Below are 230,686 nucleotides of genomic sequence, written 5' to 3' on the forward strand. Positions count from 1 at the left end.
CGGCGGTGGTGATTGCCGTCGGCGTGATGATGTTCGCCGCACGGCCGATCGGCGAATTCGTCAATCGCCATCCGTCGGTGAAAATGCTGGCGCTGGCGTTCCTGATCCTGGTGGGCTTCACGCTGATGCTGGAAAGTTTCCAGGTGCACGTGCCGAAAGGCTACATCTACTTCGCCATGTTCTTCTCCATGTCGGTAGAAGCGCTCAATCTGATGCGCAGCAAGAAAAACCGTTCGCCGGAATAACCCTGCGCGGAGGCCGCCATCGGCGGCTTCCGCCGTTTCGTTGCCCCCTCATTTCAGTTTTTCTTATCAGATAAAGACTTATCTGAGACGCTCTCTGCCAAGAGTTTGCTAATCTTGAAAGAACATTGTTTTCTGCATAATCGAGGATCCGCAGGATGAAAAAGTGGGTAATGGCAGTGTCTGCGCTGGTTATGGCCGCCGGTTTGGCGGGATGTTCCAGCGACTACGTCATGGCGACCAAAGACGGCAACATGATCCTGACGCAAGGCAAACCGGAGATCGACACAGACACCGGGCTCATCAGTTATAAAGATGAGAAAGGCAATCACCGCCAGATCAACGGCGATCAGGTTTCCCAGGTTATCGAACGCTAATCACCGCACGCCGGCTATCGCCCGCTCGAGCGCGGTAGCCCTCATTCGTGTCCGCACGGAATCCGCTTCCCCCATCTTCACCGCTTGGTTATAGTCAGGAAAGGCGACATCGCCGCCCGACGGACTTTGCGCCGTCTTCTGAATTGGGCTCCTGTTTCACCGGGCCGCACGGCCCGTCAGCGCTAACAAGAAAGGAAGGCCGTTAATGCAATACCACCGTATTCCCCACAGTTCTTTAGAAGTGAGCGTGCTGGGACTGGGCACCATGACCTTTGGCGAACAAAACAGCGAAGCCGACGCCCATGCGCAACTGGACTATGCATTGGCCGCAGGCGTGAACCTGATAGATACCGCCGAACTGTACCCGGTGCCGCCCCGCCCGGAAACCCAGGGCCTGACCGAAAGCTATATCGGCAGTTGGATCAAAGCGCGCGGCAATCGCGAAAAAATCGTCCTGGCCAGCAAAGTCTCGGGCCCGGTGCGCGGCACTGACAGCAGCATCCGCCCGCAGCAGGCGCTCGATCGCAAAAACATCCGCGCCGCTCTGGACGCCAGCCTCAAGCGGCTGAACACCGATTATCTCGATCTTTACCAATTGCACTGGCCGCAGCGCGCCACCAACTGCTTTGGCAAACTCAACTATCAATATACCGATGACAAAGCCACGGTCACGCTGCTGGAAACCCTGGAGGCGCTGACCGAGCAGGTGCGCGCCGGTAAAATTCGCTATATCGGGGTCTCCAACGAAACGCCCTGGGGCGTGATGCGCTATCTGCAACTGGCGGAGAAACACGAGCTGCCGCGCATCGTGTCGATTCAAAACCCGTACAGCCTGCTGAACCGCAGCTTTGAGATTGGCCTGGCCGAAATCAGCCAGCACGAAGGAGTAGAACTGCTGGCCTATTCCAGCCTGGCGTTCGGCACGCTGAGCGGTAAATACCTCAACGGCGCTAAACCGGCCGGTGCGCGCAATACGCTGTTCACCCGCTTCAACCGTTATTCAGGGCAGCAAACCCAACGGGCGATCGCCGAATACGTGGCGCTGGCCAAAAAACACGGGCTGGATCCTTCGCAGATGGCGTTGGCCTTCGTGCGTCAGCAGCCGTTCGTCGCCAGCACCCTGTTGGGCGCCACCTCGGTGGAGCAGTTGAAAATCAACCTCGATAGCCTCGACGTGATTCTGGATGAGGACGTGCTGCAGGCGCTCGAAGAAATCCACACCCGGTTTACCATTCCGGCGCCTTGAAGCCTGAGGGCGCAGCCAGGCTGCGCCCCGTTTCACCGCCGCTGCGACCACCACAACGCGCTAATCGCCAGCGCAAACACCACGCCAAACCCTACGCCGACACCCACCACCGGCACGCCCAGCTTCACGACCAAAGAATACAGGCCCAGCATCAGCAACATGGCAGCGTTTTCACCCAGGTTTTGCACTGCGATCGCATTGCCGGCGCCAACCGAATGTTTGCCCCGCTCCTGCAGCAACGCATTGAGCGGCACGACGAAGAAGCCCCCCAGCATGCCGATGAGCGCCAGCAAGACGTAGGCATTGAGCATGGTCGTTTGCAGCGCAAACACCGCGACCGCGACGCCGATCAGGATCCCGGCCGGCATACAGCGTTTCACCGTTTTAAGCGTGACGAAGCGCGCGGCGGCACCCGCGCCCACCACGATGCCGACGGCTACCATGGCGTTCAGCAGCGTTGGCGTGGCGTTATCGGCGATGCCGAGCGCCACCGGTACCCACAGCACCAGCAGAAAACGCAGCGTCACGCCGGCCCCCCAAAACAGGCTGGTGCCAATCAATGAGAAACGCGTCTGTCCATCGCGCCACAGCGTAACGCAGGCAGCAAAGAAGCTGTGCGTCATGGCCTGCGGACGCCACGAAGCGCCAGGACGCGCCGCCGCCAAACGCGGAATATACAGGTTGGCGACCACCGCTCCCGCGTAAACCAACGCGCAGGCCGCCAGCGCCGCCGCCACGTGCCAGTCCGCCAGAATACCACCGGCCACCGAACCGGTCAGAATGGCCGCAATGGTCGAAGCCTCGATCAGGCCGTTAGCCTTGACCAGTTTCTCGCCGCTGGTGATCTCGCCCAGAATGCCGTATTTAGCCGGTGAATACGCGGCGGCTCCCACGCCGACCAGGCTGTAACCCAGAAACGGATTACCACCAAAACAGATCACCAATGCCCCCGCCAATTTCAGGGCGTTGGCGAACATCATCACCCGCCCTTTGGCAAAGCTGTCGGCGATCTGGCCGACGAACGGAGCCAGAATGATATAGGTGGCGACAAAGGCCATCTGCAGGATCGGCTGGCTCCAGTCCGGATACAGCTGCTGCTTGATCAACGCCAGCGTGGCGAACAGCAACGCATTGTCGCCGAACGCCGAAAGGAACTGCGCGCTGATCACCGCGATCATGCCGCGTGACAACAAAGGGGATTCGGTCGAAGGATTCATCAGGCACTCTCCGGCTGTTCGGCCATATGACGCAGGGTGACGAAATCAGGTTTGCCGCTGCCGAGCACCGGCAGCGTTTTCAACAGGCGAATATCGCGCGGCACCGCCAGCTCCGGGCTGCCCAGTTCGCGCGCCACCCGCAGCAATGCCTCGCGGGTAATGGCGGGATCGGTGGTAAACAGCACCAACGCCTCGCCTTTGCTGCTGTCGCTTTTGACCGTGGCGGCATGCAGTTTATCCGGCGACAGCCGTTGCGCCAGCAGTTCGACGCTCTCCAGCGACACCATCTCGCCCGCCAGCTTGGCGAAGCGCTTCACGCGCCCGCGAATGGTGCAGTAACCCTGCTCATCCAGGCTGACGATATCGCCGGTGTCATACCAGCCCGGCTGCAGCACGCCGTTCGCATCTTCCGCCGCCGGCGGCTCCAGTTCGCCGGGGCGTTCAACCCGCAGATAGCCTTTCATGATATTCGGCCCCTTCAGCTGCAGACGGCCGCCGTTATCAATACCCGGCACCGCGATCAGACGCGCCTCCATCTGCGGCATGATGCGGCCGACGGTGCCCACCTTGGTCGCCAGCGGCACGTTGATCGAGACCACCGGCGCGCACTCGGTCACGCCATAGCCTTCCAGAATGCGGATACCGTATTTGTCCTGGTAGATCTGTTTGGTGCTGTCCGCCAGTTTCTCCGCGCCGGCCACGACATAGCGCAGGCGGGCAAAATCATACGGATGCGCGAAGCGCGCATAGTTGTTAAGGAAGGTCGCCGTGCCGAACAGCACCGTGCAGTTACGGTCATACACCAGCTCCGGCACCACGCGATAGTGCAGCGGGCTGGGGTAGAGGAAAATGCGGCTGCCGGTGATCAGCGGCGTAAGCAGCCCCACCGTCAGGCCGAACGAGTGGAACAGCGGCAGCGACGACATGAAGCGGTCGCGCGGCGTGAAATCGGCGATGGTGCGGATTTGTTCTACGTTGGCCAGCAGGCTGGCGTGCGAATGCACCACGCCCTTGGGATGGCCTTCGGATCCGGACGTGAACAGGATCAGCGCCGGATCCTCCGGACGTTGCGGCAACGCCGCGCGCTGCGGCTGCAGCAAGTGACGCAGGATCCACAGCTTATCCGCCAGCGTGACCGTCTCTTTCAGATCTTCCAGATACACCCAGTTAGCCTGCGGCACCTGTTCCGGCAGGTGGGTCAGCTTGCCTTTCTCCAGAAACTGGCGCGAGGTGATGATGGTCTTGATGCCGGCGGCCGTCATCGCGCTGTTCAGGCCGTTGGCGCCTGCGGTGTAGTTGAGCATCGCCGGGATGCGATTGCGCAGCGAAGCGCCGAAGATCGCCGCCGCGGTAATGATGGCGTTGGGCAACAGCAGCCCAACGTGCTCCCCCTCGGCGGTAAAGCGCTGCAGAATGCGGCTGACGCCCAGCGATTTCTTGACTAGCGTCTGGTAACTGTCCTCTTTGAAAGCGATGTCTTCAATGCAAGGCTTGCGGCGCCCATAGCGGTGCTGCGCCGCCAGCAAAGCATGGAACAGCGTTTGCGGCTCGCGCGTCTCCATGCGCGCCCGCATCATGATCTGCATCAGCCGATCGCCCGCCAGCGCCCGGCGTTCACGCGCGCGCGGCGCTTCCGGCATCGGCAGCGTGGTCGGCGGCAAGATGCGGATGCTGATTTGCGGGAACCAGCGGATCTTGAACACCCCGGCCATGCGGCCAAACGGGCTGAACTCCGGGCCATCGATCCGCACCGGCACCACGGTCGCGCCCGATTTGGCGGCGATAAACGCCGCTCCGTCGTAAATTTTCATCAGCGCACCAGTCACGGTGATGCGCCCTTCAGGGAACACCACGATCGGCCGTCCCTGCTCGACCATGCGCACCAGTTGCTTGATGGCCATCGGCTTGGTGGGATCGAGCGAGACAAAATCGATGTAAGGCCGCAGCCAGCGCATAAACCAGCTCTCGCCGATGCTGGCATAGACCGCAAACACCGGTTTTATCGGCAGGAACAGCGCCAGCAGTACGCCGTCGAGGAAAGAGACGTGGTTCGGCGTAATCAGTAATTTTTGCCGTTCGAAGTGCTGGACGTCCCCTTCGACCCGTACCCGAAACAACAGGCGAAACAGCGCGCGCAGCAGTGAAAAGATCATGCCCTTCTCCCTTGGCCATGGAGGCGTAAATCGTTGTAGGGAAAAGAATACTATATGGCAGGCAAAAAAAAACCTACGCATCCGCGTAGGTTGGTGCAATTGAAAATGGCTTCAGCATGCAAGGCACGCTGATTTCTCACCAATCAATACCTCTGGGATCACCTACTCTAGAGAGATGGCGTGCAGGAAACTACCGGCGAATCGCAAGAGTTCTGCTCCAAATGCAACCAGCTGTAAATTTCCCACGATCTGCTGTAATAACTCAATGAAACTTAAACCTTCCCGCAGCGACGAAAATAAATATAACAACGACGAGCCAGTGACCCAGACGTGACATCTTCGCTCATCGTGCGCTGACCTCGACCAGACAGCTCATGGCGTTCGGCCCCTGCGTCAGCGGCGAGGTGCCGATATCCAGCGTCAGCACGTTCGGGTTGCCCGCCTGCTCGACCGGCCGGCGCTGCGCGTCGAAACCCGGCTCGAACCAGGCACCGGTCGCCATCAGCACCACGCCGCGCGTCACGCCATCGGTGAGCGATACCCCCGCCAGACAGCTGCCGCGCGCGTTGCTGACCAGCACTTCGGCGCCGTCCGCCACACCGCGCGGCGCCGCATCGTCCGGATGCATGTACAAGGTTTCTCGCCCGGCGGTCTTGTTGCCCTGCGGCAGCGGCGCCGGATCCATCTGGCTATGCAGGCGATCGCTCGGCTGAATGGAGATCAGATGCAGCGGCCAGTTTTTGGCCTGCGGCGCGCCCAGCCACTCCACCGGCGGCCGCCACTGCGGATGCGGAGCGAAATCTTCGTAGCGATAGCCGGCGATCCGCTCGCTGAACAGCTCTATCTTGCCGCTGGGCGTTTGCAGCGGGTTTGCCTGCGGATCGGCGCGGAATGCGTCAAAAAATACGAACTCTTTAGCCGGCGCGGGCAGCTCGACATAGCCCCGTTGCCAGAAGGCCTCAAACTCGGGCCAGGCGACGCCGGCGCGCTGCTGCGCTGCGCCGCATTGCCGGTAGATAGCTTCGATCCAGGCCCGCTCGTCGCGATTCTCGGTAAAGCGCTCACGATAGCCGAGACGCTCCGCCAGATCGGCGAAGATATCGAAATCGTTGCGCGCCTGATGCTGCGGCGCAATGGCCTGATGCATCGCCAACACGTAGCGATCGCGCGACGAGCCGCCGATATCGTTACGCTCCAGCGAACTGGTGACCGGCAGCACGATGTCCGCCATTTTGGCCGCCGCCGTCCACCAGATATCTTGAACGATCACCGTGTCCGGTTTCTGCCAGCCCTCCACCAGCCGATTCAACTGCTGATGATGATGGAACGGGTTGCCGCCGGCCCAGTGCACCAAATGGATATCCGGATAATGCCGCGTCTCGCCGCAAAATTGATAGGCCTCACCGGGGTGCAACAGCATGTCGCAGATGCGCGCCACCGGGATCGCCAGCCCGGCCGGATTTTCGCCTACCGGCATGGTCGGCGCAGGCGTGTCCACGCGCGGATTGCCGACGCCGTTCATCGAGCCGTGGCCGAACGAGAAACCGCCGCCCGGCAGCCCCACCTGGCCCAGCATCGCCGACAGCGCGATCATCATCCAATACGGTTGCTCCCCCCGATGCGCGCGTTGCACGGAGTAGGAACAGGTGATGAAACTGCGCACGCCGATCAGTTGCCGCGCCAGCAGCACGATGCGCGCCGCCGGAATGCCGGTAATGGCGCTGGCCCAAACGGGGGTTTTCGCCACGCCGTCACCGGCGCCGTTCAGGTAATCCGCCAGTTGTTGATAGCCCACGCAGTGGCTGTGCAGGAAGGCTTCATCCTGCGCGCCCAGCCGCTGGATTTCGTAAGCCAGCGCCAGCATCAGCGCCACGTCGGTATTCGGCCGGATCGGGATCCATTCCGCGTTGACAAACTCGGGACAATCATCGCGCATCGGGCTGATGTTGATAACCGGCGTGCCCTTGCGCGCCAGCTTTTGCAGCCAGGGCTTGAGCGCATGTTCCGCCGCGCCGCCGGAAGAGACCTGAGCGTTTTTCAGCGCCAACCCGCCAAACGCCACAAACAGCTCGCAATGCTCCACCACGCTCGGCCAACTGGTGACGCGTCCGGTCAAGGGCGAGAAAGTGCCGATCACATACGGCAGAAAGAACTGCGCCGCGCCCCAGCTGTAGTTGCCCTGCTGATCGACGCCGCCGCCGCCGCTGAAGTAGAACCGCCGCACCAGCGAGCGGGCATGGTGCAGCCGCCCGGCCGACGACCAGCCATAAGAGCCGGTAAACAACCCGGAGGCGCCGTAACGCTCGCGCACCCGGCGATTCTCTTGCGCCACCAAATCGAGCGCCAATTCCCAGTCCACCTCGACGAAATCTTCCCTGCCGCGCAGCGTCCGGTCGCTGCCCTCGCGCTTTTGCAGCCACGAGCGGCGCACCGCCGGCTTGCGGATGCGTTTGTCGGAGTAGACCATCGGGACGATGGAATCGAGCAGCGGCGAAGGGTCGGGATCGTCGACGAAGGGTTCACAACGGATAAGCCGGCCGTCTTCAACCACGGCGGTATAAGCGCCCCAATGGGCGAGCTGCGGATAGCGTTTAATGGACATGGCGTTCTCGGCGCAAATCGGAATGCACAGACGTTACCTCAGCCCGTCGCCAGTGCCAACGTACAAATTGCGCTATCGTTCGGTAGCAGTCGGTTATGCGTATAGACTCGAAGAGATTCTGCAACCGCCACCACAAGTTGCGCACGAGACCGCTTGCAGCCCCGGTTTTTTTCCGCAAAACTGGGGGATGTAAGCGATTACCCAGGATGTGTTGACTGATATGGCTACGATAAAGGATGTTGCCAGGCTGGCGGGTGTTTCCGTGGCCACGGTATCCCGCGTGATAAACAATTCCCCCAAGGCCAGCGAAGGGTCGCGCACTGCGGTGCAGGCCGCCATGGAACAGCTGCAGTATCACCCTAACGCCAACGCACGAGCGCTGGCGCAGCAATCCACCGAGACGCTGGGGCTGATCGTCTCCGACGTTTCCGATCCCTTCTTCGGCGCGATGGTCAAGGCGGTCGAGCAGGTGGCCTACGCCACCCACAATTTTCTGCTGATTGGCAACGGTTACCACGACGCCGAAAAAGAGCGTCAGGCGATTGAACAGCTGGTGCGGCACCGCTGCGAAGCGCTGGTGGTGCACGCCAAAAGGCTGAGCGATCAGGAACTTTGCGGCTGGATGCAACAGATCCCGGGCATGGTGCTCATCAATCGCACGCTGCCGGGGTTTGAAACGCGCTGCGTGGCGCTCGACGATCGCTACGGCGCCTGGCTGGCGACCCGACATCTGATCCAGCAAGGGCATCAGCGCATCGCCATCATCTGCTCCACCCACCAGATTTCCGACGCCACCGATCGTCTGCAAGGCTATCTCGACGCGCTGCAGGAACACGGCATTGCGGTGGATGAAAAGCTGATCGCCTACGGCGAACCGGACGAGATCGGCGGCGAACAGGCGATGACCGAATTGCTCGGCCGCGGCCGTTCGTTCTCCGCCATTACCTGCTACAACGATCCGATGGCCGCCGGCGCGCTGTCGGTGCTGAGCGATAACAGCGTCGACGTACCGGGAGAAATTTCGCTGATCGGTTTCGACGACGTGTTGATTTCGCGCTACCTGCGCCCACGCCTGACCACCATTCGCTACCCTATCGTGGCGATGGCCACCCAGGCGGCGGAGCTGGCGCTGGCGCTGGCCAACCGGCAACCGCTGCCGGAAATCACCAACATGTTCAGCCCAACGCTGGTGCGCCGCCACTCGGTCGCCACCCTCAACAACGCGCACGAACAGCCGTAATCATGCCGCCGCATGGGTGAGCCGTCACCCATGCGCTCAGATTGCGCAGCCCGCCGCATTTCTCACTTTTGGATTTTTTCCGCTCCCTGCGTTCGTGCAGATTGTTGGCACAATAACCTTTACGCTATATAGCATAAACGCTATATTCGAAGCGCATCATGTGGCAAGTGGTGACCGTCGAACGATTCGACGACTGGTTTTTGGCGCTGAACAACGCCCAGCAAACAAGCATCCTGGCGGCGATCTTCAAATTACAGACGTTCGGCCCGCAGTTGGCGCGGCCGCACGCCGATACGCTGCATTTTTCCGACGCGGCCCGGCAGTTGAAGGAGTTGCGCGTTCAACATCGCGGGCGCCCTTTCAGGGTGTTTTTCGCCTTTGACCCACAGCGGCAAGCAGTATTGCTGTGCGGTGGCGATAAAACCGGCGACAAACGCTTTTACCAGCGCATGTTGCCCATCGCTGCCATGGAATTTTCACATTATCTGGCAACCCGGAGGTAGTGCAGATGGCCAAACCGTTATCCCAACTGATCGACAAGCTCGATCCCGCCGTCGTTGCCGCAGCCAGGCAAAAGGCGGACAAGGAAATTTTCGAACTGCGGCTGGCAATGCTGAGGGAAGAGCTGGCGGTCTCTCAGGTTGAATTGGCGAAGCGGCTCGGCATCAGCCAACCCTCCGTCGCCAATTTGGAAAAGCGCGGCAGCGAAATAAAGCTGTCGTCGCTCAAACGCTATATCGAGGCGATGGGCGGCACGCTGTCGCTGGATGTGCAATTGCCCAATGGCCAGCACCGTCGCATGACGCTGTGAAGCGGGCGCAAGGCGCCCGCCCGCTTATCAGATAAGTTCCAGCGCGATCAGTTCTTCGATGGTTTGGCGGCGGCGGATCAAACGCGGCTCGCCGTTTTCGAACAGCACTTCAGGCAACAGCGGACGGCTGTTGTAGTTGGAGGACATCGATGCGCCGTAGGCGCCGGTATCGTGAAACACCAGATAATCGCCGATCTGCACCGGCGGCAGCTCGCGGGTTTCCACGCCGCCGCCCGCCTGCTGGGTGAAGACGTCGCCGGATTCGCACAGCGGCCCGGCGATCACCGTGTCGCGCAGCGGTTGTTCCGAGGTGTCGCGCCCATCGGCCGGCAACAGCGAAATATGGTGATAGCTGCCGTACATCGCCGGGCGCATCAGATCGTTAAAACCGGCATCCACCAGCACAAAGTGGCGGCTCCCCATGTCTTTTACCGCCCGCACCTCGGCCACCAATACGCCCGCCTCCGCCATCAGGAAACGTCCGGGTTCAATCTCCAACTGCACGGGGTGCCCCAGATGCGCGGCGATGCGCTCACGCGCCCGGTTCCACAAACCGAAATAGTGTTCGGTATCGATCGCCTCTTCGCCGTACTGATACGGGATAGACAGGCCGCCGCCGGCGGAAATGGCGCTGATGTCATGACCGAGATCGATCACCTGCTGCACCATCGCATCGCAGACGCGCTCCAGATGCTGGTAATCGACGCCGGAGCCGATATGCATATGCACGCCGATCAGCTTCAGGCCGTAGCGGCGGATCTTCTCCACCGCCTGCGGCAGGTCGGCATACCAGATGCCGTGCTTGCTGTTCTCGCCGCCGGTGTTGGTTTTCTGGCTGTGGCCATGGCCAAACCCCGGATTAATGCGCAGCCACACCGGATGCCCCGCGGAAGCCTGGCCGAGCTGATCCAGCATATCGATGGAACCGGCGTTGACCGGGATCTTCAATGCGCTGACGCGCGCCAGCGTCGCGTGATCCAATACGTCCGCGGTAAACACGATATCGCTCGGCTCGCCGCCCGGCTGAAAACCGGCCTGCAGCGCCCGCTCGATTTCGCCGAGCGACACCGAATCCACCTTCACGCCCTGCTCGCGCATCAGGCGCAAAATATGAATGTTCGAACAGGCTTTCTGCGCGAAACGGATAGTGTCGAAGTGGCGCAGCTGAGCGATGCGCTGGCTGATGATGTCGGCATCATAAGCCCAGACCGGGCAACCGAAGCGCTGCGGCAAGGCCAGCAGGTTAGCGGCGTTCAACGCGGTGGAGGTGTCGTGCAACGGGCGTGGCATGGCGATATTCCCAATTCGAAAGTAACGGCAGATAAGGCCATAGTGCCGCACGCTGAATCGGGTGGAAAATATCTATTTAGCCGTAGTCTATTCATTTATGATATAGCTTTCTTTACAGTCGAGCAGCCTCGTCATGCACAGCATCTCTTTGCGGCAGATAGAAATCTTTCGGGCGGTGATGACCACCGGCAACCTGACCGAGGCGGCAGCCCTGCTGCAAACCTCGCAACCCACCGTCAGCCGTGAGCTGGCACGCTTTGAGAAGCTGATTCGGCTGCAGCTGTTCGATCGGGTTCGCGGGCGCTTGTCCCCCACGGTGCAGGGCCTACGGCTGTTCGAAGAGGTGCAACGCTCCTATTATGGCCTCGATCGCATCGTCAACGCCGCCGCCGGCATTCGCCAGTTTCAGCAGGCGCAGCTGTCGATCGTGTGCCTGCCGGTATTTTCCCAATCGCTGCTGCCGGCGGTGTGCCGGCCCTTTATCGAACGTTACCCGGAAGTCAGCTTCAGCGTGATCCCGCAAGAATCGCCGCTGCTGGAAGAGTGGCTGTCGGCCCAGCGCCACGATCTGGGGCTGACGGAAACCACCCTGACGCCGGCGGGCACCGAGCGGGTAACGCTGATGACGTTGAATGAGGTCTGCGTGCTGCCGGCGGGCCATCCTTTGCTGGCGAAAGGCCAACTGACGCCGCAGGATTTCGCCGGGCAAAACTTTATCAGCCTGTCGAGCACCGACAGCTATCGCCACTTGCTCGATGCGCTGTTCGCCGAGCAGGGCGTCGAGCGCCGCATGGTGATGGAAACGCACAGCGCGGCGTCGGTGTGCGCCATGGTGAGAGCCGGCGTGGGGGTCTCGATCGTCAACCCGCTGACGGCGCTCGACTATGCCGGCAGCGGCGTGCACGTGCGGCCATTCAGCATCGACGTGCCGTTCACCGTCAGCCTGATACGGCCGCTGCACCGCCCTTCATCGGCGCTGGTGACGGCCTTTATCGACCATCTGCATCAACAGGCGGCACTGTTCTCCGCCCGCCTGGCCGCCGCCGTCAAACGGTGAAAACGGCGTGGGAATGTTGCCGCGGCCTTAGCGCAGCGTCGCCTGCCACTGCGGATCGCTGGCGAACCATTCCACCAGAAAGTCCAGCATGGTGCGCAAAGTGGCGGGCATTTGTCGGCGTGAGGTATAGATGCCGTAGATGCCCATCGATTGCGGCCGGTAACCCGGCAGCAGCTCCACCAGTTCGCCGCTGGCCAACAGCGGCGCCGCCGAATAGTAGGGCTGCAGGGAAATGCCCGCGCCCTGCACCGTACCGGCCATCAGCACCACCGATTCGTTGGCGCTCAGGTTGCCGCTGACCGCCACCGCCGATTTCACCCCCTGAGCGTCGAAATGCCACAGGCTTTTGCCGAAATAGGAATAAGTCAGGCAGTTGTGCAACGCCAGATCCTGCGGCTGACGCGGCGTGCCGTGCGCCGCCAGATAAGCGGGCGCAGCGCACACCACCGACGCGCAGGTGGACAGCGGCCGGGCGATCAGGTTGGGATCCAGCTCATTGGTGATGCGCAGCGCCAGATCGATGCGCTCTTCCACCAGGTTCACCGCCCGGTTGTTCATCTGCAGATCGACCGCCACCTGCGGATGACGCTTCAGATACTGGGCGACGGCCCCCACCAGCGCCGTTTGTCCGAGCGATTGCGAACAGGTGATGCGCAGCAGGCCACGCAGTTCGTCGCTCTGCCCTTCCTCCACCAGATCGATTTCCCCCGCCAGCGCCAACATTTGTCGGCAGCGCTCCAAAGTACGCTCACCGGCGTCGGTCAGACTAAGCTTACGGGTAGTGCGGTGCAGTAAACGCGCCCCGGCCCATTGCTCCATCTGGGCCAGGTAGCGAGTGACCATCGCGCGCGACATCTCCAGCGTTTCCGCAGCGGCGATCATGCTGCCGCGATCGACGATGGTGACAAAAACCTCAGCGGCGGTAATGCGATCCATGATTAGTCCGATTTATGCAACGAATAATTGCTTATTATCCGGTTTTTCTATCGCTTTATGCAACCTAACATCATTACAACATTAACCGATACCTAAGGACCTCTGCCCATGTTTAAGAAATCACTGTTAACTCTAGCCTTCACCGGCGTCGCCACCCTGAGCACCTACGCCACCGCTGCCGATACCCTGACCATGGAAGTGTATAACCCGGGCGAGAAAAGCGTGTTCCCGGTGTCTTCCGAAATCATCAGCGGCAAACACGAAGTGGCGCTGATCGACGCACAGTTCCAGCGCAACGATGCCGAAGAGCTGGTGAAAAAGATCAAGGCGACCGGCAAGAAACTGACCACCGTCTACATCAGCCACTCAGATCCGGATTTCTATTTCGGTCTGGACGTGATTAAGGCCGCTTTCCCGGAGGCGAAAATCATCGCTTCGCCTGGCACCATCAAGGACATTAACGCCACCAAAGACGGCAAAATCGCCTACTGGGGCCCAATCCTGAAAGACAACGCGCCGAAAACCGTGATCGTGCCGCAGCCGCTGCAGGGCGACAGCTTCACCATCGACGGTCAAAAAGTGGAAGTGAAAGGCCTGAACGGCCCGACCCCCGATCGCACCTTCGTGTGGATCCCGGCGCTGAAAGCGGTCGTGGGCGGCGTGGCGGTCGCCGGTGACAATATCCATCCGTGGATCGCCGATAACCAGAGCGTAGAATCGCGCCAGCACTGGCAGCAAACGCTGAAAAACATCGAAGCGCTGAAGCCGCAGGTCGTCGTGCCGGGCCACTTCCTGCCGGGTGCCGCACAGACACTGGCATCGGTGCACTTTACCCAAAAATACCTGACCACGCTGGAAGCCGAACTGCCGAAAGCCAAGGATTCCGCCGCGCTGATTGAAGCGATGAAAAAGCACTACCCGACGCTGAAAGACGAATCGAGCCTGGAACTGAGCGCGAAAGTGCTGAAAGGCGAGATGAAGTGGCCGCAATAAGCGCCCGTGCGTGATTGAACCAGCCCTGGCGCCGCGGCGGCTTGCCGCGCGCCAAGCGAGGAGTAAAAATGACCGAAACCACTCTGCATTACATTTTCGATCCGCTGTGCGGTTGGTGCTACGGCGCCGCGCCGCTGGTGAAAGCGGCTCAGAGCCTCCCCGGGCTGAAGGTCGTGCCGCACGCCGGCGGCATGATGACCGGCAACAACCGCCGTCAGATCACCGACGAATGGCGCAACTACGTCATTCCGCACGACAAGCGCATCGCCGAGATGACGGGCCAGCCTTTCGGCGAAGCCTATTTCAACGGCCTGCTGCGCGACACCACGGCGGTGATGGATTCCGAGCCGCCGATCACCGCTATCCTGGCGGCGGAAAAACTGGCGGGACGCGGGCTGGACATGCTGCACCGCATTCAGCAGGCGCACTATCAGGAAGGGCGACGCATCGCCGACACGCCGGTGCTGGAAGCGTTGGCGAAAGAGCTGGGGTTGCCTTCGGCGGCGTTTATCGCCGAAATGCGCTTCAACAGCGGTGCGCCGACCGCGCAACACATCGCGGAAAGCCGGGCGCTGCTGGCCAAAGTGCAGGGCCAGGGCTTCCCGACCTTTGCGTTGCAGGATAGCGAGGGCCAGCTGCATCTGCTGCCGGCCGGCAATTATCTGGGCAATGTGGAAGCCTGGAAGAATCTGTTGGGCGCCGCCGCGCTGGCGTAACCCTTCTCGCCCCGGCCACCGGGGCGGGTCATTCGACCCGCACGAACCGCCCTTCCGCCCGCACATTGTGGCCGAACCCGCAATCCCCCCGCGTATGCATCTCCAGCGCTTGCTCGCCAAACGCCATCGTCACGTCGCAGACCTGCGCGCTTTCCGAGTCATGTTGATGGTAGACGGCCTTGCCGTGCTCAATGGGCAGCTCGGCGGTGAAGTCGCCCATGTTCGGGCCGTAATACAGCCCCATCTGCGGCATGGCGTAGCCGGAAAAATCGATCAGCCAGCGCTCGCCCTGCGGCTTCACCACCACTTCGCTCCACACGCCGCGCCCGGCGTATTGCCAGTACACGCCGCCCGGCCCCTGCGGCTGCGGCCGCTGCGCCAGGCGTTGGCGCAACAGACTCATGTTGTGCTGCGATTTGTCATCGTGCGGCGCCAGCGCCAGATAGGCCTGCGCCTTGAGCAATTCACCGGCGTGCATCAGCGACAGCGCCACGTTGTTGTAAGCCGTGGCGACAGCCTGCTCGCTCAGACCGCAAAACTCGCTCCAGGCCGCCTGATCGCGAAAGATGTCGGCGGCTTTGGCGTAATCCTGGCGCTGATAGGCCTTTTTTCCCAGTTCGGCGTAGCTCGCCACCTTTTGGCAGTCGGCGGCGATGTCCGGCTCGTCAATGTGCGCCCAGGCCCGGGCGCTGGCGAAGACGCCGCAGGTCAGCAACAGGGGAAACCAAGCCTTCATCGTTTATCCTTTCTGCAAAAATTCGGCGCCAGTATAACCGCCCGGCGCCGGAGTGTATGCCGCAATTGCGCTCACCTGCGCGCCGCCGGCGATTCAGCCGCCTTATTTCAAACGGTTAGCGGAGTCAAAACTGCTTACAGTCGCGGTTTGTTTGTTACCGGCCCGCAGCCCATGCTGAACAAAATACCGCAATTATCGAGCCGTTATGAACGCAACCCCCTTGCAGAGACACGCCATTTGGCAGTTGATCAAACCCTTTTGGGTGTCGGAGGAACGATGGCGCGCCTGGATGATGCTGATCGCCATCGTCGTCCTGTCGCTCGGCCTGGTCTATATCAGCGTGCAGATCAACCAGTGGAACCAGGTGTTCTACGACGCGCTGCAGAACAAAAACTACCCGGTATTCAAGGCGCAGCTGTGGCGCTTTACCTATCTGGCGCTGATCTTCATCGTGCTGGCGGTCTACAAGATCTACCTGACTCAGGGGCTGCAGATGCGCTGGCGGCGCTGGATGACGGAAAGGTTCATGGGAAAATGGCTGGCGCACCAGGCGTATTACCACACCGAGCAGCAGCAGATCGTCGATAACCCCGATCAGCGTATCGCTGAAGATCTCAACGTGCTGACCCAATATACCCTGTCGCTGTCGCTCGGGCTGCTCTCCAGCCTGGTGACGCTGTTTTCCTTTATCGACATTTTATGGCACGTCAGCGGGCCGATGACCTTCGCGCTCGGGCAACACGCCATCACCTTGCCCGGCTATATGGTGTGGTTCGCGCTGCTGTATGCGGTGTTGGGATCGCTGCTGATCTGGTGGGTCGGCAAACCGCTGGTCATGCTGGGCTTCAACCAGGAACGGTATGAGGCGAACTTCCGTTTCGGCCTGATCCGCATCCGCGAAAACAACGACGCCATTGCGCTGTACCACGGCGAACCGCGCGAGGCGCAGCAGTTGGGCGACCGTTTCGACACCATTCGCAGCAACTGGTGGGCGATTATGCGCATCACCCGGCGGCTCAACATCGCCACCAACTTCTACGGCCAGTTCGCCATCGTGTTTCCCCTGCTGGTGGCGGCGCCGCGCTACTTCTCCGGCGCCATCCAGATGGGCGGCCTGATGCAGATCGCCTCGGCCTTCGGCCAGGTGCAGGGCGCGCTGTCGTGGTTTATCGACGCGTTTAACGATTTGGCGACCTGGAAAGCCTGCGTTAACCGTCTGGCCGGCTTCAACGCCGCCGTCGATCAGGTTCACCATCAGCCGCGCGGCATTCAACTGCGGGAGGAGACCGCCCATCCGTTAACGCTGGACAACCTCAGCCTGCACTTGCCCGACGGCCAGCCGCTGCTGACCGGCGCCGAGATGACGCTGCAACGCGGCGATCGCCTGCTGATCGTCGGGCCTTCCGGCTGCGGCAAGTCGACGCTGCTGCGCGCCATCGCCGGTATCTGGCCTTACGGCGCGGGCGCCATCGGGGTAGCGGGCAACGCCAACATGCTGTTCCTGCCGCAGCGCAGCTACATTCCGATCGGCACGCTGCGCGAAGCGCTGAGCTACCCGAGTCTGGCGTCGGAATACAGCGACGCGCAGCTGATGCGGGTGCTGGAAAACTGCCGCCTGAAGCACCTGCAGCGCTGGCTGGACACCTCCGCCAACTGGAGCCATCGCCTGTCGCCGGGCGAGCAACAGCGGCTGGCGTTCGCCCGCGCCCTGTTGATTCGCCCGAGCATCCTGTTCCTCGACGAGGCCACCAGCGCGCTGGACGACGAAACCGAGCAACTGATGTACTGCCTGCTGGTGGATGAACTGCCGGACGTGACGCTGGTCAGCGTGGCGCACCGCAACAGCGTGGCGAAATACCACCAGACCTGCTGGCGCTTCAGCCGCGGCGAAGACCAACCGGCGCGTCTGGCGCTGAGCCCGTTGCCGGCCTAACTCACGTAGCCGGGCGCGCCCGCGCCCGGTTTTCGTTCAGATGCCGTCGGCCTGCGCGTCTTCGCACTTCACTCGGCGGCGTTCATGCCACAGGCTGGTCAGGCCGCGTTTACCGCACGCCAGCGCCACCTCGCGAAATTCATCCAGGCTCAGTCCGTCACGTTCCAGCATCATTTCCGCCGCCAGCTGCATGTTGACGCCGGTCAGCACTTCGCAATCACCCCGCGCATCCGCCAGTTCACAGGCGCTGCGAAACGGCGAACCGCCGAGCATGTCGGTCAGGAACACCACGCCGTCCGGCTGCGCCACCGCGACCAGCGCCGAGCGTAAGGCGTCCCTGAGCTGCGCGGTGCTCATCTGTTCGGGGAAATCGACCGCCGCGCAATGTCGCTGCGGCCCCACCACCTGTTCCACCGCCTGCAGCAGCCCGGAGGCAAAGCCGCCGTGGCCGGTAATCACAATGCCTGGCATATCCCGCTCCTCACAAAATGCCGATAAATTTGCCCGCCACGCCGATCGCTACCGTGACGCCAATCAGCTTCACCGGCGAGAATCCGCGCTTCATCAGGAAGAAAATGAGCAGCGTGAAGCACAGCGGCAGCAAGTTGGGCATCAACTTGTCCAGCACGTCGGTCTGCAGCGCCACGCTGGCCTTGCCGGCATGCATCACCAGCGGCGTGGACAGGTGCACGTACGAGGCCACCAGCGCGCCGATCACCGTCATGCCGACAATGGAAGCGGCGTGAGAAATGCGCCGCGTATGGGTCTTCAGCAGCGCCAGCGCGCTGGTGCCGGCCTGATAGCCGTAGTGCGCCAGCCCAAAACGCAGGCCGAAGTGGAACAGGTTGAACAGCAGCAGGAAGACGATCGGCCCGAACAGGCTGCCCTCCAATGCCAGCGAAGCGCCTATGCCGGCGCAGATCGGCAACAGCGTCAGCCAAAACAGCGCGTCGCCGATACCGCCAAGCGGCCCCATCAGCGCCACTTTCACCGCGCGAATGGTGGAGATCTTTTCCTTGTTCTGCTCCATCGCCAGCACCAGGCCGGACAGGAAGGTGACGTCGAACGGATGCACGTTGATAAATTCCATGTGCATCTTCATCGAGTTGGCCAGATCCTGCGGGTTGCGGTGGATCTTGCACAGTGCGGGGATCAGCTGATACAGCCAGCCGCCCGCCTGCATGCGCTCGTAGTTGAACGACGCCTGCAGCAGCAGCGAACGCCAGGCCATGCGGTTGATGTCGCCGCGCGTCAGCGCTTCGGCGGGCCGGCTGTCCAGATAGTCGTCCTGCTCCACCTGGCTGGTGGCCAGCGCCTGCGCCATACGCTGTTCGGCCTTTTGCGCCAGCAGATCGTCGGAATCGTTTAATGCCATCTTCGGCGTCCTCCTGCGGAGCGGGCCGGGCCGTCGCCTCTGCCGCGCCGCGTTGCGTGTTGAAGAAATCAATCAAAGCGATCGCCAGGGCGCCCAGCGCCACCGCCAGGATCGGCAGCTTGAGAAACGTGACCGAGATGAAACCGAGGATAAAATAGGCCACGTAGGTTTTTTTCATCATCACCTTCATCAGCAGCGAGAAACCGATCGCCGGCATCATGCCACCCGCCACCGCCAGCCCGTCCAGCAGCCAGCCCGGCGCTTTCTGCACCATGGCGCTGGCCGCATCGGCGCCGAAGTAAATCGGCAGGAACGCCACCACGAAATAGAAGATGAACAGAATGCCGATGCCGAGATAGTTCACCCGTTCAATGCCGCGCCAGTTCAGCGCTTTCACCATGCGATCGCAGCGGTGCATCATCGGTGAGAACAACGTAAACAGCAGCGTGATGCAGCCCTGCACCGCGATCGAGAACGGCACCGCCACGCCGATCGCCACTTTAGGATCGGCTTTGGTCAGAATGGCGAATGCGGTGCCGATCACCCCGCCGATCACCACGTTAGGCGGTTGGGCTCCCGCCAACGGCACCATCCCCATCCACACCAGCTCCAGCGTGCCGCCCACCAGCAACCCGGTATAGACATCGCCCAAAATCAGCCCCACCAGCGGCCCCATCACTACCGGCCGGTGGAAGTGGGTCAGACCGTCGAACAGGTCAACCCCCGCCAGCCCGGCCAACAGCGCAATCAATAACGCATCCGTCAACATGCTTTCCCCCTGGCTCAAAAGAGCAGTTTGCCGATCGCCTCACCCGCTTCATCCGGCACCCGGCGCACTTCGCACTCCACGCCCAGTTCCGCCAGCGCGCGGAACGCGGCCACGTCGCCGTCGTCCAGCGACACCGTTTTGTGCACCTGCCGCTTCCCCTCGGCGAAGTGCATATTGCCGACGTTGACGAAACGGATCGGCACCCCGCCGCGCACCAGCGTCAACACGTCCTGCGGCGTTTTGCACACCAGAAAGATCTTCTGCCGATCCGCCGCCTTGTGGATCACGTCAATGGTTTTCTGCAGCGTGAAATAACGGGTTTGCACCCCTTCCGCCACCACCATGTCCATCAGGTTCTGCTGCACCGGATCGGCGGCGGCCTCGTCGTTGGCCACCACCACCAGGTTGGCGCCGAGGGTATTGGTCCAGGTCACGCCTACCTGGCCGTGCACCAGGCGATTGTCGATGCGGGTCATTAAAATGTTCGGCATGCTAGCGGCCCTCCGGGTAACAGGCGGCGTGGTAATCGTCGAGTACCTGCGTCACTTTATGCAGCACCCACTCCTGCGGATCGGCGCTCAATTCGCCGGCGTTCAGCGCCCGCGCCTGATCCGGCAGGTACTGGCTGAGCAGCGCCAACGGCGCCGGGTTGCGGCGCAGGTTATCCAGCAAGCCATCGACCGCCTGCTGCACCTGCGGCTGCGGCCAGTAGTAACGCACCCGATCGCTCAGGCTGTAGTGGCGATCGAGATACTGTTGGTGCGGCGTGCCGTGGTAATAGCGGCTCCACTGCTGCGGCTGCTCGCGCATCACTTGTTCCAGCGTGGCGCGCAGCTGCGACGACTGGCGTTCCCCCAGCCATTCACGCTCGATGCGATCGAGGGCGAACAGCGCTTCTCGCAGCGCAAAGGTCAGCGCCGGCCCCACCTTCAGGATGGCGAAGTGATCGCGCACCAACTGGCGATAGGCCTGCGGCGGTTGGTAATCCGTAGAGTGCGCTTCATAGATCATGCCCGGCTGCCGTTCGATGAAATGGCTCAATGCGTCGGCGCGCTGCGGCTGATAACGTTCGACGCGGTGGTGATCGAACTCGACGCCCGGCTGCACCACCAGCGCAATGGTTCGCTGCCAGGCATCGTTCAGCTCGGCTTTTTGCCAGGCGATACGGTGCATTTCCAGCGTTTGCGCCACCGCCTGCGGCGTGGTGACCTGCAGGCCCGCCAATGCCTCCTGCGCGCCGCCCGGCACCGGCACCTCGGTGCCGATCACATAGACCGGCGCTTCGCCGCCGCTCTGCGCCCAGGCGCGTTCCGCCACCGCGCACAGGCGCGCCGCACGCTCGGCGACCGCCGCATCTCCCAGGGGCGAGGGATCGCCTGCGCACGACATGGAACAATCGAGATGAATTTTGCGAAATCCGGCGCGAACGTAATCGTCGATCAACGTTTCCGCCAGCGCCATCGCTTCCTGAGCCGGGCGATCCTGCCAGGCGTTGGGCCCCAGATGATCACCGCCCAGCCACACGCGCTCGCGCGCCAGGCCAACCTCATCCGCCAGACGCCAAAGCGCATCGCGGAACTGGGCCGCCGTTTGGCCGGTATAGCCGCCGAACTGATTGACCTGGTTGGAGGTCGCTTCCACCAACACCGGCGTGCCGCGGCTTTTAGCCTGCCGCAGCGCGGCCTTCAGAACCCAGGGATGGGCGGAACAGACGGAAAAAATCCCGACCGGCATACCGGCCTTGTGCTGCTCGACAAGCTGTAACAAGTGCTGCATGAAGCCCCCATGCAGGCGCCGTGCTACCGATCGGCGATGATGACCTCCACGCCCAGCTCGGTTAACGCCCGCTCGTAATCGTCCGGAAGACGGCTGTCAGTGATCAGCCGATGGATTTGTCCGGCTTCGCGAATCATGCAAAAGCTCTTGCGACCGAATTTGCTGGCATCCGCCACCGCGATAATCTCGCGCGCCACCTCGCACATCACGCGATTGAGGTGCGCTTCACCGGGGTGAGGCGTGGTGATGCCGGCGCTCAGATCGAACCCGTCGACGCCCAAAAACAGCTTGTCGAAGCGGTACTGACGCAATTGCTGCTCGGCAGCCGGACCGTAGAGCGAGTAAGAGTTGCGGCGCACGCTGCCCCCCAGCACCATGACTTCCACCCCGTCGTTTCCCGAAAGCTCATAGGCAATGTTCAGCGCGTTGGTCATCACCACCAGATCGCGCCGCCCCTTCAGGAACGGCACAATCTGCGCGGTGGTTGAACCGGAATCGAGGATCAGCGCCTCGCCGTCGCGCACATAGCCGGCCGCCGCGTTGGCGATCAGCGTTTTGACATCGCGATTCAACCGCCCTTTGTCCCGCAGCGGCCGATCGAAAGCGAATTGCTGATTGAGCATTGCGCCGCCGTAAGCGCGCAGCGCACACCCTTTTCGTTCCAGAAAGCGCAGATCGTTGCGGATCGTCACCGTGGATACTGCAAACTGTTTGCTGAGCTGTTCCACACGCACGCTGCCGTGCTCGCATAACAGATCGATGATGTGTTCACGTCGCTTTGCGGTATTCACTGGCATGAGCTGCGGTCCTCAGGTTTCCGGTATCGCCGGGGAGAAGATGGCTTTCGCTCTACTGCGCTGGCATTACAGCAAAGCGAAAGCAATGAAATTGTGATCGGGCTTACAGCCCCGTTTTAGCAAAAAAACCGCCAAAAAACCTTTCGAATCGAAACGAATCGAAAAGCCAAAAAATGGAATGGGAGAAAAATGAAATGCCATGACGAGCATGAGCGCCGGAGAGCAGCCGCACCGACGGCGGCAGAAGTGAAAGCGCCGCAGACCCCGTCCTGCGCCATGACTTTTAGTTCGCTAAGTGACCAGGATCACATAATGGTAATTATCCTGCGGCCGGTGGGGCCAGCCCTCTCCATCCCGCCGGGCCATCCCCTTGTCAGCACGAGCCATCTTCCCTACACTTGCGATCAGATATCGGCCTCTTGTCGGTACGTAAGCGTTAACGTCAATCAACGCATCACGCCATGCAGCGCTGATTGTCTGCATGCCCTGGTGCGAGGAACTCATGCCGCAACCCGCTTCATCTTCATCATCCATCGCGACCCCGCGTCGCCGTTTGCATCGCCCTGTTTTGCTGATCGTTGGCATCATGCTGATCGCGGCTAACCTGCGCGCCGCCCTCACCAGCGTCGGCCCGCTGCTGGAACAGATTCAGCAACAGCTGGCGTTGTCCGCCACCGCCGCCGGCCTGATCAACTCGCTGCCGCTGATCCTGTTCGCCGTCCTCTCGCCACTCACCCCGGCGCTGGCGAAACGCTTCGGAATCGAACGCACCCTGGGCTTCGCCCTCGCACTGCTGGTTTGCGGCATCGCGCTGCGTTCCCTGCCGCAAGACGCCATGCTGTGGCTGGGAAGCGTTCTGATCGGCGCCGCCATCGCCTTCGCCAATGTGGTGCTGCCAACGCTGGTGAAAAGAGATTTTCCTCATCGCGCCGCCGCGATGATAGCGGCCTATGCGGCGGTGATGTCACTGGTCGCCGCCATCGCCTCCGGTCTGGCGGTGCCGCTGGCTTCCCTGGCCGATCTCGGCTGGCGCTTCTCCTTGCTGTGCTGGGGATTACCTGCGCTGTTGGCGCTGTTGATCTGGTTGCCGCAGCTGCGGCGCACAGCCACACCCGCAGCTAAAGGGCCACAATCGGCAGAGCCGCAACGCTATCGCTCTCCCTGGGGCAGCGCGCTGGGCTGGCAAGTGGCGATGTTCATGGGGCTGCAATCGATCGCCTTCTACACCATTATCGGCTGGTTCAGCGCCTTTGCCGTCAGCCACGGCGCCTCAGCCCAGCAGGCGGGCTTCGAGCTGTTCGTTTATCAGGTGGTGGCGATCATCGCCAACTTTGTCATGGTGGTGATTTTGCCGCGGGCGCGCGATCAGCGGGTGATAGCGCTGGGCAGTTCTCTGCTGATCTTTATCGGCGTCGGGGGATTATTGGTGCAACCCGCCAGTTCACTGGTGTGGCTGACGTTTGCCGGGTTGGGAGCGGGGAGTTCGCTGGTGCTGGCGCTGTCGTTCTTTGGATTGCGCAGTCAGCATCATCATCAGGCGACGCTGCTGTCGGGCATGGCGCAATCCGTCGGTTATCTGTTGGCGGCGCTGGGGCCCACCTTATTCGGCCTGTTGCACGATCTGACGGAAGGCTGGAGCTGGCCGTTGATCGCTCTGCTATGCCTGACCGTCTTGCAAATGCTGTTCGGCGCGCTGGCCGGCCGCAGCCGCGTGATCGGCTAACGTCGCTGAGCGATGGGCCGCGCCGCTTCGGGGGCGGTATCCTGCCATAAATCTTCAATAAAGGCGCGCTGCTCATCGCTCAGCCCCCATGAAGGCGGAATTTTTGACTGCGCGCGACGCTGAGCGCCCTCACGGTTTTTAGCCTGCTTCTTGTTCACGAATCGTCTTCCTGCTTAACCTGCTAACTCAGTAACCAGTAAATCACGGCAGCGGTTAGCAGCCAGAACAGCCCACTAACGATAAACACGCATAGCCATGCTTTACGTTTGATATTTGATCCATCCTTGCTCACCACAGCGCCCCTAACCAATAGATTAAACCATTCAAAATAAAATTATTGATCTATTTTAACGATCAATAAAGTCGTTTTTTCCTATGGAAATTTAGAAAAACGCTGCTACCCATAGGTCTGCATTGCCGAATCAGCCAGAACGGCACCGTGGATATCACTGTTATCGGCAGGCGAGAACGTGTTTTGATAGGCGAACGAATGCGCAGTGTGCCACACCTTTAAAGGTCAAAATTAAACCACCGGTAAATAATTCAAACATCAATTATTTGACTGGTCGTAAGCCAAATCGGCAGCAGACAGCATTGGAGGAGGGAGAGAAAATGAAGCGACGCACTGAAATAATGCGCGGGAGAAGCGCCGGCCCGTTTTGGTCTGGCACGGGCCGGCGTAAGTTAACCGATCCTGCTGACGGAATCCCGGCTGGCGTGTTCACGCTCGCTGCCGGTCAACTCGCGTAAATGGCCTGAGCGCATCTCCAGCAACCGATCGGCGTGTTCGAAATAGTGATCGTCATGGCTGATGGCGAACACCGTTTTGCCTAACGCGCGCAGCGCCGGCAACAGTTCGCGATAGAAAATGCGCCGGAACTGCGGATCCTGATCAGCGGCCCATTCATCCAACAGCAAAATATCGCGTTGTTCCGCCACCGCCAGCAACAGGGCCAGACGTTTGCGCTGCCCCTGCGACAGTTGCGGGTTGGTCACTCTGGCGCCGTCGAACTGCAATTTGCTTTTCATATTCAACCGTTCAAGCCAATGCGCGACCAGCGCCGCATCAGGTTCGCCGCCTTCCGGTCCTTGTAAACGATCGAACTGATGAAAATCGGTGAAAATCGCTGAAAACAGCCGGCGATAGTCCGGCATATCCGCCGCGGTCTGTGCGACGCCATCCAGAACGATGTGCCCGCTTACCGGCCGATACAATCCGGTCAACAGCATCGCCAGCGTTGACTTGCCGCTGCCGTTGCCGCCGATAAGAAACACCAGCTCACCGCGCCGCAGCGTCAGATTGAGCGGCCCGACGGTAAAACCGGGCTGTTGTTCCGCATCTGCATAGTGAAAAACCACGTCGCGCAGCTCCAGCGTCTGCCAGGAACGGCCAACGGCGGCTGGAAACCCCGACTGATACTCGGCCAAACGCAGCGCTTTCAGCTTGTTGAAGGCCACTTCGGCGCCGACCAGCGTCGGAAACGCCCCCACGGCCTGCAGTAAGGGCGTGCGCAAGAACAGCAGCGTCAGCGAGTAGGTCGCGGCCACCGTCGAGTCCGCCCATCCCAAACTGTTGGCCATAAAGAACACCAGCCCGATCGCCCCTAACATCATGATGTTTGACCAATTGAGCGCACTCAAATGGAAGGTATCGGCGCGAATGATATGGTAGCGATAGGCTTGCGCGTCGGGCTGATAGGCCTGCTCGTATAACGCCTGCGCCCGTTTGCGGTTCAACGTCAGTTCCTTACGGCCGTCAATCACCGATTCATAACGATGATAGAGACGCTCTTCTGACTCGCGCAAACTGGCCATATGGCGATAAACCCGTGACACCAAGCAGCCGCTACCCACCACGGTCACCGCCACCCAAACCGCCGTGACCGCCAGCATTTTCGGCGATAACCACCCCAGATAGGCCGCTGCCCCCAGGGTCAAAATCACCCCTTGCACCAATTCGGGCAAGCGCACGAAGGCGATGGTGATATTGCGGATGTCACTGGACAGACTGGCCAGCAATGAGGCGCTGCCTAACTGTTCGAGGCGCTCGATCTCGGTATCCAGAATGCGCTTCACCAGTTGCCCACGCAGCCGATAGACGAAGTAATGGCCCAATGTGGTCAGCGCCAGCTGTGAACCCAACGTGACCGCTATCAACAATGCCAGCAGGGCGAGAAACATCGGCAACACGGCCAATGGGTTGCCGCTGACGTCCATCAGATATTGATTGATAAAAGCAATGATACCGATGCCTAAACCGGCGCTGGCCATGGTCAATGCCATAACCGCCAGAAATGGCCAACGATACTGGCGATAAACCACCCGTAGCAGTTCCATGAACAAACCTCTGAAGTCGCGATCTGGCAGGCATTGTAAGCGGCGTGAGAATGAGATCAAGACGAATTCTCATCGCAGCTTATCAAGCACCGGTTGGGGTGAGACGTTATCGCGGTTGCCGCCTGCCGGCGGCCAATTCGCAGCATCGTTCGCTCTGGGCGCTAAATATTCGCCAATTAAATAATCTGCTAAAGAAAATAGATCTATAAAATCAAAATACATTCACTAAAAAAATAACAAAAAGAAAAAGATAAAATAAACCCATGCTTTGGAAAATAAAATTATTTATTTTCTTTGCCGCCTATTATGTTCCAATGCTTTAATAAAACTTCATGATGGAAATCGCCAGTACCAGATACGCAGGAAAGGAAAATGAAAAAAAGGAAATTCCTTAGCCAGATTGAAATTGAACAACTGATTGCCGCCGTGCATGAGGGTAAAAATAGCATTCGAGATCGTTGTTTACTATTAATGTGCTTCATTCACGGCTTGCGGGTGAGCGAACTGCGATCATTACGCCTGCAAGATATTGATCTTACCTCCCATCGGATCCATATATCTCGGCTAAAGAACGGTTTTTCCGTTCAGCACCCCATTCAGCCGCGAGAGCGACAGGCGCTGTTAAACTGGCTGGCCCAGCGGGCGAACTATCCTGACGCCAATTCCCCATGGTTATTTCTGTCGCGCCACGGCGGGCAAATTTCACGTCAGCAACTGTATCGCCTAATGAGAATGTACGGTGAAATGGCCGGTATTAGCGTTCAAGTTCATCCTCACATGCTGCGACACTCCTGCGGTTACGCGCTTGCAGATAACGGGGTCGATACGCGCTTGATTCAGGATTATTTAGGGCACAAAAATATCCAGAATACGGTGATCTACACCGCAACCAATGTAGAGCGATTCCGCACGATCAGCATTTAATCTTACGATGGAAATAACGGTGCAGGCGCTCATCTTCTTTTAACATGCGCATTGAGTAAGGTAAAAAATATCGGATGGGAAAATGCAGCCCGGCACGCCAACAACGGTCTAATTCAGCACTATTCCAACGCCGAGCTGCTTTCATCCATCTGCCCAGGGGAACACTTGTTTGATTGTTTTTTCAACGCCTATGCTACCTGCTTATACCCTGTCATTAACGATTAAGTCCCCTTTGACCACTTCCCGCCAAATTGTCGCGTAATATTGCCGTGCAATGAAAATAGTTCGCTGTCATTCTTCACCTGCAGTTTGCGCATGGCGCTGCATTTATGCGCGCTGATCGTCTTGATGCTGCGGCGTTGCAATTCGGCAATTTGCCGCAGGCTCATGCCGTTGAACAAAAAGGCCAACACATCAGTCTCGCAGCGAGTCAGCTTTCGGGTGAACACCTCATCTGCGCTAACCGAGGGTGCCAGAAAAGTCCCTATCTGTGGGCTCAACACTCGCTCCCCAAGCAAGACCCGATTAAAAAACTCCGCCACCAGCGGTAAAGCGTCATCTCTGGCGACGATGCTGACATTGGGCTGAGGCAACAATCGCCCTAACTCTTCTGCATTACGGCAACGGGTATAGGCAATCACCCGTAATTCGGGCAGTTGCGTGCACAGGGCCAGCAACGCTTCCCTGCCCTTAGCGGGCGTCTCATCGTCACCGTCCAGTTCGGTAATCAGCACGTCGGCCTGCTGATAGACCACGCTATCCACCACCGCACGTACGCTGGTTTCCTTTACGACGACTTTTACCTGGGTTGGCAGCGTTTTTAAAAAACTGGCCAACCCTTCCAGCGTCAATGGACATCTGTCCATTAATGCTATGTTCAGCGGTTGCTGACGCCATAAATGCATAATCTGCTCCTATGCTTGCTTGCCCACGAGACCTCGTGCGCTTGCCTAGCGAACCAAGGATGAACCTTGCGCAGCCATCCATTTCCCCTGAAGATACAGTTCCCCATCGCTGTGAAACCCCAGCTTCAACATCGCATTGCGTTTATGGGTGCTGACGGTGCGGATATCACGGCACATGGTCAGCGCCACGCTGGTCACGCTCTTACCGGAAAACAGTTGGGTCAACACATCCAGTTCCTTCGCCGTCAGCGGTTTATCGGCGCCAGTCTCATGCAATTGACGTTGGCGTACCCGGTGGCTGAAGCTGCAACTGCCTGTCAGGACTTGCTGAACACAGTGGGTCAATGCAATAGCCGGTTCCTGCTTCAGCATCAGGCCGCGAATACCGGAAGCGATGAGCTGCCGCAACAGCCTCGGTTCATCCAATGCCGTACAGATGACAATCGCGGTGTCCGGCGAGTTTTCCCGCACCTCGACGATCAGCTTGAATCCCTCCAATACCGACTCTGATTGACCACACAGCTCCATCACCAATAAACGATGCGGATGCTCAGTCAATAAGGCTCTCAGTTCCACCAGATTCGCCACCTGCCGAATGTTGCCAGGTTGGAGACCGCAGGATTCAATCAACCGGTTTCTCATCCCCAGAGCCGTCATGGCGCAGGGTTCCATGATAGCCACGGCGCCCGCCGCTTCATTGCCCGCCGCCAAGGCCATTCCATTGGGATAATTGATTTTCATATCATCACCTTAACTCTGTCGTTAACCTTCCGCCCACGCCGGCCCTTTTGTCCCATTGCCTACTGATAGACAAAAGTGACCTGCAGAGCGCCGTCTATTGAACCTGGCGTCGATCCGCCATGGGTGCTGTATGCGCGCGCACGCAAATCGAATCTGGCATTATTCGTCGCGCGATCCACCAGTTGCGTCATGCTCTTGCCATTGCCCAGGTTGGCCCCTTGGCTATTCTGCAACTCAATTTGCACCCGACGAGAGCCGCCGTTGCTCTTGTACAAGCTGGCGCTTTCCTCGGCGGGCGTCCCGCTGAAGGTCGCGACAACAGAAGTGGTGGTGCTTGGGCAGTTTTTTAACGTCAGAGGAAACTCTATCCAGGGGCTGAAAGCCCCGGACGTCGCCAGGGTAGCAGCGGAAATATCGTCTCCCAAATTGACGGACACAGTGCCGTTCGCCCCGTCGATTTCGCAGGGGGCGGCTTTAATGTTGCCGCTAATCACTATTTTCGATACCGCTTGCGCCGCCGGTACGGTCAAAAGCAACGCGCCGGTCAGCGCCAGGTTGCAGCCAAAACGATTACACATTTTCACCATAATCTGCTCCTTGTCGTTAAACGCAGGGGCCCGTCAGCCCGCTGCCGTTGAAATATCCGTTTATTGGATTTCGGCCTGAATGGTCGCCGTGGCATTAAACTGCCCCACTGAAGGGGCTTGCCCGGTGGTGTTGATCGGATACACGCTGATCTGAGAACTGCCCTTTTGGTTGGGATAGTAGAAGTTATCGATAGGCAAGCGCCCGCTCTGCGGCCGTATCACATTGCCCTGCATATCCTTAATCATCACGCCGATATCGCGGTTGCTGGTCTTCAGCGCCTCCGGCATGTTGCCGTCGGCCTCGCCGCGAAATGACAGGCTGACCTTGACGCCCTCGGAAATATTGCGACAAGACAGCGTCAGCGTTCTCTCTGCCGGTGTGAAGCGAGGTGGCATCGCGCCTTTCGTTTGGAAATGGGTGCTGACGATATCGCCAAAGTCGACCACCACCGTCTGGGGACTGATCTCGCAACTCTGCGGCACGGTGACGGTACCGCTCATAGAGATGGTGGAAACCGGGGTATCGCTTTTCACGCCACTCACTACCGATACATACGTTTCCACCAGTCGGGTATTCGGGATCGCCGTCACGCCAACGAAGGGCCGACGGAAATACAGATGAATGCGCCCACGCGCGCCGCTGTTGTAGGGCGTACGGGCGCAGGATTCATCATCACCATTCATGCTGGTCTTACGGTTGCTCTCATTGGTAAAGGGCGCAGCAAGGTATTCCTTGCGCTCCCCCGCCACGAAGACCTCGCTGGCGACGCCCAGATATTCGTTCAACGCGTAATACGTCAATCCGCCCTCCTGGTATACCGGGTTGGTCAACAGCATTTTGGCGGTGATGTAAGAAGCCGTACGAGCGGTACATTCGCATTTCACGTAATACGAACCGGACAAGTTCCATGCGTTCTTATCCGCGTTCTTGATAATCAGCCCCGTCACGTTTTGCGACGGCTCGTCTAAGTTCGGGGAAAAGGCAAATGAAAAGCCGTGCGTTCCTGATATCGGCGTACACTGCCCTGGCGCCGCCTGCGCCTGCTGTACAGCCAGTATTGCGCACGCCAGCAACCCACCGGCGATCGCCCTGCGTTGAATCGATATTCCTGTCGCCATTTTCTGCACCTTATAAACACTGTCCGTTAACGAGACGTATTCCGCCGCTCTCTGGCTGATTAGCCAATTGATAGTTAGCCTGACACTGCTGAGCCGCGTCATTGCCCCACTTAACCTGCAGCCGGCCACTCTCCGCCATGCCGGCCAAATAAACCTGCCCGCCGTCGCCGACGATGCCGGCATTATCTGAGGGGCTATTGAGATTGCTGACGGTGGCGCCGAACGGCACCGGATTGCCACTGCGCGTCAGCAAGGTCAGCAACACGCGGGCACCGACATCCGGATTGAAACTGGCGCGCACCACGGCGCCACGGGTTGGGATCACCGTTTGGCTGCTCAGCGTCATGTCGACATCCTCGGCGAAAGACTCGCCGTCCAGGCCGACGATATTGCGCCGATAAGGCGTCAGGTAAGGCACAACCGCATAGCCGCGCCAGTCGGTGCTGACCCCGGTCTGGTTCAAAACATCCACCCCTGAAGCGCCGGGCGCCTGCACTAATGCCACCGTATCGCCCAGCGGCTGCGACAGCGTGACGCCGTTTTGATGCACCAGAACACCGCCCTGCACGCCGTAGTTCACCTGTTGGCGATGGCGATCGTAGCCATAACCCAGGTTCCACTCGGCGAGGGCGCCTTTGTAGTCCGCCTGAATATTGCCGTTCGCCCCCACGCCCCTGCCGGTGTAGCCCTGGCTGATGCTGTAGTTCAGGTTGTTGCCCGGCAAAGCGGTGCCGCTCAACCCAAGGTTGTTGCTGGTGGCGCCGTTGCGGCTGGTGTTCATGTTGTAGGTGGCGTAGCTGCCTGGCAGCCATTTGCTGAGCGGCACGCTGACGTTGAAGGCCACGATATGGTCGCGAATATTGCTGCGGTTGCCGTTGTTGTCATACCCGTTTTGGCTGAAGGTGTAATTCAGTCCGTAACTGACAGCTTCCCAACTGTTGTTGTAGCTGAGGCTGACCGACTGCGAACGACGATTGTCATTCCAGTAGTCTTCGTTAAACAGGCTGAGCGATAGCGTTCCCCCCAGATCCCACAGGCTCTGGCTCATCGTCAGCTCGGCGCGGCTCTTTTTGTGATCGTTATAGATCGCGCTGTTGCCGCCGTAGCTCTCCAGCGCCTCTTGCAGGTTATAAAAACCGCGCGTGGAATAGCGGTAGCTGGCCAAGCTGAAGTTAGTGCCGGTTTCAATGAAGTTTTTGCCGTAACGCAGGCGCCATGATTGCCCTTGCTCTTTCGGCCGAGTTTCCTGCTTGGTCCATGCCTGAGTGACATCAGCGGACAGCGCCCCCAGCGCCCCCATATTCTGCCCCCACCCCAGCGCCAGAGACTGGTACTTACTGGCCGCCTGCACGCCGCCATACAGCGTGGCCCCCCACGGAAGGCCGTAGATCCCGGTCGCCTGGCTGAACGGGCGTTCATCAACGCCACCGCCGTATGAACGGTATTTCCCGCTGGTCAGGCTGTATTTAAAACGCCCTTCGCGCTGCAATACCGGCACCACGGCGTACGGCACCACAAAATGCTGCTCCTGGCCGTCAGCCTCACGTACGTTCACATTCAAGTCGCCGCTGCCGCCCGTGGGATACAGATCGGTAATTTCAAATGCCCCCGGCGGCACATAGCTTTGATAAATCACATAGCCGTTTTGCCGGATTACGATTTGCGCATTAGTACGCGCGATCCCGCGCACCACCGGCGAGTACCCTTTCATGCTGTCCGGCAGGATGTCGTCCTCAGAGGCCAATTGCCCCCCACGGAACTGTACGCTGTCGAACACCTCGCTGGACGTTGTGCTGTCGCCCAGAGTCAGGCGGCTTTGCAACGCAACAATATCGCGCTGCAGATAGGTATTGATTGAACGCCAGGATGAAGCGCCGCCGGTGTAGTGATTCCAGATGGAATAGTTACGCAAACGCCAGGCGCCCCAGTTGATGCCCGAGCGCAGATTGAGGTAATAGTTATTGTTGTTCTGCCGTTCGCTGTCGCGTGTTTGGCTATTGGCGCCGCTGAAGTTGTAATTGACCAACAGCGCCGGTATGCCGGAGTCCCATTTATCCGGAGAAACATAATCGCGCGCATTTAAGTTCAATGCCGCTTGCGGAATGCTCAGATTCAATCTCAGCTGATTAAACTGGAACACCGTCGAAGCCTGAGGAATGGCCTGCGCCAGATTGACGCAGCGCTCCTCCGCCGCGATCGCCGGGAACATGGAGACTCTCACCCCCAATTCGGCCAATTTTTCCGCGCTGAAACAAGGCTGCAGCGCTTGCTTTCCGCCAGCCGTCGGCATCAGCCGGAACTCGACGTCGAGACTGTCAACCTGTTCGCCGTTAAGGTAAAGATCGACCCGATAAGTGCCGGGCGCCTGGCTGTTGTTTTCCTCAAATACGGAGAGATCGGCGCCGCGCAGCGCCGGGTTGTCAATCTCCAACAGCGCCGGGTTGAAGTAATCACGCGCATGCGCTGCACCGATTGGATAAAGCAGCGCCACCTGGCAAGACATCAAACCGGCCAAAATCGATCGTGTCCCTGGTAAACCAATGCTATTCGGGTTATTCATCCTTTTAACTCCCTGTCCCGATTGGCTCAGCCGCCTAAAATTCAGGTAAGCCGAACGCCGGCCCCAGCGTTACTCCGGGGCCAAAAAACACGCATCGCGGCCCGGCTATAACGTGCCGGTATAGGTCTGGCCGGTTCCGCCATAGTCGTTGATGATTTGCCAGCTCAGGCTGCCTCCCCCACCCTGCGCCGTCGGTAACGGAAAACTGGCGGTAGCTTGCGGCGCAACCATGGTGTTGCCGGTAATGGCACTGCCGTTCAGCTTCAAATTAAAAAAGGTGAGGTAATAGGGTGAAGGGTTGGTCACCTGCAGCCGATCGCCGCTGCGCCGCCACGTTACTTTGCCGGCCGCTTCTTCCGGATTGCCGGCCAGTCCCTGGGGACGATAAATCAGCTTGATGCGGGTCTTGATCGCAATTTGCAGCGTGTTTTCTTTCTTTTCTACCGAAGGAATAGACTTCACATTCAGCCAATACAGCGATTCTCTGTCCGTCGGCAAATTGCCGCCCGCACGCACTACGCGCAGCAGGTTATTTTGGCCGCCGTCCAAGCGAAACAACGGTGGGGTGATGATAAACGGCGCTTTAGCGCTTTCCCCCTCTTGAGCATCGACCCAGGACTGGATCAAATAAGGCACCGCATCCGGATTATTGATATTCAGAGCGGACTCTTTTTTACCTCCGTCGTATATCAGCCGTGTCCCGCCCACGATCACGCCGGCCTGAGCCGGAGCCCAAAGCGCCATCAATAACGCTGCCGTCAGCGCAAAATATCCCGCTTTCATTTTGTTATCTTCCCCGATGAATAAAGAGCCAGAGACACAGCCTCTGGCCCATTTTTCTAACGCTCACGCCGATATAACGGCGTGAATTTACTGATAGGCGATAGTGAAGTTGGCGGTGGCGTTCGCGCTACCGACGGAAACGGTATCGTAAGCGTAATAACGCGCCACAAAGCCCAGAACGTTGTCTTTGTTCTCTGCCAGCGTATATACGCGGGAATCGTTGCCGATATTGAGCACATTGCTGGCATCATCCAGCAACTGTACGCCAACGCCACCAGCAACATCGGCGGCGTCAGTCAGCTTCAACAGCCCGGACTGGCCCTGAACTTGAGTGCCGTCAAAACGCACGGTGGCGCCGGTGACAGTCGCCGGGCAGTTTTTTAACACCAGGTTGAATGCCTTGGCACCTGCAGTATTAGATTGAATAAACGCATCTTTGGCGATCTTACCCAGAGCGACCTGCTTGTTTTGGGAGTCCGGATCGACGGTGCACGACTGATCGGTGATGCTACCGGTGATATTCAGCTTGCCATCAGCGGCAAATACGGAGGTGGTAAATGCAGACGCGGTCAAAACAGCTACAGCCAGCAGATTCTTTTTCATCCTACTTTCCTTAAAATTATGCAAAATATGCATGGTTTTATTTCCGACATATCCTTAATGTCATTCCCTTTTATTTAGTTCCACGAAGAGCAAATACCCTTGACCAAACTTATTGATGGCCTAAGGCTTATTCACCCAAACGATTCATTTTGAACTAAAGTGACTCCTTTGGTTTTTAAAACCAAAAAACAAATAAAAGACAGAATTTAAAGCCAAATAGAAAACAAAATAACCTCAAATCAGACCAAAAAACCAAGGGATTGGCCGATTGATTTAAACTGACTTTTCTTTTATTAGGATTTTGCTTAGATGGCTGGAGTGCGGAAGAAATGAAACATGAACACAACGCCATGTTTTTAAATAAGATTTTCCTTTATCAGGGAAAGTGAGCGTAGGAATATTGACATTGTTTTTACGCGTCCTTACAGTATGTTTCAGTTTAGTTCAAAGTGACTCCTTGCCGTTACTCTATTAAATCGCGCTTACCAAATTTCTTTGAAGCGCTGTGCATTACTGGCGGTATAAATCACCGTATTCTGAATATTTCGGTGCCCGAGGTAATCCTGAATTAATCGGGTATCGATACCTCGGTCCGCCAACGCAAATCCGCAACCATGCCGCAGCATATGCGGATGGGCGTTAATCTCCAGTTTCGCCACCTTACTGTAATGACGAAGCAGGCCGTAAATACGTTGGCGCGACAAACGCCCGCCCCGATTGGAAAGAAATAACCATTCCTGATCGGCCCAGCGGTGTTGCCGGCGTTTATCCAGCCAACGCCGCAAACATTGCCTTTCTCGCAGATAAAGCGGATGCACCGTGGAAAAACCATTCTTCAAGCGATGAACATAAATGTTGCCGCCTTCCAGATCGATATCCGACAAACGCCATCCCCCAATTTCACTGGCGCGGCAACCATGAATAAAACACATATAAATCAGACAATAATCGCGTTCTGGATTCTTTCCATGCAGCGTGACCTCAAGCAGTCTCTCCACTTCAGAAGGCGTCAGATGTTTACGATTAGACATACAACCTCTATTACTTTGATCGGAAAAATGTGGCTGTCATTTTCCTTTTACATCACCACAATGGACACTCAGGGTTTCCCCTGGCTATGGATAGGTTCCTGCATCCAGCGCGGAGTATAACGGATTTGCCAAACGCGAACAGTGTACAGGGATTAATCCCCCCTTCGGCGCCCCCCTTGAGGCCCCCTCATTAATGAAAACCGCAGCTCAACTGCCACCATCAGAAATAATAAGGACGGCATACTTCCCGATTCACTTTAGTTTGCGTTAATACTTCCATTTCACACATGCGCTGAAATTGGCAAACAAACCGACAAAACAAAGAAAAATCCTAATAAAATCGCGAGGCGCCATGGGTTTCAAAGCGTTATACGGCTCGTAAAAAAACGAAATAAATCCGCCGGCGCGAACGTATCTTAACCAAACCGATAAGTATTAATCTTTATGTGAATCGATAAGAGGAAAGGTCAGGGCAGGAGGAAATAAAAGTCACGATGGGGAATAACCCAGGTCTGACCGCCGCACACGGCCGCCTGGGGGGAGAATTATTGACTGGTCATAACGTGACACAGCTCGCCAAGGGTCAGGTCAGGCCGTTCGATAAACATTTCCGCATTGAGCGTAATGCCGAACTCACGCCTAACCAGCAGCATCAACTCCATATAATCCAGGCTGTCCAACCCCAACTGTTGCAGCGGCATATCGGCCGATAGCAGCGTTCTGTCCAATCCTTTGGCTTCATACAACAGGCCGCAAATCGCCCCATACAATCGATGATACTTTTCCATATGCCCTACCATTCTCCATTGTGATTGCCGAATACCAGCGCTGCATTAGCACCGCCGAAACCGAAGTTGAGACTCATGACATTGCGCAAACGACCGCGACGATGCCCCTCGCGGATATAATCGAGATCGCATTCGGGATCGCTCTCGTGCAAATGGCAGGTTGCCGGCATCATTTGCTGCTGCAACGCCTGTAGGCAGACGATCGCCTCAAAGCTGCCGGATGCGGCGAGCAAGTGCCCGGTATAGGATTTCGTGCTGGAAATAGGTGTGCGGTAAGCATCGCGCCCCAAAGCCGCCTTGATCGCAGCGGTTTCGTTCACATCGCTTTGCGCCGTCGACGTGCCATGCGCATTGATATAGTCGATTTCATGATTGCCTAGCCCCGCCTGTTCCAGAGCCCATCGAATGGTTTTCACCTTGGCCTGCGGATCCTCCGCCGGTGCGGTGAGGTCAAAAGCGTCTGAAAAGTTGCCGTATCCCTTGACCTCCCCCAGTATTGTCGCGCCGCGCGCTAAAGCCGCCTCTCGCTCCTCAAGACACAACACGGCGGCCCCTTCCGCCAACACGAAGCCACTGCGCTCCCGGCTGAACGGGCAACTGGCCTTGGTGATATCCTTTTGCTCCCGACTCAGCAAACGCAACGCGTCGATGTTCCATATCGCGCCATTGCCGCTCAGTGATTCCGACGCGCCGGCCAACATCATTGAAGCGCGGCCGCTGCGGATCACCTCAAACGCATCGCCAATCGCGATGCCGCCGGTCGCACAGGCCGCCGCCGGCGAACTTTGATAACCCCGTAACTGCCAATGTTGGCCGCATATGGCGGTCGCAATATTGGGCATTGCGTGAAAACAGCCAAACAGCTGCCCCATGCCGGATTGCAGATAGTCCGCATTGTTTTGCATGATCTCATCCTGGCCGCCCCAGCCGCTGCCGATAATCACCCCGCAGTCCAACGACGAATAAAAATGCCCGGGCCTCACGTGGCCAGATGAAAACGCCATGTCGATCGCCTCCGAGGCGGCGACCAGCGCCAGCCTGGCGAATCTGGGCAGCCGGCGGCTTACCCGCGCGGCAACGTCTTCCAACGCCGGTTCGGCCTCCAGCAAAGCAAAAAAGCGCGCGTGGATCCCCGCCGCCGATTTATCGTGATAGCGATAGGCCAAACGGTTGGCCATGATCGCCTGCCAGTTTTGCGGCGCGTTGCCACCCAGCGCGGTGACGGCGCCGTAACCGGTGACCACCACGCGTCTTGTATTCCGTTCTTTGTCCATGCTTACTCCCCTTGCCCGGATGCGAAAGCCTCGTTGCCGCCCAGCGCCAGCCAGAGCTGCATCGTGGCGTTCAGGTAGCGATATTGCAGTGCCGACAGTGAATTCTCGCTGGCTAACACCGCCTCTTGCGCGTCCAGCAACGTTTGCAGCGCGACGGAACCGGCCTGATATTGATGGCGGGCCAATGCCAAGGCTTGTCGCCCCATCGCCAGATGCCGCTGCTGATTGCCGATTTGCCGCTGCGCTTCCAGACGTTCCCGCATGGCGCTGTCTACCTCTGCCAGCGCGCGGTAAACCGCATCGCGAAATTGAATCTCCGCGCGCTGCGCCTGCAACGTCGCTTTGTCGCTGGACAAGCGCATCTTGCGCCACTCGATGAACGGCAGCGTCAACGTCGCGCCCAGCGAGCGCGAAGGTTCACTGAACCATTGGCGGAAAAGCCCGCTGCCGGCATCCAGTGCGGCATCCAGACTCAGCGCCGGATAAAAACGCAATGTAGCGGCCTCCGCACCGGCCAGCGCCGCCCGCAGGCGCCGCTCCGCCGCCTGCACATCCGGCCGTCGCGCCATCACCGCCGCCGGCAGACGTGGCGCAATGGGCACCTCGTTGATCGGTAGCGCTCGCCTTTCGCTGTATCGCAGCAAGGGTGAACGGCCGAACAACAGCGCCAGCGAGTTGCGAGCGTCTTCCCGCTGCCGTGCCAGTTCATCCCGTTGATTCTCACGCGCCAATAGGTTTTGCTCCGCCTGCAACAACTCGAATCGGCCGACGTCGCCGGCGGTGTGACGTGCCGCCACCAGCCGTACAGTCTCGCGCGCGAACGCCACCGCCTGTTGCTGATGGGTGACTTGCTGATTCAAATCGGCGATCTGCCAATACCCGCGAGCGGTAGCGCCGATCAAGGTCAACGCGGTATTGCGCCGATCCAACTCCGAAGCGACGGCCAGCCACTGAGCCTGCTCGCGAATGCGCGCCAGCTTGCCCCATAAATCCAGTTCATAACTCAGTGACAGCCCTGCGCGGTAACTTTCTTGCGGCCGCGCCGCGCCGCGCAATGCCTTGGTATTGCGGCCACTCAGGCTGGCGGCCAGGTCGGGGGTCGCATTGCCGGCTACCAACCCGGCCTCCAACATCGCCTCACGCCACTGCAATCCAGCCAGCGCCAGATCCTGATTCGCGATGAGCACGCCATCGATCAGCGAGGAAAGCTGCGGATCATTGAAGTTTTCCCACCAGGCGACGCCTGCCCGCAATGAACCGGAACGTTCATCGACCACGCGCCACTGCTGCGGCAACGACGGTGGCGCCGTGGCGTCGATCGGCCGCCCTCCGCAAGCGCTCAAAGACAGCATGACCAGTCCATAAATCCAAAGTCGGTTCATTCTCGCGCCAACGCCTCCACCGGCTGCAGGCGCGCGGCGGCACGGGCTGGAAAGAAGCCGAACCCGACGCCGATCAACGCCGAGAACCCGCAGGCCAGCAGCAATGGCGGCCAGGTAAAGATCATCGTCACCTGCGGCGCCAAGCCGCTCAGAATCCCTTTAACCAGCGCGGCGCAGGCGATCCCCAACACGCCCCCCAGGCTGCAGATCACCACCGCCTCAATCAAAAATTGCCGCATAATGTCTTTCTCAGCGGCCCCCACCGCCAATCGAATGCCGATCTCATGGGTTCGTTCCGTCACCGAAACCAACATGATGTTCATCACCCCCACCCCACCGACCAGCAGCGAGATGGCGGCAATCGCGGTAATCAGCAATCGCATGGAGTCGGAGGCACGCTGAATGGATTGCGTCAGCTGATCGTCGGTCAGCGTGAAAAAATCCCGCCGGCCATGTTCTACGGTCAAACGCCGGGTCACATCCCGCCTTGCCGCTTCCAACGTCAATTTTTCATTCACTCGCATCACAATCGATTCCAGCGGCATATCGCCGGCGATGCGGCCAGTCAGGGAGGTATGGGGCAGCCAGGCAAGCGGTTGAGAACCGGCGTATTGGGCGCCGCGGCGCTGCGCGACGCCGATCACCCGATAAGGCACACCCGCGATCAGCAAAACCGCGTCCACCGGATCTTGCCGGGAAGAAAACAGAGCCTGTTGCAGCAAGGGATCGATCACCGCCACCGGTGCGCGGTCACTCAGATCCTGCGCAGTAAACAGGCCACCGGAAAGCAGCCGAATGCCCTGCGTGCGGAAATACCCTTCGCCGACGCCCATCACGGCGAGCGGCACCTGCTTGCCTTCGCGCACGGCAGACAGTTGAGTGCTGATGACCGGCGAAACGCTGTCGACATAAGGCAAGGCCGCCAGCAGCGCTGCATCCCGCGCACTCAGCGAACGCGCGAAATCGGGACGCGTTTTTTCCCATCCCAATCCGGGACGAATGTCCAACGTGCTGGAGCCGAGCTGGCTGATTTCCCTGAGGATGCTTTGGCGCGTGCCTTCACCGATGGCGATGGCGGAAACGACCGCCGCAATGCCGATGATGATGCCGAGCATCGATAATAATGCCCGGACCCGATGCCCTAATAATGCCCGCCAAGCCATGCCGAGCGCCTCTCGCAGCGCCGCCCAAGGGCTCATGCGTTTCAGCGGCGCAGCCAACGCCAGCGGCCTCTCGAACGCAAAACGCTGTCGGGCGGCATCGTGGCGACGATCCGCCACGATCTCGCCGTCGCCGATCTCAATGATCCGCTGCGCCTGCTCGGCGATCCGCCGATCGTGCGTCACGATGACCACGGTGTGTCCGACAGCGTTCAGCTCATGCAAAATGGCCATCAGCGCCTGACCGCTGGCGCTATCCAACGCGCCGGTAGGCTCATCGGCCAAAATGATTTCCGCGCCGTTCATAAGAGCTCGGGCAATACTGACCCGCTGTTGCTGCCCACCGGAAAGCTGCGCCGGACGATGGCCACCGCGCTGCGCCAACCCGAGGCGAGCCAACAAATGCGCGGCCCGCAAGCGGCGCTCGGCGGCCGGCATGGCGGTATACAATGCAGGGATCGCCACGTTCTCACCGGCCGTCAGATAGGGCATCAGATGATAGCGCTGGAAAATAAAGCCGATATGCCGACTGCGGAGCCGCGCCAGGCGATTGCCGTCGGCTTGCCCAATCGCCACCCCGTTGATGTACACATCCCCCTGAGAAGGCTTGTCCAGACAACCGATAATATTCATCAACGTCGATTTTCCGGAGCCGGAGGCGCCGACGATAGCGACCATTTCTCCCCGCTGAATGCTCAGGGAAACGCGTTTGAGGACCGTGATTTTCTGCTCTCCGGCTTGAAACTCGCGCGAAACGTTCTCCAAAACGATAATGGGATCCGTGCTAGCTGACATGCTCACCCTCCGTATCTGGCTGGTGTTCCAGCAGCACTTGTTCACCCACTCTCACGCCTTCCAACACTTCCGCATAGCGGCGATCGCGCTTCCCGATGCGCACGCTGCGCGCGACAACCCGCTGGCCTTCCAACACTCTGATCTGATAGCGCTCGCCATCCAGTGCCTCTCCCAATGCCGCCATCGGCAACCGCACCACCCCCGTGGCGCGTTCGGTAATGATGAATACCTGCGCCGTCATCGCGGTGCGTAATCGACGTTCGCCGTTGGCGACGGCAAATACGCCGTTGTAATACACCGCCGCCGTTTGCTGGCTTGAATTTCTGCCCAGCGGATCGGCTTCCAGCGCTTCTGCCGGCGCTTGCTGTATCGCACCCATGACCCCCTCATATCGGCGGCGGGGATCGGCGGCGACATAAAACCACAGCGGCTGCCCCGCCCTCACCTGCAAGATGTCATTTTCCGATATGCGGGTATGCACCATCATCGTATCCACGTCTGCCATCACCAAAATGGTCGGTGCGCTTTGCGATGAGACGATGGTTTGCCCTTCCTGAGTGACAATACCCAGCACTTCGCCGTCGATAGGCGCGGTAATACGGGTAAAAGCCAGGTTGGCTCTCGCCGTTTCCTGCGCGACTTCGGCCTGAACGATCTGCGACTCGTTCACTTTCAACTGCGCCAGTTGCGCGTCGTGCTGCGCCTGCGCTTTTTCCAAATCGCTGGCCACGCCGGCACGATCTCGCGCCAACGCCCTTTGCCGCGTCAACTCCAGTTGGTACTGCTTGAGCTGCGCCTGACTCGCCAATTTCTGCGCCTGCGCGCTGCGTAATTCGGCCTGCGACTTGCGCAGTTCGTTAAGTTGCAACGTCGGATCTATCTCGGCCAACAGCTGGCCCTGAGCCACTCTGTCCCCCGGTTTGACATACAGTTTTTTCAGTTGGCCGTTGACCTGCGCGCCAACGTTCACCTGCCGGGCCGGTTTCAAAATGCCGGTAGCCAACACGCTTTTTTCGATGTCGCCGCGATCGACGCGCGCCGTCTGCGGCGGTGATAGGTCAGGCGCCCGATTCAACCCTAACAGCCCGCCGGCCAGCCCCCCCAACACGATCGCCACCAGCGCCACACGCCGCCAGCGTTTCTTTCCGGGCACGTCACTCCACCTCAGCACAGTCATTCATCCTGGTGTCGACGGCGGCCAACAACCGGCCCTGCGACAAATGCAGCACCCGATCAAACAACGGCAGCAGCCGCGGGTTATGCGTCACGGTCACCAGGGTTTTACCCTTCTCGCGGCAATGCGCTACCAGAGCCGACATCACCGCCGCAGCGGTTTTTTCATCCAGATTCGCCGTCGGTTCATCCAGCACCAACACCGGACAACGGCTGTACATGGCACGCGCCAGCAACAGACGCTGCCGTTGCCCCAGCGACAGCCCGGCATGGCTCTCTCGCACCAGAGCGTTCACGCCTCCGGGCAGCTGCGCCACCGCATCCGCCAGCCCCAAACTGCATAGCGCCTGTTCCACTTGTCTCTGCTGGCCCGGCGCCGACGGGGCGAACAGCGTGACGTTTTGCAACACCGAGGCATTGAACAGAATGTCCTCCTGGCTTTGCAGGAAGAACAGCCGCTGCGCGGCGGCGTTAGCCAGCACGCGGCCATCCAGCGTCAGTTCCCCCCGCTGCGGCGTCAACAGACAGGCGAGCACCTTCAGCAAGGTGCTCTTGCCCGCGCCGGAACCGCCGCAGATGGCGATACACTCGCCCCGTTCCAGCGTCAGCGACAGGTCGCGCAAAACCGGTTGGCCGGCGTCGTACGCGAAGCTCACCCCCCGATACGCCAACTGCACATCAAAATGGTTCACGCTTTCTTCGCCAGACCCGGTACGCAGAGATACGGCAGGAAACAGATCCCGCGCGCGCTCATCGATCACGTGCAGTTGGTTTTTCTGCAGGACGGCAAAAAAGATCTTGCTGGTGTAAGAGGTAAAAATTTCGCGCAGAAAGCTGTAGGCGAAGAATGCCCCCAGACTGAGTTCGCCACCCTTTAGCAGCGGCAGCGCCAGCAGCATGAACACCACCATTTCCAGGCTGCCAATCAGTTGATAAATGCTGCCCTTGACCTGCTCATAGACTTTTTGCCGCTGCAGGCAGTTGAACAGCGAACGGGCATGCTCGGCAAAGCCCTCTTGCCGCTGGCCGGCGAGCCCGGCGGACTTGATGGTCGAAAACCCCTGAATGGTTTCCAGAATAAAATCATTCTGCGCCGCCCCTCTCACCTGCAGCTGCTGGGTGAAGTGGCGATCGCGATAAATGGCCCAAACGCTGATCGCCCCCATCAGCAGTACGCCGGCAATCGGCACCAGCGCCAACATCGGGCTCAAATAGCCCATCACCGCCAGCGCGATAGCAGCGATGATCCAGTCGGTGCGCAGGCCGTTATCCAGCTCGATTTTCTGGCCGGCGGCCATCTGCCAGCTGGTGAAACGACTGAAAATCTCGCCGGGCGCGCGCTTGCTGAAGAAATTCAGCGAATTTTCCAGCAGGCGGGAAAACCCGGCGGCGCCGTGCAGCAACACGAAGTTTTTGATAAAACGCTCGGTGATGATGCGCGCCATCAGGGCCAGCGCCGTGGATGCCACAAACGCCAGCAGATAGTAGGCGTAAGGAAACGCGACCTCACCGGCCATGGCGAACACCTGATTGATCGCGCTGGCGACCATCATCGGCATGATGAACAGCGTCAGCGAGATAAGAAACGTCATCGCCGCCAGGCGATAAATGCCGGCGATGCCGGCGGTATCCTTCAGGCTTAAACTGGCGAAAGCACCGCGTCGGTGGCTCCGCACGGCGGGGGTGGTGGACGGTAAATCATCGCGATCGAGCACCAATGCGTAGCCGCTGATTTCCGCCTTCAGGGCGGCGTAAGGCAGCAGCTGTTGCCCCAACGCCGGATTCATTACGCACACGTAACCGCCCTGACGATATGCCAGCAGTACATAGTGGCCCGCGCCGTAATGCAGAATCGCCGGTAAAGGCAGCGCCGCCAGATCCCGGTGCTCGAACGCCACCGGATAAGCCGGCAACGCCAGCTCCCCTAAAATGGCGCACAGCGTCGCCAGCGAAGTGCCGTGTTGCGAAGCGGGGTAACGCTCACGCAGTTCCGTCAATGGCGCGCGAACGCCCTGCGTTTCCGCCAGCATGGCGATGCAGGCCAGCCCGCACTCATTGATTTCGCTCTGCAAGACCGGCGTAGGGAGGGTGTTTTCCATGCGTAGTGATATCCCTGACTTATTCGTTGATAAAAAATAGAGAGTGCGAATGCCACAGCAACCAATCATCCGCATGTCGCCACAGGGTGCGCTCGACGATCGCCGGCACGGCGCGGCCGACCAGCTCTGTGGCAATCGGTTCTTCTATGTGAATGCGAACGCCGCGATCGTAATAAAGCGAATAGCACACCACTCGAGCCCGCATCGCTCGGGATAATCGAACGATGCCGCTATGCAAATGCGCTGGCCGGTTGAACAAACGGCAAGCCAGTTTGGCCGAGGTGTCCCGGGTGCTGTTCAAGGTGTAATCCGGCGTGATGTCCGGGAAGAGGATGATGTTGCGCCGATGCTCCGTCGCCTCCAGCAGCGCCTGCGACAAGGTGCCGGCAATATGCCGGGGATCGTCGTGAATCGAGCAATAGTCGAGCCGCTGCCGCCATTCCCCCTCAGGCGCTCGCCGCGCTAACGTCTGTGCGTCGCCGGAAACGATCACCGTTGCCCGCCCGGGATAAACGCCCGCGCCGACCAGCGTCGCCAGCACATCGGAAACCGTGTGCATCGGCGCCAACAACACCGGCACCCCGGCGCGATGCAGCGGCTCCACCACCTGATTGAGCTGTGAGGTGCACTGCGCCAAATGCTCCATCAACGCGGCGTTGCGGGCCTGGATCGCCGCCAAATCCAGCCATTGTCGCCGCTGCATCAGCCAGGCGAAGTCCAGCCTGCCGTCGCCCAACAGGCTTTGGCGATTCGCCTCAGCGACCGCTTGCCGGTGGCGAAAACGGCGTTGCTGCAGACCCCACCTCAACCGCCTCTGCATCTTTAGCCACAGGCGATAATCCACGCGCCGCAGCAGAGCGCACGTCAGACTCCGGCTCACCCCGGTGCGGACAGCCGAGAGACGCGCCACGGCGTCCAGGCCGTTACGCCAGGCCAGATAACCCCGAACCGCGAGCAGGCGCATCAGGGGGCCAGCGGCTTATCGTGCTGCAACAGCGACAGCAGTTGCTGGCTGAAAGCGGAAAACTCGCGGTCTTGCAACGCCAGCCATTTGCGATTGACGATAAAGCTGGGGGTCGCGTTGACCTGGTAATAGCGGCTTACCGCCGTCATATACGCCAACAGTTCCTTGACCCGCTCTGAATCTCTGGTCCGCTGATAGGCGGCCTCGTCGATGCCGTTGGCCACCAACCAGGCGCTGAGTTGCTTTTCATCCGCCAGATTGAGGTTTTCTTTGATAATGGCGCGGTAAGCGGCGGGACGATGCTGCGCCTCGATCCCCATGACCGTCAGGGTGGCGAAGAGGGGCGCAAAGGCCGCCATGCCGGCGTGATCGTCGTCGCTGAGATGCAGGCGCACCAATTTGGCTCCCGCCGGTAAGCGTTTTTCCAGCTCGGCCACGCCGCTTTCGTTAACTTCACAATAGTGGCAGGCGTAAGAGAAGACTTCGACAATGGCGTTATCGTCTTGCAATGGGCTTTGCTCTATTTTTTCCGGAGAGATAAAACTCAGGCTTTCCGCCGACGGCGAGGCCATAACGTAATGCTGGAAATAAAGCGAGGTCAAAAAAGAAGAGGCGAAAATAATGACGAGCGTGTAACTAAAAAACAGCAAAGGACGTTTATACATAGCAGCCGCATCCTGCGCATAAATAAATGCTCACTTGAGCATGAGCGTTATAAATCAGAAAGGGAGATTGACGGTTCAACGATAAAAAAGGAATTCATCTCCGTTATCAGGCGGTGCGCGCAAGCGCCCCGCCTGTCCATCACTAACCTAACTGCAAGCGTTCAGCTCGCATCAGCTCGGGATTGTCGGCGTGGAAGGGCAGCTCGCCACCGGCGCCGGACGATAGTTTTTGGTCACGCCGCCAAACTTATCGGAACAGGTGGTCACCAGTTGGCAAGTGCGGTTATTGCCACCGCCCACCCAGGCAAATTCCTTGGTACACACAAAAGTACCGCCGACGATGTTTTCCGCTTCAGACAGGTTGATTTTCTTCATTACAATATCCTTATATATATTAAAATATAAACACACTACCCATCACTCTGCCTGCAAGACAGAGTAATTCTTCAATACATTGAAAAACATTTAATTGATAACAATGAGAGCGCTGCGGGAAAAAGAATAGCCCTCTCACACAAGCAGATCAATACAATTATTTACACTACACCGCAGGCTTAGTGGAATAAGTAACGTTTGATATAAGGATTATTCTAATTTAATTGCTTATAAAAACATGAAAGTTAATTTCACCCCCGGAATAGCCACGATTTATTTGAAGGATAATTCTCAGTTTAAGAGGTAATTAACCAAGAAAATTTCAGATCCGACCAGTTAACCGGCGCTGGAAACAGGCTGAAAAGATTGCTTCCTGCCGCGCCGGACTTACACTGGGCAACAGGACTCTCACTCTTAGGATGCCCATGCTCGCGACTCACGAATACGCCAACGACTTGATTCTGTTTGCCCTGATTGTCGACTGCGGCTCGTTCAGCAAGGCGGCGGAGAGCGCCGGCATTACCAGTTCGGTGGTCAGCAAACGCATCGGGCGGTTGGAAAAATCGCTCGGCGCCCGGCTGATGTACCGCACCACCCGCAGCCTGACGCTGACCGAAAGCGGCCAGGCGCTCTACCAGCAGGCCAAGGAGATCGGCGCCAAAGTGCAGGAAGCGCTGTACGCCGTCAGCGAAAAGAGCGAAGAGCTGACCGGCACCATTCGCATGTCGGTGCCGACCATTTCGGGTGAGCTGCTGCTGAGTGAAAGCGTGGCGGAGTTTTGCGCTCAGCACCCCAGCCTGAAGGTCGAGATGCGGCTGGAAAACCGCTTCGTTGATCTGGTGGAAGAAGGCATCGATCTGGCGATCCGTACCGGCACCATGCCGGACTCCAGCCTGATTGCGCGGCCGATCTTCGATTCCCGCTGGGTGATCGTCTGCTCGCCGGGCTATCTGGAGAACCACCCGGAGCCGCGCAATCCCGACGATCTGCTTAGCCACAACTGCCTGACCTATACCTATCAAGAGAGCGGCACCGCCAACTGGCTGATGAAGCGGCCAGGGCGCAACGAAATCTACGAGCTGCAGGTTGACGGCAACCTGTCGGCCAATAATGCGCGGGCGATCCGCAAAGCGGTGATCGGCGGCCACGGCATCGCCATGGTGCCGCGCTGCATGGTGTACGAAGATTTGCAGGACGGCAAACTGACGGAGATCCTGGCCGGCCACTGCGGCAAGGTATTGGGCATTTACGCCGTCTACCCTTATACCCGCAATCTGCCGTTAAAAACTCGCCTGCTGATCGAACATATCATCGGTTCCTATCAAAATATCAGTCACTACTTTTAAGTTTCCACTCCTGATTATTTCCACGCGTCGTAAAGTACCGCGTGGATTACCGCATTTTTGGACATGAACTCGTGAACATTAACGCCTAATTAATGTGATCCAGCGCATTCATTACACAACATAAAAACCCATCCAATTGATTTTAAATCAATTTAATTCAGCCTCAACAGCCGGCATTTTTCCCGCCGCCGGCGCCATTCGCCGATGTTAAAAAATTATCGCGTGGCATCATCGCCAACGTTGTGATTAGAATGAAAATGTTGCGGCAATTAACCTTTCAGTTACATATCTCTGCCCATAAAAATAATAACCCTGAGGATCTTATGCCCCTGCTTTTCAGTATTGCGCCCATCGTCCTGCTGATATGGATGATGACCAAAAGGAATGGCGTGCCCTCTTATCTGGCCCTGCCGCTGACGGCCGCCGTGGTATATGCCCTGCAGCTCTGGTGGTTCGATGCCTCACTGCGGCTGCTGCATGCCAATATCATCACCGCGCTGGTCTCGACGCTGACGCCGATCACCATCATTGCCGGCGCCATTCTGCTCAACAAACTGATGCAGATAAGCGGTGCGGAAAACGTGGTGCGCCGCTGGTTGGAAACCGTTAGCCCCAACCCGGTGGCCCAACTGATGATTATCGGCTGGGCGTTCGCCTTTATGATCGAGGGCGCCAGCGGCTTCGGCACTCCGGCCGCCATCGCCGCGCCGATTCTGGTCGGGCTGGGCTTCAACCCGCTGCGCGTCGCCCTGCTGACGCTGGTGATGAACTCGGTACCGGTCTCCTTCGGCGCCGTGGGCACCCCCACCTGGTTCGGCTTCGCCAACCTCGGCCTGTCGGACGCCAGCCTGCTGGAGATCGGCCGGCAAAGCGCGCTGATCCACGTTGTCGCCGGCTTCGTCATTCCTCTGCTGGCGCTGCGCTTTATCGTTTCCTGGCAGGATATCCGCCGCAACCTGCCGTTTATCTTGCTCAGCGTGCTGAGCTGCACCGTCCCCTATCTGCTGCTGGCCCAGGTGAACTATGAATTCCCGGCGCTGGTCGGCGGCGCTCTCGGCCTGGCGCTGTCGGTGCTGCTGGCGCGCGGCGGCATTGGCCTCGCCCGCGCGGAAAAACCGCAGAGCGCCGCACAGGCGGTGCGGTTCATGCAGGTGGTCAAGGCGATGACGCCGACCCTGCTGCTGATTGCTATCCTGATAGTGACGCGCATTCACCAGTTGGGCCTCAAGGCGCTGCTCAACACCACCACGCTGCTGTGGCAGGAAAACCTCGGCTGGCTCGGGGAGCTGCGCATCAGCCAGGCGCTGATCGTCGAACTGCGGCAGGTGCTGGGCACCTCCGCCGCGGCCGGTTACAAAACGCTGTATGTCCCGGCGCTGATCCCGTTCCTGCTGGTGGTGGTGTTGTGCATTCCGCTGTTCCGTCTGAATGGCGGCCAGGTGCGGCAAATGTTCAGCGAAACCGGCGGGCGCATCACTCGCCCCTTTATCGCCCTGTTCGGCGCGCTGGTCATGGTCAATCTGATGATGCTGGGCGGCGACAACGCGCCGGTGATCCTGATCGGGAAAGCGTTGGCGGCGCTGACCGGCGACAGCTGGCTGCTGTTCTCTTCGTTCCTCGGCGCGCTGGGCTCGTTCTTCTCCGGTTCCAACACCGTTTCGAACCTGACGTTCGGCGGCATTCAGCAATCGATCGCCCAGAGCAGCGGCCTCGACGTCAATCTGACGCTGGCCTTGCAGTCCGTCGGCGGCGCCATGGGCAACATGGTATGCCTGAACAACATTATCGCGGTCTGTTCGATCCTGGGGATCGGCAACGCCGAAGGCAAAATCATCAGAAAGACCGCGCTGCCGATGCTGGCGTACGGTGGGATCGCGGCCGCTATGGCGGCGATCCTCTCGCTCTGACTGACAACCCGTTATTTGCAAGAAGACAAGAAGGTAAACACTATGATCATCTCCGCGTCAACCGACTACCGGGCCGCCGCCCAGGCCAAACTGCCGCCGTTTCTGTTTCACTACATCGACGGCGGGGCCTACGCGGAGCATACGCTGAAGCGCAATACCGCAGATCTGGCCGATATTGCCTTGCGCCAGCGCGTGCTGCGCAATATGTCCGAACTCAGCCTGGAGACCACGCTGTTCGGCGAGCAGCTGGCGATGCCGGTGGCGCTGGGGCCGGTGGGGCTGACCGGCATGTACGCCCGCCGCGGCGAAGTGCAGGCCGCGCGCGCCGCGGCCAAAAAAGGCATTCCGTTCACGCTGTCCACCGTGTCGGTCTGCCCCATCGAAGAGGTGGCCCCGGCGATCGATCGGCCGATGTGGTTCCAGCTCTACGTGCTGAAAGACCGCGGCTTTATGCGCAACGCGCTGGAGCGCGCCAAAGCCGCCGGCGTGAAAACGCTGGTGTTCACCGTCGACATGCCGGTGCCCGGCGCCCGTTACCGCGACGCCCACTCGGGGATGAGCGGCCCCAACGCCGCCCTGCGCCGCGTGCTGCAGGCGTTTACCCATCCGCAGTGGGCCTGGGATGTCGGCCTGTTCGGCAAGCCGCACGATCTGGGCAACGTCTCGGCCTACCGCGGCAAACCGACCAGCCTGGAAGACTACATCGGCTGGCTGGGCGCCAACTTCGATCCGTCGATTTCCTGGAAAGATCTGGAGTGGATCCGCGAATTCTGGGACGGCCCGATGATCATCAAAGGCATTCTGGATCCGGAAGACGCCAAAGATGCGGTGCGCTTCGGCGCCGACGGCATCATCGTCTCCAACCACGGCGGCCGCCAGCTGGACGGCGTGCTGTCGACCGCGCGCGCCATGCCGGCGATCGCCGACGCGGTGAAAGGCGACATTACCTTACTGGCCGATTCCGGCATCCGCAGCGGCCTGGACGTGGTGCGCATGATCGCGCTGGGCGCCGACAGCGTGCTGCTGGGGCGCGCCTTCGTCTATGCGCTGGCGGCGGCCGGCGAAGCCGGGGTGGCTAACTTGCTGGATCTGATCGACAAGGAAATGCGCGTCGCCATGACGCTCACCGGCGCGAAAACCATTACGGAGATCAACGCCGGATCGCTGGTCAGAAACGCCTGACTCACAGCGGCTGCACGCCATCCGGATAAGCGTTGTAGCTCATCTTGCTGATGAAGGCCCCGGCCGGTGACACCAACACCCGGCCGGCGGCGTCCAACCCGAGGAAGGTGCCGGTGCAGCGCCCGGAGATAAAGTCGAAGAAGAACACCGAGCACACCGGGATAATCTTTTCCCGGAAGGTGAACAGGAACATCTCGTCCTCAAACTTGTAGTAAGTGGCGTAATCCATGTCGCCGTGCCCGAACTGCTCGCCGCGCAGGTTTTGCCAGGCGTAACGCTCGGTGTTGACGTAGAAGTGCTCATAGTAATGGTTGGGGCTGTAAACGTTCAGCGTGCGATAACCGATCAGCTCGCGGGTCAAATGCGGCGCGATGCCGCCCGGCGTGACGCCGGCAATCAGCCCAACGTGGAAGCTTTGCTTGAGGCGGGATCCCTTTTCCACCGTTTGTTCGGGCAACAGCGTGCTGCGCACCAGCAGCGCCCGGCCGCTGTCGCGGTTGAGCACCAGCGTCAGGCATTCGTTGCCCGGCGACTGCAGCGGAATATTGAAGAAATAGCGCGCGGCGGAGGTTTGCACCTCTTCGTAAGCGTCCTCACCGCTCTCCCCTCCCCAGGCCCACAGCACCCGTTGCCGGTCGGCGCTGAAACGCAGCGTGATGTCCCCGCCGTCTTCAAAGGCGATCTGCAGCGTTTTGCCGCGCCAGTCCTGGGTACTCGGCAACCGGTTGGTATCGATGCCGCGCGCGAAATCGTCGTAATTCTTCCAGTCCGGTTCGGCATTTTGATTCAGTACGGATGATTCTGCTGACATCTTCGCTCTCCTTGATTGAATGGGATAAAACTCGTCTCAAACGTCGGCGACACCCGCCGGCTTCACCGCTCGGCGGTTCACCACGGCAGGGGCGGTTTCATCGAGAAAACAACTCAGTACCCCGGCGCACACGGCGCCGGCGGCTGCCAGCCACATTACGCTGACCAGGCCGTAGCGATCGGCGATCAGCCCGGCGATAAACGGTGCCAGGCAGCCGCCAATCACCTCGCCGATCCCCATCACCAGCCCCAACGCGGTGGCGATACGCGCCGGCGATACCGTTTCCGACGGGATGGTGGCCATAAACAGCGTGAAACAGCCAAGGCCGGTATAAGACAGGAACACCAGCACGCCCAGCAGCCACGGATTGGCGACGTAGCTCAGGAACAGCGGGCAGCACACCGCCAGCAGCGAAAAGAAAATCAGCGTCGGTTTGCGCCCGAGGCGATCGGAGATCGCCGGTACCGCCACGCCCCAGAAGACCCAGGCGGCGCCGATGGCGCTCATGATGCCGCCCATCGTGCCTTCACCGAAGCCACGGTCGGTCACCAAAAAGTTAGGGGTGAAGGTTATGATGATCATGAACCAGGTGACGAACACGCAGGAGATCAGAATGCACAGCGCCACGTTCTTGATTTTGAACAGCTCGCCGTAAGCGGCCTTGCCCGCCGGCTTACCGGCCGCCGGCGCGGCGCTGAAAGCGGGATCCTTTTTGCCGTTCACATAGCGATAGATCAGCCACGCCAGAATAATGCCCGGCACGGCGGTCAGGTGAAATGCCATGCTCCATCCCCACTTCTGCGCCAGATAGATGATCAGCGGCGGCGCGATGATGCCGCCCAACAGCCCCGGCGCCGCGCCCTGGATCAATCCCATGTTGAAACCGCGGCGCTGCGGCTGCGATCTTTCCACCATCAACGATTGCGCGATCGGCAATACCGGCCCCTCTGCAATCCCCATCAGCGCCCGGAAGATCAATAACATGGCAAACCCGCTGACCAGCCCCGACAGCGCGGAGAACAGCGAAAACACTAAGATGGACAGGATCAGCATCGGTTTACGGATATTAAAGCGATCGGCTATCGCCCCCAACCCGGCGCCGGACAGCGCCCAGGTTAGCGCCAACACCGCCGACAGCGTGCCGAGATGCACGTTGCTGAGCTTGAGGTCGGCGGCAATCATCGGAAACAGAAACGAGATGGTCAGACGATCGACGAACACGCAGCCGAACACGAAAAACAAAATAATCAGCAACCGGTTCTCTTCACTCAATGCTCTGCGTGCCGCTGGCGATGTATTCATAGCGTCATTTGTCCATAAGTTAACTTATGAATGGCGACCCGCCATGGCATAAGTGTGTTAAGCGCTCGGCCAAGAGAGAAATTGGCCCTCCGTCACGACAACAACTCATTAACATGTTAATGACATAAAATTATCGCAAGCCGGCGGTCTGTCAACCAGCGCTCTTCGAGAGACAAATAAAATTCTGAACGGGTACTATTTCAATATCGCATTATCACCTTCAGGTTATTTATCCTTCTGTTATTGATAAATATAAAATAATGTCCGGTACTTTCTTGCGATTAAAAAAAGCCTGTTTGCGCGTTATTTGCGAATAATCCCATCGATGACGCTTCAGGCTTATTAATTTTTTATCGGCATTGAATGATCCCCGCTCGCGCTTCAGAGCCATTTTTATCTATTGAATCATCTCGTTTTATTTTAAGGCCGCAGAAAAAACTAACTCTTACGAGGGAAAGGCCAACGGCGGGGTTATATAACCTCGTCTGGACAATAACAAAAGCGCAGAGCGTGACGTAAATCACGACAAATATGCCGTATCCTGCAAAGCAATTATGCTCGCAACAGCAATTATCTATTGCGATTAGGGCTGTTTATCTCAATTAAGCGCCATGCAACACTTCGTGCCATCGTTCGACACCGCGCCGCAAGGCCTGAGACGGAGTGACACATGAGCATCGAAAAATTAACCCGGGAGCCGCTTTCCATCGGCATCGAGTTGCCGCTGGACAACGATTGGTCCACCAGCGGGCAGCTGAAACGCCAGCAGGACGGGCGGCCGTTCGGCGTGCCGGACATGAGCGAACACGCTGCGCGCATCAAGCTGGCCGATGAGCTCGGCTTTCGCGCCGCCTGGGTTCGCGACGTGCCGCTGTATGATCCGGACTTCGGCGACGCCGCGCAGGTGTTTGAGACCTTTACCTACCTCGGCTACCTGTCCAGCCTGACGCGCAATATTCTGCTCGGTACCGCGGCCGTGGTGCTGCCGCTGCGGCAGCCGTGGCTGGTGCGCAAAGCGGCTTCCACGCTGCAAACGCTGAGCGGCGATCGTCTGTTGCTCGGCGTCGCCAGCGGCGATCGCCCCGTGGAGTACCCGCTGTTCGGCGCCGATTACGCCGCGCGCGGTGAAAGCTTCCGCGCCAGCGTCGGCATTCTCAAAGGGGAAGCCGACAGCGCGCTGCAACCGGGACTGCGCCTGCTGCCGGCCACGCCGCCGCCGCCGCTGCTGGTCGCCGGGCTGGCGCAACAAACGCCCGAGTGGGTGGGGAAAAATATGGATGGCTGGCTGTCGTATCCCGGCACGCCTGCGGACCATGTTTCGCGGGTCAAACTCTGGCGCAACGTAGCCGGTGACAAGCCCTACGTCAGCTTTATTCATCTCGACCTCACCGATAACGCCGACGCGCCGATTCAGCGCCATCGCTTCGGCATCAAGAGCGGCCGCAATGGATTAATTCAGGAACTGAGCGCCATGCGTGACGCCGGGGTCAATCACATCGGCCTGCATTTTCGCCGCAACCAGCGGCCGCTGGAAGAGACGATGCAGGAGATCGGCCAACTGGTGTTACCGGAATTCCATCGCGCCTGACGCCCGCTTTAGCCCGCTATTCCGACCTGAGCGGGTCTTTGCCCCGTTACCGGGGCTTTTTTATTTCCGCCGCTGCTGGTTCATAACAACTCGGTCTAATCCCTGCCGTCAAACGGCGGCATGATGACAAGGAAACGAGCCACCATGAGGAATGAGCAATGACGGCAAAACTGACAGAAGCAGGCTTTTGGCGCAAAACCGCCGACTCTTCATCGCTGCGCGAGCCGCGCGTGCTGATCCGGGTCTACGTCAACGAAGGCGAGATTGACCGCGCCATCGCGTTTTACGAGCAGCTGCACGGCGTGGAAGCGGATATGCATTTCGACTTCCCCGAGCATCGGCTGGTGCTGGCGGCGGTGGGGCCATTTCTGATCCTGGAAGGCTCGGAAGAAAACCTGCGTCCTTTTCGCAGCACCGTCGGCACGTTGCTGGTCGATGACATTTATCCCTACCACCAGCGGCTACAGGCCGCCGGCGCCGATATCTTCTTTGGCCCGGTGGAAGTGCCCACCGGCGCCTGTTTCAATGCGCGCCTGCCGGATGGCACGATTATCGAATACGTGCATCATCGGCCGCGCGCGGACGAATAAGCCGCCTCAGGGGAGCGCCGGCTTCATGGCGTAGCCGCGCAGATCCTTGCGCAGGCTGAGCATGTACAGCACGATCACCGCCGAGAAAGGCAAGCCGCACAGCACCACGGCAGTCTGCATCGCGCTGAAACTGCCGGCGTACAGCAGCCCGGCGCACACCAGCGTGGTGACCGCCGCCCAGAACACCCGGAGCCAGGCCGGCGCGTCATCGTGGGCGGAACCGCCCTGGCAGGACAGATTCGCTATCATCAGCGTGCCGGAGTCCACCGGCGTCAGGAACAGCACGAAGCTTATCACCACCACAAAACCGGCGGTCAGCTGGGTATAGGGCAGGTATTCGAACAGCTTGAACACCGCCATCGGCGGATCGCTTTGCGCCACCTGCCCCAGAATCGCTTGCCCGCCCTCCAGCACCAGACTGATGGCGGTATTGCCGAAGATCGACAGCCAAGCCAGCGTGAACCCCAGCGGGATCAGCAACACGCCGAAGATCAGTTCACGGATGGTACGGCCTTTGGAAATACGCGCGATAAACAGCCCGACAAACGGCGCCCACGCCACCCACCAGGCCCAATAGAACAGTGTCCAGGCGCCCTGCCACTGGCGCGCCTTGCCGTACAGATACATATCGAAGCTGCGGCTGACGAGCGAGGTCAGATAATCCCCAATGTTCTGCAACATGCCGTTGAGCAGGTTCAGCGTCGGGCCGGCCAGAAACACGAACAGCAACAGCAGGCACAGGAAGCCGACGTTGATGTTCGACAGCATCGCGATGCCCTTTTCGACGCCGGTGACCGCCGCCAGCGTGGCCACCACCATCATCACCACGATCAGCGCCAGCAGCACGCCGGTGCTTTGCGGGATGTCGAACAGGTAGAACAGCCCCGAGTTCACCAACAGCGCGCCGATCCCCAGGTTGGTCACCATCGAGATAACCGTCACCAGAATGCCGAAGCTGTCCACCAGATGGCCGACGCCGCCGTGGATGCGCTCGCCGAAGATCGGGTACAGCGCGGAACGCAGCGCCAGCGGCAAACCGCGACAATAAGCGAAATAGGCGAGCGCGGTGGCGATCAACGCATACAGCGCCCAACCGTGCAGCCCCCAGTGTAAAAAGGTTAGCGCCATCGCCTGCCGCGCCGCCTGTACGCTGCCGCCGTCGCCTTCCGGTGGCGACAGGAAGTGATCCAACGGCTCATAGGCGCCGTAATACACCAGCGCAATGCCGATGCCCGACGAGAACAGCATCGCCACCCAGGAGGGATAGCTAAACTGCGGCGGCTCATCATCCTGGCTGAGGCGAATATGGCCAAAGCGCGACAGCGCCAGCCAGAACACGAACACCATACAGGCGACCATCAACAGCATGTAATACCAGCCGAACACGTCGGCCACCCAACTTTGCGCGACATTCAGCCACTGTTTGCTGGCGGCGGGAAACAGCACAATCAGCGCCCCCAGCAGCAAGATCACCGCGGCTGAGCCGAAAAATACCGGGACATTCAATCTGACAGGTTCTTCGTCAAGCGATGGAGGAGTTTTTATTGTCATTGGCAGGCTTCCATGATGCGAAAGACAGACGATTTAAATGCAACTTTTAATTAACATTTTATCGTCATTTATTTGACATTTTCGCAGCATATAGAGTATTGATTGACCGTTCAATCAATCAAATTCAAAGTGTGATTTGCCTATCAGTTGGGGAAAATATGTACCGCAGAGACATTCCTGAGCAGCGCAAGGAGCAGTTGATTAACGCCGCCTTCGAAACCATCAGCGTGGTGGGGTTGGCCGGCGTCACCCTGTCGCAGGTGGCGAAAGAAGCCGGGCTGTCGACCGGCATCGTCAGCCACTATTTTGGCGATAAGGAGGGATTGTTGAGCGCGACCATGCGCAAGATCCTGCGCGATCTGCGCGACGCGGTGGCCGAGTGCCGCGCTCAGGCGGCGAGCGACAGCCAGTCGCAGCTGTGCGCCATCATTCAGGGCAACTTCCACCCCAGTCAAACCAACGCCATTTCCATGCGCGCCTGGCTCGACTTCTGGGCCGCCAGCATGCACCAGCCGGTGCTGCGCCGCCTGCAGCGCGCCAACGATCGGCGGCTCTATTCCAATATATGCAGCCAGTTCCGCCGCGAGCTGCCGCTGCAGCAGGCGCGCGACGCGGCGCGCGGGCTGGCGGCAATGATCGATGGGCTCTGGCTGCGCGGCAGCCTGGCCGGGGATGACACCGATCTGCAGCAGGATTACCGCATCGCCTGCGACTACGTGATACAACGGCTCAAGGCCGCGCCATCGATGGTGTGAACGGCAGCGTCAGCGCGGCTCCTGCTCTTCGCTGTACTGGGTTTGCCACATGGCGGCGTAGCGGCCGTTCGCCGCCAACAGCGCCTCATGCCCCCCGCGCTCGACGATCTCCCCCGCCTCCAGCACGATGATCTCATCGGCGTCCACCACGGTGGAGAGCCGATGGGCTATCACCAGCGTGGTGTGGTTGCGGCTCACCTCGCGCAGGTGCCCCTGGATTTCGCGCTCGGTCTGGGTATCCAGCGCGCTGGTCGCCTCGTCGAACACCAGGATGGCCGGATTTTTCAGGATGGTGCGCGCGATCGCCACCCGCTGCTTTTCACCGCCCGACAGCTTCAGCCCGCGCTCGCCCACCCGGGTGTCGTAACCGTCGGGCAGACCGACGATAAAATCATGGATATGCGCCAGCCGCGCCGCACGCTCGATTTCTTCATCGCTGGAGCCGGTTTTGCCATAGCCGATGTTGTAGCGCAGCGTATCGTTGAACAGCACCGTATCCTGCGGCACGATGCCGATCGCCTGCCGCAGACTGGCCTGGGTCAGTTGGCGAATGTCCTGGCCGTCGAGGGTAATGGCGCCGCCCTGCACGTCGTAAAAGCGAAACAGCAGGCGCGACAGCGTGGACTTGCCCGCGCCGGAGGCGCCGACCACCGCCACCGTGTGGCCCGCCGGAATGGTAAAGCTCACCTGCTTGAGGATCGGCCGACGCGTGTCGTAACCGAAGCTGACCGCGTCGAACCGCACTTCGCCGCGCTCGAGGCGCAGCGGCTGCGCATCCGGGCTATCGACGACCTCACGCTTTTCCTGCAGCAGATCGAACATGTTCTCCATGTCGATCAGCGCCTGGCGCACCTCCGAGTAGATAAAGCCGAAGAAGTTCAGCGGCTGGTACAGCTGCAGCAGGTAGGCGTTGACCAGCACGAAGTCGCCGACCGTCATCGTCCCCTGCGTAATGCCCTGCGCCGCCATGGCCATCATGACGATCAGCCCGATCGAGATAATGGCGGTTTGCCCCAGGTTGATCGCGGTAAAACTGAATTGGTTCTTGATGGCGGCGTATTCGTACAGCCGGCGCGACAGATCGAAGCGCTCAGCCTCGAACGCTTCATTGCCGAAGTACTTCACGGTCTCATAGTTCAGCAGGCTGTCGATGGATTTGCTGTTGGCGTCGGCGTTGGCCTTGTTGAGCTCGCGGCGAAAGCGGGTGCGCCAACTCACCGCCAGCACGGTGAACAGGATGTAGCAGCCGACCGTGGTCAGGATCGCCAACGCGAACCAGCCGTTCAGCATATGCCACATGATCGCCGTGACCAGCGTCAGCTCGAACAGGATCGGCACGATGGAGAACAACAATCGCGACAGCACCGTGGACACCGCCTGGGTGCCGCGCTCGATAGACAACGACAGCCCGCCGGTCTGGCGCTCCAGATGGAAGCGCAGGCTCAGCGCATGCAGCTGGCGAAACACCCGCACGCCCAACAGGCGCGTGGCGTTCTGGCTGACGTGGATAAACATCACGTTGCGCAGCTCCTCAAACAGCGCGCCGCCCACCCGCGCCACGCCGTAGGCGACGATCAGCCCCAGCGGCACCGCCAGCATTTTCGCCGTCTCGCCGCTCAGCGCATCGACCATCGCTTTGTAGGCCAGCGGCACCAGCGTGGTGCTGACCTTGGCCGCCACCATGAACACGAAGGCCACCACCAGATACCCCCGCAGCCGCGGGTTGTCTTTCGGCCACAGATAGGGCAGCAGGAATTTCAGCAAGCGGGAACGATCCATCATGTAATATTCATCTTCTCGGTCGGGCTCGCGGCGCATGGCCGCGCGGGGGTTATGAGTTTGGCCTGGCCGGCGGCGAACGCCGCAGCCATTCCGTTTTCCTGCGATGGCAACTCAGCATCATCCGTCAGGAGAAGCGGCGGCGACTCGGGCAAAGTTCAGGCATGGAGGAGACAATCACATGACCCAGACGTATGCAAAGCGCTTTGCGCAGGTCTTTGACTATATCGACCGCCACCTGGACGAGGCGCTTACCGTCGACAAGCTGAGCGAAGTGGCCCATTTTTCGCGCTTTCACTTTCAACGCCAGTTTAGCGCGTATTGCGGCATCTCGGTGTGGCGTTATATCCAGTGGATGAGGCTTAAACGCGCCTCTTACCGCCTGGCGTATAACCCGCTGGAGCCGGTGATTGACATCGCGCTGGACGCCGGCTTTCAAAACCCGGAGTCCTTCAGCCGCGCCTTCAAACAGGCGTTCAGCCAAACGCCGAGCCAGTTTCGCAAACAGCCGGCCTGGATCGATTGGCAGCAGCGCTTTCCCGAACCGAAACACAGAAGGAAACACCCCATGAAGGTAGACATTGTCGACTGCCCGGCCACGCCGGTGGCGATGCTCGAACATCGCGGCCCGTCCGCGCTGGTCAATGAAACCGCCGCGCGCTTTATCGAGTGGCGTAAAACCAGCGGCCTGTCGCCGGTCAGAAGCAGCCGCACGTACGGCATCGCGCCGCACGATCCGGCCACCACCGAAGCGCAGGACTTCCGCTTCTACCTCTGCGGGGAAGTCACGGCGCCGATCCCGGAGGACAACGCCTTCGGCGTGGTGAACAGCATGCTGCCGGCCGGACGCTGCGCGGTGCTGCGCCATCTCGGATCGCTGGATGGGCTCTCGGAAAGCGCCCGCTATCTCTACAGCAAGTGGTTGCCGGCCAGCGGCGAGGAGCTGCGCGACTTTCCGCTCTATTTCCACTACCACAACTTCGTGCACGAGGTAGCGGAATATGAACTGGTGACCGATCTTTATCTGCCGCTGAAATAGCTGACATCCGGCCCCGCAAGGAGCCGGATTGACGTTAACAGGACGGCGACGATCCCTGCGGCGGCAGATAGCGCTGCGGATCGAGCGCGGTGGCGCGGTAGCGGATCTGGAAATGCAGGAACACCGAATCGGTGCCGGTGCTGCCCATGGTGCCGATCTTCTGCCCCGCTTTCACATCCTGGCCATTGCGCACCAGCGTGGTGTCGTTGTGCGCATAGGCGGTAATAAAGTCTTCGCCGTGCTTAATCATGATCAGGTTGCCGTAGCCGCGCAATTGGTTGCCGACGTACACCACTTTGCCCTTGGCGGAAGCATAGATCGGCTGGCCGCGTTTACCGGCGATGTCGATGCCCTTGTTGCCGCCATCGGCATTGGAGTACGCCTGCACGATCCGGCCGCTGGTCGGCCAGCGCCAGCAACGTGCGGCGCCCGGCGGCGGCGTTTGCTTGGCGATCGCGGCGGAAGACGAGGATGTTTTACGGCGCGTAGCGGCGGTTTTGGTCGGCGCGCCGCCGCTCAGCCGCAGTTTTTGCCCCACTTCCAGATTATAGGGCGGGCGTATCTTGTTGATTCTGGCCAGATCGCCGACTTCGCTGTCGGTGATCCAGGCGATGTAGTACAGCGTATCGCCCCGTTTGACGGTGTAGGACTTGCCGGTGTAGCTGCCCTTCGGCAGTTTGTCGTAGTCGCGGTTGTAGGTGTTTTTACCCGAACACCCAGCCAACAGCAGCCCCAATGTCAGACACACCGCGATGCGGCGCCACCTTGCCAGCTTGCTTCCTGTGCTCAAATCCTGTCCCCAATCGTCTTTCGGTTCTGATACGCGTCAGCCGCACAGTGTAACATTTGCGCCGGGTCAGTCAAAAACCCCCAGACGGTCTATGCTAAACAGGTAAGGATGACTGATTAATTACCCAACGACGAAATGGAGTACTGTCATGTTGAACCTCGACCGCAATAATCTGCCCCTCCTGAGCGAAGATCTGCTCAAAAAGCAACGCACCACCCTGCTGATCATCGCCTTCCTGCTGCTGGCGGGCGGCATACTGTGCCTGGTGAATCCTTTCGCCTCCGGCGCAGCGCTGAGCATCGTGGTGGGCGTCCTGCTGCTGTTGAGCGGCGCCGGGCTGATTATCGCCATGATAGCCAACCGGGCGCAGAATACCTGGCCGATGATCGGCGGCATTCTGCTGGGCGTGGCCTACCTGATTATCGGCTATGTGTTCATCACCAGCCCGCTGGCGGGCATTCTGGCGCTGGCGGTCTACCTCGCCGTGCTGTTTGCGCTCGGCGGCATCGCGCGCCTGGCGGCAGGCTATATGCGCCGAGGCCTGCCGGGCAACTGGCTGCAGTTCGTCATCGGCGTGCTCGATTTGATCATCGCCTGGATGCTGATCGGCTCAGGCCCGGCGGCGTCGGTGACGCTGGTGACGGCGATCGTCGGCATCGAGATGCTGGTCAGTTCCTTTGCCCTGTTCCAGGCGGCGAATCTGTTTAAACGCGCCTGATCGTAACGGCCCGCCGACGGCGGGCCGCCATCCCCTCCCCATTGCAAACAAAACAAGGCGATACCCCCTCAGCTTGTCCGTGGTTATCTTCATCGGTAAGTGCCAATATAGGCGAAGACAAGGGAGCTGAAACCGATGACAACCCATTCCAAACCGTTGAACTCGCGGGAAGTCTGCCTGCAATTACGCCACTTCAACCAGGTAATCGGGCAACAATGCCGCAATATGGCGCGCCAAAAAACCGCTTGCCCGTGCTGCCTGACGGACATCGCCACCGGCTGCGACGCCGGTATCAAACTGTGTGGACAGCAGTTGGCCAAACCCAACCCGCAAACCCCGTTATTCCGGCAGATTCGCAACCTGCTGCTCGACCTGCGCGCAGAAGCGATAGGGGTTCACAGAATAGACGTCCTGAACCGCACCAATAACGAAATCTCCTGGCTGTTGCGCGAGCTTTATTTCGAGACATTCTGAACACGAGGGCCGCGCGCCCATCGCTTGATACCTGCCGGTGCGGGCAAGATGCCGCACCGTTTCACCGCCGCACCAGCCGACTTTTCGCCACGTTATCTTTTTGCGTTCTCCCCACTTTACGACCGCCATCACACCTCGCCAACCCCACATTGCGTTGGTTATAGAGTCGTCTACAATTCAATCGAATTACCCCCTACAACATCAGAAATTATTATTATTAGAGGTGATTATGTTACAGAAACACGAAAACGTAATAAGTATGACTGTACTAAGCCCGCAAGCCACCCAAGAGCTGATGCCCTCATTTTCTTCCTTGCCCCACACGCAACATGCCGACGGCAAATATCGCCTGCGCCGTTATTCCGTCGTGAAATACCTCAACCCCAACATCGCCGAAGTGGGGCCGCGTACCTTCATGCAGTCGGATCAGATCAACCATTTCCAGGGCAACGTGGTGCGCCGCTTCGAGCCTATCGACAGCGCCGTGCTGCAGAGCGCCGGCATGGCGGAGATGTGCAACCTGTTTGCCGAAAATAACGAACTGCCGGAAGGCGCCGAAATAGAGATCCACCAGATGCGCGTGGTCGCCATCCAAAAAGATACGCTGGTGGCGCCGGAAGGCATTCACCAGGACGGTTTCGACCATATCGCGATGATCGCCATTCACCGCCACAATATCGTCGGCGGCGAAATCATGCTGTACGACGACAGCCGCCACGATCCTTTCTTCAAAAAAGCGCTGGCCGACGGTGAAGCCGTGCTGTTGGCGGACAGTAAACTGTGGCACAACGCCACGCCGATCAATACCGTAAGCCCGAATGAAGAAGGCTATCTGGATCTCTTCGTCCTCACCGCTCGGGGAGAGAAAGCATGACCTTTACCCCCGAGCTCGCCCGACGCCAGTTCAGCGCCCTGTCCCGGCAGATCGACGGCAAACCGGCGATCTTTTTCGACGGCCCCGGCGGTGCGCAAGTTTCCCGGGGCGTGCTGGAAAAAATGACCGACTACCTGGGGAAGTACAACGCCAACCTGGGCGGGCACTATTTCTCCAGCCGGGTTACCGGCGAGGTGATGAGCCAGGCGCGCGAATCGGTGCGCGCCTTGTTAAATGCGCCGTCGCCCGACAACATCGTCTTCGGCATGAACATGACCACGCTGACCTTTCATCTCAGCCGCATCATCAGTCGCGATTGGCGGGACGGCGATGAGGTCATCGTCACCGCGCTGGATCACTACGCCAACGTCTCCAGCTGGCAGCAGGCCGCCGCCGACAAAGGCGCCGTGGTGCATCAGATAGCGCTGGAGAGCGCCGATTGTTCTCTCGACGCGGCAAAAGTGTGCGCGCGCATCAACGCCAACACGCGTCTGGTGGCGGTCAGCTACGCGTCCAACGTCACCGGCAGCATCGTCGATATCAAAACCATCGTTGAAGCCGCGCATCGGGTGGGCGCGCAGGTGTATGTCGACGCCGTTCATTACGCGCCGCATAACCTGATCGACGTGCAGGCGTTGGGATGTGACTTCCTGGTGTGCTCCGCCTACAAATTCTTTGGCCCGCACGTCGGCATGGCCTACATCGCGCCGCAGTGGCTGCAGCGCCTGCGGCCGTACAAAGTCGAGCCGGCCACCGACGTCGGCCCCGGCCGTTTCGAGACCGGCACGCAGAGCTTCGAAGCGCTGGCCGGCGTCGCGGCCGCTATCGAGTATTTGGCGCAGTGGGGCACGCCCGACGCGCCGTTAAGGCAGCGCTTGCAGGAGAGCTTCGCCGCCTACCACCGGCATGAAGAGGCGCTGTGCCGCCACTTTTTGCAACGGCTGCAGCAACTCGACGGCGTGCGGCTCTACGGCAATCCGCAGGCGGACAGCGCACGCCGCACGCCGACCTTCGCCCTGACCTTCAGCGGCCAGGCGCCCGACGCGATCGCCCGACGGCTGGGGCACCACAACATCTGCGCCGGTAGCGGACATTTCTATGCGCTGGGCCTGATTCAGCAACTGGGGCTGCAGGACGGCGGCGTGCTGCGCATCGGCATGATGCACTACAACACCCTTGATGAGATCGATACGCTGTTTGAAATACTCGCCAAGGAGATCCTCGGTTAATGCGCCATAACGGCCCGCCCGGTTTTCCGGCGGGCCACACCGCATGAATAGCCGTGCGTCTCGCCGGAGGCGTTAAACGTGAATAACGCTCCCCCTGTTTGAGGGGTTGGGTAGAATAGGCGGGATTTTTTTGAAAAGGGATTTTAACGTTGAGAAAATATGCCGTTATCACCGCCGCGTTGATGATGTCTTCCTGCGCCACGCCGGAAAAGTGGGAAGCGCAAACGGCGGCTCCGACACCCCTTGAAGCCGCCAGAGCAAGCTGCCGACAAGAAGCCGAACAACGCTATCCCGTGAGCCTGTCTTTAGACACCCGCTCGCCTGTATTCTCCTCCATGAATATCAACGGCGCGGATATCCCCAATACTCACGGCGTCGTTTTTCCTTCGGACCGTAATGAAATGCGCAGAAAAGAACACGTTAATGCCTGCATGAAATTGGAGGGATGGGAAAATAAGAATAAGGTGACGGGGTTATTGGCCTTTTTATTTAACTAACGGCAACGTGAATTATTCGGAATTACCGCGTAAAGACAGCGGTAATTCCGCTCTATAGAGCGGCGCCGGCCTCCTGCGCCAGCCCGATTATTTTGCTACGATATTACAGTCACCACCTTTCCTCCATTCAGGGCGATAATCAAACAAATGGAATAAATCAATTTATGAGTGAGAAAGACACCTCCTTAAATAAGCCGCAAAGCCATATCAACAAAGCGGTATTCTTCACCTCTGCAGTCCTCATTTTTCTTCTGGTCGCCTTCGCCGCCTTTTTCCCCGACGTCGCTGACAAAAACTTCAAGCTTCTGCAGCAACAAATCTTCACCAACGCCAGCTGGTTTTATATTTTGGCCGTGGCGCTCATATTGCTCAGCGTGACGTTTCTGGGGCTTTCTCGTTACGGCGACATCAAACTTGGCCCCGATCATGCGCAACCCGATTTTCGCTATCACTCCTGGTTTGCCATGCTGTTTTCGGCGGGGATGGGCATTGGTCTGATGTTCTTCGGCGTGGCAGAACCGGTTATGCACTATCTCTCGCCGCCGGTCGGCACGCCCGAGAGCATCGAGGCGGCCAAACAAGCCATGCGCCTGACCTTTTTCCACTGGGGGCTGCATGCCTGGGCAATCTACGCCATCGTGGCGTTGATTCTGGCCTTCTTCAGCTATCGGCATGGCCTGCCGTTGACCCTGCGCTCCGCGCTTTATCCGATCATCGGCGATCGCATTTATGGCCCTATCGGCCACGCCGTCGATATCTTCGCCGTCATCGGCACCGTATTCGGGGTCGCGACCTCGCTGGGTTATGGCGTATTGCAGGTCAACGCCGGGCTTAACCACCTGTTTGGCGTGCCAATCAACGAAACCGTTCAGGTGATATTAATCGTGGTGATTACCGGGCTGGCCACCATTTCCGTGGTTTCCGGGCTGGAGAAGGGCATACGCTTTCTGTCGGAGCTGAACCTCAGCCTGGCGCTGTTGCTCCTGGCCTTGGTCTTGCTGTTGGGGCCAACCGTTTTGCTGTTGAAATCCTTTGTGGAAAATACCGGCGGCTATCTGTCCGAGCTGGTCAGCAAAACCTTCAACCTGTATGCCTATGAACCCAAATCCAGCAACTGGCTAGGTGGATGGACGCTGCTCTACTGGGGGTGGTGGCTCTCCTGGTCGCCTTTCGTCGGGATGTTCATCGCACGGGTTTCCCGCGGCCGAACCATCCGCGAATTTGTCACGGGCGTGCTGTTCGTCCCGGCCGGCTTCACCCTCATGTGGATGACCGTGTTCGGCAACAGCGCCATTTACCTCATCATGGAAAAGGGCGCGACAGATCTCGCCGCTACGGTACAACAAGACGTGGCCTTGGCGTTGTTTAACTTCCTGGAGCATTTCCCATTCTCCAGCGTGCTTTCGTTTATCGCCATGGCGATGGTTATCGTCTTTTTTGTCACGTCCGCCGATTCCGGCGCCATGGTCGTGGATACCCTGGCTTCGGGCGGCTCCAGCAACACGCCGGTATGGCAACGCATTTTCTGGGCGTCGCTGATGGGCATCGTCGCCATCGCCTTGCTGATCGCCGGGGGGCTCAGCGCGCTGCAAACCGTCACCATCGCCAGCGCGCTGCCTTTCTCGGCCATCTTGCTGATATCCATTTACGGTTTGCTTAAGGCGCTGCGTCGCGATCTGACCAAGCGCGACAGCCAGAATATGGCCACCATTGCCCCTACCGCCGCCCGCAATCCTATCCCCTGGCAGCGCAGGCTGCGTAATATCGCTTATCTGCCAAAGCGCTCGCTGGTTAAGCGCTTTATGGACGAAGTCATCCAGTCGGCCATGACGCTGGTGCAGGAGGAGCTGAGTAAGCAAGGCACGCTCAGCAGTATCAACACCGGCGCGGAAGATCGCATTCGTTTCGAGGTTGATTTAGGCGATGAGCTTAACTTTATCTATGAAGTCAGACTGCGCGGCTACAGCTCGCCGACCTTCGCCCTGGCCGGGCTGGATAATGATGAACAGCAAGCCGAGCAGCACAAATATTATCGCGCGGAGATCTACCTGAAAGAAGGCGGCCAGAACTACGATGTCATGGGCTGGAATCAGGAGCAGTTGATCAACGATATTCTCGACCAGTACGAAAAGCATCTGCATTTCTTGCATCTGGTGCGCTGAATGCCGACATGCCGTCCCCAGGGGCGGCATTTTTTTGCCCTGCTTTCTTCACCACGGCGCTGACACAAGTTTGGGTCGCCGTTCACCTCGTTCTTCCCCTAGGGAAGGACATAATCCATCGTGTAGCGGTGCGTGCCTTGGTCGATCTCGATCGTCATCGTTCCACTCAATTGCGTCAGCTCGCCCGTCCCGGAATCGGGGACGACCGTCAACTGCAGCGACGAAACCCCACGGTTCATGGTGCCGCTGTGCTGTAACACGAAGCTGCCCTTGTGGCCATGCAAGGTCCCCGTTACGCGCTCCATTGCCACATAACCGGCGGAGCCATGCGCCTCCATGCGTACAGCCAGCATTTCTCCGAGGCTGGCCGCAGTCAGGTCACCATGAAATTGCTTATCAATCGTCATCCGACTGAGCTTGGCCGTCTCAATTTCGGCCGTTGCGGTTTGCGGCGTCAATTTGATGTCGAATGTTCCTGTCGCATGCATTTTACAAACCCCTTTGTTAAGGTTGATGACACAGACGCATCGGTGCGCGCTGCGTTCCTGGCAATGGCCGCGGCAAAGATTAAACGCGCCCATACAGATCAATCTGTCGAGTTATAAAATCGTCATTATCTTCCAGCAGCTATCGCGGCGCATAACGCGGCGCGAAGACATATGTGAATGTATCAGGAGCGACCAGGTAGATGATTGCAAAAACGCGACAAGTCGCCCCGCATGACGGTAGCTCAAGATGACGGCCGGGAATGCCAAACCGCGCGGAGTGCTGCATCCGCAGCCGACGCAAAGTCAGTTTCTACACGAGCGCCACTCGCCATCAGCTGCGTTGGCCGATCTGGTCGAGCACTACTGGTGTGTGCGCTGGGATCTGCGGGAGTTACCGCCTCAGCGGCAAGCGACACTGCCCCACCCCAACGTGCATCTGGTGATCGAACGGAATGAATCATACGTTTACGGCGTTCACACCGATCGCTTCGAGCGGCTCCTTGAAGGGCGAGGCTTCGCCTTCGGCATCAAGTTTAAGCCGGGCGGCTTCCATCCCTTTCTGCAAGCGCCCATATCGACGCTCGCGAACCGCTCGATGCCTGCGCAGACCGTGTTTGGCGCTGATTGCCAGTCGCTGGCGACGCGTATCGCCACGTGCGCTACGACGAGTGCGATGACGCTCGTGGCGGAGGCTTTCCTGCTGGCGCAGCGGCCCCAACCCGATCCTAACGTCGCGCGAGCGAACAGGCTCGTGGCCGCTATCGCCGACAACCTTGGCATAACGTCGGTAAACCAATTGCTGGGCACTGCGGCGATAGACAAACGCGCGCTACAGAGGCTATTTCATAAATACGTAGGCGTCGGCCCCAAATGGGTGATCCAACGCTATCGTCTGCATGAAGCCATCGCGCAACTGCAGGCTCACGCGCCTCGCGATTGGAGCAGACTGGCGCTGGAATTGGGCTATTTTGATCAGGCCCATTTCGCTCGCGATTTTCGCGCTCTGGTGGGCCAGTCGCCCAGCGAGTATGTCAGGTCCCTGCACGCGGAGAATAACGGCATACAGGCGGCCTTTGCCAAACGCTGACCTGCTTTATTGAGAGACAAGGCGCAATGTCAGAATGACTTCGGCGAGATGAGTGCCAGAGGCTGAAACGGGAAATAACGCGTGCTGTGAACGTGTAAGACGAAGGAGTAAACGGGCTTGGAGCGGGTGAAGGGAATCGAACCCTCGTATGCAGCTTGGGAAGCTGCCGTTCTACCATTGAACTACACCCGCATCGGTGTGCGACAGGCATTATAACCGGTTATCGGCGGCGGGCAAGCGGAGATGGCGCGTAACTGTCGATGTTTTAAGCGGTTAAGTCTCGTAGACGAAAAAAAACCGGCGCAGTTGCCCGCACCGGTTGTTGCACGCTAAACGCGATTATTTCTGCGGGCGCATCGCCGGGAACAGAATCACGTCGCGGATGGTGTGGCTGTTGGTGAACAGCATCACCATGCGGTCGATGCCGATGCCCAGACCGGCGGTCGGCGGCAGGCCGTGCTCCAGCGCGGTGACGTAGTCTTCGTCGTAGAACATCGCTTCGTCGTCGCCGGCGTCTTTGGCGTTCACCTGATCGGCAAAGCGCTGCGCCTGGTCTTCGGCGTCGTTCAGCTCGGAGAAGCCGTTGCCGATTTCACGGCCGCCGATGAAGAACTCGAAGCGGTCGGTGATTTCCGGGTTCACGTCGTTGCGGCGCGCCAGCGGCGACACTTCAGCCGGGTACTCGGTGATGAAGGTCGGCTGAATCAGATGGCTTTCCGCCACTTCTTCGAAGATCTCGGTCACGACGCGGCCCAGGCCCCAGCTCTTCTCAACCTTGATGCCGATGGATTCCGCGATGGACACCGCTTTGCCCATGTCGGCCAGGTCAGCCAGATCGGTTTCCGGACGGTATTTCTTGATCGCCTCGGTCATGGTCAGCTTCTCGAACGGCTTGCCGAAGTCGAACACTTCGTCGCCGTACTGCACCTGAGAGGTGCCCAGCACTTTCTCGGTCAGGGTGCGGAACAGCGTCTCGGTCAGCTCGATCAGGTCTTTGTAATCCGCGTAAGCCATGTAGAGTTCCATCATGGTGAACTCTGGATTATGACGCGGAGAAACGCCTTCGTTGCGGAAGTTGCGGTTGATTTCGAACACGCGCTCAAAGCCGCCGACCACCAGACGCTTCAGATACAGTTCCGGCGCAATGCGCAGGTACATGTCGATATCCAGCGCATTGTGGTGGGTGATGAACGGACGCGCCGACGCGCCGCCCGGGATCACCTGCATCATCGGGGTTTCGACTTCCATGAAGCCGCGTTCCACCATGAAGTTACGGATAGCCGACATCACCTGAGAACGCACCTTGAAGGTGTTGCGCGACTCTTCGTTGGCGATCAGATCCAGGTAACGCTGGCGGTAACGGGTTTCCTGATCCGCCAGGCCGTGGAATTTGTCCGGCAGCGGACGCAACGCTTTGGTCAGCAGACGCAGTTCGGTGCAGTGGATCGACAGTTCGCCGGTCTTGGTTTTGAACAGCTTGCCGCACGCGCCGAGGATATCGCCCAGGTCCCACTTCTTGAACTGCTCGTTGTACACGCCTTCAGCCAGATCGTCGCGCGCGACGTACAGCTGAATGCGGCCGCCCACGTCCTGCAGCGTAACGAAGGATGCCTTGCCCATAATGCGGCGGGTCATCATGCGGCCGGCGACGGTCACTTCTACGCCCAGCGCTTCCAGCTCTTCGTTGTCTTTATCGCCGTACGCGGCGTGCAGTTTGTCGGAGGTGGAGTCGCGACGGAAGTCGTTCGGGAACGCAATGCCGTTCTCACGCAGGCCGGCCAGTTTCTCGCGGCGGGACTGCAGCTCGTTATTGAGATCCAGCGCCTGATCGGCGCCCTGTACTTGTTGTTCAGACATTTCTATTCCTCATAACCCGGCTTTCAAACTTGCCTCAATGAATTTATCCAGGTCGCCATCCAGTACGGCCTGCGTGTTACGCGTTTCGACGTTGGTGCGCAAATCCTTGATGCGGGAGTCATCCAGCACGTAAGAACGGATTTGGCTGCCCCAGCCGATGTCGGACTTGTTGTCTTCCATCGCCTGTTTATCAGCATTTTTCTTTTGCATCTCAAACTCGTACAGCTTGGCTCGCAGCTGTTTAAACGCTTGATCCTTGTTCTTATGCTGAGAACGATCGTTCTGGCACTGCACCACGATGTTGGTTGGCAGGTGAGTAATACGTACGGCGGATTCGGTTTTGTTGACGTGCTGACCGCCCGCACCGGAGGCGCGGTACACGTCGATGCGCAGATCCGCCGGGTTGATATCGATGTCGATATCGTCGTCCACTTCCGGGTAGATGAACACCGAGCTGAACGAGGTGTGGCGACGGCCGCCGGAGTCGAACGGGCTCTTGCGCACCAGGCGGTGAACGCCGGTTTCAGTGCGCAACCAGCCGAACGCGTAGTCGCCGATGATCTTGATGGTGGCCGATTTCAGGCCCGCAACGTCGCCGTCGGACTCTTCGATCACTTCGGTCTTGAAGCCCTTGGCTTCGGCCCAGCGCAGGTACATGCGCAGCAGCATGCTGGCCCAGTCTTGCGCTTCGGTGCCGCCGGAGCCGGCCTGAATGTCCAGATAGCAGTCGGCGCTGTCGTATTCGCCAGAGAACATGCGGCGGAATTCCAGCTGCTCGAGCTTGGCGATCAGTTGATCGAGTTCGGCGACCGCTTCGTTAAAGGTCTCTTCATCGTCGGCTTCCACCGCCAGCTCCAGCAGACCGCTGACGTCTTCGCTGCCCTGCTGCAGGTGATCGATGGTTTCAACGATGGCTTCCAGCGCGGCGCGCTCTTTGCCGAGCGCCTGTGCGCGCTCCGGTTCGTTCCAAACGTCCGGCTGCTCCAGCTCGGCGTTGACTTCTTCTAGGCGTTCCTTCTTGGCATCATAGTCAAAGATACCCCCTAAGAACCGCAGTCCGCTCGGACAGGTCCTGAATTCGGTTTTTTACCGGGTTAATTTCAAACATGGTTTTGCGTTCTTTTACGTTGATGTCGTCGATGGCGGAATGCCATTGGAACCGCTAATTCTAACGGATCCGGGCGGCAGTTTATAGCGAGTTGGTCAGTTTTTGTGGCGATCGGGAAGGATGCCGGGGATTGGAGAGCCCAATCCCCGAGTTGTGTTCAATTTCGCCTCAGCGCGGCCAAAGGTGCTGGATCAGCAGTTGCACGTTGCGGTTGCCGCGAAACTCGTTGACGTCGAGTTTGTAGGCCAGTTCCACTTCGCGCACGCTGCTGTCCGGCCACAGCGTGGTGTCCACGTTGAATGCGATGCCGTCGAGCAACGGGCCGCCGCCAAGCGGTTCCACCATCAGCTTCAGGTGTTTCTCACCCACCAACCGCTGCTGCAGGATGCGGAACTTGCCGTCGAAGGTCGGTTCCGGGAACGCCTGGCCCCACGGGCCGCCCTCGCGCAGCAGCTCCGCCGTCGTCAACGACAGCTCCTGCATCGCCAGTTCGCCATCGGACCAGATCACCCCTTCCAACATCGCCGGATCGAGCCATTCGCCCACCAGCTCGCCGAAACGCTGGCGGAACTCGTCGAATTTAGCCTCTTCCAGCGACAGCCCGGCCGCCATCGCGTGGCCGCCGAACTTCATCATCAGCCCGGGGTTCAGCGTATCCAGCCGCTCCAGCGCGTCGCGCATGTGCAAGCCGGGCACCGAACGGCCGGAGCCTTTCAGGATGCCGTCGCCCGCCGGTGCGAAAGCGATCACCGGACGGTGGAAACGCTCTTTGATGCGCGAAGCGAGGATGCCCACCACACCCTGATGCCATTCCGGATGATACATCGCCAGCCCGTAAGGCAGCTCGGTGCTGGTGCGCTCCAGCTGATCGCACAGCTGCAGGGCTTCCACCTGCATGCCCTGCTCTATCTCGCGTCGCGTCTGGTTCAAGGCGTCGAGATCGTTGGCCAGCATGCGCGCCTGCGCGATGTCGTCGCTCAGCAGCAGCGCCACACCGATCGACATGTCGTCCAGCCTGCCGGCGGCGTTGAGCCGCGGGCCGAGGGCGAAACCGAGATCGTTGGCCGCCAGTTGGCGGGCGTCGCGGTTGGCCACTTCGAGCAGCGCGCGGATGCCCGGTCGGCATTTGCCGGCGCGGATGCGGTTTAATCCCTGATACACCAGAATGCGGTTGTTGGCGTCCAGCGGCACCACGTCGGCCACGGTGCCGAGCGCCACCAGATCCAGCAGTTCCGCCAGATTCGGCATCGCCAGCGCGCGCTGCTCGAACCAGCCGCTGTCCCGCAGCCGGGCGCGCAGCGCCAGCATCAGGTAGAACGCCACGCCTACCCCCGCCAGCGATTTGGACGGGAAGGCGCAGCCGCGCAGGTTGGGGTTAACGATCGCTTCAGCCGCCGGCAGGGTCTCGCCCGGCAGGTGGTGATCGGTCACCAGCACCTGCATGCCTTTGGCGTGCGCCACGTCGACGCCGGCGTGGGAGGAGATGCCGTTATCGACGGTAACAATGAGTTCTGCGCCGCGCGCCGCCGCCTGCTCCACCACTTCGGGGCTCAGGCCGTAACCGTCTTCGAAACGGTTAGGCACCAGATAATCGACGGCTGCGCCGCCCATGCTGCGCAGCGCCAGCACCGTCAGCGCGGTGCTGGTGGCGCCATCGGCGTCGAAATCGCCCACCACCATGATGCGGCGACCGTCGGCCAGCGCTTGCTGCAACAGGCTGACGGCGTCGTCGATGCCGTCCAGCTGTTGCCAGGGCAGCATGCCCTTAACGCCGCGCTCCAGCTCTTGCTCAGCCTGCACGCCGCGCAGGGCGTAAAGCCGGCGCAGAAGCGGCGGCAAACTGGCGGGCAGATGCGTGTCGTCCGCCGCCGGGCGGCGGCGTAGTTGCGTTTTGATACTCACCGGCGATTAACCACCGGCTTTGGTGGCGGCCTGATGCGCGTCCAGCATGGCGGCCATCTCTTTCGGCCCCTGATAGCCCGGGATCATCATGCCGTTTTCCAGGATGATGGCCGGCGTGCCCTGAATGCCGAACTGCACGCCCAGCTCGTAATGCTTGCTGATGTCGGTTTTGCAGGTCGCCGGAGAAACGGCGTCGCCCTTCATGGCGGCGTCGAACGCCTTGGCCTTGTCGGCGGTGCACCAGATCGACTGCATGTCTTTTTCAGCCTGGGAAGCCAGCCCCTGGCGCGGGAACGCCAGGTAACGCACGGTAATGCCCAGATCGTTGTACTCTTTCATCTGCTGATGCAGTTTGTGACAGTAACCGCAGGTGATATCGGTGAACACGGTGATCACGTGTTTCTCTTTCGGCGCTTTGTAAACGATCATCTGATCTTTCAGCGCTTCCATCTTGGTGCTCAGCAGTTGGTTGGTCACGTTGACCGGCTCTTTGCCGCTGACGTCGAACAGCGGGCCCTGCAGGATGTGCTTGCCGTCTTCGGAGGCGTACAGCACGCCGCTGTCGGTCAGCACGGTTTTCAGGCCGTTGACCGGCGAAGGCTGCACGTCCGCCTGCTGAATGCCCAGGCTGGCGAGCGCTTTTTTGATCGCCGCGTCATCGGCATGGGCGGCGCCGGCCACCGAAGCCACCAGCAGAGAGAGCAGCATTAAACCTTTTTTCATTGTTCCAATCCTTTCGAACCCGCCGCTCAGGCGCGCGGGTGATGCTGTTGATGTAGCTGTTTCAGTCGTTCGGTCGCTACATGAGTATAAATTTGCGTGGTCGAGAGATCGCTGTGGCCTAACAACATCTGTACGACACGGAGATCGGCCCCATGGTTCAGCAAATGGGTGGCGAACGCGTGCCGCAACACGTGCGGCGACAGACGCTCGCTGTCGATGCCCGCAAGGATGGCATAGTGTTTGATGCGATGCCAGAACGTCTGTCGGGTCATTTGCTGACACCGGTTGCTGGGGAACAGCACATCCAGCGTCTGGCCGTTGACCAGCCACGGGCGACCGTGCTCCAGATAATTTTCGATCCAGTAGACCGCTTCTTCGCCCAGCGGCACCAGCCGCTCCTTGTTGCCCTTGCCGATCACCCGCACCACGCCCTGACGCAGGCTGACATCGCTGATGTTCAACCCCACCAGCTCAGAGACCCGCAGCCCGGTCGCGTACAACACCTCGAGCATCGCCTTGTCGCGCAGCTCCAGCGGCTGATCGACGCAGGGCGCCTGCAGCAGCGCATCGACCTGCGCCTCGCTCAGATCCTTCGGCAAACGCTGCGGCAGCTTCGGGGAAGCCAGCTGCGCGGTGGGATCGTCGGCGCGCAGCTTTTCGCGGTACAGATACTGAAACAGGCGACGCATGGCGCTCAGCAAGCGCGCGGAGCTGGTGGCCTTGTAGCCGCCGTCCACCCGCTCGGCGAGAAACGCCTGCAGATCCAAGGCCTGAGCCTGCAGCAAGTCGGTGTTTTGCTGGCCAAGCCAGGCGCCCAGGGCCTGCAAATCCAGCCGGTAGGAGGCCAGCGTATTTTCCGCCAGATTGCGCTCAAGCCACAGCGCATCCAGGAATTGTTCAATCAGCGCATTGTCTTGCTGTTGCACGCGGTCCTCTCTTCGTTGCATTTCCACCCGCGCCATTATGCCTTAAGCCGACGCAAATCAGGTATACTCGCTGCAATTCTCTAAACAGCAACGTAACGGTTTACACATGAAGATTGGTCTGTTTTACGGCTCCAGCACCTGCTACACCGAGATGGCGGCAGAAAAAATCCGTGAGATTCTGGGTGAAGACCTGGTCGACCTGCACAACCTGAAAGACGTCTCGCCCAAGCTGATGGAGGACTATTCCATTCTCATCCTCGGCATCCCGACCTGGGATTTCGGCGAACTGCAGGAAGACTGGGAAGCGATCTGGCCGCAGCTGCCGGCGCTGGATCTGAAAGGCAAGATCGTCGCCATGTACGGCATGGGCGATCAACTCGGTTACGGCGAGTGGTTCCTCGACGCGCTGGGTATGCTGCACGATCACATCGCACCGCTGGGCGTGCAGTTCATCGGCTTCTGGCCAACTGAGGGCTTCGAGTTCACCAGCCCCAAACCGCTGAGCGCCGACGGCAAACACTTCGTCGGCCTGGCGCTCGATGAGGTCAACCAATACGATCTGAGCGAAGAGCGCCTGCAACAATGGTGCGAACAGATCCTGTTGGAAATGGAGCCGCTGCTGTAGCCGCTATCAGGCGATCTTCCCCAAACGCCGAGCGCCGGCGGAATGATTCGCGCCGGCGCCCCCTATCAGTCTTGTTCGCCGTCACCCGCCGGCGGATACAGCAACAGCTGCCGCAGGTGGCGCCACTCCTCTTTGCTCATGCAGTCGGAAGCCAGCCACAGCCGACGGCGCTTTTTGCCCTCCATAGGCTGTAACGTCAGCAGCAGGCCGTAGCCCGGCATCCAAGGCTTTTTCGCCAGCCGCCATTCTCGGCCGTGCCAACTGAAACGCCTGTCCGCCAGCAGCCGCAGTTCACCCTGCACCGCAGCGATGCGCTTCTGGCTGCGAATGCACTGAAACACCACCAGCGTCAGCAACACCAGCCAGAGCGGACCAAAGCCTTCCGGCCAGGGCGAAATCAGTATCAGCAGGATCAGGACGCCGTGGGTCAACAGAGAGAACAGCTGGGTGCGCCAGGAAATGCGGATATCACATCGCCACTGGGCCACGATCTTTATTTCGCGTTTGGATCAGGGTCACCATTCTTTGCAGCTCGCTGTCCTGCGGCGCGCCATGATTCATCAGCCAGTTGAACAAATCGGGATCGTCGCACTCGAGCAGACGGATGAACAGCGCCTTGTCCGCGTCATTCAGGCTGTCGTATTCGTATTCGAAGAACGGCATGATGGAGATGTCCAGCTCGCGCATGCCACGACGGCAAGCCCAGTGAATACGTGCTTTGTTGTTAATATCCATGTTGTTATGACTCACCTCTTTTCAGCGCGGCAGCGCCAGCGCAGGGTTCAAATGACACACTGTATGGCAACGCCGTCGCAATATAATTCCATCAACCGGGGATCTGTCTGCAAGGGTGCCCTGGCCGCAAGCCTATAGAGTAACAATTTGACATACACGCCGGGAAGGCGCTTTGTGGCGGAAAACGCAATAAAGCGCAAAATGCCAAAAAAAGCGCCCCCCGGCGCCGCGGCGCGAATAACAGTTTGCAAAGCCCGCCGCCTCTTTTACCATGGGTTCAATACCCTTCAGGTAAGCTAAACGTTGAGCAGGAACTTACTATGGCGCATAACATTCCATTCCCACCCCGTCAGCCCTCCGCTTCCACCCATCTGCCCCTGATGCTGATCTCGCTGGAAGATTGGGCGCTGGTGACGCTGAACGGGCCGGACGCGGTGAAATATCTCCAGGGCCAGGTGACGGCGGACATCGACGCGCTGGCGGCCGATCAACACGTGCTGTGCGCCCACTGCGACGCCAAGGGCAAAATGTGGAGCAACCTGCGTCTGTTCCACCGTGGCGAAGGCTTCGCCTATCTGGAGCGCCGCAGCGTGCTGGACAGCCAACTGGCTGAAATCAAAAAATATGCGGTGTTTTCCAAAGTCACCATCGCCGCCGATAATGACGCGGTATTGCTGGGGGTCGCCGGTTTCCAGGCGCGCGCCGCGCTGGCGGGCCTGTTCGCCACGCTGCCGAGTGCCGAGCACCCGGTGGTGCAGGAAGGCGAAACCACGCTGCTGCACTTCGCTGCGCCGGCGGAACGTTTTCTGCTGGTGACCCGCCCCGCCGTGGCCGAACAGCTGATCGGCAAACTGCATGATCAGGCGGAACTGAATGACAGCAGCCAGTGGCTGGCGCTGGAGATCGAAGCCGGTTATCCGATTATCGACGCCGCCAACAGCGCGCAGCTGATCCCGCAGGCCACCAACCTGCAGGCGCTGGAAGGCATCAGCTTCAGCAAGGGCTGCTATACCGGCCAGGAGATGGTGGCGCGCGCCAAATTCCGCGGCGCCAACAAACGCGCGCTCTACTGGCTGGAAGGTAAAGCCGCTCGCGCCCCGCAGGCGGCGGAAGATCTGGAGCTGCAGCTGGGTGAAAACTGGCGCCGCACCGGCACCGTACTGGCGTCGAGCCAATTGGCCGACGGCACGCTGTGGGTGCAGGTGGTAATGAACAACGATTTGGACGCCGACAGCAAGCTGCGGGTGCGCGACGATGTCGCCAGCCAGTTGGCGATCAAACCGTTGCCCTACTCGCTGGCCGAAGAGAAATAATTCGTCGGCCGCAGGCGCCCTGCCTGCGGCCATCTTCGTTACTCGTCCAACTCCCCGTCGCGCTGCACCAGATAAATCAGCACCAAAATGATGGTGATGAAGAAACGAAAGGCATCGGGAACGCCGTTCCACTGCTTCGACATCCACATGCCGAACCACTCGCCGCCTATCGACATGAAACCGACCTGCCAGGTGAGGAAGCCCAGCGTCAGGCCGACCACCGCCAGCTTTTTGCGGCTGTTAAAGGCCCTGGCGGGCAGTTTCAGGCCGCCCAACAGTCGCAGGCCGCCGATCCAGCACAGCAGCGCGGTCAGGCTTTCCAGCGCGATGATGAAAATATAACCGGCGTGATGCAGCCACGGCGTCTGTATCGAGCGATAGCCGATGGTGGCGTCGGGGAAAATCGTGTCCATCATAAAGACATGGCGCACAAAGGCGAAGTTGGAGCCGTAGTCGGTGATGTTGCCGAAGGCGACCAGCGAAGCGAACAAGGCGATAGCGCAGACCAGCAGCGCTTTGGATAAGCGAACGATCATCTTGGTGAGTCCTGAACAGAGGTTAAAGAAACGGTATGCGGGCTCAGAAATGAAGGAACGGGCTTGCTGGATACCCGAAAGAAGCAAGCGCCTCTTTTTTAAAACAAAAGAGGCGCCAGTTCAATACGCATTCAGACGTAGCGGCAACGCTTAGACGTACAGGTAGATCGCCATGAAATGGCAGGCGCTGCCGCCGAGCACAAAGCCGTGCCAGATGGCGTGGCCAAAGCGAATGCGCTTGGAAGCGTAGAAAATCACGCCCAGGGTATAGACCACCCCGCCGATCGCCAGCAGCGTGACGCCGCCGGCCTCCAGCCGCGTGACCAACTGATAAATCACGATCAGCGACAGCCAGCCCATCGTCAGGTAGGTCACCAACGACAGGGCTTCAAAACGGTGGGCGAAGGCCAGTTTGAACAGCACGCCGAGCAGCGCCAACCCCCAGATTACCGCCATCAATCCCTTCGCCAGCGGCGAATCCAGCCCCACCAGCAAAAACGGCGTGTAAGTGCCGGCAATCAGGAGATAAATGGCGCAGTGATCGAACTTTTTCAGCCAATGCTTGGCCTTCTGATGCGGAATCGCATGGTACAGCGTGGAAGCGAGAAACAGCAGGATCATACTGCCGCCGTACAGGCTGTAACTGGTGATGGCCGTCGTATCGGCGCCGGTATTCACCGCCTGCACCAACAGCAACACCAGGCCGACGATGCCGAACACCAGCCCGATGCCGTGGCTGATGCTGTTGGCGATCTCTTCCGCCCACGGATAAGCCGCGGCGACAATCTTATTGGTCCCGGCTTTCACTACGTCCGTTTTCCCCATAACGCGCAACCCCTCAAAATGCCCTGCTTTGTTCGAAATTAACGCAAAGCAGCTTAACTGAGAATAATTCCAGTGTACACGTGTACGCTAAAATAAAAATGTGAACGCGTGTAACCATCGAAATCCCCTGCCCGGTGGTCTACAATCGTCAGGCTTCAACCCACCCACCTTGAGGTTTACACCATGTCATCCGCTGTACCCGCGTTAGATTTCGGTTCAATGACCCAGGCCATCCAGTTCCTGATGGAAATCGATAAGTTGAAAGGCGTGCAACGCCGCACCAAAGTACTGGGCACCCAGCGCCAGGAAAACTCCGCCGAACACAGTTGGCACTTCGCCATCGCCGCCATGAGCCTGGCCCCGTACGCCGGTGATGACGTAGACATTCAGCGCGTGATCCAGATGGCGCTGCTGCATGACATCGTGGAAATCGACGCCGGTGACGTGCTGGTCTACGATCTGGCCGCCCGCGCGGCGATCCACGATCAGGAAGTGGCGGCGGCGCGCCGTCTGTTCGGCATGCTGCCGCAGACACAGCGCGAGTATTTCACCGCTTTATGGCAGGAGTATGAAGATGGCGAAAGCGCCGATGCCCGCTTCGCCTTGCTGCTGGATCGCACCATGCCGATGCTGATGAACCTGCACAACGAAGGCCAGAGCTGGGTGGAAAACGGCATCAGCCTGGAGCAGGTACTGTCGCGCAATGCGGCGATCGCCGACGTGCATCCCGAGCTGTGGCGCCACCTGGAGCAACATCTGCGGGACGCGCAGCGCAAAGGCTGGTTGAAATAAGGGAACCGGGCTGCCGCCTCCGCGCCGCAGCCCGTTATCGTCACGCGAACGTCCGTTGGCGTTCCAACGCCTCCTCATAGCTCGGCATCGATCCCGCCGCACCGGCGCGCTCCACGCAGACCGCCGCATAGGCGGCGGCAAAGCGCACCGCCTCGGCTAACGGCACCTGATTCGCCAGCTGCGCCGCCAGGGCGCCGTTAAACGCATCGCCCGCGCCGGTGGTGTCTTTCGGCTGTGCCGGAAACGCCGGGATCAGTTCGCTGTTTTCCCCGTCCGAGAACAACGCCCCCTGCGTGCCCAACGTCACGATCAGCAAACGAATGCCCTTGGCGTGCAACACCTGCGCTGCCTGGCGCGCCGAAGCCACATCGCGCACCGGCACGCCGGTCAGCAACGTGCACTCGGTGGCGTTGGGCGTCAGCAGATCGACCTGCGCCAACAGGCTGTCCGGCACCGGCTGAAACGGCGCCGGGTTGAGTATGATGAACGTTTGCGCTTCGCGGGCAATGGCGATCACCTGCTCGATCGCCGGCAGGTTGTTCTCCAATTGAGTCAGCAGAATATCCGCCGCGGCGATCGCCGGCCGGCACTGACGCACCTCGTCTTCGCTGACCGTCAGATTGGCGCCGGGATCGACGGCGATCATGTTTTCCGCATCCTCGCCGGCAACGTAGATAAGCGCATTGCCGGTGGGGCAATCGCCGGTAGAGAACAGCGTCACCGCATCGAAACCGGCGGCGGCGAGGTGGCGCCGGGCGAAGGTGCCGAAGTCGTCGCGCCCCACCTTGCCGATATAATGCACCCGCGCCCCGGCGCGCAGCGCGGCGGTCGCCTGGTTGGCGCCCTTGCCGCCCGCGCCCATCATGCTGTTACGGGCGATCAGCGATTCGCCGGGCTGCGGAAAGCGCGCCATGCCGGCGACGATATCCAGGTTGAACGAACCGAACACGCAGACTTTGCCTTTCATTGCTGGTACTCCCTGCTCAATTGGAGGTGGCGCCGGGCGGCCAGACAGGCGCCTTTGCTGCCGGTTTCATCGCCGAGGCGGCTGACGGAGATCGTCAGCCCCTGCGCCGGCTGCGGCGCGCGCAGATGACGGCGGATTTCCTGCTCCAACCGCACCAACGGAAAACCGCGCATGGCGATCACGCCGCCGCCCAGGATCAGGCGCTGGGGGTCGATCACGTTCATTTCGACGGCGATGGTCTGCGCCAATCGCTCGACGAAGCGCTGCAGATCAGGATGATCGCCGTGGCGTTCGAACAGCCGGTCAAACGGCGTTTGCGCCGCGTTGGCGCGCGCCCAGCCGGTTAGCCAGTGACCGGACGTCAGACTCTCGACGCAGCCCCGTTTACCGCACGGGCATTCGCCCTGATGGCCCGGCCAGGGAATGTGCCCCAGCTCGCCGGCGGCGCCGTGCGCGCCGTGGTAGAAATCGCCGTTCAGCCACAGGCTGTTGCCCATGCCGGTGCCCAGATACAGCCCGACCGCCACCTGCGGCAACGCCGGCAGCTGCTGCAGATCCCACCACAGCAGATGATTGACGTCCTTGTCCATTCGCACCGGCAGCGCCAGCAAATCGGCCAACAACGCCGCCACCGGCTGAGCGTCCAGCGCCGGGATAAACGGCAGCGACAGCACCCGCGAGCGATCGCGGCTGAGGATCCCCGGCAGCCCCAGCATCACCTGCGCCACCTGACGATCTTGGCACTGCCCGGCGATCAGCCGGCCCAACGCCGCCAGCGGATCGGCCTGCCGCGCCCAGTCGGCGGTCGCTATCTTGCGGTAACCGCTGAATTCACCTTCATCATCCATCAACAGCAGGCGGGTATTGGTGCCGCCGACGTCAACGCCAAGAAAATACCGCATCATGTCCCCCGCCTCAGGCCGCCTGCCGCATCTGATCCAGCATTTTTTCCCATGCCGTCTCCAGATCCGGATCGAGATTGAACAGCCCGGAGCTGCCGACGATCAACACTTCTGCACCGGCGCCCATCAGATCGCGGTAAGTGCGCTGGTTGCAGGATCCGTCGATCTCGATCAGATAGCGCAGATTTTGTTGGCTTTTCAGATCGCGCAATTGGCGGATCTTTTCCAGCATTTCGGGAATAAACGGCTGCCCGGCATAGCCCGGATCGACGGTCATGACGGTGACCTTGTCCAGCAGGTGAAGGTAGTGACGAATAAACTCCACCGGCGTGGCCGGGTTCAGCACCACCCCCACTTTTTTGCCCAGCGCGCGGATTTGATTGATCACCCGAAACGCGTCGCGGTTGATGGTTTCAGCGTGCGGGCAGATAAAGTCCGCGCCGGCGCGGGCGATTGGCTCGATAAAGTCGGTCGGGTTCTCCACCATCAGATGCACATCCAGCAACAACGAAGTGTGCGGGCGGATCTGTTCGATAAAGAACGGCGACAGCGTGATGTTTTTAACGTAATGCCCGTCCATGATGTCGATATGCAGCATATCGGCGCGGCGGTTCAGCACCGCCAATTGCTGGCGGATATCCATCAGGTTCATGCACATCAGTGAAGGCGAAATCTGGTATTTCATTAGCGTTATCCTGCGCAAAAGGGAAAAGGATCAGTGGCCCGCCGCGGTTCTGGCCTGGGCCGCGCTGCGGCGCATCGCCCGCCGCTGCCGATAGCGATGCCGGAAAAACTTCAGCGCCAGCACCGCGATCAGCACGGCGCCCCACATCGCCAGACTGAAATGCGGGCTGACGTTCATCAGATTCAAACCGGTCGCGATCACCTGCAGCACGATCAGCGCCAGCACCACGCCGCTGACCCGGCCAAAACCGCCGAACGGATCGGTGCCGCCCAGAATGATCGCCAGCACCGTCAGCAGCAGGTAAGAGTCGCCGTAGCCCATACGCGCCGAGTTGAAGCGCGCCATCATCACCAGCCCGGCAATGACGCACAGCAGGCTGGAGAGGGTGTAAATGGCGATCAGCACCCGATGGGTATTCACGCCGCTGAAGTGGGTGGCGTTGATGTTGCTGCCGCTCATGTAGATGCATTTGCCGAGCCGTGTTTTCTGCAGGAACAGCGCCAGCAAGGCGGCGACCGCCAGGAAGATCCACAGTGGCACCGGCACGCCCAGCACGCTCTCGGCGCCGATAAACCGCACGATCTCCGGCATGCCGCTCAGGGCTGCGCCGCGCGTCAGGTAGATGCCGATGCCGTTGACCGTGGTCATGGTGGCCAGCGTCACCAGAATCGGGTGCGCGCCGACGTAGGCCACCAGTGCGCCGGTCGCCGCGCCGATAAGCCCGGCCAGCAGCATCGCCGCCGCCAGCGCCAAGGCCAGCCACAGCGCCTGCAAGCCCAGCCCGGCGTCCGCCGGCAGGTAGCTGATGAACAGCCAGGCCATCAGCAGGCTGGTCAGGTTGGCGCTGGCGATAATGCACAGGTTCAGGCCGCCGCTGAGGATCGGAATGAACATCGCCAGCGTCAGCAGGCCCAGCTCCGGCAGCTGGAAGGCCACGCTGGTGAAGGTGGCGCCGCTGAAGAAGCGCCCCGGCATCAGCAGGCTGAAGGCGAGCACCACCGCCAGCAGCAACGCCAGTAAACCGACGGCGGCCCCGTCCGGACGAAATTTAAGGTTGTTGCCCATCAAGCGCTCCTCAGGCGAAACCGACGTCGGTTTCTTTGCGTTTCTTGTAGTGAGTGACGGTGATCGCCGCGACGATCACCAGACCGATCACCACGTTCATGAAGTAGCTGGACACGCCGATCAGGTTGAGGCCGTTTTTCAGCACGCCGATCAGGAACACGCCCATCAGCGTGCCGACAACGCTGCCCTTGCCGCCGTTCAGGCTGGCGCCACCCAGCACCGCCGCCGCCAGCACGTCGAGCTCGCCGCCCACCAGCGCGTTGGGCACCACTTCCCCCATGCGATACACCTGCACCAGGCCGCCGATCGCCGCCATCGCGCCCAGATAGCCATAGGCGAACAGATGCAGCAGGCCGACGCGAATGCCGATGCGCCGCGCCGATTCCGCATCCCCGCCCACGGCAAACAGCTGGCGCCCGAGGTGCGTTTTGTTCAGCAGCAGCCAGGTCAGCAGCGCCACCGCCAGCATCACCAGCGTCGGCAAACCGAGCTGATAGCTCTGCTCACCCAGTTGGAACGGCAGCACGCTGCGCGGCAGCGTCCACCAGTCCGGCAATGCGTACAGGCTGCGGCCGTTGGTCAGCCACATCAGCATGCCGAACAACAACGCCTGCATGCTGATGGTGACGATGATCGAGACGATGCGCAGGCAGTAGATCAACAGCGCGTTGACCATGCCGAGCGCGGCGCCGATCGCCAACGCCAGCAAAATACTGCCCGTCGGGCTGGCCAGGCCGTAATGCGTCGCCAGCGTGGCGATCAGGTACTGCACCACCGAGGCGACTGCGGCGAAGGAAATGTCGATGCCGCCGGTCACCAGCACCACGAACAGGCCGAGGGCGAATATGCCGCTCACCGCGTAGCTTTCGCTGAGATCGAGCAGGTTTTGCACCGTCAAAAACTGATCGCTGAGCAGCGAAAAGACGATGACCGTCAGCAGCAGCACCCAGGCCAGGTAGCCTTCGTTGCCGTGCGGTTTCAGACTGAATCTACGCATTAACCGCCTCCGCCAGCTGCTGCTGGCTCACCTGCTCCGGCAGGTACTCGCCGATCACGTTGCCGCCGCTAAAGTGCAGCACCCGATCGCAGTTGTAATACACCTCGGGCACCTCGTCGGAGATCAGCAGAATCGCGATCCCCTCCTGCGCCAGCAGATGGATCAGTTGGTAGATGCTGGCCTTGGCGCCGACGTCGACACCGACGGTCGGCGAGTCGAGGATCAGGATCCGCGGTTGGGTCAGCACCCACTTGGCCAGCACGATCTTTTGCTGGTTGCCGCCGGACAGCGTCGAAACCGCCTGATCCGGATCAGCCACCCGCACGCCGAGTTTGGCGATCCACTCCGCGACGATGCGATTCTTGCGGTAATCGTCGATCAGGCGAAAACGCCCGCGCAGCTTATCGAGAATGGTCAGCACCGCGTTGTCCGCCACCGACTGTTGCTGCACCAGCCCCAGCGTCAGGCGATCCTCCGAGACATAACCGATGCCGGCCCTGATCGCGTCCTCATGGCCGCGAAAGCGCACCGGTTTGCTGTCGAGGTAAAGCTTGCCGCTGTCCGGCCGGGTCATGCCGAACAGGCTCAGCGCCAGCTCGGTGCGCCCGGAGCCGAGCAGTCCGCACAGCCCGAGAACCTCGCCCTGATGCAGGCGGAAGCTGACATCGTGATACTGCCCGGCGCGGCTGAGACGATCCGCCTCCAGCATCACCCGATCCTTATTCATGCTCGGTGACTTCAGGCGATAGTCCAGCGTCAGGCCGGTCATCAATTCGGTCAGGCGTTCGCCGGTGATCTCCGCCGCCGGCCAGGTGCCGATCTTGTTGCCGTCGCGGATCACCGTGACGCGATCGGAGATCTCCAGCACCTCGTCCAGCCGGTGGCTGACGAACACCACGCAGATGCCCTGCGCTTTCAAATAATCCACCGTGCGCAGCAGCTGATTGACCTCGGTGCGGGTCAGCGAGGCGGTCGGTTCATCCATGATCACCAGCCGTGCCTGCGCCACCAGCGCGCGGCAGATCGCCACCTGCTGGCGCTGGGCGATCGGCAGTTCCGCCACCGGTTTGTCGAGATCGAGATTGAAATTCAGCTCCTGCAGCAGGCGCTCGGCGGTGCGCCGCAGCCTCGCCGGGCGGTGCCATCCCAATAGCCCGTGCAGGTTGTGCTCAAAGGCGATGTTTTCCGCCACCGTCAGGTTGGGAAACAGCGACAGATCCTGATAGATCACCTGAATGCCGAAGGCGCGCGCCTGATCCGGCGATAGCCGGCCGAAGGTTTGCCCATCGAAGGTAATGCGGCTGCCGTCATCCGGTTGATACACGCCGGCGATCGCCTTGATCAACGTACTCTTGCCGCAGCCATTGGTGCCGGCCAGGCAGTGCACCTCCCCCGGCATCAGCGCCAATGAAATATCGTTCAGCGCGCGCTGCCCGCCGAAGGTCATCGACAGCTGTTGCAGTTCGATAAGCGGCGCGCCCCGCGTTGCCGTATTGCCGGAAATCGCCATGATTACAGCCCCATCTTCACCAGCTTCGGCAGGTTTTGCTTATCCAGGCTTTCGGTGGCGTTGCCGAGAATGGTGTGCTGCTGCGCATCCACCTGCACCTTGCCCATGCCTTCGATGGTCATGCCATCGGTGATTTTTTCGCCCTTGTGCATCATGTCGGCGATGCGCACGAACACTTCGCCCGCCACCATCGGGTTCCAGATATAACCGCCCTTGATGGCGCCGCGATTGACCAGCGAAGCGCCCTGGCCCGGGCTGAACGGCCCGATGACGCAGATATCGTTGCTTTTGCCGCGGTTGAGCACCGCGCGCCCGGCGCCGATCGGCCCCTGCGAACCGAACGCCAGCACGCCTTTCAGATCGGGATATTTGGCCATCAGATCGTTGGTGGTGCGCACGCTGTCATCCAGCGATTCCCCCACGCCGAACTTGTCGCCCACCAGCTGCATGTTCGGGTAGTGCTGCTTCTGGTAATTGATGGCCGAGTCCGACCAGGTGATGTGCAGCGGCACCGTCAGGCTGCCGACGTATACCGCGTACTTGCCCTGCTCTTTCATGCAGGCAGCCAGCGCTTTCATGTGGTTGACCCCGTGCTGCGAGGCGTCCACCAGCTCAAAATCCCAGTCGGCGTACTTCTGGCCGGGGGACTCGTGCACGATCACCTTGATGCCCGCCTCCTGCGCGCGCTTGAGCACCGGCTCCAGCACCCGGGCGTCGTTCGGCACCACGCCGATGATGTCCACCTTCTGCGCGATCAGATCCTCGATGGCGCGCACCTGCAGCGCCGGATCCGCCGCCGTCGGCCCGACCATCCAGGCGTCGATGCCGCGTTTGGCGCTCTCGCTTTTGATGCCGGCCTCCATGGCGTTGAACCAGGGAATGCCGCCGATCTTCACCACCACGCCCATTTTCAGCTTGTCCGCCGCCTGCGCGGAGACCGACAGCAGCAGCGAGGCAAACAGACCGACCAGTACGGATTTTTTCATTGTTCTCTCTCCACAAGTGTTGGCTGTAATAAAAGGTTTTCGTTGTTGTTATCGCGCCGCCCTTTTCGCGGCGGGTGAAACTTCAATCACATCGACGTTGTTCCAGGCCAATTCCTGACGAAACTCGTCATCGCCAAGCCTGTCGGTGATCAGCGTATCTATTTCCCGGTAATGGCAAATGCGGGCGAACGAGCGGCGGCCGAACTTGTTGCTGTCCACCAGCAAGAACTTGCGCTCCGAGGCCAGCAGCATCTGTTGCTTCAGCCGCGCATGGTGCTCATTGCTCTCGCGGATGCCGCCGTCCTGGCAAATGCCGTGGCAGGAGAAAAACAGCTTGTTGATCACGAACTCTTTCAGCATCTGCTCCGCCAGCACGCCGATAAAATCCTCGTACTTGGCGGAATACTCGCCCCCCAGCCCGATGGTGCGCACGTTGGCCTTGCAGGCCAGCGTCTGGATGATGTGCAGCGAGTTGGTCAGTACCACCAGTGAGATATCCGGCAGCTGGCGCGCCAAAAACCAGCTGGTGGAGCTGCTGTCCAGCAGCAGGCAATCCCCCGGCGCGATAAACTCCAGCGCGCGTTTGGCGATGCGCGTCTTCTGCTCCGGCGACTCATTGCTGCGCTGGCGGAAGGACTCCCCCTGATCTATCTCGGCGGGCACATAGGTTTTTTCCACCGCCGGCGGCTCGACGAAGACCGCGCCGCCGTGGCTGCGCAGCAGCAGGCCGCGCCGTTCCAGCAGGGCCAGATCACGCCGCGCCGTCTCGATAGAGATGTGGCACAGCTGCGCCACCTCCTGCACCATCACGCGGCCGCGCTGGCTCAAGACTTCGGTAATAAAGCGATGACGTTCTACAGGCAGCATGTTTCTTTTCTCCTCCACGACGATGATTACGATATCGATTTGCCGCGCCGCGTTTTGCGCGCAGACGCAAAGCGCATCGCCCCGCGATCGGTCAACGATCGCGCTGTGATAGTTGTCAAAAAAATCGGGAAGGAAATGAAATGAATAATTACGAAAGTGTGGAGTAACAGACAGTTATGATGCGCGACCGCCTGAGACAGACAGGAGAGAAACGGTAAACGGTCACAATTCCACGTTCCGCGGAATGACCGTTAATGACCGTTTGTGTGGTTTTGACCGAGCGCCGCAAGGAGACAGCCGGCGTTGATAACGCATTACCTGAAAAAACAGCAAAAAAATCCGGTGAGAATCTCACCGGATCGTTAGCCGCCTGACACAAATTATTCCTCGTGCTCATGCTCTTTCAACATCGCCTCACGCAACACGGCGTTCAGGCGTTTCTGATAGCCTTTGCCTGGTCGCTGAAGCCAAGCCAACACATCCGCATCGATTCGGATGGTTTTTGATACTTTCATCGGCTTATAAAAACGCCCCTGAACCGCAGTCTGCCACGTTTCTTCCCCCAGCGCCGGCGCATCGGCATAATCGATTCCCTCGTCCGGCAACGCACTCAGTGAAGCAATTTGCGCTTTCTGCTCCTCCGTCAACGGCGGGAGTACGCTATGGGCCAGATTTTTGGCGGAATTTTTGCGCTTCATATCTTCCCCTCTCTTTGGCATCGGCCTTGCGTGCTGAAATGATACGCACGATCTCTACTGTATCGCCTTCGACATCCGTTTCGATCGTCGTATGTGCCACCAGCAACAGCAAACAGGATCCGACCATACCGATCGTTTGCCAACGTTCTTCTCCATCCTCGATCCTTTCCAGCACAGCCAAATGGTTGGGATCCAGAAAAACCCGTTGCGCTATCTCAAAACTGACACGGTGTTTGCGCTGGTTACTGTGATTTTTATCCTGATTCCATTCAAAATAAACATACATTTTTGTAACTACATTTTGGTTGTTATTTAATCAAAATACATCACCTCCGAAGGGATGTCAAAATTCTCCGGATACGTTCAACGCCCGCCTGCGGCCTCGATAAAGGTGCCGGTCACGTAAGACGCGGCGTCAGACAGCAGCCAGGCGATCGCCTCCGCCACTTCCTGCGGCTGGCCGCCGCGCTGCATCGGCAAACTGCACTTCACGCGATCCACCCGGCCGGGTTCGCCGCCGCTGGCGTGTATCTCGGTATAGATAAGCCCAGGCCGCACGCCGTTGACGCGGATGCCCTGCGCCGCCACCTCCAGCGATAGCCCGATGGTCAACGAATCGACGGCGCCTTTCGAGGCGGCATAATCCACATATTCCCCCGGCGCGCCTAAACGGGAAGCGGCGGAGGACACATTGACGATAGCGCCGCCCTGCCCGCCATGGCGCTGCGCCATGCGCTTCACCGCCTCGCGGCAACACAAGAAATACCCGGTGACGTTGGTGCCGAGCACCTTATTGATGCGCTCGGCGGTCAACTGTTCAATGTTCGCCTGCCGGAACAGAATGCCGGCGTTGTTGACCAGCGCGCTAAGCGTGCCCAGCCCGGCATCCAGCGCCCTGAACATCGCCATCACCTGCGCTTCATCGGCCACGTCGGCCTGCAGCGCCAGCGCCTTGCCGCCCTGCGCCTCAATCTCCGCCACCACCTGCCGCGCCGCACTTTCGTCGCGCAGGTAATTCACGCCCACCGCATAGCCCTGCCGGGCCAGCAGCAAAGCAGTCGCGCGGCCAATTCCCCGGCTTGCGCCGGTCACCAATGCCACTTTCATCATCGTATTTTTTCTCTGGTTGGCGATGTCGACAACGGCCTGCGCACAGGCCTTCCGTTTGCCCGTCAGAGTATAGAGCGGCGCCCTAAAAAACGCTTCAAAGCTGAGCCAGGCGGCGCAGCTGCTTTTTAATGCGCGACTTGGCGCAGCCGTAAGCGTCCGTCGCCGCCGCCTGATGCACCCGCTGCAAAGCGGAAGCATGATGGCCGCCGTGGCTATGGCTCTGCGCATCACCGCGAAAAGACAGCATCAACAGAACGAGCAGCATCGCCACGCCTGAATACATCAGCCGTCGCGAGGCGCCCGCGTTCGGGAAACCTTCAGTCTGCATGTTTCGCTCCCTCAGCCATGATTTCGAATGGCAGCAAAATAACTGAAATTCCCCCCCGCTCCCTTAACGCGAGATTAAAGCCAGATTAAGGTTTGCTTAAGAACGCGCAGACAGAGCGGTTTTCCTCGTTGTCTTCCCGCCAGCGTTATAGTTAGATAATCGCGACTCAAGGCTCTCAGCGGAAATAACGTGAACATACTGTTGGTGGAAGACGACCTGCAATTAGGCAAGGCGCTGTGCCGAGCATTGGAGCTGGCCGGCTTTAATTTGTGCTGGGTGCGCCTGCTCACCGACGCGGAAAATAAACTTTCACCCGGCGGGTTCGATTTGATGCTGTTGGATCTCACGCTGCCGGACGGCGACGGTTTGCAGAAGCTGATCGCCTGGCGCGCCGCCGGACAAAATATTCCGATCATCATCCTGACCGCCCGCGATCGCATCGAGAGCCTGGTGAACAGCCTCGACTCCGGCGCGGACGACTTTCTGGCCAAACCTTTCGCGCTGCCCGAACTCATCTCGCGCGTCAAGGCGGTCAACCGGCGCATGGCGGGCTTCGCGTCTCAAACCTGGAGCCTCGGCGCGCTGTATCTCGATCCGGTCAACCATCAGGTCATGCTGGATAACGAACTGCTGATGCTGTCGAAAAAAGAGTATCACCTGCTGCACGAACTGATGCGCTGCGCCGGCACCGTGGTGCGCAAAGCGGTGTTGGAACAGCGGCTGTTCGGCCACGGCGATAGCGTGGAAAGCAACTCGCTGGAAGTACACATGCATAATTTACGCCGCAAGATTGGTAAAGAAAGAATCATTACCGTACGCGGCATTGGCTATTTGCTGAAGAAAGAGTAGCGGGATGATCGGTTTCAAATCCTTCTTTATGCGCACCATTATTTTCCAGGTCCTGGCCATTTTATTATTGTGGGGGATCCTCGTCGCCTGGGTGAAGTACTGGTATTACCCCGACATGGAGAAATATTTCGATAACCAGCAACGCATCGTCGCCGCAGGCATCGCCAATATTCTCGATGAAACCGGCACCGATAATATCGATTACCGCGGCATCATCAAAACCATCGAAAGCATGTACATTGATTCCATCAATAATGGCATGCAGGATCAATTCGACTATCATCCGCTGTTCGTGGTTTACGATCGGGATAACCGGGTGCTTTACTGCTCACAAACGAAGGAAGAACCGCTGCGCCTGCCGCCTTCGGTGCTGTCCGGCTCCGTCAATTACGCCGGCGCCAACTGGCACCTTGCCGGCAGCTGGAGCGAAAAGCGCCAGTACCGGGTGATCGTCGGCGAGTCTTTCAACGATCGCACCACGATATTCGGCAATCCGGCGGAAAGCACCGCCGTACCGCTGCTTGGCATTCTGGCGGCGATCATCATTACCTTGCTGTTTACCGCCTACTTCAGCCTGCGGCCACTGCGCCAGATCGCCCGCACCATTTCCGATCGTCAGCCGGGCAACCTGTCGCCGCTCAACGTCAGCGAGCAGTATCAGGAAATCCGGCCGGTGGTGATGGAGGTCAACAAACTGATGGCGCGCATCGACGCGGCCAATCAGCGCGAGAAACGCTTTATGGCCGACGCCGCGCACGAGCTGCGCACGCCGATCGCCGCCGTGCTGGCGCAGCTGCATCTGCTGACCCAGGTCAGCGAGCAACAGGAGCGCCGAGAAATCATCGGCGACATGCAGCAAGGGCTGGATCGCGCGGCGTCGCTGTCACGCCAGCTGATCAACCTGGCCAAGCTGGAGGCGGAAGATTTTCCGCTGAAGATTGAGGCGGTGGACATCTATGCGGAGATCGGCAAATGCATCGCACAGCACGTCCCCTATGCGCTGGAGAAAGATGTCGAACTGTCGCTCGACGGCAGCGAGGATGTGGTGGTGAGTACCGACCGCCATGCGCTGATCGCCATCTTCACCAACCTGCTGGATAACGCGCTCAAGTACGCGCCGCCCGGCAGCCGCATCGAGGCCAATATTCGCTCGCTGGCGCCGCTCGGCTGCTATATTACGTTGCGCGATAACGGCCCGGGGGTGAGCGAAGAACACCATTCCCGCCTGTTTGAACGCTTTTACCGCGTGCCCGGCACGCAGCAAACCGGCAGCGGGCTCGGATTGGCCATCGCCCGAAACCTGGCCGACAAAATCGGCGCGCAGCTGCGCGTTACCGAAGGCCTTGACGATCGCGGCATCGGCTTCATCATCGATTTGCCGGAAAGTTATCGGCCACAGACTGAGAGTGAACCACGACCATGATTGCCCCTGTTCTGCTGCAACGGCAGCAACTCGACCGGCTATGGGATATCGACCGCAGCGAAATTATCGACACTCTGTATCGCCTGCAGGACGGCAAGTTGCAATCCTATCCGGAGTACTACGACGTGCGCGGCTGGGATCCGCACGATCGGGAAACCTATACGCCAATCCACGCAGCGTGCTTCGATCGCGGCGGCGCGTTCTTCGCGCTGTTCGAAGGCGAGGAGATCGTGGCGGCGGCGGCGCTGGACACCGAGCCGCGCGGCCCACAGCGGGATCTGCGCCAGCTGCTGTTCTTTTACGTCAGCGCGCACAAACGCGGCCAGGGGTTAGGCAGGCAGCTGTTCCAGCTCTGCCTGCGTCAGGCGGCGCAAGACGGCGCCGCCGGACTGTATGTCTCCTCCATCCCCAATAAAAGCACCGTAGACTTCTATCTGGCGCAGGGCTGCCGGCTCATCGAACAGCCGGATACCGAATTGTTCGCCCGTGAGCCGGAAGACATTCACCTGGTCTGCCCTTGCCGCTAGCGGCCGGGGTTAACGGGCGATGCGCATCACCGAACGCACGTCGCTTTTCTTGTTCAGATCCCACACCTCGGCGATCTCCGCCAACGCGTGCTCCTGCGTCTCGATAGTGAGCGCTCCGGTCGCCGCCAGCGCCAAAATCTCAGTCGCGTAGCGCTGCATCTCCGGGATCGGCGGAAAGTTGCCGGTGCCGCTGCCGAGGATCTGCAGCTGGTTGCTGCGCAACACCGCAGCCGGCAGCCGGATGTCCGGCGCGGCCATCGAACCGACGTTGACCAAGCGAATGCCGCGTCCGCCGGCGTAAGACGAGAGATCGTGATTGTTGAGCGTTGCCAGCAGCGCTTCAGTCGCCGGGCCCCAGATGTAATCGACGATCACCTGATAACCGCCCGGCCCCGCCGCCGCCGCGAAGGCCTGCGTCAGCGCCTCGCCCTGCAGGCTCAGATCCACCGTGGCGTCTACACCCAATGCCTCCAGCACGCTCAGTCGACGGCCGGCGGCAACAATGCGTCCTGCCCCCGCCTGACGCGCCGCCGCGACCGCCAGCTTGCCCGAGGTGCCGGTGGCGCCGATGATCAGCACCGTTTCACCGGGCTGCAGATCCGCCCGCCAGCGCAGCGGCAACCAGGCGGCGAAGGCCGGATTGATCAGCGCGGCCGCCGTGGCGTCGTCCACCGTCGCCGGCACCGGCACCGTCCAGGACGCGACGCTGCGCTCTGCCATCGCGCCGTAAGGGCGACGGAAAGAGGCGAAGTACACCCGTTGCCCGTCCGCCGTACGGCCCACGCCGTCGGTGCCGGGCACGATCGGCAATTGCTTCGGGCTGGAATAGTGGGTTCCGGCGACGGTGGCGCGATCCAGCTGTTTGATGCCGGCCGCCAGAACGTCGATCGGCACTTCATTCGCCTGCGCCTGAGGCTCCTCAAAGGTGCCGAAAACCGGGGGTTGCCCCAGCGCTGTTACGATTGCCGCTTGCATGGTGACTCCTCAAATCGTGGGAACGTAAAGGAAAGAATAGGCCGCTATAAAATAAAAAGGGACACCGCATGATGCGGTGTCCCCCAAACACAAACTTTGCCGAACGTGTTATTCGTAATCGCTCATCGGCACGCAAGAGCAGAACAGGTTACGGTCGCCGTACACGTCGTCCAGACGCTTAACGCTCGGCCAGTACTTGTTCTCGCGTACGCCGGCCACCGGGAACACCGCCAGTTCGCGGCTGTACGGATGCTGCCAGTCGTTGACCAGCTCCGCCTGCACGTGCGGCGCATTCACCAGCGGGTTGTCTTCCAGCGGCCATTCGCCCTTGGCGACGCGGTCGATTTCGCTGCGGATCGCCAGCATCGCATCGATAAAGCGATCCAGCTCCACCTTGCTTTCCGACTCGGTCGGCTCGACCATCAGCGTGCCCGCCACCGGGAACGACATGGTCGGGGCGTGGAAACCGAAGTCGATCAGGCGCTTGGCGATGTCCATTTCGCTGATGCCGGTCTCTTCCTTCAGCGGACGAATATCGAGGATACATTCGTGCGCCACGCGGTGATCGCGGCCGGTATACAGAATCGGGTACGCGTCTTTCAAACGGGTGGCGATGTAGTTGGCGTTCAGGATCGCCATCTGGCTGGCCTGCTTCAGGCCCTCCGCGCCCATCATGCGGATGTACATCCAGCTGATAGGCAGGATGGAGGCGCTGCCGAACGGCGCCGCGGAGACCGCGCCCTGCTGGGTGGTCACGCCGTCGATCTGCACCACGCTGTGGCCCGGCACGAACGGCGCCAGGTGTGCTTTCACGCCGATCGGGCCCATGCCCGGGCCGCCGCCGCCGTGCGGGATACAGAAGGTCTTATGCAGGTTGAGGTGCGACACATCCGCGCCGATGTAGCCTGGCGTGGTGATGCCCACCTGGGCGTTCATGTTGGCGCCATCCAGATACACCTGACCGCCGAACTGATGCACGATCTGGCACACTTCACGGATGGTTTCTTCATACACGCCGTGGGTCGACGGGTAGGTCACCATGATGCAAGAGAGTTCTTCGCCTGCCTGCTCCGCCTTGACGCGCAGATCGTGCAGATCGATGTTGCCGTTCTTGTCGCAGGCCACCACCACCACGCTCATGCCCGCCATCTGGGCGGAGGCCGGGTTGGTGCCGTGTGCCGAGCTCGGGATCAGACAGACGTGGCGGCCCGCTTCGTTGCGGCTTTCGTGGTAGCGGCGGATCGCCAGCAGGCCGGCGTATTCGCCCTGCGCGCCGGAGTTCGGCTGCATGCACACCGCGTCATAGCCGGTCAGCTGCACCAGCCACTGGGACAGTTGGCCGATCATCTGCTGGTAACCGGCCGCCTGCTCTGGCGGGCAGAACGGATGCAACTCTGAGAATTCAGGCCAGGTGATCGGGATCATTTCCGCCGCGGCGTTCAATTTCATGGTGCAGGAACCCAGCGGGATCATCGCCTGGTTCAGCGCCAGATCTTTGCGCTCCAAGCGATGCATGTAGCGCATCATCTCGGTTTCGCTGTGATAGCGGTTGAATACCGGGTGGGTCAGGATCGGATCCTGGCGCAGCATGGCGGCCGGGATCGATTGGCTGTTTTTGCTCACCGCCGCGTCCAACGCGTCGATGTCCAGACCGTGATTGTCGCCGGCCAACAGTGCGAACAGCGTTTGCACGTCTTCACGCGAGGTGGCTTCATCCAGCGTGATGCCGACGGCGCCGTGAATGTCGGTACGCAGGTTGATGCCGAAGCTCAGCGCGCGCTCCAGCACGGCGGCCTTGTCCTTCACTTCGACGGTCAGGGTGTCGAACCAGGTGTGGTGACGCAGCGTCAGGCCGGCTTTCTGCAGCCCGGCGGCCAGAATGTCGGTCAGGCGATGGATGCGCCCGGCGATGCGCTGCAGGCCTTGCGGGCCGTGATACACCGCGTACAGGCTGGCGATGTTGGCCAGCAGCACCTGCGAGGTACAGATATTCGAGTTGGCTTTCTCGCGGCGGATATGTTGCTCGCGAGTCTGCATCGCCATGCGCAGCGCGGTGTTGCCGGCGGCATCGCGGGAAACGCCGATAATGCGGCCCGGCATCGAACGCTTGAACTCGTCGCGGCAGGCGAAGAAGGCGGCGTGCGGGCCGCCGTAGCCCATCGGCACGCCGAAGCGCTGCGCGGAGCCGAACACCACGTCGGCGCCCTGCTTGCCCGGCGCGGTCAGCAGCACCAGGGCCATGATGTCGGCGGCCACGCTGGTGATGATTTTGCGCGATTTCAGTTCGGCCAGCAGCGCGCTGTAGTCGTGCAGTTCACCGGTGGTGCCCACCTGCTGCAGCAGCACGCCGAACACGCCGTCCAGCTCCAGCACTTTTTCCGCTTTATCGACGATGACGTCGAAGCCGAAGGTTTCGGCGCGGGTGCGCACCACGTCCAGCGTTTGCGGATGCACGTCGTCAGCCACGAAGAAACGGTTGGCGTCTTTCAGCTTGCTGGCGCGTTTGGCCAACGCCATCGCCTCGGCGGCGGCGGTCGCTTCATCCAGCAGCGAAGCGGAGGCCAGATCCAGACCGGTCAGATCGAGGGTCACGGTCTGGAAGTTCAGCAGCGCTTCCAGACGGCCCTGCGACACTTCCGGCTGATAGGGGGTATAAGCGGTGTACCAGCCCGGGTTTTCCAGCATGTTGCGCAGGATCACCGGCGGCGTCAGCACGGCGCTGTAGCCCATGCCGATATAGGATTTGTAGCGCTGATTCTGCGAGGCGATCGCCTTCAGCTCAGCCAACGCCTGATGTTCGGTCGCCGCGTCGCCGACCGGCGGCGGCCCCGGCAGCTGAATGTCCGCCGGCACAATCTGTTGGATCAGCGCGCTGAGCGAGCGAGCGCCCACCGCTGCCAGCAACTCCTGGCGTTGTTCCGCAGAAGAGCCGATGTGGCGTTCAATGAACGCTTCGCTGTGTTCGAGTTGGCTGAGTGTCTGAGTCATTGCTACAAATTCCTGAATGCTTGCGTGATACGGGATATAGCTTGAACGGTAACTAAAACGCCCCGGCCGAAAGGCCTGGGGCGTGGTCACGATTACTCGTCGATCGAGGCCTGATAAGCTGCGGCGTCCAGCAGGTTCGCCAGCTCGCCTTCGTCGGAGGCTTTAATCTGGAACAGGAAACCGTCACCGTAAGGTTCGCTGTTCACCAGTTCCGGAGAGCTTTCCAGCTCGCCGTTCACCGCCACGATTTCGCCGCTGATTGGCGCGTAAATGTCCGATGCCGCCTTGACGGATTCCGCCACGGCGCAATCTTCACCGGCGGCGACGCTGCGGCCCACTTCCGGCAGATCGACAAACACCATATCACCCAGCAGCTCCTGCGCATGTTCGGTGATGCCTACGGTGTAAACGCCGTTACCTTCTGCACGAACCCACTCGTGGGAGGATGCGTATTTCAATTCTGTTGGCACATTGCTCATCGCCGGTTACTCCTTCGAAGAAATAAAAGAATCAATCAATAAAAAATCAATTTGTCAGCGGCTTGCCGGCGCGAACGAAACCGGGCTTGGTCACTTTGACCGGCATTTCACGGTTGCGGATCTGCACGATAGCCTGCTCGCCGATGCCTGCCGGCACGCGCGCCAGCGCGATGCTGAAGCCCAGCGTCGGAGAGAACGAGCCGCTGGTGATCACGCCTTCGTGGGTTTGCCCCGCCGCGTCGGTGAAACGCACCGGCAGCTCATTACGTAATACGCCTTTTTCCGTCATGATCAAGCCGACCAGTTGCTCGGTGCCCTGCTCGCGCTGTTGTTCCAGCGCTTCGCGGCCGATGAAACGGCGATCTTCCGGCTGCCAGGCGATGGTCCAGCCCATGTTGGCGGCCAGCGGCGAAACGCCTTCATCCATCTCTTGCCCGTAGAGGTTCATGCCCGCTTCCAGGCGCAGGGTGTCGCGCGCGCCCAGACCGGCCGGCTTGACGCCCGCAGCCAGCAATTTTTGCCAGAAATCCGCCGCCTGCTCTTTCGGCAGCGCGATCTCATAGCCGGCCTCGCCGGTGTAACCGGTGGTGGCGATGAACAGCTCGCCGGCCTGCACGCCGAAGAATGGCTTCATGCCTTCGACCGCGCTTTTTTGCTCCGGGGTGAACAGGGTGCCGGCGCGCTCTTTGGCCTGCGGGCCCTGCACCGCGATCAGCGCCAGATCGTCGCGCACCGTCAGCGCGACGCCATACGGCGCGGCGTGCTCTTCGATCCAGGCCAGGTCTTTGTCGCGGGTGGCGGAGTTCACCACCAGGCGGAAATAGTCTTCAGTGAGGAAATAAACGATCAGGTCGTCGATCACGCCGCCGGAGGCATTCAGCATGCCGGTGTACAGCGCTTTGCCGGGTTGGGTCAGTTTGGCGACGTCGTTCGCCAGCAGGTAGCGCAGGAACTCGCGGGTGCGGGCGCCGTGCAGATCCACAATGGTCATGTGAGACACGTCGAACATGCCGGCATCCTGACGCACCGCGTGGTGCTCATCGAGCTGCGAGCCGTAGTGCAGCGGCATCATCCAGCCGTGAAAGTCTACCATGCGCGCACCGCACGCCACGTGCTGGTCGTACAGTGGGGTTTGCTTTGCCATCTTTTCCCTCTTTCCACTCGTCGCTAGAAGTTAGGGTGCTGCCACGCAATGCGGCGGAGCCTGGCTCGCGGCCCGATCGCCATGGCGCACTGACTGCTCAACACAAATGCTGCGCCGGGACGGGCGGAAACTGCGTGCAACCGCCGTGACGCAAACGATACCTTTCCCTCGAACTTATCACCGAACGACCACATTAACCATAAGTTAAAATAGGCTCATCGCCGTTCCGGGGCGGTAAAACGCCGGGCTAGTGTGCAGAGTTTTTCACTGGAAAAATGCGCCTTAAGGCACAAAATTAACAATTAAAGCGGCAAAACACCGAACTTATATAACAAACCTATGGCCTCACATGGGATCCGGACTTTTGATAACCGAACATGGAATTAGAAAAAGTAATGATAAAAAGCGGCTGAAATTAGATTATTTCAAATGAAGGGTTATATAAGGAAAAGCGATGGAATAAGGCGAGAAGCGCGAGCCCGGCGCGGGCCCGCAGAAGGAAGGGATCAGGCAAGCCACTCGGGCAGATCGTTCAGGCCCATCGCCTGACGCACCAGCTTCGGTTTGACGCCCGGCAGGCTGTCCGCCAGCCGCAGGCCCACGTCGCGCAGCAGCTTTTTGGCCGGGTGATTGCCGTCGAACAGTTCGCGGAAACCCTGCATGCTGGCCAGCATTACCGCCGCGCCATGTTTGCGGCGGCGCTCATAACGGCGCAGATAGAGGTGCTGGCCGATATCCTTGCCCTGCCGCTGCAGGCGGCGCAGTTCGGAAATCAGCTCGGCGGCGTCCATGAAACCCAGGTTAACGCCCTGGCCGGCCAACGGATGCACGGTATGCGCCGCATCACCCACCAGCGCCAGGCGGTGCGCTGCGAAGCTGCGCGCATAGCGGCCGGTCAACGGGAACGCCAGCCGTTCGCTTTCCAGGCTGCAAGCCCCCAGGCGCATGTCGAAGGTCATCGCCAGTTCGCGGTTGAACTGCGACGGTTCCAGCCATTTGAGCCTTTCGGCTTCTTCCGGCGTCACCGACCAGACGATAGAGCTCAAATGCGGATCGCTGAACGGCAGGAACGCCAGAATGCCGTCGCCGTGGAAAATTTGCCGCGCCGTCGCCTGATGCGGTTCTTCGGTGCGAACGGTGGCCACCAGCGCGTGGTGACGGTAATCCCAGAAGGTGAGCGGGATATCGGCATGCTGACGCAGCCACGACTGGGCGCCGTCGGCGCCAATCACCAACCGGGCGGTCAGCATGCGGCCGTCCTCCAGCGTGACGAAGGCGTCGTTCTCGCCCCACGCCACCTGCTTGAGCGCGGCCGGGGTAATCAGCGTGATGTCCGACAGGCTTTCGGCGCGTTTCCACAGCGCCTGCTGGATCACCGAATTTTCGATGATGTGGCCGAGATGGCTGAAGCCGCACTCGTCGCCGCGGAAGGCGATTTTGCCGAAGCTGTCGCGATCCCACACTTCCATCGCGTTATAGGCGCTGGCGCGCAGCTGGAGAATGTCGTCCCACACGCCGATGTGCTGCAGCAACCGCTCGCTGGCGGCATTGATGGCGGAGACGCGCAGGGCCGGCTGTTCCGACGGCGGCGCCATCTCCGGCTGGCGCTGCTCCAGCACCGCCACGCGCAGCCCGCTGCCCTGCAGGCCGCAGGCCAACGCCAGCCCCACCATACCGCCACCGGCGATAATCACGTCAAATGATTGCATGCTGCTCGATTTCCTTAAATAACGCGCGACGCCTTGCCGCACCGCGCTTTGGGCGCGTTAAAGCGCCCGACCATGTCTCTAACGTTCCACCCAGCCCAGCGTACGCTTGGCGAAGGCATCGCGTATCGCCGGCAAACGCTCCATCGCCATCAGCCCCAGATTGCGGCCGATCACCAGCGGGCCATAACGGTTGGCGAACAGATGAATCAACCCGTCGGTCACGCCGATCGTCGCCCGCTGATCGTTTTGCCGCCGCTGCTGATAACGGCTCAGCAGTGCGTAACCGCCGGCGTCTTCGCCGCTGTCTGCCGCTTCCGCCAGCGTTTCCGCCAGCGACATCACGTCGCGCAGGCCAAGGTTGAACCCCTGCCCGGCGATAGGATGCAGCGTTTGCGCCGCGTTGCCCACCAGCGCCAGCCGGTGGCTGACATGGCGATCGGCGGTCAGCAGACCGAGTGGGTAACTGTGCCGTTTACCGGCTTTGAGGATACGCCCCAGCCGCCAGCCGAAGGCCTGTTGCAGCTCGGCGATAAACCGCTCGTCGTCCCAGGCATCCACCTGGGCGCGATCTTCGCGCGCATGGCACCATACCAGTGAACTGCGCCCCTGCGACATCGGCAACAGCGCCAGCGGCCCATAGCGGGTAAAGCGCTCAAAGGCGCGCCCCTGCGGATCTTCCGCCGTGGTGACGTTGGCGATGGTGGCGAACTGCGGATAGTCCTCCTGCCGCCACTGCATATTGCAGGCTTGCGCCAGCGCAGAGCGCGAGCCGTCGGCCGCCACCAGCAATTGCCCGCGCAGACGCTGGCCGTTGTCCAGCAGCACTTCCGCCCGCTCTGCGGTGCGAATCACGTCCACCACCCGCGCCGGGCAGTGCAGCGTAACGCCGGGCGCCTTGGCCAGCAGCGCGAACAACCGCTGCCCGGCGTCGTGCAGTTCGATCACCTGGCCGAGCGCATCGACCTGATAATCTTGCGCCTGCAGATTCACAAACCCGGCGTGCCCGCGATCGCTGACGTGCACCTGAGTGATCGGCGTAGCGCAATCGCGCAGCGCCGGCCAAACGCCGATGCGCGCCAGCTGTTGGCAGGTGCCCTGCGCCAGTGCGATGGCGCGGGCGTCAAAGCCCGGATGGCTGCGGTCGTCCGGCCGGGTCGCCTCGACCAGATCCACCGCCATTCTTCCCTGAGTGAGCGACGAAATGGCCAGCGCCAACGTCGCGCCCGCCATACCCCCGCCAACGATAATAACGCTCATGCTACGACCTTGCCGCCGCCATCAAAGCCTCGATGGCATCGGCGTCTTTCACCACGGTGGCGGTCAGGTTTTCATTGCCGCCGGCGGTGATCACGATATCGTCCTCGATGCGGATGCCGATGCCGCGGTACTCCGCCGGCACGTCCGCATCCGGCGCGATGTACAGCCCCGGCTCCACGGTCAGCACCATGCCCGGCTCCAGCAGCCGATCGCGGCTCGGCGTGCCGTAGTGGCCAACGTCGTGCACGTCGAGACCCAGCCAGTGGCTCAGCCCGTGCATGAAGAACTGACGGTGCGCCTGCTCGGCGATCAGCAGGTCGACTTCACCTTTCAATACGCCCAGCTCCACCAGCCCGACCACCATGATGCGCACCACTTCGTCATTGACTTCGCGAATGCTGGTGCCGGGTTTGAACAGTCCCAAAGCGCGCTGCAGCGACGCCAGCACAATGTCGTACACCGCGCGCTGCGGCCGGCTGAACTTGCCGTTGACCGGGAAGGTGCGGGTGATGTCGCCGGCGTATCCCTGGTACTCGCAGCCCGCGTCGATCAACACCAGATCGCCGTCGCGCATCTGGCTCTCGTTCTCGGTGTAGTGCAGGATACAGCCGTTTTCGCCGCTGCCGACGATGGTGTTGTAAGACGGGTAACGGGCGCCGAGGCGGGTGAACTCATGATGAATTTCCGCTTCCAGCTGGTATTCGAACATGCCCGGACGGCATTTTTCCATCGCGCGGGTGTGCGCCAGCGCGCTGATCTCACCGGCGCGGCGCATCACCGCCAGCTCTTCCGGCGACTTGAACAGCCGCATGTCGTGCAGCCACGGCCGCCAGTCGGTAACGGTGGCCGGCGCCTGCAGGTTCTGGCGGAACCCCTTGCGCAGCTTGTCCAGCGCGCTGAACAGGATCTGATCGGCATAGGCGTATTCGCCCTGCGCGTGGTAGACCACGTCCAGACCGTTAAGCAGCAGGTGCAGTTGGTCATTGATTTCATCGAACGGCAGCGCGCGATCCACGCCCAGCTTTGCCGGTGCGGCGTCTTGCCCCAGGCGGCGGCCAAACCAGATTTCCGCCGTCAAATCGCGCACCCGGTTGAACAACACGCTGTGGTTGTGCGTTTCATCGCTTTTAATCAGCACCAGCACCGCTTCCGGCTCATTGAAGCCGGTCAGGTACCAAAAATCGCTGTTCTGCCGGTAGGGATAGTCTGAATCTGCACTGCGCGTCGTTTCCGGCGCAGAGAAAATAACCGCCGCACTGGCCGGCGCCATTTTCGCCAACAGCGCCTGGCGGCGGTTGTTGAATTCCTGCTGAGTCATTACCTTCTCCTGAAATCATGCCATCCGCACCGCCGGCGGAGAGGCGATAGAACGTTTAGTGCAGCGTCGGTTTGATATTTTCCGGCGCCGTCGGTTTGTGACGGGTGAATTCGCCGTGGCACATGATGGCAGCGACCCGCACATACTCCGCCACTTCTTCCAACGACTGTTCCAATTCTTCCTGATCTTCGTCTTCGTCGTAGCCCAGCTGCGCGATATTGCGCAGATCGTCGATCGCTTCACCGACTTCGTCTTTCACCTGAGCCAGCTTCGGCTGCATCATGCCCAGACCGAGCAGGAAGTGGTTGACCCAACCGGCCAGCGCGTCGGCGCGATCGAACACGCTGACGATCTCCCCTTCAGGCAGCATCAGTTGGAACAGGAATTCGTCATCTTCCAGCGTGTCACGCGTCGCTTCATACAGCTGCTGCAACGGTTGGCTGAGCGCCTGCGGGAAGGCGACGCCTTCGTTGGTCAGATCGTGCACCAGCGCCTGCCAGCCGGCATCACGGCTGCCGCCGCACAGCAGGCCGCTGATCAGGCCGTGCATTTCTGCCGCGGTCAGCGCCACCGACTGCTGGTTGAGGGCCACGGTCAAAGATTGGTAACTTGGAAATGTATTCTGTATAGACATGCGCATTCGTCATCGTTGGCAGGATAAGTTCGTGTTATGCTACCACCAAGGTCCGTCGCTATACCAGATAAGCGCGACACCTCAGTGGCTAGTTATAATCGCGATGTGGCAGGTTTCACACTGCGCCGGCGGGTGACGAAAGTGCGGTAAATACGCATTTTGAAACCCTTTTTTGACTGGCAATGTCCGCCACAGTAGATTACAACCAGGTACTGAAAAAGGGGTTGTATCTTGGTACCGAGGTATATATAGTGGCGCCCGCTTTGACGGCCCGGCCCGGGCGGACAAGGCTGGCGCGAAATTTAGGCAGGAAGGTGGCATGTCTGCACAACCGGTAGATATTCAAATTTTTGGCCGCTCGTTAAGAGTCAATTGCCCGCCAGAACAACAAGATGCGTTGAATATGGCGGCGGACGATCTTAACCAACGGTTGCAAGATCTTAAAGTTCGCACTAGAGTCTCCAATACTGAGCAACTGGTTTTCATCGCGGCATTGAACGTCTGTCACGAACTTGCTCAAGAACGGTTGAAAACCCGTGACTATGCGTCCAATATGGAACAACGCATACGGATGCTGCAGCAGACCATTGAACAAGCGCTGCTTGAACAAGGTCGCATCTCTGAACGTCAGGATGCACAATTCGAATAACTTAAGTTGTTGAAAGCCAAGTTTTCGGCAACGAGTACAAAATTTCTCTGAGATGTTCGCCAGCGGGCCAGTCCCCTGAGCCGATATTTAGTACAAACAGAATGTGTTGCTCCGCGATCGGTGAGCACGCTCGGTGCGCCGAGAAGCCTTAAGATTGCGACGGCACGTTCACCTTGAACCATGGGTTCAAGGGTTACAGCCTGCGACGGCATCTCGGAGATTCCCCTTCTCAGCGGTTTTGTGTGCTGAACGCCACACTGAGCAAGCCTGATACGATGTCTTTTCAATCCCAATTCGCGCAGCAGCGCCAAGCCATTCGTCAACTCATTCGCCAACGTCGGCGCGAGCTTACGCCCGAGCAGCAACGCTTTGCCGCAGAAAAGATAACCGAACGCCTCACCGCACACGCGCGCATTCAAGCGGCGCACAACATCGCGGTCTTCCTGTCGTTTGACGGCGAACTCGATACCGGGCCGCTGATCGAGCGTCTGTGGACGCTCGGCAAACGGGTTTACCTGCCGGTGCTGCATCCGTTCAGCCCGGGACACCTGTTGTTCCTGCGCTATGCGCCGGAAACGCCGCTGGTGCGCAATCGCTTCAATATTCTCGAGCCGCGTCTCGATGTGCGCCAGGTGTTGCCGCTGGGTGAACTGGAGGTGGTGCTGACGCCGCTGGTAGCATTCGATCATACCGGACAGCGTCTGGGCATGGGCGGCGGCTTTTACGATCGCACCCTGCAAAACTGGCGCAGCGGCGGCCCCTATCCCATCGGCCTGGCCCATGATTGCCAGCAGGTGGAGCACCTGCCGACCGAACACTGGGATATCCCGCTGCCGGAAATCCTCACCCCGCTCTGCAGCTGGGCGTGGCGGGAGCCCAAATAGCAAAAGGCCGGATCGCTCCGGCCTTTTTCGTTGCGGCGAGCCGCCGAATCAGAACAGCAGACGGGCGCGAATGGTGCCGTCGATGGCCTTCATGCGCTGCAGCGCGGCGTCGGCGCGCGCGGTTTCCGCTTCGATGTCGATCACCACATAGCCAATTTCCGGCCCGGTTTGCAGATACTGCGCGGCGATGTTAACCCCCTCTTCGGCGAAGATCTGGTTAATCTGCGTCAGCACGCCCGGACGGTTTTCATGGATGTGCAGCAGACGGCTGGCGTTCGGGCCATGCGCCGGCAACGACACTTCCGGGAAGTTGACCGCCGACAGGGTCGAACCGTTATCGGAATATTTCGCCAGCTTGCCGGCCACTTCGTCGCCGATGTTTTCCTGCGCTTCCTGAGTGGAACCGCCGATGTGCGGCGTCAGCAGCACGTTATCGAACTCACACAGCGGCGAGTTGAACGGATCGCTGTTGGTCGCCGGTTCTTCCGGGAAGACGTCGATCGCCGCCCCCGCCAGGTGATTGCTGGCCAGCGCGTCGCACAGCGCGGGGATATCCACCACGGTGCCGCGCGAGGCGTTGATCAGAATAGCGCCCGGTTTCATCAGCGCCAGCTCTTCCGCCCCCATCATATTCTTGGTCGCCAGCGTTTCCGGCACGTGCAGCGTCACCACGTCGCTCATATTGAGCAGATCGGACAGATGACGCACCTGTTGCGCGTTGCCCAACGGCAGCTTGTTCTCGATATCGTAGAAGAACACCTTCATGCCCAGCCCTTCGGCCAGAATGCCCAGCTGGGTGCCGATATGGCCGTAGCCGATGATGCCCAGTTTTTTGCCGCGCGCTTCATAGGAGCCCACGGCCAGTTTGTGCCACACGCCGCGGTGCGCCTTGGCGTTGGCGGCCGGAATGCCGCGCAGCATCAACAGCAGCTCGCCCAGCACCATTTCGGCCACGGATCGGGTATTGGAGAACGGGGCGTTGAAGACCGGAATGCCGCGTTTGGTCGCCGCTTTCAGGTCAACCTGGTTGGTGCCGATGCAGAAGCAGCCCACCGCCACCAGTTTTTCTGCGGCGGCGAACACCTCTTCGGTCAGATGCGTGCGCGATCGGATGCCGACGAAGTGCGCATCGCGGATGGAGGCCTTCAGCGATTCGGTGTCTAACGCACCCTTGTGGTATTCGATGTTGGTATAACCGGCGGCACGCAAATTATCGACCGTGCTCTGATGAACCCCTTCCACCAACAGGAATTTAATCCTGTCTTTCTCCAATGATACTTTTGCCATTTACCCGACCCTATGTTCAGACTTCAGAAGCGGCTGTGACGACACAGCTCCCATCCAACATAACAAAAATAACGCAGGCGGCAATACAAACGATTGCCTGCCCGGCAGGACAAGGCGCAGCGTTGATGGCGGTTTACGGCAGAAAATGCCATAGGGAAAGTTTTCGGCAGAAGCTTTGGGGAGTCAGTTTTCACAATGTGACATAAGTCACCAAATTTGCCGCTTTTTAGAAAAGATGTTTTAACCGAAGAAATATGCGGCCCGGCACAGCCGGGCCACAGGCCGCAGAGGCTTATTTGACCACTTTCACGCCTTCCGGGGTGCCGACCAGCGCCACGTCCGCGCCGCGGTTGGCGAACAGCCCCACGGTCACCACGCCGGCGATGCCGTTGATCTTGTTCTCCAGCGCGATGGCATCAGTGATGCTCAGGTTATGCACATCGAGGATCACGTTGCCGTTGTCGGTCACTACGTTCTGGCGATACTCCGGCAGGCCGCCCAGTTTCACCAGCTCGCGCGCCACATAGGAGCGGGCCATCGGGATCACTTCCACCGGCAGCGGGAATTTGCCCAGCACGTCCACCTGCTTGCTGGCGTCAACGATGCAGATGAATTTCTTGGCGATGGCGGCGATGATCTTCTCGCGCGTCAGCGCCGCGCCGCCGCCTTTGATCATCTGCATGTGGCCGTTGATTTCGTCCGCGCCGTCCACGTAGATATCGAGCGAGTCCACTTCGTTGCTGTCGAACACATGGATGCCGAGGCTTTTCAGCTTGGCGGTGGAGGCGTCTGAGCTGGACACCGCGCCTTCAATCTGGTGCTTGATGGAGCCCAGCGCGTCAATAAAGTGGGCGGCGGTAGAGCCGGTGCCCACCCCGACGATGGTGCCCGGCGTCACGTATTCCAGCGCCGCCCAGCCCACCGCTTTTTTCAGTTCATCCTGCGTCATAATATGTCCCTTGCCTCTGTACGAAAACGTGTGCGTATTATAGGGTAAAACGCTGTTTTTCACGCCGGCAGGATCACACTTATTTACCGCAGCCCGCATTTTTACCCGCTTGGCGGCGAGCTGGGGGCGTGATTTTTCCACCTGCGCCGCACGCAAAATGTGGCATAGTGCCGGTATCATTCTAATTTAAGGGATATCTTTCCGATGAAACGCCCAGACTATCGTACGCTGCAAGCGCTGGACGCGGTGATCCGTGAGCGCGGCTTCGAGCGCGCCGCGCAAAAACTCTGCATCACGCAATCGGCGGTATCCCAACGCATCAAACAGCTGGAAAACCTGTTCGGCCAACCGCTGCTGGTCCGCACCGTGCCGCCGCGCCCGACCGAACAGGGGCAAAAGCTGCTGGCGCTGCTGCATCAGGTGGAGCTGCTGGAAGAAGAGTGGCTGGGCAACGACACCGGCGTCGATACGCCGCTGCTGCTGTCGCTGGCGGTCAACGCCGACAGTCTGGCAACCTGGCTGCTGCCGGCGCTGAAGCCGGTGCTGGCGGACTCCCCCATTCGTCTGAATCTGCAGGTGGAAGATGAAACCCGCACCCAGGAGCGGCTGCGCCGCGGCGAGGTGGTGGGCGCGGTGAGTATTCAGCCGCAGCCGCTGCCGAGCTGCCTGGTGGATCGGCTGGGGGCGCTAGACTACCTGTTCGTGGCCTCCAGCGGCTTCGCCGAGCGCTATTTCCCGAACGGCGTCACCCGCTCCGCGCTGTTGAAAGCGCCGGCGGTGGCCTTCGATCATCTCGACGACATGCACCAGGCATTTCTGCAGCAGAACTTCGATCTGTCGCCGGGCAGCGTGCCCTGCCACATCGTGAACTCATCGGAAGCCTTCGTGCAGCTGGCCCGTCAGGGCACCACCTGCTGTATGATCCCACATCTGCAGATCGAAAAGGAGCTGGCATCCGGCGAACTGATCGATCTGACGCCGGGGCTGTACCAGCGCCGTATGCTGTACTGGCACCGCTTCGCGCCGGAGAGCCGCATGATGCGTAAAGTGACCGACGCGTTGCTGGAGCACGGTCACCAGGTGCTGCGCCAGGATTAAAACGAAAAAAGGTTCGCCGCAGCGAACCTTTTCTGCATGAGAACACCCTTACTGCGCGGCGTTGCGCTGCAGCTCGAACACCACATCCACCTGATCGTCGAAGTGAATGCTTTGCTGTTCATAGGTTTGCGCCGCGTCGTTTTCCGCCGCCGCGCCGGCCGCCTTATACATCCGCGCCACCGGCATCGGCTGGTAGTTGGCGACCCGGTAGCGAATGCTGTAGACCGGCCCCAGCTTGGCGTGGAAGCCCTTGGCCAGGGATTCGGCCTGCTGAGTCGCGTTCTCGATCGCTTTTTGCCGCGCCTGCTCGCGATACACGTCCGGCTTGGCGACGCCCAGCTCCACCGCGCGGATCTCGTTCAGGCCGGATTTCAGCGCGCCGTCCAGCAGCTCGTTCAGCTTGTCCAACTGGCGCAGGGTCACCTGCACCTGGCGCACCGCCCGGTAGCCCTTCAGCACCGACTCGCCGGTTTTCAGGTAATCGTATTCCGGCTGGGTGCGCAGGTTGGCGGCGCTGATGTCTTTCTTCTCGATGTTGTTTTTCTGCAGGAAATCAAAGTACTGCGCCACGCGCTCGTCCACCTGCTTCTTCGCCTGGGCGGCGTCTTTGGAGGAAACGCTCACTTCGATCGCCAGAGTGGCGATATCCGGCGTGGCGTCCACGCTGGCGGTGCCGGAGGTGACGACGTGCGGCCCTTCAGGCAATTCAGCCGCCTGCAGCGCCATCGGTAGCGTCCCTAATCCGACCATTGCGGCCATAGCCAATGCTTTTAGCTTCACAGTGTCTCCTTAATGACAGGGTGTCTCTGATCGCCGGCTTTTCCCTGCGAGAACCGCCGGTTTCCTGGCATCAAACGTAGCATATCGCACGGCGTTTTGAATTCGGATTAGTGACAAATTCTTATAAATTTGCCCCCTGCCAGGCCAGCTGCAGCGCGATGCCCCACATCACCAGACCGACCAGCGCGTTGATGATGCGCTGCGCCCGCTGGGTGTTCAGCCACGGCGCCAGCCAGGAGGCCAGCAGCGCCAGGCCAAAGAACCACACCGCCGACGCGCTGACCGCGCCAAGCGCGAACCAGGAACGCACGTCCGCCGTCAGCTGTCCGCCCAGGCTGCCGAGCACCACGAAGGTGTCCAGATAGACGTGCGGATTCAGCCAGGTGACCGCCAGCATGGTGACCACGATGCGCCAGCGGCTCTGCGCCAGCTCCTGCGCCGCGGCCTGCGCCGGTTGCGGGCTGAAGGCGGAACGGAACGCGCCCCAGCCGTACCACAGCAGAAACGCCACCCCGCCCCAGGTCACCAACGCCAGCAGCAGCGGCGAGCGGGTCAGCAACGCGCTGCCGCCGAAAATACCGGCGCAGATCAGCACGATATCGCTCAGCGCGCACAATGAGGCGATCATCAGATGATACTGACGGCGAATGCCCTGATTCATCACGAATACGTTCTGCGGGCCCAGCGGCAGGATCATGGCGGCGCTCAGGGCAAAGCCCTGCAGGAAGACGGCTAGCATGGGAAATTCCTCGAATGATAAAAGGCGCCGGACGTGGGCGCGTATCGGTCAACACGCGCATCATACGAGGAAGCGATCATTAGGTGAAATTGATGTTTCTAATCAAGTATCAGAGATGCTAATACCCTGTGGGCGCCAGGCCAGCGCCGCCAGATTCGCCCATCGGCGAAAAATTCGCTATCATCCGCCCCTCTCCCCTCCAGCCGGCCGACCGATGTCTACGATTACCGATACCTTCATCGCCCCGCCCTGTCATGACCAGATAGAGATCCTCTATCAGGACGATCATCTGGCACTGATCAATAAACCCGCCGGGTTGCTCAGCCTTTCGGGCAAAAATCCGCAAAATCTCGACTCGGTGCACTATCGGCTGGTGCAGATCTTCCCCGGCTGCACACTGGCGCACCGCCTGGATTTCGGCACGTCCGGGTTGATGGTGGTAGCCCGCAATAAGGCCGTCAATGCCGCGCTCTGCCGGCAGTTCAGCGAGCGCACCGTCGGTAAAGTCTACAGCGCGCTGCTCTGCGGCCATGTGGCGGATGACGAAGGGGTGATAGACGCGGCGATCGCCAACGATCCGGCGCTGTTCCCGCTGATGTCGATTTGCGCCCTTCACGGCAAGCCCGCTCGCTCCCGCTATCGGGTCGTCGAGCGTTTTTATCGTGAAACGGAAGGCGGGATCTCGCTGCCGCTGACGCGGGTGCAGCTTACCCCAGAGACTGGGCGCACCCACCAGCTGCGTATTCACAGCCGGCAATTGGGCCATCCCATTTTAGGCTGCGATCTGTATGGCGGGCGCCTGCTGCCGGGTACCGAGCAGACGCCGCGGCTGATGCTGCACGCCAGCGAACTGGACTTTGTGCACCCCATCCGCGGAGAGCGGATAACCGCTCGTCACGCCGCGCCGTTCTGAACGCGGCTTACCACATCAAATCGTCAGGCACTTTAAAGTCGGCGTACGGATCGTCTTCATCCTGCTCTTCCTGACTCAGCGCGCTGTGCAACACAATGCTGCCCGCATCGCGCTGCGCGATTTTATCGGCGACGCTCGCGGGGATAATCGCGTATTCACACTCTTCCCGGTTCTCGACCACCAAGCGGGCAATGGCGAGGCGGCCATTGATCAGTTGGGTCTGCGTCGCCTTATCCACCAGGATTTTTTTGATCAGGTTGCCGTCGGTGAAGTTAAAACCGATATCGCCTTTCGCCAGCACGATGCGATTCATCTCGATCAGTTGCTTCACCTGCGCCTTGTATTCTTTGGACAGCGCGGCTTGCTTTTGCTGCTCGTTCAACTGCTTATCGCGCTCAAGCTGCGCCTTTTTATTCTCTTCCACCGCCTCTCTGGCCTCGCGGGCCTGAACGCGTGATTTTTTAGCCGTTCTTTGGACTTTGGCCATTTTCTTGCTGGTTACCAAGCCCGCTTTGAGCATCTGCTCTTGTAAGGTGAGTTTTGTCATGTTCGTGTCTGAAGCCGTGGGATCATGGAGGGATTATACCCGTAATTTTTCAGGCTGCACCAGGTTGCCGGCGCAACCCACCGGCGGTTTGCGCCGCAGAGCAACGGCGGTAAAACGGCCCGAACGCCCGATCATGAATACCGCTCATGTGGTAATGAAATTAAGTCTCTTTCACTCCCTCCGGGACTCTGGCAAAAATAGACCTCATTAACGACAGACAATATGAAATCGGCTGAATAAAAAAATAGAAAAACAAGCCATTGAAAGAAATGGATAAATCCAGCCTTCATATCATATAACAGGATGCTATAAGACGATGAATACAGACTTTACCTTTACGATTAAGAGCAGTTCTTTCGACGAAGATTATAACCCTTCTGAAAATACGCGTATCACCACCAACTTTGCTAATTTGGCCAGAGGGAAAAACCGCCGGGAGAACCTGCGCAACACGTTGGTGATGATCGACAATCGCTTTAATGCATTAGCCTATTGGGATAACCCCAAGGCCGATCGCTACTCTGTCGAGCTGGAAATCATCTCGGTTGAGATGCGCATCGAAGATCAGGGCGCCAGCTTTCCGGTTATCGAAATCCTGAAAACCAACATCATCGATAAAAAAACGCAAAAGCGTATCGAGGGCATCGTCGGGAACAATTTCTCGTCTTACGTGCGCGATTACGACTTTAGCGTCTTGCTGCCGGCGCACAATAAAAACACGGCGGAATTTACCATTCCGGATGATTTTGGCGATTTGCACGGCAATATCTTTAAGCACTTCGTCAATTCAAACGAATACCATGAAAATTTCAGCAAACCGCCGGTGATCTGCCTCAGCGTATCCAGCAAAGACACCTACCATCGGACGGGTAATCAACACCCGGTCTTGGGCGACGAGTATCGGCAAGACGGCGCTTCATTGACCGACCGGTATTTTAAAAAAATGGGCCTGCAGGTGCGCTATTTCATGCCGAAAAATAGCGTTGCGCCCCTGGCCTTTTATTTCCCCGGGGATTTGCTGAGCGATTACACCGACCTGGAACTGATCGGCACCATCAGCACGATGGAGACCTTCCAGAAAATCTATCGGCCTGAAATTTACAATGCCAACTCGGCGGCGGGGCAATGCTATCAGCCAAGCCTGAATAACCAGGATCATTCATTAACCAAGATTGTTTACGATCGCGAAGAGCGTAGCCAGTTAGCGATTGAGCAGGGGAAATTTACGGAAGAGCAATTTATCAAACCCTATAAGCCTATTCTTGAGCAATGGTCTGCTCACTACGCGCTTTGATTCACTTAAATACAGGTCACCTATCATGAAAATATTGCTCCCCACATCGACCGCCGGTAGCTTGCCCAAACCGGTCTGGCTGGCCCAACCGGAAACCCTGTGGTCGCCCTGGAAATTGCAGAATGAAGAACTCATCGAAGGGAAACAGGACGCCCTGCGTTTGTCACTGGCAGAGCAACAACAGGCCGGCATCGATATCGTCAGCGATGGCGAACAAACCCGTCAGCACTTCGTCACGACGTTTATCGAGCATCTCAGCGGCGTCGATTTCGAAAAACGCGAAGTGGTTAAAATCCGCAATCGCTATGAGGCGAGCGTGCCGACGGTCGTGGGGGCGGTCTCGCGTCAAAAACCCGTTTTCGTTGAAGACGCCAAATTTTTACGCCAGCTGACCACACAGCCGATTAAATGGGCCCTGCCGGGGCCGATGACCATGATCGACACGCTCTATGACAACCACTATAAAAGCCGCGAGAAATTGGCTTGGGAGTTCGCGAAGATCCTCAATCAGGAAGCCAAAGAGCTCGAGGCCGCAGGCGTCGACATTATTCAGTTTGATGAGCCCGCATTTAATGTGTTCTTTGACGAGGTGAATGACTGGGGTATCGCCGCCCTGGAAAGAGCCATTGAAGGGCTTAAGTGTGAAACCGCCGTGCATATCTGCTATGGATATGGGATTAAAGCCAATACCGACTGGAAAAAGACGCTGGGCTCGGAATGGCGACAATATGAAGAGGCGTTTCCGAAACTGCAAACGTCCAACATCGATATCATCTCGCTGGAGTGCCATAACTCGCACGTGCCCATGGATCTGCTTGAACTGATCCGCGGCAAAAAGGTGATGGTCGGCGCCATCGACGTAGCGAATCATGCCGTTGAGACGCCGGAGGAAGTGGCCGACACGCTGCGCAAAGCGCTGCAGTTTGTCGATGCCGACAAACTCTATCCGTCGACCAACTGCGGCATGGCTCCCCTGCCTCGTCAGGTCGCCCGCGGCAAGCTGAATGCGTTAAGCGCAGGCGCCGAGATCGTGCGCCGAGAGCTGTTAGCCAAATAACCTTGCCTGCGCCCGCCACAGACACCTCCTGCGGCGGGCGATTATCAGCAATTCCCCCTCCCCGCAACGCCCCCGCTCTGGTGTATACTCGGATTTCTACGCGATGCCAGCCACAGCGGTTTTGGTTCAGGCCTGGCCTGAACAGCCCTCAGCCAGCCCACACCAGCCGAATAACAGTGGAATAACCATGAGCCCAAATACCGCTCGCATCAGCGAAATCATCGATCGCGCCAGGATCTCCCCCTACCAAATCCTGATCCTGACCCTGTGTTTCCTCATTGCCCTGCTGGATGGCTTTGATACCGCCATCATCGGCTATATCGCGCCGGCACTGCGCGAAGAGTGGGATCTGCTGCCCGCTCAGCTCTCTCCCGCCTTCGGCGCGGGGCTGTTCGGCCTGCTGATCGGCAGCCTGCTGTTCGGGCCGATCGCCGACGCCCTCGGCCGCAAACGCGTGCTGCTCGTCGCGGTACTGGTGTTTGGCGGCTGTACTCTGGCTTCGGCCTATACGCATTCGATCGAATCCCTGACCCTGCTGCGCTTCATCACCGGCATTGGCCTCGGAGGCGCGATACCGACCTGCATCACCCTCAGCTCGGAGTACTCACCGGCGCGCCGCCGCATGCTGATGGTCACCTTGAGCTGGAGCGGCTTTACCGCCGGGTTAGCCCTGGGCGGCCTGCTGGCCGGGCAGATCATCCCGGCGTTCGGCTGGCGCGGCCTGCTGCTGGTCGGTGGCATCGCGCCGTTGGCGCTGCTGCCGTTGTTGGCCTGGCAGATGCCCGAATCAGTACGCTTTATGGCCGCCAGCGCCAAACATGCCGATCGGCTGCGACGGGTGGTCGAACGCATCACCGGCCAGCGTTGGACGGGGATAACCATCGTCGATGACGAGCGCCCGGCGCAGGCCAGGTCGCCGATATCACACCTGTTTATCGAAGGCCGCGCCGTACGCACCCTGCTGCTGTGGGCGGCGTTCTTCTGTTCGCTGTTCGTGTTCTACCTGCTCACCAGCTGGCTGCCGACCCTGCTCAAAGACGCCGGTTACGACATCGCCCACGCCTCGCGCATCGGCGCGATGGTGCCGCTCGGCGGCACCCTGGGCGCCATCCTGATGGCGCTGCTGATGGATCGGATCGGGCCTTACCGCGTACTGGCCGTCTCCTACCTGGGCGCCGCGCTGGTAATTGGCGCGACCGGGTATCTGATGGGCAACGTCTACACGCTGGCCGCCGTCGTGTTCCTGATCGGCTTCGGCGTGGCCGGCGCGCAAAACGGCCTGAACCTGGTTTCAGCCACCCTTTATCCGACCGCAGCCCGCGTCACCGGCGTCAGCTGGGCCATGGCCAATGGCCGCTTCGGCTCAATTGTCGGCTCGATGCTCGGCGCCTGGATGATGGCCGCCGCCGGCTCGACGGAAGTGTTCTTCCTCTGGCTGGCGCTGCCGGCGCTTCTGGGCGCCGCCGCCATCTTCCTGCTCTATCGCCTCAGCCTGCGCCGCCGCACGCCGCTCACCGAACCGGCTGCGGGTATCTGACCTCGCGGAAAATAAAAGGCCGAGACGCCATCGGTAGCGTCTCGGCCTGCAGTAAAAAAGGGGGCCAAGGCCCCCTTCTGTGTTATTCCGCCTTGGCGGAAGCGTCTTCGGTACGATACAGGTGCACATCCATCTGCGGGAACGGAATGCCGATGTTGTGGGCATCCAGCGCGCGCTTGAAGTTTTCCATCAGATCGAAGTACACGTTCCAGTATTCCGCGTTGGTGGTCCAGGAACGGGTCACGAAGTTCAGCGAGGACGGCGCCATCTCGTTCAGACGCACGGTCACGCCTTTGGCGTGCATGATGCGTTTGTCGGCGGCGATCACGTCGCCCAGCACCTTCTTCACCACGTCGATATCGGCGTTGTAGGCCACGCCCACCACGATATCCACGCGGCGGTTCGGTTCGCGGGAGTAGTTGATGATGTTGCCGGCGATGATTTTACCGTTCGGCACCACGATGGTTTTGTTGTCGGCGGTGCGCAGGGTGGTGGAGAAAATCTGCACCTGATCGACGGTACCGGCCACGCCGCCCAGATCGACATATTCACCCACGCGCAGCGGACGGAAGATCACCAGCAGAACGCCGGCGGCGAAGTTGGACAGCGAGCCTTGCAGCGCCAGGCCGACGGCCAAACCGGCGGCACCCAGCACCGCGATCACCGAGGTGGTCTGCACACCGACGCGCCCCAGCACGGCGATGAAGGTGAACGCCAGCACGCCGTAACGCACGATCGCCGACAGGAAGTCGGCCACCGTGGCGTCGATGCCGCGCAGCTTCATCACGCGGTTCAGCGCATTGCCGACCACGCGGGCCACGATCGAACCGATGATCAGGATAACGATGGCGGCGACGATATTCACCGCGTACTGGATCAACAGATCCTGATTCTTCACCAACCAGTCGCCGGCACCGTTGATGCCGTCTACTACATTCAAATCTTTCATTCGTGTCGTCCTAACTCAGTCCCTAACGGGAGAAACTCGCAAAAATACACTGGCCTCGGCGGCCAGTAGGAAACCACGCCTAAGGGTAACCAACATTAAAGGCTCATGCCAACCATCAGCATTAAAAATAGCCGAAACCGCCCGCCGCTTCTTCTATGCTGAGAACAGCGCGTTGGCCATTTCACGACAAGGGATCCGTTCTTCATGCACATTCGCTCTTCGCTCAAACACTATTGGCAAGTGCGGCCCAGGCTGCTGTTTTCCGTCGGCGCCGGGCTGCTGTGCTTTCTGCTGCTGCCCGCCCAGCTCTCGCTGCTGCAACGCTTGATGATCGGCTGGAATACGCTGGCCTGGCTCTACCTGCTGTTTCTCTGGCGGCTGATGCTGGTCAGCACGCCGCAGCACATTCGCCAAATCGCCCGGCGGCAGGACGAAAGCGCCAGCATGGTGCTGGCGTTAGTCAGCCTCGGCTGCCTGGTCAGCTTACTGGCGATCCTGTTTGAATTGAGCAGCGCCAAACAGGTGGCCGGCTCTCTGAAGACGCTGCATTTGCTCCTGACCGGCGCCACGCTGGCGGTCTCCTGGCTGCTTCTGCCGACCGCCTTCACCATGCACTATGCTCATCAGTTTTATCGCCAGGGCGCACAGCAGGATCCTTTGCCGCTGCTGTTCCCCGGCAATCTCGCCGATCCCACCTATCTGGATTTCGCCTACTTCTCCTTCACCATCGCGGTCGCGTCGCAAACTGCCGACGTGGCGGTCGGCGCCGCGGAGGTACGTAAAATCGCGCTCGTGCAGTCGGTTATTTCGTTCGTGTTCAACATGCTGATCCTGGGCCTGTCCATCAACGTCGGCGCCGGCCTGTTGGGCTGAAAACGAAAAAGGCTCCCCGCAGGGAGCCTTGTACATAATGCAACAGGTGCCGAAGATTACAGAACGTCTACCGCGTTCAGATCTTTGAAGGCCTGCTCCAGACGCGTCACCATACTGGTTTGCGCTGCGCGCAGCCATACGCGTGGATCGTAGTATTTCTTGTTAGGCTGATCGGCGCCTTTCGGGTTGCCCAGCTGGCCCTGCAGGTAAGCTTCGTTCGCTTTGTAGTACTGCAGGATGCCGTCCCAGGTCGCCCATTGGGTGTCGGTGTCGATGTTCATCTTGATCACACCGTAACCCACAGACTCTTTGATCTCTGCATCGGTAGAACCGGAACCGCCGTGGAACACGAAGTTCAGGCTGTTGTGCGGCAGGTTGAATTTCTTGGACACGTAATCCTGAGAATCGCGCAGGATGGTTGGAGTCAGCTTAACGTTGCCTGGCTTGTACACGCCGTGCACGTTACCGAACGATGCAGCGATGGTGAAGCGCGGGCTGATGGCGTTCAGTTTTTCGTACGCGTAAGCCACGTCTTCCGGCTGGGTGTACAGAGCGGAAGCGTCCATATGGCTGTTGTCCACGCCATCTTCTTCACCGCCGGTGCAGCCCAGTTCGATTTCCAGCGTCATGCCGATTTTGGCCATGCGCTTCAGGTAGGCGCTGCAGATCTCGATGTTTTCTTCCAGAGACTCTTCAGACAGATCGATCATGTGGGAAGAGAACAGCGGTTTGCCGGTAGCGGCGAAGTGTTTCTCGCCGGCGTCCAGCAGGCCGTCCAGCCATGGCAGCAGTTTCTTCGCGCAGTGGTCGGTGTGCAGGATCACCGGCACGCCGTAGTGTTCAGCCATCTGGTGAACGTGGTGTGCGCCGGAGATAGCGCCCAGAATCGCTGCGCCCTGAGGCTCATCGGTCTTCACGCCTTTGCCGGCGATGAATGCGGCGCCGCCGTTGGAGAACTGAACGATGACCGGCGCGCGCACTTTAGCCGCGGCTTCCAGCACTGCGTTGATGGAGTCGGTACCCACGCAGTTTACCGCTGGCAGCGCAAAGTTGTTCTCTTTAGCAACTGCGAAGACTTTCTGAACGTCATCACCCGTGATGACACCCGGTTTTACGAAATCAAAAATTTTAGACATGTTACTTTGTCCTGTTTCGTCGGCCGTAGATGGATGTAAATCGATGTTTTCACGCCGCGCAGCATTTGCCGCGCGGTATAAAACAAACGGGCGGCTTTCGCCTCCCGTTGTCTGAATTACTGCTTAGCGCGCTCTTCCAGCATCACGACTGCAGGCAGCGGTTTCCCTTCAACGAATTCCAGGAATGCGCCACCGCCGGTGGAGATGTAGGAGATTTTGTCAGCGATACCGAACAGATCGATGGCTGCCAGAGTGTCGCCGCCGCCAGCGATAGAGAAAGCGTCGCTATCGGCGATCGCGCGGGCGACAATTTCGGTGCCCTTACGGAAGTTAGGGAACTCGAATACGCCAACCGGGCCATTCCACAGAATGGTTTTGGCGTTCTTCAGGATAACGGCCAGACGCTCGGCAGAGACGTCGCCCATATCCAGAATTTGCTCGTTGTCCTGGATCTCGTTGGCCTGCTTCACGGTCGCGGTCGCGGTCTCAGAGAACTCGGTCGCCACGCGCACGTCGGTCGGCACCGGAATGTCGCAGGTTTCCAGCAGTTTCTGCGCGTTCGGGATCAGATCCGGTTCGTACAGGGACTGGCCCACGTTGTTGCCCTGCGCCGCCACGAAGGTGTTGGCGATGCCGCCGCCGACGATCAGCTGATCGGCGATTTTGGACAGGGAATCCAGCACGGTCAGTTTGGTGGAGACTTTAGAACCGCCCACGATGGCGACCATCGGACGGGCCGGGTTGCCCAGGGCTTTGCCCAGCGCTTCCAGCTCGGCGGACAGCAGCGGGCCGGCACAGGCGACAGGCGCGAACTTGCCCACGCCGTGGGTGGAAGCCTGCGCGCGGTGCGCGGTGCCGAACGCGTCCATCACGTACACGTCGCACAGCGCCGCGTATTTCTTGGACAGGGTTTCGTCATCTTTCTTCTCGCCCTTGTTGAAACGGACGTTTTCCAGCACCACCAGTTCACCTTCGGCGACGTCGACGCCATCCAGATAATCCTTCGCCAGACGCACTGGGGATTTCAGGTGATCTTTCAGGTAGTTGACCACAGGCAGCAGGGAGAATTCTTCGTTGTACTCGCCTTCGGTAGGACGACCCAGGTGGGAGGTTACCATCACGCGGGCGCCTTGCTTCAGCGCAGCTTCGATAGTCGGCAGGGAAGCGCGGATACGCGCGTCGGAAGTCACTTTACCGTCTTTTACCGGCACGTTCAGATCGGAGCGGATCAGTACGCGTTTACCCGCCAGATCCAGATCGGTCATCTTAATTACAGACATGGTGAACCCTCTTTATTGAATCTCTATAAAATTGCCTGAGCAGCGCGCCAATCACGCCGGCGCCGCCGTACTAGAAACCGCTGGCGGCCATTGCCCGTGTTGTATCCAACATCCGATTGGCAAAGCCCCATTCATTGTCGCACCAGACCAAGGTCTTTATCAGGTGCTGCCCGCTGACCCGGGTCTGCGTACCGTCGACGATAGCGCTGTGCGGGTCATGGTTAAAATCGATCGAGACCAATGGTAATTCCGTGTAGTCAACTATACCACGAAATGATTCCCGTGCGGCCTTTTGCAACAGCTGGTTGACCTCCGCCACCTTCACCGCGGCGCTCACGCTGACGCTAAGATCGATAGCCGTCACGTTGATGGTCGGCACGCGCACCGAGATAGCCTCGAAGCGATCGCAAAACTGCGGGAAGATGCGGGTGATGCCCGCGGCCAGTTTGGTATCGACCGGAATGATCGACTGGCTCGCCGCGCGGGTGCGCCGCAAATCCGCGTGATACGCGTCGATCACCGGCTGATCGTTCATCGCCGAGTGAATGGTGGTCACGGTGCCGGACTCGATGCTGTAGGCGTCGTCCAGCAGCTTGATCACCGGAATAATGCAGTTGGTGGTGCACGAGGCGTTGGACACGATGCGATGTTCCGCCAGCAGCGTCTGATGGTTGACGCCGAACACGATGGTGGCGTCCAGATCGTTGCCGCCCGGATGGGCGAACAGCACTTTCTTCGCCCCCGCCGCCAGATGGGCCTCGCCATCCGCCCGGCTGCCGTACACGCCGCTGCAGTCCAGCACCACGTCGACGCCCAGTTCGCCCCAGGGCAACTGCTCCACCGCCGGCTGATGCAACAGGCGAATCGCGTCGTCTCCGACGCTCAGCGTGTCGCACTCCTGCCGCACATCCCAGGCGAAGCGGCCATGGCTGGAGTCGTACTTCAGCAGATGGGCCATGCCTTCGGCGTTCGCCAGCTCGTTGATCGCCACCACGGAGATTTCCGCCCGTCGGCCCGATTCGTACAGTGCGCGCAATACGCTGCGGCCGATGCGGCCAAAGCCGTTTATCGCTATGCGGATGGTCATGCTGCTCCTGAAAAAGGGCCGTCCACGCCGGGTTGACTCACCGGCGCCGCCCGGCGCTGACTGGTTGTCTCACTAACCCGCATAGAGTAGTGGATCGTACCGCCCGCTGTGAATCGCCGAGTTTGCATTATTCCCGCGCTTCAGCGGTTTTTCACCGCCGTCACATCGGCATTTCTGTCGAAGAGTGCTTCAACTGAAACGCTTCAGCTGAGCATAAACCAAAGTTTTGGCAAAAGGAACACGTGCGACAGTTCCTCAGGTAACGGACGGGAATTTTACGAGCATAAGATGATCTGGCGCACATTTTTGGCCTTAAGACCGCGACGGATTTTCACTCGCCGGCACCGTTTCGCCGTAGTGCTCACGAAAATAGTCGCGCAGAAATTCGACGGTCACCCGCACTTTCGCCGACGTTGCCAGCCGGGAAACGTACACCGCCCAGATATTGGCCGGCTGATAATACTCCGGCAGGATGTGCACCAGTCGGCCGCTGTCGATGTTCTCTTTCACGTCCCAGGCGGAACGCAGCGCGACGCCCTGCCCGTCCAGGCACCACTGATGCACGATCTCGCCGTGGTTCGACGCCAGCGCGCCCGTCACCTTTACCGTTTCTTCACCGCTCGGCCCCTGCAGCCGCCACAGCCCGAACGGATGATCGCGTTCTTTGATCACCAGACAGGAACGGCCCGCCAGCTCCGCCGGGTTTTTCGGCGCCCCGTGGCGCTGCAGGTACGCCGGCGAAGCGCACAGGATGCGCTGGTTGTCCGCCAGCTTGCGCGCAATAAGATTGGGGGCGATATCGTCGCCGATGCGGATATCCAGATCGAAACCTTCGCTGACCAGATCCACCAGCCGATCGGAAACGTCGAGCCGCAGTTCCAGCTGCGGATACTGCCGCGCCAGCGCCGACAGCGCCGGTGCGACGAAACGCCGGCCAAAGCCGAAGCTGCTGACCACCCGCAGCATGCCCTGCGGCGCCTGGCGCACTTCGGACAGCTCGTCCATCATCTGATCGACATCGTTGAGAATGCGCTGCGCCCATTCGTAGATGCGCTCGCCGTCTTCGGTGATCGCCACCCGCCGCGTGGTGCGGTGCAGCAACGACACGTCCAGCGTCTTCTCCAACAGCGCGATGCGCTTGCTGATAAAGGCCGGCGAAACGCCCAACTCTTCGGCGGCGGCGGCAAACCCGGCGCGGCGCGCCACCAGCACGAACACCCGCAGGTCACTCAGGATCGGCATATTGTTCATGATTCGTGTTTTATGTTTCACCGTTTTCAGGATTGATTAACAGTTAGTCAATTATAGGATAACAGTGTTGTCAATCTCCCCTACCTACAAATGAGACCTCTGTATGAGTAAAACTTACAAGATTGCCGCCATCCCCGGGGACGGTATCGGGCGGGAAGTGTTGCCGGAAGGCATACGAGTATTGCAGGCGGCGGCGGCGCGCTGGGATCTGTCGCTGGAATTCGCCACCTTCGAGTGGGCCAGCTGCGACTACTACCAGCACCACGGCCAGATGATGCCGGACGACTGGTTCGAGCAACTGAAAGGCTTCGACGCCATCTATTTCGGCGCCGTCGGTTGGCCGGACACGGTGCCCGACCATATCTCGCTGTGGGGTTCGCTGCTGAAATTCCGGCGCGACTTCGAACAGTACGTCAACCTGCGTCCGGTGCGGCTGTTTCCCGGCGTGCCCTGCCCGCTGGCGAACAAGCAGCCGGGCGATATCGATTTCTACGTGGTGCGCGAAAATACCGAAGGGGAATACTCCTCGCTCGGCGGACGGATGTTCGAAGGCACCGAACGCGAGATGGTGATCCAGGAATCGGTCTTCACCCGTCAGGGCGTGGACCGCATCCTCAAGTACGCCTTTGAGCTGGCGCAACAGCGCCCGCGCAAACGCCTGACCGCCGCCACCAAGTCCAACGGCATGGCCATCAGCATGCCGTACTGGGATGAGCGCGTGGCGGAGATGGCGCGCCAATACCCTGATATCACCTGGGACAAACAGCACATCGATATTCTGTGCGCGCGTTTCGTGCTGAACCCCGAACGCTTCGATGTGGTGGTCGCCTCCAACCTGTTCGGCGATATTTTGTCGGATCTCGGCCCGGCCTGCACCGGCACCATCGGCATCGCCCCCTCGGCCAACCTGAACCCGGAGCGCAACTTCCCGTCGCTGTTCGAGCCGGTGCACGGCTCAGCGCCGGACATTTTCGGCAAAAACATCGCCAACCCGATCGCCATGATCTGGAGCGGCGCGATGATGCTGGACTTCCTCGGCGACGGCGATGCCCGCTACCGCCAGGCGCACGACGGCATCCTGCAGGCGATTGAGCGCATTATCGCCGACGGGCCGCGCACGCCGGACATGCGCGGCGACGCCTCCACCCAGCAAGTCGGCCAGGCGATCGCCGCCCTGCTGCAACGCTGAACGCCGCAGATTTTTCCGCGCAGGGCGCCCTTCCGCGCCCTGCTTTGCCACGTCCGTTTTTCCGCTTCGATCGCTGCCGCAAATCCGTTGAAAACCACCGCAGAAGGCACGCCAATACCCCGGTCAAGATCACAACAAATTGTTTACATACTGTGTTTTATCCTTTTACAGATGCCCCAATTGTGGCCCTCCTGTAATTTGTGCACACTCGAAAATGTTAATGAAGAGTGAATATTCCCAGTAGCGACCTACCGGGCCGTTTGCTCCTCGCGGTGTAACAAAACAAATGGTTCAAGCCAATAAGGCCCGGGCGCACCCTACGCTTTGCGCACCGGCCCACCACCGATAACAGGAGTTCACTCCCATGCAGAGCAATCCCAAAAAGGATGTCACGCTCATCGCCATCAGCCTGTGCAGCATTGCGCTGATCGCCCTTTGCCTGATGCTCTTTCCGGCTCAATCCGCGCTTATCGCCAACACCATTTTCAACGGCGTCACCCGGCTGTTCGGTTCAACCATTCAAATCCTGGTGCTGATCGCCCTGCTGGTGGTGCTGTATCTGGCGTTGAGCAAATACGGCAATATCCGCCTCGGCGAAGGCAAACCGCAATACTCCACGCTGGCCTGGCTGTTCATGTTCATCTGCGCTGGCCTGGGCTCGTCCACCCTGTACTGGGGGGTGATGGAATGGGCGTATTACTACCAGACGCCGGGGCTGAACATCGCGCCGCGCACCCCGAAGGCGCTGGAATACAGCATCAGCTACTCCTTCTTCCACTGGGGCCTGAGCGCCTGGGCGACCTACGCCCTCGCCTCGCTGATCATGGCCTATCACTTCCACGTGCGTAAGAACAAAGGGCTCAGCCTGTCGGGGATCATTTCCGCCATCACCGGCGTGCGCGCCAACGGCCCGGTCGGGCGGGCGGTGGATCTGATCTTCCTGGTCGCCACCGTCGGCGCCCTCACCATTTCACTGGTGCTGACCGCCTCCACCTTTACCCGCGGGCTGACGGCGCTGACCGGCATCCCGGACAACTTCGCGGTGCAGGCGACGGTGATCCTGCTGGCAGCGGTGATCTTCTGTCTCAGCTCTTACATCGGCATCGACGGCGGCATGCAGCGCCTGAGTAAAATGGTCGGCTGGGGCGCATTCGCTTTCGCCGGGCTGGTGCTGCTGGTCGGCCCGACCGAATTCACCATCAACAACACCATCAACGCCATCGGCCTGACGGCGCAAAACTTTCTGCAGATGAGCCTGTTCACCGATCCGATGGGCGACGGCAGCTTCAGCCGCAGCTGGACGGTGTTCTACTGGCTGTGGTGGATCTCCTATACCCCGGGCGTGGCGATGTTCGTCACCCGCGTCTCGCGCGGACGCAAGATTAAAGAAGTGATCTGGGCGTTGCTGCTCGGTAGCACCCTCGGCTGCTGGTTCTTCTTCGGCTCGCTGGAAAGCTACGCCATGCACCAGTTCATCAGCGGGCAGCTCAACGTGCCGGAGATCCTCAGCACCCAGGGCGGCGAAACCGCCGTGCAGATGCTGCTGACGGCGCTGCCGCTCGGCAAGCTGTTCCTCGCCGCCTATCTGTTCATCATGATCATTTTCCTGGCCTCGCACATGGACGCCGTGGCCTACACCATGGCCGCCACCAGCACCCGCAACCTGCAGGAGGGGCAAGATCCCAGCCCGATGCTGCGGCTGTTCTGGTGCGTGGTGATCACCCTGATCCCGCTGTCGATCCTGTTTACCGGCGCCTCGCTGGACACCATGAAAACCACGGTGATCCTGACCGCACTGCCGTTCCTGCTGGTACTACTGGTGAAAACCTACGGTTTCGCCCGCTGGCTGAAGCAGGACTACGCGGCCATCCCGGCGCACCTGATCGAAAGCAGCCCGCCAACGCTGCCCGAAGCGCCGCCGGCCGGCGAACTCTCCGCTCCATCGTCGTATCAACCGCGCCCTATGGCGAAATGACAATAAGAAAAGAGGAAGGTTAACTTATGAGCACGCTGATCCCTGAATTTACCTTACCGAAAGATTTCTGCGCCGACGCACGCGAGGCCTACACCATACCGGCCCGGTTCTACACCCACCAGGCGGCGTTCGAGCACGAAAAAGAGCAGGTGTTCGCCACCAGTTGGATCTGCGTGGCGCACCGCAGCGAGCTTGCCCAACCGAACGACTACATCACCCGCGAGATCATCGGTGAAAACATTCTGGTGGTGCGCGGCCGCGACAACGTGCTGCGCGCCTTTTACAACGTCTGCCCGCACCGCGGCCACCAACTGCTGGCGGGCGACGGCCGGGCGAAGAACGTCATCACCTGCCCTTATCACGCCTGGGCGTTCAAGCTGGATGGCGAGCTGGCGCACGCGCGCAACTGTGAAAACGTGCAGAACTTCGATAAAGAAAACTCGCACCTGGTGCCGGTGCGGGTTGAAGAGTACGCCGGGTTTATTTACGTCAATCTGGACTCGCAGGCCGGCACGGTGGAAGACCAACTGCCGGGCCTCGGTGCCAAAGTGCGCGAAGCCTGCCCGCAGGTCGACGATCTCAAGCTGGCGGCGCGTTTCGTCACCCGCACCCCGGCCAACTGGAAGAACATCGTCGACAACTACCTCGAGTGCTACCACTGCGGCCCGGCGCATCCCGGTTTCGCCGACTCGGTGCAGGTCGATCGCTACTGGCACACCCTGCACGGCAACTGGACGCTGCAGTTCGGCTACGCCCGTCCCTCCGAGCAGTCGTTCAAGTTTGAAGAGGGCAAAGAATCCAGCTTCCACGGCATCTGGCTGTGGCCGTGCACCATGTTCAACATGCCGCCGCTGGAAGGCATGATGACGGTGATCTATGAGTTCCCGGTCGATGCGGAAACCACCCTGCAGCACTACGACATCTACTTCACCAACACCGATTTGAGCGACGAACAGCTCAAACTGATCGACTGGTACCGCGACGTGTTCCGCCCGGAAGATTTGCGGCTGGTGGAAAGCGTGCAAAAAGGCCTGAAGTCGCGCGGCTATCGCGGCCAGGGGCGCATCATGGCCGACGGCGCCGGCAGCGGCGTCAGCGAACACGGCATCGCCCACTTCCACAACCTGCTGGCGCAGGTTTATCAACCTTGATGCGACGGGGCCCGCGGGCCCCTTTCCCCTGACTTGTGAGGTTCTTGTGAAAATTTCCGATCGGGCGCTATTCCGCCAACAGGCATATATCAACGGCCAATGGCGCGACGCCGACAACCAGGAAACCCTGCCGGTGAGCGATCCCGCCACCGGCCAACTCATCGGCAGCGTGCCCAACATGGCGACGGCCGAAACCCAACGGGCGATCGACGCCGCCCAGCAGGCGCTGGAAGGCTGGCGCGCGCTGCCGGCGCAACAGCGCGCGCAGCTGTTGCGACGCTGGTTCGAACTGATGCTGGAGCACCAGCAGGATCTGGCCAACCTGATGACGCTGGAGCAAGGCAAACCGCTGGCGGAATCGCTGGGCGAGATCCGCTACGCCGCCTCCTTTATCGAATGGTTCGCCGAACAGGCCAAGCGCGCCAACGGCGACATCATTCCTTCGCCGAGCAGCGATAAACGCCTGATGGTGCTGAAACAGGGCATCGGCGTGTGCGCGGCGATCACGCCCTGGAACTTCCCGGCGGCGATGATCACCCGCAAGGCCGCGCCGGCGCTGGCGGCCGGCTGTACGCTGGTGGTCAAACCCGCCAACGAAACCCCTTATTCGGCGCTGGCGATGGCCGAGCTGGCCGAGCGCGCCGGCATTCCCGCCGGGGTGTTCAACGTGGTGACCGGCAACTCGCAGGCGATCGGTGCCGAGCTGACCCGCCACCCGCAGGTGCGCAAACTCAGCTTTACCGGCTCCACGCCGGTGGGCAGGCTGCTGATGCGCCAGAGCGCGGACACCATCAAGAAAGTGTCGCTGGAGCTGGGCGGCAATGCGCCGTTCATCGTATTTGACGATGCGGACATCGATGCCGCAGTGGAAGGCGCGCTGATCGCCAAGTATCGCAACGCCGGGCAGACCTGCGTCTGCGTCAACCGGTTCTACGTGCAGCGCGGCGTTTACCCGCAGTTCGCCGAGAAGTTTGTCGCCCGCGTGGCGGCACTGCAGGTCGGCAACGGCTTCGAAGCCGGCGTACAGATTGGCCCGCTGATCAATCGCAAGGCGCGCGATAAGGTGTTGGAGCTGCTCGATGACGCGCTGAGCAAAGGCGCTCAGGTGCTGACCGGCGCCACGCCGCACGCGCTGGGCGGCAATTTCTTCACCCCGACGGTGCTGGGCAACGTGCAGCCCGGCTCGCTGCTGCTGGAAGAAGAGATCTTCGGCCCGGTCGCGCCGCTGGTGATATTCGATGACGAAGCCGAGGCGATCCGCCAGGCCAACGACACCATTTACGGCTTGGCCGCTTACTTCTACACCCGCGATGCGGCGCGCATCTGGCGCGTTTCGGAACGGCTGGAGTACGGCATGGTCGGCATCAATACCGGGCTTATCTCCAACGAGGTGGCGTCGTTCGGCGGGGTGAAACAGTCGGGGCTGGGGCGTGAAGGCTCCGAATACGGCATCGAAGACTATCTGGAGCTCAAATACCTGTGCCAGGCGGTATAACTTTTTCATGCGCGGGGACGCCCGCGCTTTGGAGCCAATGAATGACCAGCTATCAGATGCTTGATGTCCGCGTCGTCGACATCGAAACCGTCACCGCACGGGTCAAGCGCTTTACCCTGGCGGATCCGCAAGGCCGGCCGCTGCCCGCCTTCAGCGGCGGCAGCCACATCATCGTGCAAATGCAGGACGGCGAGCAGCGCTACAGCAACGCCTATTCGCTGCTCAGCTCACCGTTCGAACTCGAGCATTACCAGATCGCCGTTCGGCGCGAGTCTCCTTCCAAAGGCGGTTCCGACTTCATGCATGACCGGCTGGCGGTCGGCGATACGCTGACCATCAGCACCCCGAATAACCTGTTCGCGCTGGCGCCGGAAGCGCAACATCACGTGCTGATCGCCGGCGGCATCGGCATCACGCCGTTTATGGCCCATCTGCATGAGCTGCAACGCAGCGGCCAACGCTACCATCTGCACTACTGCTTCCACAGTGAAGAGCACAACGCCTTCCAGCAGCAGCTGATGCAAGCGCCGTTCGCAGACAACGTCAGTTGCCATGTCTCCAGCCTTGGCGGCCGGTTGGATCTGGCGCGCACGCTGGCCGATGTGGAACCCGGCGCCCATATCTACGTCTGCGGCCCGGCGGCGCTGAACGAAGCGGTCTACCGGATCGCCGCCGAACGGGGTATCGATGCCGGTCGCTTGCACAGCGAAGCCTTTGCCGCCGAAGACACGGCGGGCGGCGCCTTTACACTGGTGCTGGCTCGATCGGGTATTGAGCTTGAAGTGGCGCAAGACATGACCATCCTGCAGGCGCTGGAAAACAGCAAGGCGGCCAAGGTCGAGTGCCTGTGCCGCGAAGGCATTTGCGGCACCTGCGAAACCCGCATCGTCGAAGGGGAAGCCGATCACCGCGATCAATATCTCAGCGAGGAAGAACGCGCGGCGCAGCAGACCCTGTTGATCTGCTGCTCGCGCGCCAAAGGCAGCCGACTGGTGCTGGATTTGTAAAAGGAGCGCCCGCAACGGCGGGCGTCCTGGTTAAGCTTTCGGGAATATCCACAGATGCTCGGCCGGCAGGGAGAGCCGGCACAGCGCCCGATCGCGCGCCTCGTGGCCATAGGCGCGCACCACGAAATCTTCGGCCACGGTGCGGAACAGGTATTCCCAGCGATCGCCGAGATACATGCTGGTCAGCAACGGCAGCTCAAGCTGATTACCCTGTGGATCTTCACCCAACCGCACGCGCTCCACGCGGATCACCGCCGTGCCCTCCTGTCCGACCTGCACGCCTTCGCCCGCTTTGCCCCACAGCGCCCAATCCTTACCTTCGATGCGCGCCCGGCCATCTTCCAGCGCCACGATCTTGCCAGGCAACCGGTTGTTGCTGCCCATGAATTCGGCGGTGAACAGCGTGGCGGGCGAACCGTACATCTCCTGCGGCGTGCCCTGCTGTTCGATTTTGCCGTTATTGAGCAGCAGGATGCGATCGGAAATGGCCATCGCCTCGTTCTGATCGTGGGTCACCATCAGCGCCGACAGACCGAGCTTGATGATCAGCTCGCGCAGAAATACCCGCGCTTCTTCGCGCAGCTTGGCGTCGAGGTTGGACAGCGGCTCATCCAGCAGGATCACCGGCGGGTTGTAGACCAGCGCACGGCCGATCGCCACCCGCTGCTGCTGGCCGCCGGAGAGCTGGTGCGGATGACGCTTGGCCAAATGCCCCAGCCCGAGCTGATCCAGCACTGCCTGCACTCGCTGGGCGATTTCCGCCGAGGCGGTCTTACGCAGCTTCAGCGGATAAGCGACGTTCTCAAACACCGTTTTGTGCGGCCACAGGGCGTAGGACTGAAACACCAGCCCCAGGTTGCGCTCTTCGGCGGGAATTTCGCTGCGCGCGCTGCCGTTGTAAACCGCGCTGTCGCCGATGACGATTCGCCCCTGGCTCGGCTTCTCCAGCCCGGCCACCGCCCGCAGCAACGTGGTTTTGCCGCTGCCCGACGGGCCCAGCAGCGAGACCACTTCGCCCCGTTTCAGATCCATCGACACCCCTTTCAGCACCGGGTTGTCGCCATAGGTCAAATGCAGGTTCTCTACCGAAAGTTCAATCATGTAATTTCACTCCAAAGCGCAAGGCGATCCCCAGCCCCAGCACCACCAGCAGGATATTGATGAACGACAGCGCGGCGACGATATCGATGGCGCCCGCGGCCCACAGGGAAACCAGCATCGAGCCGATGGTTTCCGTGCCCGGAGACAGCAGATAAACCCCGGTGGAATATTCGCGTTCAAAGATCAGGAACATCAGCAGCCAGGAGCCGATCAGGCCGTAGCGCGACAGCGGAATGGTAACGTGTCGGGTGATCTGGCCGCGGCTGGCGCCGGCGCTGCGCGCGGCTTCCTCCAGTTCTGGCCCCACCTGCAGCAGCGTGGAAGAGATCAGCCGCAGGCCATAGGCCATCCACACCACTGTGTAGGCCAGCCAGACGCTGAAGATGGTGCTGCGCAGCGAACGCAGCCAGACGATCACGTTCTCGCGCAGCCATTCGGCCATCGGCAGCACGGACAGCCAGCCTTCCTTGAGCGATTTATCCAGCCACATCGGCAGGAACAGGAACACCCACAGGAACGCCAAACCGGCCAGCAGCCCCGGCACCGCGCGCGGCACCAGCACGCTGTAGTCGAGGAAGCGCGTGGCGCCGTCCGGCTTGCGGTGCATCGCGATGCCGATAAACAGATAGCACGCGACCGCCAGCGCCCCGCCGATCACCCCGATCGCCATCGAGTTGACGATGGCGCGCAGCAGGTTGGGCTGCGCCCAGATGGTGCGGAAGGTGTTGATCGACAGTTCGTCCCAGACAGACACGCCGACGCCCCAGTTGGAGATAAAGGCGCGCAGCACCACGCCGATCAGCGGCACGCCGATGGTCACGGTCAGCCAGAACATCACCACCCCGCCGGCCACCCAGCGCCATTTGCCCAGCGGCAACGCGCGCGCCTGCGAGGCTTTGCCCTTGACGGTGACGAAACGGTTGGCGGTACGCATCAGCCTGCGCTGCAGCATCACCAACGGAATGGTGATGCAAATCAGCACCACTGCTACCGCCGCCATCAGGTGGTAAGACGGCGTGCCCAGCTTGTTGGTCAACTGATACAGGTAGGTCGCCAGCACCAGGTTGCCCTCCGGATCGCCCAACACCAGCATCAGGCCGAACACCTCCAGCCCGAGGAAGAACAGCAGCACCCCGGCGTACAGGATAGACGGCCGCACCATCGGCAGGCTGACGGCGGTCATCACCTGCAGCGGCGTAGCGCCGGCGGTGCGCGCCGCTTCTTCAACGTCGGAGCCCACGCTGCGCAGCGCCGAGGAGATGTACAGGTAGGCATGGGGCACGTGCGTCAACCCGGCGATAACCACGATGCTGGCCATCGAATAGATGTTCCACGGCACGAAGCCCAGCAGCGCCTCCGCCCACAGCGAGAAGAAGCCTACCGGCCCCGCCGCCACCACGTAACCGAAACCCAGCACCATCGGCGACACGAAGATCGGCACCAAAATCAGCGGTTCGATAATTCGCCGCCCCGGCAGATCGGTGCGCACCATCAGGAAGGCCAAAATACCGCCGAGCGGGATGGCGATAATCACCAGGCCGAATGCCAGAATAAAACCGCTTTTCAGCGCCTTGTAGAAATCCGGGTCGGTAAAGATGAACTCGAAGGCCTCCAGGCTGAAGACCTTGGAGGGAGAGAAAAACGGTGCCGAGAGGAAGCTTTGAATGATGATAAACGACAGGGGGACATAGATAACCAGCGCGGTTATCAACACCACCAGGCCGCGCGGCAGGCTCTGCCACTTTCTGCGCCATGCTTGCATAAATGCTCCCTATGGTTGTAAACGACGACCAAAGGGCGCGCGCCTGTACGTCAGGCGCGCGTCCGAATGCAGTCCCTGTTATTTCGCCGCGGCGGCGCGCCATTGTTTGATGTAGTCGAGACGCTTGGCCGGCTGCAAATACTCCAGCAGGCTGTCGTCGACCGGGATCGGCTTGAGCGCGTTGCCCAGCAGCTTGGTCATGCCGTCGATGTCGTTCTTGCCTTCGACATCGTTGCGGATCGAAGGGATATCAGCCTGATTGGCGAGAATATTTTGCCCTTTCTCCGACAGCACGTAGTCGAACCACAGCTTGGCGGCGTTAGGGTTGCCGGCCTCTTTGCTGATGAAGCTCACGCGCGACAGCACCAGGGTATAGTCTTTCGGATAGACGATGCCGAGCGACGGATCGCTCTTGGCGCGGGCCTCGGCGTATGAGCCGAGAATATTGAAACCGATCAGGTTTTCACCGGAGGAAACGCGTTCCATCATGGTGCCGGTTGAGGATTGCACCGCCAGCCCGCCCTTGGCCACGTCGGCCAGCGTTTTGAAGTAGTTGGGATCGGCCTTGAAGTCCTGCACCGACAGCATGAAGCCAACGCCGGATTTTTCGATGTCGTAAGTGGTGACTTTCTTCTTGAATTTGTCCGTCTGGCTGGCGATCAGCTTGGCCAACGCCGCGTGCGAATCCGGCACATCGCCCTGCGGGATCAAGCGTTTGTTATAGATGAACACTACCGGCTCATAGGTGGTGCCATACACTTTATCTTGCCATACCGCCCATTTTGGCAGCTGAGCCCGCTCCGGAGAGGCATACTCCTGCGCGTAATCGCCCGCCAGTTTTAAAATGGTGTCCATCGACGAACTCCACACCAGGTCGCCGCTGGTGCCGCCGGCCGCCTGCTCGCTGATGAAGCGGTTATACAGTTCGGTGCTGTTCATGTCGTTGTATTCGACCTTGATGCCCGGATACAACGCCTCAAATCCCTGGATCAGTGGCGCCGCCGCTTTGGTGTCAGTGGTCGAGTAAATCACCACCTTGCCTTCTTTCTTCGCGCCGTCGACCAGTTTCTGATAGTCGGCGGGGTAGCCCGCCGGGAAGGCCGCATAGGCGGAAACGGAGCCCAGTAAGGTGATTGCAGCCACGGTAGCGCTGATTTTTTTCATCATCATCCATCCCCAGATCACATTTAATAAACCAAAAATTAACATACAGTTAATAATTGCGACGAGGCAACGGCGTTGCTTGTTATCTTTCGGTTTTGTGAGGTTGGACGTTTTTCAGTCAATACCCGCGCCCGGCGGCGCGGGCTTGGCGGTCATCCGTGTCGCAGACTATTCTGCCAGGCGTGAGCGCCGCAGCAGGCGAATTCGCTGTACGATGGCGCCCCGGCAACGTCAGAACAAAGCCGGCATTCAACCCGCGATATGCCGATCTTTTTCCCCCGTAAACCGGTCGAAGACGGCACGTCTCTTTCAAGCCGCATATCGAAATTCCGCTGTCGATAGACAGGGTGGCGCGCTAGCGCGCTGCCGGGCCGGCCGCCATGATCCCTCTGTGCGGCCGGTTCACGCCAGGATAAACAGCGCTGTATTAATCAGGTTTTTATCGCCGAATTATTATATCCTGCCGGACGAAAATTTTTGCGGGCGTACGCAGCCCCACGCGCCTCCTTCTGCAGCGCTTCATTTCGCAGCCAGGCCGTTTATTTCATGAATACAGGCAGTGCCATACCGTTATGACCAAGAGTTTATCCCCGAAAGACATTATCGCCCTGGGCTTTATGACCTTCGCCCTGTTTGTCGGCGCCGGCAACATCATTTTCCCCCCGCTGGTGGGGCTGCAGTCCGGTGAACATCTGTGGCCGGCCGCCCTCGGGTTTATGGTGACCGCCGTCGCTTTGCCGGTGATCGCCGTGATCGCGCTGGCGCGCGTCGGCGGCAGCATCAGCCTGCTGACCGGCCCCATCGGCCGCACCGCCGGCCTGCTGTTGGCGACCGTCTGCTATCTGGCGCTCGGCCCGCTGTTCGCCACCCCGCGAACCGCCAATGTTTCTTTCGCCCTCGGCATCGCGCCCTTCACCGGCAACGGCGCCCTGCCGCAGTTCATCTACAGCCTGCTGTTCTTTACCCTGGCGATGGTTGTGTCGCTGTATCCCGGCCGCTTGCTCGATAACGTCGGCCATATTCTGGCGCCGCTGAAAATTCTGGCGCTGGCCGCGCTCGGCATCGCCGCCCTGGTGTGGCCCGCCGGTGCGCCGGTCTCCGCCGTCGGCAGCTATCAGGCCGCGGCGTTTTCCACCGGCTTCGTGCAGGGTTATCAAACCATGGACACGCTGTCGGCGTTGATGTTCGGCTCGATTATCGTCACCGCCGCCCGCTCGCGCGGCGTCAGCGACAGCGGCCTGCTGCTGCGCTACACCCTGTGGGCCAGCCTGATCGCCGGCGTCGGCCTGACGCTGGTCTATATCTGCATGTTCAAGCTGGGCGCCGGCAGCGGCAGCCTGGTCGGCAGCGGTGCTCAGGATGGCGCAGCGATCCTGCACGCCTATGTGCAGCACACCTTCGGCGATCTGGGCAGCGTTTTTATGGCGGTGCTGATGTTCATCGCTTGCCTGGTGACGGCGGTCGGCATGACCTGCGCCTGCGCGGACTTCTTCTCCCGCTACCTGCCGCTCTCTTATCGCGCGCTGGTGGTCATCCTCGCCCTCTTCGCCATGCTGGTTTCCAACATGGGGCTGGCCAATCTGATCCGCGTCTCACTGCCTGTACTGACGGCGATCTACCCGCCTTGCATCGCGCTGGTGTTGCTCAGCTTCAGCCAGAACCGCTGGCGCAGCGCCAGACGCGTCTTCGCGCCGGTGATCGCTACCAGCCTGGTGTTCGGCCTGGCCGATGGCCTGAAGGCTTCAAGCTTCAGCGGCCTGCTGCCCGCCTGGTTCGATAAGCTGCCGCTGGCCGAGCAGGGTCTGGTCTGGCTGCAGCCTACGCTGTTGGTGCTGTTGCTGGCGGCGGCTTACGACCGGTTGCGCAGCGCCGAAAGCGTCAAGGCCGCGTCGTAATCGCGATTTCCGCCCATAAAAAAAGCCGGTCATGATGACCGGCTTTTTTATCGGCTTGCGCCCGGCGGCTTACTTCAGCAGCGCCTGCGCCTTGGCCACCACGTTGTCCACGGTGAAGCCGAACTCGGCGAACAGCTGCTCCGCCGGCGCCGACTCACCGAAGGTGGTCATGCCCACGATAGCGCCGTTCAGGCCCACGTACTTGTACCAGTAGTCCGCGATACCCGCTTCCACCGCCACGCGCGCCGTTACCGCCGCCGGCAGCACCGACTCGCGGTACGCCGCATCCTGCTTGTCGAACGCGTCAGTCGACGGCATCGACACCACGCGCACCTTGCGGCCCGCCGCGGTCAGTTTGTCCGCCGCCTCCACCGTGATGCCCACTTCGGAGCCGGTGGCAATCAGGATAACGTCCGGCGTGCCCGCGCAGTCTTTCAGCACGTAGCCGCCGCGGTACACGTTCGCCAGCTGCTCTGCGGTGCGCGGCTGCTGGGTCAGGTTCTGGCGCGAGAACACCAGCGTGGTCGGGCCGTCGTTGCGCTCGATGCCGTACTGCCATGCCACCGCCGATTCCACCTGGTCACACGGACGCCAGGTGCTCATGTTCGGGGTCACTCGCAGGCTCGCCAGCTGCTCCACCGGCTGGTGGGTCGGGCCGTCTTCGCCCAGACCGATGGAGTCGTGGGTGTAGACGAACACGTTGCGCAGCTTCATCAGCGCCGCCATGCGCACCGCGTTGCGGGCGTATTCCACGAACATCAGGAAGGTCGCCGAGTACGGCAGGAACCCGCCGTGCAGCGCGATGCCGTTGGTGATGGCGGTCATGCCGAACTCGCGCACGCCGTAATGAATGTAGTTGCCCGCCGGGTCAACGTTCAGCGCTTTCGAACCGGACCACATGGTCAGGTTGCTCGGCGCCAGGTCGGCGGAGCCGCCCAGGAACTCCGGCAGCACCTTGCCGAACGCTTCCAGCGCGTTCTGCGACGCCTTGCGGCTGGCGATGTTGGCCGGGTTGGCCTGCAGTTTTTCCACGAACGCTTTGGCGTCCGCTTTCCAGTCCGCCGGCAGCTCGCCGTTCATGCGGCGCTTGAACTCGGCAGCCAGTTCCGGGAAGGCCCTGGCGTAGGCGGCGAACTTGTCGTTCCAGGCCGCTTCCTTGGCCTGACCGGCTTCCTTGGCGTCCCACTGGGCGTAGATGTCCTGCGGGATTTCAAAGGCGGCGTATTTCCAGCCCAGCGCTTCGCGGGTGGCGGCCACTTCGGCGGCGCCCAGCGCGGCGCCGTGCACGTCATGGGTGCCGGCCTTGTTCGGCGAACCGAAGCCGATAACGGTCTTGCACATCAGCAGCGACGGCTTGTCGGTCACCTTGCGGGCTTCTTCAATCGCGGCCTTGATGGCGTCCGGGTTGTGGCCGTCGACGTTGCGCACCACGTGCCAGCCGTAGGCTTCGAAACGCAGGGCGGTGTCGTCGGTGAACCAGCCGTCGACGTGGCCGTCGATGGAGATGCCGTTGTCATCGTAGAAGGCGGTCAGCTTGCCGAGCTTGAGGGTGCCGGCCAGGGAGCAGACTTCGTGCGAAATGCCTTCCATCATGCAGCCGTCGCCCATGAAGGCGTAGGTGTGGTGGTCGACGATGTCGTGACCAGGGCGGTTGAACTGCGCCGCCAGGGTGCGTTCGGCGATGGCGAAGCCGACGGCGTTGGCGATACCCTGGCCCAGCGGGCCGGTGGTGGTCTCAACGCCCGGGGTGTAACCGTACTCCGGGTGGCCCGGGGTTTTTGAATGGAGCTGACGGAAGTTTTCCAGCTCGCGCATCGGCAGGTCGTAGCCGGTGAGGTGCAGGAGGCTGTAAATCAACATGGAGCCGTGGCCGTTGGAGAGCACGAAACGGTCGCGGTCAGCCCAGTGCGGGTTAGTCGGGTTGTGGTTGAGGTAGTCGCGCCACAGGACTTCGGCGATGTCCGCCATGCCCATAGGGGCCCCCGGGTGGCCGGAATTTGCTTTTTGTACGGCGTCCATGCTGAGTGCGCGGATGGCGTTGGCAAGCTCTTTACGAGAGGACATGTTTTACTCCAGGTCGGATAAAAAAAGCAGTCAAGTTCCCTATTTTCTCAGACTCCACATCACAACGGCAATCCCTAATGCCAAATGAGAGCGAGTTCACCACTTATTAGCACGATTGGACGCTTTTTCGGAATAACACTATTCTCGCCCCGTCTGGCGTACACTAGGCTCTTGCGGCAAGATAGCCTCAAAGCAAAATGACTCTTTTACCTTGTTACCTTCACAGGAAGATGGCGTTATGAAGATCCGTACCTCTTTGATTGCGTTGGGCATTGCCACCTTGGCAACCGGCTGTCAAAACCTGAATACCGAAACCCTGATGCAGTCCGGCGCGCAGGCGTTCCAGGCGGCGACCCTGAGCAACAACGACGTTAAGGCCCTGAGTGATAAATCCTGCGCCGAGATGGACAGCAAGGCACAAATCGCGCCGGCCGACAGCACCTATGCCAAGCGTCTCAACAAAATCGCTGCGGCGCTGGGCGACAACATCAACGGCACCCCGGCCAACTACAAGGTCTACGTGACCAAAGACGTCAACGCCTGGGCGATGGCCAACGGCTGTATCCGCGTTTACAGCGGCCTGATGGATATCATGAACGACAACGAAGTGGAAGGCGTGCTGGGCCACGAAATGGGCCACGTGGCGCTGGGCCACACCCGTAAAGCGATGCAGGTGGCTTACGGCACCGTGGCGCTGCGCACCGCGGCGTCCTCCGCCGGCGGCGTTATCGGCTCGCTGTCGCAGTCGCAGCTGGCGGACATCGGCGAGAAGCTGGTCAGCGCCCAGTTCTCGCAGAAGCAGGAAAGCGAAGCGGATGATTACTCGTTCGATCTGCTGAAAAAGCGCGGCATCGATCCGAACGGCCTGGCCACCAGCTTCGAAAAACTGGCCCAAATGGAAGCCGGCCGTCAGAGCAGCATGTTCGACGATCACCCGTCTTCCCAAGCGCGCGCGCAGCACATTCGCGATCGCATCGCGGCAGAGAAGTAACAACGAGAACGCCCGGCAACCGCCGGGCGTTTTTTATCGTCTCAATACAGGGTTTTCTGCGGCGGCCCGGCGAAGGTCAGCGGCCCGACCTGCTTCATGTCCACCTCGACCACCGACGGCCCCGGGTAGTTGATCGCTTCGGCCAGCACGCCGTTGAACTGCGCCGCCGCCTCGACCTTCCAGGCTTTCAGCCCCATCGCTTCGGCTATTTGAGTAAAGGCCGGCGTATGCAGCTCGTTGTAATACTGGCGCCCGGCGAAATACTTGTCCTGAATGCCGCGCATCACGCCATAACCGCCGTCGTTCATGATCAGCAGGGTGATGTTCACCTGTTCCTGCGCCATGGTCGCCAGTTCCCCCAGGCCCAGCGCCAAACCGCCATCGCCCACCAGCCCCACCACCTTGCGCTGCGGGTTGGCGATCGCGGTGCCGATCGCCATCGGCAGCCCCATGCCGATAGCACCGGCCAGCGAGTGAATGTTGCACAGCGGCGAGATCGCGCGGAACAAACGGCTGCCCCAGACGCTGCCGGATACGGTGATATCGCGCACCAGCAATCCGTCCTGCGGCAGCGCGGCGTCGATGGCGTCGTTGAGTTTGGCGTATTCACCGGACTGCTGACGCAACGCACTCTCCGCCTGCTGCACCGCCCCCGCGATCTCGGCATCCCACTCGGCGTTGACCTTCTCGCCGGGGCTCAGCCGCGCCGCCAGCGCGGCCAGCAGCGCCGCACAGTCGCCATTGATCTGCTCATCGGCCAGGTAGTTGCGGTTGGCCGCCGCCGGATCGATATCAATCTGCACCAGCGGGCGCGGCAGCGGCAGCGTCCAGGTGCGGGTCTCATTACTGCGCAGCCGTGAACCGGCCACCAGCGTCAGGTCGCACTGCGTCAGGATAGCCTCGATGCTCGGCGAGTTGTGGAACGCCCGCAGGCTGCGCGGATGGCTGTCCGGCAGAATGCCGCGCCCGTGGGTGCTGGAGATCACCGCCACGCCGGCGTCCGCCAGCTTGCGCACCGCATCGCCGCAGGCCAACGCGCCGCCGCCCAGCCACAGCAACGGGCGCTTGGCCTGTTTCAGCCGCTGATGCAGCCGCTCCACCGCCGCATCGTCCGCCTTCGGCAGCGGCGCCGGCGCCAATGCTTCGGTCAGCACCGAGCGGGAAACCAGGCTGCTTTGGATATCGATCGGGATCTCGACCGCCACCGGGCCGCAGGGCACGGTTTGCGCATCCAGGATCGCTCGCTGGATCACCGCCACCGCCTGTTCCGGCGAATTGACCCGGTAGGCGCGCTTGGAGCAGGCGCGCAGAAAACCGAGCTGATCGCGGGTTTCATGAATAAACCCGGCGTCGGCGTCCAGATAGGCTTTTTCCACCTGGCCGGTGATATGCAACAGCGGCGTGTTGGCGTTAAGCGCTTCAATCATCGCCCCCACCGCGTTGCCCGCGCCGGCGCCGGTGCTGGTCAACGCCACGCCCAGGCCGGAGAAGCGCCCATGCGCATCGGCCATGGTGACCGCGCCCGCTTCGCCGCGCGCCGGCACGAAGCGAATTTTATCGCGCTGCCCCACCGCATCGGCGATCGGCAGATTATGAATCGAAATGATGCCGTACATCGCCGACACCGCGTACTGTTCCAGAGTCCGGGCTATCGCCTCGCCAACCGTGATTTTATCGCTCATCATCTGCCTTCTTAGGGTAGTCGTTATTAGGGTTATGCGTAGAGGTGTCGGCCTAGTCGCTCCAGCGGTTCACCTGATGGCTCAGCGCCAGATACACGCTTTTCTGCTGCATGTAGGCCTTGATGCCGTTCAGGCCCTTTTCGCGGCCCAGCCCGCTTTCCTTGAAACCGCCGAACGGCGTGGAAATCGAGAACGTTTTGTAGGTGTTGACCCAGACGGTGCCGGTTTCCAACCGCTCCGCCAGCGCCATCGCCCGCGGGAAATCGCGGCTCCAGATGCCGGCCGCCAGGCCGTACACCGAGTCGTTGGCCTGTTCGATCAGCTGTTGCTCGTCGTCGAACGGCAGCGCCACCAGCACCGGCCCGAAGATCTCCTCCTGGCACACGCGGGCGTCGTTGTTCAAACCTTCAATAATGGTCGGCAGGTAATAGCTGCCGCTCGCCAGTTGCGGATCGGCCGGCGCTTCACCGCCGATGACCACCCGGCCGCCCTCCTGCCGCGCCAGCGCCACGTAGTCCGCCACGCTTTGCCGATGTTTGGCGCTGATCAGCGGGCCGAGATGCACGCCCGGCACCAGCGGGTTGCCGATGCGCAGCCCCGCCGTCAGTTCGGTCAAGCGCGCCAGCAGCGGCTGATACAGCGAACGATGCACGAACAGCCGCGAACCGGCGATGCACGCCTGGCCGGCGGAGCTGAAAATGCCGTAGCAGATGCCGCGCGCCGCCTGCTCCAGATCGGCGTCCTCCAGCACGATGGTCGGCGATTTACCGCCCAGCTCCAGCGAGGTGGGGATCAGCTTGTCGGCGGCGATGTGCGCCAAATGGCGCCCGGTGCTGGTCCCGCCGGTAAAGGCGATCTTTTTCACCAACGGATGGCGCGCCAACGCCTCGCCGATCACCGAACCTTTGCCCGGCAGCACGCTGAGCAGCCCAGCAGGAAGCCCCGCCTGTTCGAACAGCTCGGCCAGCTTCAGCGCCATCAGCGGCGTGGCTTCGGCCGGTTTGAGCACCACGGCGTTACCCGCCGCCAGCGCCGGCGCCACCTTCTGCATTTCGCTGGCGATCGGTGAGTTCCACGGCGTGATGGCGGCGATCACCCCCATCGGCTGATACTGACTGAGCGTCATCACTTCGGCGCTGCGCGGGGTCGGCAGCTCGCCCTCCAGCACTTCGCAAGCGGCGGCGAAGTAACGCGCGGTCGCCGCCGCGCTGGCCACCAGGCCGCGGGTTTCCGCCAGCGGTTTGCCGTTGTCGCGCGTCTGCAACTCGGCCAGCTGTTCCTGCTGCGCCAGGATCAGGTTGCTCACGCGGTAGAGAATTGAGGCGCGTTGGTGCGGCACCAGCCCACGCCATTCCGGCGCGCGCCAGGCCTTTTCCGCCGCCTCAACCGCCTCGTTGACATCCTCGACGTTAGCGGCGCGCAGCCGCGCGTTGACGCTGCCGTCGGCCGGAAATACCGAAGCCATCTCTTCGCCGCGCCCTTCACGCCAGCGCCCGGCGACAAAAATATTCAATCGTTCCATGCTCCGCTCCTGCCGTTCAGGCAATAAAACCGCCGTCCACCAGACGGCGGCAGGCTTGTACCGCGCTCAGCGCCGCCAGGGTTGATGTTTTGGGATTGGTCGCCAGCGGGGTGCCGCTCAGCTCGATGTGAAACTCGCCAAAGTCGCCGCATACCTGCAGCCGATGGGTATTGCGCCGGGTGGCGGGATCGACCTGCAGGCGTACCCGAGTGGCGTCCATCCCCAAGCCGTTGAGCGCAATGGTGGCCGCCACGTTGGCGTTGGCCGGGAATAAACGCGCCGCTTCACGCGCCGACCCTTCAAAAAACACCTGGGCTTCACGCACCGCATCGAGATCGATCAGCTGCTCCGCCGGGCTGCCCCGCCAGCTGGCCGGACTTTTGCTGGCCTGATAGGTCACGCTTTCCAGCCCGCCTTCGCGCGCCGACGCCAGCCCGTCCATGCCCGCCACCGCGCCGGACAGCACGATCAGTTGCCCGTGATGGCTGCGGCAGGCCTGCTGCAACCGCTGTTGCAATGCGGCATCCGCCAGCGCGCCGGTCGAAATCAGCGCCAGCGGCCAGCCGCACTGCAGCACCGCTTCGCCAAACTCCGCCACCGCCTGCTGGCTGGCGCACTCCAACACCAGATCCGGCCGCTGCGAACACTGCTCCGGATGGGTCAGCGCCTGCACCCGCCCGCCAAAAGCCTCATCGATCGCCGCATGATGAGCTGCGCGCGCCAGGATCCAGCCGACCTCCACGCCTTCAGGCAAACGGGCGATCACTTCCTTCGCCATCGCGCCATAGCCAATCATCATGATCTTCTTCATCTTTTTCGGCCCCTGTTACACATGGCGGTTAAAGCCGCCGGAAACGTCCAGCGCCGCGCCGGTGGTAAAGGAAGCCAGCGGCGAAGCGAGGAACAGCAGCGCCTGCGCCGGTTCCTGCGGCTTGCCGAGGCGCTTCATCGGGATGCCGCGGCGTTCGGCGATCGCCGCCGTCCACTGCTCCCAGCTTTGATCTTTATCGCTGCGATCGTCGAAACGGCGGCGCCATTGGCCCGACTCCACCATCCCCAGCAAGATCGAGTTAACCCGAATGCCTTTGCCCACCAGCTCTTTCGACAGCGTCAACGTCATATTGAGCAGCGCGGCGCGCGCCGCCGAGGTGGCGATCATGTGTTCTTCCGGCTGCAGCGCCAGCAGCGAGTTCACGCAGGTGATAGACGCGATATCCGATCGTTCCAGCGCCGGTAAAAACGCCTGCACCGGGTTGATCACGCCGAACAGCTTCAGCTCTGCCTCATGCAGCCAGGCTTCGCGCGGCGTCTGGTCAAAGTGGGCGACGAAGCCCTGACCGGCGTTGTTGATCAGCAGATCCACGCCGCCGAAACGCGCCGTCACCTGAGCGGCGAACTGCGCCACCTGCTGCGCATCCAGCACGTCGCAGCGCAGCGCCAGGATCTCCGCCTGCGGGAAGTCCGCGCGCAGGCTGGCCTCCGCGCCGGCCAGTTTGTCCGGATCGCGGCCGCAGAACGCCACCTTCGCCCCTTCGGCCAGCAGCAGCTTCAGAGTTTCGAAACCGATGCCCGACGAGCCGCCGGTCACCACCGCTACCCGATCCTCAAGCTGAAAATTCATCGTTGGATTGCTCCCGTAAAGTCCCGCAGATAGCGGTTGAAACACGCCGGCGCATCGAGGTAGCTGGCGTGACCGGCGGCGGCGATCAGACGCAGCGTCGCGTCTTGCTCACGCGCCAGCTCGGCCGCCTTCTCCGGCGGCGTAATGCGATCCTGTTCACCGCACCACACCTCCAGCGGGCCGCGATAGCGCGCCAGATAGCGGCCAATATCATCGTTGGCCAGCATCCAGGCGGCACTCAGAAAACCGTCGGGATCGAGCTGCTGCATGCCGTTGCGCACCCAGGCGATATCCTGCGGATCCGCCCCTTCGCGCAGCAAGGCCGCCGCCCGCTGCTCGCCGTAGCCCACCGGCCCCAGCGTCTCCATCATCTGTTGGCGCTGGCCGTACACCTGCCGGCGTTTTTCCTCCGGCGCCGCGGCATAGCCCTGCGCCGGATCCGCCAACACCAGCCCACATAGCCCATCCGGATAGCCGGCGGCGTAGGCACTGCCGATCAGCGCTCCCAGCGAATGGCCGACGATCAGCGGCTGCGCCAGCTGCAGCTCATCAATCAGCGCCGCCAACGCCGCTGCATAACCGGCGGCGTCAGCCTGCGGATCCGCCAACGGCAGGCTGCCGCCGTAGCCCGGCGCGTCCCACGCCAACAGACGATGACCGTCCGTCAGGCCGCTGTCGTTAAACTGCTTGATCCACGAGGCGGATCCGGAACTGATACCATGCAGCAACACCACCGGCCGCCCCTGCCCGGCCTCGCGCCAGCTCAGGGTGTACGCCCCGCAGCGCGCCCGTTGGCGTTGCGCCAGGCCGTTCATCAGTTACGCTTCACTTTGGACAGCGGGTGATCCGCCGGATAAGTCGGGATCTCCGGCTTGGCGGTGCCCAGCATCACGCACATCAGCGCCTCTTCCTCGCCGTGATTGAACAGGCCGCGATACACCCCCGCCGGCACCGAAATCAAATCGCGCTCTTTCAGCCTGGTTTCGTAATACTCTTCGCCATCCTGGATCATCAGCGTGATGCTGCCTTTCAGCATGAAGAACACTTCCTCCACGTCGTCGTGCAGGTGCAGCGGGCCCTCGCACTTCGACGGCAACACCATGGTGGAGAAGGTGAAGTTGCCCGCCGGAATGGTGTTGGCGTCGCTGGCCACGCCGGTGGCGCCGGTGCCGATGTAGCGCATCTGCGCGCGGCGGTATTTCGGGTCGAAATCGGCCTGGAATTTCAGCGCGTTCCAGTCGTATTTGCGGCCTTCGAAACGGGCGATGCGCGACTCCACCCAGTTTTCCATCGACAGATCCTGCGGCTTGACGCCGGCTTTGTTCTCAACCTGAGACATGTTGTCACTCCTCTGTTGAAACGATTGATTAATCAGTACTTTCTCAGCAACGGCAGCAGAATGAGGCAGCCGACGAACGCCATCACCACCAGGAACAGCAGGCCGTTATCCATATTGCCGGTGGCGGCGATCAACGCCCCCATCAGCACCGGCGCCAGCGCGCCGGCAAAATTGCCCAGTCCATTGAAAATGCCGCCGGCGGTGGCGCTGACCTTGCTGCTGGTCGCCTTCGCCAACAGCGCGAAAATATTCGGCGCGCCGGCGCCCCACATAAAGGTGCTGAAAGCCATGGCGGCGATCACGCTGTAAGTGCCCTGCAGGTGCAGCACCACCGCCAGGCCAAGGCCGGCGCCGCACAGCGACAGGAAGCAGGCCAGCGCACGCCGATCCAGCTTGTCCGACAGCCAGGCGCCCAGCACTTCACCGAGCAGCATGGCGATGAACGGCAGCGAAGAGAGGTAACCGGCATGTTCCAGATGAATGCCTTTGCCCTTGATCAGATAGCTCGGCAACCAGCCGTTCATGCCCCACAGGTAGGTCAGGAAGGCGATATTGAACAGGCAAATCATCCAGAAATGCGGGCTGCGCAACAGCTCGCGGCGATGCTGTTGGCGTTCGGACACCGCCGGCTTGGCCGCCGCCGCCGGACGCGACACGTTCAGGTGGCGCATGCCGAACAGCACCAGCAACATCACCGGCAGTGTCAGAAACGCCATAAAGAAGAAGGTGGCCTGCCAGTCGAAGGTATTGAGGATGTACAGGGTGACCGGGAAGCCGAGCGCGGCCCCGAGCGGCGTGCCGAGCAGCCACAGCATGGTGGCGCGCGCCTGCAGCTGCGGCGGGAAGGCCTGACGAATAATGGCGTAGGCCATCGGCAGCAGCGGCCCTTCGGCGATGCCGAGCAGAATGCGCAGCGTCATCATGGCGTGATAGGAGCGCACCAGCCCCATCAACACCATCAGCACGCCCCACACCACCATCATGCCAATCAATACTTTGACCGGATTAAGCCGATCGCCGATGCCGCTGAGCAGCATCGAGGAGATGCCGTAGGAGAACAGAAACGCGCTCATCAGCAACCCCAGCCGCGCCGGGTCAAAACCGATGCCCAGCGCCTGCTGAAACTCGGCGTCGGAAAACAGCGCCGCGATGCTGATTTTGTCGAAAAACGCCAGCAGCACGCAGGCGAACAGCGCGATCGGTACCGACCAGCGCACCCGCTGCTGCGGATTTTCGGCAACGGTTTCCCCCGCCCGTCCAGCGCGGGCGTCAATGTCTTGCGTAGTCATAAAACGCTCCCGAGGTTCGGGCGTTATTTCAACGCCATCAAAGAAAACTCCGCATCCGCCAGCTGCTGCGGATCCAGCACCCGGCCGCTCGCCAGCCAACGCTTGCCGAGTTTGATGGTGCGCGCGTCGTTGAATGCCACCATCTGCACCAGTTGCCGATCGGCGTTCAGCGTGAAGAACACCTGCGACTGCGGCGTGCGGCGCACCACATGGTGCACGCCGCCGCTCGGCACGCCGAGGATCTGGATATTGACGTCGTATTGATCCGACCAAAGCCAGGCCACGTCGTCATACGGAGCGGCGAAGGCGTCGAGCATTGCGCAGGCGGTGCTGATGGCCTGATTTTGCGCGTAGGCCCAGGACTGCAGGCACAGGCCGAGCGTCGGGTGGCGCGCCACATCGCCGGCGGCGAAGATCGCCGGATGGCTGGTGCGCCCCTGGCCGTCGACCACGATGCCGGACTCGATAGCCAGCCCGGCGCTGCGCGCCAGTTCGAGATTCAGCTCGACGCCGATCCCCACCACCACCAGATCGAAGGCCTGCGGATCGCTGACTTCGCTGCCGATCCAGGCGGCGCCGTCGCGATCTTCCAGCGAGATCTCGCCGCAGCCGCACAACACCGTCACGCCCTGCCGGCGATGCAGTTCGAGCAACGCCTGTGAGACATCGGCGCCGACGCTGCGCATGCACAGCGCAGGCTGGCGCTCAAACACCGTCACCTCAACGCCGAGACGGCGCGCAGAAGCGGCGATCTCCAGCCCGATCCAACCGCCGCCGACGATCGCCAGGCGACGGCAACTCTGCAGGCCCTGCCGCAACCGGGCCGCATCATCCCAGGAACGCAGCGTCATCACGCGCGGGTGCTGCGCCCAGGCGGCGCCCGGCAAACGCGGCCGCCCGCCGGTGGCGATCAGCAATTGCTCGAACTGCAGCCGTTGCCCGTCGCTGAGCGTGACGATTTGCTGTTCGGCATCGATAGACTCGGCGCGCAGCGGGCGACGCCAGTCGATGTTCAGCTCCTCCACCGCCTGTTCGCTGAACAGCCGACTGAGGGGAGCCACGGCATCCAGCAGCGCCGCTTTCGACAGCGGCGGCCGCTCGTAAAAATCGTAGGGTTCGTCGCTTATCACCGTCAGCCGGCCGCTGTATCCCCGGTCACGCAGCGTCTTGGCCGCCCAACCGCCGGCCTGGCCGCCGCCGACGATGACAATACCCGCCTGTTCCGGCCGGTTCATAACGCCTCCGCCTTTTTATGCTGGCGGCGAGTATCGTGATCGATGCCGCCTTCTACCGCCCATTCGGTGAAGGAGACCAGCGAATGTTCCAGCTCGCGCGGCTGCCAGTTTTCCGTCAGATAATCGTCGTTGGTGTAGTACTCGAACGCGCCGCCGGTCGGGCTGTTGACGTACCAGAAATACGCCGAGGAAATCGGGTGGCGGCCAGGGCCGATGAAGGTGCTCCACTGCTCTTTGTTCATGGCGATGCCGCCGCCGATCACTTCATGGATATCGCGCACGGTGAACGCCACATGGTTCAGGCCGCGTGGGCGGTTGGGCAGCTTCAGCAGGAACAGATTATGGTGACCGCCGCGCGCCTGGGTGCGCAGGAAGACGGCGCGATCGATATAGCGATCGGAAACCTGGAAATCCAACAGCTCGCGGTAGAAACGCTCGGTCGCCGCCAGATCGTCAACGAAGAATACCACGTGGCCGATATTGATCGGCTGCGCCTGCGAGTAGACCGGGCTGGGTTGATCGATGCGGCGCACGTCGCCCCATTGGTTGATCGGCGTGACCGGCACTTCGACCGCCTGCTGGCGGCTGACGACGAAGCGCAGCGTCATGCCGTTGGGATCGCGGCATTCCAGCTCTTCCCCCACCTGACGAAAGCCGGGCATCAACGCCAAACGCGGCTGCAGACGCGCCAGATCCGCGGGCGATGCCACGCCCCAGGTCATGCGGCGCAGGGTGGAACCGCCTTCAAACGCCGCAGGCAGCGCCGCGCTTTGCAACGGGTGCAGAACGACCCGCGCCCCGCTCAGGGTAGTGAATTCGCGCTGCGGTTCGCCCCAATGTTGCGTGGCGGGCTGCAGGCCAAAGTCATGCATGAATTTTTCGCAGGTTGGCAGATCTTCGACGCCAAACTCCAGTTTTTCGATTCCGATTACGCTCATTGCTCAGCCTCACGTTCTCGCTGTATACGGTTTTCAGGCATGACTGAACCCCGGCCCCTGTTTGCTGTGGGCCTTATCCCTGCCTGAGTGAAAGAGTCGGTCCTGTCGGTTAGCCGACGTTGGCCTGCGGCGGCGCGCCGAGGAAGCCGGAAATTTTCTCCGCCGCATCTCGCACTTCCATGCGCAGCCGCTCGCGATCCGCTTTCGGGATCTCATCGGACGGCACCATGATGCTGACCACCGCCTCGACCCGCTGCTCACGGTTGAAGATCGGGTAGACGATCGAGGAGATGCCGTGGCGGAAGAATGATTCGCCGATCACATAGCCGCGCGCCTTGTCTTGCTGCACCATCTGCCACAGCGTTTCGCGATCCGCCGGGGTGCCCGGCGCGTTGCCCGGCAACTGCTCGTCCGGATAGAGTTGTTCGAACTCGCTGCGGGTGGCGCTGGTCAACAACATGCGGCCGAGCGAGGTTTGGTGCACCGGCAAACGGGTGCCGACGCTGACCTGATTGATCTGAGAACCGGCGGCGCTGACGCGGGCGATATAGATAACGTCGCGCCCGTCGCGGATCGCCAGATGGCTGCTGCACTGGCTGCGATCGCGCAGCTGTTCGATCACCGGCTGGCCGGCCTGCGCGACGTCCAGCGACGCGATGTATTCGAAGCCGAGACGCAGCACCTTGATGCCCAGCGCGAAGGTATTGGTGCGCGGATTGCGCTCCAGAAAGCCCAGGTGCTCGAGCGTCTGCACCACGCGGTAGGCGGTGGCCTTCGGCATATCGACCAGGCGATGCAACTCGGCAAAGGTCATTTCCTTATGCTGCTCGCCAAACGCCAGCAGCAACTGCAATCCGCGATCCAGTCCCGGGATCAGATACTTACATGCTTGCTCGTCCGCCATCTTTCGCTCCTGCGCTGTGCGCCTGCCCTGCGGGCCGTCAGTTGAATACGAAGCCGCCGTTGACCGGCAGCAGTTGGCCGGTGACGAAATCCGCCAGCGGCGACAGCAGATAAAGCACCGTGCCGTTCACATCGTCCGGATGCTGCGCCCCGGCCAGCGCGCGCCCCTGCTCATACAGCTGATGGCGCTCGGCGGGCACATACTCGGTGGCTTCCACCCGCGTCAGGCCCGGCGCAATAGCGTTGACGCAGATGCCCTGCGGGCCCAGCTCGCGCGCCATCGATCTCGTCATCGCGATCACCGCGCCTTTGCTGGCGACATAGGCCATCAGGCGCGGCGCGCCCCACAGCGCGGTGTCCGACGCCACGTTGACGATCTTGGCGTGCGGGTTGCGCGCCAGCAGCGGCACTGCCGCCTGGCTCACCAACCAGGTACCGCGCACGTTGACCTGCATTACCCGATCCCACAGATCGATGTCGTATTCCATCATGGTTTTACCGCCGACGCCGGTCGCCAGCGCCGCGTTGTTCACCAGCCCGTCGATCCCGCCGCCTGTGGCGATCTTCTCGAACGCCGAACGGATCGAATCCGGTGAGGCCAGATCGATGATTTGCGTTTCTACCTGAGCGCCCTGCTCGCGCAGCGCGGCGCCGCTCGCCGCCAGCTCATCCGCCAAAATGTCGCACATCACCACCTGCGCGCCGGCAGCGGCAATGGCGGCGGCGAAGCTGTAGCCCAGACCGCGCGCCGCGCCGGTGACCACGATGCGCTTGCCGTTCAGCAGGCCGTTCACTGCGCCGCCTCCCGCTCGCGCAGCGTCGCCAGCTGTTTCTGCGCCTCTTTCTGCATCAGGCGGCGCAGGCGCGACAGACCGACGTCGTGCTGGTACAGGTATTCGCGGCCACGGGCGTTAGGCGCCATGTTTTCAAGCACGATGCGATCCTGCTCGAGGACGTCCCAATGCAATGATTCCAGGCGATTGCGATACATGAAGCGCCACATGTCGCGCTGCCAGTCTTGGACCTTACGGATGCGCCAGAAGAATACCCGGCAGTGATCCTTGTCTTCCGGCACCACCATGCCGATGATCCAGAAGTGGCCGCCCGGCCCGAAACGTTTCTTGTACGGGATCGACAGACGCATCCAATACGCGCCGCTGTTGCCGAACTCCACCCAGTCGAAGTTGACGCCGATCTGGCCGTTTTTCTTGAAGATAAACCCGCTGTCGGTCGGCTCCAGCCCCATGTCCGCCTTGCGATCACCTTCCGCCATCGAGTGCGAGGAAGAGTGCAGGTAGGTGCCGTGCATCGGATCCATCACGTTTTCCAGGGCGTATTGGTAGTTGCAGTTCCAACTGGCGGTACACAAGAAGTGGCTGTACGACGCTTCGTCCGCCAGCTCTTGCGGGAAAGTCAGCTCCGCCGGCGCTTCATCCGCCGTCACGCCAAAATAGAGGAACACCGCGCCGTAGGCTTCTTTGGCCGGGTAAGCGCGCAGGCATTTTTGCCCCACCAGCGGGCAGCGATCCACCGCCGGCACGTCTTTCACCGTCCCGTCGCCGCCGACTTCCACCCCGTGATACCAGCAGGCGATGCGATCGCCGAGGTTCCACCCCATGGAAAGCCGCGCGCCGCGGTGCGGGCAGCGATCTTCCAACGCGTGGATCTGGCCTTCACCGTCGCGCCACACCACGATTTGTTGCTCAAGGCGGGTGATGCCGACCGGATTGTTGCCCACTTCCCAGCTGGCCAGCACCGGATACCACATGCCGCGCAGCCCCTGGTCAAGATAGTCCTGCAAGCTCTGTTCGGAGGATGTTGTGTTTGCTGTCATTGTCTTCTCCCGGGTGTCGATCAGAAACCGTTAACGTGAAGGAATTCGCGGAACGTCGCCTCATTCCACGGCTGGCCGCTGCGATCGAACAGGCGGCGCTGATTCAACCCGCTGACGATCTGTTCCAGCTCTTCCGCGCCCTGATCGAAGATCGTTTCCAGCGCCGCCACCAGCGCGGTTTCGAAACCGTCCGGCACCCGGGCGCGGTTTTGCCACACAACGTTGCGGAACTGGCCCGGCTGATGGATTTGACCGTTGCCGCCTTCGCGGGCCGGCGTCACCTGTTGGGTGTCCGGCAGCCAGGGATTGAAATCGGTGATGTGCTGCATGATTACTCCTCCGCGATAAAGGTGATCTGGATTTGGTTGTCGACCACCCGGGTGGGATAGGTTTGCAGATCGCGGCCGCCCGGCTCGCGCAGGCACTGGCCGGTACGCACGTCAAACAGCGCTTCGTGCAGTGGGCACTCAACCTTGCCGTCGTCAACAAACCCCTGGCTGAGCAAGGCGTAAGCATGCGGACAGACGTCTTCCAGCGCATAGTAGTTACCGTCGAGCAGGTAAACCCCGATCTCTTTGCCTTCCACTTTGCCGGAGAAAGGAAAATCTTCTTTCACCTGAGACACTTCGCACACATTCTTCCAGCTCATTGCTTTTATCCTCTATCTGATTGTTTCATATATGAAACTCAGTTTCTTATTTAATACAGTCACTATAAGTCTGGCGAAACTTTCGTCAAGCGAGCGGCGCGGCAAATGTTAATGAAAGGTTGTTTAAAAATGACAAATGCGGGAAGGATCACGAAATAATGCACCGATATGAAAAACCTATGTCAGTTGTGCGCTCTTCAGCTAATTTATGGCAAAAAATGCGTTGATCCTGGCGGCGCATTGCGCGTAAAAGAGTTCTCTCGCTGTCTTTTACACCCAATTTTATAACAATAAATTTACATAAATCGGCCTCATCCCCGCGTTTGCGCGTAATGGCATCCGCAGGTGAGTTTACTGCTGCCTGAATTCGTCAACCGCTCGCACTGAGGAACGCGCCGTGCAACAACGTCAACGCTGGTTTGGGGTGATCGCCCTGCTGTTTCTGATCGTTATCGCCTATGCGGATCGGGTTAATATCGCCGTGATGTTGGTCAATCCCGACTTCCTGCAACACTTTCAACTCGGCGGCGACCGCGCCCATCAGGGCACGCTGATGACGGTGTTTTTACTCGGTTACGGCCTGTCCGCCATGTTGCTGACGCCGTTTCTGGAAACGCTGATGGGTTACCGCCGCGCGCTGACGCTGAGCGTGGTGCTGTGGGCGCTGCTCACCGCCGCGTCGCCGATGGCGGGATCGCTGCTGTTGCTGTGCGCGGTGCGCGCGCTGCTTGGCGTCAGCGAAGGACCGCTGTTCTCGCTCAAGACCATGTACATCAGCGATCATTTCGCCGCCGACGAGCGCGGCAAACCCAACGCGGTCAGCGCGCTGGGCGTCTCGTTGGGGCTGGTGATCGGCTTTCCGCTGGTGAGTTTTCTGATGGCGCACTTCGGGTGGGTGATGTCGTTTCACCTGCTGGCGCTGCTCAACCTGCTGTTGGGCCTTACGCTGGTGCGGCTGTTCGTTCATCCGCTCGCCTTACCCTCATCTTCACGCCCCGCCGATCCTCAGCCAGTGTTGAGCCGCGTCTGGCACACCTTCGCGCTGGCCTGGCGCACGCCGATGCTCGGTTGGATCCTGCTGATCGAGATCGCCACGCTCAGCTACCTGTGGGGCTCCAGCGCCTGGTTGCCGGCCTACCTGACCGATGAAAAAGGATTCTCCATCAAGCAGATGGGATGGATGGCTGCACTGCCTTTCATCGTCAGCATCGCCTCAAAATACCTCGGCGGCGTGCTGCTCGATCGTATCCGCCCCTATCAGGCGCCGCTGATCTTCGTCTTTGGCGGCGCGGCGACCGCACTGTGCATCTATGGCGTAATGAACAGCCATCAGATTGGCTGGATCGCATTCTTCCTGCTGGCGGCCAACGCCTGTTGGGGCGCGCAGGGCGCGGCGATCCCCACGCTGCTGCAGCATTATGCGCGGCCGGAGGCGGTCGGCAGCGCCTATGGGCTGATCAACGGCATCGGCAATCTGTTCTCGGCGTTCGTGCCGATGGCGATGGGCATGGTGATGGCCAGCCAGGGCAAGGTATCCTCGGGCTTTGCGGTGCTGATCGCCTCGCAGCTGCTGACGCTGCTGGCGGGCGGCGCACTGTTTGGCCGCATGTTGCTGGCGCGCCAGGTGAAGCGGGCATAGCCTGTTCCCGCACCGTTGCGGCAGAGAAAGCCAATGGCCTTGAGAGGGTGCTCATGGATCTGGACGCCAACAACCAGCAGACGGGGGACATCCCCCGTCGCCGGGTTGCCTTACCGTTCGGATTCGTAAGCCAAAATGGCCGCAACCTCCGTAGTGCCCGATCGGATACGCAGCTCACACAGCGTGCTGCGGGTTATCCATGCCAGTGATATTACCGTGGCACAAATAACCACCAGTTTTAACAGGCTCCGTTTGTTCGGCATCATGCCTTCTTCTCCTTGCCTCGCGGCGGGTAAGAGGCTAACTTAACGTTGTCTGGCGTTAGAGTTGGCCTCGGGTTGATGAATATCGACTCGGGGCTTTTCTCTTTGTACCTTTCACGCAGGCTCTAGATACAAAGATCCAGAGCACCCGTGCGCAGTATATTCATCCTCCCCGTTATCCCGGTTCCTTTTTACTGACTCCGTTTCATTTCTGCGCAAAATTGCGCAAAGGTGTTGCAACAGACTGAAAATCGCCGCGCGGATGGCGAAAATGAAATAAAAAAAGCGGCCCCCATACGATGAGAGCCGCTTTTTCAGCGAGGCGTGGCCTGGCGTCAGGCGTGTTTCTTGGCCGCCTGCAGGTACAGCATCTCCAGACCCAACGTCGCCGCGGCCAGCGCGGTGATCTCGGACTGGTCATAGGCCGGCGCCACTTCCACTACGTCCATGCCGACGATGTTCAGCGACTGCATGCCGCGCACCAGTTTCAGCGCGCGATCGGAAGTCAGGCCGCCGATCACCGGCGTGCCGGTGCCCGGTGCGAACGCCGGATCCAGACAGTCGATGTCGAAGGTCAGGTACACCGGCATATCGCCGACGATGCCTTTGATCTGGGTCAGCAGGTCGTCCACGCTGCGATCGTTCACCTGCGCGGCGTCCAGTACGGTAAAGCCATTGTCGTGATCGAACTCGGTGCGAATGCCGATCTGCACCGAGTGATGCGGATCGATCAGGCCTTCGTTCGGCGCATGATAGAACATGGTGCCGTGGTCGAACTTGCTGCCGTTGGCGTAGGTATCGGTATGGGCGTCAAAGTGCACCAGCGCCAGCTTGCCGAAATGCTTGGCGTGCGCACGCAGCAGCGGCAGGGTGACAAAGTGGTCGCCGCCGAACGAGAGCATGCGCTTACCGGCCTTCAGCAGTTTCTCCGCGTGCGCCTGCAGCTTGTCGCTCATGTCCTGCGCATCGCCGAAGTTGAACACGATGTCGCCGCAGTCAACCACGTTCAGGCGATCACGCAGATCGAAGCTCCACGGCCAACGGTTGCCTTCCCAAGCCAGATTGGTGGACACCTGGCGGATGGCCGCCGGGCCATGGCGGCCACCGGCGCGACCGGAGGTCGCCATGTCAAACGGAATGCCGGTGATGACCCACTCTGCATCGCTGTCGTAAGGCATGAAGTTCAGCGGAAAGCGCAGGAAACCAAAGGCGTTGGACACTAATGAATTATCGGACTGATGGCCTAAGGTGCTCATAGTAAACCCTCGTAGTTCAACAAGTTGCCGGGCGCAGACGCCGGGCCGTGACAAAAAAAATCCCTCCCGCGTCGTTAGCCCGACGAGAAAGGGATTTATTCGATGTGTGTTTCGGTGCTACCGATACGGCAGATTATGGCCGCATTTTGTTCATGCTTCAAGGGGGCCGATATCGCTCCCCTGAAGAAGGCGGTTACTCGTCTTCCAGATACGTGTAGCCGTACAGGCCAGCTTCAAACTCTTCCAGGAACTGCGCCTGCAGCTCGCTGTCCAGATCGGTTTCTTTGACCTGATCGCGGAACTTGGACAGCAGCGCGCTCGGATCGAGCTGCACGTACTCCAGCATGTCCGCCACGGTATCGCCCTCGTCGGACAGCTCGGTCTCGACGCTGCCGTCCGGGAACACGTACACGTCAACCGAGGCGGTGTCGCCGAACAGGTTGTGCATGTTGCCGAGGATCTCCTGGTACGCGCCGACCATGAAGAAGCCCAACGCCGGCGGGTTCTCCGGATCGTATGGCGGCATCGGCATGGTGGTCGCCACGCCGTCGCCGTCGACGTAATGGTCGATGGTGCCGTCGGAATCGCAGGTGATGTCGAGCAGCACCGCACGGCCTTCCGGCGGCTTATCCAACCCTTCCAGCGGCAGCACCGGGAACAGCTGGTCGATGCCCCAGGCATCCGGCATCGACTGGAACAGCGAGAAGTTGACGTAGAACTTGTCCGCCATGCGCTCTTGCAGTTCGTCGATGATAGGACGGTGCGCACGGTTGCTCGGATCGAGCTGCTGCTGGATCTTGTTGCAGATGTTCAGATACAGCTGCTCGGCCCAGGCGCGCTTGGTCAGGTCCAGCATGCCGTGCGCGTATTGGGTATGCACGTCGTGCAGATCCATCTGGCTGTCGTGCAGCCATTCGCGCAGCGAGCGGCGGTTTTCCGGCTCGTTCATTTCCAGCCAGGTTTCCCACATGCTTTCCAGCGCGCGCGGCGCGTCGGCTTCTGGCGGCTGCGGTTCGCTGAACTCGTTGCGCTCTACGCCGATCACGTTGGAGACCAGCACCGTGTGGTGCGCGGTCACGGCGCGACCGGACTCGGTGATCACCGTCGGGTGCGGCAGGCCGTGTTCGTTACAGGCGTCGCCGATGCCCCAAATCACGTTGTTGGCGTATTCGTTCAGGCCGTAGTTGACCGAGCAATCGGACTGCGAACGGGTGCCTTCGTAGTCGACGCCCAAGCCGCCGCCCACGTCGAAGCACTGAATGTTGACGCCCAGCTTGTGCAGCTCAACGTAGAAGCGCGCCGATTCGCGCACGCCGGTGGCGATGTCGCGAATATTGGCCAGCTGCGAGCCCAAATGGAAGTGCAGCAGCTGCAGGCTGTCGAGGCGGCCCGCTTCACGCAGGGTTTCCACCAGTTTCAGCACCTGCACCGCCGCCAGACCGAACTTGGATTTTTCGCCGCCGCTCGACTGCCATTTGCCGGAGCCTTGCGATGCCAGACGCGCACGCACGCCCAGGCGCGGTATGACGTTCAGCCGTTCGGCTTCTTCCAGCACCAGGTTGATCTCGGACATCTTCTCGATCACCAGGTACACCTTGTGCCCCAGCTTTTCCCCGATCAGCGCCAGACGAATATATTCACGATCTTTATAACCATTACAGACGATCACCGAGCGGGTCATGCCGGCATGCGCCAGCACCGCCATCAGTTCGGCCTTGGAGCCGGCTTCCAGCCCCAGCGGTTCGCCGGAGTTCACCAGCGATTCAATCACGCGGCGATGTTGGTTCACCTTGATCGGATACACCAGGAAATAGCCGCCCTGGTAACCGAAGGACTCACGCGCGCGTTTGAACGCGGCGTTGATAGAGCGCAGGCGATGCTGAAGGATCTGCGGGAAGCAGAACAGCGCCGGCAGACGTTGGCCGTCTTTCTGGCGCGTTTTCACCAGTTCTGCCAGATCGACGCGCGCCTGCGGGACATCCGGATCCGGGCACACGCTGATATGGCCCAGCTCGTTGACGTCATAGTAATTGTTGCCCCAGTAGGCGACGTTATAAGTACGCAGCATCTTGCTGGCATTACGATCATTCATGGCAACCTCCTGCATGGAGCGCAAAGATAAAGACTCGCCCGCAACCGGCGGACGGTGAATCAACAGATCATCAGACATGGTTCGCCTCACATTCCGTACTGACGAAACCGTCAGCCACTATCGCAGCTACAACCCGCGAGAACAACCCAACAAGCCGCGCCGGCGGCAGCGAAGAGAACTGCCGTTCGCGGTCAGCGATCGGTTTATCACTCATATAATTGTAAGACACCCTGTTCAAACCTCGTGAATCGGGCCAAGAAACATCCCACAGGAAGGCTGCAGGCTACCCTTGTTCAGTTCTTCAGACGACCGTTAGCCGGCCCGAGAATCCTGAGTAGCGGCCAAGTGTTTATCGCACCTGGTAAGTGACAGAGAGACAAGACGGGAAATAGCAGAAGAATGTGCGCCAGAACGGCACTGCTGTTGAGAACCAACAACCGGTAGACAACGGATCATTAATCCAACCACCTCCACGCGCGCCGTTCGGAGTGAACGACCCAGCCTCTAAAATAGTGTAAGAACGTGACCGTTCGATGAAGCGGCGGCGCCACGGCGAACGCCCGCGACGGATAATAGCGCAATGCCGACGAATGCAAAGCAGAAGTTTACCGTACCTTCCCCCACGCCAGACCGCCGTACTGTGCAGCAAATGAACCGCGCGCGCAGTTTATACCGGTAAGCAGGTTAAAAAGCAAAATGAAAATTCGCCGAAAACTGTTTCAAGCGATGAAAATGGCGCCAACCCGTTTGCGCAAAAGAGCGAAAGCGCAAAAAATTACTGGCAATCTGGCTAAACCCTGACCTAAAATAGACGTCCAGATGTTAATCCATCTATACTGGTTAACTGATAAACTGCTTAACGGCTTTGCCTGAGGGGCGTTGCAGGATGCATCTCGCGCCATCAGCGGAAGACCCTTCGCTTCGATGCCGGATCTCCAGCGCTGTGCAGTAATTTCTAACCCGTCTTATGCAAGGTAAAGAACACAATGGCTAAACACCTCTTCACGTCCGAATCCGTCTCCGAAGGACATCCAGATAAAATCGCCGACCAGATCTCCGATGCCGTCCTCGACGCCATCCTGGAACAAGATCCGAAAGCGCGCGTCGCCTGCGAAACTTACGTGAAAACCGGTATGGTGCTGGTCGGCGGTGAAATCACCACCAGCGCCTGGGTCGATATCGAAGAGATCACCCGCAAGACCGTGCGCGAGATCGGCTACGTTCATTCGGACATGGGCTTTGACGCCAACTCCTGCGCAGTGTTGAGCGCCATCGGCAAGCAATCCCCGGATATCAATCAGGGCGTTGACCGTACCGATCCTCTCGAGCAGGGTGCCGGCGATCAGGGCTTGATGTTTGGCTACGCCACCAATGAAACCGACGTGCTGATGCCTGCGCCTGTCACCTACGCGCACCGTCTGGTGCAGCGCCAATCCGAAGTGCGTAAGAACGGCACCCTGCCGTGGCTGCGCCCGGACGCGAAGAGCCAGGTGACCTTCCAATACGACGACGGCAAAATCGTCGGCATCGACGCCGTCGTTCTGTCCACCCAGCACTCAGAAGACATCTCGCTGAAAGATCTGCAAGAAGCGGTGATGGAAGAGATCATCAAGCCGGTACTGCCGGCGGAATGGCTGACGGCGGGCACCAAATACCACATCAACCCGACTGGCCGTTTCGTTATCGGCGGCCCGATGGGCGACTGCGGCCTCACCGGCCGTAAGATCATCGTCGACACCTACGGCGGCATGGCTCGCCACGGCGGCGGTGCCTTCTCCGGTAAGGACCCGTCCAAGGTTGACCGTTCCGCGGCATACGCGGCGCGCTACGTGGCGAAAAACATCGTCGCCGCCGGCCTGGCCGATCGCTGCGAGATCCAGGTGTCTTACGCTATCGGCGTAGCGGAACCGACCTCCATCATGGTGGAAACCTTCGGTACCGAGAAAGTGCCAACCGAACAACTGACGCTGCTGGTGCGCGAATTCTTCGATCTGCGCCCATACGGCCTGATCCAGATGATGGATCTGCTGCAGCCGATCTACCGCGAAACCGCCGCCTACGGCCACTTCGGCCGCGAACACTTCCCATGGGAAGCGACCGACAAAGCTGCACAGCTGCGCGATGCCGCCGGCCTGAAATAAGCCCCGACATCAACATGAAAAACGGCGAGCCAAGGCTCGCCGTTTTTATTGAACGGATGGGTGCTCATGGATCAACGCATCGACTGCCGGCGGCGGAGGCAAAGCCCCCGCCGCCGGGTTGCCTTACCGTTCGGATTCGTAAGCCAAAATGGCCGCAACCTCCGTAGTGCCCGATCGGATACGCAGCTCGCACAGCGAGCTGCGGGTTATCCATGCCAGTGATATTACCGTGGCACAAATAACCACCAATTTTAACAGGCTCCGTTTGTTCGGCATCATGCCTTCTTCTCCTTGCCTCACGGCGGGTAAGAGGCTAACTTAACGTTGTCGTGCGTTAGAGTAGGCCTCGGGTTGATGGATATCGACTCGGGGCTTTTCTCTTTGTACCTTTCACGCAAGCTCCAGAGACAAAGATCCAGAGCACCCGCCCGCAGTATATTCACCTCCCCCTCTCTTCCCGCGTTCCTTTTCACGTTAAATGTCTTTCTTGCGCAGCGACACGCAACGCCTTGCAAGGCGTTGAAAAAAGGCCCAGCAACGCTGGGCCCTTGATGGAGGAGAAGGCAAAGTAGGGGTGAAGCTTACGACGTCTGCTTACGCAACAGATAAACGAAGTACGGCGCGCCGATAAAGGTCGCCAGTAACCCCGCGGGGATCTGATACGGAAACAGCAGCATCCGCCCGCACCAGTCGGCAAATACCATCAGCAAACCGCCCAACAGCGCGGCGATCACCATCTGCGGCAGCGCGCGGCGGAAGCCCAACATGCGCGCCATGTGCGGCGCCATCAGCCCGACAAAGCTCAGCGGCCCCACGGTCAGGGTCGCCATGGCGGTCAGCGTGGCGGCCAACAACAGGATGGTCAATCGCGCAGGCGTCAACGCAATCCCCACCGAACGGGCGGTGGCCCCGCCGAGCGGCAGAATGGTCAGCCAGCGGCGGCACAGCGGCGCCAATATCATCAATCCGGCGGCGATCAGCGCGGTGCGCAGCGCCTGCGCCGGTTCCACCGAATAGGTTGAACCGGAAAGCCAGGTCAGCAAGCCCCCCATACGCGGATCGCCGCTGGCCAGCAGCAGGAAGATGACGGTGGTAAAGGCGGTGCTGAGCGCGATGCCGGCGAGCAACATGCGTTCGGTCGAGAAACCGCCGCGGCCAGCGGCAATCATGATGATCAGCAGCGTAACGGCCGCCCCCAGACTGCCGGCGGGCAACAGCCAAACGAAGGCGTCGCCCGGCACCATAAACAGCATCATCACGACGCCAAAAGCGGCGCCGGAGCTGATGCCCAGCACTTCCGGGCTGGCCATCGGGTTGCCGGTCAGCTTCTGGATCAGCGTGCCGGCGACCGCCAACATCATGCCCGCCGCCAACGCCGACAGCACCCGCGGCCAGCGCCACGGCAGCAAGGCGTCCAGCTCCGCGCCCAGGCTCCAGTGCCAGCCGCCGGCGTTTTTGCCCAGCATCAGCGCCAACGTCAGGCCGATCAACAGCACGGCACCGGCCAGCGCTACCCAGCCAGGCAGATTCCCGCGCTCGGCAGGCACCTTGTCGCCAAGGTTCATCGGTGGCGGCGTGGCGGCGCTGCGCAAACGCGGCAGCAGCCACAGCAGCAGCGGCGCGCCGAACAGCGCAGTGGCCGCCCCGGTCGGGATCTCACGCCACACCTGCGCCACCCCAATCATCACCTGATCGGTCAGCCACAGCAGCAACGCCCCCAGCAACGGCGCCAACATCATGCGATGCGCCAGGCGGCGAGCGCCCAGCATCTTCGCCATCAGCGGCGCAAACAGGCCGATAAAGCCGATAACGCCCACCGCGCTCACCAACATGGCGCTGAAGATGATGGCCAGCCCCAGGGCGCAGAAGCGCGCCATCGACAGCCCCAACCCCAGGTTGCGCGCCACGCCGTCGTCCAGCCCCAGCAGCGTCAGCGGGCGCAGCAACAGCGCCGCCAGCGCACCGGCCACCAGCAAACGCGGCAGGATAAACTGCACCGCGCTCCAGTCCTGTTGGTTCAACGCGCCGGTGCCCCACAGGAACATGCCCTGCAGCTGATCGTAATTAAACAGCGCCAACAGGCTGTTGACTGCGCCGCAGTAAAGCCCCAGCACCAGCCCGGCCAGAATCAGCGTCACCGGCGACATCCGCTTGCCCCAGGCGACGCCGAACACCAGCCCGCCCACCGCGATCGCCCCCACCATAGCGGCCAGCTGACGAGTGAACTCGCCCCCCGGCAGCACCCACAGCGTGGCGATGGTCAGGCCGAGCTGCGCGCCGGCGGCCACGCCGAGCGTCGACGGTTCCGCCAACGGATTGCGCAACACCTGCTGGAACAATACGCCGACCAATCCCAGACCGGCCCCGGCCAACAGCGACACCGTCAACCGCGGCAGCAGGCTGTAATGGAACAGCATTTGCCGCACGTCGTCGATGTCCGGCGCGCTCAGCGCCCGCGCCCATTGCGCCGGCGGCAGTTGCTGCGTCAGGTTGTATATCGTCAAACCGCCTGCCGCCGCCAGCAACAGCAGGATCAGCGTCAGCGGCAATTTCCGAATGCCCGCATTCATGCCGCACTCTCCTGAGCCTGCGCCAACAGGCGGCAAAACCGCATCGTCGACAGCGTGGCACCGTAGAACCACACCGCCGGCACCTGCCGCAGCTGGTTTTGCCGCACGAAGGGCAATGACTGCCACAGCGGCGTCGCGCTGACCTTGTCCATCATCGCCTGATTACCGTGATCGAGATAAATGACTCGGGCGTTACGCACCGTGGCCAACCGTTCAATCCCCACCACCGCCGTGCCCCAAAAGTCGGTTGGCTCCTGCCAGGCATTGCGGATGCCCAGTTGGTCCATCGCTTCCTGGAACAGGCTTTTCTGGCCGATGATCAACGCATGGCGGGTGTCGATCAGGGAAAACAGCAGCAACGGTTGCCGGGTGTAGCTTTGCAGGCGCTGACGCGCATCCTGCATAAAGCTGTCGAACTGCGCCAGGTGGTTTATCGCCCGGCTTTCTATGCCTAATCGTTGCCCCAGCGCCAGCAGCGACTGGCGGGCGACGGTCAGCGGTTTCCCGCTGCCATCGTTGAAGCCGAAGCTCATGGTTGGCGCGATGGGTTGGATTTTTCGCGGCGTCGGGCCATAGCCTTGCGACAGCAACACCAGCGAAGGCTGGAGCTGCTGCAGCAGTTCGAGATTAGGTTCGGTGCGCTGCCCGACGTCGACGACCGTCGTCGGCAGCTTCGGCTCCGCCACCCACAGGTTGTAGTTATGGACATCGGCCACCGCCAGCGGCGTCACGCCCAATGCCAACAGCAGCTCGATCGGCAGCCATTCCAGCGCCGCAACGCGCGCGATATCCGGCGGCGCATCCGTCGCTCGCCCGGGCCACGATCCCAACAGCGGCGACAGCGCCAGCGCCATCAACAGGCGGCGGCGCAGCGGATCGTGAGAAGAAGTGAATGCAGAGGACATCAGTAGACAAAACTCACCGGCGCGCCGCCGCTCGGGTGCGGCAACGTGCCCATAGGAATACCGTAAATTTGCTCCAGCACCGGCCCCTGCATCAGTTCCAGCGGGCCGCCCTGGGCGATCATGTCACCACCGCGCAGCGCCACCAAATGGTCGCAGTAGCGCGCCGCCATATTGATGTCGTGCAGTACGGCGATCACCGTGAGATCGCGTTCGCGGCTCAGGCGCTGGATCAGCGCCAGCACCTCGACCTGGTGCGCGATGTCCAGCGCCGACGTCGGCTCGTCGAGCAACAGGCAGCGGCTGTCCTGCGCCACCATCATCGCCAGCCAGGCGCGTTGGCGCTCGCCGCCGGACAGGCTGTCCACCAGGCGGTGGGCGAACGGCTTCAGCCCCACCAGCGCGATGGCCTCTTCCACCTGTTGGCGATCGTTGGCGCCAAAACGCCCCAGCGCGCCATGCCACGGATAGCGGCCGACGGCCACCAGCTCGCGCACCGTCATGCCTTCCGCCGCCGGCAACTGCTGCGGCAGGTAGGCCACCTGGCGGGCGAAGGATTTGCTGTCCCACTGCGTCAACGGCTGCCGATTGAGCAAGACCTGACCGCCGCTGGGCGCATGGTGCCGCCCGAGCAGTTTCAACAGAGTGGATTTACCGGAACCGTTATGGCCGATCAGGCCGCAGACTTTGCCCTGAGGAAAACGGAGCGACAGCGGTTGCAACAGCACCCGGCCGGGAACGGCGAAGCTGGCGTTATCCAGCGCGAACGTCGCGCCGGGATTAAGAAGTTTGTCCTGCATAGATCCTGCTTTTTCCGGGGCGACGCGCCGCCGCCCCGGCTATCCGGTTAGAAACGGAAGGTTGCGGTGGCGACCACCTGGCGTTCTGCGCCCCAGTAGCAGGCGTAGTCGCGGTAGCAGCTCGATACGTAAGTCTTGTCGAACAGGTTGTTGATGTTGACGCCCACGGACGAGCCCGGCAGGCCAAAGCGCGCCAGATCGTATTTAATGGTGGCGTCCACCAGCGTGTAGTCCGGCACCTTGAAGGTGGTGTTATCGCTGTTGAAGCTCGAGCTGGAGCCAACGTAACGCACGCCGGAACCCAGCGTCAAACCGCTCACCGCTGTTTCGTGGAAGGTATAATCCGCCCACAGCGACGCCATGTGTTTCGGCACTTCGACGGTCGGTTTGCCCTGATAGGTGTTGTCCTTGGTGTACTTCGCATCGGTGTAGGTATAGGAGGCGATCAGGTTGACGTTGGCATTCAACGCCGCCTTGGCTTCCAGCTCCACGCCGCGCGAACGGATCTCGCCACTCTGCACGCTGAACTGCGCGTTATCCGGATCCGGTGTCAGGTTGTTGTTCTTGGTCAGCTGATACAGCGCGCCGGTCAGCACGATTGGGCGATCCTTCGGCACGTATTTCACGCCGGCTTCATACTGCTTGCCGATCGAAGGTTTGAACGTACTGCCCCCTTGCGTCGTGCCCAAATTCGGCTCAAACGACTCGCTGTAGCTGAAATACGGCGTCACGCCGTTGTCGAACAGATAGTTCAGGCCGCCGCGCCAGGTGAACTGCCGGTCGGTCTGCTGGCTCGTCGAACTCGCATCACGGTTGTAAGCGGAGGTCTTCGCCCAGTCATAGCGCCCGCCCAGCGTCAACAGCCACTGATTCCACTCCCCTTGCTCCTGCACATACAGGCCGGTTTGCTCCTGACGGTTCAGATAATGGTAGGGGAAGTTGATGTTGACCGCGTCATTCCCGTATTGCGGATGGGTCATGCTCAGCCCGTCCGCTGTGCCAAATGCGGCATTGATATCGTTACGCATGCGCATGTAGTCCACGCCGAACAACAGCGTGTGGTCGATATCGCCGGTTTTCACCTTCGCCTGCGCCTGAGTATCCACCGAGAAATTGTTCAGGTGCTCTTTCGACTGAACATAGGCGCGGTTAATCGTCGTCGGCGTCGCAGCAGAAACGCCACTGCCATAAATACTCTTCATGTCGGTGTCCAACTGCAGATAGCGCAGGTTCTGGCGCACCGCCCAGGTATCGTTGAAGGCGTGTTCGAAGCTGTACCCGATCATCCGCTGTTTGCGGGAGGTATAGTTGCTGGCTTCGCCTTCGTTGAAATCGGTCGGCAGCTTACCGCCGTTCGGCAACGGGATCAGCGTGCCCTGCTTCGGCAGCCAGCCGTAATAACCGGTATAAGGATCGTTTTGAATGTTGGCCAGCAGCGTGAAGTTGGTTTTGTCATCCGGGCGCCAGCTAAAGGACGGCGCGATCGCATAGCGCTTCTCTTTGCTCATGTTCTGCTGCGCATCGCTGTCTTTCGCCAGGCCGGTCAGGCGATAGGAATAGATGCCCTGATCGTCCAGCGCGTCGCTGAAATCGAAACCGGTTTGGAACAGGTTATCGGTGCCCATCTTGAACTGGATTTCGCGCAGCGGCTCGGTGGTTGGCCGCTTGCTGACCAGGGCGACCAAGCCGCCGGGGTTGCTTTTGCCGTACAGCACCGAGACCGGGCCGCGCAGCAGCTCGGCGCGCTCGAGGAAATAAGGATCGATGGACGCTTCGCTGTAGTTGTCGCCCAGCAGCCGCAGGCCATCCAGATACTGGGTGGTGTTGGTGGCCGGGAAGCCGCGGATCGCCACCGCGTCATAGGTCGTGGAGCTGCCGCGGCTGGCGAATACGCCCGGCGCATAGGCCAGCGCGCCTTTCACCGTATCCGGCTGGCGCATGTCCATCTCTTCACGCGTTACCACGGAAACGGACTGCGGGTTCTTCTCGATCGGCGTATCGGTTTTGGTGCCGGTGGCGCTGCGCTTGGCGACATAGGTGCCGACCGGCCCCCAGGCGCTTTCCTGCTGGGCGGTGTTGCTGCTGCCCACAACGGTAATCGTGTCTTCCTTGGCGGCCGGCTTGGCGTCGGCGGAAAAAGCTGGCATCGCCAGCGTACCCAACGCCGCAGCGACGGTGATCGCTAACGCGCTGACGGGGAGACGGCCCTGCTTGGCCGCGGATGATGAAAGACGCTTGGTCAGCATGATTTATTTCTCTGATGAATTATTAAATGACGAATGTAAACGATAATAATTATTATAAGCGTCGCATTTTATGCAGAAGCCAAATTAAACTGCAAGCCGAATTCATAGGGCAAATAGGTTAAGGATTAGGCGCTTAGCCTTGCGGTTAACAGGGAAATAAAACGAGCGGAAAAATAAAAAAGCCCGCAACCAAGGTTACGGGCTTAATAACAAAGCAAAAATTTTCGCCGGGGCCGACGCCCCGGCAGCGATTACTGACCGAACATATCCTTGATCCAGCCGGCGACGCCATCGCCATCTTTTTGCTCACCCGCCGCCGGTTGCTGCTGTTGCTGCACCGCCGCCTGGCTGGCCTGACACAGTCCCTGCGGATTGTCGGTCCAGACCGGGATGGTGCGCCAGCTGCCGCCGCCGCAGATAAAGTTGCCGGCGGAGTCGATGCTCATCTGGTTAATACCTTCCGGCGGCTGCAGCATCAGCGGCAGCGGCGTCTGGTTTTCCAGATAGCGGCGATACAGGGTCAACGCGCCGTTGGCGCCGGTCAGCTTGGCCGGGCCGTTGTTATCGCGCCCGACCCAGGCGATCGCCACTTCCTTGCCGTCGATGCCGGCGAACCAGCTGTCGCGCAGATCGTTGGTGGTACCGGTTTTCGCCGCCAGGTTGTAGTTCGGGAACTTCACCGACAGCGAGCGGGAGGTCCCGCGCGCCACGCCCTGCTGCATCGCGTACAGCGTCAGGTAAGCGGCCTGCGCCGGCACCATGCGCTCCGCCTGCGGGAAGCTCTGGTACAGCACCGTGCCGTCTTCGGCGATCACCGAACGCACCGCCGACAGCGGCGCACGGTTACCGCCGCTGGCGATGGTCTGGTATTCCTGCGCCACTTCCATCGGCGTCAGGCCGATCGCCCCCAGCAGCATCGAAGGCACCGGATTGATCTCCGCTTTCGGGATCCCCAGGCGTTGCAGCGTGGCGCTGATCTGATCCAGCCCGACCGACAGGCCGAGGTTCACCGTCGGCACGTTCAGCGAGTTGGCCAACGCATCCACCAGCATCACCTGACCGCGGAATTTGCGATCGTAGTTGTTCGGCTGCCAGACGGCGCCGTTCGGCTGTTTCAGCGACAGCGGCGCATCCGCCAGCCAGGTGTTGAGGCGGTATTTGTCCGGCTCGGACAGCGCGGTCAGGTACGTTGGCGGTTTGGCCAGCGAGCCGACCAGGCGTCGCGCCTGCATGGCGCGGTTGAAACCGGCGAACTGCGGGTTGGCGCCGCCGACCATGGCGCGTACTTCACCGCTGAAGCGATCGACGATCACCATCGCCGCTTCCAGATCCTGCAGGTGACGCGCAGCGCGCAGCGCCGGGATGCCGTCTTCGACCGCTTTTTCCGCCGCGTCTTGCGACACCGGATCCAGCGTGGTGAAGATCTTCACGCCGGACAGGTCATTCACCTTATCGCCCAGCTTGGTCTGCAGTTCCTGACGCACCATCTGCATAAACGCCGGCTGCGGCGTAATGACGCCGCCTTTCGGCTGCACGCCCAGCGGACGCGCGCTCAGCATGTCATACAGCTCGCCGTCGATCACGCCCTGGTTCTGCAGCAGTTTGAGCACCAAATTGCGGCGTTCCAGCGCCAGTTTCGGGTTACGCCACGGGTTATACAGCGATGCGCCCTTGACCATGCCGACCAGCAACGCCTGTTGATCGAGGCTCAGCTCATCCACCGGGCGACCGAAGTAATACAGGCTGGCCAGCGGGAAGCCGCGGATCTGGTCGCTGCCGCTCTGGCCGAGGTATACCTCGTTCAGATACAGCTCCAGGATGCGGTCTTTGCTGTAACGGTAATCCACCAACAGCGCCATATAGGCTTCGTTGGCCTTACGCCACAGCGAACGTTCGTTGGTCAGGAACAGGTTTTTCACCAGCTGCTGCGTCAGGGTGCTGCCGCCCTGCACCGCGCGGCCGGCGGTCAGGTTGGCCAGCACCGCGCGGCCGATGGAGTACGGGCTGATGCCGTCATGCTCATAGAAGTGGCGGTCTTCCGTGGCGATCAACGTATCCACCAACAGATCCGGGAAACCGGAGCGCGGCACGAACAGCCGCTGTTCGCCGTTCGGCGACTGCAGCATGGTGATCAGACGCGGGTCGAGGCGGAAGAAGCCGAAGCTGCGGCCGCTGTCCAGGTTTTCGATCTTCGCCAGGCGGTTGTTCTGGAAATCGAGGCGGGCGCGGATCTGCCCTTCTTTACCATCCGGGAAGTCGAACGGGCGGCGCAGCATCTCGATGCTGTTGGCCTGCACGGTAAACTCGCCCGGACGCGTCATGCGGCTGACCTGGCGGTACTGCATGCCTTCCAGCAGGTTAACCATCTCCTTCTTGCTGTACGGCATGCCCGGTTCCAGGTTGACCATGCGGCCGTACACCGCCGCCGGCAGCTGCCAGACTTTGCCGTCGATGCGGCTGCGAATCTGCGAGTCCAGATAGACGCCATAGATCGCCAACAGGACGGCGAGCACCAGGATCAGTTTGATAAACAGGCCGAGCCAGCGGCGTTTTTTACGCGGCGGAGTCGCTTTCACCTTACGCGGCATGCGTTCCTCCTCCTCTTCATACTCGTCATCGTCATACTCGTCTTCTTCGTAATCGTCATAATCGTCGTCTCGGCGACGGCGCGGCGGCTTGCGCGACGCGGTGCTTTTTGGTTGTTTTCCTTTGCGCCCGATGGGCTCGCGGTCATCCCCAGCCATGGCTGTTGTTCTCCGAGCTTGCCGACACTGCCGGCCATAATGAGTCGCTTAATCTGTGCCGACGCCGTGGCGCTGAACAGAAGAAACATCTGAATTCCAAACCTTAAACGCTCGCGGCCTACTGATATTTCTTCGTTCGGCGCGTCGGGGCCGCCGTGGCCGGATCGTCCGGCCACACGTGTTTCGGGTAGCGGCCCTTCATCTCTTTTTGCACCTCGCGGTAGGCGCCTTGCCAGAAGGCCGCCAGATCGCCGGTGATTTGCAACGGCCGGTGCGCCGGTGAGAGTAACTCAAGCACTACCGGGATGCGACCCTCAGCCAACATCGGGCTGCGCTGCTCGCCGAACATTTCCTGCAAACGCACCGCCAGCGCCGGCGGTTTGCCGGCCTCATAACGGATCGGCAGGCGGCTACCGGTCGGCACAGTGTAATGAGTGGGTAATGCATTATCCAGCCGCTGTTTTTGCTGCCAGTCCAACAGCCGGGACAACGCCTCGGCGAGGTTGACCTGCTTCAATCCGCGCAGATCGCGCACGCCGTTCAGCGACGGCAGCAGCCACTGCTCCAGCGCCGCCAGCAGCGGTTCTTCGTCCATCGCCGGCCACTCCGCCTCCGGCAGCCAGGCTTGCGCGCACTGCAGGCGCACCCGCAGTTGTTCAGCTGCGCCCTCCCAGTTGAGCACCGCCAGCCCCTGCGCACGCACCCAGTCGAGCAGCGCCTGCTGCAGCTCTTCGTCCGCCGGCTTGGCCAGCGGCTGCGCGCGCAGCGTCAGACGGCCGATCTGCTGGCGTTTCCAGGCGCGCAGCGTCCCCTTCTCTTCATCCCACTCCACCGCCGTGCGTTGCATGACCATCGCCGGCAGCTGCGCCGCCAACGCCTCGATATCGACCGGCAACGCCAACAAAATACGCGCATCCGGGCTGTTGTGGCCCTGCAACAGGCTGGGGACAATCAACCAGGGCGCGCGCGACAGCGCCTCGTCCTGGTTCATCGCCGCGCCCAGGCCGTTGGCCAGCAGGTAGCGGCCATCCTGACCGCGACGCTGGGCGATGCGATCGGTAAATGCCAGCGCCAACAGCCGCGGCGCCAAATCGGCGTCAACTTGCCCCGCACGTTGCGGCAGACGTTTGGCCAACTGCGCGGCGCGCTGCCGCCAGTTCGGCTGCGGGCGGCTCAGCCAATAACCGATATCCATCTGTCCACCGCGCGGCGGTTCTTCCAGCAATGCCGCCAGCAACGCGGCCGTCGCCAGGCCGTCGGCGCTCAGCGCCGCGCCGGCGACCAGCATCGCCGCCAGCCGCGGTTCACATCCCAGAGCGGCCATTTGGCGCCCCGGCGCGGTGAGTTTGTCGCCGTCATCCGTGGCCCCCAGCCGGTGCAGCAACGCCCTGGCCGCCGCCAATGCCGCTGCCGGAGGCGCGTCAAGCCAGATCAGCTGCGCCGGATCATGGCACCCCCACTGCAGCAGCTCGAGCCAGAAGCCGGTGAGATCGCTCTGTAAAATTTCCGGCTCAGCATGTTCCACCGCGCGCTCCGCCTGCTCTTTGGCGAACAGATGCCAGCAAATGCCCGGTTCCAGACGCCCGGCGCGCCCGGCGCGCTGCACCATCGAGGCCTGACTGATGCGCTGTGTCGCCAGCCGCGTCAGACCGTTGCGCACGTCGTAGCGCGCCACGCGTTCCAGGCCGCTGTCCACCACCAGCCGAATGCCCTCGATCGTCAGGCTGGTCTCGGCGATGTTGGTCGCCAACACCACTTTGCGGCGGCCCGGCGCCGCCGGCTGAATCGCTTTTTGCTGTTGCGCCAGAGGCAGAGCGCCATACAGCGGGCAAAGATCGGTATCACTCGCCACTTCGCCGGTCAAACGCTCCAGCACCCGATTGATCTCCGCTACACCCGGCAGGAACAGCAGCAAAGACCCCGGCTGTTCGGCCAGCATGCGCTTCACCGCCGCCGCTACGCCATCCTCCAGCCGCTGATGGCTGGCCAACGGCTGATATAAACGCTCAACCGGGAAGCTTCTCCCCTCGGACACCACTACCGGCGCTTCCGGCAGCAGCTGCGTCATACGGGCGTTATCCAGCGTGGCCGACATGATCAGCAGTTTCAGATCGTCGCGCAGCCCTTGCTGCACGTCGAGCAGCAGCGCCAGCGCCAAATCGGCCTGCAGGCTGCGTTCGTGGAATTCGTCGAGGATCACCAACGACACGCCCTGCAGCTCGGCATCCTGCTGCAACATGCGGGTGAGAATGCCTTCCGTCACCACTTCCAGCCGGGTCTGCGGCCCGCTTTTGCTTTCGGCGCGCATGCGGTAGCCCACGGTCTGGCCGGGCTCCTCCCCCAGTTGCTGCGCCAGGCGATAGGCGACGTTTTTCGCCGCCAGCCGCCGCGGCTCCAGCATGATAATGCGCCCCGGCAACCCGGCCTTCGCCAGGAGCTGCAGCGGCAGCCAGGTGGATTTACCGGCGCCGGTCGGGGCGTGCAACAGCACCTGCGGGGCAGACTGCAGCGCAGCCAGCAACTCATCGAGCACTGCGCTGACGGGCAATGAAGACACTGAATTCTCCGAAGTGGTTAGCGTTAAACGGCGTACAGTGTAGCATTAGCTTTATCCCCGTAACCTTTCAAACTGTTGCCGCGTTAGCTATAGTACGGAGCTCATTCGTGCGCCGCGCCCCTCGCGGGGCCGCTGCCAGTAACGTTTACCGCTGTTCCCGACCGTATTGTCATGCATTTGCCGAGCCCTTATGTCCAATTCGCGCCGCCTGTTTTTCGCCCTGTCCTTGCCTGACGCCCTGCAACAGCAGGTGGTCCGCTGGCGCGCCGAGGCGTTTGCACCGGAGGCCGGTCGGCCGGTGGCGGCGGCCAATTTGCACCTGACGCTGGCGTTTCTCGGTGAAGTCAGCGCACAGAAAGAACTGGCGCTGCGTAAGTTGGCCGGCCGTATCGCCCAACCCGGCTTCAGCATGCGGCTCGACGATCTCGGCCATTGGCCGCGCCCCGGCGTGGTCTGGCTCGGCACCCGCCGCGCGCCGCGCGGGTTGCTGCAGCTGGCCGAGCTGCTGCGTTCGCAGGCCGCACGCAGCGGCTGCCATCAAAGCGCGCTGCCGTTCCATCCGCACATCACGCTGCTGCGCGCCGCCACCCAGCCGGTGGCGATCCCGCCGGCGACGCCGGGCTGGGCGTTCAGCGCCGACGCCTTTTCCTTGTATGAATCGGTGTTCGAAAACGGCCGCACCCGTTACCAACACCTTGAACAGTGGCCGCTGGCCAAGCAGGCATCCCCATGATTTTTTCTCCACCGCTGCGCTCCGCCACGCTGATCAAACGTTACAAACGCTTTCTGGCTGACGTGATCACCCCGGAAGGGGAAACCTTTACGCTGCACTGCGCCAATACCGGCGCCATGACCGGCTGCGCCACGCCCGGCGACACCGTGTGGTACTCCACCTCGGACAACCCCAAACGCAAATACGCCCACAGCTGGGAGCTGACCCATACCCAACAGGGGCACTGGATCTGCGTCAACACCCTGCGCGCCAACGCGCTGGTGCGCGAGGCGATCGAACACAATTTAATCAATGAATTATCCGGTTACAGTAAAATTAGCGGCGAAGTGAAATACGGCGGTGAAAACAGCCGTATCGATTTGTTATTACAGGCAGAAAATCGGGTTAACTGCTATATTGAAGTTAAGTCAGTCACATTACTGCAACAACAACGTGGTTACTTTCCTGATGCGGTAACGCTCAGAGGGCAAAAGCACCTGCGTGAGTTGCTCAGCGTGGTTGAAAGCGGGCAACGGGCGGTATTGTTCTTTGCCGTGTTACACAGCGGTATTGAGCAGGTCGCACCGGCACATCATATAGATGAGCGCTATGCGGCGCTGTTGGCACAGGTCCGGCAGTTGGGAGTGGAAGTGGTTTGCTATGGGGCAAAATTATCACCTGACGGTATTTATCTCTGCGATAAGCTGCCGTTTTTTATCGATTAGCGCAGCCGGGTCCCTATAAATAGACAACCGGCCAGCACGATCGCCAAATACGCCTTCCTTCACACGATTGTCAAGCGGGCGACAGGAATAATTGCCAACCTACCTTCCTTCTGTTATTTATAGCGGCCTGTTTTTCCCCCGCATTGGGGATTCGATAGTGCGTGTGTATGTAGGAGAAGCAACATGCAAGAAGGGCAAAACCGTAAAACCTCGTCCTTGAGCATTCTCGCCATCGCTGGGGTGGAGCCGTACCAAGAGAAGCCGGGCGAAGAGTACATGAACGACGCCCAGTTGTCGCATTTCAAGCGCATTCTTGAAGCGTGGCGCAACCAGCTCAGGGACGAAGTGGACCGTACTGTATCGCATATGCAAGAAGAGGCAGCCAACTTCCCTGATCCGGCCGACCGCGCTACTCAGGAAGAAGAGTTCAGCCTTGAACTGCGTAACCGTGACCGTGAACGCAAACTGATCAAAAAGATCGAGAAAACGCTGAAGAAAGTGGAAGACGATGATTTCGGCTACTGCGAATCTTGTGGCGTGGAGATCGGTATTCGTCGCCTCGAAGCGCGTCCGACCGCCGATCTGTGCATCGACTGCAAGACGCTGGCTGAGATCCGCGAAAAGCAGATGGCCGGCTAATACCGCTACTCTACATGATTGGAGCTGCATCAAGGCGGCAAGAATGCGCATGCCGATGAGCTTACTCAAGTAAGTGATTCGGGTAAGCAGGCGCAGCTAACACAGATGCAGTTTCAAGCATAACGAGTATGTTACCGCTGCGGCGTGCGCATCCGCGTGCGCCGCACAGAGAAAAGGGAACCCCTCCCCTCTGATATGCAAGAAAGTCATTATGTGGGGCGCTTTGCCCCATCGCCTTCCGGGGATCTGCATTTCGGCTCGCTGATTGCCGCTCTGGGAAGCTACCTTCAGGCTCGCGCCCAACGCGGGCAGTGGCTGGTTCGCATCGAAGATATCGACCCGCCGCGCGAAGTCCCCGGCGCCGCCGCTCGCATCCTGTCCGCGCTGGAACATTATGGTCTCCACTGGGACGGCCAGGTCATCTATCAATCCCAACGTCACGACGCCTATCGCGCCGCGCTGGATCTGTTACAGCGCCAGGGGCTCAGCTATTACTGCACCTGCACCCGCAGCCGCATCCAGCAAATCGGCGGATTGTACGACGGCCACTGCCGCGATTTGCAGCTCGGCCCGCAGGGCGCCGCCATCCGCTTGCGTCAGACCGCCCCCGTTTACCGGTTCCACGATCGCCTGCAGGGAGAATTGCACGCCGATCCGGCGCTGGCGGGTGAAGACTTTATCATTCGCCGCCGCGACGGGCTGTTCGCTTACAACCTGGCGGTGGTGATCGACGACCATTTTCAGGGCGTGACCGAGATTGTCCGCGGCGCCGATCTGATCGAACCGACGGTGCGCCAAATTGCCCTTTACCGCCAGCTGCAGGCGCCGGTGCCCGCCTATGTGCATCTGCCGCTGGCGCTGGGTGCCAACGGCATCAAACTGTCGAAGCAAAACCATGCGCCGGCGTTGCCCGCTGGCGATCCGCGACCGGTGCTGATCGCCGCGCTGAAATTTCTGCGCCAACCGCTGCCGGAAAGCTGGCAAGATCTTGACCTGCCATTATTATTGAGCTGGGCGATCGAACACTGGCGGTTGGAAAACGTGCCGCGTCAGGAGGCTATCCCTCTGGATGAAAACACGCCGGCATTCTCAAAGGAGCCATGGTGAGCTATGATTAGCCGCTATTTTTTGTTAGCTCCATTTTTATCAGTCACTATCGAGGTGTACCATTTTTACCCGAGTAGCCAACTTCTGTCGTAAGGTACTGACCCGCGATGACAAGCTGCCCCGCGACGACGCGGCGGCCGGCGATAAAAACGTAGTCCGCGAAGAGCGTGCCGCGGCGCCAAGCCGCCCTGCGCCGCAGCCGCGCGCCGCCGATAACGGCAGCAACGCCCCTGCCCGCCGCTCAACGCCGCGCAAGCGTCCGCCTTTCCCCCTCGCCGAGAGCAACGACTCGATGACCGTGATCCCGCGCGAACAACACTCGATTTCGCGCAAAGACATCAGCGAGAATGCGCTGAAAGTGCTTTATCGCCTGAACAAGTCAGGCTACGAGGCTTATCTGGTCGGCGGCGGGGTGCGCGATCTGTTGCTCGGCAAAAAGCCGAAAGACTTCGACATCACCACCAACGCCACGCCGGAGCAAGTGCGCAAGCTGTTCCGCAACTGCCGCCTGGTCGGCCGCCGCTTCCGTCTGGCGCACGTGATGTTCGGGCCGGAGATCATCGAAGTGGCCACCTTCCGCGGTCACCACGAACAGAATCAGGAATCCGACAAGAATTCCTCCCAGCAGGCGCAAAACGGCATGCTGCTGCGCGACAACATCTTCGGTTCGATCGAGGAAGACGCCCAGCGCCGTGATTTCACCATCAACAGCCTGTACTACGGCGTGGCGGATTTCACCCTGCGCGATTACGTCGGCGGCCTGAACGATCTGAAACAAGGCGTGATCCGCCTGATCGGCGATCCGGAAACCCGTTACCGCGAAGATCCGGTGCGCATGCTGCGCGCGGTGCGCTTCGCCGCCAAGCTGGATATGCGCATCAGTGAAGAGACCGCCGAGCCGATCCCGCGTCTGGCTTCTCTGCTGCATGAGATCCCACCGGCGCGCCTGTTCGAAGAATCCCTCAAGCTGCTGCAGGCGGGTTACGGTTTCCAGACCTACCTGAAGCTGTGCGAATATCAGCTGTTCCAACCGCTGTTCCCGCTGATCGCCCGCAACTTCACGCCGAACCACGATACGCCGATGGAGCGCATTCTGGTGCAGGTGCTTAAGAACACCGATCATCGCCTGCAGAATGACATGCGCGTCAATCCGGCCTTCCTGTTTGCCGCCATGCTGTGGTACCCGCTGCTGGAGCACGCGCAGAAACTGGCGCAGGAAAGCGGCCTGGCGTACTACGACGCCTTCGCGCTGGCGATGAACGATGTGCTCGACGAGCAGTGCCGCTCGCTGGCGATCCCGAAACGCATTACCACGCTGGTGCGCGATATCTGGCAGCTGCAGCTGCGCCTGTCTCGTCGTCAGGGCAAACGCGCGCACAAACTGATGGAACATCCGAAATTCCGCGCCGCCTATGATTTGCTGGCGCTGCGTGCGGAAGTGGAAGACAATCAGGAGATGCTGCGTCTGGCCGAGTGGTGGGGTGAGTTCCAGGACGCCACGCCGGCGCGGCAGAAAGCCATGTTGAGCACCCTGGGTGACGATCCGGCGCCGCGTCGCGCGCGTCAACGCCGTCCTCGTCGCCGGGCACCGCGTAAAGAAGGGGCATAATGATCCGCGTTTATATCGCGCTGGGCAGCAACCTGGCGCAGCCGCTGCAACAGGTTAACGCCGCGCTGGAGGCGCTGGAGCATCTCCCGCGCACTCGGCTGGTCACCTGTTCTTCGTTTTACCGCACCAAGCCGCTGGGGCCGCAAAACCAGCCGGACTTTCTCAACGCGGTGGTGGCGCTGGATACCCTGTTGCCGCCCGAACAGCTGCTCGACCATACCCAGGCGATAGAACGCAATCAGGGGCGCGTGCGCAAGGATGAACGCTGGGGGCCGCGCACGCTCGATTTAGACATCATGCTGTACGGCGACAAGGTGATCCATACCGATCGCCTGACCGTACCGCATTATGGCCTGAAAGAGCGCGAATTCATGCTCTACCCGCTGGCGGAAATCGCCCCCGATCTGATTTTCCCCGATGGCGAACCGCTCGCCAGCTGCCTCAAGCGCGTGCCGGAAAACGGCATGGCGCTGTGGCACTCGCCAAAACCGAAATCCTGACCCGCCTACAGCGCCAGCCGCGCGACGAACCCGCCTGTCGGGCGATTGGCGAAACTGACCTGTAAATCATGCAAGCCGGCGATACGCTGCACGATCGATAACCCCAGCCCGCTGCCGGTTTGCTCCTGTCCCGGCGGGCGATAGAAGCGTTCCCCCAACCGCGCCAGATGCTCTGTCGTCACCCCCGGCCCCTCATCCTCTACCGTCAGCGAGCGCTCGCTCAACGTCACGGTGACCGCGCCGCCCTGCGGGGTGTAACGCACCGCGTTGTCCAGCAAGTTGCGCAATAACAGTGACAGCAGCAAGGTCTGCCCCTGACGCACCGGCGGCGTTCCCTGCTGTTCATAACGCAGCGTCACGCCCGCCGCATGAGCCAGCCGATCCTGTTCCGCCAGGGTCATCATCACCAGTTCGTTCCAGTCAATGGGCGCCAGCTCGGCCAGATCCGACAGCGAATCCAGCCGCGACAGCGTCAACAGCTGATCCACCAGCCGGGTGGCGCGATCGATGCCGACCGTCAGGTTGTCCAGCGCGTGCTCGCGCATCGGCGCATCGTCCCCCGCCAACTGCACCACTTCGGTCTGCACCCGCAATGCCGCCAGCGGGCTACGCAATTCGTGCGCGGCATCGGAGGTGAAACGCCGCTCCCGCACCAGCAACGCATTGATGCGGGCGAACAGCGCGTTGAGCGCATCCACCAGCGGGCGCACCTCGGTTGGCACCTGGCGCGCATCCAGCGGCGTGGCGTCATCAGGCGCGCGCCGACGCAAACCGGCGGCCACCGCACGCAGCGGCCGCAGCTCGCGCCCGACCATCAGCGCAATCAGCAACATCAGCACCGGCAGCGTCGCCAGCCAGGGCACCAATTGGCCGGTCACCATGCCCAGCGCCATATCGCGCCGGTAATCCCACTCCTGGCCGACCACGATGCGGTAGCGCCCGTCGGGGCTGGTCAACCATACCAGGCGCCAACTGTCGTCATCGCCTTTGCGTTCGCCGTCGGTAAAACCTTCACGCTCCCCGTCAAACAGGAAGTCGGCACCGTTCTCGCCGTCGTTGAGCAGCATCTTGCCTTGGCGATCGAAGATGGCGAACGCCAGCGCGTCATCATCTTGCTCGCCCCGTTTGCCATGATGCACCAGCTTCTTGGTTTTCGGCAGGCTGCGCGCGCTTTCATCGGCCAGCAGATCGCCGAGGTTGGCGGTCGCCAGCCGCTTGGCGAACAGCATCTGCTGGGTGTCGAACACTTCGTTGATGGTATTGCGCGACATCACCCAAGCCACCACGCTGGCAGTGCACCAGGTCAGCAGCGCCAGCAGGCTGAAAATCAGGATCAGACGCAGCCGCAGGCTGAGGCGCTTCACGGGGCATCCCCCAGCGTATAGCCCACGCCGTGGATAGTACGGATGAAGCCGTTGCCCAGCTTGCGCCGCAGGTGGTGAATATGCACCTCCACCGCGTTGCTGCTCACCTCGTCGTCCCAGTTGTACAGCTTCTCCTGGATCAACGGCCGCGCCAACACGCGCCCTTTGTTGTGCAGAAACAGCTCCAGCACCGCCAATTCGCGCGGCGTCAGCGTCACCGGTTCGCCGTTGCAGCTCACGCTGCGGGTGGCGCTGTCGAACACCACGTTGCCGTGCGTCAGCTGTGGCATCAGTTGGCCGTGACGACGGCGGATCAGCGCCTGCAGGCGCGCCGCCACTTCGGCCAGCGCGAACGGTTTGCACAGATAGTCGTCGGCGCCGCTTTGCAACCCGCTGACCCGTTGCTCCAACGCATCGCGGGCGGTAAGGATCAGCACCGGCACGTCCTGCCCGGCCTGGCGCCACTGGCGCAGCAGATCCAGTCCATCGAGGCCCGGCAGGCTGAGATCGAGGATCACCGCGTCGTACGGCGCGCTGCCCAGGGCGTTTTTACCAACCGCGCCGTCGGTGAACCAGTCCAGATTGAAGCCGAGTTTGGTCAGCCCGGCCTTGATGCCGTCCCCGATCAGTTTGTCATCTTCGATCAGCAGAATTCGCATGAGTATCCCTTTTGAGTCATGACGCCATTGCACCACAAGGTTCTTAAGAACCGCTTAAGCATGGCGATCCGCGCTACCCACCCCGATAGGGTTACAGTAGAATGGCTGCACTTTTTTGCAGCCTGGGCCTGCGTAAGCCGCACGGCCCGTTTCAGGAGACGTTGTGATGAAACCCACCACCGTGACCCATTTGCGCCAGTGGAAACAGGAGCAACGCAAGTTTGCTACCCTTACCGCCTACGATGCCAGCTTTGCCAAGCTGTTTGAAGAGCAAGGCATTAAAGTCCTGTTGGTGGGCGATTCGCTGGGCATGACGCTGCAGGGCCACGACTCCACGCTGCCGGTCACCGTCGCCGACGTCGCCTATCACACGCGCGCCGTGCGCCGCGGCGCGCCGGCCTGCCTGTTGCTGGCCGATTTGCCGTTCATGAGTTACGCCACCCCGGAACAGACCTTCGCCAACGCCGCCGAGCTGATGCGCGCCGGCGCCAACATGGTGAAACTGGAAGGCGGCAGCTGGCTGTGCGACACGGTGAAAATGCTCGCCGAACGCGCGGTGCCGGTATGCGGCCACCTGGGGCTGACGCCGCAGTCGGTCAACGTGTTCGGCGGTTATAAGGTGCAAGGGCGCGACGAACTGGCCGCCAAACAGCTGCTGCAGGACGCGCAGAATCTGGAGCTGGCCGGCATTCAGCTGCTGGTGCTGGAGTGCGTGCCGACCGAACTGGCGCGCCAGATCACCGAAGCGCTCTCCATTCCGGTCATCGGCATCGGCGCCGGCAACGGCACCGACGGCCAAATCCTGGTGATGCACGACGCCTTCGGCATCACCGGCGGCCACACGCCGAAATTCGCCAAGAACTTCCTGGCGCAAAGCGGCGATATCCGCACGGCGGTGCAACACTACATTCAGGAAGTGGAGCAAGGCCTCTATCCGGCGGCTGAACACTCTTTTAACTAAGCGATGGTTCCAGGAGTCACCCAATGATTATTATCGAAACCCTGCCGCTGCTGCGTCAGCAGATCCGCCGCTGGCGCCAGGAAGGCAAGCGCATCGCACTGGTGCCGACCATGGGCAACCTGCACGACGGCCATATGACGCTGGTCGATGAAGCGCGCGCCCGCGCCGACGTGGTAGTGGTGAGCGTCTTCGTCAACCCGATGCAGTTCGATCGCCCGGACGATCTGGCGCGCTACCCGCGCACGCTGCAGGAAGACAGCGAAAAACTGACCCGCCGCGGCGTCGATCTGGTGTTCGCGCCGGCCCCGGCCGCGGTCTATCCGCAGGGGCTGGAGCAGCAAACCTACGTCGACGTGCCGGGCATTTCCACCATTCTGGAAGGCGCAAGCCGGCCGGGCCACTTCCGCGGCGTTTCCACCATCGTCAGCAAGCTGTTCAACCTGGTGCAGCCTGATTTGGCCTGTTTCGGCGAGAAGGACTACCAGCAATTGGCGCTGATCCGCAAAATGGTGGCGGACATGGGTTACGACATCGACATCGTCGGCGTGCCGACCGTGCGCGCCAAAGACGGCCTGGCCCTCAGTTCACGCAACGGTTACCTGACCGCCGAAGAGCGCAAGGTTGCGCCGCAGCTGAGCAAAATCATGAACGCGCTGGCGCAGCAGCTGGCCAATGGCGAGCGCCATGTCGAAACGCTGTTGGAACAGACCGCCGAGCAACTGCGCGCCGCCGGCTTTACGCCGGATGAGCTGTTTATTCGCGATGCCGACAGCCTGCAGCCGCTGACGGTGGACAGCCAACGGGCGGTGGTGCTGATGGCCGCCTGGCTGGGCAAAGCGCGGCTTATCGACAACCAGCAGGTTGACCTGACGCTGTAAGTCATTTTTTATACTGTCGTCATCCTTCCGCCCTGACCATAGGTAGACAATGGCGGGACGATCGGTGACGATAGAGATTGCAGGGATGCAGGAGAGATGTTCAACCCCAACGCCTGTGAAGGCCGATATTCAGTTAGGTAAAGCTATGATACGTACTATGCTGCAAGGCAAGCTGCATCGCGTCAAAGTCACTCAGGCTGACTTGCACTATGAAGGATCCTGCGCCATCGATCAGGATTTCCTGGAAGCGGCCGGCATTCTGGAATATGAAGCGATCGATATCTACAACGTGGATAACGGCCAGCGCTTCTCCACCTACGCCATCGCCGCCGAGCGCGGTTCGCGCATTATTTCGGTCAACGGCGCCGCCGCGCGCTGCGCCTGCGTGGGCGACAAACTGATCATCTGCTCCTATGTGCAAATGACCGACGCCGACGCCCGCCAACATCACCCGAAGGTCGCCTATTTCGAGGGTGACAACAACCTGCAGCGCAAGGCGAAAGCCGTGCCGGTTCAGGTCGCCTGACGGTAAAACGGGCGCCTCACGCGCCCGTTCTTTTCCTTACTGCACCACCGTGCCCGGCTTGTTGGCTATCCGATCCGCCATGGTCTGGATCGAGTCGGTGCGCAGAATATACAGCCGCTTCAGCGTATAGGGATTATCCCCCGGCTTCACCTTGCCCTGCACCGTGGTCACCGCCAGATGGAAACCGGCGTCCTGCGCCGCCTGGATAGCCCGCTGGTTATAGCCGCCGAACGGGTAGGACAGATACAGCACGTGCGGGTTGAACTGCGACAGCGCGCGGCGCGAACGCTCAAAATCGAACTCGATATTGTGCAGCGAACGGCTCAGCAAAATCGGCTGGCGATTGCCGTCGGTGCGATGCAGGAAGTGGGTGTGCGACTGCACGTCGAACACGTCCTGAATCTGCTTAAGCTCCGAGACGCTCATAAACTGCAGCGAGTCCGGGTTCCATTTCTGCGGATGACGCTTGATGCGCGAAGAGATGATGAACGCCGTCGCGCGGAAACCGTAATCCTTCAATACCGGGTAAGCGTAGCGATAAACCGATTTCAGCCCGTCGTCGAAGGTCAGCACGATCGCCTTGCCCGGCAGGTTGATCTGATTCTTCAGGTAGGCTTCCAGCTGATACAGCGAAATGGTGTCGTAGCCCGCCTGCTTGAGGTAGGTCATCTGGTTGCTGAACGCCACGTCTGAGGTGGTGGTCGAAGTATGGCGGAAGCGCTTGTTCTCTTCGTTTTTCAGCAGGTGATGGTAAGTCAGCACCGGTATGCCGTTATCGATCTCGCAGTCCAGCTCATTGACGAATCCCAGCCGATCGCCGATGTTGACCTCGTACCAGGTATTGTTCAGCCGATCCTTCAGCTTGCCGATGATCGGATAACGCAGGTTGCCTTCCAGCGTGCCGAAGACCTCGCTGTCCTTGTCCGCCGCGGTGTATACGTCGATCGCCTTTTGGGTGATCAGATTCTGGTTGGTCAGCGGCTTGTTCAGCTCGCCCAGATCGTCTTGCACCTTGCGCGACTTCTTCAGCTCGCGCACGTCGTCTTTATCGATAAAGCCGGTGCCGTGCCCGAATTTGAATTCGTAGTATTCCGCATCCGCCGGGAACACCTGGATCAGTTGCCCGCGCTTCACTTCCCCTACCGGGATCACATGCTCGCCCACCAGCGAATAGACTTCGCTGTCGCGCTGCGCCTCCATGTATTCAGATTTAACCGCGCCGTCTTCCGACAGCAGATTCGCCAGGCTCACAGGGGAAACCAACGACATCAGAATGCCGAGTAACCCAGTCGCCAACTTGTATTGAGGCCGCATGATGATGTTCTGCTTACGAGTGCGTAATGACAAAAATGAAGGAAATGTGGAGCGCCAGCATAGCACGATTTGAACAGCGGGGAACTAGCGGTTATTTGAGCGATTCTATTGATTTACGCGCCGCCTGCGCCAAATCGGGAAAAACGCCCCCGCCGGAAAAACGAGGGCGCATCAGGATCAGCTGCGCAGGCCGCGGCCGCGTTCGATCAGGTACCAGGACAGCAGGTAGAACACCGTGATAAACGCCACCAGCACCGCCATGGTGAACGCCAGCGGCACGTCGTTGATGCCGAGGAAACCGTAGCGGAAACCGCTGATCATATAGACGATCGGGTTCAGCTTCGACACCGCCTGCCAGAACGGCGGCAGCAGCGACAGCGAGTAGAACACCCCGCCCAGGTAGGTGAGCGGCGTCAACACGAAGGTCGGGATCAGGCTGATGTCGTCGAAAGTGGTGGCGAACACCGCGTTGATCAGCCCCGCCAGCGAGAACAGGATCGCCGTCAGCAACAGCGTCAGCGCAATCACCCACCAGGCGTGCACCTGCAGCGGCACGAAGAACAGCGAGATGATGGTCACCAGCACGCCGACGCAGATACCGCGCGCCACGCCGCCGCCGACATAGCCGGCGATCACCACGTGGGTCGGCACCGGCGCCACCAGCAGTTCCTCAATGTTGCGCTGGAATTTGGCGCTGAAGAACGACGACGCGACGTTGGCGTAGGAGTTGGTGATCACCGCCATCATGATAAGGCCGGGCACGATGAACTGCATGTAGCTGAAGCCGTGCATATCGCCGATGCGCGAACCAATCAGATTGCCGAAGATGATGAAGTACAGCGTCATGGTGATCACCGGCGGCACCAGGGTCTGGATCCAGATGCGCGCGAAGCGGTTCACCTCTTTGGCCCAGATGCTCTGTAAGGCCACCCAATACAAACGCGTCATGCTTTCTCTCCATTGCCGTTAACCAGGGTGACAAACAGCTCTTCCAGGCGGTTCGCCTTGTTGCGCATGCTCAGCACCTGCACGCCCTGCGCGCTCAGCTGGGCGAACAGGCCGTTCAGCCCCTGTTCACGCATCACCTCCACTTCCAGCGTCGAGGTATCCGTCAGGCGGCTGCGGTAACCGTCCAGCTTCGGCAGCGGGCTTTTCGCCGCCAGATCGAGGATAAAGGTTTCCGACTTGAGCTTGGCCAGCAGCCCTTTCATCGAGGTGTTTTCCACCAGCTCCCCGTTCTGGATGATGCCGATGTTGCGGCACAGCATCTCCGCCTCTTCCAAATAGTGGGTGGTGAGGATGATGGTGGTGCCCTGGGCGTTCAGCTCTTTCAGGAAGCCCCACATCGAGCGGCGCAGCTCGATATCCACCCCGGCGGTCGGTTCATCGAGGATCAACAGCTTCGGCTGGTGCATCAACGCGCGGGCGATCATCAGACGGCGCTTCATGCCGCCGGACAGCATGCGAGCACGCTCGTTGCGCTTGCCCCACAGGTCCAGCTGATTGAGGTACTTTTCGGCGCGCGCCATCGCTTCACGCCGCGTGACGCCATAGTAACCCGCCTGGTTCACCACGATCTGCAATACGGTTTCAAACGGGTTGAAGTTGAACTCCTGCGGCACCAGGCCAAGCTGGCGCTTGGCGTTGACGATGTCTTTATCGATGTCGTAACCGAACACCCGCACGCTGCCGGCGGTTTTGTTCACCAGCGAGCTGATGATGCCGATGGTGGTGGACTTTCCGGCGCCGTTTGGCCCCAGCAGGGCATAAAAATCCCCCGCCTCGACGCTCAGGTCGATGCCGCGCAGCGCCTTGACGCCACCGGCGTAAGTCTTGGTCAGCTGCGCTAATTCCAGTGCATAATTCATATGTAAAATAGTACCTTATAACGATGAGTATGCCGCCGCGCCCCCTGTTTGCGAGGCTTGAAACAATAACAATAATCCTAGCATCGACGGCGTTTTCACTGCGTCGAATCCGTGCGGTAAATGAGGTTGCACCACTGTTCCGATTTCCAAATTGTGACGCTTACCCTATATTACCCCAACGCAATCTGTTCGTTACGGGTCAATCACCTCCATGAAAGAAATCGAAGAGCTTATCGCCAACAACCAGGCCTGGTCGGCCAATATCAGTCAGGAAGACCCGGATTTTTTTGAACGTTTAGCCCAGGCGCAAAAGCCCCGCTTCTTATGGATTGGTTGCTCTGACAGCCGCGTTCCCGCAGAACGCCTGACCGGCCTCGAGCCGGGTGAACTGTTCGTCCATCGCAACGTGGCGAACCTCGTTATCCACACCGATCTTAACTGCCTGTCGGTGGTGCAGTATGCGGTAGATGTGCTGGAGGTCGAACACATCATCATCTGCGGCCACCTGGGCTGCGGCGGCGTGCAGGCCGCGGTGGAAAACCCGGAGCTGGGGCTGATCGACAACTGGCTGCTGCACATTCGCGATCTGTGGTACAAGCACAGTTCGCTGCTGGGCGAGCTGCCGCCGGAACAGCGTTTCGACATGCTGTGCGAGATCAACGTCATTGAGCAGGTATACAACCTGGGCCACTCCACCATCATGCAATCGGCCTGGAAACGCGGCCAGAAGGTGATGATCCACGGCTGGGTGTACGGCATTCAGGACGGCCGTCTGCGCGATATGGAAGTGCTGGCGACCAGCCGCGAGAGCCTGGAGATGGGCTACCGCAAAGCGATAGCCAAACTGAAGCAGGATAAAGGCGTATAATCCCGCCGCGGGCGCGGCAGGCCGCGCCCCACATCAATTACTCGTCCAGCAGCACCACTTTGCCGACGTACGGCAGGTGACGGTAGCGCTGGGCGTAGTCGATGCCATACCCCACCACGAACTCATCCGGGATCGAGAAGCCGACGTATTCGACCGGCACCTGCACTTCACGGCGCTCAGGCTTGTCCAGCAAGGTGCAAATCGCCAGCGATTTCGGCCCACGCAGCGCCAAAATCTCGCGCACTTTGTTCAGCGTGTTGCCGGAATCGATGATGTCTTCCACGATCAGCACGTCTTTGCCGCGAATGTCTTCGTCCAGATCCTTGAGGATCTTCACGTCGCGAGTGGTGGACATGCCGCTGCCGTAGCTGGAAGCCGTCATGAAGTCGACTTCATGCGGCACGTCAATCGCGCGGCACAGATCGGCCATGAACATGAAGGAGCCGCGCAGCAGCCCGACCAGCACCATGTCACTGCCGCTGTCGCGGTAATGTTCGGTGATCTGGCGGCCAAGTTCGGCGATACGGGTCTTAACTTCCTGCTCGGAAATCATTACGTCTACAGTGTGTTTCATAGTATTCAGGTCAGTTGCCGGAAGAAAGGCGCAGAGTTTAGCATAGCCTTTCGCCGGTGGCGACGCGAGCGCACCGCCACCTGAGCGATAGGCCGCGATCAATCGGCGACGGTAAAGCCCATCATCATGCCGGTATCTTCATGCTCCAGCAGGTGGCAGTGGGCCATATACGCATGTTCGCTGCTTGCCGGATGATCGAAGCGCACCAGCACTTCGCTGCGCCACCCTTCGACGCGCACTGTGTCCTTCCAGCCGCTGCGATGCGCCGCCGGCGGTTTGCCGTTCTCCGACAGGATCCGGAACTGGGTGCCGTGAATGTGGAACGGGTGCAGCATCATGTCGCCCTCGCCGGAAATGGTCCATTTTTCATACTGGCCCCGTTTGGCGGCAAACATCGGTTTGTTCATGTCGAAGGCCTTGCCGTTGATCATGTTGCCATGGCTGAAGTCGAACGGTTTAGCGTTGCCCTGCGCGCCGCCATGATCCATCCCGGCCATCTTGCCATGATCCATGCCTTTCATGCTGCTCATGTCGCCGTGGTCCATGCCCTGCATGCCGCCCTTCTCCATGCCCTTCATGTTACCGTGATCCATGCCTTTCATGTCTCCAGCGCCCGTCGCGCCATGATTCATGCTCATTCCGGCCATCGCCTGATGACCATAACGATCCATCAGCGCCTGCATGCCGAGCATATCCAGCTGCGGATCCATCATCAGCTGCAGCCAACGCTCCTGGATGCCGGCGGTGGCAGGCAATGTCGGCAGCTTCACCAGGCTGTCCGGCATGGTTTTGATGCCCTGCGCCAACGACGGCTGAATGCGCAACACCGGCAGCGGCCGATCGAACGGCGCCAGCGTCATGCCCATCTGTTTCACCGGCAACGTCATGATGTCGAACGCTTTCCCGTCGGAGGCATCGACCAGCACTTCAAAGCGCTCGCCCATCAGCATCGGCAGCTCGGTCAGCTTCACCGGCTCCGCCAGGAAACCGCCGTCGCTGGCGATGACGTACAGCGGGCGGTTGTCACTGGCCGCCAGATTCAGCGAGCGGGCGTTGCAACCGTTGAGGAAACGCAGGCGCAGCCAGCCGCGCGGCGCCAGATGTTGCGGATACTGCGCGCCGTTGGTGAACATGCGATCGCCAAACCAGCCCACCGCCGCGCTCATCACGTCCAGGCGGTATTCGATCTGCGCGTCTTTGCCCAGCCGCTTATCCTGCAGGATCACCGGAATATCATCCTGCCCCCAGGTTTTCGGCAGCGGCAGTTTGGCGCTCTCTTCGTCTTCCAGCAGCACCAGCCCCGCCAGCCCCATCATCACCTGGCTGCCGGTTTTACCGTGCGTATGCGGGTGGAACCAGCAGGTGGCCGCCGGTTGATCGACGGTGAAATTCACCGTGCGCGTTGCGCCGGGATGGATCAACGCCTGCGGGCCGCCATCGACGTCGCCGGGGATTTCCAGGCCGTGCCAGTGGACGGTACTGGCTTCCGCCAGGCTGTTTTTGATATCGACCGTCACCGGCTGACCCCGCTGCAGCTTCACCGCCGGCCCGAGCAGCGCGCCGTTGAATCCCCAGGTTTTGGTGGCGGCGCCGGGCAACCAGCGGGTTTCCCCCGCCTGCAGCGCCAGCGCAATCTTTCCCTGCGCGTCGGGCGTTAACAACGGGGGCACCGGCAGAGCCGGCCGCTCGGCCGCTAAGGCGGCCCGGCTCCATAACGGCAATGCGCTCGCGGCGCCCAATGCAGCGGTCAATTTAATAAAATCACGGCGTAACATCGCTGACTCCCTTTTCTCAGTGACATAACTCAACGCAGCCAGCCTAAACCTTCCCCCTGCCGGAAGGTCAAGCCTTTCCTGGCGGTATTTTAAGCTATGCCTCACAATCAAGAGCGCGCCGTGGGTGAGCGCTATGGCAGCGCCCGTCAGCAATAAAATTTGGTGCCTTTACAGACAAGTGTGGTAACGTCTGCAGACGACAAACAGGCCTATTTCATGATGAAAAAAACAACGTTAACGATGCTGTTGCTGGCGATGCTGGGCTTCTCCAACGCCAGTCTGGCGCTGAATGAATCCGAGGCGGAAGATCTGGCCGATCTGACGGCGGTATTTATTTATTTGAAAAATGATTGCGGCTACAACGATTTGCCAAATGCGCAAATCAAGCGCGCCATCGTCTATTTCGCGCAACAAAACCGCTGGGATTTGAGCAACTACAACAGCTTTAACATGAAGGCGCTGGGCGAAGACAGCTATCGCGATCTGAGCGGCATCGCCATTCCAACGCCCAAGAAGTGCAAATCGCTGGCGCGCGACTCCCTGAGCCTGCTGGCCTACGCCAATTAATCTTCCCCCTCGCCCGTCCGCCCTTCCGCTCTCTCTGTCTGAAATTCAACCGTGCATCGCCAGGCAGAGTTAGCTATGATGTTGCGCCGATTTTTCATGGCTGTTATTACGGAGTTTCCCGCACATGACCCAGAAAGAAATTTGGTACGAAACGCTGCATACGGGCTTCGGCCAGTACTTTTCGGTAGAGAAGGTGCTATACCGCGAGAAGACCGATCATCAGGATCTGGTGATCTTCGAGAACCCGGTGCTGGGGCGCGTGATGGCGCTCGACGGCGTGGTGCAAACCACCGAGCGTGACGAGTTCATCTATCACGAAATGCTGACCCACGTGCCGCTGTTGGCGCACGGCCAGGCGAAGAAAGTGCTGATCATCGGCGGCGGCGACGGCGGCATGCTGCGCGAAGTCAGCCGGCATCCTGGCGTTGAGCAGATCACCATGGTCGAAATCGACGCCGGCGTCGTCGAGTTCTGCCGCCAGTACCTGCCCAACCACAGCGCCGGCGCCTATGACGATCCGCGCTTCAAGCTGGTGATCGACGACGGCGTCAACTTCGTGAATCAAACCGACGAAACGTTCGATGTGATCATCTCCGACTGCACCGATCCGATCGGCCCCGGCGAAAGCCTGTTCACCTCGGCGTTTTATGAAGGCTGCGCCCGCTGCCTGAATGAGGGCGGCATTTTCGTTGCGCAAAACGGGGTCTGTTTCCTGCAGCAGGACGAGGCGGTCAACAGCCACGCCAAACTGAGCCGCTACTTTACCGACGTCAGCTTCTATCAGGCGGCGATCCCGACCTATTACGGCGGCATCATGACCTTCGCCTGGGCGAGCCAGAACCCGGCGCTGCGCCAGCGCGATCTGCCTACCCTGCAACAGCGCTTTAACCAAAGCGGCCTACACTGCCGTTATTACAACCCGGCAATTCACGTCGGCAGCTTTGCCCTGCCGCAATATTTGCTCAATGCCCTGAACGTAACACGTTAAGCGAGAAGATAAAGGAGGTGGCCCAAATTGCATAAGCTAAAACTGCACGGCTTCAACAACCTGACCAAGAGCCTGAGTTTTTGTATTTACGATATTTGTTACGCCAAAACCGCGGACGATCGCGATGGCTATATCGCCTACATAGACGAACAATATAACGCCAACCGGCTGACCGAGATCCTGAGCGAAACCTGCTCGATCATCGGCGCCAATATTCTGAACATCGCGCGTCAGGACTACGAGCCGCAGGGCGCCAGCGTCACCATCCTGGTCAGCGAAGAGCCGATCGATCCGAAAGACGTCGATACGTCGGAACACCCCGGTCCGCTACCGAATACGGTCGTCGCGCACCTGGACAAGAGCCATATCTGCGTGCACACCTACCCGGAAAGCCATCCGGAAGGCGGGCTGTGCACCTTCCGCGCCGATATCGAGGTCTCGACCTGCGGCGTCATTTCGCCCCTCAAGGCGCTGAACTACTTAATTCACCAGCTGGAATCCGACATCGTCACCATGGACTATCGCGTGCGCGGTTTTACCCGCGACGTGAACGGCGTGAAACATTACATCGATCATGAGATCAATTCGATCCAGAACTTTATGTCGGAAGACATCAAGGCGCTGTACCACATGATGGACGTGAACGTTTACCAGGAAAATATCTTCCATACCAAGATGTTGCTGAAGGATTTCGATCTGAAGCACTACCTGTTTAACGCGGAGCCGGAGGCGTTGAGCGCAGCCGAACGCAAGCAGATCACCGATCTGTTATGGAAAGAGATGCAGGAAATCTATTACGGCCGCAATATTCCGCATCTGTGATGGAAAGGGCGCGGCGCGCCGCGCCCTGATGCTTAGTACTTCAGCATGAAAGAACGATAGGCCTTCAACACCAGCAGGAAATCCTCAACGCCGCAGAATGAGAGGCTTTCTTCGTCGTAGTAGTTCATCCCCTCTTCCATTTCGTCGCCCTCGAACTCCAGCTGATTGGCGCGGATCATCACTTCTTCACCATCCATCAGCAGCGTATATTCATGGCCTTCCAGCTGCCATTGGCGCTCGCTGCCTTTGACCTCGGCCGCGCCGGCTTCAATGCGGTCCAGCAGGTTGAAATCGCCTTTGACTTCTTCATTGATCCAGTGGCCAATCGCTTCATGCCCCATCGAAAATCTGACGATCACCTGACCGGTGACGTCACGCAGAAATTCGTAATCCATAGCATGCCCTCCTGAGCCCTTTTTCTTAGTGTAAACATAAATGGCGGACTAACTCAGTGAGCGCTCGCAAAGTTGGCAACTGAGCAAAATAAAACGGGAGGCCAAGGCCTCCCGTTAAACAGTTGCGCAATATAGCGGCTTACACGGCGGTTTGGAAGATCACGCCGTCGGCTTTTTCGGTGTACTGGCCCAGCTGGTCAAAGTTCAGGTAGCGGTAGGTATCCGCCGCCGTCTTATCGACCTGCGCCATATAGGTCTGGTACTCGTCCGGCGTCGGCAGGCGGCCCAGCAGGGACGCTACCGCGGCCAGTTCGGCAGACGCCAGATAGACGTTGGCGCCGGTGCCCAGACGGTTCGGGAAGTTACGGGTTGAGGTGGAAACCACCGTCGCGCCGTCCGCCACGCGCGCCTGGTTGCCCATGCACAGCGAGCAGCCCGGGATCTCGATACGCGCGCCGCTCTTGCCGAAGACGCTGTAGTAGCCTTCTTCGGTCAGCTGAGCCGCATCCATCTTGGTTGGCGGCGCCACCCACAGACGAGTCGGCAGCTGGCCCTTGTGCTGATCCAGCAGCTTGCCCGCCGCGCGGAAATGGCCGATGTTGGTCATGCAAGAACCGATGAACACTTCATCGATTTTGCTGTTGGCCACGTCAGACAGCAGGCGCGCATCGTCAGGATCGTTCGGCGCACACAGGATCGGCTCTTTGATCTCGTTCAGATCGATGTCGATCACCGCTGCGTATTCCGCATCCGCATCGCCTTCCAGCAGTTGCGGATCCGCCAGCCATTTTTCCATGCCCTGAATACGGCGCTCCAGCGTACGGCGATCGCCGTAGCCTTCGGAGATCATCCACTTCAGCAGCACGATGTTGGAGTTCAGGTACTCTTCAATCGGCGCCTTGTCCAGCTTGATGGTACAACCGGCGGCGGAACGTTCGGCGGACGCATCGGTCAGCTCAAACGCCTGCTCGACCTTCAGATCCGGCAGGCCTTCGATCTCCAGAATGCGGCCGGAGAAGATGTTTTTCTTGCCCTTCTTCTCGACGGTCAGCAGACCCTGCTGGATCGCGTAGTAAGGGATGGCGTGCACCAGATCGCGCAGGGTGATGCCCGGCTGCATTTTGCCTTTGAAGCGCACCAGCACCGACTCAGGCATATCCAGCGGCATCACGCCGGTCGCGGCGGCAAACGCCACCAGGCCGGAACCGGCCGGGAAGGAGATGCCGATCGGGAAGCGGGTGTGGGAATCGCCGCCGGTGCCGACGGTGTCAGGCAGCAGCATGCGGTTCAGCCAGGAGTGGATCACGCCGTCGCCCGGGCGCAGCGAGACGCCGCCGCGGTTCATGATGAAGTCAGGCAGCGTGTGGTGCGTGGTCACGTCGACCGGTTTCGGGTACGCGGCGGTGTGGCAGAACGACTGCATGACGAGATCGGCGGAGAAGCCGAGGCAGGCCAGGTCTTTCAGCTCATCGCGGGTCATCGGGCCGGTGGTGTCCTGAGAGCCGACGGAGGTCATCTTCGGCTCGCAGTATTCGCCAGGGCGAATGCCGGCGACGCCGCAGGCGCGGCCGACCATTTTCTGCGCCAGCGAGAAGCCTTTGTTGCTGGCGGCTACCGGTTTGGCGATGCGGAACACGTCGCTGTGCGGCAGACCCAGCGCTTCGCGCGCCTTGGTGGTCAGGCCGCGGCCGATGATCAGCGGGATACGGCCGCCGGCGCGCACTTCATCCAGCAGCACGTCGGTTTTCAGCTCGAAGTTGGCGATCAGCGCGCCGGTTTCGTGGTTGCGCACTTCACCTTTGTACGGGTAAACGTCGATCACGTCGCCCATGTTCAGCTCGGACACGTCCACTTCGATCGGCAAGGCGCCGGCATCTTCCATGGTGTTGAAGAAGATAGGCGCAATCTTGCCGCCCAGCACCACGCCACCGCCGCGCTTGTTCGGCACGTGCGGGATGTCGTCGCCCATGAACCACAGCACCGAGTTGGTGGCGGATTTACGGGAGGAACCGGTGCCGACCACGTCGCCGACGTAGGCCAGCGGGAAGCCTTTCTTGTTCAGCAGCTCGATCTGTTTGATCGGGCCGACGCTGCCCGGCTGATCCGGCACGATGCCTTCACGTTCGTTTTTCAGCATCGCCAGCGCGTGCAGCGGGATATCCGGGCGCGACCAGGCGTCCGGCGCCGGAGACAGGTCATCGGTGTTGGTTTCGCCGGTCACTTTGAACACGGTGACGGTGATCTTTTCCGCCAGCTCCGGGCGCGACAGGTACCATTCGGCATCGGCCCAGGACTGCATGATCTGCTTGGCGTGCGCGTTGCCGGCTTTCGCCTTCTCTTCCACATCGTAGAAGTTGTCGAACATCAGCAGCGTGTGGGACAGCGCTTTGGCGGCGATCGGCGCCAGCTTTTCGTCGTCCAGGGCTTCGATCAGCGGATGAATGTTATAGCCGCCCTGCATGGTGCCTAACAGTTCAATGGCTTTCTCGGGGGTAACCAGGGGGGATGTCGCTTCACCTTTGGCGATGGCCGCCAGGAAACCTGCTTTGACGTAGGCGGCTTCGTCGACGCCCGGTGGAACACGGTTAATCAGCAGGTCTAACAGGAATTCTTCTTCGCCTTTTGGCGGATTCTTCAGTAGTTCGACCAGCGCGGCCATTTGGGTGGCGTCTAGCGGCTTAGGGGCGATGCCCTCAGCAGCACGCTCGGCTACGTGCTTACGGTATTCTTCTAGCACGACGTTCTCCTCGCTCTCATTGTCATTTATTGTGCCTGGCGTATATGCAAACCGGGTTTATACCCTTTGGGTTTCACTCTGTGGCTAGGCGATCGGCCCGTAAAGGCCCCGAAACGGTGATTGGGGCAAACAAGCACGGTCAAACAGCGTTACAGCATGAAAGACTGATGGGTAGAGCGCACGGCGATATTGATGCCATCTATCCTGACGGGGCACTGCTGTCGATGTCCTGGACTGTAAGGTACAGTGCCCGGTTCCGCTCAGCCAGCATATCAGGATTTGAAACGGTTGTTAATTCGTTCACATAAAAGCAACATTAAATCTTTGCTGAATCGTTGAGCGCAGCGTAATCGGCTGCCGGACAAACAGGGCATTATATCCACATAATTAAAATGGATATAAGCATGAGGATCGGAATTTGGCGCAGCGGCCACAAAAAACCGCGTTCTGCATCTGAGCAAAAAAAAACGGCCCCTTCTCAGGAGCCGCTTGTTAACCGGTCAAACCAGCAGAATTACTTCTTCTTGGCTTTCGGGTTAGGCAGGTCGGTGATGCTGCCTTCGTAGATTTCCGCCGCCAGACCCACGGATTCGTGCAGGGTCGGGTGAGCGTGGATGGTCAGCGCGATGTCTTCCGCGTCGCAGCCCATCTCGATAGCCAGACCGATTTCACCCAGCAGCTCGCCGCCGTTGGTGCCGACAATCGCGCCACCGATGATGCGGTGAGTTTCTTTGTCGAAGATCAGTTTGGTCATGCCGTCTGCACAGTCGGAAGCGATCGCACGGCCGGAAGCCGCCCACGGGAAGGTGGAGGTTTCGTAGCTGATGCCTTTCTCTTTCGCTTCTTTCTCGGTCAGACCCACCCACGCCACTTCCGGCTCGGTGTAAGCGATGGATGGGATCACTTTCGGATCGAAGTAGTGCTTCATGCCGGCGATAACTTCTGCGGCGACGTGGCCTTCGTGCACGCCTTTGTGCGCCAGCATCGGCTGACCGACGATGTCGCCGATGGCGAAGATGTGCGGCACGTTGGTGCGCAGCTGTTTGTCGACGTTGATGAAGCCACGCTCGTCAACTTCAACACCGGCTTTGCCGGCATCCAGCAGTTTGCCGTTCGGCACGCGGCCGATCGCCACCAGCACCGCGTCGTAACGCTGTGGCTCTGCCGGCGCTTTTTTACCTTCCATCGTGACGTAAATGCCGTCTTCTTTGGCTTCTACCGCGGTCACTTTGGTTTCCAGCATCAGGTTGAACTGCTTGCTGATACGTTTGGTGAAGACTTTCACCACGTCTTTATCTGCCGCCGGGATAACCTGATCGAACATTTCAACGACGTCGATCTGTGAACCCAGCGCATGGTATACGGTGCCCATTTCCAGGCCGATGATGCCGCCGCCCATAACCAGCAGACGCTCTGGGACGGTTTTCAGCGCCAGCGCATCGGTAGAATCCCACACGCGTGGATCTTCATGAGGAATGAATGGCAGTTGGATCGGACGAGAACCTGCAGCGATGATGGCGTTGTCGAAGTTGATGGTGGTTGGGCCGTTTTCGCCTTCAACAACCAGGGTGTTAGCGCCGGTGAACTTGCCCAGGCCGTTGACCACTTTCACTTTACGGCCTTTCGCCATGCCAGCCAGACCGCCGGTCAGCTGAGTGATGACTTTTTCTTTCCAGACGCGCACTTTGTCGATGTCGGTTTTCGGCTCGCCGAAAACGATGCCGTGTTCGGCCAGCGCTTTGGCTTCTTCGATCACTTTGGCAACGTGCAGCAGTGCTTTGGAAGGGATACATCCCACGTTCAGGCAAACCCCGCCCAGAGTGGAATAACGTTCAACCAGAACGGTTTCAAGACCTAAGTCAGCGCAACGAAAGGCTGCAGAGTAACCTGCCGGGCCCGCCCCAAGTACCACGACCTGAGTTTTAATTTCAGTACTCATCATGACCTCTTAATTGATTGTCCGGCGGGTCAGACGTCATTTTTATTGCTAATCGATCTCATAACGCCCTTCATCCACCGGGACGCTTACACCGCGAGCAGTTTACAGAATTGTTAATAATCTGCAAAGCGTGTTCGAGTGACCCGTGTCTCAACAATTTTGTCGAGTTATGCAAAATCCGACAAAACTGCTACAGAATCGTCAGGGGCGCAGCATGCTGCGCCCCTTTTGCATTACATCACCAGACGGCGAATGTCGGACAACATGTTGTTGATGATGGTGATGAAGCGCGCACCATCGGCACCGTCGATAACGCGGTGGTCGAAGGACAGCGACATCGGCATCATCAGGCGCGGCATGAACTCTTTACCGTTCCAGACCGGCTCCATCGCAGACTTGGAGACACCCAGGATAGCCACTTCCGGCGCGTTGACGATCGGCGCGAAGTGAGTCGTCCCGATGCCGCCCAGGCTGGAGATGGTGAAGCAGCCGCCCTGCATCTCGCCCGCGGTCAGCTTGCCGTCGCGCGCTTTCTTGGAGATGGTCATCAGCTCGCGAGACAGCTCGGTGATGCTCTTCTTGTTCACGTCCTTGAACACCGGAACCACCAGGCCGTTCGGGGTATCTACCGCCACGCCGATGTTGATGTATTTCTTCAGCGTCAGCTTCTGGCCATCTTCGGACAGCGAGCTGTTGAAGCGCGGCATCTGCTCCAGAGCGGCAGCGACGGCTTTCATGATGAACACGACAGGCGTGAACTTCACGTCCAGCTTGCGCTTGGCCGCCTCTTCGTTCTGCTGCTTGCGGAACGCTTCCAGATCGGTGATGTCGGTTTTGTCGAAGTGAGTCACGTGCGGGATCATCACCCAGTTGCGGCTCAGGTTCGCGCCAGAGATCTTCTGGATGCGGCCCATTTCGACTTCTTCGATCTCGCCGAACTTGCTGAAGTCCACTTTCGGCCATGGCAGCATGCCTGGCAGACCGCCGCCGGCAGCAGCCGGGGCCGCTTCAGCGCGTTTCACCGCGTCTTTCACGTAAGCCTGAACGTCTTCGCGCAGGATGCGGCCTTTACGACCGGTGCCTTTCACTTTCGCCAGGTTAACGCCGAATTCACGCGCCAGACGACGAATGACCGGAGTCGCGTGCACGTAGGCCGCGTTCTCGGCGAACTCGCCTTTGTCTTCAGCTTTCGCAGCCGGAGCGGCGGCTTTAGCGGCGGCCGGCGCCGGCGCAGCGTCCGCTTTAGCGGCTGGAGCGGCGGCAGCGGCAGGCGCAGCGCCTTCCACTTCGAACACCATGATCAGGGAGCCGGTTTTCACTTTGTCGCCGGTCGCGATCTTGATCTCTTTCACGGTGCCCGCGAACGGCGCTGGCACTTCCATGGAGGCCTTGTCGCCTTCCACGGTGATCAGAGACTGCTCGGCGGCAACCTTGTCGCCCACCTTGACCATCACCTCGGTCACTTCGACTTCGTCACCGCCGATATCCGGCACGGCGACGTCTTTAGCCGCCGAGGCCGCAGGCGCTGCGGCGGCAGCCGGTGCTTGCGCCGCAGCCGGGGCCGCAGCGGAAGCGGCGCCGGCCACTTCGAACAGCATGATCAGGGAACCGGTTTTCACTTTGTCGCCGGTCGCGATCTTGATCTCTTTCACGGTGCCCGCGAACGGCGCAGGGACTTCCATGGAAGCCTTGTCGCCTTCCACAGTGATCAGGGACTGCTCGGCTTCCACCTTGTCGCCCACTTTCACCAGGATCTCGGTCACTTCGACTTCGTCGGCGCCGATATCCGGCACGGCAACGTCTTTGGCCGCAGCGGCAGCCGGGGCAGCTGCTGCTGCCGCCGGTTTTTCTTCCGCTTTCGCCGCCGGTGCAGCTTCCGCTGCGCCTGCCGCTTCGAAGATCATGATCAGTTTGCCGGTTTCGGTTTTATCGCCGACCGCCACTTTGATCTCTTTCACCACGCCCGCCTGCGGGGAGGGCACTTCCATGGAAGCCTTGTCGCCTTCCACGGTGATCAGCGATTGTTCCGCTTCAACTTTATCGCCGACCTTCACCAGAATCTCGGTGATTTCGACTTCATCTGCACCGATGTCCGGTACGTTGATTTCGATAGACATTATTCAGTACCTCTTAGGCCAGACGCGGGTTAACTTTTTCCGGGTTGATGTCGAATTTCTTGATTGCATCAGCAACCACGGAAGCTTCGATCTCACCGCGTTTAGCCAGTTCACCCAGAGCAGCAACCACCACGTAGGACGCATCGACTTCGAAGTGGTGACGCAGGTTTTCGCGGCTGTCCGAACGACCGAAGCCGTCGGTGCCCAGTACGCGATAATCGCTGGCCGGCACATAAGTACGAACCTGTTCGGCGAACAGTTTCATGTAGTCGGTAGAGGCTACCGCCGGCGCGTCGTTCATCACCTGAGCGATGTAAGGCACGCGTGGCGCTTCGGTTGGGTGCAGCATGTTCCAACGCTCGCAATCCTGGCCGTCGCGCGCCAGTTCGGTGAACGAGGTCACGCTGTAGGTGTCGGAACCCACGCCGTAGTCCTTCGCCAGGATCTGCGCAGCTTCGCGCACGTGGCGCAGGATGGCGCCGGAGCCCAGCAGCTGCACCTTGCCTTTGCTGCCTTCCAGCGTTTCCAGCTTGTAGATACCCTTGCGGATACCTTCTTCCGCACCCTGCGGCATCGCAGGCATGTGGTAGTTTTCGTTCAGCGTGGTCAGGTAGTAGTACACGTTTTCCGGGTTGTCGCCATACATGCGCACCAGACCGTCGTGCATGATCACCGCCACTTCGTACGCGTAAGCCGGATCGTAAGAGATGCAGTTAGGGATGGTCAGAGACTGAATGTGGCTGTGGCCATCTTCGTGCTGCAGACCTTCGCCGTTCAGGGTAGTACGGCCCGAGGTCCCGCCGATCAGGAAGCCGCGCGCCTGTTGGTCGCCCGCTGCCCAGCACAGGTCGCCGATACGTTGGAAACCGAACATCGAGTAGTAGATGTAGAACGGAATCATCGGCAGATCGTTGGTGCTGTAGGACGTCGCTGCGGCCAGCCAGGAAGAGGCTGCGCCCAGTTCGTTGATGCCTTCCTGCAGGATTTGGCCTTTCTCGTCTTCTTTGTAGTAAGCAACCTGCTCACGGTCCTGCGGGGTGTACTGCTGGCCGTTCGGGCTGTAGATACCGATCTGACGGAACAGACCTTCCATACCGAAGGTACGCGCTTCGTCGGCGATGATTGGCACCAGGCGATCTTTGATCGACTTGTTCTTCAGCATCACGTTCAGGGCACGCACGAAAGCGATAGTGGTGGAGATCTCTTTGTTCTGCTCTTCCAGCAGCGAGCTGAAATCTTCCAGCGCCGGCATTTCCAGCTTCTGGGTGAACTCCGGCAGACGGGTAGGCACATAGCCTTTCAGAGCCTGGCGACGTTCGTGCAGGTATTTGTACTCTTCGGAATCTTTCTCGAAGGTGATGTACGGCAGTTTTTCGATGTCAGCATCGGCAACCGGCACGTTGAAACGATCGCGGAAGTGGTGAACCCCTTCCATGTTCATTTTTTTCACCTGGTGAGCGATGTTTTTACCTTCCGCGGTTTCACCCATGCCGTAACCTTTGATGGTGTGAGCCAGGATAACGGTCGGTTTGCCTTTGGTGTCCTGCGCTTTTTTCAGTGCAGCGAAGATTTTCTTCGGATCGTGACCACCACGGTTCAGCGCCCAGATTTCGTCGTCGGTCATGTCTTTGACCAGCGCCGCGGTTTCCGGGTAACGGCCGAAGAAGTGCTCGCGCACGTAAGCGCCGTCTTTGGATTTGAAGGTCTGGTAGTCGCCGTCCAGGGTCTCGTTCATCAGCTGAACCAGTTTACCGCTGGTGTCTTTGCGCAGCAGCTCGTCCCAACGGCCGCCCCAGATCACTTTCAGCACCTGCCAGCCTGCGCCGGAGAAGATGCCTTCCAGTTCGTTGATGATCTTGCCGTTACCGGTGACCGGGCCGTCCAGGCGCTGCAGGTTGCAGTTGATGACGAACACCAGGTTGTCCAGCTTCTCGCGGGTGGCGATGGTGATGGCGCCTTTGGATTCCGGCTCATCCATCTCACCGTCGCCCAGGAAGGCGTAAACGGTCTGCTCAGAGGTGTCTTTCAGGCCGCGGTGTTCCAGGTATTTCAGGAACTTCGCCTGATAGATGGCGCTGATTGGGCCCAGGCCCATGGATACGGTCGGGAACTGCCAGAATTCCGGCATCAGCTTAGGATGCGGGTAAGAGGACAGGCCGTTGCCGTGCACTTCCTGACGGAAGTTGTTCATCTGTTCTTCGGTCAGGCGGCCTTCAAGGAAGGCGCGCGCGTAAACGCCCGGAGAGATGTGGCCCTGGAAGTAGACCAGGTCGCCGCCGTCTTTCTCGTTGCGTGCGCGGAAGAAGTGGTTAAAGCAGACTTCATAGAAGGTCGCGGAAGACTGGAAGGAAGCCATGTGGCCGCCCAGCTCCAGGTCTTTCTTGGATGCGCGCAGAACGGTCATGATCGCGTTCCAACGGATCGCAGAGCGAATGCGGCGTTCCAGATCCAGGTTGCCTGGGTAAGCCGGTTCGTCTTCTACCGCGATGGTGTTGACGTAGTTGTGCGCTGCAGCACCGGCCGCAACGTTAACGCCGCCTTTACGGGCTTCTCCCAATACCTGATCAATCAGAAACTGAGCTCGCTCAACACCCTCTTCACGGATGACCGATTCGATCGCCTGCAGCCAGTCGCGGGTTTCGATCGGATCCACGTCATTGTTTAAACGTTCTGACATGGTGGTATTCCTTATCTGTCTAATGGTTTGTTTGGAGCCTGTCTTCCTGTGCTCTGTGAAAAAACACACGAAGACAGGCCCATCAGTTTAGTTGCCGCTTAAGTACTTAACTAAGTACCTCGAACTTAACCCCCGCAGGCTGGTGTACCCTGAAGAGGACAGCTCTTAATCCTTGCGTTGCTGGAGACGCCGCAGCGATCTCTCGCGCCGAGTATGCTCCCGGCTGAGATCCAGCAAGATTTCCTCGATAAACGCCAAGTGGCGATGCGAGGCTTCACGGGCCTTTTCCGGCTCGCGTGCCACAATCGCCTCAAAAATTCCGGCGCGGTGGCTGCTCACTTTTGCCAACATCTCACGGCGCGAGTAGAGCAATTCAAAGTTCTGACGCACGTTCTGTTCCAGCATCGGCCCCATGCAGCGTAGCAGGTGAAGTAACACAACGTTGTGAGCGGCTTCAGTCACGGCGATTTGATACTGCATGACCGCATCGGCTTCGGCGTCGAGATCGCCGCTGTCTTGAGCCTGTTGAATCACGATGTGGCAATCGCGGATGCGCGCCAGATCTTCATCGGTGCCGCGCAGCGCCGCGTAATAGGCGGCAATGCCTTCCAGCGCGTGACGGGTTTCCAGCAGATCGAACTGTGATTCGGGATGGTCGGCCAGCAGCTCGGCCAGCGGATCGCTGAAGCTCTGCCACAGATTAGTTTGCACGAAGGTGCCGCCGCCCTGACGGCGCAGGAGCAGCCCTTTCGCTTCAAGGCGCTGAATGGCCTCTCTCAGAGAAGGACGGGAGACATCAAATTGTTTCGCCAGCTCGCGCTCCGGAGGCAGTTTTTCGCCTGGGCGCAGTGTCCCCTCGAGGATCAGGTATTCGAGCTGTTGCTCGATAACATCTGACAACTTGGGTTGGCGGATTTTGCTGTAGGCCATGAGTGAATTCTTCTCTGCGAATGGCGCGGAGTCAATTGGTAATACCAATTTCAAAAACGTGACGGTAAAGTAACAAAGTATTCACCTCCTGTCCATACGGGCCTTGATCGAAATCAGGTTACCCGCACATTTTAACACCCAGCTGAAAACCCCGCTGCAAACCGGTAACGCCGTGATGGTATTACCATTTACGCGGCGGGTTTGGGATTTAACTTTTACCAAACCTTACGCAAGGCAGAGTGCAAACTTTTTGCCCGAGTTTTATTGCATGGTTATTACGCTTTAATGAATGGCTATTTGGCGAGCAGCGCAACGGCGGTTCGTTCATTATTTGAACGCGGCCTACCGTTCAGATCTACGTTATTTTTGCGCATTATGTGATTTGTTGCTTATTTCATGCACTGAATCCCCCCTGCCGTCACACAACCCGCATTTTGTTTCCTAAACTGCTGCAATATTAATCACTCACACGACAAAGCAGGTGCAAACCGACGCGCATAACATTATTCTCTGCCAAACGGTAGCGGCGCCGTGGAATTAATAGCTATAACGCCGTAAATAAAACAAAACACACATCGTAACCACTGCTTTACAGGCAGGTGGGCATTCACAACGACAGAGGGTTAGATTGATGGATGGTCAACAGCATGGTGACCAGCTGAAGCGCGGCCTGAAAAACCGCCATATTCAGCTCATCGCCTTAGGTGGCGCAATCGGCACCGGGTTATTTCTCGGTATCGCTCAAACAATAAAAATGGCCGGCCCGTCAGTGCTTCTCGGCTACGCCATCGGCGGCTTCATCGCGTTTCTGATCATGCGCCAGCTGGGGGAAATGGTGGTGGAAGAGCCGGTCGCCGGTTCCTTCAGCCACTTCGCCTACAAATACTGGGGCAATTTCGCCGGCTTCGCCTCCGGCTGGAACTACTGGGTGCTGTATGTCCTGGTGGCGATGGCGGAGCTGACGGCGGTCGGCATCTACGTACAGTACTGGTGGCCGGAGATCCCCACCTGGGTTTCCGCCGCGGTATTCTTCCTGGCGATCAACGCCATCAACCTGGCCAACGTGAAAGTTTACGGCGAGATGGAGTTCTGGTTCGCCATCATCAAAGTGGTGGCGATTATCGGCATGATCGTGTTCGGCGCCTACCTGCTGTTCAGCGGCATGGGCGGCCCGGAAGCCACCGTCACCAACCTGTGGGCGCAGGGCGGGTTCTTCCCGAACGGCGTCATGGGCCTGGTGATGGCGATGGCGGTGATCATGTTCTCCTTCGGCGGCCTCGAGCTGGTCGGCATCACCGCCGCCGAAGCCGACAACCCGCAAAAAAGCATTCCGAAAGCCACCAATCAGGTGATCTACCGCATCCTGATCTTCTATATCGGTTCACTGGCCATTCTGCTGTCGCTGTACCCGTGGGGCAAAGTGGTTGAAGGCGGCAGCCCGTTCGTGCTGATCTTCCACGCGCTGAACAGCAACCTGGTGGCGACCGTGCTGAACATCGTGGTGCTCACCGCCGCGCTGTCGGTCTACAACAGCTGCGTCTACTGCAACAGCCGCATGCTTTACGGCTTGGCGCAGCAGGGCAACGGCCCGAAAAGCCTGCTGAAGGTCGACGGCCGCGGCGTGCCGGTGGTGGCCATCGGCATTTCCGCCCTCGCCACCGCGCTGTGCGTGCTGATTAACTACCTGATCCCGGGCCGCGCCTTCGAACTGCTGATGGCGTTAGTGGTATCGGCGCTGGTGATCAACTGGGCGATGATCAGCCTGGCGCACCTGAAATTCCGCGCCGCCAAAAACCGCGAAGGCGTGGTGCCGAAGTTCAAAGCGTTCTGGTACCCGTTCAGCAACTACCTGTGCCTGCTGTTCATGGCCGGCATCCTGGTGATCATGTACCTGACGCCGGGCATTCAAATCTCGGTGCTGCTGATCCCGGTATGGGTGGCGATCCTGGCCGTCGGTTACGCCATCAAACAGCGCAGCCAACGTGTCGACGGCGTCACCAGCCGTTGAATCCCGTGACCGCGCAATAAAATGGCCCGCAGATGCGGGCCATTTTTTTCGTCTGAACGCCGCTTACTTGCGCAGCGCTTTCACCTGCTCGGCGGTGACGTCCGCCGGCAAACCGCCCCAGGTCACCCGCAGGTAGTTTACCAGTTCCGCCACGTCGGCATCGCTCAGACGCTCGCCGAAGCCCGGCATGCTCTGCATGCTTTCACCGTTCGGGAACTGCTGGGCCGGCAGGCCGTCCAGCACCGACACGATCAGGTTCTTGCCGTCCGCCTGGCGCAGCGTGGCGTTATCGCGCATCGCCGGTGCGACGTGCGGTTTACCTTCGCCTTCGCGCGCATGGCAGCCGGCGCACTGATCCAGATAGGTCATGCGCCCGGCATCGCTGCCCTGCCCCATTTTCACCGGCACTGCCGTCGGCGGCTGCTCGCCCATCAGATACAGCGCCAGCGCCTGATGGTCTTCCGGCGTCAAATGACGGGTGCTGAGATCCACCACCATATGCATCTCACTGAAGGCCGAACCCTGCGGCGCGAGGCCGGTGCCGAGGAAGCGGCTGACGTCCTGCGGCGTCCAGCCGCGCTGCGCCAGGCCGTGCGGCGTAATGTCCGGCGCCATGAAGCGGCCGAGATCGCCGCCCTGCATTGGCTTGCCGAGATCCATCTGCCCCAGCGCGCCGCGCGGCGTGTGGCATTCGCCACAGTGGCCCAGCACGTCGGCCAGATAGCGGCCGCGCTGCCATTGCGGCGAGCTGCCCTGCGAACTGGCCGGCAGCGGATCCTGGCTGCGGAACAGCAGATTCCAGCCGATCAGCGCCATGCGCTGGTTGAACGGGAACGGCATCTCGTTGGCCGGAATGGCCACGTCCACCGCCGGGCGCGTCATCAGGTAAGCGTAGATGTCATCGGCGTCCTGACGCGAAATGCCCTTGTACGAGGTGTAAGGCATCGCCGGGTACAGATGCCGCCCGCCCGGCGCCACGCCCTGCGTCAGCGCCAGGAAGAAGTCGTCCTTGCTCCAGCGCCCGATGCCGTGGTCGGCCGACGGCGTCAGGTTGCTGCCGTAAATCGTGCCGAACGGCGTGTCCAGCGGATAGCCGCCGGCCAACGGCGCCCCGCCGCTGGCGGTATGGCAGGCGGCGCAGTCGGCGGCCTGCGCCAGATAGCGGCCGCGCGCGATCTGTTCGGCGCTGGCGGTCACCTGCTGCACCGGGCCGTCGTAACGGCGGTTTTCCCGCCACCACAACAGCGCAATCACCACGATCGCCACCAGCACAATCAACACTGCGAGACGTTTTTTCATTGCGCCGTCTCCTTCAGCAGGCCCGGCGTTTTCAGCACCACGTCGCGCACCGCTTCGTAGTAGCGCACGTAGCCGGTGCAGCGGCAGATGTGGCTGTCCAGCGCCTGCTCGATGGCGTTCTCCAGCTGATCGCGGGCGATCGGTTCACGCTTGAGCTTTTCCACGAAGATGGTGGCGGCGTTGACGAAGCCCGGCGTGCAGTAGCCGCACTGGAAGCTGTAGTGCTCCAGAAACGCCTGCTGGATCGGCGACAGCTCAACCACCTCCCCCTGTTCGTCCACCCTGGCGTGGCCTTCGACGGTGCGCACTTTCTTGCCGTTGAAGAAATGCGCGCCGGTGATGCAGGTGCGCACCTCTTCGCTGGTGCCGCTCGGGTGATCGACAATAGCCACGCAGGCGTGGCAAATGCCCTGCCCGCAGCCGAGGCGCGAACCGGTCAAATCGAGATACTCGTGCAGGAAATCGATCATCATCAAGCCTTCCGGCACCTCGATCGGGCCATACTGTTTCTCGTTGATGGTCAGGGAAATCGGCTGGGTTTTAATGCTCATTGTAATACCTCACGAATATTTTCTGCACGAACGGGCAAATCACGGAAACGGTGGCCGGTGGCGTCGGCAATGGCGTTGACCAGCGCGGCCACGATCGGGATCATCACCACTTCCGCCATGCCTTTCGGCGGATCGGTTTCCGACAGCGCCGGCAGGATGTCGCCGCTCTGTTTCCATACCGCCACGTCGCTGGCGCGCGGCAGGTGGTAACGGTTGAAGTTCCAGGTGCCGTTGCCCGGGCCGTCTTCGTACAGCGGTAAATATTCGTGCAGCGCATGGCCGATGCCCATCGCCAGCCCGCCCTGCAGTTGGCCGGAAACCAGTTCCGGCACGATCAGGTTGCCACACTCCATGATCGAGTGGTGATTCAGCAACTCCACCTGGCCGGTGGCGATATCCACCGCCACTTCCGCCAGCGTGCCGACGGCGCTGTAGTAGGTCACCGCCGCATTGTTGCGCTGGGTCGGCGGGTAGTAGACCTGCCCGCGCGCCAACGGTTTGAATTCGCCGCCGGCGTTGCGCAGCGCCATGCCGTCGACCGGCAGGCGTTCGCTTTTGCCGTTCAACGTGAAATCGGCCTCCGCCCACTGCCAGCGGTTGAACACATGCACCGCCGCGCCGGTGACGCCGCCCATCTGATAAGCCGTCTTGGCCAGCCGCTCGAGGCTCAGCACCGACATGCCCGCCGCCGTCAGGCCGCCTTCGACCCAACGCGCATCTTCGCGCCGCACCACCAGCGGCGCCGCCTGGCCGCCGCCGATACCGGCCTGCCACAGCGCCATCGCCGCGGGCCACAGGCCGTGATCGAAGATCAGGCGCGCCGCTTCGCGGGTGCTGTGCGAGAAGTAATAGGCCGAGTTGCTGGCGCTCGACGGCGAACAGTAGCTCGGCGTCCAGTTGGGGTTGGTTTGCAGCTTATCCTGCTCTTCCTGCGACATCAGGTAAGGATCGCCGCTGGTGACCATCGGCAATACCGACCAGTCGGTGACCGAGAAGTGCGCTTCGTCGGCCGGTTTGCCCAGCCACTGCGCGCACAATACCGACTGCGAGGTCGACATGCCGGTGCCCATCTCCGCGCCGCTGTGATGCAGGGTGATGCGGCCGTCTTCGCTCAGCTCCACCCGGGCGAACGAGGTTTCCGCCCCGGTGCCGAAGTCTTTCTGCACGCAGCCGAAGCCGACGCCATAGCGCTTGCCGGGATGGCGGCTCTCAAACTCGGCCTTGCGTTCGGCGCGCTTGAGCCATATCTCATGCTTCGCCGCCTTTTCCAGCACTTCATCGGCGCGGATCGCACCGGCCGGGATCGCCCCCTGGGTGTTTTTCATGCCGGATTTCAGCACGTTGCGCAGGCGGAACTCGATCGGGTCAATCTTCAGCTCGGCGGCCAACTCATCCACCATCATCTCGGTGGCGGCCATGCTCTGCAGCGTGCCGTAACCGCGCGCCGAACCGGCGTCGATAGCGCGTGAAGCCAGCCCGACCGACGACAGATCGCTTTTCGGGAAGTAGTAAATCGACTGGGCGGCGGTTGCGCCGACCATCACCACCGAAGGGGTAAAGTTGCTGCGGCCGCCGCCGTCCGCGGTCATGTCACCGAGGAACGACTGCATGACGCCGGTCTGCTTATTCACCGCGATGCGGTAGTTCATGTCGAACGCGTGGCGCTTCAACGCCGTCTGGAACTGTTCGAAGCGATCGTTGGCCAGGCGCACCGGGTGGCCGTCGCCATACATCGCCGCCACCGCGCCGTAATACGGGAAGTTGTAGTGGTCTTTCGAGCCGTAGCCCACGGTGTAGCACGGGTGCAGGATCAGCTGTTTCACCGGCGGATTGCGCTTGGCCAGCATGCGCGGCATCTCGTCGGCCACTTCCTGCGGCGACTGAGTCGGCACCACCAGATGCAGGGTTTGCGTCTGCGCGTCGAACCAGCCGTTGGCGTTGTCCGGCTCCAGCGCCGAGGTGTCGATCGACTGCGTGGTGTAGCGGCGCGACATTACCAACCAGTCGGCCGGCGGATTCGCCAACTCGTCGGCGATCATCCCTGCATAGCGCATGCCTTCCTGATCCAGCTTGCCGCCCTCGCGCCCTTCCGGCCACACCGGCAGGTGTTTTTTCATCGACACCGGGAAGATCGGCGTGTCCTTCAGGCTGGAGAAGCGATCGTCGTCGAACGGCTGTTCTCCCCCCACCCGCACATAGCGGAAGCTGCCCCAGGGATCGCGCTCGAGCGGGCCGGTCACCGCGCCGTATTTGATGGTTTCTTCGCGGAATTTCAGCTTGTCCTTGGCGAAGCGGAAACGGGCGAAGTCGTGATAGATCAGGATCGCCACCGCCTGGCCGAGGTAGGCCGGAGTTTTGCCGCTCGGCAGCAGCATGTCATCACCGTAGAACGCCGGAAAGGCCAGGCCGTCGCGCGCCAGATCTTCCGCCGTCACCAGGCGATCCGGCTGCAGATCGTCCCCCAACAGCGACAGATCGACCCCTTCGAACAACCGGTCGGCCTTGGTCACGCGCAGAATGAAGGCGTGCGCCTGTTTCTGCGGCCAGTGCGGCATGTCCACCGCGCGGATGTCGCGCGCGAACACCTTCTGCCCCATGACCTTGGCGCGGCCGTCGATACGGAAACGCACGCGCTTGGCCTGCGGATCCCAATTGGGCGACTGGAGGATTTTTTGCTCGAACAGCGCGGCGTAGGCGCGGCTGTACAGGGGCGCGAGGTACACGGATACCCCCGCAATCACGGCGCTTTTGATAAAGCGACGCCGCGACGGGTTGAAATTGCTCATAAATAAGTCCTTCACGTCTTTCTTGTAATTGGTTTTTGTTCGCGGTGTTGTTGCGCAAACGCTGACGACCTTGCCGTAGACGTCATAAGCATATGCTTATAACTAAAATTATGTGATGATTAACAGGCTGTTTTCAACAAAAAAACATTTGCAAAACACATAAGGTTTGTACGCTAATAAATAATTTGCGCAAACGCGGGCTTGAACCATGATCACGGGCATCATTATTACCGCCGCCGGACGCGGGGAGCGCTTTATTCGGGCCGGCGGCCAGGGCAACAAACTGAACGCCGGGTTTGCCGATGCGGCGGGCGAGCGGCGTTCGCTGTTCGAACACACCCTGCGCCAGGCGCTGGCTTCCGAGCTGCCGGTGCAGGTGGTGACCCGTCCGGATAATCTGCCGGTGCTGGCAGCCTGCGCCGCCAATCAGGTGCCGGTTACCCTGCTCGCCAGCGCGGGCCTCGGCGACTCGATCGCCGCAGGCGTTGCGGCCACGCCGCACTGGCAAGGCTGGCTGATCCATCTGGCCGATATGCCGTTCGTCGGCGCCGACGTTTTCCGGCAGGTGGCGAGCGCCTTACGGCAACACGCGATCGTACGCCCCAGCTATGCGCAACAGCCCGGTCACCCGGTCGGCTTTTCCGCCCTATTGCGCAAACAACTTTGCCAACTGCGCGGCGATAATGGCGCCCGTGGGCTGTTGCAAGGCGCAGCGGTGCACCTGTTGCCACTTGAACACCCCGGCGTCGTGCAGGATATTGATCTTCCATCGCAACTTCCGGCCAGCGAGTAAATTCACCTATGCAACATCTTGATGTCACCGTGGTCAGCCAGGCGATAAGCTGGCTGCAACACCAGCCGGTCTGGTTATGCACCGTCCTCAGCACCTATGGTTCTTCGCCGCGCTCGCCGGGCGCGCTGATGGCGGCGACCCGCGACGGCCGCTACAGCGGTTCGTTGTCGGGCGGGTGCGTGGAGGAGGACTTTCTGCGCCGCGTAGCCGCCGGGGAGTATCAGGCGGCCAGCCAGGTGATCCGTTACGGCGAAGGCGGTATGACGCCCAACGTGGCGCTGCCGTGCGGCGGCGTGCTGGACGTGCTGATCGAGTATCTGCCGGCGGGAGAAGCCAGCGTCGCTTACCTGGGACGCATCGCCGGCGCGCTGGAAGGGCATCACGCGCTGATCAAACGCCTGACGCTGCCCCACGCCTGCCACAGCCTCGAGCAGAGTCATTTCACCAGCGCCACCCAGGTGGAACGCCGGCTCGAACAGATTACCCTGCATATCGCGGCCGCACCGCGCCTGCTGATCGCCGGGCTGTCCAGCGTGGCGCTGTACTGCGCCGATTTCGCCGTGGCGCTGGGGTTTGAGGTGCTGGTTTGCGAGAATCGCCCGGAGGCGCTGGATAACTTCGCCGCCGAGTTAAAACCGGGTGTAACGCTGCTGCGCCAGTTTCCGGCCAAGTTCATTGAGGACGGCGGTTGCCACGCCAATACCGCCGTCGTGGCGCTGACCCACGATCCGCGTATGGACGATCTGACGTTGATGGAAGCGATCCACACTCCGGCGTTTTACATCGGCGCCATGGGATCGCTGAGAAACAGCGCGCGGCGGCGCCAGCGGTTGCAGCAGATTGCCGAATTCACGCCGCAGGAGTTGGAACGCATCCATGCGCCGATCGGCCTGCCGCTGGGCAGCAAAACGCCGGCGGAGATCGCCCTGGCGGTGATGGCGGCGATCGTGCAGCAGAAAAACCGGCGGCCGGCCGCCGACGGGATCAGTGCAGCGGCACCACCGGCACCAGATGCTGCAGCTCCAGATGCAGCTCCTCTTTCCCGCTCAGCGAATAGCTGAACACCGTCATGTCCGGCCCGTCACCGCGGGCCAGCCCCATTTCGGGCAGCACCTGCGTGTAAATTTTAATGATGTGATCATTGAGCGCCACCGGCTTGCCGGAATAGCGAAAACGGCAAAACTCGCCGTGGATCTCCGGCAGCGGCTCCAGCGCCACGCCTTCACGCAGCGGATAGTCCGTCGTCACGCCCAGGGTATAGTCGACCCTGACCCGCTCGCCGTCCGGCACCAGTTGGGTAAACGAATAGGTTTGCGTCGGGCGCTCGCCCAACAAGGTGTAAAACTGCGCCCGCAGCGCGCTGCGCTGCGGCAGATGCGACTTATCCAACCTCTCTATGTCCAGGTGGTAAGCGTACTGCTTGCCGTGAAAAGCGTATTGCCCTCTGGCGATGCTGACGCGTTCAACCTCAATATCGCCGGGCTGGCTGGCCGCGAGTGAACGCACCAGATTGCTGAAGTCCTGTTTGCGGGCATGACGATAAACGCTGGGCGACTCGGCGAAGTGTTTCTTGAAACAGCGCGAGAACGTCTGCTGATTATCGAATTGATATTCAACCGAAATGTCCAGAATGCTCTTCTGCGTGAAGCGCAAGGCGAAGGCGGCGAGGTAGAGGCGACGAGCGCGGATGTAGGAGGCTAACGATAATCCGGTCTGCTTCTTGAACATGCGCTGCAGGTACCATTTCGTATAGCCTGACTTGGCGGAAACGATATCCAACGACAGCGGATTGGTCAGGTTGTCTTCAATCCAGACCAGCAATTCCCTGATGTGACTTTCCTGCGTACCCATGTGCTTGCCGAACCTTATGTTACCGATATTCCATTAGTCGAATTTTAGTGCTATCCGCGTAGGGTATACAGGTTAAAACTCGCCGTCCAGCAAGCTACAGGACTTTACACAGTCCCCCTTCACCGCCCGCGGGCGGCGAAGGGGGCAACGCTTATTTCAGGCAGCTGGCGCATTGGCCGGCCTGGATCTTCTGGAAGAAATCATTGCCTTTGTCATCCACCAGGATAAACGCCGGGAAATCTTCCACTTCGATTTTCCAGATCGCTTCCATGCCCAATTCAGGGTACTCCACGCACTCCAGGCTCTTGATGCTCTGCTGCGCCAGCACCGCCGCCGGGCCGCCGATGCTGCCGAGGTAGAAGCCGCCGTGCTTGTGGCAGGCATCCGTCACCTGCTGGCTGCGGTTGCCTTTCGCCAGCATGATCATGCTGCCGCCGTGAGATTGCAGCAGATCGACGTAGGAATCCATACGCCCGGCGGTGGTCGGCCCCAAGGAACCGGACGCATAGCCTTCCGGCGTTTTAGCCGGGCCGGCGTAGTAGATCGGGTGATCCTTGACGTACTGCGGCAGGCCCTCACCGCGATCCAGGCGCTCTTTCAGCTTGGCGTGCGCGATATCGCGGCCAACGATGATGGTGCCGCTCAGCGACAGGCGGGTGGAAACCGGGTACTGCGACAGCTGTTTGAGGATCTCGGCCATCGGACGGTTGAGATCGACCTTGATCGCCTCGCCTTCCCCGGCCTGGCGCAGCTCCTGAGGAATGAATTTACCCGGATTGTGCTCCAGTTTTTCCAGCCAGATGCCGTCGCGGTTAATCTTGCCTTTGATGTTGCGGTCCGCCGAACAGGAAACGCCCATGCCGACCGGGCAGGAGGCACCATGACGCGGCAGACGCACCACGCGGATATCGTGCGCGAAGTATTTGCCGCCGAACTGCGCGCCCAGCCCCAGGTTCTGCGCTTCTTGCAGCAGTTCCGCTTCGAGTTCCAGATCGCGGAACGCCTGACCATGCTCGTTGCCTTCGGTCGGCAGGCCATCGTAATACTTGGTCGAGGCCAGTTTGACGGTTTTCAGCGTCGCTTCCGCCGAGGTGCCGCCGATGACGAACGCCACGTGGTACGGCGGGCAGGCCGCAGTGCCCAGCGTGCGCATCTTGTCGACCAGGTAGTTTTTCAGCTTGCCCGGCGACAGCAGCGCCTTGGTTTCCTGATACAGATAGGTTTTGTTGGCTGAACCGCCGCCCTTGGCGATGCACAAGAACTTGTATTCTTCGCCGTCAACGCTGTAGAGATCGATCTGCGCCGGCAGGTTGCTGCCGGTATTGACCTCTTTGTACATATCCAGCGCGGCGTTCTGCGAATAGCGCAGGTTCTCTTCGATGTAGGTGTTGTACACCCCACGCGACAACGCTTCTTCATCGCCGCCGCCGGTCCAGACGCGCTGGCCCTTTTTGCCGACGATGATCGCCGTGCCGGTGTCCTGGCAGGTCGGTAAAATACCCTTGGCGGCGATTTCTGAGTTACGCAGAAATTGCAGCGCAACGTACTTGTCGTTTTCGCTGGCGTCCGGATCTTTGAGGATATCGGCCACCTGCTGTTGGTGCGCCGGGCGCAGCATGAACGACGCGTCGTGGAACGCATGCTGGGCAAGCAGGGTTAACGCTTCAGGGGCAACTTTCAGTATTTCCTGGCCTTCAAACTCGCTCACGGAAACGTGGTCGCGGCTCAGCAGGTAATAGTCGGTATCGTCTTTCTTCAGCGGGAACGGATCTTGATAGTGGAACGGTTTATTCGACATTGATCTCTCACTTGCAACATCAGCTGCGTTAAATTCACACTTGCGGCGCGCGAGGCGGCGCCTTGTCAAAAAACTGCCTTCACCTTACGTATTTTTAATCAGTCAGTTATTGCGCCAAATCGCAAAATAACCGCTCTTTGCGTAAGGGATTGCCACAGGCGGCGTTTCAACCTTGCTCGGTGAGAACTGCGGGTACAGGCTCATCATGCACGCTTTATTATCCCGCAGTTAACACATTGATTACAATCCATCGGTGGCGATCGCTTTATCAATGTGGCGAAAAAGCGCCGGATGCGATTTGCGCCAGTGCGTATTGTCAGCCGCCGCGCCATTGCTTAAGCTAGCCGCAATGAACAAACCGAGAATCCCCATCGCGCTGCAACAAGCGGTGATGCGCTGCCTGCGAGAAAAGCTGCAGTTGGCCCGCCGGCATTTTGCCGTCGAGTTCCCCGAACCCAGCATCGTCTACCAGCAACGCGGCACCAGCGCGGGCACCGCCTGGCTGCAAAGCTGGGAAATCCGCCTGAACCCGGTGCTGCTGCTGGAAAACCAACAGCCGTTTATCGATGAAGTGGTGCCGCACGAACTGGCGCACCTGCTGGTGTTTCGCCAATTCGGCCGGGTGGCTCCGCACGGCCGCGAATGGCGCTGGATGATGGAAAGCGTGCTGCTGACGCCCGCCAGCCGCACTCACCGTTTCGAAACCGCCTCGGTGCAAAGCAAGACCTTCCCCTACCGCTGCGCCTGCGGGCAGCACCTGCTCACCATTCGCCGCCATAACCGCGTGCTGCGCGGCGAAAGCGAATACCGCTGCCGCCGATGCGGCGAAAAACTGAAATTTCTTGCTAGCGAGAACCTTTAGTTAAACGATTTATACGTTAAAACAAGCAAATATCGCCATTTGCCACTACCGGCAAGTTCCGTTACCCTGCCTGCTTTTCCAATTTTGAGCTGTTTTGGAATATGCTTCGCAGAATTTTGTTTATGGCGGTTTTCGCCGCAGGCGCCGTACAGGCGCACGGCATCAATAACTTCTCTCAGGCCAAAGCGGCGGCGGCCAAGATTAACCAGGATGCGCCGGGCAGCTTTTACTGCGGCTGCCGCATCGACTGGCAAGGCAAGAAGGGCATCCCGGATCTCGCCGGCTGCGGCTATCAGGTGCGTAAAAACACCCAACGCGCGCAGCGCATCGAGTGGGAACACGTGGTTCCGGCCTGGCAGTTCGGCCACCAACTGCAGTGCTGGCAAGACGGCGGACGCAAAAACTGCAATAAGGACGCCACCTATCGCCAGATAGAAACCGATCTGCACAACCTGCAGCCGGCGATCGGCGAAGTGAACGGCGACCGCAACAACTTCATGTACAGCCAATGGAACGGCGGCGCAGGCCAATACGGGCAGTGCCCAATGAAGGTGGACTTCAAGAATAAACAGGCGGAGCCGCCCGCCCGCGCCCGCGGCGCCATTGCCCGCACCTACTTCTACATGCGCGATCGCTACCAGCTGCGGCTGTCACGCCAGCAAACCCAACTGTTCGAGGTGTGGAACCGGCAATATCCGGTGAGCCAATGGGAATGTCAGCGTGAAGCACGTATCGCCAAGGTGCAGGGCAACCACAACCCCTATATTCAACAGGCTTGTCAGCAGCGGAAAAGCTAACCTACTATAGCCTTTATCTTTCATGGCGCCGCCAACCCGCGGCGCCGTTTCGTCAGGATCAGACTACCCATGCGCATACCCCGCATTTACCATCCGCAGCCGTTGACCGACCGGGCAGAGATCGCCCTCAGCGAGGACGCCGCCAACCACGTCGGGCGCGTGCTGCGCATGAGCGCCGGCCAGGCGCTGCAGCTGTTCGACGGCAGCAACCAGGTGTTCGACGCCGAGATAGTCCGGGTGGACAAAAAGAGCGTGCTGGTGCGCCTCGGCGACGGCCGCGTGGAGGACATCGAATCGCCGCTCAACCTGCATCTGGGCCAGGTGATCTCGCGCGGCGAGAAGATGGAGTTCACCATCCAGAAATCCATCGAGCTGGGCGTCAACGTCATCACCCCGCTGTTTTCCGAGCGCTGCGGCGTCAAGTTGGACGGCGAGCGTCTGGCGAAGAAAATCCAACAATGGCAGAAGATCGCCATCGCCGCCTGCGAACAGTGCGGCCGCAACCGCATTCCCGAAATCCGCGAGGCGATGTCGCTGGAGGCCTGGTGCGCCGAGCAGGACGGCAGCCTGAAACTCAACCTGCACCCGCGCGCCAGCCACAGCATCAACACGCTGCCGCAGCCGGTAGACCGCGTTCGCCTGCTGATCGGCCCGGAAGGCGGTTTGTCCGCCGACGAAATCGCCATGACCACCGACCACGGATTTACTGATATTCTGCTGGGACCACGCGTTCTGCGTACCGAAACCACAGCGCTCACCGCCATTACCGCTCTGCAGGTCCGCTTCGGCGACCTGGGTTAAAGGAGAAAAGATGATTAAGCTCGGCATCGTGATGGATCCTATCGATTCCATCAACATCAAGAAAGACACCAGCTTCGCCATGCTGCTCGAAGCGCAGCGCCGCGGTTACGAATTGCACTACATGGAGATGAACGATCTCTATTTGCACGCCGGTGACGGGCGCGCCCGCACCCGCCTGCTGAGCGTGAAGGAAGACAAGGAGAGCTGGTTCAGCTTCGGCGCCGAGCAGGATCTGGCGCTGCACGATCTGGACGTGATCCTGATGCGCAAGGATCCGCCGTTCGATACCGAATACATCTACGCGACCTACATTCTGGAACGCGCCGAAGTCAAAGGCACGCTGGTGGTCAACAAGCCGCAAAGCCTGCGCGACTGCAACGAGAAGCTGTTCACCGCCTGGTTCTCGGAACTGACGCCGGATACGCTGGTCAGCCGCAGCGCCGCGCACATCCGCAAATTCCACCAGCAGCACGGCGACATCATCCTGAAACCGCTGGACGGCATGGGCGGCGCGTCTATCTTCCGCGTGAAGCAGGACGATCCTAACCTGTCGGTGATCATCGAAACCCTGACCGAACACGGCAGCCGTTTCTGCATGGCGCAGAACTTCCTGCCGGCGATCAAAGACGGCGACAAGCGCATCCTGGTGGTGGACGGCGAGCCGGTGCCTTACTGCCTGGCGCGCATTCCGGCGCAGGGTGAGACCCGCGGCAACCTGGCGGCCGGCGGCCGCGGCGAAGCGCGCCCGCTGAGCGAAAGCGACTGGAAAATCGCCCGCGCCGTCGCCCCGACGCTGAAAGAGAAAGGGCTGATCTTCGTCGGCCTGGACGTGATCGGCGATCGCCTGACCGAAATCAACGTCACCAGCCCAACCTGCGCGCGCGAGATCGAGGCGGCATTCCCGATTTCGATTACCGGCCTGCTGATGGACGCCATTGAAAAGCGCCTGGCGGCGAAGTAATGCGTCATGCGGGCGGCATGCCGCCCGCTATCCTGTATCGCGCCCGCCAAAGCCCGCCTTTCCGGCAGCGGCTTGAAAGGCGGCGGGTATAGCCGCATACTGGCGGCTGTTTATTTTCTCACCCATTGATTACCTTATACTAACGCCATGAATTTACAGCACCATTTTCTGATCGCCATGCCAACGCTGCAGGATCCTCGCTTCAAACGCTCGGTGATTTACATTTGCGAGCACAATGAAGAAGGCGCCATGGGTTTGGTGATCAATAAACCGGTGGAGCAGTTCACGGTAGCCACGGTGCTGAGCAAGCTGAAGATCATGCCGCCTGCGCGCGATCCGGCCATCAGCCTGGACAAGCCGGTGTTCGCCGGCGGCCCCTTGGCGGACGATCGCGGATTTATCCTGCATACGCCGCGCCATGGCTTTGGCGCCAGCATTCAAATTTCCCCCAACACCATGATCACCACCTCGAAAGACGTGCTGGAAACGCTCGGCACGCCGGAGCAACCGGACGACGTGCTGGTGGCGCTGGGTTATGCGGGTTGGGAAAAGGGCCAGTTGGAGCAGGAAGTATTGGAAAACGCCTGGCTGACCATCGAAGCCAACACCGACATTTTGTTCCGCACGCCGATCGCCAGCCGCTGGCGCGAGGCGGGGAACCTTTTGGGTATCGACATTCGCAGCATCGCCAACCACGCAGGACACGCCTGATGAGTAACCGCACCATTATCGCCTTCGACTTTGGCACCAAAAGCATCGGCGCGGCCGTCGGCCAGGAGTTGACCGGCAGCGCCCGCGCCCTGCCGGCTTTCAAAGCGCAGGACGGTTCGCCGGACTGGCTGAAAATCGAAAAACTGCTGAAGGAGTGGCAGCCGGATTTGGTGGTAGTCGGCCTGCCGCTGAACATGGACGGCACCGAACAGCCCGTTACCGCCCAGGCGCGCAAGTTCGCCAACCGCCTGCACGGCCGCTTCGGCATCCAGATCGATCTGCATGACGAGCGTCTGAGCACCGTGGAGGCGCGCGCCAACCTGTTCGATCGCGGCGGCTTCCGCGCGCTTGATAAAGGCAGCGTGGATTCCGCCTCCGCGGTGGTTATCCTCGAAAGCTGGTTCGAACGGCAGCTGGGCTAAACGCCCGTTCCCTCCCCCGCGCAGTCCCCCAACACACCGGCGTCGATCCGCTGCTGCAAACCTTGCTCAAAGGTTTGCATGCCGGACTGCGCGCCGGTTTGCAACACGCTTGCCAACTGATGCGTTTTCCCTTCACGGATCAGGTTGCTGACCGCCGCCGTCGCCGTCAGCACTTCAAAGATCGCCACTCGTCCGCCGCCGGGGCGCCTCATCAGCTTTTGCGCGATCACCGCTTGCAGGCTGCCCGCCAGCTGGGCGCGCACGTAGGGTTTCTCTTCCGCCGGAAACACGTCCACCAGCCGTTCTACCGCCTGCGGCGCGCTGCGGGTATGCAGCGTCGCCAGCACCAGGTGGCCGGTCTCCGCCGCAGTGAGCGCCAGCCGGATGGTGGCGGTATCGCGCAGCTCGCCCAGCAGGATCACATCCGGATCTTCGCGCAGCGCGGCGCGCAACGCCGCATCGAAGCTGTGGCTGTCGCGGCCGATCTCCCGCTGCTGGATCAGCGATCGCCGGCTGCGGTGCAGGAACTCGATCGGATCTTCCAGCGTCAAAATATGCCGCTGCTGGTGCCGGTTGATCTCGTCGATCATCGCCGCCAGCGTGGTGGACTTGCCGCTGCCGGTGGCGCCGGTGACCAGGATCAATCCGTCGGCGCGCCGCAGCAGCGCCGGGACGATGGCCGGCGCCGCCAGCTCGGCAAGCGAAGGCGATTGCCCGGCGATACGCCGCAACGCGAGAGAAATCCCCGCGCTTTGTTGAAAAACGTTGGCGCGCAACCGCTCCCCGCTCGGCCTGTGCAACGCCAGATCGACCTGCCCCAGCCGCCGCAGGCTCTCGCGCTGCTGCGCATTCAGCAATCCATCGCAGAGGGCCTGCGCGCCTTGCGCCGTCAGCGTTTGTGCCGCCGCCAGCGGCTGCAGTTCACCGTCGATGCGCAACATCGGCGGATGACCGGCACAAAGGTGCAGATCGGAAGCATTATGCTTTACACTAAGGGCCACGAATTCATCGATATCCATATCACTCTCCCGGGTCAATAATGAGCACTATCCAACAGAACCTGCAGGATGTCAGAAACCGCATCGCGGCCGCCGCGCAAAACTGCGCGCGGGCGCCGGAAGACGTTGCTCTGCTTGCAGTCAGCAAAACCAAACCTGTGGCGGCGATCGAAGAAGCCATCGCCGCCGGCCAGCGCGCCTTCGGCGAGAACTACGTGCAGGAAGGGGTTGACAAGATCCGGCATTTCGCCGAGTCGTCGCAGGGCGGTGAGTTGGTGTGGCACTTTATCGGCCCGCTGCAATCCAATAAGAGTCGGCTGGTGGCGGAACATTTCGCCTGGTGTCATACCGTGGATCGGCTGCGCATCGCCCAGCGCCTGAGCGATCAGCGCCCGGCCGACATGCCGCCGCTCAACGTGCTGATTCAAATCAACATCAGCGATGAGCAGAGCAAATCCGGCATCGCGTTGAACGAACTGCCGGCGTTGGCCGACGCGATCGCGGCGCTGCCAAATCTGGCGCTGCGCGGCCTGATGGCCATCCCGGCGCCGGAAACGGATTATCAGCGGCAGTTGGCGGTATTCAGCCGGATGAACGACGCATTTCTCGCCCTGCGTCAGCGTTATCCGCAGGCCGATACGCTGTCGATGGGCATGACGGACGACATGGCGGCGGCGATCGCCGCAGGCAGCACCCTGGTGCGCATCGGCACCGCAATTTTTGGCGCCCGCGACTACTCGCAGGCCTGACAAACAGACGAGGGATTTGATGCAACATCGCAAGATTACCTTTATCGGCGCCGGCAACATGGCGCGTGCAATCATCGCCGGCCTGGTCGCGGGCGGCTATCCGGCCAAATCCATCAGCGTCTGCGCCCCTTCGCCGAAAAACCGTGACGCGCTGGCGGCGGACTACGGCATCGTCAGCAGCGGCGACAACGTCGCCTGCGCGCGTGAAGCCGACGTCGTGGTACTGGCGGTCAAACCGCAAATGATGGCCGACGTGTGTCAGCCGCTGCGCGAACAGGTCGATTTCGGCGGCAAACTGGTGCTGTCGATCGCCGCCGGCATTCAGGTCAGCCGTTTCTATCAGTTGCTCGGCGACCAACTGGACATCGTGCGCATCATGCCCAACACCCCGTCGCTGGTCGGCAAGGGCATGAGCGGGCTGTACGCGCCGGCGCAGGTCAGCCAACAGGATCGCGACTACACCGGCGATTTAATGGCCTCGGTCGGTAAAGTTTGCTGGGTAGATGACGAAAATGGCATCAACGGCGTGATCGCCGCTGCGGGCAGCGCCCCGGCTTATTTCTTCCTGTTTATGGAAGCGATGCAAAAAGAGGCCGAACGCATGGGCTTCGACAGCCAGACCGCGCGCGATCTGGTGCAGCAGGCCGCTACCGGCGCCGCCGCGCTGGTTGAAGCCAACCCGGATACGCCGCTGGGCACGCTGCGCGAGCAGGTGACCTCCAAAGGCGGCACCACCGCCGAAGCGCTGCGGGTGTTCAACGAACGCCAACTGCCGGAAACCGTGGCGCAAGCGATGCAGGCCGCCGTTTCTCGTGCGCAAGAAATGGAAAAATTATTTTAAATAACCCCGAGTTAAGGAGAAGGACCACTTCATGCTAACGCTGACTTTCCTGGTCAAGACCGTTATTGATCTGTACGTGATGGTGCTGTTGCTGCGCATTTGGATGCAATGGACGCGCACCGATTTTTACAACCCGTTCTCGCAGTTTGTGGTGAAGATCACCCAACCGGTGGTCGGCCCGCTGCGCCGCATCATCCCATCGCTTGGGCCTATCGACAGCGCTTCGCTGCTGCTGGCGTTTCTGCTGATGACCATCAAGTACCCGCTGCTGCTGCTGATACAAAGCCACGCGCTGTCGCTTAGTCCGTATAACCTGCTGTTCGGCCTGATCTCGCTGGTTAAGTCCGCCGGCTACCTGATCTTCTGGGTGATGATCATTCGTGCGCTGATGAGCTGGGTAAGCCAGGGCCGCAGCCCGATCGACTACGTGATGTACCAACTGACCGAACCGTTGATGGCGCCGATCCGTCGCATCATCCCGGCGATGGGCGGCATCGATTTTTCCGCCATGGTAGTGATCCTGATCCTCTATCTGATCAACTACCTGGGCATGGATGTGTTCGGCGAGATCTGGTTCCTGCTGTGAGTGCAGTCACTCCCGTGCTGGACGGGCTGGCGCTCAGGCTATATATTCAGCCGAAAGCCAGCCGCGACCAAATTATCGGCTTGCATGGCGACGAACTGAAAGTCGCCATCACCGCCCCGCCGGTCGACGGTCAAGCCAACGCCCATTTGATCAAGTTTATCGCCAAGCAGTTCAAAGTGGCGAAAAGCAACGTCACCATCGAGAAAGGCGAACTGGGGCGGCATAAACAGTTACGCATCGTGAATCCGCAACAGATCCCCGCCGTGGTCGCGGCGCTCATCGAATAATTTTCAAGGTAGTCATTATGCAAAAAGTCGTTCTTGCCACCGGTAACCCGGGCAAAGTGCGCGAACTCGCCGACCTGTTGGCCGATTTCGGCCTGGACGTGGTCGCGCAAACCGATCTGGGCGTGGAGTCCGCCGAAGAGACCGGCCTGACGTTTATCGAAAACGCCATTCTGAAAGCGCGCCATGCGGCACAGGTCACCGGCCTGCCGGCGATCGCCGACGACTCCGGTCTGGCGGTAGATACGCTGGGCGGCGCGCCGGGCATCTACTCCGCGCGCTACGCCGGTGAAGACGCCGACGATCGGCAGAACCTCGACAAGCTGCTGGCGGCGATGAAAGACGTGGCGCCGGGCCGGCGCGGCGCGCAATTTCACTGCGTGCTGGTCTATCTGCGCCATGCGCAAGATCCGACGCCGCTGGTGTTCCACGGCAGCTGGGCCGGCGAAATCACCGAACAGGCCGCCGGTGAAGGCGGTTTCGGTTACGATCCGGTCTTCTACGTGCCGGAGCTGGGCCGCACCGCCGCCGAGCTGAGCCGCGACGAGAAGCGGGCGATTTCGCACCGCGGCAAGGCGCTGAAGCTGATGTTGGAAGCCATGCGCAATGCTTAAGCTGCCCCCGCTGAGTCTCTACATCCATATCCCGTGGTGCGTGCAGAAATGCCCGTACTGCGACTTCAACTCCCATGCGCTGAAGGGTGACGTGCCGCATCAGGAGTATGTCGATCATCTGTTGGCGGATCTGGATGCCGACCTGCCGCTGGCCGGCGGCCGGGAAATCAGCACTATCTTTATCGGCGGCGGCACCCCCAGCCTGCTGAGCGCCGAGGCGATGCAAGCCTTGCTGGACGGCGTGCGGGCGCGCATTCGCGTCGCCGACGACGCCGAAATCACCATGGAAGCCAATCCCGGCACCGTGGAGGCCGATCGCTTCAGCGGCTACCAGCGCGCCGGCGTCAACCGCATCTCCATCGGGGTGCAAAGCTTCAGCGCCGAGAAGCTGAACCGTCTGGGGCGCATCCACGGCCCGGAAGAAGCCAAACGCGCGGCGACGCTGGCGACCGGCCTCGGCCTGCGCAGCTTCAACCTCGATCTGATGCACGGCCTGCCGGATCAGTCGCTGGAAGAGGCGCTGGACGATCTGCGCCAGGCTATCGCCCTCAATCCGCCGCACCTGTCGTGGTATCAGCTGACCATCGAGCCGAACACCCTGTTCAGCTCGCGCCCGCCGGTTTTGCCGGACGACGATGCGCTGTGGGACATCTTCGAGCGCGGCCACCAGTTGCTGAGCGCCGCCGGCTATCAGCAGTATGAAACCTCGGCCTACGCCAAGCCGGGCTACCAATGCCAGCACAATCTCAACTACTGGCGCTTCGGCGACTATCTGGGGATCGGCTGCGGCGCGCACGGCAAGGTGACCTTCAGCGACGGACGCATCCTGCGCACCGCCAAGACCAAGCACCCGCGCGGCTTTATGCGCGGCGACTACATGGACAAGCAGCATGAGGTGGCGGCGGCGGATCGGCCGTTCGAATTCTTCATGAACCGCTTCCGCTTGCTGGAAGCCGCGCCGCGCGCCGACTTCGCCAACTACACCGGGCTGACGGAAAGCGTCATTCGCCCGCAGCTGGACGAAGCGCTGGCCAAAGGCTATCTGGAAGAAACCTCGGAGCACTGGCAGATCACCGAGAAGGGCAAACTGTTCCTCAACTCGCTGCTGGAACTGTTCCTGGCGGACGACGAGTAAAAAAAAGCGCTGAATGATCAGCGCTTTTTTATTAGTGTTAATCCGGGTAAAACGTCTGAGACAGAATCTGCTGAGTTTCCCAGATGCCGTTTTCCGGATACACATCCAGCCCGGTTTCGGCCGTGGCGAGCGCAACGGCCTTCGACCAGACGACATCCAGCCAATCGGCATCGCTCAGTTTACCTTTTAGGCTGGGCGACTCTTTCAAGCTGTAAAGCACCTCTTTGCGCTGCGCTTTAATCGTTCTTTCCCAGCTGGTTCCGCGCCTGGCCGGCTGATATTTCCATTTAAGCAAATGTGCAATCAGCACCGTCATCCGGCTAGCAAGTTCCCTTTGCTCGCTCTTCCCCACGTCCTCAATCTCCTCGGCGATCTTTTCAATATCGATCTCAGACAATTTTCCGGAGCGCAAAAGAGCGGCCTGTTCATTTGCCCAGGCAACAACATCGGTTTCGTAACGTGTATGGCTCATAGCGTCCTCCGTAAACATCCATAAATCTGTACGTAGTTTGATCAGTCTGTCAGATAAGCTTCAGAAGGTCAAAAAACGGTCTACCAAGAAGATTCTTATTTCACTTCAACGCCTTAAGCAGATCCTTGCGCTGGGTTTCCAGTGCGGTGACGCGGTTGCACACGTCATGACCGAAGTTCTGGAAGTCCTGCTCCTGGTTGTTCCATTCGTTCTGGATCGCCTTCTGCAAGCCGCCCAAATTGCCCATGATCGCCTGCAGCGGGTTGCCGCCGCTGTTGGCGGCCTGTTTGACGCCCATCTCGTTCAGGCTGTCCTGCAGCACGCCGCCCATGCTCTGCTGCACGATGTTGCGGCCGTCCTGCTCCACCTGGTCGATCGCCTTGTGGTGGAAGGTCAGGCCGTCGCTGCGGTGCTCGATGATGCGGTTCATCTGCTGTTTCAGTTGGCCATTCAGGGTGGTCAGCCGGTTGCGCACGTTGCTGTTGCTGCCCAGCTCTTTAACGATCACTTTATCCAGCGCTGCGCGGGCTTTCTCCAGGTGTTTCTGCGCGCCGTCGTCGATCCACGGCAGCTGTTTGCGCAAGGCGCTCTGGTAACTGAAGGCTTTCTGCCGCTGGCTGTCGTTCAAGCTCAGCGCCTGGCCGTTGCGGATCACGTCGCCATCCGGCGATATTTGCAGATCGCCGCTGGCGCCTTTCACCTGCACGCTCTGCGGGCTGATGATCACATCGTCCTGGGGTTTAACGCTGCACTGGTACTCGGCATGCGCCTGCGCGGCAGTCGCCGCCAGCAGCAGTAAGGCTAACCCGGTTTTCTTCAACATAGCTTCTCCTGACTCCCATCCAGACTGGGATTAAAAAATCGAACGACCGATACGTTGAGACAACAGTTCCAGCGCCGCAGTTCCCGCCAGCGAGTTGCCGGAAGCATCCAGTTCCGGCGACCAAACGACGATCGACAGTTCGTCCGGCACGATGGCCACGATGCCGCCGCCCACGCCGGACTTGCCCGGCATCCCCACCCGATAGGCGAATTCGCCGGCGCCGTCGTACATGCCGCTGGTCATCATCAGGGCGTTGATCTGCCGCGCCTGCAGCGGGCTGATCACCGCCTCGCCGCTGAGATCGCGGCCGTGATTGGCCAGATAGACGAAGCTGCGCGCCAGTTCCACGCAGCTCATGCGCAGCGCGCAATAGTGGAAATAGGTTTGCAGCACGGTGATGACGTCGTTTTCGAAGTTGCCGAACGATTTCATCAGATAGGCGATGGCCGCATTACGATCGGAGTGTTCGAACTCGGAGCGCGCCACCCGCAGGTCATAGGCCAGGTCGTCTTCACCGGCCAACTGACGCACCACCTCCAGCATGCGCTGTTTGGGGGCGCTGAGCCGGGTTTGCAGCATGTCGCACACCACCAGCGCGCCGGGGTTGATAAACGGATTGCGCGGTTTGCCCTGCTCCATCTCCAGCTGCAGCAGCGAATTGAACGGCAGGCCGGAAGGCTCTTTGCCAACGCGCCGCCAGATCTCATGCTCCTGATAGCGCGTCAGCGCCAGCGTCAGGCTCAGCACTTTGGAGATCGACTGGATGGAGAAGCGCTCCGCGGCATCGCCGGCCTGGAACAGTTCGCCATCCACCGTACACACGGCGATCGCCAGCCGATCGGCGGGCACTTCCGCCAACGCCGGGATGTAGTCGGCCACTTTTCCCTGGCCAATCAGCGGGCGCACCTGTTGCAGGATCTCTTCCAGCAACGCGTTATCCAATGTTGTTACCACCTCGGTCACACTCCGGGCAAAACAAAGGCGCCGTTAAGGCACCTTAAATCCATCCCCGTCATACTTGAATCCGCATCTGTGTTGGCTGCGAGCGCTCACCCCAGTCACTTACTGAAGTAAGCTCCTGGGGACTCACCCTCTTGCCGCCGTGATGCGAATCCAATTATTTAGGGGGAAATAAGCGGCGCGAAGCCGCGCTCATCGGGCAAGCGCGATCAATCCCACCAGATATCGAACAGATCGCTGACCTTAACGTCGGTCAGTTTGCGCGCTTCCAGCCAGTTTTTCACCAGTTCGCGATGCTCGTCGGTGCAGTGGCCGATCTTCTGCAGGCAGATCAGACCTTCCCACTGCAGGTAGCCGCTACCGTCAAACGCCAGACCGTTCGGCTCGATCACTTCATCGATGAAGGTATCCAGCGTGCTGTCGATATCTTCCACCGACGTGCCTTCGGCGAAGCGCCAGGCTACGGAGAAACCCAACTCCTGAAATTCTTCAATGTGCAACTTTTTACGTAAACGACGACTGCGGTTCTTAGCCATTATTCTTTCCTCTCAAACATCAAGTCCCAAACGCCATGTCCCAGGCGCTGGCCGCGTAATTCAAATTTCGTCAGTGGGCGCGAATCCGGACGCGGCACATAATCATTATCGCTGGAAAGATTACGGTAGCCTGCGACCCCGTTCATAACCTCTAACATATGTTCCGCATAAGGTTGCCAATCGGTGGCCATGTGGAAGACGCCGCCGGTCTTCAGCTTGCGCAGCACCAGTTCGACAAACGGCGTTTGCACGATGCGGCGCTTGTTGTGGCGCGCCTTGTGCCACGGATCGGGGAAGAACAGCTGCACCATGTCCAGCGAGCCGTCCGGGATCATGTTTTCCAGCACTTCAACCGCATCGTGGCACATTACGCGCAGGTTGCTCAGCTTCGCCTCGTGGGCGTCGGCCAGGCAGGCGCCCACGCCCGGCGAGTGTACTTCGATCCCTAAAAAGTTCTGCTGCGGGTTGTTGCCCGCCATGGTCACCAGCGAGGCGCCCATGCCAAAACCGATCTCCAGCACCGTCGGCGCTTCGCGGCCGAACAGCGCGGCGAGATCGACAGCGTCAGCCTGATACTCCACGCCCATCACCGGCCAATAGTTCTCCAGCGCGTGCTGCTGGCCTTTGGTCAGCCGCCCCTGGCGGCGGACAAAACTGCGGATACGGCGCATCGCGCGGCCGTTCTCATCAAATTCCGGGGAGATGACGTCATTAATCATAGTGCTTTCTGTCTGTTTGGCTGCCAATTAGGGAAACGCGCATTATGCAAAGATACATTGGTTTAGCAAGTGTTCATCTTCTGTACCCGCCGTGCGGCGTCGGAAAGTTCCGGTTTACAGCATCATGACTCTATGCTGCAATCTCGCTTCATTTTCTGCCGGATAACGACTCTTCATGATGCAAGCACAACAATTCGCACAGGTGGTGCTTGACTGGTACCAGCGCTACGGCCGCAAAACCCTGCCATGGCAGCTGGAGAAAACCGCCTATCAAGTATGGCTCTCCGAAGTGATGTTGCAACAGACCCAGGTTGCCACCGTCATTCCTTATTTTCAGCGCTTTATGGCCCGTTTTCCCAACGTGCGCGCGCTGGCGGAGGCCCCGCTGGACGAAGTGCTGCATCTGTGGACCGGCCTCGGCTATTACGCCCGCGCTCGCAACCTGCACAAAGCGGCGCAGACCATTGTCGCACAGCACGGCGGCGAGTTCCCGACAACCTTCGCAGAAATCGCCGATTTACCGGGCGTCGGCCGCTCCACCGCTGGCGCGGTGCTGTCGTTGGCGCTGGGCCAACACTATCCGATCCTCGACGGCAACGTGAAGCGCGTGCTGGCTCGCTGCTACGCGGTGGAAGGCTGGCCGGGCAAAAAAGAGGTCGAAAATCGGCTGTGGAAAATCAGCGAAGAAGTCACCCCGGCCCAGGGCGTCGGCCAGTTCAACCAGGCGATGATGGATCTGGGCGCCATGGTCTGCACCCGCTCCAAGCCCAAGTGTGAGCTCTGCCCGCTCAACGTCGGCTGCCTGTCTTACGCCAACCACAGCTGGGCCAACTACCCCGGCAAGAAGCCCAAGCAGACCCTGCCGGAAAAAACCGCCTACTTCTTATTGCTGCAGCACGGCGACCGCGTGTGGCTGGAGCAGCGCCCGGCGGTGGGCCTGTGGGGCGGCCTGTTCTGCTTCCCGCAGTTCAGCGCGCGCGTGGATTTGGAACTCTGGCTGCAGCAGCGCGGTCTGAAAGGCAAGTGCCTGGAACAGCTGACCGCGTTTCGCCACACGTTCAGCCATTTCCATCTCGATATCGTGCCGATGTGGCTGTCGCTCGACGCGGCGGGCAGCGGCATGGATGAGGGCGCGGGTCTCTGGTATAACTTAGCGCAGCCGCCGTCGGTCGGGCTGGCAGCGCCGGTGGACCGCCTGTTGCAACAGCTGGCGAAGCAGCCCCCGATCCAACAAAACTTATATGGCGATAGCGCCATCGATGAGGAATTAGCATGAGCCGCACCATTTTTTGTACTTTCCTTCAACGCGACGCCGAAGGCCAGGACTTCCAGCTTTATCCCGGCGACGTCGGCAAGCGCATCTACAACGAGATCTCCAAGGAAGCCTGGGGCGAGTGGATGAAGAAGCAGACCATGCTGATCAACGAGAAGAAGCTGAACATGATGAACGTGGATGACCGCAAACTGCTGGAAGAGGAAATGATCAAATTCCTGTTCGAAGGGCACGACGTGCACATCGAAGGCTATACGCCGCCGAGCGAATAACGCTGTTGGGGCCAGGCGCTGGCCCGCTTCAATCCTCTTATACTTCTTCCAAACGGCTTTAAGATGAAGAAAATTTTAGCTTTGCTCGTAATAGCGCCTTTGCTGATCTCCTGTTCCGGCAAAAAAAGTGAAGAAATCAACGAAGCCTGGATCAAAGACACCAACGGCTTCGACATTCTGATGGGCCAATTCGCCCACAACATCGAGAACATCTGGGGTCTGAACGAAGTTCTGATCGCCGGGCCGAAAGACTACGTCAAGTACACCGACCAATACCAAACCCGCAGCCACATCAACTTCGACACCGGCGCCATCACCGTCGAGACCATCGCCACCACCGATCCGGCCACGCACCTGCGCCAGGCGATCATCAGCACGCTGCTGATGGGTGACGATCCGGGTTCGATCGACCTCTATTCCGACGCCAACGATATCCAGATCAGCAAAGAGCCGTTCCTGTACGGCCAGGTGCTGGATAACAAAGGGGCGCCGATCCGCTGGGAATGGCGCGCGGCGCACTTCGCCGATTACCTGCTGCAAACCAAGCTGCAAAAACGCACCTCCGGCCTGCACGTCATCTACTCGGTCACCATCCAACTGGTGCCGAACCACCTGGACAAACGTGCGCATAAATATCTGCCGATGGTGCGCAAGGCGTCGGAAAAATACGGCGTGGACGAGTCGCTGATCCTGGCTATCATGCAGACCGAATCGAGCTTCAACCCGTATGCGGTGAGCGGTTCGGACGCGCTGGGCCTGATGCAGGTGGTGCAGCACACCGCCGGTAAGGATGTGTTCCAGATGCGCGGCAAATGGGGCACCCCGAGCCGCAGCTACCTGTTCGATCCGGAGAACAACATCGATACCGGCACCGCCTACCTGGCGATCCTGCAGAACAACTACCTGGGCGGCATTCAGAACCCGACCTCGCGCCGCTATGCGGTGATCACCGCTTACAACGGCGGCGCCGGCAGCGTGCTGCGGGTGTTCTCCAGCGACAGAACGCGCGCGGTGGGCATCATCAACGGCATGCAGCCGGGCGACGTGTACCAAACGCTGACCACCAAGCACCCGGCCGCCGAGTCGCGCCGCTATCTGGTGAAAGTGAATACCGCGCAGAAGAGCTACCGCAGAAAGTAGCGCTTCCCGCGTGGATAGAAGAAGGGCCGGTGCGAACCGGCCCTTTTTTCATGGCTTGATCATATAGCCGAAGATGCGCTTCCAGCCGTGATCTTTTTTCTCGATGTAGACCCCCTGCAGCTCCGGCGAGAAGCCCGGCAGGCGGTTGATGCCCTCCTCGAGCGCCAGGAAGTAGCGCTGCACCGCGCCGCCCCACACTTCGCCCGGCACCACGCACAGCACGCCCGGCGGATACGGCAGGGCCCCTTCCGCCGCGATGCGCCCTTCCGCCTGGCCGATCGGCACCAGCTCGACGTTGTCGCGGATAAACTCCACGTTGGCGTCCTGCGGGTTCATCACCACCGGCGGGAAATGATCCTGACGGAACATCTCCTTTTGCAGCTGCTTAACGTCAAAGCTGACGTACAGATCGTGCATCTCCTGGCACAGCCGACGAATGCTGTAGCCGCGGTAACGCTGCTCGTTCTTGCGGTACACCGTCGGCAGCACCACGCTCAGCGGCGCATCCTCTTCGACATAGCGTTCGAACTGCGCCAGCATCTCCACCAGCTGTTCCATCTTGGCCGGGTTCTCCGCCGGGGTCAGCAGGAACAGGATCGAGTTGAGATCGCACTTCTCCGGCACGATGCCGTTCTCGCGCAGGAAGTTGGCCAGAATGGTGGCCGGCACGCCGAACTCGGTGTATTGGCCGGTCGCGGCGTCAATCCCCGGCGTGGTCAGCAGCAGCTTGCACGGATCCACCAGATACTGATCCTGGGCATAGCCTTCGAAGCCGTGCCACGTCTCCCCCGGCACGAAGGTGAAGAAGCGCGCGTCGTTGGCGATCAGATCGGTATCGTAATCCTGCCAGTCCTTGCCCGCCACCTGCAGCGGAATAAACGGCTTCAGCTGCGAGCAGCGCGTGAGCAGCTGTTTGCGCGTCTCGATGCCCAGCTTGACGCAGTCCATCCACATGCGGCGCCCGGCGGGGCCGGCATGCATCTTGGCGTTGACGTCCAGCGCGGCGAACAGCGGATAGAACGGGCTGGTCGACGCATGCAGCATGAACGCATTGTTCAGATGCTTATGGTTGCAGTGGCGCTTTTGCCCTTTGATATGGTCGTCTTTCTTATGGATCTGCGACGTCTGCGAGAACCCCGCCTGCTGTTTATGCACCGACTGGGTGACGAAGATGCCCGGATCGTGCTCGTCCAGCTCCAGCAGCAGCGGCGAACACTCTTTCAGCATCGGGATAAAACCTTCGTAGCCCACCCAGGCGGAGTCGAACAGGATGTAATCGCACAGGTGGCCGATGGTGTCGATCACCTGGCGAGCGTTGTAAATCGTGCCGTCGTAGGTACCGAGCTGAATGATCGCCAGCCGGAACGGCCGCGCCGCCGCGGCTTTCTCCGGCGCCACCTCGCGGATCTGCTCGCGCAGGTAGCGCTCGTCGAAGCAGCGCGCATCGATGCCGCCGATAAAGCCGAACGGGTTGCGGGCGGTTTCCAGATACACCGGCGTGGCGCCGGCCTGGATCAGCGCCCCGTGGTGATTGGATTTGTGGTTGTTGCGATCGAACAGCACCAGATCGCCACGGGTCAGCAGCGCGTTGGTCACCACCTTGTTGGCCGCCGAGGTGCCGTTGAGCACGAAGTAGGTTTTATCGGCGTTGAACACCCGCGCCGCATGCTTTTGCGCATCCTTGGCCGAGCCTTCGTGGATCAGCAGATCGCCCAGCTTAACGTCGGCGTTGCACATGTCGGAACGGAAAAGGGTTTCACCGTAGAAATCGAAAAACTGCCGGCCGGCCGGATGCTTGCGGAAGAACTCGCCGCCCTGATGGCCTGGACACGCAAAGGTCGAATTCTCCATCTCGACGTAGGTCTTCAGCGTTTTGAAGAACGGCGGCAGCAGCGCCTGCTCGTAGGCGTCGGCGGCTGCCTCCAACTGCGCCATGTAGAATGGCTTGCTGGCGCCGGCCAGCAGCGCAAAGACCCCGCTGACAAACGGCAGATAATCCGGGGAAAGATGCTCGTCCCCTTCCACCGCCACGAAGGTCGGAATATCGAACCCCGTCGCCTGCAAGCGCGCCAGAATGCCGGCATCCACGTCGGCGACCGACACCACCACCGCCGCCACGTCGGTGTAGTCCGTCTGCTCTACGCGCACGATCTGGCGCAGCGTCTCAATGGTGGCGACCAGGCTGGCGCTGGTTGCGATTTTCAATTCTTTCATCATGCTGACTCTCAAACGGTGAAGGATGAGGGTGTGCCACCGGCACGGTAATGAGATAACGCGGTTATCCCGGTAAAAGCGATACCCGGGCACGGCAGCATAAGCGGCGTGCGTGACCGCCTCATGATCGGGGACCATCAGGCAGCTATCGGGGGAACTGGTCTTGGCAGCGTCCGACAGGCATCAGTAAAATCAGGGCCGCAGCGCTGGCTTTACGCATGCCTAACAGCAAGCATCAGGCGGCCTTACCGCATGCTCGGCAGGCGTATTCGGACAGATGGTGTTCGGTGCAAGCAAAGACGGAACGGTGGCGGCGTCAGAGGTCTGGTGCGCGACAGCGCTTGAGCGACAAAACCAGTCATGCCAATAACCCTCTGACTTATAAGAAGCGGGAACACCGTCAGGGAACGGAGAGTGCTAAAATTTGCGCAATGATTGCATGATTCGTTACGAGGTTCAAGCGAGAATCACCTGGATTGAGCTTGCGTTAACGCAAAGATAACGCGTTGTTATTTAACAACAAAAATAAGAAACAATATTGACAAAGTGGTATAAATACACGTTTTTTATGCATATTTATTGGGTGGCGATATCGCCACAGGCTCTAGCGCTTCGGGTTCGCTGCCTGAAAATAGAGCAACCGATCGGCTTTGTGACAGAAAGCGATTGACGCCATCCGGCCAATACGGTTTAATGCGCCCCGTTGCCCGGATAGCTCAGTCGGTAGAGCAGGGGATTGAAAATCCCCGTGTCCTTGGTTCGATTCCGAGTCCGGGCACCATATTCAGAAGAACCCGCCTATGGCGGGTTTTTCGCTTTCTGGGGTACGGACTCTCCATCGAACTGCGTTCGATTATTCGGCCAAAGGCCTCACCCTACGGGCCAGCGCTAAAGCGCTGTTCAACGCGGCGCCAGCGCCGGTTGTCCGAGTCCGGGCACCATATTCAGAAGAACCCGCCTATGGCGGGTTTTTCGCTTTCTGGGGTACGGACTCTCCATCGAACTGCGTTCGATTATTCGGCCAAAGGCCTCACCCTGCGGGCCAGCGCTGAGACCTTGAATACCGAGCAGAAGTGCTCCTGTTCCTATCTCTTTAACCTAAATCTCGGCCTTTATATTCGCAGTCTTAATTGATGCCCCCCTGCCCTGTGTTTACGACACTGTATTATTTCTATTTGCACCATAACCCAACCTTACTTATTTTCGCCGTCATTTGAATTAATACGCAAACACGGGTTACGCAACAATACCATTAATGTTTTCATTCTGCGCCTGATAAAACCCACAGCCATAAACCGATAAAAACATTAAATAACAATCAATTAATCAGAATCTCACCACATAACCCCCTGCCGTTATTAAAAATAAACCAAAAATGCGGTCGGCACTCACCTTGTGATTTTTTGATAAATACCGTCCGTTGCCGCTGCTAATTTACCGACAGGCGTTCTTAAAACATCACATCGGTGAAGATCGTCATATCACCGTAATAGAACGCTTAATTTAGCCTGCTCACCCACTGATATTTTGGCCTTTTTTGGCTCTGGCATTAAACACCCGTTGAGAAAAAACATATGGAATATGGTTTATCAGACAATGGCGAACAGCCGGATCAACACGGCAAGGGCGTCAGCCGCAGAAATGTCTTGCTCGGCCTGGCGTCAACGCTTGTCGCCACCGCATTGGCCGGCGCCCCATTCCTCACGCTGGCGGAACAGCATACCGCCGCGCAAAACCCCCTGCTTTTTGCCCGTTTCTTCGCGCTCTCCCGGCAATTGACAGAACGTCAGGATATTGACCCTGGCATTTCGGCTCGTATTTTCACTGCGTTGAGCCTCGCAAACCCGCAATTCTCATCACAGGTTGAGCGATTAAACGCACGCGTGAAGGCCGGACAAAGCGCCCGGCAACTTCAGCAAATCGCCGGCCAACTGGGGCTCTCGGCATTGGTCTCGGCCATCGTCACCGCCTGGTATACCGGTACCGTGGGCCAGGGGGCAAACGCCAGTCTCATCGCTTATAAAGATGCCCTGATGTATCGCCCGGTTAAAGACGCCTTGATTGTGCCCACCTATTGCGGCAACGGCCCGCTTTGGTGGACCGCCGCCCCGCCTGAGGTTAACGCCTTACTGCCCTCTGAGAGCTGAATCATGAAAAAACCGGTATTCACGGCTGATGGCGATGCCTCGGCCGATATTGTCATCGTCGGCTCGGGGATCGTCGGCGGCATGATGGCGGACCAGTTGGCCGGCCAAGGCTATTCCGTGCTGGTATTGGAGGCGGGCCTGCGTATCGATCGCGCGCAGGCCGTCGAAAACTGGCGCAATATGCCGTTTGATAACCGTGCGGGCTCCGATTTTCAAGGCTTGTACCCGCAATCAGCCTACGCCACCGCGCCGCTCTATTTTCCGCCAAACGATTATGTCGCGTTAAGTGGCCCAAGCGCGGACAGCTTTAAGCAGGGCTATTTACGCACCGTGGGCGGCACGACCTGGCACTGGGCGGCCTCCTGCTGGCGCCATCTGCCAAACGATTTCAAAATGAAAACGCTGTACGGGGTTGGCCGCGACTGGCCCATCGCCTATGACGATCTCGAGCCCTACTACTGCCGCGCGGAGGAGGCGATTGGCGTCGCCGGCCCAAACGATCCGGCCAAACAATCGCCTTCAG

General features: G+C 60.3%; 211 protein-coding genes, 2 tRNA genes, 1 other RNA gene and 1 pseudogene (2 of these 215 running past the window's edge). 84 read left to right on the top strand and 131 right to left on the bottom strand.

The genetic code is table 11. The features are described 5' to 3' along the window. The 3 genes from ACMGG9_RS18850 to ACMGG9_RS18860 all read left to right on the top strand — a co-directional run. Positions 1-245, top strand: partial view of a TerC family protein gene (locus ACMGG9_RS18850; protein WP_033644847.1) — the 3' portion only. The gene continues 472 nt to the left of window position 1, outside the view; the window shows 245 of its 717 coding nt (coding positions 473-717); its start codon lies beyond the left edge, outside the window; its stop codon occupies positions 243-245. A gap of 155 nt (positions 246-400) precedes the next feature. Beyond that, entirely contained in the window at positions 401-619 is a 219-nt protein-coding gene (locus tag ACMGG9_RS18855) for a YgdI/YgdR family lipoprotein (RefSeq protein WP_016929923.1), read from the top strand. A 205-nt stretch (positions 620-824) separates the two neighbouring features. Then, complete coding sequence (locus tag ACMGG9_RS18860; RefSeq protein WP_033644844.1) at positions 825-1,865, top strand: NADP(H)-dependent aldo-keto reductase; 1,041 nt, start codon at positions 825-827, stop codon at positions 1,863-1,865. A 32-nt stretch (positions 1,866-1,897) separates the two neighbouring features. Here the strand turns inward: ACMGG9_RS18860 and lplT are convergent, their stop codons facing one another. The 3 genes from lplT to ACMGG9_RS18875 all read right to left on the bottom strand — a co-directional run bounded on the left by lplT (position 1,898) and on the right by ACMGG9_RS18875 (position 7,837). Next, a complete protein-coding gene (gene lplT, locus ACMGG9_RS18865) occupies positions 1,898-3,082 on the bottom strand; it encodes a lysophospholipid transporter LplT (protein WP_033644843.1) in 1,185 nt (394 codons plus the stop codon). Next, positions 3,082-5,235 (bottom strand): bifunctional acyl-ACP--phospholipid O-acyltransferase/long-chain-fatty-acid--ACP ligase, encoded by a 2,154-nt coding sequence (gene aas, locus ACMGG9_RS18870; RefSeq protein WP_206195813.1) that lies wholly within the window; start codon positions 5,233-5,235, stop codon positions 3,082-3,084. Before aas ends, lplT begins: the two co-directional genes overlap by 1 nt. A 343-nt stretch (positions 5,236-5,578) precedes the next feature. Further along, positions 5,579-7,837, bottom strand: coding sequence for a molybdopterin guanine dinucleotide-containing S/N-oxide reductase (locus tag ACMGG9_RS18875; protein ID WP_414161625.1), 2,259 nt, complete (start codon positions 7,835-7,837; stop codon positions 5,579-5,581). A 220-nt stretch (positions 7,838-8,057) separates the two neighbouring features. Between ACMGG9_RS18875 and galR the strand changes: the two genes are divergently transcribed. The 3 genes from galR (at position 8,058) to ACMGG9_RS18890 (ending at position 9,888) form a co-directional block, all read left to right on the top strand. Beyond that, a complete protein-coding gene (gene galR / locus ACMGG9_RS18880; RefSeq protein WP_033652132.1) occupies positions 8,058-9,077 on the top strand; it encodes an HTH-type transcriptional regulator GalR in 1,020 nt (339 codons plus the stop codon). 158 nt (positions 9,078-9,235) lie between these two features. After that, a complete protein-coding gene (locus ACMGG9_RS18885; protein WP_033652133.1) occupies positions 9,236-9,580 on the top strand; it encodes a type II toxin-antitoxin system RelE/ParE family toxin in 345 nt (114 codons plus the stop codon). Between the two features lie 5 nt (positions 9,581-9,585). Next, positions 9,586-9,888, top strand: coding sequence for a helix-turn-helix domain-containing protein (locus tag ACMGG9_RS18890; RefSeq protein WP_025304078.1), 303 nt, complete (start codon positions 9,586-9,588; stop codon positions 9,886-9,888). Between the two features lie 27 nt (positions 9,889-9,915). Here the strand turns inward: ACMGG9_RS18890 and lysA are convergent, their stop codons facing one another. Further along, positions 9,916-11,178, bottom strand: a complete 1,263-nt coding sequence (gene lysA / locus ACMGG9_RS18895; protein WP_033644838.1) for a diaminopimelate decarboxylase — start codon at positions 11,176-11,178, stop codon at positions 9,916-9,918. 133 nt (positions 11,179-11,311) lie between these two features. Here lysA and ACMGG9_RS18900 point away from each other — a divergent pair, with 133 nt between their 5' ends. After that, entirely contained in the window at positions 11,312-12,235 is a 924-nt protein-coding gene (locus ACMGG9_RS18900; RefSeq protein ID WP_047026615.1) for a LysR family transcriptional regulator, read from the top strand. 27 nt (positions 12,236-12,262) lie between these two features. On the opposite strand, the gene ACMGG9_RS18905 is transcribed toward ACMGG9_RS18900, so the two are convergent. Further along, the gene (locus ACMGG9_RS18905) at positions 12,263-13,171 is read right to left on the bottom strand and encodes a LysR family transcriptional regulator (protein ID WP_033644836.1); all 909 of its coding nucleotides are present in this window, start codon (positions 13,169-13,171) and stop codon (positions 12,263-12,265) included. A gap of 108 nt (positions 13,172-13,279) precedes the next feature. On the opposite strand from ACMGG9_RS18905, the gene ACMGG9_RS18910 reads away from it, so the two are divergent. After that, a complete protein-coding gene (locus tag ACMGG9_RS18910; protein WP_046687735.1) occupies positions 13,280-14,164 on the top strand; it encodes an MBL fold metallo-hydrolase in 885 nt (294 codons plus the stop codon). 68 nt (positions 14,165-14,232) lie between these two features. After that, the gene (locus tag ACMGG9_RS18915) at positions 14,233-14,880 is read left to right on the top strand and encodes a DsbA family protein (protein ID WP_033644834.1); all 648 of its coding nucleotides are present in this window, start codon (positions 14,233-14,235) and stop codon (positions 14,878-14,880) included. Between the two features lie 28 nt (positions 14,881-14,908). On the opposite strand, the gene ACMGG9_RS18920 is transcribed toward ACMGG9_RS18915, so the two are convergent. Continuing rightward, positions 14,909-15,616 carry a hypothetical protein gene (locus tag ACMGG9_RS18920; RefSeq protein ID WP_033644832.1) on the bottom strand — a complete coding sequence of 236 codons (708 nt, stop codon included), beginning with the start codon at positions 15,614-15,616 and terminating at the stop codon, positions 14,909-14,911. A gap of 205 nt (positions 15,617-15,821) precedes the next feature. Here ACMGG9_RS18920 and ACMGG9_RS18925 point away from each other — a divergent pair, with 205 nt between their 5' ends. Further along, positions 15,822-17,549 (top strand): ABC transporter ATP-binding protein/permease, encoded by a 1,728-nt coding sequence (locus ACMGG9_RS18925; protein WP_096242561.1) that lies wholly within the window; start codon positions 15,822-15,824, stop codon positions 17,547-17,549. 36 nt (positions 17,550-17,585) lie between these two features. Here the strand turns inward: ACMGG9_RS18925 and agaF are convergent, their stop codons facing one another. The 6 genes and pseudogenes from agaF to agaR all read right to left on the bottom strand — a co-directional run bounded on the left by agaF (position 17,586) and on the right by agaR (position 22,266). Then, positions 17,586-18,020 (bottom strand): PTS galactosamine/N-acetylgalactosamine transporter subunit IIA, encoded by a 435-nt coding sequence (gene agaF, locus ACMGG9_RS18930; protein WP_033644830.1) that lies wholly within the window; start codon positions 18,018-18,020, stop codon positions 17,586-17,588. Positions 18,021-18,030: 10 nt separating this feature from the next. Then, positions 18,031-18,924, bottom strand: coding sequence for a PTS system mannose/fructose/sorbose family transporter subunit IID (locus ACMGG9_RS18935; RefSeq protein WP_414161626.1), 894 nt, complete (start codon positions 18,922-18,924; stop codon positions 18,031-18,033). Further along, positions 18,917-19,693 (bottom strand): annotated as a pseudogene (gene agaW / locus ACMGG9_RS18940) (PTS N-acetylgalactosamine transporter subunit IIC); the annotation flags it as partial. The pseudogene agaW and the gene ACMGG9_RS18935, both read right to left, overlap by 8 nt. Positions 19,694-19,707: 14 nt before the next feature. Then, positions 19,708-20,184 carry a PTS N-acetylgalactosamine transporter subunit IIB gene (agaV, locus tag ACMGG9_RS18945; RefSeq protein ID WP_004931808.1) on the bottom strand — a complete coding sequence of 159 codons (477 nt, stop codon included), beginning with the start codon at positions 20,182-20,184 and terminating at the stop codon, positions 19,708-19,710. A gap of 1 nt (position 20,185) precedes the next feature. Then, complete coding sequence (locus tag ACMGG9_RS18950) at positions 20,186-21,469, bottom strand: D-tagatose-bisphosphate aldolase, class II, non-catalytic subunit (RefSeq protein WP_213588208.1); 1,284 nt, start codon at positions 21,467-21,469, stop codon at positions 20,186-20,188. A 23-nt stretch (positions 21,470-21,492) separates the two neighbouring features. Continuing rightward, entirely contained in the window at positions 21,493-22,266 is a 774-nt protein-coding gene (gene agaR, locus ACMGG9_RS18955; RefSeq protein ID WP_033644822.1) for a transcriptional repressor AgaR, read from the bottom strand. A 502-nt stretch (positions 22,267-22,768) separates the two neighbouring features. On the opposite strand from agaR, the gene ACMGG9_RS18960 reads away from it, so the two are divergent. After that, a complete protein-coding gene (locus tag ACMGG9_RS18960; protein ID WP_346423778.1) occupies positions 22,769-23,989 on the top strand; it encodes an MFS transporter in 1,221 nt (406 codons plus the stop codon). On the opposite strand, the gene ACMGG9_RS18965 is transcribed toward ACMGG9_RS18960, so the two are convergent. The 3 genes from ACMGG9_RS18965 to ACMGG9_RS18975 all read right to left on the bottom strand — a co-directional run bounded on the left by ACMGG9_RS18965 (position 23,986) and on the right by ACMGG9_RS18975 (position 26,326). After that, complete coding sequence (locus ACMGG9_RS18965; RefSeq protein ID WP_162882355.1) at positions 23,986-24,147, bottom strand: hypothetical protein; 162 nt, start codon at positions 24,145-24,147, stop codon at positions 23,986-23,988. The two genes, ACMGG9_RS18960 and ACMGG9_RS18965, sit on opposite strands and share 4 nt — an antisense overlap. 23 nt (positions 24,148-24,170) lie before the next feature. Continuing rightward, positions 24,171-24,284 (bottom strand): YmiA family putative membrane protein, encoded by a 114-nt coding sequence (locus tag ACMGG9_RS18970; protein WP_071883595.1) that lies wholly within the window; start codon positions 24,282-24,284, stop codon positions 24,171-24,173. 389 nt (positions 24,285-24,673) lie between these two features. Continuing rightward, positions 24,674-26,326, bottom strand: coding sequence for a multidrug ABC transporter permease/ATP-binding protein (locus ACMGG9_RS18975; protein WP_047026619.1), 1,653 nt, complete (start codon positions 26,324-26,326; stop codon positions 24,674-24,676). Positions 26,327-26,698: 372 nt separating this feature from the next. Here ACMGG9_RS18975 and ACMGG9_RS18980 point away from each other — a divergent pair, with 372 nt between their 5' ends. Continuing rightward, entirely contained in the window at positions 26,699-27,250 is a 552-nt protein-coding gene (locus ACMGG9_RS18980; RefSeq protein ID WP_033644817.1) for a tyrosine-type DNA invertase, read from the top strand. Between the two features lie 221 nt (positions 27,251-27,471). Here ACMGG9_RS18980 and ACMGG9_RS18985 read toward each other — a convergent pair whose 3' ends face one another. The 17 genes from ACMGG9_RS18985 to ACMGG9_RS19065 all read right to left on the bottom strand — a co-directional run bounded on the left by ACMGG9_RS18985 (position 27,472) and on the right by ACMGG9_RS19065 (position 46,254). Further along, positions 27,472-28,155, bottom strand: a complete 684-nt coding sequence (locus tag ACMGG9_RS18985; protein ID WP_187048329.1) for a response regulator transcription factor — start codon at positions 28,153-28,155, stop codon at positions 27,472-27,474. Between the two features lie 45 nt (positions 28,156-28,200). Then, complete coding sequence (locus ACMGG9_RS18990; protein WP_414161627.1) at positions 28,201-28,896, bottom strand: LuxR C-terminal-related transcriptional regulator; 696 nt, start codon at positions 28,894-28,896, stop codon at positions 28,201-28,203. 59 nt (positions 28,897-28,955) lie between these two features. Beyond that, a complete protein-coding gene (locus ACMGG9_RS18995) occupies positions 28,956-29,483 on the bottom strand; it encodes a fimbrial protein (protein WP_342174507.1) in 528 nt (175 codons plus the stop codon). Positions 29,484-29,543: 60 nt separating this feature from the next. Then, positions 29,544-30,602, bottom strand: a complete 1,059-nt coding sequence (locus ACMGG9_RS19000; protein WP_414161628.1) for a fimbrial protein — start codon at positions 30,600-30,602, stop codon at positions 29,544-29,546. A gap of 10 nt (positions 30,603-30,612) precedes the next feature. Beyond that, positions 30,613-33,162 (bottom strand): fimbria/pilus outer membrane usher protein, encoded by a 2,550-nt coding sequence (locus ACMGG9_RS19005; RefSeq protein ID WP_414161629.1) that lies wholly within the window; start codon positions 33,160-33,162, stop codon positions 30,613-30,615. A 105-nt stretch (positions 33,163-33,267) separates the two neighbouring features. Next, positions 33,268-33,945, bottom strand: a complete 678-nt coding sequence (locus ACMGG9_RS19010) for a molecular chaperone (protein ID WP_033644813.1) — start codon at positions 33,943-33,945, stop codon at positions 33,268-33,270. An 87-nt stretch (positions 33,946-34,032) separates the two neighbouring features. Next, a complete protein-coding gene (locus tag ACMGG9_RS19015; RefSeq protein ID WP_033652146.1) occupies positions 34,033-34,548 on the bottom strand; it encodes a fimbrial protein in 516 nt (171 codons plus the stop codon). A gap of 482 nt (positions 34,549-35,030) precedes the next feature. Beyond that, positions 35,031-35,579 carry a tyrosine-type DNA invertase gene (locus ACMGG9_RS19020; RefSeq protein WP_033644811.1) on the bottom strand — a complete coding sequence of 183 codons (549 nt, stop codon included), beginning with the start codon at positions 35,577-35,579 and terminating at the stop codon, positions 35,031-35,033. 545 nt (positions 35,580-36,124) lie between these two features. Continuing rightward, the gene (locus ACMGG9_RS19025) at positions 36,125-36,367 is read right to left on the bottom strand and encodes an acyl carrier protein (RefSeq protein ID WP_033652196.1); all 243 of its coding nucleotides are present in this window, start codon (positions 36,365-36,367) and stop codon (positions 36,125-36,127) included. A 5-nt stretch (positions 36,368-36,372) separates the two neighbouring features. Further along, on the bottom strand, positions 36,373-37,641 hold the full coding sequence (locus ACMGG9_RS19030; RefSeq protein WP_414161630.1) for a beta-ketoacyl-[acyl-carrier-protein] synthase family protein: 1,269 nt from the start codon (positions 37,639-37,641) through the stop codon (positions 36,373-36,375). Positions 37,642-37,643: 2 nt separating this feature from the next. After that, a complete protein-coding gene (locus ACMGG9_RS19035; RefSeq protein WP_154231724.1) occupies positions 37,644-38,993 on the bottom strand; it encodes an efflux transporter outer membrane subunit in 1,350 nt (449 codons plus the stop codon). Between the two features lie 26 nt (positions 38,994-39,019). After that, positions 39,020-40,978, bottom strand: coding sequence for an ABC transporter permease (locus tag ACMGG9_RS19040; protein ID WP_089195120.1), 1,959 nt, complete (start codon positions 40,976-40,978; stop codon positions 39,020-39,022). Next, positions 40,968-42,062 carry an efflux RND transporter periplasmic adaptor subunit gene (locus tag ACMGG9_RS19045; protein ID WP_233092779.1) on the bottom strand — a complete coding sequence of 365 codons (1,095 nt, stop codon included), beginning with the start codon at positions 42,060-42,062 and terminating at the stop codon, positions 40,968-40,970. Before ACMGG9_RS19045 ends, ACMGG9_RS19040 begins: the two co-directional genes overlap by 11 nt. 70 nt (positions 42,063-42,132) lie before the next feature. After that, positions 42,133-44,250, bottom strand: coding sequence for a peptidase domain-containing ABC transporter (locus ACMGG9_RS19050; RefSeq protein ID WP_197790779.1), 2,118 nt, complete (start codon positions 44,248-44,250; stop codon positions 42,133-42,135). Positions 44,251-44,269: 19 nt separating this feature from the next. Beyond that, a complete protein-coding gene (locus tag ACMGG9_RS19055) occupies positions 44,270-45,214 on the bottom strand; it encodes an ABC transporter (protein WP_414161631.1) in 945 nt (314 codons plus the stop codon). Then, a complete protein-coding gene (locus ACMGG9_RS19060; protein ID WP_414161632.1) occupies positions 45,214-45,879 on the bottom strand; it encodes a DsbA family protein in 666 nt (221 codons plus the stop codon). Before ACMGG9_RS19060 ends, ACMGG9_RS19055 begins: the two co-directional genes overlap by 1 nt. A 171-nt stretch (positions 45,880-46,050) precedes the next feature. Continuing rightward, positions 46,051-46,254, bottom strand: coding sequence for a DUF4762 family protein (locus ACMGG9_RS19065; protein WP_414161633.1), 204 nt, complete (start codon positions 46,252-46,254; stop codon positions 46,051-46,053). A 425-nt stretch (positions 46,255-46,679) separates the two neighbouring features. Here ACMGG9_RS19065 and ACMGG9_RS19070 point away from each other — a divergent pair, with 425 nt between their 5' ends. The 3 genes from ACMGG9_RS19070 to lldD all read left to right on the top strand — a co-directional run bounded on the left by ACMGG9_RS19070 (position 46,680) and on the right by lldD (position 50,689). Continuing rightward, complete coding sequence (locus ACMGG9_RS19070) at positions 46,680-47,600, top strand: LysR family transcriptional regulator (RefSeq protein ID WP_033652155.1); 921 nt, start codon at positions 46,680-46,682, stop codon at positions 47,598-47,600. 323 nt (positions 47,601-47,923) lie between these two features. Next, entirely contained in the window at positions 47,924-49,507 is a 1,584-nt protein-coding gene (locus tag ACMGG9_RS19075; RefSeq protein ID WP_223085256.1) for an L-lactate permease, read from the top strand. Between the two features lie 42 nt (positions 49,508-49,549). Beyond that, the gene (gene lldD / locus ACMGG9_RS19080; RefSeq protein WP_117188176.1) at positions 49,550-50,689 is read left to right on the top strand and encodes an FMN-dependent L-lactate dehydrogenase LldD; all 1,140 of its coding nucleotides are present in this window, start codon (positions 49,550-49,552) and stop codon (positions 50,687-50,689) included. A gap of 1 nt (position 50,690) precedes the next feature. Here the strand turns inward: lldD and ACMGG9_RS19085 are convergent, their stop codons facing one another. Both ACMGG9_RS19085 and ACMGG9_RS19090 read right to left on the bottom strand, forming a co-directional pair. After that, positions 50,691-51,500 carry a MoaF C-terminal domain-containing protein gene (locus ACMGG9_RS19085; RefSeq protein ID WP_342192890.1) on the bottom strand — a complete coding sequence of 270 codons (810 nt, stop codon included), beginning with the start codon at positions 51,498-51,500 and terminating at the stop codon, positions 50,691-50,693. A 36-nt stretch (positions 51,501-51,536) separates the two neighbouring features. Continuing rightward, positions 51,537-52,802: an MFS transporter gene (locus ACMGG9_RS19090; protein ID WP_046687745.1), complete on the bottom strand. Its 1,266-nt coding sequence runs from the start codon at positions 52,800-52,802 to the stop codon at positions 51,537-51,539. A gap of 670 nt (positions 52,803-53,472) precedes the next feature. Here ACMGG9_RS19090 and ACMGG9_RS19095 point away from each other — a divergent pair. Both ACMGG9_RS19095 and ACMGG9_RS19100 read left to right on the top strand, forming a co-directional pair. Continuing rightward, the gene (locus ACMGG9_RS19095; RefSeq protein ID WP_046687746.1) at positions 53,473-54,390 is read left to right on the top strand and encodes a TIGR03571 family LLM class oxidoreductase; all 918 of its coding nucleotides are present in this window, start codon (positions 53,473-53,475) and stop codon (positions 54,388-54,390) included. Positions 54,391-54,548: 158 nt separating this feature from the next. Next, positions 54,549-54,980: a VOC family protein gene (locus ACMGG9_RS19100; protein ID WP_414161634.1), complete on the top strand. Its 432-nt coding sequence runs from the start codon at positions 54,549-54,551 to the stop codon at positions 54,978-54,980. Between the two features lie 6 nt (positions 54,981-54,986). Here the strand turns inward: ACMGG9_RS19100 and ACMGG9_RS19105 are convergent, their stop codons facing one another. Further along, on the bottom strand, positions 54,987-56,531 hold the full coding sequence (locus tag ACMGG9_RS19105; protein WP_042785300.1) for a BCCT family transporter: 1,545 nt from the start codon (positions 56,529-56,531) through the stop codon (positions 54,987-54,989). Positions 56,532-56,689: 158 nt separating this feature from the next. Here ACMGG9_RS19105 and betI point away from each other — a divergent pair, with 158 nt between their 5' ends. Then, positions 56,690-57,286, top strand: a complete 597-nt coding sequence (betI, locus tag ACMGG9_RS19110; RefSeq protein ID WP_033644794.1) for a transcriptional regulator BetI — start codon at positions 56,690-56,692, stop codon at positions 57,284-57,286. 9 nt (positions 57,287-57,295) lie between these two features. Here betI and ACMGG9_RS19115 read toward each other — a convergent pair whose 3' ends face one another. Next, entirely contained in the window at positions 57,296-59,065 is a 1,770-nt protein-coding gene (locus ACMGG9_RS19115; RefSeq protein WP_122017020.1) for an ABCB family ABC transporter ATP-binding protein/permease, read from the bottom strand. Positions 59,066-59,246: 181 nt separating this feature from the next. Here ACMGG9_RS19115 and ACMGG9_RS19120 point away from each other — a divergent pair, with 181 nt between their 5' ends. Then, the gene (locus ACMGG9_RS19120; RefSeq protein ID WP_414161635.1) at positions 59,247-60,104 is read left to right on the top strand and encodes an AraC family transcriptional regulator; all 858 of its coding nucleotides are present in this window, start codon (positions 59,247-59,249) and stop codon (positions 60,102-60,104) included. A gap of 34 nt (positions 60,105-60,138) precedes the next feature. On the opposite strand, the gene actS is transcribed toward ACMGG9_RS19120, so the two are convergent. Then, positions 60,139-60,894 carry an amidase activator ActS gene (actS, locus tag ACMGG9_RS19125; RefSeq protein WP_033644792.1) on the bottom strand — a complete coding sequence of 252 codons (756 nt, stop codon included), beginning with the start codon at positions 60,892-60,894 and terminating at the stop codon, positions 60,139-60,141. A gap of 148 nt (positions 60,895-61,042) precedes the next feature. Here actS and ACMGG9_RS19130 point away from each other — a divergent pair, with 148 nt between their 5' ends. From ACMGG9_RS19130 to ACMGG9_RS19155, 6 genes are all read left to right on the top strand, one after another. Continuing rightward, on the top strand, positions 61,043-61,612 hold the full coding sequence (locus ACMGG9_RS19130; RefSeq protein WP_197774754.1) for an HdeD family acid-resistance protein: 570 nt from the start codon (positions 61,043-61,045) through the stop codon (positions 61,610-61,612). Positions 61,613-61,747: 135 nt separating this feature from the next. Beyond that, on the top strand, positions 61,748-62,086 hold the full coding sequence (locus tag ACMGG9_RS19135) for a hypothetical protein (RefSeq protein WP_033644790.1): 339 nt from the start codon (positions 61,748-61,750) through the stop codon (positions 62,084-62,086). Positions 62,087-62,345: 259 nt separating this feature from the next. Then, positions 62,346-62,960 (top strand): 2OG-Fe dioxygenase family protein, encoded by a 615-nt coding sequence (locus ACMGG9_RS19140; protein WP_223524591.1) that lies wholly within the window; start codon positions 62,346-62,348, stop codon positions 62,958-62,960. Beyond that, entirely contained in the window at positions 62,957-64,189 is a 1,233-nt protein-coding gene (locus ACMGG9_RS19145) for a cysteine desulfurase-like protein (RefSeq protein ID WP_101453762.1), read from the top strand. Before ACMGG9_RS19140 ends, ACMGG9_RS19145 begins: the two co-directional genes overlap by 4 nt. 149 nt (positions 64,190-64,338) lie before the next feature. Then, positions 64,339-64,686, top strand: coding sequence for a hypothetical protein (locus tag ACMGG9_RS19150; protein WP_052752701.1), 348 nt, complete (start codon positions 64,339-64,341; stop codon positions 64,684-64,686). A gap of 164 nt (positions 64,687-64,850) precedes the next feature. Next, positions 64,851-66,848 (top strand): BCCT family transporter, encoded by a 1,998-nt coding sequence (locus ACMGG9_RS19155; protein WP_033644786.1) that lies wholly within the window; start codon positions 64,851-64,853, stop codon positions 66,846-66,848. Positions 66,849-66,946: 98 nt separating this feature from the next. Here the strand turns inward: ACMGG9_RS19155 and ACMGG9_RS19160 are convergent, their stop codons facing one another. Beyond that, positions 66,947-67,336, bottom strand: coding sequence for a DUF3224 domain-containing protein (locus ACMGG9_RS19160; RefSeq protein ID WP_414161636.1), 390 nt, complete (start codon positions 67,334-67,336; stop codon positions 66,947-66,949). Between the two features lie 247 nt (positions 67,337-67,583). Here ACMGG9_RS19160 and ACMGG9_RS19165 point away from each other — a divergent pair, with 247 nt between their 5' ends. Then, complete coding sequence (locus ACMGG9_RS19165) at positions 67,584-68,423, top strand: AraC family transcriptional regulator (RefSeq protein WP_414161637.1); 840 nt, start codon at positions 67,584-67,586, stop codon at positions 68,421-68,423. A gap of 118 nt (positions 68,424-68,541) precedes the next feature. Here ACMGG9_RS19165 and ACMGG9_RS19170 read toward each other — a convergent pair. The 6 genes from ACMGG9_RS19170 to xerD form a co-directional block, all read right to left on the bottom strand. Then, positions 68,542-68,615: transfer RNA gene (locus tag ACMGG9_RS19170), tRNA-Gly, on the bottom strand. Positions 68,616-68,762: 147 nt separating this feature from the next. After that, positions 68,763-70,280, bottom strand: coding sequence for a lysine--tRNA ligase (gene lysS, locus ACMGG9_RS19175; protein ID WP_414161638.1), 1,518 nt, complete (start codon positions 70,278-70,280; stop codon positions 68,763-68,765). 9 nt (positions 70,281-70,289) lie between these two features. Beyond that, a protein-coding gene (prfB, locus tag ACMGG9_RS19180; protein ID WP_099783420.1) for a peptide chain release factor 2 occupies positions 70,290-71,388 on the bottom strand; the annotation gives its coding sequence in 2 pieces (ribosomal slippage) (positions 70,290-71,312 and positions 71,314-71,388; 1,098 coding nt in all). A 168-nt stretch (positions 71,389-71,556) separates the two neighbouring features. After that, positions 71,557-73,290, bottom strand: a complete 1,734-nt coding sequence (recJ, locus tag ACMGG9_RS19185; protein ID WP_072627049.1) for a single-stranded-DNA-specific exonuclease RecJ — start codon at positions 73,288-73,290, stop codon at positions 71,557-71,559. 6 nt (positions 73,291-73,296) lie between these two features. Further along, the gene (gene dsbC / locus ACMGG9_RS19190) at positions 73,297-74,013 is read right to left on the bottom strand and encodes a bifunctional protein-disulfide isomerase/oxidoreductase DsbC (protein WP_042785306.1); all 717 of its coding nucleotides are present in this window, start codon (positions 74,011-74,013) and stop codon (positions 73,297-73,299) included. Positions 74,014-74,039: 26 nt separating this feature from the next. Next, complete coding sequence (xerD, locus tag ACMGG9_RS19195; RefSeq protein WP_033644935.1) at positions 74,040-74,939, bottom strand: site-specific tyrosine recombinase XerD; 900 nt, start codon at positions 74,937-74,939, stop codon at positions 74,040-74,042. Positions 74,940-75,045: 106 nt separating this feature from the next. Here xerD and fldB point away from each other — a divergent pair, with 106 nt between their 5' ends. Then, positions 75,046-75,564 (top strand): flavodoxin FldB, encoded by a 519-nt coding sequence (gene fldB / locus ACMGG9_RS19200; protein WP_033635825.1) that lies wholly within the window; start codon positions 75,046-75,048, stop codon positions 75,562-75,564. Positions 75,565-75,629: 65 nt separating this feature from the next. Here fldB and ACMGG9_RS19205 read toward each other — a convergent pair whose 3' ends face one another. Both ACMGG9_RS19205 and sdhE read right to left on the bottom strand, forming a co-directional pair. Next, on the bottom strand, positions 75,630-76,052 hold the full coding sequence (locus tag ACMGG9_RS19205; protein WP_042785308.1) for a protein YgfX: 423 nt from the start codon (positions 76,050-76,052) through the stop codon (positions 75,630-75,632). Further along, positions 76,033-76,299: an FAD assembly factor SdhE gene (sdhE, locus tag ACMGG9_RS19210; protein WP_019455657.1), complete on the bottom strand. Its 267-nt coding sequence runs from the start codon at positions 76,297-76,299 to the stop codon at positions 76,033-76,035. The genes ACMGG9_RS19205 and sdhE overlap by 20 nt, the downstream gene beginning before the upstream one ends. Positions 76,300-76,619: 320 nt before the next feature. On the opposite strand from sdhE, the gene ygfZ reads away from it, so the two are divergent. Then, entirely contained in the window at positions 76,620-77,612 is a 993-nt protein-coding gene (ygfZ, locus tag ACMGG9_RS19215; RefSeq protein WP_414161639.1) for a tRNA-modifying protein YgfZ, read from the top strand. A gap of 38 nt (positions 77,613-77,650) precedes the next feature. Here the strand turns inward: ygfZ and ACMGG9_RS19220 are convergent, their stop codons facing one another. Beyond that, on the bottom strand, positions 77,651-78,148 hold the full coding sequence (locus ACMGG9_RS19220) for a DUF2165 family protein (RefSeq protein WP_414161640.1): 498 nt from the start codon (positions 78,146-78,148) through the stop codon (positions 77,651-77,653). 150 nt (positions 78,149-78,298) lie between these two features. Continuing rightward, positions 78,299-78,973 carry a PAQR family membrane homeostasis protein TrhA gene (gene trhA, locus ACMGG9_RS19225; protein ID WP_164057100.1) on the bottom strand — a complete coding sequence of 225 codons (675 nt, stop codon included), beginning with the start codon at positions 78,971-78,973 and terminating at the stop codon, positions 78,299-78,301. A gap of 183 nt (positions 78,974-79,156) precedes the next feature. On the opposite strand from trhA, the gene ACMGG9_RS19230 reads away from it, so the two are divergent. Beyond that, entirely contained in the window at positions 79,157-79,765 is a 609-nt protein-coding gene (locus tag ACMGG9_RS19230) for an HD domain-containing protein (protein ID WP_047573791.1), read from the top strand. 40 nt (positions 79,766-79,805) lie between these two features. Here ACMGG9_RS19230 and rbsK read toward each other — a convergent pair whose 3' ends face one another. The 12 genes from rbsK to ACMGG9_RS19290 form a co-directional block, all read right to left on the bottom strand. After that, positions 79,806-80,732, bottom strand: coding sequence for a ribokinase (gene rbsK / locus ACMGG9_RS19235; RefSeq protein WP_033644768.1), 927 nt, complete (start codon positions 80,730-80,732; stop codon positions 79,806-79,808). Further along, positions 80,729-81,637 (bottom strand): allose kinase, encoded by a 909-nt coding sequence (gene alsK / locus ACMGG9_RS19240; RefSeq protein ID WP_164107279.1) that lies wholly within the window; start codon positions 81,635-81,637, stop codon positions 80,729-80,731. Before alsK ends, rbsK begins: the two co-directional genes overlap by 4 nt. A gap of 10 nt (positions 81,638-81,647) precedes the next feature. Then, a complete protein-coding gene (alsE, locus tag ACMGG9_RS19245) occupies positions 81,648-82,319 on the bottom strand; it encodes a D-allulose 6-phosphate 3-epimerase (protein ID WP_033644765.1) in 672 nt (223 codons plus the stop codon). 30 nt (positions 82,320-82,349) lie between these two features. After that, entirely contained in the window at positions 82,350-83,384 is a 1,035-nt protein-coding gene (locus ACMGG9_RS19250) for an ABC transporter permease (protein WP_033652172.1), read from the bottom strand. Positions 83,385-83,394: 10 nt separating this feature from the next. Next, on the bottom strand, positions 83,395-84,381 hold the full coding sequence (locus tag ACMGG9_RS19255) for an ABC transporter permease (RefSeq protein ID WP_414161641.1): 987 nt from the start codon (positions 84,379-84,381) through the stop codon (positions 83,395-83,397). Beyond that, positions 84,374-85,891, bottom strand: a complete 1,518-nt coding sequence (locus ACMGG9_RS19260) for a sugar ABC transporter ATP-binding protein (protein ID WP_414161642.1) — start codon at positions 85,889-85,891, stop codon at positions 84,374-84,376. Before ACMGG9_RS19260 ends, ACMGG9_RS19255 begins: the two co-directional genes overlap by 8 nt. A 2-nt stretch (positions 85,892-85,893) precedes the next feature. Next, positions 85,894-86,877 carry a substrate-binding domain-containing protein gene (locus ACMGG9_RS19265; protein WP_025304134.1) on the bottom strand — a complete coding sequence of 328 codons (984 nt, stop codon included), beginning with the start codon at positions 86,875-86,877 and terminating at the stop codon, positions 85,894-85,896. 48 nt (positions 86,878-86,925) lie between these two features. Further along, the gene (locus tag ACMGG9_RS19270; RefSeq protein WP_033644759.1) at positions 86,926-87,744 is read right to left on the bottom strand and encodes a DeoR/GlpR family DNA-binding transcription regulator; all 819 of its coding nucleotides are present in this window, start codon (positions 87,742-87,744) and stop codon (positions 86,926-86,928) included. A gap of 380 nt (positions 87,745-88,124) precedes the next feature. Beyond that, positions 88,125-88,442, bottom strand: a complete 318-nt coding sequence (locus ACMGG9_RS19275; protein ID WP_016929995.1) for a BrnA antitoxin family protein — start codon at positions 88,440-88,442, stop codon at positions 88,125-88,127. Further along, a complete protein-coding gene (locus ACMGG9_RS19280) occupies positions 88,405-88,728 on the bottom strand; it encodes a BrnT family toxin (RefSeq protein WP_071845113.1) in 324 nt (107 codons plus the stop codon). The genes ACMGG9_RS19275 and ACMGG9_RS19280 overlap by 38 nt, the downstream gene beginning before the upstream one ends. A gap of 77 nt (positions 88,729-88,805) precedes the next feature. After that, the gene (locus ACMGG9_RS19285) at positions 88,806-89,549 is read right to left on the bottom strand and encodes an SDR family oxidoreductase (RefSeq protein WP_047026660.1); all 744 of its coding nucleotides are present in this window, start codon (positions 89,547-89,549) and stop codon (positions 88,806-88,808) included. Positions 89,550-89,646: 97 nt separating this feature from the next. After that, the gene (locus tag ACMGG9_RS19290; protein ID WP_046687757.1) at positions 89,647-89,880 is read right to left on the bottom strand and encodes a hypothetical protein; all 234 of its coding nucleotides are present in this window, start codon (positions 89,878-89,880) and stop codon (positions 89,647-89,649) included. A gap of 189 nt (positions 89,881-90,069) precedes the next feature. On the opposite strand from ACMGG9_RS19290, the gene ACMGG9_RS19295 reads away from it, so the two are divergent. The 3 genes from ACMGG9_RS19295 to ACMGG9_RS19305 are packed head-to-tail and all read left to right on the top strand — an operon-like array spanning position 90,070 to position 92,679. Further along, on the top strand, positions 90,070-90,729 hold the full coding sequence (locus ACMGG9_RS19295) for a response regulator (RefSeq protein ID WP_033652176.1): 660 nt from the start codon (positions 90,070-90,072) through the stop codon (positions 90,727-90,729). Positions 90,730-90,733: 4 nt separating this feature from the next. After that, positions 90,734-92,152, top strand: a complete 1,419-nt coding sequence (locus tag ACMGG9_RS19300; RefSeq protein ID WP_414161643.1) for an ATP-binding protein — start codon at positions 90,734-90,736, stop codon at positions 92,150-92,152. Next, entirely contained in the window at positions 92,152-92,679 is a 528-nt protein-coding gene (locus ACMGG9_RS19305) for a GNAT family N-acetyltransferase (RefSeq protein ID WP_414162280.1), read from the top strand. Before ACMGG9_RS19300 ends, ACMGG9_RS19305 begins: the two co-directional genes overlap by 1 nt. A gap of 9 nt (positions 92,680-92,688) precedes the next feature. Here ACMGG9_RS19305 and ACMGG9_RS19310 read toward each other — a convergent pair whose 3' ends face one another. The 8 genes from ACMGG9_RS19310 to ACMGG9_RS19345 form a co-directional block, all read right to left on the bottom strand. Beyond that, entirely contained in the window at positions 92,689-93,654 is a 966-nt protein-coding gene (locus ACMGG9_RS19310; protein WP_033652179.1) for a quinone oxidoreductase family protein, read from the bottom strand. Positions 93,655-93,762: 108 nt separating this feature from the next. Then, positions 93,763-96,642: an aminomethyl-transferring glycine dehydrogenase gene (gene gcvP / locus ACMGG9_RS19315; protein WP_015378983.1), complete on the bottom strand. Its 2,880-nt coding sequence runs from the start codon at positions 96,640-96,642 to the stop codon at positions 93,763-93,765. Between the two features lie 92 nt (positions 96,643-96,734). Next, positions 96,735-97,121 carry a glycine cleavage system protein GcvH gene (gene gcvH, locus ACMGG9_RS19320; RefSeq protein ID WP_025304150.1) on the bottom strand — a complete coding sequence of 129 codons (387 nt, stop codon included), beginning with the start codon at positions 97,119-97,121 and terminating at the stop codon, positions 96,735-96,737. Between the two features lie 46 nt (positions 97,122-97,167). Further along, a complete protein-coding gene (gene gcvT / locus ACMGG9_RS19325) occupies positions 97,168-98,265 on the bottom strand; it encodes a glycine cleavage system aminomethyltransferase GcvT (protein ID WP_004931631.1) in 1,098 nt (365 codons plus the stop codon). A gap of 506 nt (positions 98,266-98,771) precedes the next feature. Continuing rightward, entirely contained in the window at positions 98,772-99,974 is a 1,203-nt protein-coding gene (gene ubiI / locus ACMGG9_RS19330) for an FAD-dependent 2-octaprenylphenol hydroxylase (RefSeq protein WP_187048344.1), read from the bottom strand. A 78-nt stretch (positions 99,975-100,052) separates the two neighbouring features. Beyond that, on the bottom strand, positions 100,053-101,231 hold the full coding sequence (gene ubiH / locus ACMGG9_RS19335) for a 2-octaprenyl-6-methoxyphenyl hydroxylase (protein ID WP_047573764.1): 1,179 nt from the start codon (positions 101,229-101,231) through the stop codon (positions 100,053-100,055). A gap of 1 nt (position 101,232) precedes the next feature. Next, the gene (pepP, locus tag ACMGG9_RS19340) at positions 101,233-102,549 is read right to left on the bottom strand and encodes a Xaa-Pro aminopeptidase (protein WP_414161644.1); all 1,317 of its coding nucleotides are present in this window, start codon (positions 102,547-102,549) and stop codon (positions 101,233-101,235) included. 55 nt (positions 102,550-102,604) lie between these two features. Beyond that, entirely contained in the window at positions 102,605-103,183 is a 579-nt protein-coding gene (locus ACMGG9_RS19345) for a YecA family protein (RefSeq protein ID WP_004931622.1), read from the bottom strand. A gap of 319 nt (positions 103,184-103,502) precedes the next feature. Between ACMGG9_RS19345 and zapA the strand changes: the two genes are divergently transcribed. From zapA to ACMGG9_RS19360, 3 genes are all read left to right on the top strand, one after another. Continuing rightward, on the top strand, positions 103,503-103,832 hold the full coding sequence (gene zapA, locus ACMGG9_RS19350; RefSeq protein WP_004931621.1) for a cell division protein ZapA: 330 nt from the start codon (positions 103,503-103,505) through the stop codon (positions 103,830-103,832). Between the two features lie 41 nt (positions 103,833-103,873). Beyond that, a non-coding RNA gene (gene ssrS, locus ACMGG9_RS19355) (6S RNA) lies at positions 103,874-104,056 on the top strand. 51 nt (positions 104,057-104,107) lie between these two features. Next, positions 104,108-104,716, top strand: a complete 609-nt coding sequence (locus ACMGG9_RS19360; RefSeq protein WP_033644747.1) for a 5-formyltetrahydrofolate cyclo-ligase — start codon at positions 104,108-104,110, stop codon at positions 104,714-104,716. A gap of 48 nt (positions 104,717-104,764) precedes the next feature. On the opposite strand, the gene serA is transcribed toward ACMGG9_RS19360, so the two are convergent. Both serA and rpiA read right to left on the bottom strand, forming a co-directional pair. Further along, positions 104,765-106,003 (bottom strand): phosphoglycerate dehydrogenase, encoded by a 1,239-nt coding sequence (gene serA / locus ACMGG9_RS19365; RefSeq protein ID WP_025304156.1) that lies wholly within the window; start codon positions 106,001-106,003, stop codon positions 104,765-104,767. A 292-nt stretch (positions 106,004-106,295) separates the two neighbouring features. Then, positions 106,296-106,952 (bottom strand): ribose-5-phosphate isomerase RpiA, encoded by a 657-nt coding sequence (gene rpiA / locus ACMGG9_RS19370; protein ID WP_025304157.1) that lies wholly within the window; start codon positions 106,950-106,952, stop codon positions 106,296-106,298. 204 nt (positions 106,953-107,156) lie between these two features. Here rpiA and ACMGG9_RS19375 point away from each other — a divergent pair, with 204 nt between their 5' ends. After that, positions 107,157-108,050 carry a LysR family transcriptional regulator ArgP gene (locus ACMGG9_RS19375; protein ID WP_004931613.1) on the top strand — a complete coding sequence of 298 codons (894 nt, stop codon included), beginning with the start codon at positions 107,157-107,159 and terminating at the stop codon, positions 108,048-108,050. 48 nt (positions 108,051-108,098) lie between these two features. Here the strand turns inward: ACMGG9_RS19375 and ACMGG9_RS19380 are convergent, their stop codons facing one another. Together ACMGG9_RS19380 and argO are read right to left on the bottom strand one after the other, a co-directional pair. Continuing rightward, on the bottom strand, positions 108,099-108,830 hold the full coding sequence (locus ACMGG9_RS19380) for an oxidative stress defense protein (protein WP_031300626.1): 732 nt from the start codon (positions 108,828-108,830) through the stop codon (positions 108,099-108,101). 121 nt (positions 108,831-108,951) lie between these two features. After that, a complete protein-coding gene (gene argO / locus ACMGG9_RS19385; RefSeq protein ID WP_004931603.1) occupies positions 108,952-109,569 on the bottom strand; it encodes an arginine exporter ArgO in 618 nt (205 codons plus the stop codon). Positions 109,570-109,783: 214 nt separating this feature from the next. On the opposite strand from argO, the gene ACMGG9_RS19390 reads away from it, so the two are divergent. Then, positions 109,784-110,482, top strand: a complete 699-nt coding sequence (locus tag ACMGG9_RS19390) for an RluA family pseudouridine synthase (protein ID WP_147881098.1) — start codon at positions 109,784-109,786, stop codon at positions 110,480-110,482. A gap of 7 nt (positions 110,483-110,489) precedes the next feature. Here ACMGG9_RS19390 and ACMGG9_RS19395 read toward each other — a convergent pair whose 3' ends face one another. Beyond that, positions 110,490-111,029, bottom strand: a complete 540-nt coding sequence (locus ACMGG9_RS19395; RefSeq protein WP_047573752.1) for a DUF2058 domain-containing protein — start codon at positions 111,027-111,029, stop codon at positions 110,490-110,492. 316 nt (positions 111,030-111,345) lie between these two features. Between ACMGG9_RS19395 and ACMGG9_RS19400 the strand changes: the two genes are divergently transcribed. The 3 genes from ACMGG9_RS19400 (at position 111,346) to ACMGG9_RS19410 (ending at position 114,917) form a co-directional block, all read left to right on the top strand. Beyond that, entirely contained in the window at positions 111,346-112,323 is a 978-nt protein-coding gene (locus tag ACMGG9_RS19400) for a DUF1852 domain-containing protein (protein WP_033644742.1), read from the top strand. Positions 112,324-112,348: 25 nt separating this feature from the next. After that, a complete protein-coding gene (locus tag ACMGG9_RS19405; RefSeq protein ID WP_033644741.1) occupies positions 112,349-113,380 on the top strand; it encodes a methionine synthase in 1,032 nt (343 codons plus the stop codon). A gap of 187 nt (positions 113,381-113,567) precedes the next feature. Beyond that, the gene (locus ACMGG9_RS19410) at positions 113,568-114,917 is read left to right on the top strand and encodes an MFS transporter (RefSeq protein WP_414161645.1); all 1,350 of its coding nucleotides are present in this window, start codon (positions 113,568-113,570) and stop codon (positions 114,915-114,917) included. Between the two features lie 82 nt (positions 114,918-114,999). Here ACMGG9_RS19410 and mscS read toward each other — a convergent pair whose 3' ends face one another. Further along, entirely contained in the window at positions 115,000-115,866 is an 867-nt protein-coding gene (gene mscS / locus ACMGG9_RS19415) for a small-conductance mechanosensitive channel MscS (RefSeq protein WP_015378992.1), read from the bottom strand. Between the two features lie 204 nt (positions 115,867-116,070). Here mscS and ACMGG9_RS19420 point away from each other — a divergent pair, with 204 nt between their 5' ends. Beyond that, positions 116,071-116,739, top strand: coding sequence for a DUF1345 domain-containing protein (locus tag ACMGG9_RS19420; RefSeq protein WP_096242579.1), 669 nt, complete (start codon positions 116,071-116,073; stop codon positions 116,737-116,739). Between the two features lie 56 nt (positions 116,740-116,795). On the opposite strand, the gene fbaA is transcribed toward ACMGG9_RS19420, so the two are convergent. From fbaA to ACMGG9_RS19440, 4 genes are all read right to left on the bottom strand, one after another. Continuing rightward, positions 116,796-117,875 carry a class II fructose-bisphosphate aldolase gene (gene fbaA, locus ACMGG9_RS19425; RefSeq protein ID WP_414161646.1) on the bottom strand — a complete coding sequence of 360 codons (1,080 nt, stop codon included), beginning with the start codon at positions 117,873-117,875 and terminating at the stop codon, positions 116,796-116,798. Positions 117,876-117,991: 116 nt separating this feature from the next. Next, complete coding sequence (pgk, locus tag ACMGG9_RS19430; RefSeq protein ID WP_025160206.1) at positions 117,992-119,155, bottom strand: phosphoglycerate kinase; 1,164 nt, start codon at positions 119,153-119,155, stop codon at positions 117,992-117,994. A gap of 70 nt (positions 119,156-119,225) precedes the next feature. Beyond that, positions 119,226-120,242: an erythrose-4-phosphate dehydrogenase gene (epd, locus tag ACMGG9_RS19435; protein WP_004931582.1), complete on the bottom strand. Its 1,017-nt coding sequence runs from the start codon at positions 120,240-120,242 to the stop codon at positions 119,226-119,228. A 312-nt stretch (positions 120,243-120,554) separates the two neighbouring features. Continuing rightward, on the bottom strand, positions 120,555-121,514 hold the full coding sequence (locus ACMGG9_RS19440; protein ID WP_273974485.1) for a LysR substrate-binding domain-containing protein: 960 nt from the start codon (positions 121,512-121,514) through the stop codon (positions 120,555-120,557). Positions 121,515-121,596: 82 nt separating this feature from the next. Here ACMGG9_RS19440 and ACMGG9_RS19445 point away from each other — a divergent pair, with 82 nt between their 5' ends. The 5 genes from ACMGG9_RS19445 to ACMGG9_RS19465 all read left to right on the top strand — a co-directional run bounded on the left by ACMGG9_RS19445 (position 121,597) and on the right by ACMGG9_RS19465 (position 128,310). Continuing rightward, positions 121,597-122,682, top strand: a complete 1,086-nt coding sequence (locus tag ACMGG9_RS19445) for a tartrate dehydrogenase (RefSeq protein WP_208061058.1) — start codon at positions 121,597-121,599, stop codon at positions 122,680-122,682. A 364-nt stretch (positions 122,683-123,046) separates the two neighbouring features. Then, positions 123,047-124,657, top strand: coding sequence for a BCCT family transporter (locus ACMGG9_RS19450; protein ID WP_033644733.1), 1,611 nt, complete (start codon positions 123,047-123,049; stop codon positions 124,655-124,657). A gap of 26 nt (positions 124,658-124,683) precedes the next feature. Further along, complete coding sequence (locus tag ACMGG9_RS19455) at positions 124,684-125,808, top strand: aromatic ring-hydroxylating oxygenase subunit alpha (RefSeq protein WP_033644732.1); 1,125 nt, start codon at positions 124,684-124,686, stop codon at positions 125,806-125,808. Positions 125,809-125,854: 46 nt separating this feature from the next. Continuing rightward, on the top strand, positions 125,855-127,303 hold the full coding sequence (locus ACMGG9_RS19460) for an NAD-dependent succinate-semialdehyde dehydrogenase (RefSeq protein ID WP_414161647.1): 1,449 nt from the start codon (positions 125,855-125,857) through the stop codon (positions 127,301-127,303). 41 nt (positions 127,304-127,344) lie between these two features. Beyond that, positions 127,345-128,310: a PDR/VanB family oxidoreductase gene (locus ACMGG9_RS19465; protein WP_103101290.1), complete on the top strand. Its 966-nt coding sequence runs from the start codon at positions 127,345-127,347 to the stop codon at positions 128,308-128,310. Between the two features lie 30 nt (positions 128,311-128,340). Here the strand turns inward: ACMGG9_RS19465 and ACMGG9_RS19470 are convergent, their stop codons facing one another. The 3 genes from ACMGG9_RS19470 to ACMGG9_RS19480 form a co-directional block, all read right to left on the bottom strand. Continuing rightward, positions 128,341-129,411, bottom strand: a complete 1,071-nt coding sequence (locus tag ACMGG9_RS19470; protein ID WP_033652192.1) for an ABC transporter ATP-binding protein — start codon at positions 129,409-129,411, stop codon at positions 128,341-128,343. After that, on the bottom strand, positions 129,404-131,173 hold the full coding sequence (locus ACMGG9_RS19475) for an ABC transporter permease (RefSeq protein ID WP_414161648.1): 1,770 nt from the start codon (positions 131,171-131,173) through the stop codon (positions 129,404-129,406). The genes ACMGG9_RS19470 and ACMGG9_RS19475 overlap by 8 nt, the downstream gene beginning before the upstream one ends. A gap of 78 nt (positions 131,174-131,251) precedes the next feature. Further along, the gene (locus tag ACMGG9_RS19480) at positions 131,252-132,340 is read right to left on the bottom strand and encodes an ABC transporter substrate-binding protein (protein WP_197752522.1); all 1,089 of its coding nucleotides are present in this window, start codon (positions 132,338-132,340) and stop codon (positions 131,252-131,254) included. A gap of 569 nt (positions 132,341-132,909) precedes the next feature. Here ACMGG9_RS19480 and brnQ point away from each other — a divergent pair. Then, positions 132,910-134,232 carry a branched-chain amino acid transport system II carrier protein gene (gene brnQ / locus ACMGG9_RS19485; RefSeq protein WP_046687774.1) on the top strand — a complete coding sequence of 441 codons (1,323 nt, stop codon included), beginning with the start codon at positions 132,910-132,912 and terminating at the stop codon, positions 134,230-134,232. Between the two features lie 69 nt (positions 134,233-134,301). Here the strand turns inward: brnQ and tkt are convergent, their stop codons facing one another. Continuing rightward, positions 134,302-136,296 carry a transketolase gene (gene tkt, locus ACMGG9_RS19490; RefSeq protein WP_033632127.1) on the bottom strand — a complete coding sequence of 665 codons (1,995 nt, stop codon included), beginning with the start codon at positions 136,294-136,296 and terminating at the stop codon, positions 134,302-134,304. A gap of 238 nt (positions 136,297-136,534) precedes the next feature. Between tkt and ACMGG9_RS19495 the strand changes: the two genes are divergently transcribed. Then, a complete protein-coding gene (locus tag ACMGG9_RS19495) occupies positions 136,535-137,287 on the top strand; it encodes a M48 family metallopeptidase (RefSeq protein WP_004937650.1) in 753 nt (250 codons plus the stop codon). Between the two features lie 41 nt (positions 137,288-137,328). Here the strand turns inward: ACMGG9_RS19495 and ACMGG9_RS19500 are convergent, their stop codons facing one another. The 14 genes from ACMGG9_RS19500 to ACMGG9_RS19565 all read right to left on the bottom strand — a co-directional run bounded on the left by ACMGG9_RS19500 (position 137,329) and on the right by ACMGG9_RS19565 (position 150,299). Further along, positions 137,329-138,969, bottom strand: coding sequence for a thiamine pyrophosphate-binding protein (locus tag ACMGG9_RS19500; protein ID WP_025304194.1), 1,641 nt, complete (start codon positions 138,967-138,969; stop codon positions 137,329-137,331). 52 nt (positions 138,970-139,021) lie between these two features. Beyond that, the gene (locus ACMGG9_RS19505; protein WP_142002942.1) at positions 139,022-140,491 is read right to left on the bottom strand and encodes an aldehyde dehydrogenase; all 1,470 of its coding nucleotides are present in this window, start codon (positions 140,489-140,491) and stop codon (positions 139,022-139,024) included. Positions 140,492-140,507: 16 nt separating this feature from the next. Then, the gene (locus tag ACMGG9_RS19510) at positions 140,508-141,302 is read right to left on the bottom strand and encodes an aspartate dehydrogenase (protein WP_414161649.1); all 795 of its coding nucleotides are present in this window, start codon (positions 141,300-141,302) and stop codon (positions 140,508-140,510) included. A gap of 15 nt (positions 141,303-141,317) precedes the next feature. Then, positions 141,318-142,112, bottom strand: a complete 795-nt coding sequence (locus tag ACMGG9_RS19515; RefSeq protein WP_033644722.1) for an SDR family oxidoreductase — start codon at positions 142,110-142,112, stop codon at positions 141,318-141,320. Next, entirely contained in the window at positions 142,109-142,927 is an 819-nt protein-coding gene (locus ACMGG9_RS19520) for an alpha/beta fold hydrolase (protein ID WP_046687779.1), read from the bottom strand. The genes ACMGG9_RS19515 and ACMGG9_RS19520 overlap by 4 nt, the downstream gene beginning before the upstream one ends. After that, positions 142,927-143,451, bottom strand: a complete 525-nt coding sequence (locus tag ACMGG9_RS19525) for a cupin domain-containing protein (protein WP_004937634.1) — start codon at positions 143,449-143,451, stop codon at positions 142,927-142,929. Before ACMGG9_RS19525 ends, ACMGG9_RS19520 begins: the two co-directional genes overlap by 1 nt. A gap of 32 nt (positions 143,452-143,483) precedes the next feature. Next, the gene (locus tag ACMGG9_RS19530) at positions 143,484-144,740 is read right to left on the bottom strand and encodes an MFS transporter (protein WP_033652738.1); all 1,257 of its coding nucleotides are present in this window, start codon (positions 144,738-144,740) and stop codon (positions 143,484-143,486) included. A 23-nt stretch (positions 144,741-144,763) separates the two neighbouring features. After that, positions 144,764-145,975 (bottom strand): NAD(P)/FAD-dependent oxidoreductase, encoded by a 1,212-nt coding sequence (locus ACMGG9_RS19535; protein ID WP_414161650.1) that lies wholly within the window; start codon positions 145,973-145,975, stop codon positions 144,764-144,766. Then, entirely contained in the window at positions 145,972-146,913 is a 942-nt protein-coding gene (locus tag ACMGG9_RS19540; RefSeq protein WP_033644717.1) for a VOC family protein, read from the bottom strand. The genes ACMGG9_RS19535 and ACMGG9_RS19540 overlap by 4 nt, the downstream gene beginning before the upstream one ends. 109 nt (positions 146,914-147,022) lie before the next feature. Next, positions 147,023-147,817 carry an IclR family transcriptional regulator gene (locus ACMGG9_RS19545; RefSeq protein ID WP_033639418.1) on the bottom strand — a complete coding sequence of 265 codons (795 nt, stop codon included), beginning with the start codon at positions 147,815-147,817 and terminating at the stop codon, positions 147,023-147,025. Between the two features lie 37 nt (positions 147,818-147,854). Beyond that, positions 147,855-148,610, bottom strand: coding sequence for an SDR family oxidoreductase (locus ACMGG9_RS19550; RefSeq protein ID WP_033644716.1), 756 nt, complete (start codon positions 148,608-148,610; stop codon positions 147,855-147,857). Further along, positions 148,607-149,650, bottom strand: coding sequence for an aromatic ring-hydroxylating oxygenase subunit alpha (locus tag ACMGG9_RS19555; RefSeq protein WP_042785347.1), 1,044 nt, complete (start codon positions 149,648-149,650; stop codon positions 148,607-148,609). The genes ACMGG9_RS19550 and ACMGG9_RS19555 overlap by 4 nt, the downstream gene beginning before the upstream one ends. A 20-nt stretch (positions 149,651-149,670) precedes the next feature. Next, the gene (locus ACMGG9_RS19560; protein ID WP_147881218.1) at positions 149,671-149,979 is read right to left on the bottom strand and encodes a recombinase-like helix-turn-helix domain-containing protein; all 309 of its coding nucleotides are present in this window, start codon (positions 149,977-149,979) and stop codon (positions 149,671-149,673) included. 2 nt (positions 149,980-149,981) lie between these two features. Continuing rightward, complete coding sequence (locus ACMGG9_RS19565) at positions 149,982-150,299, bottom strand: non-heme iron oxygenase ferredoxin subunit (RefSeq protein ID WP_004937614.1); 318 nt, start codon at positions 150,297-150,299, stop codon at positions 149,982-149,984. A 397-nt stretch (positions 150,300-150,696) separates the two neighbouring features. On the opposite strand from ACMGG9_RS19565, the gene ACMGG9_RS19570 reads away from it, so the two are divergent. Further along, positions 150,697-151,938, top strand: coding sequence for an MFS transporter (locus ACMGG9_RS19570; protein ID WP_208060546.1), 1,242 nt, complete (start codon positions 150,697-150,699; stop codon positions 151,936-151,938). Between the two features lie 110 nt (positions 151,939-152,048). On the opposite strand, the gene ACMGG9_RS19575 is transcribed toward ACMGG9_RS19570, so the two are convergent. The 3 genes from ACMGG9_RS19575 to speA form a co-directional block, all read right to left on the bottom strand. Beyond that, positions 152,049-152,201: a Hok/Gef family protein gene (locus tag ACMGG9_RS19575; RefSeq protein ID WP_004937610.1), complete on the bottom strand. Its 153-nt coding sequence runs from the start codon at positions 152,199-152,201 to the stop codon at positions 152,049-152,051. Positions 152,202-152,536: 335 nt separating this feature from the next. Beyond that, the gene (speB, locus tag ACMGG9_RS19580; protein ID WP_004937606.1) at positions 152,537-153,457 is read right to left on the bottom strand and encodes an agmatinase; all 921 of its coding nucleotides are present in this window, start codon (positions 153,455-153,457) and stop codon (positions 152,537-152,539) included. A 193-nt stretch (positions 153,458-153,650) separates the two neighbouring features. Beyond that, complete coding sequence (gene speA / locus ACMGG9_RS19585; RefSeq protein WP_028127388.1) at positions 153,651-155,627, bottom strand: biosynthetic arginine decarboxylase; 1,977 nt, start codon at positions 155,625-155,627, stop codon at positions 153,651-153,653. 908 nt (positions 155,628-156,535) lie between these two features. Between speA and metK the strand changes: the two genes are divergently transcribed. Then, a complete protein-coding gene (gene metK, locus ACMGG9_RS19590; RefSeq protein WP_033644710.1) occupies positions 156,536-157,690 on the top strand; it encodes a methionine adenosyltransferase in 1,155 nt (384 codons plus the stop codon). A gap of 123 nt (positions 157,691-157,813) precedes the next feature. Here metK and ACMGG9_RS19595 read toward each other — a convergent pair whose 3' ends face one another. The 7 genes from ACMGG9_RS19595 to hrpB form a co-directional block, all read right to left on the bottom strand. Next, positions 157,814-157,966, bottom strand: a complete 153-nt coding sequence (locus tag ACMGG9_RS19595; protein ID WP_004937594.1) for a Hok/Gef family protein — start codon at positions 157,964-157,966, stop codon at positions 157,814-157,816. 305 nt (positions 157,967-158,271) lie between these two features. Next, positions 158,272-160,260, bottom strand: coding sequence for a Fe(3+)-hydroxamate ABC transporter permease FhuB (fhuB, locus tag ACMGG9_RS19600; RefSeq protein WP_414161651.1), 1,989 nt, complete (start codon positions 160,258-160,260; stop codon positions 158,272-158,274). After that, positions 160,257-161,165 carry a Fe(3+)-hydroxamate ABC transporter substrate-binding protein FhuD gene (gene fhuD / locus ACMGG9_RS19605; RefSeq protein ID WP_047026443.1) on the bottom strand — a complete coding sequence of 303 codons (909 nt, stop codon included), beginning with the start codon at positions 161,163-161,165 and terminating at the stop codon, positions 160,257-160,259. Before fhuD ends, fhuB begins: the two co-directional genes overlap by 4 nt. Beyond that, positions 161,165-161,962 carry a Fe3+-hydroxamate ABC transporter ATP-binding protein FhuC gene (gene fhuC, locus ACMGG9_RS19610; protein ID WP_414161652.1) on the bottom strand — a complete coding sequence of 266 codons (798 nt, stop codon included), beginning with the start codon at positions 161,960-161,962 and terminating at the stop codon, positions 161,165-161,167. The genes fhuD and fhuC overlap by 1 nt, the downstream gene beginning before the upstream one ends. A 47-nt stretch (positions 161,963-162,009) precedes the next feature. Continuing rightward, the gene (fhuA, locus tag ACMGG9_RS19615; protein WP_033644706.1) at positions 162,010-164,208 is read right to left on the bottom strand and encodes a ferrichrome porin FhuA; all 2,199 of its coding nucleotides are present in this window, start codon (positions 164,206-164,208) and stop codon (positions 162,010-162,012) included. Positions 164,209-164,459: 251 nt separating this feature from the next. Beyond that, positions 164,460-166,952 carry a bifunctional glycosyl transferase/transpeptidase gene (gene mrcB, locus ACMGG9_RS19620; protein WP_033644705.1) on the bottom strand — a complete coding sequence of 831 codons (2,493 nt, stop codon included), beginning with the start codon at positions 166,950-166,952 and terminating at the stop codon, positions 164,460-164,462. 118 nt (positions 166,953-167,070) lie between these two features. Further along, complete coding sequence (gene hrpB / locus ACMGG9_RS19625; protein WP_414161653.1) at positions 167,071-169,509, bottom strand: ATP-dependent helicase HrpB; 2,439 nt, start codon at positions 169,507-169,509, stop codon at positions 167,071-167,073. A gap of 190 nt (positions 169,510-169,699) precedes the next feature. Between hrpB and thpR the strand changes: the two genes are divergently transcribed. The 6 genes from thpR (at position 169,700) to folK (ending at position 174,801) form a co-directional block, all read left to right on the top strand. Then, on the top strand, positions 169,700-170,242 hold the full coding sequence (thpR, locus tag ACMGG9_RS19630; RefSeq protein WP_042785353.1) for an RNA 2',3'-cyclic phosphodiesterase: 543 nt from the start codon (positions 169,700-169,702) through the stop codon (positions 170,240-170,242). Further along, entirely contained in the window at positions 170,239-170,946 is a 708-nt protein-coding gene (gene sfsA, locus ACMGG9_RS19635; protein ID WP_004937572.1) for a DNA/RNA nuclease SfsA, read from the top strand. The genes thpR and sfsA overlap by 4 nt, the downstream gene beginning before the upstream one ends. Before the next feature lie 183 nt (positions 170,947-171,129). Further along, a complete protein-coding gene (gene dksA / locus ACMGG9_RS19640) occupies positions 171,130-171,585 on the top strand; it encodes an RNA polymerase-binding protein DksA (RefSeq protein ID WP_004937569.1) in 456 nt (151 codons plus the stop codon). 195 nt (positions 171,586-171,780) lie between these two features. After that, positions 171,781-172,692 carry a tRNA glutamyl-Q(34) synthetase GluQRS gene (gene gluQRS, locus ACMGG9_RS19645; RefSeq protein ID WP_033644703.1) on the top strand — a complete coding sequence of 304 codons (912 nt, stop codon included), beginning with the start codon at positions 171,781-171,783 and terminating at the stop codon, positions 172,690-172,692. A gap of 61 nt (positions 172,693-172,753) precedes the next feature. After that, entirely contained in the window at positions 172,754-174,301 is a 1,548-nt protein-coding gene (gene pcnB / locus ACMGG9_RS19650; RefSeq protein WP_071883579.1) for a polynucleotide adenylyltransferase PcnB, read from the top strand. Further along, a complete protein-coding gene (folK, locus tag ACMGG9_RS19655; RefSeq protein ID WP_004937558.1) occupies positions 174,301-174,801 on the top strand; it encodes a 2-amino-4-hydroxy-6-hydroxymethyldihydropteridine diphosphokinase in 501 nt (166 codons plus the stop codon). The genes pcnB and folK overlap by 1 nt, the downstream gene beginning before the upstream one ends. 5 nt (positions 174,802-174,806) lie before the next feature. On the opposite strand, the gene qseC is transcribed toward folK, so the two are convergent. Together qseC and qseB are read right to left on the bottom strand one after the other, a co-directional pair. After that, positions 174,807-176,165 carry a quorum sensing histidine kinase QseC gene (gene qseC / locus ACMGG9_RS19660; RefSeq protein ID WP_047026445.1) on the bottom strand — a complete coding sequence of 453 codons (1,359 nt, stop codon included), beginning with the start codon at positions 176,163-176,165 and terminating at the stop codon, positions 174,807-174,809. After that, on the bottom strand, positions 176,162-176,824 hold the full coding sequence (gene qseB, locus ACMGG9_RS19665) for a quorum sensing response regulator transcription factor QseB (protein ID WP_033651337.1): 663 nt from the start codon (positions 176,822-176,824) through the stop codon (positions 176,162-176,164). The genes qseC and qseB overlap by 4 nt, the downstream gene beginning before the upstream one ends. A 166-nt stretch (positions 176,825-176,990) precedes the next feature. On the opposite strand from qseB, the gene panB reads away from it, so the two are divergent. From panB to panD, 3 genes are all read left to right on the top strand, one after another. Beyond that, positions 176,991-177,785 carry a 3-methyl-2-oxobutanoate hydroxymethyltransferase gene (gene panB / locus ACMGG9_RS19670; protein ID WP_004937548.1) on the top strand — a complete coding sequence of 265 codons (795 nt, stop codon included), beginning with the start codon at positions 176,991-176,993 and terminating at the stop codon, positions 177,783-177,785. Between the two features lie 23 nt (positions 177,786-177,808). Further along, entirely contained in the window at positions 177,809-178,663 is an 855-nt protein-coding gene (gene panC / locus ACMGG9_RS19675) for a pantoate--beta-alanine ligase (protein WP_033644699.1), read from the top strand. A 145-nt stretch (positions 178,664-178,808) separates the two neighbouring features. Beyond that, entirely contained in the window at positions 178,809-179,189 is a 381-nt protein-coding gene (panD, locus tag ACMGG9_RS19680) for an aspartate 1-decarboxylase (RefSeq protein WP_004937544.1), read from the top strand. 36 nt (positions 179,190-179,225) lie between these two features. On the opposite strand, the gene ACMGG9_RS19685 is transcribed toward panD, so the two are convergent. From ACMGG9_RS19685 to ACMGG9_RS19695, 3 genes are all read right to left on the bottom strand, one after another. After that, positions 179,226-180,503 carry a polysaccharide deacetylase family protein gene (locus ACMGG9_RS19685; protein WP_033644697.1) on the bottom strand — a complete coding sequence of 426 codons (1,278 nt, stop codon included), beginning with the start codon at positions 180,501-180,503 and terminating at the stop codon, positions 179,226-179,228. A gap of 177 nt (positions 180,504-180,680) precedes the next feature. After that, positions 180,681-181,451 (bottom strand): ABC transporter permease, encoded by a 771-nt coding sequence (locus ACMGG9_RS19690; protein WP_033644696.1) that lies wholly within the window; start codon positions 181,449-181,451, stop codon positions 180,681-180,683. Continuing rightward, positions 181,448-182,371 carry an ABC transporter ATP-binding protein gene (locus tag ACMGG9_RS19695; protein WP_033644695.1) on the bottom strand — a complete coding sequence of 308 codons (924 nt, stop codon included), beginning with the start codon at positions 182,369-182,371 and terminating at the stop codon, positions 181,448-181,450. Before ACMGG9_RS19695 ends, ACMGG9_RS19690 begins: the two co-directional genes overlap by 4 nt. Before the next feature lie 211 nt (positions 182,372-182,582). On the opposite strand from ACMGG9_RS19695, the gene can reads away from it, so the two are divergent. After that, positions 182,583-183,239 (top strand): carbonate dehydratase, encoded by a 657-nt coding sequence (gene can / locus ACMGG9_RS19700; RefSeq protein WP_015379031.1) that lies wholly within the window; start codon positions 182,583-182,585, stop codon positions 183,237-183,239. Between the two features lie 37 nt (positions 183,240-183,276). Here the strand turns inward: can and hpt are convergent, their stop codons facing one another. Further along, on the bottom strand, positions 183,277-183,813 hold the full coding sequence (gene hpt, locus ACMGG9_RS19705; protein WP_048234659.1) for a hypoxanthine phosphoribosyltransferase: 537 nt from the start codon (positions 183,811-183,813) through the stop codon (positions 183,277-183,279). Between the two features lie 98 nt (positions 183,814-183,911). Next, entirely contained in the window at positions 183,912-185,588 is a 1,677-nt protein-coding gene (gene cueO, locus ACMGG9_RS19710; protein WP_033651333.1) for a multicopper oxidase CueO, read from the bottom strand. Between the two features lie 219 nt (positions 185,589-185,807). Here cueO and ACMGG9_RS19715 point away from each other — a divergent pair, with 219 nt between their 5' ends. From ACMGG9_RS19715 to speD, 3 genes are all read left to right on the top strand, one after another. After that, positions 185,808-186,155 carry a YacC family pilotin-like protein gene (locus ACMGG9_RS19715; RefSeq protein ID WP_033644927.1) on the top strand — a complete coding sequence of 116 codons (348 nt, stop codon included), beginning with the start codon at positions 185,808-185,810 and terminating at the stop codon, positions 186,153-186,155. 124 nt (positions 186,156-186,279) lie between these two features. Then, a complete protein-coding gene (speE, locus tag ACMGG9_RS19720; protein WP_033651332.1) occupies positions 186,280-187,143 on the top strand; it encodes a polyamine aminopropyltransferase in 864 nt (287 codons plus the stop codon). A 27-nt stretch (positions 187,144-187,170) separates the two neighbouring features. Then, positions 187,171-187,965 carry an adenosylmethionine decarboxylase gene (gene speD, locus ACMGG9_RS19725; protein ID WP_004937510.1) on the top strand — a complete coding sequence of 265 codons (795 nt, stop codon included), beginning with the start codon at positions 187,171-187,173 and terminating at the stop codon, positions 187,963-187,965. 32 nt (positions 187,966-187,997) lie between these two features. On the opposite strand, the gene yacL is transcribed toward speD, so the two are convergent. From yacL to pdhR, 6 genes are all read right to left on the bottom strand, one after another. Continuing rightward, a complete protein-coding gene (gene yacL / locus ACMGG9_RS19730; protein WP_004937507.1) occupies positions 187,998-188,360 on the bottom strand; it encodes a protein YacL in 363 nt (120 codons plus the stop codon). Between the two features lie 139 nt (positions 188,361-188,499). Further along, positions 188,500-191,097, bottom strand: coding sequence for a bifunctional aconitate hydratase 2/2-methylisocitrate dehydratase (gene acnB, locus ACMGG9_RS19735; protein WP_208060559.1), 2,598 nt, complete (start codon positions 191,095-191,097; stop codon positions 188,500-188,502). 514 nt (positions 191,098-191,611) lie between these two features. Continuing rightward, on the bottom strand, positions 191,612-193,036 hold the full coding sequence (gene lpdA, locus ACMGG9_RS19740; protein WP_033644926.1) for a dihydrolipoyl dehydrogenase: 1,425 nt from the start codon (positions 193,034-193,036) through the stop codon (positions 191,612-191,614). Positions 193,037-193,269: 233 nt separating this feature from the next. After that, the gene (gene aceF / locus ACMGG9_RS19745) at positions 193,270-195,153 is read right to left on the bottom strand and encodes a pyruvate dehydrogenase complex dihydrolipoyllysine-residue acetyltransferase (protein WP_414161654.1); all 1,884 of its coding nucleotides are present in this window, start codon (positions 195,151-195,153) and stop codon (positions 193,270-193,272) included. Between the two features lie 13 nt (positions 195,154-195,166). Continuing rightward, positions 195,167-197,830 (bottom strand): pyruvate dehydrogenase (acetyl-transferring), homodimeric type, encoded by a 2,664-nt coding sequence (aceE, locus tag ACMGG9_RS19750; RefSeq protein ID WP_033632104.1) that lies wholly within the window; start codon positions 197,828-197,830, stop codon positions 195,167-195,169. A 165-nt stretch (positions 197,831-197,995) separates the two neighbouring features. After that, positions 197,996-198,760 carry a pyruvate dehydrogenase complex transcriptional repressor PdhR gene (gene pdhR / locus ACMGG9_RS19755; protein WP_004937490.1) on the bottom strand — a complete coding sequence of 255 codons (765 nt, stop codon included), beginning with the start codon at positions 198,758-198,760 and terminating at the stop codon, positions 197,996-197,998. Positions 198,761-199,391: 631 nt separating this feature from the next. Between pdhR and ACMGG9_RS19760 the strand changes: the two genes are divergently transcribed. After that, entirely contained in the window at positions 199,392-200,768 is a 1,377-nt protein-coding gene (locus ACMGG9_RS19760) for an amino acid permease (protein ID WP_004937488.1), read from the top strand. 63 nt (positions 200,769-200,831) lie between these two features. Here the strand turns inward: ACMGG9_RS19760 and ACMGG9_RS19765 are convergent, their stop codons facing one another. The 3 genes from ACMGG9_RS19765 to ACMGG9_RS19775 are packed head-to-tail and all read right to left on the bottom strand — an operon-like array spanning position 200,832 to position 205,404. Next, positions 200,832-202,067, bottom strand: a complete 1,236-nt coding sequence (locus ACMGG9_RS19765; RefSeq protein ID WP_414161655.1) for a c-type cytochrome — start codon at positions 202,065-202,067, stop codon at positions 200,832-200,834. Beyond that, the gene (locus ACMGG9_RS19770) at positions 202,064-202,618 is read right to left on the bottom strand and encodes a (2Fe-2S)-binding protein (RefSeq protein WP_015379038.1); all 555 of its coding nucleotides are present in this window, start codon (positions 202,616-202,618) and stop codon (positions 202,064-202,066) included. The genes ACMGG9_RS19765 and ACMGG9_RS19770 overlap by 4 nt, the downstream gene beginning before the upstream one ends. Next, positions 202,615-205,404: a xanthine dehydrogenase family protein molybdopterin-binding subunit gene (locus tag ACMGG9_RS19775; protein ID WP_414161656.1), complete on the bottom strand. Its 2,790-nt coding sequence runs from the start codon at positions 205,402-205,404 to the stop codon at positions 202,615-202,617. The genes ACMGG9_RS19770 and ACMGG9_RS19775 overlap by 4 nt, the downstream gene beginning before the upstream one ends. 208 nt (positions 205,405-205,612) lie before the next feature. On the opposite strand from ACMGG9_RS19775, the gene ACMGG9_RS19780 reads away from it, so the two are divergent. Both ACMGG9_RS19780 and ACMGG9_RS19785 read left to right on the top strand, forming a co-directional pair. Then, entirely contained in the window at positions 205,613-206,197 is a 585-nt protein-coding gene (locus tag ACMGG9_RS19780) for an NTP transferase domain-containing protein (protein WP_047573692.1), read from the top strand. An 8-nt stretch (positions 206,198-206,205) separates the two neighbouring features. Further along, positions 206,206-207,258 carry an XdhC family protein gene (locus ACMGG9_RS19785; protein ID WP_414161657.1) on the top strand — a complete coding sequence of 351 codons (1,053 nt, stop codon included), beginning with the start codon at positions 206,206-206,208 and terminating at the stop codon, positions 207,256-207,258. On the opposite strand, the gene ACMGG9_RS19790 is transcribed toward ACMGG9_RS19785, so the two are convergent. Continuing rightward, a complete protein-coding gene (locus tag ACMGG9_RS19790; RefSeq protein WP_033644684.1) occupies positions 207,182-208,048 on the bottom strand; it encodes a helix-turn-helix domain-containing protein in 867 nt (288 codons plus the stop codon). The two genes, ACMGG9_RS19785 and ACMGG9_RS19790, sit on opposite strands and share 77 nt — an antisense overlap. A gap of 151 nt (positions 208,049-208,199) precedes the next feature. After that, positions 208,200-209,846, bottom strand: a complete 1,647-nt coding sequence (gene fumA, locus ACMGG9_RS19795; protein ID WP_094143170.1) for a class I fumarate hydratase FumA — start codon at positions 209,844-209,846, stop codon at positions 208,200-208,202. 349 nt (positions 209,847-210,195) lie between these two features. Here fumA and ACMGG9_RS19800 point away from each other — a divergent pair, with 349 nt between their 5' ends. From ACMGG9_RS19800 to ruvX, 6 genes are all read left to right on the top strand, one after another. Continuing rightward, the gene (locus ACMGG9_RS19800) at positions 210,196-210,708 is read left to right on the top strand and encodes a SprT family zinc-dependent metalloprotease (protein WP_101453738.1); all 513 of its coding nucleotides are present in this window, start codon (positions 210,196-210,198) and stop codon (positions 210,706-210,708) included. Positions 210,709-210,809: 101 nt separating this feature from the next. Then, complete coding sequence (endA, locus tag ACMGG9_RS19805) at positions 210,810-211,505, top strand: deoxyribonuclease I (RefSeq protein WP_414161658.1); 696 nt, start codon at positions 210,810-210,812, stop codon at positions 211,503-211,505. A gap of 69 nt (positions 211,506-211,574) precedes the next feature. Beyond that, positions 211,575-212,306, top strand: a complete 732-nt coding sequence (gene rsmE, locus ACMGG9_RS19810) for a 16S rRNA (uracil(1498)-N(3))-methyltransferase (RefSeq protein WP_025304244.1) — start codon at positions 211,575-211,577, stop codon at positions 212,304-212,306. A 10-nt stretch (positions 212,307-212,316) separates the two neighbouring features. Further along, positions 212,317-213,267 carry a glutathione synthase gene (gshB, locus tag ACMGG9_RS19815; RefSeq protein ID WP_149542304.1) on the top strand — a complete coding sequence of 317 codons (951 nt, stop codon included), beginning with the start codon at positions 212,317-212,319 and terminating at the stop codon, positions 213,265-213,267. A gap of 147 nt (positions 213,268-213,414) precedes the next feature. Continuing rightward, entirely contained in the window at positions 213,415-213,978 is a 564-nt protein-coding gene (locus ACMGG9_RS19820) for a YqgE/AlgH family protein (RefSeq protein WP_004937452.1), read from the top strand. Then, positions 213,978-214,400: a Holliday junction resolvase RuvX gene (gene ruvX, locus ACMGG9_RS19825; protein WP_015379046.1), complete on the top strand. Its 423-nt coding sequence runs from the start codon at positions 213,978-213,980 to the stop codon at positions 214,398-214,400. Before ACMGG9_RS19820 ends, ruvX begins: the two co-directional genes overlap by 1 nt. Here the strand turns inward: ruvX and ACMGG9_RS19830 are convergent. After that, positions 214,397-215,419 carry a type IV pilus twitching motility protein PilT gene (locus tag ACMGG9_RS19830; protein ID WP_169539794.1) on the bottom strand — a complete coding sequence of 341 codons (1,023 nt, stop codon included), beginning with the start codon at positions 215,417-215,419 and terminating at the stop codon, positions 214,397-214,399. The two genes, ruvX and ACMGG9_RS19830, sit on opposite strands and share 4 nt — an antisense overlap. A gap of 20 nt (positions 215,420-215,439) precedes the next feature. Between ACMGG9_RS19830 and ACMGG9_RS19835 the strand changes: the two genes are divergently transcribed. The 6 genes from ACMGG9_RS19835 to hemW are packed head-to-tail and all read left to right on the top strand — an operon-like array spanning position 215,440 to position 219,607. Then, the gene (locus ACMGG9_RS19835; protein WP_033644673.1) at positions 215,440-216,147 is read left to right on the top strand and encodes a YggS family pyridoxal phosphate-dependent enzyme; all 708 of its coding nucleotides are present in this window, start codon (positions 215,440-215,442) and stop codon (positions 216,145-216,147) included. Between the two features lie 19 nt (positions 216,148-216,166). Further along, positions 216,167-216,988, top strand: a complete 822-nt coding sequence (gene proC, locus ACMGG9_RS19840; protein WP_033651322.1) for a pyrroline-5-carboxylate reductase — start codon at positions 216,167-216,169, stop codon at positions 216,986-216,988. Between the two features lie 31 nt (positions 216,989-217,019). Further along, complete coding sequence (locus tag ACMGG9_RS19845; protein ID WP_042785370.1) at positions 217,020-217,574, top strand: YggT family protein; 555 nt, start codon at positions 217,020-217,022, stop codon at positions 217,572-217,574. Beyond that, complete coding sequence (yggU, locus tag ACMGG9_RS19850; protein WP_164106419.1) at positions 217,571-217,861, top strand: DUF167 family protein YggU; 291 nt, start codon at positions 217,571-217,573, stop codon at positions 217,859-217,861. Before ACMGG9_RS19845 ends, yggU begins: the two co-directional genes overlap by 4 nt. Positions 217,862-217,878: 17 nt before the next feature. Further along, a complete protein-coding gene (locus ACMGG9_RS19855; protein ID WP_182073824.1) occupies positions 217,879-218,472 on the top strand; it encodes an XTP/dITP diphosphatase in 594 nt (197 codons plus the stop codon). Then, entirely contained in the window at positions 218,465-219,607 is a 1,143-nt protein-coding gene (gene hemW / locus ACMGG9_RS19860; protein WP_147838230.1) for a radical SAM family heme chaperone HemW, read from the top strand. Before ACMGG9_RS19855 ends, hemW begins: the two co-directional genes overlap by 8 nt. A 37-nt stretch (positions 219,608-219,644) precedes the next feature. Here hemW and ACMGG9_RS19865 read toward each other — a convergent pair whose 3' ends face one another. The 5 genes from ACMGG9_RS19865 to trmB all read right to left on the bottom strand — a co-directional run bounded on the left by ACMGG9_RS19865 (position 219,645) and on the right by trmB (position 223,117). Beyond that, positions 219,645-220,079 (bottom strand): DUF29 domain-containing protein, encoded by a 435-nt coding sequence (locus ACMGG9_RS19865; RefSeq protein ID WP_016930094.1) that lies wholly within the window; start codon positions 220,077-220,079, stop codon positions 219,645-219,647. 100 nt (positions 220,080-220,179) lie between these two features. Further along, complete coding sequence (locus tag ACMGG9_RS19870) at positions 220,180-220,902, bottom strand: DUF2884 domain-containing protein (RefSeq protein WP_015379052.1); 723 nt, start codon at positions 220,900-220,902, stop codon at positions 220,180-220,182. A 30-nt stretch (positions 220,903-220,932) separates the two neighbouring features. After that, a complete protein-coding gene (glsB, locus tag ACMGG9_RS19875; protein WP_042785792.1) occupies positions 220,933-221,856 on the bottom strand; it encodes a glutaminase B in 924 nt (307 codons plus the stop codon). A 215-nt stretch (positions 221,857-222,071) separates the two neighbouring features. Further along, a complete protein-coding gene (locus tag ACMGG9_RS19880) occupies positions 222,072-222,398 on the bottom strand; it encodes a YggL family protein (protein WP_004937412.1) in 327 nt (108 codons plus the stop codon). After that, on the bottom strand, positions 222,398-223,117 hold the full coding sequence (gene trmB / locus ACMGG9_RS19885) for a tRNA (guanosine(46)-N7)-methyltransferase TrmB (RefSeq protein WP_004937410.1): 720 nt from the start codon (positions 223,115-223,117) through the stop codon (positions 222,398-222,400). Before trmB ends, ACMGG9_RS19880 begins: the two co-directional genes overlap by 1 nt. A 175-nt stretch (positions 223,118-223,292) precedes the next feature. On the opposite strand from trmB, the gene mutY reads away from it, so the two are divergent. From mutY to mltC, 3 genes are all read left to right on the top strand, one after another. Continuing rightward, positions 223,293-224,393: an A/G-specific adenine glycosylase gene (gene mutY, locus ACMGG9_RS19890; protein ID WP_213588229.1), complete on the top strand. Its 1,101-nt coding sequence runs from the start codon at positions 223,293-223,295 to the stop codon at positions 224,391-224,393. Next, complete coding sequence (locus ACMGG9_RS19895; protein WP_004937404.1) at positions 224,390-224,662, top strand: oxidative damage protection protein; 273 nt, start codon at positions 224,390-224,392, stop codon at positions 224,660-224,662. The genes mutY and ACMGG9_RS19895 overlap by 4 nt, the downstream gene beginning before the upstream one ends. 63 nt (positions 224,663-224,725) lie before the next feature. Continuing rightward, positions 224,726-225,802 carry a membrane-bound lytic murein transglycosylase MltC gene (mltC, locus tag ACMGG9_RS19900; protein WP_047026455.1) on the top strand — a complete coding sequence of 359 codons (1,077 nt, stop codon included), beginning with the start codon at positions 224,726-224,728 and terminating at the stop codon, positions 225,800-225,802. Between the two features lie 48 nt (positions 225,803-225,850). Here mltC and speF read toward each other — a convergent pair whose 3' ends face one another. Continuing rightward, a complete protein-coding gene (speF, locus tag ACMGG9_RS19905) occupies positions 225,851-228,016 on the bottom strand; it encodes an ornithine decarboxylase SpeF (RefSeq protein WP_072626992.1) in 2,166 nt (721 codons plus the stop codon). Positions 228,017-228,721: 705 nt separating this feature from the next. On the opposite strand from speF, the gene ACMGG9_RS19910 reads away from it, so the two are divergent. From ACMGG9_RS19910 to ACMGG9_RS19920, 3 genes are all read left to right on the top strand, one after another. After that, positions 228,722-228,797 (top strand) — tRNA-Phe (locus ACMGG9_RS19910). Between the two features lie 793 nt (positions 228,798-229,590). Further along, positions 229,591-230,163 carry a sorbitol dehydrogenase family protein gene (locus ACMGG9_RS19915; RefSeq protein ID WP_033651317.1) on the top strand — a complete coding sequence of 191 codons (573 nt, stop codon included), beginning with the start codon at positions 229,591-229,593 and terminating at the stop codon, positions 230,161-230,163. Between the two features lie 3 nt (positions 230,164-230,166). Continuing rightward, positions 230,167-230,686, top strand: partial view of a GMC family oxidoreductase gene (locus ACMGG9_RS19920; RefSeq protein WP_089192251.1) — the start only. Its footprint extends 1,136 nt past the window's final position; only the first 520 of its 1,656 coding nucleotides appear in the window; it begins with the start codon at positions 230,167-230,169; its stop codon lies off the right edge, out of view.

This window comes from Serratia sp. BNK-10 (genome assembly GCF_047456065.1).
Taxonomy (GTDB): Bacteria; Pseudomonadota; Gammaproteobacteria; order Enterobacterales; family Enterobacteriaceae; genus Serratia; species Serratia ureilytica.

Coding starts and splice junctions, on each gene's coding strand:
- ACMGG9_RS18855 (WP_016929923.1), top strand. CDS start 401: ATGAAAAAGTGGGTAATGGCAGTGTCTGCGCTGGTTATGGCCGCCGGT.
- ACMGG9_RS18860 (WP_033644844.1), top strand. CDS start 825: ATGCAATACCACCGTATTCCCCACAGTTCTTTAGAAGTGAGCGTGCTG.
- lplT (WP_033644843.1), bottom strand. CDS start 3,082: ATGAATCCTTCGACCGAATCCCCTTTGTTGTCACGCGGCATGATCGCG.
- aas (WP_206195813.1), bottom strand. CDS start 5,235: ATGATCTTTTCACTGCTGCGCGCGCTGTTTCGCCTGTTGTTTCGGGTA.
- ACMGG9_RS18875 (WP_414161625.1), bottom strand. CDS start 7,837: ATGTCCATTAAACGCTATCCGCAGCTCGCCCATTGGGGCGCTTATACC.
- galR (WP_033652132.1), top strand. CDS start 8,058: ATGGCTACGATAAAGGATGTTGCCAGGCTGGCGGGTGTTTCCGTGGCC.
- ACMGG9_RS18885 (WP_033652133.1), top strand. CDS start 9,236: ATGTGGCAAGTGGTGACCGTCGAACGATTCGACGACTGGTTTTTGGCG.
- ACMGG9_RS18890 (WP_025304078.1), top strand. CDS start 9,586: ATGGCCAAACCGTTATCCCAACTGATCGACAAGCTCGATCCCGCCGTC.
- lysA (WP_033644838.1), bottom strand. CDS start 11,178: ATGCCACGCCCGTTGCACGACACCTCCACCGCGTTGAACGCCGCTAAC.
- ACMGG9_RS18900 (WP_047026615.1), top strand. CDS start 11,312: ATGCACAGCATCTCTTTGCGGCAGATAGAAATCTTTCGGGCGGTGATG.
- ACMGG9_RS18905 (WP_033644836.1), bottom strand. CDS start 13,171: ATGGATCGCATTACCGCCGCTGAGGTTTTTGTCACCATCGTCGATCGC.
- ACMGG9_RS18910 (WP_046687735.1), top strand. CDS start 13,280: ATGTTTAAGAAATCACTGTTAACTCTAGCCTTCACCGGCGTCGCCACC.
- ACMGG9_RS18915 (WP_033644834.1), top strand. CDS start 14,233: ATGACCGAAACCACTCTGCATTACATTTTCGATCCGCTGTGCGGTTGG.
- ACMGG9_RS18920 (WP_033644832.1), bottom strand. CDS start 15,616: ATGAAGGCTTGGTTTCCCCTGTTGCTGACCTGCGGCGTCTTCGCCAGC.
- ACMGG9_RS18925 (WP_096242561.1), top strand. CDS start 15,822: ATGAACGCAACCCCCTTGCAGAGACACGCCATTTGGCAGTTGATCAAA.
- agaF (WP_033644830.1), bottom strand. CDS start 18,020: ATGCCAGGCATTGTGATTACCGGCCACGGCGGCTTTGCCTCCGGGCTG.
- ACMGG9_RS18935 (WP_414161626.1), bottom strand. CDS start 18,924: ATGGCATTAAACGATTCCGACGATCTGCTGGCGCAAAAGGCCGAACAG.
- agaV (WP_004931808.1), bottom strand. CDS start 20,184: ATGCCGAACATTTTAATGACCCGCATCGACAATCGCCTGGTGCACGGC.
- ACMGG9_RS18950 (WP_213588208.1), bottom strand. CDS start 21,469: ATGCAGCACTTGTTACAGCTTGTCGAGCAGCACAAGGCCGGTATGCCG.
- agaR (WP_033644822.1), bottom strand. CDS start 22,266: ATGCCAGTGAATACCGCAAAGCGACGTGAACACATCATCGATCTGTTA.
- ACMGG9_RS18960 (WP_346423778.1), top strand. CDS start 22,769: ATGCCGCAACCCGCTTCATCTTCATCATCCATCGCGACCCCGCGTCGC.
- ACMGG9_RS18975 (WP_047026619.1), bottom strand. CDS start 26,326: ATGGAACTGCTACGGGTGGTTTATCGCCAGTATCGTTGGCCATTTCTG.
- ACMGG9_RS18980 (WP_033644817.1), top strand. CDS start 26,699: ATGAAAAAAAGGAAATTCCTTAGCCAGATTGAAATTGAACAACTGATT.
- ACMGG9_RS18985 (WP_187048329.1), bottom strand. CDS start 28,155: ATGCATTTATGGCGTCAGCAACCGCTGAACATAGCATTAATGGACAGA.
- ACMGG9_RS18990 (WP_414161627.1), bottom strand. CDS start 28,896: ATGAAAATCAATTATCCCAATGGAATGGCCTTGGCGGCGGGCAATGAA.
- ACMGG9_RS18995 (WP_342174507.1), bottom strand. CDS start 29,483: ATGGTGAAAATGTGTAATCGTTTTGGCTGCAACCTGGCGCTGACCGGC.
- ACMGG9_RS19000 (WP_414161628.1), bottom strand. CDS start 30,602: ATGGCGACAGGAATATCGATTCAACGCAGGGCGATCGCCGGTGGGTTG.
- ACMGG9_RS19005 (WP_414161629.1), bottom strand. CDS start 33,162: ATGAATAACCCGAATAGCATTGGTTTACCAGGGACACGATCGATTTTG.
- ACMGG9_RS19010 (WP_033644813.1), bottom strand. CDS start 33,945: ATGAAAGCGGGATATTTTGCGCTGACGGCAGCGTTATTGATGGCGCTT.
- ACMGG9_RS19015 (WP_033652146.1), bottom strand. CDS start 34,548: ATGAAAAAGAATCTGCTGGCTGTAGCTGTTTTGACCGCGTCTGCATTT.
- ACMGG9_RS19020 (WP_033644811.1), bottom strand. CDS start 35,579: ATGTCTAATCGTAAACATCTGACGCCTTCTGAAGTGGAGAGACTGCTT.
- ACMGG9_RS19025 (WP_033652196.1), bottom strand. CDS start 36,367: ATGGAAAAGTATCATCGATTGTATGGGGCGATTTGCGGCCTGTTGTAT.
- ACMGG9_RS19030 (WP_414161630.1), bottom strand. CDS start 37,641: ATGGACAAAGAACGGAATACAAGACGCGTGGTGGTCACCGGTTACGGC.
- ACMGG9_RS19035 (WP_154231724.1), bottom strand. CDS start 38,993: ATGCTGTCTTTGAGCGCTTGCGGAGGGCGGCCGATCGACGCCACGGCG.
- ACMGG9_RS19040 (WP_089195120.1), bottom strand. CDS start 40,978: ATGTCAGCTAGCACGGATCCCATTATCGTTTTGGAGAACGTTTCGCGC.
- ACMGG9_RS19050 (WP_197790779.1), bottom strand. CDS start 44,250: ATGGAAAACACCCTCCCTACGCCGGTCTTGCAGAGCGAAATCAATGAG.
- ACMGG9_RS19055 (WP_414161631.1), bottom strand. CDS start 45,214: ATGCGCCTGCTCGCGGTTCGGGGTTATCTGGCCTGGCGTAACGGCCTG.
- ACMGG9_RS19060 (WP_414161632.1), bottom strand. CDS start 45,879: ATGTATAAACGTCCTTTGCTGTTTTTTAGTTACACGCTCGTCATTATT.
- ACMGG9_RS19065 (WP_414161633.1), bottom strand. CDS start 46,254: ATGAAGAAAATCAACCTGTCTGAAGCGGAAAACATCGTCGGCGGTACT.
- ACMGG9_RS19070 (WP_033652155.1), top strand. CDS start 46,680: ATGCTCGCGACTCACGAATACGCCAACGACTTGATTCTGTTTGCCCTG.
- ACMGG9_RS19075 (WP_223085256.1), top strand. CDS start 47,924: ATGCCCCTGCTTTTCAGTATTGCGCCCATCGTCCTGCTGATATGGATG.
- lldD (WP_117188176.1), top strand. CDS start 49,550: ATGATCATCTCCGCGTCAACCGACTACCGGGCCGCCGCCCAGGCCAAA.
- ACMGG9_RS19085 (WP_342192890.1), bottom strand. CDS start 51,500: ATGTCAGCAGAATCATCCGTACTGAATCAAAATGCCGAACCGGACTGG.
- ACMGG9_RS19090 (WP_046687745.1), bottom strand. CDS start 52,802: ATGAATACATCGCCAGCGGCACGCAGAGCATTGAGTGAAGAGAACCGG.
- ACMGG9_RS19095 (WP_046687746.1), top strand. CDS start 53,473: ATGAGCATCGAAAAATTAACCCGGGAGCCGCTTTCCATCGGCATCGAG.
- ACMGG9_RS19100 (WP_414161634.1), top strand. CDS start 54,549: ATGACGGCAAAACTGACAGAAGCAGGCTTTTGGCGCAAAACCGCCGAC.
- ACMGG9_RS19105 (WP_042785300.1), bottom strand. CDS start 56,531: ATGACAATAAAAACTCCTCCATCGCTTGACGAAGAACCTGTCAGATTG.
- betI (WP_033644794.1), top strand. CDS start 56,690: ATGTACCGCAGAGACATTCCTGAGCAGCGCAAGGAGCAGTTGATTAAC.
- ACMGG9_RS19115 (WP_122017020.1), bottom strand. CDS start 59,065: ATGGATCGTTCCCGCTTGCTGAAATTCCTGCTGCCCTATCTGTGGCCG.
- ACMGG9_RS19120 (WP_414161635.1), top strand. CDS start 59,247: ATGACCCAGACGTATGCAAAGCGCTTTGCGCAGGTCTTTGACTATATC.
- ACMGG9_RS19130 (WP_197774754.1), top strand. CDS start 61,043: ATGTTGAACCTCGACCGCAATAATCTGCCCCTCCTGAGCGAAGATCTG.
- ACMGG9_RS19135 (WP_033644790.1), top strand. CDS start 61,748: ATGACAACCCATTCCAAACCGTTGAACTCGCGGGAAGTCTGCCTGCAA.
- ACMGG9_RS19140 (WP_223524591.1), top strand. CDS start 62,346: ATGACTGTACTAAGCCCGCAAGCCACCCAAGAGCTGATGCCCTCATTT.
- ACMGG9_RS19145 (WP_101453762.1), top strand. CDS start 62,957: ATGACCTTTACCCCCGAGCTCGCCCGACGCCAGTTCAGCGCCCTGTCC.
- ACMGG9_RS19155 (WP_033644786.1), top strand. CDS start 64,851: ATGAGTGAGAAAGACACCTCCTTAAATAAGCCGCAAAGCCATATCAAC.
- ACMGG9_RS19160 (WP_414161636.1), bottom strand. CDS start 67,336: ATGCATGCGACAGGAACATTCGACATCAAATTGACGCCGCAAACCGCA.
- ACMGG9_RS19165 (WP_414161637.1), top strand. CDS start 67,584: ATGACGGCCGGGAATGCCAAACCGCGCGGAGTGCTGCATCCGCAGCCG.
- lysS (WP_414161638.1), bottom strand. CDS start 70,280: ATGTCTGAACAACAAGTACAGGGCGCCGATCAGGCGCTGGATCTCAAT.
- dsbC (WP_042785306.1), bottom strand. CDS start 74,013: ATGAAAAAAGGTTTAATGCTGCTCTCTCTGCTGGTGGCTTCGGTGGCC.
- fldB (WP_033635825.1), top strand. CDS start 75,046: ATGAAGATTGGTCTGTTTTACGGCTCCAGCACCTGCTACACCGAGATG.
- sdhE (WP_019455657.1), bottom strand. CDS start 76,299: ATGGATATTAACAACAAAGCACGTATTCACTGGGCTTGCCGTCGTGGC.
- ygfZ (WP_414161639.1), top strand. CDS start 76,620: ATGGCGCATAACATTCCATTCCCACCCCGTCAGCCCTCCGCTTCCACC.
- ACMGG9_RS19220 (WP_414161640.1), bottom strand. CDS start 78,148: ATGATCGTTCGCTTATCCAAAGCGCTGCTGGTCTGCGCTATCGCCTTG.
- trhA (WP_164057100.1), bottom strand. CDS start 78,973: ATGGGGAAAACGGACGTAGTGAAAGCCGGGACCAATAAGATTGTCGCC.
- ACMGG9_RS19230 (WP_047573791.1), top strand. CDS start 79,157: ATGTCATCCGCTGTACCCGCGTTAGATTTCGGTTCAATGACCCAGGCC.
- rbsK (WP_033644768.1), bottom strand. CDS start 80,732: ATGAAAGGCAAAGTCTGCGTGTTCGGTTCGTTCAACCTGGATATCGTC.
- alsK (WP_164107279.1), bottom strand. CDS start 81,637: ATGATGCGGTATTTTCTTGGCGTTGACGTCGGCGGCACCAATACCCGC.
- alsE (WP_033644765.1), bottom strand. CDS start 82,319: ATGAAATACCAGATTTCGCCTTCACTGATGTGCATGAACCTGATGGAT.
- ACMGG9_RS19250 (WP_033652172.1), bottom strand. CDS start 83,384: ATGGGCAACAACCTTAAATTTCGTCCGGACGGGGCCGCCGTCGGTTTA.
- ACMGG9_RS19255 (WP_414161641.1), bottom strand. CDS start 84,381: ATGCGTAGATTCAGTCTGAAACCGCACGGCAACGAAGGCTACCTGGCC.
- ACMGG9_RS19260 (WP_414161642.1), bottom strand. CDS start 85,891: ATGGCGATTTCCGGCAATACGGCAACGCGGGGCGCGCCGCTTATCGAA.
- ACMGG9_RS19265 (WP_025304134.1), bottom strand. CDS start 86,877: ATGAAAAAATCCGTACTGGTCGGTCTGTTTGCCTCGCTGCTGCTGTCG.
- ACMGG9_RS19270 (WP_033644759.1), bottom strand. CDS start 87,744: ATGCTGCCTGTAGAACGTCATCGCTTTATTACCGAAGTCTTGAGCCAG.
- ACMGG9_RS19275 (WP_016929995.1), bottom strand. CDS start 88,442: ATGAAGCGCAAAAATTCCGCCAAAAATCTGGCCCATAGCGTACTCCCG.
- ACMGG9_RS19280 (WP_071845113.1), bottom strand. CDS start 88,728: ATGTATGTTTATTTTGAATGGAATCAGGATAAAAATCACAGTAACCAG.
- ACMGG9_RS19285 (WP_047026660.1), bottom strand. CDS start 89,549: ATGAAAGTGGCATTGGTGACCGGCGCAAGCCGGGGAATTGGCCGCGCG.
- ACMGG9_RS19290 (WP_046687757.1), bottom strand. CDS start 89,880: ATGCAGACTGAAGGTTTCCCGAACGCGGGCGCCTCGCGACGGCTGATG.
- ACMGG9_RS19300 (WP_414161643.1), top strand. CDS start 90,734: ATGATCGGTTTCAAATCCTTCTTTATGCGCACCATTATTTTCCAGGTC.
- ACMGG9_RS19310 (WP_033652179.1), bottom strand. CDS start 93,654: ATGCAAGCGGCAATCGTAACAGCGCTGGGGCAACCCCCGGTTTTCGGC.
- gcvP (WP_015378983.1), bottom strand. CDS start 96,642: ATGACTCAGACACTCAGCCAACTCGAACACAGCGAAGCGTTCATTGAA.
- gcvH (WP_025304150.1), bottom strand. CDS start 97,121: ATGAGCAATGTGCCAACAGAATTGAAATACGCATCCTCCCACGAGTGG.
- gcvT (WP_004931631.1), bottom strand. CDS start 98,265: ATGGCAAAGCAAACCCCACTGTACGACCAGCACGTGGCGTGCGGTGCG.
- ubiI (WP_187048344.1), bottom strand. CDS start 99,974: ATGCAATCATTTGACGTGATTATCGCCGGTGGCGGTATGGTGGGGCTG.
- ubiH (WP_047573764.1), bottom strand. CDS start 101,231: ATGAGCGTTATTATCGTTGGCGGGGGTATGGCGGGCGCGACGTTGGCG.
- pepP (WP_414161644.1), bottom strand. CDS start 102,549: ATGACTCAGCAGGAATTCAACAACCGCCGCCAGGCGCTGTTGGCGAAA.
- ACMGG9_RS19345 (WP_004931622.1), bottom strand. CDS start 103,183: ATGTCTATACAGAATACATTTCCAAGTTACCAATCTTTGACCGTGGCC.
- zapA (WP_004931621.1), top strand. CDS start 103,503: ATGTCTGCACAACCGGTAGATATTCAAATTTTTGGCCGCTCGTTAAGA.
- ACMGG9_RS19360 (WP_033644747.1), top strand. CDS start 104,108: ATGTCTTTTCAATCCCAATTCGCGCAGCAGCGCCAAGCCATTCGTCAA.
- serA (WP_025304156.1), bottom strand. CDS start 106,003: ATGGCAAAAGTATCATTGGAGAAAGACAGGATTAAATTCCTGTTGGTG.
- rpiA (WP_025304157.1), bottom strand. CDS start 106,952: ATGACGCAGGATGAACTGAAAAAAGCGGTGGGCTGGGCGGCGCTGGAA.
- ACMGG9_RS19375 (WP_004931613.1), top strand. CDS start 107,157: ATGAAACGCCCAGACTATCGTACGCTGCAAGCGCTGGACGCGGTGATC.
- argO (WP_004931603.1), bottom strand. CDS start 109,569: ATGCTAGCCGTCTTCCTGCAGGGCTTTGCCCTGAGCGCCGCCATGATC.
- ACMGG9_RS19390 (WP_147881098.1), top strand. CDS start 109,784: ATGTCTACGATTACCGATACCTTCATCGCCCCGCCCTGTCATGACCAG.
- ACMGG9_RS19395 (WP_047573752.1), bottom strand. CDS start 111,029: ATGACAAAACTCACCTTACAAGAGCAGATGCTCAAAGCGGGCTTGGTA.
- ACMGG9_RS19400 (WP_033644742.1), top strand. CDS start 111,346: ATGAATACAGACTTTACCTTTACGATTAAGAGCAGTTCTTTCGACGAA.
- ACMGG9_RS19405 (WP_033644741.1), top strand. CDS start 112,349: ATGAAAATATTGCTCCCCACATCGACCGCCGGTAGCTTGCCCAAACCG.
- ACMGG9_RS19410 (WP_414161645.1), top strand. CDS start 113,568: ATGAGCCCAAATACCGCTCGCATCAGCGAAATCATCGATCGCGCCAGG.
- mscS (WP_015378992.1), bottom strand. CDS start 115,866: ATGAAAGATTTGAATGTAGTAGACGGCATCAACGGTGCCGGCGACTGG.
- ACMGG9_RS19420 (WP_096242579.1), top strand. CDS start 116,071: ATGCACATTCGCTCTTCGCTCAAACACTATTGGCAAGTGCGGCCCAGG.
- fbaA (WP_414161646.1), bottom strand. CDS start 117,875: ATGTCTAAAATTTTTGATTTCGTAAAACCGGGTGTCATCACGGGTGAT.
- pgk (WP_025160206.1), bottom strand. CDS start 119,155: ATGTCTGTAATTAAGATGACCGATCTGGATCTGGCGGGTAAACGCGTA.
- epd (WP_004931582.1), bottom strand. CDS start 120,242: ATGACCATCCGCATAGCGATAAACGGCTTTGGCCGCATCGGCCGCAGC.
- ACMGG9_RS19445 (WP_208061058.1), top strand. CDS start 121,597: ATGAGTAAAACTTACAAGATTGCCGCCATCCCCGGGGACGGTATCGGG.
- ACMGG9_RS19450 (WP_033644733.1), top strand. CDS start 123,047: ATGCAGAGCAATCCCAAAAAGGATGTCACGCTCATCGCCATCAGCCTG.
- ACMGG9_RS19455 (WP_033644732.1), top strand. CDS start 124,684: ATGAGCACGCTGATCCCTGAATTTACCTTACCGAAAGATTTCTGCGCC.
- ACMGG9_RS19465 (WP_103101290.1), top strand. CDS start 127,345: ATGACCAGCTATCAGATGCTTGATGTCCGCGTCGTCGACATCGAAACC.
- ACMGG9_RS19470 (WP_033652192.1), bottom strand. CDS start 129,411: ATGATTGAACTTTCGGTAGAGAACCTGCATTTGACCTATGGCGACAAC.
- ACMGG9_RS19475 (WP_414161648.1), bottom strand. CDS start 131,173: ATGCAAGCATGGCGCAGAAAGTGGCAGAGCCTGCCGCGCGGCCTGGTG.
- ACMGG9_RS19480 (WP_197752522.1), bottom strand. CDS start 132,340: ATGATGAAAAAAATCAGCGCTACCGTGGCTGCAATCACCTTACTGGGC.
- brnQ (WP_046687774.1), top strand. CDS start 132,910: ATGACCAAGAGTTTATCCCCGAAAGACATTATCGCCCTGGGCTTTATG.
- tkt (WP_033632127.1), bottom strand. CDS start 136,296: ATGTCCTCTCGTAAAGAGCTTGCCAACGCCATCCGCGCACTCAGCATG.
- ACMGG9_RS19495 (WP_004937650.1), top strand. CDS start 136,535: ATGAAGATCCGTACCTCTTTGATTGCGTTGGGCATTGCCACCTTGGCA.
- ACMGG9_RS19500 (WP_025304194.1), bottom strand. CDS start 138,969: ATGAGCGATAAAATCACGGTTGGCGAGGCGATAGCCCGGACTCTGGAA.
- ACMGG9_RS19505 (WP_142002942.1), bottom strand. CDS start 140,491: ATGGAACGATTGAATATTTTTGTCGCCGGGCGCTGGCGTGAAGGGCGC.
- ACMGG9_RS19510 (WP_414161649.1), bottom strand. CDS start 141,302: ATGAAGAAGATCATGATGATTGGCTATGGCGCGATGGCGAAGGAAGTG.
- ACMGG9_RS19515 (WP_033644722.1), bottom strand. CDS start 142,112: ATGAATTTTCAGCTTGAGGATCGGGTAGCGGTGGTGACCGGCGGCTCG.
- ACMGG9_RS19520 (WP_046687779.1), bottom strand. CDS start 142,927: ATGAACGGCCTGGCGCAACGCCAACGGGCGCGCTGCGGGGCGTACACC.
- ACMGG9_RS19525 (WP_004937634.1), bottom strand. CDS start 143,451: ATGTCTCAGGTTGAGAACAAAGCCGGCGTCAAGCCGCAGGATCTGTCG.
- ACMGG9_RS19530 (WP_033652738.1), bottom strand. CDS start 144,740: ATGACTACGCAAGACATTGACGCCCGCGCTGGACGGGCGGGGGAAACC.
- ACMGG9_RS19535 (WP_414161650.1), bottom strand. CDS start 145,975: ATGAACCGGCCGGAACAGGCGGGTATTGTCATCGTCGGCGGCGGCCAG.
- ACMGG9_RS19540 (WP_033644717.1), bottom strand. CDS start 146,913: ATGAGCGTAATCGGAATCGAAAAACTGGAGTTTGGCGTCGAAGATCTG.
- ACMGG9_RS19545 (WP_033639418.1), bottom strand. CDS start 147,817: ATGGCGGACGAGCAAGCATGTAAGTATCTGATCCCGGGACTGGATCGC.
- ACMGG9_RS19555 (WP_042785347.1), bottom strand. CDS start 149,650: ATGACAGCAAACACAACATCCTCCGAACAGAGCTTGCAGGACTATCTT.
- ACMGG9_RS19560 (WP_147881218.1), bottom strand. CDS start 149,979: ATGCAGCACATCACCGATTTCAATCCCTGGCTGCCGGACACCCAACAG.
- ACMGG9_RS19565 (WP_004937614.1), bottom strand. CDS start 150,299: ATGAGCTGGAAGAATGTGTGCGAAGTGTCTCAGGTGAAAGAAGATTTT.
- ACMGG9_RS19575 (WP_004937610.1), bottom strand. CDS start 152,201: ATGCCGAACAAACGGAGCCTGTTAAAACTGGTGGTTATTTGTGCCACG.
- speB (WP_004937606.1), bottom strand. CDS start 153,457: ATGAGCACCTTAGGCCATCAGTCCGATAATTCATTAGTGTCCAACGCC.
- speA (WP_028127388.1), bottom strand. CDS start 155,627: ATGTCTGATGATCTGTTGATTCACCGTCCGCCGGTTGCGGGCGAGTCT.
- metK (WP_033644710.1), top strand. CDS start 156,536: ATGGCTAAACACCTCTTCACGTCCGAATCCGTCTCCGAAGGACATCCA.
- ACMGG9_RS19595 (WP_004937594.1), bottom strand. CDS start 157,966: ATGCCGAACAAACGGAGCCTGTTAAAATTGGTGGTTATTTGTGCCACG.
- fhuB (WP_414161651.1), bottom strand. CDS start 160,260: ATGAATGCGGGCATTCGGAAATTGCCGCTGACGCTGATCCTGCTGTTG.
- fhuD (WP_047026443.1), bottom strand. CDS start 161,165: ATGTCCTCTGCATTCACTTCTTCTCACGATCCGCTGCGCCGCCGCCTG.
- fhuC (WP_414161652.1), bottom strand. CDS start 161,962: ATGCAGGACAAACTTCTTAATCCCGGCGCGACGTTCGCGCTGGATAAC.
- fhuA (WP_033644706.1), bottom strand. CDS start 164,208: ATGCTGACCAAGCGTCTTTCATCATCCGCGGCCAAGCAGGGCCGTCTC.
- mrcB (WP_033644705.1), bottom strand. CDS start 166,952: ATGGCTGGGGATGACCGCGAGCCCATCGGGCGCAAAGGAAAACAACCA.
- thpR (WP_042785353.1), top strand. CDS start 169,700: ATGTCCAATTCGCGCCGCCTGTTTTTCGCCCTGTCCTTGCCTGACGCC.
- sfsA (WP_004937572.1), top strand. CDS start 170,239: ATGATTTTTTCTCCACCGCTGCGCTCCGCCACGCTGATCAAACGTTAC.
- dksA (WP_004937569.1), top strand. CDS start 171,130: ATGCAAGAAGGGCAAAACCGTAAAACCTCGTCCTTGAGCATTCTCGCC.
- gluQRS (WP_033644703.1), top strand. CDS start 171,781: ATGCAAGAAAGTCATTATGTGGGGCGCTTTGCCCCATCGCCTTCCGGG.
- folK (WP_004937558.1), top strand. CDS start 174,301: ATGATCCGCGTTTATATCGCGCTGGGCAGCAACCTGGCGCAGCCGCTG.
- qseB (WP_033651337.1), bottom strand. CDS start 176,824: ATGCGAATTCTGCTGATCGAAGATGACAAACTGATCGGGGACGGCATC.
- panB (WP_004937548.1), top strand. CDS start 176,991: ATGAAACCCACCACCGTGACCCATTTGCGCCAGTGGAAACAGGAGCAA.
- panC (WP_033644699.1), top strand. CDS start 177,809: ATGATTATTATCGAAACCCTGCCGCTGCTGCGTCAGCAGATCCGCCGC.
- panD (WP_004937544.1), top strand. CDS start 178,809: ATGATACGTACTATGCTGCAAGGCAAGCTGCATCGCGTCAAAGTCACT.
- ACMGG9_RS19685 (WP_033644697.1), bottom strand. CDS start 180,503: ATGCGGCCTCAATACAAGTTGGCGACTGGGTTACTCGGCATTCTGATG.
- ACMGG9_RS19690 (WP_033644696.1), bottom strand. CDS start 181,451: ATGACGCGTTTGTATTGGGTGGCCTTACAGAGCATCTGGGCCAAAGAG.
- ACMGG9_RS19695 (WP_033644695.1), bottom strand. CDS start 182,371: ATGAATTATGCACTGGAATTAGCGCAGCTGACCAAGACTTACGCCGGT.
- can (WP_015379031.1), top strand. CDS start 182,583: ATGAAAGAAATCGAAGAGCTTATCGCCAACAACCAGGCCTGGTCGGCC.
- hpt (WP_048234659.1), bottom strand. CDS start 183,813: ATGAAACACACTGTAGACGTAATGATTTCCGAGCAGGAAGTTAAGACC.
- cueO (WP_033651333.1), bottom strand. CDS start 185,588: ATGTTACGCCGTGATTTTATTAAATTGACCGCTGCATTGGGCGCCGCG.
- ACMGG9_RS19715 (WP_033644927.1), top strand. CDS start 185,808: ATGAAAAAAACAACGTTAACGATGCTGTTGCTGGCGATGCTGGGCTTC.
- speE (WP_033651332.1), top strand. CDS start 186,280: ATGACCCAGAAAGAAATTTGGTACGAAACGCTGCATACGGGCTTCGGC.
- yacL (WP_004937507.1), bottom strand. CDS start 188,360: ATGGATTACGAATTTCTGCGTGACGTCACCGGTCAGGTGATCGTCAGA.
- lpdA (WP_033644926.1), bottom strand. CDS start 193,036: ATGAGTACTGAAATTAAAACTCAGGTCGTGGTACTTGGGGCGGGCCCG.
- aceF (WP_414161654.1), bottom strand. CDS start 195,153: ATGTCTATCGAAATCAACGTACCGGACATCGGTGCAGATGAAGTCGAA.
- aceE (WP_033632104.1), bottom strand. CDS start 197,830: ATGTCAGAACGTTTAAACAATGACGTGGATCCGATCGAAACCCGCGAC.
- pdhR (WP_004937490.1), bottom strand. CDS start 198,760: ATGGCCTACAGCAAAATCCGCCAACCCAAGTTGTCAGATGTTATCGAG.
- ACMGG9_RS19760 (WP_004937488.1), top strand. CDS start 199,392: ATGGATGGTCAACAGCATGGTGACCAGCTGAAGCGCGGCCTGAAAAAC.
- ACMGG9_RS19765 (WP_414161655.1), bottom strand. CDS start 202,067: ATGAAAAAACGTCTCGCAGTGTTGATTGTGCTGGTGGCGATCGTGGTG.
- ACMGG9_RS19770 (WP_015379038.1), bottom strand. CDS start 202,618: ATGAGCATTAAAACCCAGCCGATTTCCCTGACCATCAACGAGAAACAG.
- ACMGG9_RS19775 (WP_414161656.1), bottom strand. CDS start 205,404: ATGAGCAATTTCAACCCGTCGCGGCGTCGCTTTATCAAAAGCGCCGTG.
- ACMGG9_RS19780 (WP_047573692.1), top strand. CDS start 205,613: ATGATCACGGGCATCATTATTACCGCCGCCGGACGCGGGGAGCGCTTT.
- ACMGG9_RS19785 (WP_414161657.1), top strand. CDS start 206,206: ATGCAACATCTTGATGTCACCGTGGTCAGCCAGGCGATAAGCTGGCTG.
- ACMGG9_RS19790 (WP_033644684.1), bottom strand. CDS start 208,048: ATGGGTACGCAGGAAAGTCACATCAGGGAATTGCTGGTCTGGATTGAA.
- fumA (WP_094143170.1), bottom strand. CDS start 209,846: ATGTCGAATAAACCGTTCCACTATCAAGATCCGTTCCCGCTGAAGAAA.
- ACMGG9_RS19800 (WP_101453738.1), top strand. CDS start 210,196: ATGAACAAACCGAGAATCCCCATCGCGCTGCAACAAGCGGTGATGCGC.
- endA (WP_414161658.1), top strand. CDS start 210,810: ATGCTTCGCAGAATTTTGTTTATGGCGGTTTTCGCCGCAGGCGCCGTA.
- rsmE (WP_025304244.1), top strand. CDS start 211,575: ATGCGCATACCCCGCATTTACCATCCGCAGCCGTTGACCGACCGGGCA.
- gshB (WP_149542304.1), top strand. CDS start 212,317: ATGATTAAGCTCGGCATCGTGATGGATCCTATCGATTCCATCAACATC.
- ACMGG9_RS19820 (WP_004937452.1), top strand. CDS start 213,415: ATGAATTTACAGCACCATTTTCTGATCGCCATGCCAACGCTGCAGGAT.
- ruvX (WP_015379046.1), top strand. CDS start 213,978: ATGAGTAACCGCACCATTATCGCCTTCGACTTTGGCACCAAAAGCATC.
- ACMGG9_RS19830 (WP_169539794.1), bottom strand. CDS start 215,419: ATGGATATCGATGAATTCGTGGCCCTTAGTGTAAAGCATAATGCTTCC.
- ACMGG9_RS19835 (WP_033644673.1), top strand. CDS start 215,440: ATGAGCACTATCCAACAGAACCTGCAGGATGTCAGAAACCGCATCGCG.
- proC (WP_033651322.1), top strand. CDS start 216,167: ATGCAACATCGCAAGATTACCTTTATCGGCGCCGGCAACATGGCGCGT.
- ACMGG9_RS19845 (WP_042785370.1), top strand. CDS start 217,020: ATGCTAACGCTGACTTTCCTGGTCAAGACCGTTATTGATCTGTACGTG.
- ACMGG9_RS19855 (WP_182073824.1), top strand. CDS start 217,879: ATGCAAAAAGTCGTTCTTGCCACCGGTAACCCGGGCAAAGTGCGCGAA.
- hemW (WP_147838230.1), top strand. CDS start 218,465: ATGCTTAAGCTGCCCCCGCTGAGTCTCTACATCCATATCCCGTGGTGC.
- ACMGG9_RS19865 (WP_016930094.1), bottom strand. CDS start 220,079: ATGAGCCATACACGTTACGAAACCGATGTTGTTGCCTGGGCAAATGAA.
- ACMGG9_RS19870 (WP_015379052.1), bottom strand. CDS start 220,902: ATGTTGAAGAAAACCGGGTTAGCCTTACTGCTGCTGGCGGCGACTGCC.
- ACMGG9_RS19880 (WP_004937412.1), bottom strand. CDS start 222,398: ATGGCTAAGAACCGCAGTCGTCGTTTACGTAAAAAGTTGCACATTGAA.
- trmB (WP_004937410.1), bottom strand. CDS start 223,117: ATGATTAATGACGTCATCTCCCCGGAATTTGATGAGAACGGCCGCGCG.
- mutY (WP_213588229.1), top strand. CDS start 223,293: ATGATGCAAGCACAACAATTCGCACAGGTGGTGCTTGACTGGTACCAG.
- ACMGG9_RS19895 (WP_004937404.1), top strand. CDS start 224,390: ATGAGCCGCACCATTTTTTGTACTTTCCTTCAACGCGACGCCGAAGGC.
- mltC (WP_047026455.1), top strand. CDS start 224,726: ATGAAGAAAATTTTAGCTTTGCTCGTAATAGCGCCTTTGCTGATCTCC.
- speF (WP_072626992.1), bottom strand. CDS start 228,016: ATGAAAGAATTGAAAATCGCAACCAGCGCCAGCCTGGTCGCCACCATT.
- ACMGG9_RS19915 (WP_033651317.1), top strand. CDS start 229,591: ATGGAATATGGTTTATCAGACAATGGCGAACAGCCGGATCAACACGGC.